Raw genomic sequence first — 226,396 nt, 5'->3', positions numbered from 1 at the left:
GGCTGGAAGCGCGAACCTGCGAGTGCTACACGGTGGTCAGGCAAGAGTCCGATCGCCTGCTAAATGGATCGCCCGCTTCGGAGATCGCCTCCCAACGTCAGTGTCCGCGAGGCGTGACATACGAGCAAGTCCGCGCATGATCGGTGGCGTATCAGCAGGACTGCCGCATTAACGCTGGCGTTGCCACGCCGTACCTTCCTCGTCATGGGGCTGCCTAAACTGAAGCGTGAGATGTTCGTTATTCGTTGAACCGCCGGATACGTGATCCGTAGGTCCTGTGGTGTGGAAGAGAGGCGCCCTGAGGCGGCTTCCGATCCCGATTAACTCGGTAGGTGAGATGAAAGAGATCAGTGTCAATCGCGACCCCGCTGAACTTCGCCAGATGCTCGATTATCTGGGTGTCGCCGCTTTCGTGATTGATGTAGTCTCCGCCGATGAGTTCCGTCTGGCCGCGATCAATGCCCGTCACGAGCAGCTTACTGGGATGAAACTCGACGAGGTTGCCGGGCGCAGTGTGGATGAGTTGCTTTCGCCCGAGATGGTATTCAATGTCAAGGCCAATTACCTTCGTTGTGTCGAGGGCAAGACCGCCACTGATTACCAGGAGACGCTGGACCTTCCCATCGGCCGGACTTTCTGGCAGACCAGTCTCGTGCCCTTTCTTGATGAGACCGGCAGGGTCAGCCGGCTGCTGGGCACGGCTTACGAAATCAGTGATCAGGTGCGTCTTGAACTGGAGTCACGTTATCAAACCACCGTGATGAGCGCCTATATGGATGAGTCGCCCGATGGCATCGTGGTGGTGGATGCCAACAATCGGATCAAGACATGGACCCGCCGTTTTCTGGAAATATGGGATATTCCCGAGGCAATCATGGGGGCGCGGGACGGCGAGGCGGCGCTGCAGGCAGTCGCCGAACAGCTGGAAGACCCCGGCAGCTTTGCGCAGCGGGTCAAGGAACTGTATTCATCCCTGGACGAGGAGGAGTGCGGGGTTAGTATCCATATGAAGGATGGCCGGGTACTGGAGCGCTATTCACGGGGCCTGCATGGGCCCGAAGGCCACTTTTGGGGGCGTGTCTGGTTCTACCGTGATGTCACGGAACTACATCGCATGACCGAAGTGCTGCTGCACATGGCGCGAACAGATCCGCTCACGGGAATCGCCAACCGTCGGGTGTTGTTGGAGATGTTCGGGGAAGAATACAGTCGGGCGCGGCGTTACGGTCATCACCTCAGCGTGTTGATGCTGGATCTGGATCACTTCAAACAGATTAACGACCGGCACGGTCACGCCGCCGGGGATACCGTACTCAGGGAGTTCGTCCGGATTGTAACGCCCGAAATTCGCGCCAGTGACTGTTTTGCGCGCATGGGTGGAGAGGAGTTTTCCATATTACTGCCGGAAAGCAGCCTGGGCTCGGCGCGCCAGTTGGCCGAGCGGCTGTGCCGGGCCGTTGCGGCCCTGACATTTAATAGCCCGCAGGGCGCATTCAGCGTCACGGTGAGTATCGACGTGGCGCTGCTGGCTGATAGTGATGCGAGTCCGGAACATCTGATTAATCGCGCGGATCGGTGGCTTTATGCCGCCAAATCCGAGGGCCGAAACCGGGTGTGCCCCAGGGGCGATATCGATGACTGTGAAGACCAGGCGCCAGGGCTTTAGCCGGCAGAAGAGAACACCCGCCATTCGTGGCATGGTGTTCATCAGTTCAAGGTTGTGAGAATCCAGGGTGAGTTCGTGTGGCATGACCCCAAAGACACAGCTGAAACCTTCACCCTACTTGAGGGTAGTCTCAGAATCGATTTCCGAGATGGGCATGTGAGTCAATCTGAGGGAGAAATGTATGTTGTTCTCAAGGGCATTGAACACAAGCCGTACGCAAAAAATAATGAAGCGAAAGTTCTGATTATCGAGCGGCGGGGTGTGGTAAATACGGGCGACGAGGCTGATACCCAAGCGGCAGTAATTGGCGTATGGGTGAAGTTTGAGTTTTTCCAAGAAGCCCGGATGCGTCTGGCCGCTATACAGACCCCCGCATGCGGCCAGGAGCCGCCGGCGTGGGGCGCGACAATCATCTTGACCGGCCATCCTGCGTGACGCTGTTCACCGGTGGTTTTTACGTTCCGGTTGAACCGCGCCCGGCCGGCCTTTCCGCGACCGCGCAATCGGTGGTCAGGATTAGATCTGCGATCGATACCGCGTTCTGCAGGGCGCTGCGGGTGACCATGCAGGGATCGAGCACCCCCATCGCGAGCATGTCGCCGTATTCCCCTGTCGCAGAGTTGAAACCGAAGCTCCCGCTTGCCGCCTCGACCTTGTCCACCACGACAGAGGCTTCGATGCCCGCGTTCTCCGCCAGTTGGCGCAGGGGCTGATCGAGTGCGGCGGCGAGGATGCGAATGCCGCAGTCTTCATCGTGATTGTTCCCACTCACGCCGCTCAGTGCGGCGCGTGCGCGCAGCAGGGCCACCCCGCCGCCGGGCAGCACCCCTTCGGCAATGGCCGCCCGGGCGGCATGCAGCGCATCCTCGAAGCGCGCCCGGCGTTCCGTCATCTCGGTCTCGGTGGTGCCCCCCACCTTCACCACCGCCACCCCTCCGGCAAGCTTTGCCGCGCGCAGGCGCAGGCTCTCGCGCTCCTGTTCGCTCGCGGCGCGCGCCAGTTCGACCTTGATCAAGGCGGTGCGGGCATCGATGCGCGCCGCCTGCCCGCCGCCACCGATCAGCGTGCAAGTGTCCTTGTCGACCTCGACCCGCTTGGCGTTACCGAGCTGCGCCAAGCCGGCCCGCTCCAGGGTGAGCCCCGTCTCCTCGGCGATGATCGTCGCCCCCGTGACGACGGCGATATCCTCCAGCATCGCCGCCTGCTTCTCGCCGAATTCCGGCGCCTTGACCGCGCAGGCCTTGAGCCCGCCGCGCAGGCTGTTGACCACCAGGATGGCGAGGGCCTCGCCCTCCACATCCGCGGCGATGACGAGCAGCGGGTGGCCGCTCTGCGCCACCTGCTCCAGCAGTGGCAGCAGATCAGCCAACGAGGCCAGCTTGCCCCCGCAGACCAGCACCAGGGTATCCTCCAGGACCACCCGCTCTCCATCCTCGCTGTTGATGAAGTAGGGCGACAGGTAACCACGTTCGAAGCGGATGCCCTCCACCACCTCGAGCTCGTTTGCCAGCCCGGAGCCGTCCTCCACGCTGATCGCCCCCTCGCGGCCTACCCGCTCCATCGCCTCGGCCACCAGCGCGCCCAAGCTTTCGTCGTTGTTGGCCGAAATGGCGGCGACCTGGGTGATCTCATCACGTGTCGCGCAGGGTCTGGCCATCGCCCGCAGCGTCCTGACCACCTGCTCCGCCGCCTTCTCGATACCGCGCTTGAGATCCATCGGGTTCATCCCGGCAGCGACGTACTTCATGCCCTCACGCACGATCGCCGCGGCAAGCAGGATGGCGGTGGTGGTGCCGTCGCCGGCGACTTCCGAGGTCTTGGCGGCCACCTGCCGGACCAGCTGCACGCCAATGTTCTCGATGGGGTCCGAGAGCTCGATGGCCTTCGCCACCACCACCCCCGAGTTGATCAGGATCGGCGGACCGAAGGGCTGCTCGAGCAGCACCGTGCGGGCGCGTGGTCCGAGCGTCTTCTTGACCGCGTCCACCAGCACCGTCATGCCGCGGACGATGCGCTCGCGGGCTGTCTGATGAAACAGAATCTGTCTTGCCGCCATCGGTATCCCCCTCCTCCGCTGTCCGCCCTCCCGGGGCGAGCGGCCTGATCTACCCGCGGGCCTGCTCCTCACGCACGTGCTCGCTGCCTATGGCCCACACCATCTCGCGTAGTTGGTCGGCGACGGCTTCCAGCACATCATCGACGGCCAGGATGCCGACCAGCTCGCCTTCTTTCCATTTCACCGGCACGCGCCGTACCCCACGGTTGCGCATGCGGCGCAGGGCAGCGCGGATGCGCCCGTCGCGGGCGGCGAGGGCGACCTGCTCCAGCGTCTGCACGACCAGATCGTGCCACAGGGCACGCAGCCGCTTGGGGCCGAGGCCGGGGATGTGCAGCAACTCGGTGACGGCGGGCGGCAATCTCGTCGAACGCGGTGGCGATGTCGGCATTGTGCAGTGGCATTGCGTGCTCCGAAATGGGCCGCGCGTGGTACACAAGGAAAACCTAACGCGCCTTCCAGGATAGACCGCGGGGAGTCCCGAAGTTTGACGGCGGTCAATGTGCCTCCGAATTGCCCTTGCGGCCCTGGTCTCGGGTACTACGATGGGGTTGAGGCAATGGCCTTCACTGGCTCGCCGGGTCTGGGCAGAGCCGCAGGGTAATTAGTTGATTAACCCTAGATCGAAGGAGGTGAATCATGGCACTGATGAAATGGGAACCCATGCGGGAAATGGAGGAACTCTTCGACCGCATGACGAAGTCGTTCGGGCCGTTGCGCCTCGGCGCGAGCGAAGGCGTGGGCGCGGCGGACTGGTCACCGAGGGTGGATATCGCCGAAACACCCGAAGAGTTCGTCGTCAAGGCCGAGTTGCCCGAGGTGAACAAGGAGGACGTGCATGTTGCCGTGGAAAACGGCGTCCTCACCCTGCGCGGCGAACGCAAGCAGGAGAAGGAGGAAAAGGGCAAGAAATTCCATCGCATCGAGCGCTCCTACGGCGCTTTTTCGCGCACCTTCACGCTGCCCGAAAATGTGGATGATTCCAAGGTGAAGGCAAGCTTCAAGGATGGCATGCTGACTATCCAGTTGCCCAAGAGCGGGGAACCGAAAGCCAAGGCGCTGGAAGTGAAGGTGGAATGAGCTGTTTGACGCCGGCAGTTCCGCGGCGAGGGCAAAGTGGACGAAGGATGGGAACATTTCATCCACGACGCGGACACGGGCGTGCGGGGGTACGGCGCCATGTGGGAGGAAGCCTTCGAGCAGGCGGCGCTGGCGCTGACCGCTATCCTCACCGAGGCGGCGGGCGCACGGCAGTGCCCAGGGGCCTAAATCGGCTGCGCGGCGCCCGGCGACGAGATGCAGTTGGCCGAGTGGCTCGACCTGCCTGATGACGCCTCCCACAACACCTGCAGTACGGAAACCCACGAGGTGGGCGGGTGGCGGCGCACGTTGTTCTTCCATCGCAAGGGCGCCGCTTGGCCTTCGGACCGGGCCATCCGGAACTGCCCGAGACCCTGCGCGCGGAGGGGCAGCCAGTGCTGCTCGGCGGCTCCATGGGCACGGGGTCCTACCTCCTGCGCGGCTGCGCCGAGGCACACGCTCCTTTGCCTCGGCCTACCATGGTGCCGGCTGCGCCATGAGGCGCCGCCAGGCCCTGCGCAACTGGCAGGGCCGCCAGGTGACCGACGAATTGGCCGAGCGCGGCATCCTGATCCGCAGCCCTTCGCAGCGGGGCGTCGCCGAGGAGGCCCCCGCCGCCTACAAGGACGTCACTGCGGTGGTCGACGCCACCGAGGCCGCCGGCCTGGCGCGCAAGGTGGGGCGGTTGACGCCCATGATCTGTGTCAAGGATTGAGGGCATGGCGCAACTGCAGCGGATAGGAGGGAGGCCCGATGGCGATGGAGAGGATCAGGAAGCACCCGCAGGATTACGCCTGCGCCAACCTGAAGGACTACGAAGCCACGCGCCGGACCTTCTCTTGGGACGCCGCGCGCGGGCTGCTCGACGGGCTGCCCGGCGGAGGGCTTAACATCGCCTTCGAGGCGGTGGACCGGCATGTCGCCCGGGGCGACGGCAGCAAACTGGCAATCCGGTGCCTCCGCAAGGATGGGACGCGGCGGGATTTCAGCTATGTCGAGCTCAAGGCCGAGTCCAACCGCTTCGCCAATGCCCTGGCCGCCCTCGGCGTCGGCAAGGGCGACCGGGTGTATTGCCTGCTCGGGCGGGTGCCGGAGCTCTACATCGCGGCCCTCGGCACGCTCAAGCTGGGGGCGGTGTTCTGCCCGCTGTTCTCGGCCTTCGGGCCCGAGCCCATCCAGGCGCGCATGGCGATCGGCGATGCGCGGGTGCTGGTCACCTCGGAAGCGCTCTTCCGGCGCAAGGTGGCGGCCTGGCGTGCCGAGGTGCCGACCCTCGCGGAGATCCTGCTGGTCGGCGGCACGGCCGCGCCGCGGACGGACACGCGCGATCTGGCCGCGCTCATGGAGGCGGCATCACCCGACTTCGAGATGGCCCACACCGGGCCGGAGGATATGGCGTTGCTGCATTTCACCAGCGGCACCACGGGACGGCCCAAGGGCGCGGTACACGTCCACGGGGCCGTCGTCGCCCACCACGTCACGGGGAGACTGGCCCTTGATCTCCACCCCGACGACGTGTTCTGGTGCACCGCCGACCCCGGCTGGGTCACCGGGACCTCCTACGGCATCATCTCGCCGCTGACCAACGGCGCGACCCTCATCGTGGACGAAGCCGACTTCGACGCCGAGCGCTGGTACCGCATCCTTGAATCCGAGCGCGTCACGGTGTGGTACACCGCGCCCACCGCCATCCGCATGCTCATGAAGACCGGCACCGAGCTCGCCCGCGTCCGTGATCTGTCCCGCCTGCGCTTCATGGCCAGCGTGGGCGAACCCCTCAACCCCGAGGCGGTGGTGTGGGGAGTGGAAGCATTCGGCATGCCCTTCCATGACAACTGGTGGCAGACCGAAACGGGCGGCATCATGATCGCCAACTACCCGGCGATGGACGTCAAGCCCGGCTCCATGGGCAAGCCGCTGCCAGGCATCGAGGCCGCCATCGTGGAGCGGACTACAGAGGGCGTGCGCGAGGTCAGCCGCCCAATGTGCGTCGGCCAACTCGCCCTGCGGCCAGGCTGGCCCTCGATGATGCGCGCCTACCTCCACGAGGAGGAGCGGTACCGCAAATGCTTCGCGGATGGCTGGTATCTCTCCGGCGACCTGGCCATGCGCGACGCCGACGGCTACTTCTGGTTCGTCGGCCGCGACGACGACGTGATCAAGAGTGCCGGCCACCTGATCGGGCCCTTCGAGGTGGAGAGCGCACTCATGGAGCACCCGGCGGTGGCCGAAGTCGGGGTGATCGGCGTGCCCGACGAGACCGCCGGCGAGGTGGTGAAGGCCTTCGTGGCCCTGAAGGCCGGCGTCGAGGCCAGCGAAGATCTCGAACTCGAACTCCTCGGTCACGCCCGCAAGCGCCTCGGCCCGGCGGTCGCCCCCAAGTTCATCGCCTTCCGCAGGAACCTGCCCAAGACCCGCAGCGGCAAGATCATGCGGCGCCTGCTCAAGGCGCGCGAACTGGGCCTGACCGAGGGCGACATCTCCACCCTGGAAAGCGACGAACAATGAACGAAGCTGGCACCAAACCCCATCTGAGCCACACTCACGCCCTCGATCTGCTCGCCCAGATGATCCGCATCCGGCGCTTCGAGGATAAGTGCGCCGAGCTCTACACCCAGGAGAAGATCCGCGGCTTCCTGCATCTCTACGACGGCGAAGAGGCCGTGGCGGTGGGCGTGATTCCGCTTCTCGGTGCCGACGACCGGGTGGTGGGCACCTATCGCGAGCATGGCCACGCGCTGGTGCGCGGCGTGCCCATGGACACAGTGATGGCCGAGATGTATGGCAAGGCCGAAGGCTGTTCAGGCGGGCGCGGCGGCTCGATGCATCTCTTCAGCCGCGAGACGAATTTCTATGGCGGCAACGCCATCGTCGGCGGCGGCCTGCCACTCGCCGTGGGCCTTGCCCTCGCCGACCGGATGCGCGGCGAGGCACACGTCACCGCCTGCTTCTTCGGCGAGGGCGCGGTGGCCGAAGGGGAATTCCACGAAAGCCTCAACCTCGCCGCCCTGTGGAAGCTCCCCGTTCTTTTCGTCTGCGAAAACAATCTTTACGCCATGGGCACGGCGCTGGAGCGCTCCGAATCCCAGACCGACATCCACGCCAAAGCGGCCAGCTACACCATCCAAAGCGAGGAGGTGGACGGCATGGACGTGATCGCCATGGAGGCGGCCGCGCGGCGCGCACTGGCCTTCATCCGCGACACGGGCCAGCCCTGCTTCCTGGAATGCCGCACCTACCGTTTCCGCGCCCACTCGATGTTCGACGCTCAGCTCTATCGCGACAAGGCCGAGGTAGAAGCCTGGCGCAAGAAGGGCCCGATCGAGCGCTTCCAGCGCTGGCTCGAAGACAACGGCATGCTCCGGACCGACGAGCTGACACGCATCGAAATCCAGGTCGCCGCCGAGGTCGCCGCGGCCGTGGATTTCGCGGAGCGCGGCAGCCTGGAGCCCATGGAGAACTTGTGCAGGCATGTGGTCGCACTAGAGCGCCCACCCGCGCCGGCCCCTTCTCCGCCCGCAATGGACAAGGTGGAGACCACCTATCGCGAGGCCGTCAAGGCGGCCATCGTGGATGCCCTGCGGCGCGACGAGCGCGTCTTCCTCATGGGCGAGGACGTGGGCCGCTACGGCGGCTGCTACGCGGTGAGCAAGGGCCTGCTGGACCAGTTCGGCGCGGAGCGCATCCGCGACACCCCGCTGTCCGAATCCGGGTTCACCGGCGCCGGCATCGGCGCGGCGGTGGCCGGCATGCGCCCCATCGTCGAGCTCATGACCGTCAACTTCTCCATGCTGGCCCTCGACCAGATCCTCAACACCGCAGCACTTCTGCGCCACATGTCCAACGGCCAGTTCGGCGTGCCCCTGGTGATCCGCATGGCGACCGGTGCCGGGCGGCAGCTTGCGGCCCAACATTCTCACAGTCTGGAAGGGTGGTACGCCCACATCCCGGGTATTCGTGTACTGGCGCCGGCGACCTTGGAGGACGCCCGCGGCATGCTATGGACGGCCCTCCAGGACCCGGACCCGGTGCTGATCTTCGAGAACGTGATGCTCTACAACCGCAGCGGGAAGCTCGCCGTCAACGCCGGACCCGTGGACATCGACCGCGCGGCGGTGCGCCGGGCAGGCACCGACATTTCCCTCATCACCTACGGGGGCTCGCTTCACAAGACCATCGAGGCTGCCGACGAACTGGCCCGCGAAGGCATCGCGGCCGAGGTCGTCGATCTGCGGACCCTGCGCCCCCTGGACGATGCCGCCATCCTCGCTTCCGTGAGCAAGACCCACCGCGTGCTGATCGTCGACGAAGGCTGGCGCTCTGGCAGCATCGCCGCCGAGATCGGTATGCGCATCGCCGAGGCAGGTTTCTTCGAGCTCGATGCGCCGCTGGCCCGCGTGTGTAGCGAGGAAGTGCCCATCCCCTACTCCCGCCACCTGGAGGACGCCGCGCTGCCCCAGACCGGGCGCATCGTCGCCGCGGCACGGGCCGTGCTGGGGCGGGGCTGAAACCATGAGCCTGTTTCTCATGCCCTCCCTGGGCGCCGACATGGAGACCGGGACCCTCATCGAATGGATGGTCGCCCCCGGCACCGCGGTGCACCGGGGCGACGCCGTCGCGGTGGTGGAAACCCAGAAGGGTGCCATCGAGCTCCAGGTGTTCGAGGACGGCATGCTGGAGCGCACACTGGTGGACGTCGGCGCAACGGTGCCGGTGGGCACCCCGCTCGCTGTGATCGCCGTGGCGGGTGAAGTGCAGGCCACGCTGATTGCGGCGCCGCGCCCTGAAGCGCCAGCGCCCGCGCAGCCGTCCCGCGTGCCCGCACCAACCGCCGCCGCAGCGCCCGCCGCGCCGCAGATTGCGCGGCGCAAGGCTTCACCGGCCGCCCGCCGCCTTGCCGAACAGGCAGGCATCGACCTCGCAACGCTGCCGGGCAGCGGCCCTGAGGGGGCGATCGTGCTAGCCGACGTGGCCGCCCGGCTCGCGCAGGCCGAAGCGCCACCACCGCCCGCCGCGCCAGGCGGCATGCGCGCGGCCATCGCCGCGGCCATGTCGCGCTCCAAGCGCGAGATTCCCCACTACTACCTCGCCCACACCATCGAGCTCACGGCGGCTGAGGCCTGGCTCGACCGCCACAACGCGGGACGCGATCCACCCGAGCGGGTGCTCCTGGGCGCCCTGTTCGTCAAGGCCGTGGCGCTGGCCGCGCAGAAGTATCCCGAGTTCAACGGGCATTTCATGGACGGTCAGTTCAAGCCGGCCCCCGCCGTGCACGCCGGCCTGGCGATCAACATCCGCGGCGTCGGTCTGGTAGCGCCCGCCATCCACGACGCCGCGCACCTCGATGTGGACGCCCTCATGAGCGCCATGCGCGACCTCGTGACCCGGGTACGCGCCGGGCGTTTCCGCAGTTCCGAACTGACCGACCCCACACTCACCGTGTCCAGCCTCGGCGAGCGCGGCGTCGAGGCTCTCTATGGCGTCATCTACCCGCCCCAAGTGGCCATCGTCGGTTTCGGCACACCCGTCACCCGCGCCTGGGTCGCCGACGGCATGGTCGGGCCACGCCGCGTCGTCGGCGTCACCGTGGCCGGCGACCATCGCGTCAGCGACGGGCACCGTGGTGCCCTCTTCGTCGGCGCCATCGAGCGCCACCTGCTTGAACCGGAGCGTCTATGAACGAACAGGAACTGGCCGCCGCCCTGGCGGAGGAACTCCACCGAATTGCCCCCGACATCGCCCTCGCCGACATCGACCGCGAGGGCGATCTGCGCGAGCAATTCGACATCGACTCGATGGACTTCCTCAACCTCGTCACCGCACTCCACAAGCGTTACGACATCCCCATCCCGCAAAGCGACTATCCAAGGCTGGCGAGCTTCGCCGGTGCGCTTGCCTACCTGGTGGAGAAGGTCTGTCGGCGCGCCGCAACGCCGTAGCCAGGACAGAGATCTTTCCGCCGCTCCGTCTGATCCGGCCCTGCACCTCCTGCAGCAGGCGCAAGGCTTCGACGGCCGCAACCCTGGCCCAGAGATTTCATTGAGGCGACGTTCTCAACAGGCAGGGAGACGGTGCTAGCGGCCCGGCTGGCATCATGCCGCGGCTCATCGCAGCCGTTCACCCACAAAGCTGAGGCAACCCGCCAGACTGCCGAGGCGCAGGTAGTCGCGGTCTTCGATTGCAAGCCCGAAGTGTTGGCTCAGCGCCGTGCAGAAGTTGAGGAAGTCCATCGAATCGAAGTCGAACTGCTCACGGAAAGTGAGTTCCGCGTGGACGCTTGCGGCGTCGACGTCGGGAGCGATCCTGGTCAGAATCGCCAGGACTTGGTCTTTGAGGTTGGATTGATCCATCGTCGTCCTTCGTCTTGTGCAATGCGCCAAACGTTTCGGGTGCCGCGGCCTGGGTGGGCTGGTCCCACGCATGGGCGCCCTTGGCCCATGACCTTGCGTCGCTGATTATCGCCGGTCCCGGCACCCCGCCTCCACCGACTTACACTTACGGTTCCGCGACCCGCGTAAACCCTAAGCCTTGATATTCGTCAGGCGGGGGACCAACCTTCCCGTTATCTTTGCGTGGCACGACAGCGGTGACACAAACGATTCCAAGGCAGGCTCTCAGACCATGACGATTCGCAATCTCGACTGCATGTTCAAGCCCAAGTCGCTGGCCCTGATCGGTGCCAGCCTTCGGGAGCACACCGTGGGCGCGGTGCTCGCGCGCGCATTGTTGCAGACCGGATTGCGCATTCCGGTGTTTCCGGTAAATCCCAAGCACCAGGAGATCTTCGGAGTGCCTGTGCATCGCGACATCGCCCGGCTGCCCCAAGTGCCGGATCTCGCCGTCGTCGCCACGCCGCCGCAAACCGTGCCGGGGATCATTGCCGAACTTGGCGCGTTGGGCACCAGGGCGGCCGTGGTGGTGACCGCCGGTTTCGGCGAGGGAGGCCAGGACGAGGGCCAACGTCTGCGCCAAGCCATGCTCGACGCGGCCCGGCCGCATTTGTTGCGCATTGTCGGCCCCAACTGCCTGGGCATCATGATGCCGGGCCAGGGCATCAATGCGAGCTTTAGCGCCACCGCCCCGCTCGCTGGCCATCTCGCCTTTGTCGCCCAGTCCGGTGCCATCGTCTCCTCGGTGGTCGATTGGGCCAGCAGCCGCGGAATCGGCTTCTCGTACCTGGTTTCCCTGGGCGACATGGCCGACGTGGACTTCGGCGACATGCTCGATTACCTCGCCAACGACTCGCACACCCGCGCCATTCTTCTCTACATCGAATCCATCACCGACGCCCGCAAGTTCATGTCGGCGGCTCGCGCTGCCGCCCGGAGCAAGCCGGTTATCGTGGTCAAGGCCGGACGGCATGCCGAGGGTGCCAAGGCCGCGGCTTCGCACACCGGGGCGCTCGCGGGCCGCGACGAAGTGTTCGAAGCCGCCTTCCGGCGCGCTGGCATGCTGCGCGTGATCGATCTGAACGAACTCTTCGACGCTGTCGAAACCCTGGCCCGTTCCCATTCCCCACGCGGCGACCGGCTGGCCATTCTGACCAATGGGGGTGGAATGGGGGTCCTGGCCACCGACGCCCTGATCGACCAGGGCGGCCATCTGGCCCAATTGGCCCCCAAGACCATCGCAGGGCTCGATGCCGTGCTTCCGCCCACCTGGTCGCACGCCAATCCGGTGGACATCATCGGCGACGCGCCGGGCGCACGCTATGCAGCCGCCCTGGACGTGTTGGCCAGGGACGAGGGCATCGACGGCCTGCTGGTGCTGAATTGTCCCACCGCCGTCGCATCCCCCGTCGACGCGGCCGAGGCAGTCATTGCCTCGCGGGTGCGGACCAACGGGCTACCGGTGCTTACCAGTTGGGTGGGCGGGGCCGCCGCCAGCGAATCTCGCCGGCGCTTCGCCGAGCAGGAAGTACCCACTTATGACACTCCCAGCCAGGCGGTACGTGCCTTCATGCAGCTCGTGAACTATCGACGCAGCCAGGAGGCGCTGATGGAGACGCCGCCCTCCCTCCCGGAGGGCTTCAAGGCCGAACCGGAAAAGGCCAGGGCGGTGTTGCGCCAGGCCCTCGCCGAGGGGCGCGAATGGCTGACCGAGCCGGAAGCGAAGGCCGTGCTCGCGGCCTACAGCATTCCCGTCAGTCCGACGTGGCTCGTGCGCACCCCACAGGAAGCGGCGAAGGCCGCAGCCGACTTCGGCGGCCCAGTGGCGTTGAAGATCCTCTCGCCGGATATCACCCACAAGACCGATGTCGGCGGGGTCGCCCTGGACCTGGCGGGATCGGCGGCGGTCAGGCGGGCGGCCGAAGCCATGCTCGAACGGGTCGCCACCGCAGCGCCTCAGGCCCGCCTGGATGGCTTCACGGTGCAGCCGATGATCCAGCGCCCGGGCGCCTTCGAACTGATCGCGGGGGTGGTGAGCGATGCGCAGTTCGGACCGGTAATCCTGTTCGGACAAGGCGGTGTCGCCGTCGAGGTGGTCGACGACAAGGCTCTCGCTTTGCCACCGCTGAACATGCGCCTGGCCCGCGAGCTGATGGAGCGCACCCGCGTGCATCGCCTCCTGCGTGGCTACCGCGGCCTCGCGCCGGCCAATCTCGAGGCCGTGGCCTTCACCCTGGTGAAGCTTTCGCAGTTGGTCGTGGACCTGGATGAGGTGAGCGAACTCGACATCAACCCGCTCGTTGCCGACGAATACGGCGTCATCGCCCTGGACGCGCGTATCCGCGTGGCAGAGCCGCGCTTGAAGGGGGGATCCCGCCTTGCCATTCGTCCCTATCCCTCGGAGCTGGAAGAGGAAGTCGTCCTCGCCGACGGTCGCAAACTATTGCTGCGGCCGGTGCGGCCGGAAGACGAGCCCGCCTTCCAGCGCAGCTTCGCCACGCTCACATCCGAGGAGATCCACATGCGCTTCTTCGTCCCCATGAAGGCCTTGTCGCATGTCATGGCCGCCCGGTTTACCCAGATCGACTATGACCGCGAGATGGCGCTGGTGATTGCGGAAGCCGGTCTCCCGGGTAATGCGGAGGTCTACGGCGTGGTACGCATCTCCGCTGACCCGGACAACGAAGCTGCCGAGTTTGCCATCATCGTGCGTGGCGAAATGACCGGCCAGGGCATCGGGGTCTACATGCTCAAGCGCATCATCGCCTACGCCCGCAGCCGCGGTATCCGCGAACTCTACGGCGACGTTCTACGCGAGAACGCAACCATGCTCAGTTTGTGCGAGTTTCTCGGCTTCGTGCGCGGCTCTGGCGACCCCGACGACCGGAACATCGTGCGCGTCCGCCTGAAACTGTAGCCCCGACCGGCTTATCCTGCGACGGCCGGCACGGCTCCGAACTCCCCGGCAGGGCGTCCCCCACATGGCGGCGCCAGGATGCACGGGCCAGGCTGCGTTCAGGCGCATCGGGCTGGCGGTCGGCAGTGAGGGTGCCAAGTTGCCCTGCTCTTTGAGGGTCGCGGACCCGGCAAACCCGGGGCGCGAAACGCTGGTGTAGCTTGCGGATGCCGCTACCAATAGGGCCCCGGGAACGGCGGTTGTTTAGGTCTCTGATGGACGAACAGCCTTGGCTGCCTATAGTGTTTCCCGACAAACCGTCCGTAGATTGTCCGGCAGGGATTACTTGGCGCTCTCCCTGTTTATGTGCCCCGCAGCCGTCTGCTTCAGTGCGTGGATATCCAGCAAGCGGACATGCTGTCCACAGGTACTCACCACCCTTTCCCTGCCAAAACGAGCGAAGGTCCGGCTGACGGTCGCACCACTCAGGCCAAGATGGCTGGCGATCTCCCGGCGCGACAGCCGAAGATCGAAATCCCGCGGCGAACGGCCCAGCGCCGCGAATCGTTCCGACAAATCCAGCAGGAAAGCGGCCAGCCGCTCCTCGGCCTTTCGGCTGCCAAGCAGAGTCATGTTCCGGGTCACGGCAACGATTTCCCGGCTCAACATGCGGTGAAACCAGCGCTGGACGTCAGGTAGCTCTCTTGTCAGCCCATCGAGTACCCCCATGGGAATGACACAAACTACACTCTCTTCCAGCGCCATCAGATTTCGGGTGTGCAGTCCCGAGGCAACGCCTTCGATTCCGACGACATCGCCCGGGAGGTGAATGCCAGTAATGTGGTCGCGTCCATTTTCGCCGGGCAACTGGGATTTGAAAGCCCCCGCCTGGATCACATAGATTGCCGTCATTGGATCGTCCTCACGATAAAGGGCGTGCTCGGCCATCAATTTCCTCCTCAAAAATAAGGACTGGTTAATATAGCCTTTATGGGACATAGGCAATACCGCCGCCACACAGCTCTCGATCACCGGACAGTCGCTACAGGAGGACGCTACGGGACCTTGAGAGTAATGCTTGATTTGGACGGAACTGGCCGCTTGCATCATCAACGCCGGTTGGTATGAGAACTGGCGGAACCAGCATGGACGTCAACCGCCTTGTCGGGTCATGGCCAGAGGGGCTGGTCGCAACCATGTGTTTTACCTTTAACCCTTGTCTGAATTGTAGATATGGGATGGGTTAGGCGATATGAGCACTTCAACCGAAATTGGCAACAGGGAAAAGGGTATTATCCAGACGGAAACCACCACTCTCCCCATAGGGAGGGTGGCGAGAATGCGGCCTCGGTTAATGATGGTCCGCCAGTCGAAACCGCCGTTCCCATAGCGCCCCTGACGCGATCAAACCATTACGTTAATTGCCTCGATCGGCGATCTGTGCCAGGTCCTGCAAGGATTGCGCCACCGTCACCGGATAAGCCGGCGCGGCCCCAAACTGCAGCAAGGCCTGCGGCAACTGCGACAACTGGCGTGGGATGCGTTCCCGAATAGCGGCAACGGGCGGAAGCGACCCTGAGCGTTTACCGCCCGCCATGACCGGTTGCAGGAGCGGCTCGCCGGGCTCGCAGTCCTGCTCGAGTGCCAGGGTATCTCCCTCCATCCGGTCATCGGCGTCATACCGGCGCCACACCTGTTTTCTGCCAGGCCAGGTGGCCTTGCCCTCGGAACGCTTTCGCCGTGGCCGCCCGTTGTATTCCTGGAGCTTGTAGGCGCAATCGAGAAAAGGCGCATCCGCGGACGTGTTCATACGGGTGCCGACGCCGAAGCCGTCGATGGGTGCATTCCCCGCCACCAGATCGCGAATCCTGTACTCGTCCAGATTGCCGCTCGCAAAGATGGTCACTTTGGTCAGGTGCCCGTCATCGAGGATGCGTCGCACCCGGCGGGCATGTTCGCCGAGATCACCACTGTCCAGGCGCACGGCATTGATGGCGATTCCCTCCGCGGCCAGGCAATGGGCCAGGCCCAACAGGTCCCGAGCCGCGGCTTCGGTGTCGTAGGTGTCGATGAGAAGCGTGGCGCTCGCCGGGTGGGAGCGGGCAAAGTGTTCGAAGGCCGCCAGTTCCGAATCGTGGGCCTGGACATAGGAATGGGCCATGGTGCCAAAGACGGGGATGCCCCAGCGCATCCCTGCCAGAACCGTCGCCGTGCCATCGAACCCGGCCAGGTAGCTGGCCCGGGCCGACAGCAGTCCGGCCTCGGCGCCATGGGCCCGCCGCAGGCCGAAATCCACCAGCCGCCGCCCTTGGGCCGCAATAACGCAACGGGCCGCCTTGGAAGCGACCATGGTCTGGAACTGGAGTAGATTAATGATGCGCGACTCTACCAATTGCGCTTCTCGCAAAGGTGCGACGACCCGCAGGATGGGCTCGTCGGGGAAAAAGACCGTTCCTTCCGGCATGGCGTCCACATCGCCCGTAAAGCGCCAATCAGCCAAGGACTCTACGAAACGGGGCTGGAAGCGGCCGCAGGCCATCAGCCATTCGAGCTCCTCCTCGGTGAAATGGGTCTGCTCCAAGTATTCGATGACTTGCTCAAGCCCGGCGGCAATCAGGAAATTTCGCCCCGCCGGCAATTTGCGGACAAAGAATTCGAATACTGCCGTCTCGTTCATGCCCTGATCGAAATAGCTTTGCAGCATGGTGAGCTGATAAAGGTCGGTGAGCAGGATGCGGTCGCAGATCATGCCCGGATGCTCTCCAGGGGCGTGGTCAGAGCTCCACGCCGCCTCATCTCGGCGATGGCGGCATCTCCGTCGCCGGCCTGGACATTGACGGCGCGCACCGCATCCAACAGCAATACGGCGGCGAACCCCAAGGCCAAGGCATCCTTGACCGTATTGAGCACGCAATAATCGGTGGCAAGGCCGCCCACGAACACGCGCCTGACACCCGTCTGATGGAGACGGTGCGCGAGGTCAGTGCCGGCAAAGCCGGAATAGCTGTCCGGCTCCCGGGCCGTCGCCTTGGAAATGATGTAGACGTTGGCTGGCAGGGCCAGGCCAGATGGAAACTGGGCCCCAGCCGTGTCCGCAATGCAGTGGGGAGGCCAAGGGCCACCCGCCGCCCGGAATGAACAATGATCAGCTGGATGCCAGTCTCGGGTGGCATATACCGGGAGCCCGCGCTTCATAAACTGGTGCAGATACTCGTTGAGGACAGGTATCACCTCATCACCGGCCGGTACACCGAGGGCACCACCGGGCAAGAAATCCTTTTGCACATCGACCACGATCAGGGCATCGCCGAGCCGGGGAGAAAGGCTGCATCGCTCATCGGTCATTTCAAGCTTCCTTGCGTTTCTGGCGCCCCTTCGTGGTCTGCCCGAATGCCTGGCGCAGTTCTGCCCATTCCGCCAACTGATTCGCGACCAGGAAATTGATCGAGCCGACCGGTACCAAACCTTCGGCATCCGGCTCGCCGGCTGCGACGCCAGTGAGGAGCTCGATGGCCTGGTCCACCGTATTCACCGCGTAAACATCGAACTTTCCCTCGGCCGCAGCGGCCACCACGTCTTCCCGCAGCATCAGGTTTTTGACATTGCCGGCGGGAATCAGCACGCCCTGCTCACCGGTGAGTCCGCGCTCCTGGCAGATATCGAAGAACCCTTCGATCTTTTCGTTCACGGCACCGATCGCCTGGACTTGCCCATGCTGGCTTACCGAGCCCGTCACCGCCAGGGTTTGTTTGATCGGCACGCCGGCGAGGGCGGAGAGCAAGGCGCACAACTCGGCCAACGATGCGCTGTCGCCCTCCACCGGCCCATAGGACTGCTCGATCACCAGGCTCGCTGATAATGAGAGGGGCATCGGGCGCGAATAGCGGTTTGCCAGGAAGGCCGACAGGATCATGACCCCTTTGGAGTGGACGGCGCCGCCCAGTTCGCTCTCGCGCTCGATGTCGATGACTTCGCCTTCCCCCATGCGGGCCGTGGCGGTAACCCGTACCGGATGGCCAAACAGGAAGCCCGATTCATCGCCGACCGCCAGACCATTGACCTGGGCCACCGCCTCGCCATCCGTACCGATGAGCATGGTGTCCCGCAGGATCGCTTCGTGGCACCTCCTGCGCAGGCGCCCGGCCCGGCGGATCTGTTCCCGCAACGCTGCTTCAACGTCGCCCCGCCGGATACGATCCTGTCCTGCCTTCGCAGTCCAGTAATCGGCCTCGCGCAGGAGGTCGGTCATGGGTTGTGTCAAGGCCGAAAGCTTTTCCGTATCTCCCGCCAGTCGCGAACCATGCTCGATGGCCCGGGCAACCGCGTGCCGATCCAGGGGATGCAGTCCCTGGCTGCGGGCTTGGCCGGCAAGAAAGCTGACGTAGCGTCGGATATTGGTTTCATCACGGACCATGTCGTCTTCAAAATCCACGACGATCTTGAAGAGCTCGGAACTCTCCGGATCGCAGTCCTTCAAGAGGTCGTAGAGGTCGCGCTCGCCGAAAAGGATCACTTTGACATTGAGCGGGATCGGCTCAGGCTCCATGGGTACCGTACTTGCCCATCCGATGGCCTGTCCCAGGGGCTCGATCCGGACCCTTGCCGTCTTGAGCGCCACCTTGAGCCCTTCCCAGGCATAAGGCTGGGACAGGATCTTGACCGCGTCGAGCATCAGGTAGCCGCCATTGGCTCGATGCAGGGCACCGGCCTTGATAAGGGTGACGTCGGTCACCAGGGTGCCCATATGGAAGATCTGGTCGAATCGTCCCACCAGATTCTGGTAGGTCGGGTTGCCCTCGAACACCACCGGAGCTCCTCTAGTCTCCCCTTGTTCGACCAGCAGATTCACATGACAGCGCTGGATAAAGTCCGACCAGTCCGAATCATCCTTGCCCCGCTCGGCCTTAAGTAGCTCATTTCCGTGGTCAATGGCCTCTTCCAAAATGCCATCCAGGAACTGAAGGACCTTGGGCTGATCCCGATAGCTTGTTTTCAAATCCTCCTTCAGATGCCCGACCGCCAGAGTGATGGCATCGCGGCCCACTTCCTTCATCCGTCCCCACATTTCCCGGCGCCAGTGCGGAAACTGGTGAAGGAGTTTGCGCAGTTCTTCCCGAAAACCCTCCATCAGGCGAACCCGGCGCTCCTGCTCGTCCTCCGGCAGCTGGCTAAACGCCTCGTCATTCATGGCTTCCCCATCCTTGGCGTGGGCGAAGACAAGACCATCCGGTGTACGCAAAAGAACCGCGCCTTGGTCGGCGGCAGATTGACTGAGCTCGCGCAGGGCCTTCTCTTCTCGCTGCTTCTGCTCATCCCGAATGGCTTCAATCCGCGAGCTGACACCATGACTCTCGAAGGCATCATTGATCGCCGGCACCAGTTCCCGGGCCAGTTGCCGCATGGCCCGCTGCAGTTGACCGCCAAGGCCGGCCGGCAGGCAAAGGGCGATCGGCTTGTCCGGATGATCGAAGCTGTTGACATAGCACCAATCCGAAGGCCCGGTTTCGTCCCTGGCCCTGGCCTCGATAAACGCTTGGACCAAGGGGTGGGCGCCGCTTCCGGCCTCGCTCATGACGAACAGGTTGTAGCCGGGTTGCTTCATGTCGAGGGCAAAGCTGATGGCGTCCTTGGCTCCTTCTTGACCGAACATGTCCTCCGTACCAGGCAGCTCGGCAGTGGTCTCGAAAGCGAGCAGCGCCTCGTCACAGGATCGATACAGTGCGCCATGCGGGAGAGATTTCATTATCGAAGCCATACTACTCCACCAGGTCGGGTTCGCCACAGTGACGCAAGATGGTGTCCCCGGCGGTGCGCTGCAGCCCCAGCGCCGCCTCCCAGCCTTCGCCTGCCGGCAAAGCCGGCTCGCCGACTGCCAAGATGACGGAGCCGCGATGAAGCCACCAGTTGCTGTCCCGAAATATCGTTCGAGTACAGCGGATGGCAATGGGGCAACCGGCAAGTCGGCCGCCGCGGCGATCAGGAAAACTCCCAGGTGGATAGGTCAGGACGCCATGGGGCGGCACCACCACGATGGGGGAGAAATCCACTAAAGAGACGGTCATTCCCCGCATTGCCGGTGAGCCCCCCGTCATCTACCATGGCTCCTGGGGCAGAGCCGGGGGAGACGTTTTGCGCGACCATGCCAATGAACGCAGTACGGGCCAGGACATTGGAATCGAAGCCAAGGTCGCATTTCTCAAGCTTCCCGAAGCCTATTCCCATCGCCCTCTCGAGGTCCGGGCCATCGAAACCCACATGTCCTGGGTTTTCCTGGCCGGCTCTCTGGTCTACAAGCTGAAGAAACCGGTCCGTTACAGCTATTTGGACTTCTCCACCCTCCCCGCCCGCCGTCGGTACTGCAGCGAGGAAATCCGCTTGAACCGGCGCCTGGCGCCTGGTGTGTATCTGGGCAAGGTCGCCTTGACCCTGAGTCCCGAGGGCAGCCTGAGACTCGGCGGCACGGGTACGGTGGTGGATTGGCTGGTGAAGATGCGTCGCCTGCCCGAGGAACGCATGCTGGACAGGCTGCTCCTGGAACACGCCTTGGCAGTGGGTGATTTGCCAAGGCTGGTTGCGGTTTTGACTCGATTCTATGCGCGGACAAGGCGCGTCGCCTGGCCGCCGGGCGCCTATGTCCAGTGGCTGCGCCAGCCCTTGGAGAGCAATGCAGCTGCCCTCCTCATTCCGCACTACGGTCTGCCCGCTGGCAGCATCCGGGCCATCCTGGCAGCCCAGCGGGCGTTTCTGAACTCGAACGCCCATCTGCTGGAGGAGCGGGTACGAGCCGGGCATATCGTCGATGGGCATGGCGACCTGCGGCCGGAGCATGTTTGCCTGGAGCCCGTACCGGTCATTATCGACTGCCTGGAATTCAGCCGCGACCTGAGACTGGTGGACGCCGCCGATGAGCTTGCCTTCCTTGCCCTGGAATGCGAACGCCTCGGCAGCCAGGAGGCGGGCGATGCCCTCCTCGATCTGTATTCCCGGCTCAGCGGCGACTCGCCCCCCGTCGAGCTGATTCACTTTTACCGGAGTTGCCGGGCCTGCCTGCGGGCTAAGCTCGCCATCTGGCACCTCGATGAGGGAAACCTGCCCGATCCCGGGAAATGGTGGGCGCGCACGCAGACATATCTCGACCTGGCGGAAAAATACGGCAACGCCCTCATGCCTCCAGCAAGGCCGTAAGGGAACCGCCGCCATGGATCGCCGCGATGGCATCGGCAAAGAGAGGGGCGCTCTCCAGAACGGCAAACTTCGATTGCACCAGGCCGGGACTCAGTCGGAAAGGAGGGATGCTGTCGGTGATCACCACCTCGTCGATCGCTGGGTCTGCCAAAACCGATTCCGCGCCGCCGGAAAAAACGCCGTGGGATGCCGCAGCATAGACTGCCGTCGCTCCCCGCTCCCGGCAGGCCAGCGCCGCCCGGAGCATGGTCGATCCGGTACTGATTAAGTCATCGATGATGATGACGGTACTGCCCGCCACGTCGCCCACCAGCGCACCGCTGCGCAGCACGCCGCCGCCCCGGTGCTTTTCGAGAAAAGCCAGCGGCAGGTCCATTCCCATCGCCCGTCCCAGGCGCACGCGGAAGCGCTCGGCCCGCTTCACGCCACCGGCATCGGGCGAAACCACCGCGACCGGACCGGGACCCAGGCGGCCGGCGAAATGCCGCACGAAGAGGGTCGCGGCTTCAAGGTGATCGGTATGGCAGCGGTAGGCGTTCTGGAAAGCCGCGACGTTATGCACGTCCATGGCCACCACCCGGAAGGAGCCGACCGCCTCGAACAGGCGGGCGACGTAGCGGGTGGTGACGGGATCGCGCGGCTGGGTCTTCTGTTCCTTGCGAGCGTAGCAAAGGTAGGGGATTACCGCCGTCACCCGCTCGGCCGAGGCATCCACCAGGGCACCGATGAAGAAGAGGAGCCGGATCAGCTTGTCGTTGACGCTTTGCCCCGCCTCCCCATACAGAGACTGGACCACATAGACGTCCTTACCGCGTACGCTGGAGAGGGGCCGAGACTTGTGTTCCCCGTCCTCGAAATCCCTCTCTTCCAGAAGACCCAAGGGAATATCGAGCCGAGTGGCGATTTTCTCGACGAAGGCACGCTCGGCATTCAAGGCAAAAAGGCTGATATCAATCATTTCAGTTCCCCCTCCTTCACTGCTTCCATTACCAGTATGAGCGTCTTCCCAATGAGAATCGGCACGGGACCTGAAATTCAGTTCGCAAGAGTGTAAATGGAGCGAGTTGTTCCGGCACAGGCGCAGGTTGGCACCTGTCGAGCCGCTTCGCCTCCTTGACATTTGTCACACCCACTACCGCGGCAGTCTCTATCCTGAATTTAGGAAAAGATGGCAAGGCTAGAAGCCTGAGGTGTCCCATGAGTGTCGGAAATGTGTGCAGGCGCTCGGTCGTCGTCACTTGCGAAAGTGTCGTCCTCGCCGAAGCGGCGAGGCAGATGCTGGAACAGCATGTGGGCTGCCTGGTGGTCGTCCAGCAAGGCGAAAAGGGACGCATCCCGGTTGGCGTCCTCACTGACCGGGATATTGTCCTCGGCGCGGTGGCCCACCATCTCGACCCCCGCACCTTGGCCGTCGGGGAAGTGATGACGCGGGAAGTCGCCACCGTAAGGGAGCAGGATACCGTGGTGAATGCCCTTCGCATCATGCGCCGCCGCGGAATCCGGCGGCTGCCCGTGGTCGATGCCGATGGCCTGCTGCAGGGCATCGTGACGCTGGACGACCTGCTGGACCATGTGGCCCGGGACTTGAATGCCCTGGCAGAAGCGGTCGATAGCGAGCAGCACCGTGAAATCAGGGAACAGGACTGAGTCGCCCCGGCGTCGCCGGCAGCGGCCAGACCTTCGCTTGGGAGTATAGGTCGTGTCGAAACATCCCAAGGCCACAGGCTTCCATACCGTCAGGCACGACTGCGGTCATGGCCAGGGCCGCCAGCTCGAAGGCTTCGGCTTTGCTCGGGCCGAAGCCACGCACACCGATATCCGCCCCATGGGGACAATGTTCCCGACGCACGGTGGTCATGGTGAATTCATCATTCCAGATCCCCTTGGCGATAGTGGGGCTATACGCCCCGGATCACCGCCGCCGGATGTTTCATGCTTTGCCCTCCTTCGATAAGCGGATGGGAGCCAAATTCCACCGGATCAACCGACCTTTGACTTTGGTCACTTCAAACCCACCGGGCCGGCCTAAGCTGACAGGAAAGCTGTTCTGCCCCAGCGGTCTGGGCGGCCGTTATCCGTTCTCTTGCGGATCCCGGGCACAGAGGAAATAGAAATGTTCAAGGATCGTGAAGATGCCGCACTGCAGTTGGCGGCACGCTTGGCCTGTCGCCCCCTGACTAATCCTGTCGTCTTGGGTATACCCCGCGGGGGCGTGGTCACGGCGGCGGTCCTGGCGAAAGAATTGGGTGCCGAACTGGATGTAATTCTCGCCCGCAAGCTGCGGGCCCCCTGGCAGCCAGAACTCGCCATTGGCGCCATCGGCGAGGACGGAGAGATCTATCTGACCGGTTTCGCTGCCGCCGTGCCGGGAGCCATGGAGGACTACTTCGAAAAGGAGCGCGAGCACCAGGCCGCCGAAATCGGACGGCGGAAAGAACTGTTCCGGGCCGTCCGTCCGCCAGCTGACGTAACGGGGCGTTCGGTCATCATCACCGATGACGGCATTGCCACCGGCGCGACCATGCTGGCCGCCTTGCATGTGCTCAAGGCCCGCAAGCCTCTGGAACTCATTGTAGCGGTGCCCGTCGCGCCTCCCGAAACGGTAGCGCTGATCGCCCGACAGTGCGACCGGGTCGAATGCCTGACCGTACCCCATGACATGGGAGCCATCGGCGCTTTCTACCGGGATTTCAGCCAGGTCGAAGATGAAGAAGTCGTGAGGTTGTTACGCGAAGCGATGAAAAAACCTGGAGTTCCATCCTCATGAGTTGCCTTTGCCTACACGGACAGCGTTTTCGCGGACGCCCGGAATCCCTCCAGCAGCATTTCCCCGTCGAGGATGCTCAGGACAAATCCCATCAGGCGCCCCTGGGCAGTTATGACGATCGCCCAGGGCCTGCACCGCCTGCCGCCCCTGGCCCGTAGCGGCTCGGGGATAGCCACCGGGCTCTATGCCGAAGCGGTCACCCGCGCCACCTACGAGCGCCTCGCCGACTTGGCAGCCCGGGTGCTCGCTGCCGACTACTCGGTCATCATCGACGCGACCTGCTTGCAACGCTGGCAGCGGGACCGTTTCCAGCATCTGGCCCGGGGTTTGGACATTCCCTTCCTCATACTGGACTGCCGTGCCCCAAGGGAGATACTCCAGCAACGAGTGGCGGCCCGCGCCGAAACCGGCTGCGATGCCTCGGAAGCCGCGTCGGCGGTCCTGGCCCGGCAATTCCGTGATGCCGAGCCCTTGAGTATGGAAGAACAAGGCATGGCCGTGGTCGTGGATACCGTCGTGGCGAGGCTTGATGGATCTCTGGAACACATCCGGCAACACGTGTTCCCTGCCCCATGAGCCATTTCGATGTATTCAACGGCGATGCCGATGGTCTCTGCGCCCTGCACCAGTTGCGCCTGGCGCAGCCACGCGCCGCCCAACTGGTGACCGGCGTCAAGCGGGACAACGCCCTCCTCGCCCGCGTGCCTGCCGGTCCAGGCGATTCGGTGACCGTCCTGGATATTTCCATGGCCACCAATCGGGAACCGCTTCTGGCCCTCCTGCAACGTGGCGTCCGCATCGAATATTTCGACCATCACCGCGTCGCCGACCCACCCATCCACCCCAACCTGAAGGCCATGCTCGACACCGCGGCGGATGTCTGTACCAGCGTCCTGGTGGATCGCCACATCGGTGGGCGCCATCGCCCCTGGGCGGTCGTCGGGGCTTTCGGCGATGCCATGCCCGCCGCCGCCAGGACCCTGGCTGCCTCCCTGGTGATTGGTGACCAGTCCCTGGATCAGTTGCGCCGACTGGGGGAATATCTCAACTACAACAGCTATGGCGAGAGCGCCGCCGACCAGATGTACCGGCCGGAAACCCTTTACCGCCTCATGCAGCCTTATCCCGATCCGCTCCGCTTCCTGGCCTCCGAAGCGGCTTACGAGCGCCTGGCGGAACAATACGCCGAGGACCTGGAGCAAGCCCGCTCCTTTTCGCCCCTCGACCAGGAGGGATCGGCAGTGGTTTTCCGCCTCCCCGACGCCGCGTGGGCCCGGCGCATCATCGGCAGTTTCGCCAACCGGATCACCTCTGCCGCGCCGGGGCATGCTCATGCCGTCCTGGTGCCCGACAGCCACGGCAGCCTGACCGTCAGCCTACGAGTGCCGGCCGATGCGCCGTTGAGCGCTGACCGTTTTGCCGCTCGTTACGGCGGCAACGGCCGGTTGACCGCGGCGGGGATCAGCAACTTGCAGCCCACCGATGTGATGGCATTTTCCAACGATTTCTTGCACATCTTCAGGGCGTTACCGCATTAGACCAACCTCACCAGGTAACGGGTAAACCAGACGGTGGTCAGTATACCTACCCGCGCCAAGGCACCAGGATCTTCGAAAGGATGGGTGGTGTCAGTGCTCGGGCAGCGAGTGAATCAACTGCTTGAAATTGCCCCGCGCGACGGCTGGCCAGATTTCCGAATGGACCCGGCCGAAAGTACGGAACACGGCCGAAACCTTCATTGCCGTAGTCTCCTGGCTGCAAAAAAGGCGTATTCAGCCTAGAAGCACCGACGGTGTGCGGCGTGACGAAGATCAAATCACCGGGTCGTCCCCTGCTCGTCCCCCCGGAAATGGGCAATGCCATGGCGGACCCACGCCTTGCGGCCCTCCTCAAGGAGGATCATCAGCACGGCCATGGGCAGCATGATCAGCCAGATGCCAGCGGGAAGTGGTGCCGTGCCGAACAGGACATTGCCCTGGGGCGTGTAGACCACCGACAAGATGAGCATGAGCTCGAAACCGATACCCCACAGCAGGAGGGAATTGGCCTTCAGGCCCAAGGGCCAGGCGGATCGGAGAGGATCGCGGCAGAGAAAGAGGTTGGCTACCTGCATGACCACAATGGTGGCCAGGCAGGCGGTGGTGGCCTCGCGATACAGGGGATCGAGCCGTCCGAGGGACTCGCCCCAGTGCCAGCCCGCCGCCAGCAGCAGGCCGAAGAAGACGGCCAGGGAGCCGGCCGCCTCGATCAGGCCGAGGAACAGGTAGGCCCGCGCCAACAGCCGGCCATCCATCAGCCGGGCGGAACGGGAGCGCGGCGGTCGATCCATCACTCCGGCCTGGGGCGGCTCGGCGCCCAGCGCCAAGGCAGGGAGCATGTCGGTGCCGAGGTCCACCGCCAGAATCTGGATGACGGTCAAGGGCAGCGGCACCCGCAGCAGAACGAAGGCCAGATAAGGCACGATTTCGGGAATATTGGAGGTCAGGATATAGGTCAGGAACTTGCGCAGATTGTCAAATACTGCGCGGCCTTCCTCCACTGCATGCACGATGCTGGCGAAATGGTCGTCCAGCAACACCATGTCGGCGGCCTCCTTCGCCACGTCGGTGCCGCTTCTCCCCATGGCGATGCCGATGTCGGCGATTTTCAGGGCCGGCGCGTCGTTGACCCCGTCCCCGGTCACGGCCACCACTTCGCCCTTAGCCTGCAGGGCCTGCACCACCCGCATCTTGTGCTCGGCGGTGACCCGGGCGCAGATCACCTCCGGGCTTTCCAGGGCAAGCTGGAGCTGGGCCGCAGTCATGGTGGCGATGGCTTCGCCCCGCAGCAGGCGGGGCGAGTCGCTGGTGATCAGGCCGATCTCCCGCCCGATGGCCAGGGCGGTGTCCGGATGGTCGCCGGTGACCATGATCACCCGGATGCCTGCCCCATGGCATTTCGCCACCGCCTCGGCCACATCCGGACGGGGCGGATCCTCCAGGCCGACCAGACCTTCGAGGACGAGATCGTTCTCCGCCATTTCCTCCACCACCTTCTCCCCCGGCCCCAGCATCCGGCTGGCCAGGGCGATGACCCGCAAGCCCCGTTGCGCCATGGTCGCCAGGGCCGCTTCGGCGGCATCGGCGTCGAGGGCAACCGTCTGTCCGTCGGCGCCTCGTTGCCGGCCACACAGGGGAAGCAGGACCTCTGGAGCACCTTTGCACTGAAGCCGGGCGCCTTCCGGGCACGCTGACACCACCGACATCCGTCGGCGTTCGGTGGCGAAGGGCAATTCGGCCAGCCTGGGGGCGGCTTCGCGGACACCCCACTGGGCGCCATATTCGGCCAGCGCCACCTCCATCGGATCGCCGCTCCAGCCGTCTTTCCCAGCCTGACCGGGGCGCAGGCTATGGCAGGCCGCGGCAACGGCCAGGAGAACGGCGATATCGGACGGCATCACTCCGTTCCCCGCGTCCGGAAGCGGACTCCGTAAGGATCCGGCAGCAAAGACCTGCACTACGCGCATGCGGTTCTCGGTCAGGGTGCCGGTCTTGTCGGTGCAGATCACGGTGGTCGTGCCCAGCGCTTCCACCGCCGGCAGGTGCCGCACCAGGGCATTGCGCCGGGCCATGCGCTGGGAAGCCATGGACAGGGACAGGGTGACCGTCGGTAGGAGCCCTTCCGGTACGTTGGCGACGATGATGCCGATTGCGAACACGGCACTGTCCCAAACGGGAACGCCGATGGCACGGCCGACCAAGAAGAACACGGCACCGAGGGCCGTAGCGAGGATGGCCACCAGGCGGGAAACCCGGGCAATTTCGATGCTCAGGGGCGACGGCGTCTCGCCGGTGCCCTGGGTCAGGTGGGCGATGCGGCCGAACTCGGTGCGCATGCCGGTGGCAAACGCGACGGCCTGCCCATGCCCCGCCACCACCGCCGTGCCTGCAAGCAGCAGGTTACGGGCTTCGACCGCGCTCGTGGCCTCCATAGGCTCCGCCACCCGCCCGGCAGGACGGGATTCCCCCGTCAGGGTGGCGGCGTTGACCCGCAACCCTACCGCTTCGATGAGCCGGCAATCCGCCGGAACGTTGTCGCCCTCCTGGAGGAGGAGTACATCCCCGGGGACCACTTCCTCGGCCGGCAAAGCAATGACTGAACCGTCCCGCCAAGCGCTCACCTGGTCCGGCAGCAACTCCTTCAAGGCGGCAAGGGCACGTTCCGTCCGGTACGCCTGCCAGAAAGAAAAGCTTCCATTGATGATGATCACCCCGACGATGGCCCAACCCAATTCGCCCATGCCCTGACCCGGATCGTAGCGCTCTGCGCCAAAGGCCAGGGCCGCCGCCAGCCACAAGATAAGGGCAAAAAAATGGGTGAATTCGCCAGCAAAGCGCCGCCCGAGGGATCGCCGTTGCATCGGTTCGATGCGATTCTGGCCAAACTCACCCAGGCGCCGGGCAGCCTCCACCGTGCTCAATCCTTGGCGGTCGCTTTTCAGACCGAGAAGGACTGCCTCGACCGGCTGACGCCAGATGTCCATTTGCTTTTCTCCCAGACGGGCAATAGCCGATGCCTATCGATCTAGCATAGACCACATTGCGCCTTTTCCCTGGCGGCAGAGGCCCTCAAACGCATTGCCGCGCTGGACGCGATCGAGGCCGACATTCGGGGCAAGCCTGCGCAGCTGCGCCAGGCCGAGCGCCAGGTCCGTGCCGGCCCCGCACTGGTTCAGTTACGCGAATGGTTCGGCGCTCGTGCGATACATGACCGACGGGTGCATCGAGATCGACAACAATGCCGCCGAGCGGGTGTTGCGCACCGTTGCCATCTCCCGTTCATTGTGCACGCCCTCGTTAAGTGTTTGAAAAAATGGAGAGTTTATTCTCCACTTCTGTGCGACACGGAGCACCTGTTCGGGCGATCGCGGCGATGATGTGCTCCTCCTCCAGATCGGTGGCGCAAATCTGGAACGGTGCCCCAGGAACAACCTGCTCCGCTTGAAGCACGCCGTCCTTGATGAGACGGCGGATCCGGTGATTCGTGACGCCGAGTTTGGCCGCAGCCTCCGACATTGTGAGCCACTGTCCATTCTTCTCGGCCGAACGGTATGCATGAATGCTATGCACTCTGCGCAGCGACGCGACACGGTGTGCTGTCCAAGTCTTGCCCTGACCGGTTGGAATAGCCATCCGGTTCAGCGACGCGGCAATCTGTTCGTCAGACCACCGCGTAGCCATACTTCGAATGATCGCCAGCGCCTCTTCGGGAGTGCGGCAGCCATGTTCGCCGGTCTTCGGCTTTTGAATCCGCAGTTGCGAGTGCTGACCTCCGCGCCAATGAATTGTCAGAATGATCTCGCGCCTGTCCTCGTCGACGTCAGCAATGATCTCAACCACGAGCGCGCGCAATAGTTGTTGGCGGGTACGCATGGTTACACCGGGCGCATTCCATGCGGCATGCAGATCCTCGGCAAGGCCAGCGAAGTCGGCCGCGGCGGCGGTGGGGTCCGGCTGTTTCGTGAGGTCCAGTCGTTGCTCGCACGATTGAACCCTCTGCAGCGCATCCTCCCAGCTCTTCTCGAGCTGAGCGGCAATCAGCCGATTGTCGGGATCACACGCAGCGTAGCGCCGCTCTGCCAAGCTGGCCTCGTAACGGGCCTGCTGCAGCTCCAGTTCAACGATGCGCCGCTGTTCGTCCTGGACTTCCATATGCCTCCGCTCGGCCTGCAGTGCGGCTTCAATCGCCATCGGTTCGACAGCCCGCACAAGTTCGCGTGCAACCGCCAGATCGGGTCGTGCCCCCCCAAAGCTGAGGCAGCGCGGCTGCCCGAGCTGCAAGTTGGGGCGATCACAGCGATAGACGGCCTGACCCGGAGCCCGACCTCGGTAGGCCACCGACAATCGCCGTCCGCATCGCGCGCAGCAAAGCACGCCTGCCAGCAACGCACGGCCGCCGCGTCCGGACTTTGCTCCGCCCACTTTACCGTAAGCATTGACGGCCAACTGCCGCTGGTTGCGCTCGTACTCAGCCCAGTCGATATAGCCTTCGTGGTGCTCCTTGAGCATCACCTCCCATTGGCCGAACGGCTTGCCATGCCCGTAGCTCTTGCGAACGCGACCATCGACGAGCGCGGTGCGCTTCTCGCTCTTACCGTAAACGTAGGCTCCGGCGTAGAACGGATTCTTGAGTATCGAGATTACGTTGCGGTAACGGATCGGGATCCAATCGAAGCTCACCAGCTTCTTGCCATCGGAGGGGCGAGGGAAATGGACATGGTCGGCGGCGAGAGACAGCAGGACCTGACGTGCGCTGCCGAGTTGGCGAAAGCGGGCAAAAATCAGCTGTATCACTTCCTGCAGCCGTATGTCCGGATCGAAGCCTAGGCCGATCTCCCGACGCCATACGTAACCGATCGGAACACTAATGCGCAGTTCACCGCGATGCGCCTTGGCGCGGGCTGCATCCAGCATTCGGGTCCGCAGCACGCCAAGTTCAAACTCACTGATGCTGCCCTTCATCCCCAGCAGCAGCCGATCGTTGGGCCGGCACGGATCGTAGATGCCCTCCAAGTCGATCACCCGGGCCTCGACCAGACCGCACAGTTCCAACAGATGGTGCCAGTCGCGCCCATTGCGGGCCAATCGCGACGCGTCCAGGCACAGCACCGCTCCCACCTCGCCGGCACACAGCCATGCCACGAGGCGGTCGAAGCCAGGCCTGGCCACGGCACCGCTGGCCGAGCGGCCGAGATCATCATCGATCACCTCAACGTGCTGGAATCCTCGGCGTCGCGCCTCATTGACGAGTTCGTATTGACGCCGTTGGCTCTCGAGATTGGTTTGCACTTGCGCCGGAGTGGACTGCCGGACATAGACCACGGCCCTGCGTCGAAGTACCGATGCTGGTAACAGTTCAGCGTGCGTCATGGTCAGCGTCCTCCGTCTGCACGCCGGCCGCCTGCATCAGCAGGTCGGTCAAGAGCATTAGCACGGTCGCCCGTTCCGGAGAGGTCATTCCCCGAAGCTGTGCCGATTCGAACACGATGTTGAGTTGGTACTGCTGCACCAGCGGTGCGAGTGGGATCGAGTGCGACTGACGCGGATTGGCCATTTGGATTCTCCTTGACGGTGCGGAATGCACCCGGAGAGCTTGCGCGAAATCCATAGCGGGCTAGTAGGTGGCACAGTTCGACAAGGGCAGAGACCGACGCCCTTGGATCGCCAAGAGCCATGCCCGCACAAGCGGCAGCGTCTAGCATCCACGCGGGCATTACGACGACTACGCCAGAGGAAGCCTCGACGTGAACGACTTCACCACCCGCCCGCTGCTCGCTGTACTGTCGTCGAAGGCGACGGCCATACAGTGGGTGCCAGCGATAAAAGACCTCAACTTCCTGCCCGACATGGGCAGAATGACCCCGTGATTGCGCTCGGGCGCAAGAACTTCCTCTTCGCGGGTTCGGACGCCGGCGGCGAGCGGGCGGCGGCGATCTAAAGGCTGATCGGCAGCGCCAAGCGCAATGGGGTCGATCCGGAAGCCTATATGCGCGATGTGATCGGACGCATGGCGGATCATCCAGTCAATCGGGTGGGCGAGCTCCTGCCCTGGAATATCGATCTCATGCCAACCTCCGCGCAGGTTGAGGCGCGTAACGACCGGCAATGTTCGTGATCCACAGGCCCGTCTTACCCATAACGGCAAGCTGATCTCGAAGGGCGGGGAAATCTCGATCGGCCACATGCATCCCGTTGAATGCGCCGCGACCGCCACCGCCGAGGACACCTGCCCCGCCATGCTCCAGCGCCGCCACCGCGAAACCCTCTATCAATTGCTCGTACGACTTGACGAGGCCATCGCTCCGCCTGGAATCACGACCCCTTCACTGACGAGATCAACGGCCCGGATTGACCAGCCGTCAAGATGGACTGCGGCGTCTTACAATTACCCACAATCCCGACGCCGATTCGCAGCCCGAGGACAATGTCGTTCAGCCTGGACAAGCCTCTCCAAATGACAGTGTTCCCTGGGGGAGGATCGTTGTCGAATCAGTTCCGTTATCACGGTGCACCGGTCGTGGTCACCCCGCTGTGAGGTAGCGAACGAACCAATCAGACGCCAATGCAGCCGCCCGCTCGAGGGTACCCGGTTCCTCGAAGAGGTGGGTGGCATCGGGCACGATCTGCACTTGCCGCGTTGCCGTCATACGGCTGGCGGCGAGCCGGCCCCCCGCAACATTGGATCACCAAGGAATTCGCCTGGCACCGAGCGAGCGCTGCAAGCCGAAGATGAGATTGGTCGACCTCCTGACATTGGTCAACATCCTTCCGACTGGAATCTGATTAAATGATTCAGGGGGCAATAGTCGGTATTTCAACCCGAACCCGGAGCCAGGGAGGTGGAGGTCATCATGTCCCGCAAGTCGAAAGCGACATCGTTCCACCCGGTCAGGCACGACCGGCTGATCCAGGAACACGAGCACGATCCGTACGCCTCCCGCGGTAAACCGAACGAACCGGCATCCTGTCCTGACTGCGGCGCGATATTCCACGGCGGCCGCTGGCGCTGGGGTGTTGCATCACCGGATGCAGATGTGCATCTGTGCCCCGCCTGCCGCCGTATCCGCGACAAGTATCCGGCGGGGATCGTGCATATCGGCGGCGATTTCGGTGTAGCGGAGAAGGACGAGTACCTCCATCTCATCGACCACGCCGCGACGGCCGAGGCCGCCGAGCATCCGGCGGAGCGCATCATGGACATCGAGGAGGAGGACGGTAGCCTGGTGATCACCACCACCGGTGTACATCTTGCCCGGCGCATCGGTGAAGCACTGCAGCACGCGCATCGTGGCCGGCTCGAATTCCGTTACGAAGATTCAGAGCGCTTCATTCGCGTTCATTTCTGGCATTGACAACCGGTCGAGCCCATGCCCCGGCATTCATGCTGGGGTCAGCCAGACAAGCTTCGCTGGAGGCGCGAGTTGCCGCAGCGGCTCCTCGAGTACGCGCAGCAGGATGCGAATGCCGCACTCTTCGTCCCGATTGGTGGCGTGCCGAGCGTCCTGCGGGCGCGCAACAGCGCGACGCCGCCCCCCGGCAGGACGCCTTCGGCGATCGCCGCGCGGGTGGCATGCAGCGCGTCCGCGAAACGCACCTTGCGCTCCTTCATTTCGGTCTCGGTCGAGCCTCCGACCTTGACGACCGCAACGCCGCCCGAAAGCTTGGCGAAACGCAGGCGCAGCGTCTCGCGCTCGTCCTCACTCGTCGTGTGCGCCAGTTCCCCTTTGATCATGGCGATACGGGCATTGACACGCGCCTTTTCTCCGGTGCCGCCGATGATTGTGCAGGTATCATCGTCGACCTCGACGCGCTTCGCGCTGCCGAGCTGCGCGAGTTCGACGTTGTCCAGCGTGCGCTCGGCCTGCTCGGCGATCACAGTGGCGCCGCCCAGTTCGGCAATATTCTGGAGCATCGCCGCTCCCCGAACGCCGGTGCCCTGACCGCGCAGGAGTTGTGCGAGCCGCGCAGGCTGATCACCACCGGTGTGGCCAGCAGCGACCTGCCTGACCATCTGGACGCCCATGTTCTCGAAGGGATCGGCCAGAACGATGACCCTTGCCACCACCCCGGAGTTGATCACGATTCGGGGGGCGAACGGCTGTTCGAGCAGGACGGTGCGGGCCGGCGGCCCCGGGGTCACCTTCTGTGCATCGACGAGCACCGACATACCGCGGACGATGCGCTCGCGCGCCGCCTGATGAAAGAGGAGCTGCCTCACCGCCATGTCCGTCTCCCCGGGTGCCCCCAGCGTCTCCACTTTACGAGCGACCGGGAGGCAAATCGCTTGACATGAATCAGAGCTAGCCCAATCGGCCAGGCGAGCGCTGCCCCATGAGCTGGTCTGTCGTCCGACGGCAGATCAAGAGCCCCCGGTGAACTGCAGCTGGTGAACACGGCTCAGCGCCAACGAAGTGCGATCCTATCGTCCTCGCGCTCGTAGCGGGTCCCCAACGACCGTCCCTCTCGGTTCAGGATTGTCTGCAGCCAGGCACCCTCTTCGGCCGATGCGCGATTGACCCGGAAGTGTCTGATTCGGGTCGGCACAAGGCTCAGGCTCAACAATCGCCCGCTCGCCGCCGCCAAGGTCGGGAAGTACATCAGGCCGAGCTCCGCGCGATAGTGCTCGTAACCGCTGATCCCTTCGTAGTCGTTCAGGAAATCGCCGCAACCGTACAGGATCAAGCGCTCGCGATACACCTCGATGCCCTGCACATGGTGGGACGAGTGTCCGTGCACCAAGTCCACGCCCCCGTCGATGAGCCAGTGTGCGAAGATCCGTTGCTGCCGCGCAATCGTGTAGCCCCAGTTGGGGCCCCAGTGTATCGACGCCACGACGACGTCCCCGCTGCGCTTGTGCTCGGCCACGGCCGCGAGCAGCGGCACGGCGTGCTCGACGGCAAGGTCCGGCAACCACGCCACACCGGCCCGGCTTTGCGTCGCAGCCCACTCCTCCGGGACCCCGCTGCTCGCCACGCCGCACGCGAACACTAGCAGTCGTCCACCGCCCGGCTGCCCGGCATTGAACGCAACACAGGCCGGCGCCGTGGCCTCGGCAAGGTCCCGGCCCGCACCCGCGGTGGCAATGCCGGCCGCATGTAGCACGTCGAGTGTCTCGCTCAATCCGCTGCGGCCCCAGTCCAGCGTATGGTTGTTGGCGAGTGCGCAGCAATCCGGTCCAAGCGTGATGATGGCCGCCAGATTGGCCGGGTGCATCCGGTAGTGGATGCCCTTACCCGGCCAGGCATCCTCGCTGATGGTGACGGCCGTTTCGAGGTTGACGATGCGCAGCACGTCGGGCCCGAGACTGTCGAGGACGGCAAGTGCATCACCCCAGATGTATGCCGGCTCCACCGGACGAGTGATCCTGCCACTGCGGTTTTCGGCGAGCAGCACATAGTCGAGCGCCGAGTCCACGAAGGACTCGTACAGTCGTGGCGGTACCGGATGGGGCAGGATCTGGTCGATGCCCCTGCCGGTCATCACGTCACCGCACAGGAACAGGCTGATGTCACTCATTTTCGTCGTCAATTCATTGCCGGCAAGCGTTGATGCGATCGGCGCCTCATCGAAGCGGGCGGAACTCTCCGCCTTCATTCATCATAGGTAACGCCACGCGGTTGCGGGTCAGCGTCGCCCCGACAGGCAAACCTCCGCAACCAGCGGCAGATGATCGGAGGCAGTGCGCACCAGTTCCGAAGCAGGGACTTCGATGCTGGTCACATCGACACCGGGGCTGACGAAGATATGGTCAATCCGAACGGTCGGGAAACGGCCGGAAAAGGTGCTTCTGGGGCGGTGGCGTCGCGCCTCGATTTGAGCGTCCTTGAGTCGCCCGGTCACTCGGCGGCATACCGCCGATGAAGGCAGTGCATTGAAGTCGCCGCACAGGATCACCGGGTCACGACACTGTTCGTGCGCCAGCCAGTCGTTTCCCAGCAAGGCCTCGATCTGCACCATGCGTTCACGCGGGTACAGGCCCAGATGGGTATTGATGATCTGGAATTCCGTGCCATGCAGGTCGACGGCAACCCAGAGCGCACCGCGCGGTTCAAGATTCGGTTTGTCGGCGAGTCCCGGCAGCGAACCCGCTTTGATCAGGCGCTGCGGCAGACGCGTCAGGATGGCATCACCGTAGCGTTCCTCCTCGACATGCATGGCCGGATGGAAATGAAACTCCATCTCCAAATTACGAGCGATCAGGTGGGCCTGGTCCATTCCATGGCTGCGCGCCCGCCCGACATCCAGTTCCTGCAGTGCCACCACATCCGGCCCGGCGCGGGCAATCACGCGGGCGATGCGCTCGGCATCGAGTTTGCCGTCCATGCCGATGCAGCTGTGGACATTGTAGGTCATGACACGCAGCGTGTCCGTTCGCAGGGTGGCGCGCCGCTTACCGGGCGCAAAGGGTTGGCCGCTGCGGCCGAGGTGCTGCAGCGCCGCACTGCGCAGATCAATGGGACGCAAGTACGCACGTTCACGGGCCGGCAGCGGAGCGTCCTCGGGAAGCAGTGCGAAGCCGTTTGTTTCCGCCGGCGAAGCGCCGGCGTGAGCGCCGTTCTCATCGGCAAATGTCATCGCGGCCACACCGTGACGCCAACCTAGCAGAACGAGATCGCCGGCGTCGGCATGTTCACAGAGACGCACGAGGTCCTCACTGACCGCATCGAGGAATGGATGTTGCGAACCAAACACCTTGTCACCGTGTTGCGGCAAACGAAACTCCCCGGCATCGGTCCAGGCTCGCAACACGCCCCGAGACTCCACCGCGAGCACAACCGGAATCTTGTGTCGATGGGCCAGTTCACGGGCGACATGATCACGTGCGTCGCCATTCAACTTCGTCCGCAAATAGACATGGCCGACGGGTCCGAGGGCGACGACCAACGGTTGCTGATCGTCCGCTTCTTCGCTATTGATCCCGAGTACGGAAAACAGGCGTTGAATCCTTTGGCCACCCAGAAAACGAACCCGTTGGGTCTGGATGCCGCTCACGCCTTCCTTGCGAATCTTCGGGGCCGTTGCGCACGGTGTTCCGAATGCCGCCGTAATCGCCTCCGCCAGGGTATAGCCTTGCACCTGATGGTAGGGCCGGACGGCAGCCTGACCGTGATCGGAGTAGATCCACACTTCGTAGTGCCGCCATGCAGAATGGTTTGCGGCGCGCCATAATCGGGCGACGGCGTCGTCAATGCCCTTCAGTGTCCAATGGGCAAACAGCGACGCCGGGCCGCGCCGATGCGACTGTTCGTCATAACCGAGGAAATTGATGTGAATGACGGGCAAGCCGCGGCTGATGTCGATCTTGCCACCGATCACACAGAGCTCGCGCAGCAGAATGGAGATGCCGACCCGTGTGGGTATGAATTTCAACTCCTTCACGAAGTCTTGTCCGCGCGCCAGGCCGCGCACAAAATCCACCAGCGACAAGCCCAGCTCCAACAATAACAACACCGCGACACGCAGAAAGCTGTTGAGATTGCTGAACAGAAACGCCAGCAGTACGAGCGGATTGGCGGCGCGCAGAGTCGGGCCCCAACCCATCGATGACGGACAGAAATGCGACTCTGCCGCGCCGCCGGTGAAGTTGTCTGCGTACGCGCTGCCTCCCGCCAGCAGCGTTTCGCTGTCCTTGCCCAGATGCAGCGCCTCGACGCGTGCCGCTGCGTCCGGCTCGTACATGCGGACCATCCGGCGCGATTCATGATCTCTGAAGGAGAACGCCGGAACGGCGCATTTGACGCCATAGAAGAGCTCGGCCTGGACAGCAGGCGTCGTCGACGGCAATCCTGAATAGTGGGCATGGAGGCGATAGTGCTCGCATTTGATCAGGCGCTGCAGGAACGGCAGTTCCTTGCGATGCAGCGCGCGTTCGAACTGCGGCTGCGAGAGTCCATCGATCTGGATCATGATCAGTCCCGGACGCGTCGGCGACCCTTCCGACGCGGGAAGTCGCAGCAGACGCGCCAGCCAGACGCTGCGACTGAGGTAGCGCCGCAGGCGCCGCAGGAATGTCTCGATTCGGCCGAACATGGGCTGGCCTTACCCTTTAGCCGCAACGTTTGCGTGATGGTTCTTCAAGCGGAAGAAACCTGCCACGTACGCTGTGCAATGGCCCGAAAGGTGACGCATTCATTTGTACTCATCGTGGCCCATGGGTCACTCATACGGCCCGGCTGTTCCGACCGCGCCTCGGCGGTGCGGCGTTTCCCATATGCGCGAAAGGCATCAGTCTTCCTCCTGAGAGAACCGATTCGGGTCCAGGGCCGCGTCGCCTGCTCCGGCCACGCTTTTCAGAATATCCCACTCCGTCCTGATCGCGGCAATGACATCCTCCAGACCACTCTCGTCCTCACCGGACTCGGTGCTCGAGGTGGGTTGGAGCGCTTCGTAACACGCCAGTGCCTTGTCCACCGATCGGGGCATTGAAAAGGCCTCGGCCGTGTCGAGTGCGGCCTGCGTCTGCTCGCGCATTTGTTCCGACGTCAGTGCAGCCGCCCATTGCAAGGCAGCGGTGAATGCTGCGGGTGTCATTTCCCGCAGCAACCGTCCGTTTTGCCCATCCTTCACCACTTCGCGTGCGCCGGTCGCGTCCAGGGCGACGACCGGCAGTCCGGCTGCCATGGCTTCCGTCAGCACCATTCCCTGGGTCTCGCTCGTGGAGGCGAACGCGAATACGTCCATGGCGTGCAGGGCATCGGCCAATGCTTTCCGTCCCAAGATGCCTGCAATGTGCAACCGCGCTGCGACACCCGCCCGGGAAAAGATATCCCGGACGGAGTCTTCGGAGGGCCCGCGCCCGATCACCAGAAAGTGCGCACGGCGGTCGCCGCGGAGGAAATCGGCGACCGCCTGCGCCAGAAACTCCAGGTTCTTTTCCGGCGCCAACCGGCCCAGGTGGCCGACCACGAAGGCGTCTTCGGGGACCCCCATGTGCCTGCGAAAGGACGGACCGTCGCCCTGCACGAAGTGCTCCAGGCGGACGCCGGTGGGCACCACGGCGATTGGCGTAATCACACCTCGGGCCTGCAGCAGATCCCGAATGCTTTCGCTGGGAGCGAAGACTTGATCGGAGAGGTTGGCGTAGCGCGTGGCGAGTTCGATCACGAAACGTTTCAGGACAGGTGAGTCGCCGGGAACGTAGTGCGTATATTGTTCGTACAGCGTGTGATGGGTAAATACCAACGGCAGCTCCCGGCGGCGCGCGATCCGCACCGCAGTGATGCCGAGCAGGAAGGGATGCTGGGAGTGCACGATATCCGCGCCGAAGGTGTCGATCGCTTCGTTGAGCTGTGGATGGATCGGCAACGCGACGGAAAAATCGCTGCCGTTGAATTTCTGAATCGCGGGAACGCGTACCACGTCGATCTCGTTCTGCGGCATATCTCGAAATTCGGGGGCCACGACCAGAACCCGATGCCCGCGCCTGCGGTATTCCTCGGCGAAGGCCTCGACCGAGCGCGCCACACCTCCCACGTGCGGGGTGAACGTGTTGGTGACCAGGACGATGTTCATGCGTCACCTTTCCTTTTTTGCGAGGGTAATCGAATCCGTGCCCGCGTCGGCGTTTGCCGGAATGAAGCCGGGCAGGCGTATCTCGATCGGGGGCGCGGTGCGATGCCAGTCACCTCGCCACTCGACGCGCGGCGGGTTTGCGGAATCCGGCGTGATGCGCAGCGATACTGCGCCGAAGGCGGTCGGTGCCGGACCGAAACTGATCGGCGAATCCTGCTCGAGCCAGCGTGTAGGCACGCCGGCGCACAGCACGAGGCGTTCACCTTCTTCGCGCACGAAACAGTTGCGGATCATCAGCACCCACTCGGCTGCCGCCCAGACATGGTGACCGTCCCCCATGCAGCCGCCGCCCGTGCGTGGATGGATCGCCTCCGGCCATTGACCCGTCGGCGATGCCAGGGCGGCGACCGTATCCATCAGCTCGAGGTGGCGCGGGTCGTCGGCGCGTAGCAGAACCTGGGCGATATGCAGTGTCAGGTAGGCATTGAGGCCGGAATGGATCATGTCCTGAAAGAACGCACCATTGACCAGACAGCGGCTGAGCAGGAATTCGACGCTGTCGAGCAGACGGGGATCGTCCGGCGCACAGAGTTGTGCCGGGTAGCCCATCGCCAGCGAACCGATGGCGCCGGCGTCCAGGCGCCGATAGGGCGACGCCGGCATGGCCGGACGACCGAGCCGTTGCGCACAGCCTGCCAAGCTGCGATCCACCGCCACCGCAAGATCGTCAGCGGCCTGCGCAAAGTTGTCACCGTGTTCGGCATCGCGGCCCCCGACCATTGCCGCCGCCGCGCGCAGGCCAGCGATCCCCCAGAAGTCATCCCAGTAATAATAATCGTTGGGGCCGAGATGTTCGGCGCTGAAACCGGGCGGCAGCAATCCCGCGTGCGGCGCGTCCAGATCATCGCTGAGCCGTTTGCGCACGATCCAGCGAGCGCCGCGCCGCATGGGATCGTTCCATTCCGACCCCGGTGGTTGTCCGGTCAGCGCGGAGTAGCGCTGCAGGATCCATAGCACCTCGCCGTTGGCATCCCACTCGCCTTCCTGGGACCGGAAATATCCGAGCGTCGTCTGCCGGGCCGGGAACCGGCCCAGCGCGCGTTCGGCGCGATCCGTCAGTCCGACGCACAGCAGGGCATGAATGATGAAGGCCGCATCACGAAACCAGAATCGCTTGTAAGTGTAGGGGCCGGGATAGACATCATCCGGCGAATGCAGAATCAACGAAGTCACCGCGGCGTCATAGAGAAACTGATAACGTGGCTGTGGGCAGATCAGCTTGCAATGATTGCCTTGGGCCTCGCTCCAGGCGTCGGCGGCGAGGCTACCTGACGCTTCGGCGAGCGGAATGGATGCGGTGATTTCTGCATCGCCGCCGCCCGTGACCGGAAACAGCGCTGCCGCGGTGACCATGCCCACATCGCATGTGCCTTCAAGCTGATCGTCCCGATCCTTGAGATGAATATGCACGTCCCCGTTGCGGTAGTCGGAGACGTGATGTCGTCGCGCTGCGATACTGAATTCCACCTTCCGCTTGTCGTCGATGATCCAGGCATTGCGCTCCTCCGACAGGCGGAGATGGTGGACGAAGCTGATGCCCTCCGGGTTGTGCGGGCGCAACGCCAGCACCAGCCAGGCGTTCGAATCGGCGCGCGCATGCAAGCGCAACTTGCACACCGGAATGCCCGATTCGAGCTCTACCGAGGCGCTGCTGGTCAGGGCCAGTCCCGTGGCTGCTGTCTCGGTCGTTACCCGAACACCCGGTTTCATGTCTTGCCACTGGCGGCTATCGGCTTCGCGCGACGGCAGCAGACACCGTCCGTCCTCGCTCATCAACCAGCCGTCCAATGACCAGCCATCGAGAAACGGCGTCAGCAGACCGCGCGGATCGACAATCGGCAGTTCCTGGCAATCCGGGTAGCCGATGGCGGTCCAGTTGCGGTGGCTGAGATTGATATGGGTGATCGAGAAGGCGCGCGGAATGAACGACTCGTCACGTGGATCGAACTGCCGTTCGATCCAGTAAGGCCAGACCCAGTCCAGGTTGTGCTGGATGACACGGCTGTTGATCAAACCGCGGGCGTGAAACACCACGCCGGCACGCAGCAGCTCTATGGGTTCGCCCACTTCGGACGGCTGGGCGAAGCTGTGCAGCCGCGCCAGCAGGGCGATGGGGTCCAGAAAACCCTGTTTGTGCGCAACGTAGCGAATGGCAAAACGCCACGGCAGCCATTTCATCCATCTCACGGCAGGTCCTCCTCGAGGGCACCGCTTTCCGCATAGCGAGCCAGCGCGCGCCGCGCCAGCCGATTCAGATAAACGACCGCGACAACGGTGGCAACGAAGCCGGTGCCGTAAATGGCCCATTCCAGCGCCGAACGGTCAAGATCGCGCGCCCCGAGGGTGGCGATGTCGGCGGCGATCGAGCCGAGATATACATTATGGATTGAGAAGGGTACGAAACCTATCAGCGAACCACCGACGAAACCACGCAACGAGAACGAGGTCAGTCCGAAAAAGTAGTTGGAGACCTTGCTGGGGAAGAACGGAATCAAACGTGTCAACAGCACGATCTCCCAGCCACGGGGCGTCAATTCATCGCTCACCAGTCGGAGCCTGGCGTGGGCGGTGACGAACGCTCTGGCGCGCTGCCCGAAAAGATATCGTGCGATCAGGAATGCCAAGGCGGCACCGAGCGTCGTACCCGTTACCACGTAAAAAGTGCCCTCCACGACGCCGAACACGAAACCTGCTCCGGTGGTGAAGAGCACTCCCGGCAACATCAGCACGACCACCGCCGCCATGACAAGGACAAAAAGCAGCGGCGTCCACGCGCCCTGTGCGTCAAACCACCGGAGCAGGCTCAACACCTGTTCGTGAGCCCCGAAGCGAATCAGCACAGCGAGTATCACGGCCACGAACAGAATGCTGGCCACGACACCCCATAGCGGCGACTTCATGCGACCGGTGCGAAATTTGGCTGCATCCTGTTTCATAACGGGTAATGAACTCTCACCTGCTCGGCGCGTGCCGCCATGCCCAAGAAGTCCCATCGCGCCGCCATCATCGACAGAATCGGTTGCAGCTCATCGAGGCTCCGCCAGTTTGGCCCGACTCGCCCCTGTCCTATAGATTTAAGACGGATTTTGAATCAAATGGAAGCGGCCGCAGCATCCTCCAACCGGCTGTCTCGAAGTCGGCTTGAGGCGTCGCCATGAGGAATGCCCTTGAGGGTTGCCAAACCGAGCGCCTGACCGCCTCGGTTGCGAACCGAGCCAGGACCGGCACAGCATCCGGCGCGACATCCGGAGAGCGCATGCCGACCGAGCACGACATTTATTTGTTCAAGGAATGAACCCACGGTCGCCTGTTCGACTGCATGGGTTGTCATCTGGCCCGGGAAGGCGATGTCGGGGGCGCCCAATTTGACGCCTGAAGGCGGCCAAGGAGGCGAAGTAGGCAGCGAACGCCAGGCGCGCGAAGGACGGGAAGGCCCCCATCGCAATCCGCGGCGACGAGGGGAAGGTGCGTGCGAACCGCGAGATCGCGTGGTTCTCGGCGGCCTGGAATTGGGCCCGGGATCGCGGGCTGACGAAGGCGCCGAATCCGACCGTCGGCGTGCGCCGGCACAAGGAGGGGGCCCGGAAGATGTATGTCGACGACGACGAGCTCGCGGCGATCATCCAACACGCGGGCAAGCCGCTGCGCGAGGCAGTCGAGCTCGCCTACCTCATCGGGCAGCGCCCCGGGGATTTGCGGCAGATCTTGGAGACGGACATCCGCGGCGGCTGCATCGAACTCAGGCAGGCGAAGACCGACGCGAAGCTGCGCATCGAGGTGACCGGTGCCCTGGCAGCCCCGGTCGATCGGATCAAAGCGCGCAAGGCGACGATCGCCGGGGTGCGCTCACAGGCGTTGATCTGCGACGAGCGCGGCCAGCCGATGCTCAAGTCTGGCCTGCGCCACCGCTTCGACCGGGCCCGCGAGGCGGCCGCGCAGTCCGCGCCGAACACCGCGGCAGCCGAGCGCATCAGAGCAATCCAGTTCCGTGACCTGCGGGCGAAAGCGGCCAGCGACATGGAGGCGCTCGACAAGGCGCAGAAGCTGCTCGGACACACCACTCGCGGCATGACAGAGGCCTACGTGCGCTCCCGCAGAGGTGATAAGGTCAAACCGGTGAAATGAATTTTGTAGATCGGCTGGCTTTTTGTAGATTATCCACAGCCTGTGGATAACCGGCTGAAAGCCAAGTGGTGCGAGGGAAGAGACTCGAACTCTCACGCCTTGCGGCGCTGGAACCTAAATCCTTTTGTCATTGGCAAACCACAATAATTCACAACACAAAGCAGTAATAAAAACAGTGTCTTGAGAGACATGTAACATTGTGTAATGTTGTGGTTTGTTGCAGATTTTGGTGGGGCACTCCCCCACAATTCCCCCGAGCCGTTCAGGAGTTCCGGTCCATGTCTTCGGTGGATCAGCTTCATTTGGCATATTTCTGCCATCTTTGCGCCCTCAATTCCCCCGGAGTTTCCCCGCGGCCTGCCAGTCGTTCAGGCATCCGGCGGCGGGACGGTATAGGGCGGCCGGGTGTAACCCGCTACACGGAGCGTCGGGGCCTTTCGGCGACCCGCACCCGGCCATTGAACGATTACTTCCGGCCGCCTCTTGCAAGGGCAGCACGGCGGAAGGTCTTGACGATCTGATCGGCCACAGACTGCTCGGCGGTCACCTGGGCGCTGGTGCCGTCAGGCCATTGCAGGGTGATCGGCGTACCTGCTGCAGGTCGCCCGGCGTTGGCGTCCACGCTGGGGATGCTCACCCGCTGCAGCATGGATGGCTGGCCGAGTTCGCCGCCGTAGGCATAGCGCGGCATCTGCCCGCGGTTGATGCGGCGCATGTTGTCGTCGCCCCACAGGCGCACCGCGGGTCGCTGGATGACCCACTCGCCCGGGGTACCGCGATACACCACGTTGTCGGCGCGGTCGCTGGTGGCGAGGCCGGGGAGCGGCCCACCGAAGGCTCTCTTGGTGACACTGCCGAGAATATTCGCAACCGCGCCGTCCTCGGGCTTGCTGCCGAGATCCGCCACCGTGACGGGAATCACGATCGGGTTACTGGCCAGCTTCGTCTGGAGCATGGCGCGCAGTTCGTCGGCCGAGGTTTCGGCGCCGGCCTGGTCGAACCCAATCTCGATCTGTTTGAGGAACGCAGCCTGCGCCACGGTCTCACCCATCACCTTCAGGATCTCGGCGGCACGTGCTTTTTCTTCAGTGACGTTGCCCTCGGCCTGCTGCTCTAGGCCAGCGGCCGCTTCGGCCTGCACCTGGGCAATCTGCTTGCCCAGATACTTCAACACAAACGCGCTTTCCTCACCCGTCTGGTCGAGCTGTTGCACGATCGCCTTGGCTTTTTCGGCCTGCTTGATCGCACCCTCGAGGTCACCATTGAAGGCGAGCCCACGGGCCTTCGAGATTTCAGCGGACGCGTCGACGCCAGAGGCCCCGTTGCCCTGCTTTTTCTGTCCGAGCCCGTCGACGAACTCCTTGTTCGATTTCGCCAGGCCTTGCGATCGCGCCTCCGCGGCCAGCCGCTTCTTGTTCGCCGCGTCGATGGCCGCTTCGGCCGCCCGGTAGGCTTGAACCTGCGTATTGAGCGTGACACGTAGCCGCGCCGCTTCTTCGTTCTTCGCCTGGATGAGGCGATTGGCAAACGCTTTCTCGGCCGTCAGGCGCTTCTGCTGCTCGACATCGATCTGCGTCGCCGCGGCCTTGATGGCTTCGGCCTCTTTTTTCAAGCTCTCAGGCAGTTCGCGGGTGCCCTTGGAGGCCTTGTCGGCTGCAGCCTCGGTATCAGTCAGGGCGTGCACCAGTAGCTCGAGCGCGACCAGGGCAATGCCTACGGGCCCGGCCAGGATCCGGAGTCCGCGCGACAACAGGGTGACGCCCTGCGCCGCGCGCGTCATTGCGACAGCCGAGGTGCTGGCAACCGCAGCCGTAGAGGCCAGAGAAGCACTTGCGGCGGCGGCCACCGGGCGAATCATCATGGCACTACGCAACGCCAGCCAGGCCGCCTTGTAGCTCAGGAGCGCGAACGCCAGCACCGGCACGGCAACGGCCAATCCGCCCAGCGCGGCGACTGCATTTTTGATGCCGTCCGGCAGGTCGTTGAACACGTTGAGCGCGCCGGTGGCGGCCTCGATCAACGGCGTAAGGGCGAGTACGGCATTGCCGAGCGCAATCTCGGCATCCGCCAGCGCGGCATTGAACTCGCGGAGATCCGCATCGGGACCGGACATCATCTTCTTCAACGCGGTCTCGGTCGCGCCGGCCTTGTTGGCCATGTTGTCGAGGATGTTCGCGAACGCTGCAGCCTGGTTGCCGGTGAGCGACAACGTGCCTTTGATCGCCTCTGCGCTACCCAGCAGCACGGCCATCTGCTCGGCGCTGCCCCCGGTTGCCAGGCGCACTGACTCGAGGAATCCAGCAAAGCCCTGTGCCTTCAGCGCTGCAAGATCGAAGTTCAGGCCAAGCTCGGCGGCGAGGTCGGCTGCTTCCTTGCTCGGTTTCACCACCGCAGTGAGAATGGCCTGAATCTGTGTCATCGCCACCGAAGTGCCGAGACCACTGGTCGTCAGGGCCGAGATCGAGGCCAGAAGTTCGTCAACGCTCACGCCCGTCTGTGCGGCGAGCGGTGCAATATTTCCGATGCTCCCGGCCAACTCGCCCACCGTTGTGGAGCCGCCCTTCATCGCAATGAAAAGCGCATCGGAGACATCCACCGCACTGGAAGCCGGAAGTTGATAGGCGTTCAGCGTACTGGCAAGCCCCTTTGCCGCCACATCGACCCCGGTCGCCCCGCCGATCGCGAGCTTGTTGGACTGGGCCAGCAGACCCATGGCAGCGGCGGCATCTTTTCCCCGCGCACTGATGATGCCGTAGAGCGCCGCGGCATTGCCCTGTACATCGCTGCCGAAGGCACGCGAGAGTTCGCGCACGCCAGCGGACAGCCGCGGAATACCGCTCGTATCGTCGAGCAAGGTCGAGACCTCGGCCATGCTGCGGCCGAATTCACGACTCTTCTGAATGGCGGGCCCGAAGGTGACTTGAAGCCCCTTCAGCGCAGCGGTACCGGCCACGAAGTTGGCACCAGCACGCGCGAACGCCTGCCCTGCGCTCTCGCCGTCGGTAGCCAGCTGCTTGACATGGCCACCGGCCTGCTTTGCCTCCTGCCCCATCTCGCCGAGCACCTGGGTGGCGACCTGCCCTTTCTCCTGCATCTGCACCAGTTCTTCGCGCAGGCGCCGTTCGGCTTCGGCCAGGCTCTTCGTGTCCACACCGGCGGACTTGAGGTCGCCGCGCATCTTTTGCAGCGCCTGCTGCTTCGCCTGCAGGGCGACGGCCGCTTTCTGGACCTCGTTGCGGCTGCGGGAAAATTCGGCGGTGAGCGCGCGGCTCGGGTTCTCGGTGGTGGCAAAGGCCTTGCCCAGCGCCTGCGCCTTGACCTGCGCGGCTTCGAGCGCCACCGCCGCATCACCGGTTTCCTTCTTCAGCTTGGCAAAGCTCTCGACCAGACCTTGCGTCTGCTCGATCTTGCGCATCTCCTCGGCCAGCGCGCGAAACTGCGGGGCGAGCTCGCCGCCCGATTCAGACAACCGGTCGATCTCATCGGCCAGCGACTTGACGCCGGTGTCGCCGGCGGTTTCGGTGCTGATGCGAAGGGTTACATCCTGAGTGGCTTTCATGGTCGGGTCCTGGGCGCGCGGCGGTTACTGGAACCTGCGCCGCGACATGGCCACTGCGGTCGGTGCGGTCGGTGCGGCAGCTGCCACCGCGCCGCGTGCGAGGATTTCGCCGGCGTCGGATAGCGCCTCCAGGGCTTCGAGGAATGCGGCCGAGGCGGTCGGCGCGCCGTCCATCGCGTCGGCCTCGGCCAGCACGCGCAGGCCAATGGCACGCAGGCTGTTTTTCGGGCGCTTGCTTCCGTAGCAGGACGCCACGATGTCGGAGCGCTCCACGGCGCGAGCGCGATCGGCGGCCTTTGCCGCGCGGTCCAGCGCCGCGGTGTAGTCGGCGGCGATCTCGGCCTGAACGGTGATTTCCCGCCCGGCTCGAATTGCTTCGTCGAGGAAGGCCAGCAGGGGCGCCGGGGCCAGCGCAACGAGGTTTGCAATTTTCACGGTCATTGGGGAATTCCTCCAACTTTGGCGGCAATATCGAACGGCACACCGAGCACCGCGGCCACGGTCACATCGTCACGGCGGGCCGCTCCGGTGGCGACGGCGATGTTCTCTTCTTCAATCTCGAGTTCGTAAAGTGCCCGGCGCAGTTCCATCGCGCGCCGCTCGCGGGTGTCCAGCGGCATCGCTTCAAGGCCGACCGCGGTGCGAATGGCTTCGGCGCGGGTTTCCAGGTCCGAAAGAAGCTCTTCACCGTGAAGGTGCGCCAGCCACCCGAAAACGATCTCGTCCACATGTTCGACGTGCGGGCCGCTGCGCTTGGCGTAGGCGAGACCACTTGCCAGGTTCGCCATCGCGGTCTCGAACCGGGCGCGGTGTCGGTCAATGGAGCTCCTCAGTGAAGACATGGCGACGTCCATGGGCACGGGAGCGGCCTTGGTCTGTTTGATCTGCGCCGTGAGACTGGCAATCTCGGCGCGCAGGGCGTTCAGGTGTTCATTCATGTTCAAACGTCTCCGATCAATTCGAGGTTTCTTGCGAGCTGGCGCGCTTCGAAGCCGAGGCGGATTGCGGCCGGGTCGCTCATGACGGCCATCTGCTGCAGCACGTCGGCGTGCAGATCACGTAGATCCTGAACGTCCTTCTCGGCGCGCGCGACGAAGTCGATTTCAGGCTCGTGTGGCTTGCGCGGAACGACGGCCCGGCGCACGGACTCGACCCGAAGTTCTGCGGCGGTGATCTCGCCGCGGATTTTTTGGGCGTAATCCGAGAGTTGGTTGTGCTGCGCTGATCGCGCGGCGCTCGCGGTGATCAATCCAATTGCCTTTTGGCGGGCAGCTGCGCGCCAAGCTGTGTCATTCATGGGGTTGGCTCCTTAGGAATGATTCGAGTTCGGTGCTACGAACGTAGCGCAGGCCGCGCGGGCCGATGCGCAAAACGGTGATCGGTACGTCTCCGGCATCACACGCCAGGCAGAGCGCTTCGGCGCTCATCCCGATTCGGCTTGCCGCAGACGCAAGCCGGTAGAGCCCCGGTGTGGACTCGTACGAGGCGGTTCCGTCATCAATGGGGGTGTCTTTGGGCATGTCATCGGCCTCGCATTGTTTCGAGCGGTCATGATGGGTTTGGGCCTGTTTCGCAGCCTGTGGGCCGATTTCAGGTGTGCCGAGCGCGCGGGCAATCTGTCGAACGCGAGTGGTGGACACGCCGGCCGCCGCGGCAATTTCACCGGTTTGAGTCCCGGCACGCAGGCCGGTGAGTACGATGCGCAGTCGCCACCCTCGGGCGATGCTCGAAGAATGGCCAGGAAGGCTGACGGTTTCCCCGCCAGCTGCGGCGACCAGGCGCAAATAGCGGGCTTCGCCGAGGAGCAGGCAAAGCGGGTGCGTGGTGCGGAATTTGTCGGGCACATATACCGACAGCCGGCCGTCGGAGAAGCCGAGCAGCGCCAGTAGTCCGGTCGGCCCGATGGCATCAATGACTCGCTGAAGCTGCGGAGCATCCAGGTCAATCATCGGTGTCGCCCTCACCGTCTGACTGGAGCGGGTCAATTGAGCCGTACACATCGGCCATCTCTTCGAGGGTGAGCCGGTAGAAGGTCCGGGCGGACAGGCGGTCGAGCGCGTCCTCCAGGTTGCCAGCTGCATGAGCTGCCGACAGCGCGGCGAACTCATGCACCGCCGCGTCAATGAATTCGGACACGCGCTCGGCCACCTCATCCGGGTGCAGTCGCGCCGCCTTTACCCGGTCGAGTTCAACAGCAAGCGCGGCGCGGGCCGCGGCGGACTCCTTCAGTTGGACGCGGGCAGCTCGCAGTTCAACCTTCAGCTCGCGATTTTTTTCTTGCAACTCGGGAACATCGCGCGCCAGGCCCTTAAACAACCGCGCCCGAAGTCGATCCGGGTTGGTGTTCTCGAAAACTTGCCGGCTGGCTACGACCGGGTCGACGCAACCATCCGGGCCAAGGGTAACAATCCCGCGCTTTATCCAGTCGGAAACGGCCTGTTTCGAGACCTGGCACATGCGCGAAAACTGAGCCGGTCGAACTCGCATCGAGACCAGGCTCTGAGGGTCGAACGGCAGCATCGGCTGCGAACTTGACGCGGGTTCTTTTTGCTCATCATCGAGGGGTGTCTCCTGGTCGGTCGTCATCTTGTCAGTCAAGAAGTCAATATTTCAGTAGTTTTTTTCATCACTGGCTACATCAAAAAAATGCCTCTACGCACCCTTGCGCATCGGTTGTCCATAGGGGCCCCCGCTGCGGGACATGAGAGGGACAAAAGAGGGACAAAACAGGGACAGTCGGGACGCGAAGAAGAGGGACGACAGGGACATCCCCCTATAGGGGGGTGTCCCTGTCGTCCCTCTTCGCGTGGGATGTCCCTTCATTGTTCTTCCGGCGTCGGCAGCCAGACGCCGGCGCTCATGCCCCGCTGCACGAGCCCGGCAAAGGCGAGGGTTTCCCGGATACGGTCCATCGCCTTCTTCCTGGCATCCGGCGTAGCCCCGGTCAACAAGCCCTCGGCGGCGCAGGCGTCGCGCCAATCCTTCAATGCTGGCGTCGAGGTGGCGGCAAGTCGTCGCAGGATCTCGTGTGCACTGCGCTCGCGTGGACCTACCGGGTCGCTCGTTGGCGCGGTAAGGTCTGCCAGCTCGAGCACGCCACCCGGGCCACGCTTGAGCCACACGGGCGAGAAGGCAGACGGGGGGAGCTCGTTGCCCTTGGTCGCCGTGAGCTGTACGAACGACTTCCGCACGTCGATCTCGGTGATGCCGAACTTCCGGCCCTCGTCGGCGGTCATCGTCCGCATCGTGAATTCACCGCGGACGGCGTCGGTGATCGCACCACTGCCGCGCGATGAATGGCTACCCACTTCGTCCGCGTTCTGGATGGCCTTGGCCGCGTGGCTGGTGAGCACCACACAGGCCTGCGACTCGATCGCGAGGCGGTCCGCAAGCTCTCCCAGGCGGCGCTGATGAGCGGGGTTCATCTCGTCGCCCTCGGTCAGCGCAAGGGCCGGATCGAGCCCGATGAATACCAGGTCAGGAATTGCCTTGCAGCGGGCAAAAAGTCCCGCGGCCGCTTCTGTTTCGATCAGCATGCCAGACACGTTTGCGAGCAGCCGGACATCCTTCCCGGCCAGGGGAAAGACATAGAGCTTCTCTGCGATCAGCTGCGCCTCTTCGGCGGTGATGTCGCTGAACTCGATGATTGCGTGCAGGGTCCGGTGGACATTCTCGATCGTGTCTTCGGCCAGAAAAAGGGCAGCAGCTCCTCGGCGCTCGATCTTCCAACCCCAAGGCACCCGGCCGGTGATTGCGCCGCTGGCAAGGTGGTACAGGGCGCGCGTCTTGCTCGATCCTCCTGCACCGGTCAGAAGGTGGGCGCGGTATGCGAGCAACGAGAAGTGCGCGAACCAATGCACGTCGGGCGCGGGCGTTCCGATCAGGTTGGCAACACTGCCCGACATGCCCGCCGGCCACATGGCGGGCGGCTTTGGCGCCGCCTCCTGCATGACAAGCTTGTGCAGCGGCGCGGTCATGCAGCGGACTCGGGGACTACGCAAAGGGACTCGGTCACAGTTGCGCCAGGCCGCGGGGGGAAGATGACAAGCTCAACAAGCGCCGCACCATCATCGATCAAGGCTTGTGCGAGCGTCAGCAGCCAGGCGGGATCGGTGCTATCCGGATGTGCAATGCGCACTTCACGGCCGGCCGCGACATCAAAACGCAAGCTTGCGGGCTGGTCGTCCGGCTGCACTACCAGTAGAGGGTGCGGCAGCTTCTTCGCATACTCCCACCCGATTGCGATCGTGATCGAGCAATGGCCAGGCGGCGGCGATGCCGCGAGGCGCGCACCGTATGCTGGATGCTTGCGGCCGTGGGGGCGCGGCAGGCGGCGGGAAAGGGTGAGCTGCGGTGAAGATGTTGCGGCTGGATCAGGGCATTCCGGGGTTTCACCAGAGGTGAAGGATGAAGCCTGGTAGGTCGCCCGTATGTCGGCAATCAGTGCATCCGTGCTGCCATCTTCCCTTTCAGCACGAGCCGTGCATTCCTGGCACACGCCGACCGCGATGGATATTTCGCCGCGGCGCCAGACCTGCACCAGCTTATCCTGGCCGGAGTCAAAACCAGCGGCGCTGAGGTTGGAGTGGCAGACGTAGCAATCCATCCCGTGAGGTGGAATCCAAGCGTATGAAGTAGAATTGAGGTGTTGGTTTTCAGCGGCGCGCTCTTGGCGGGGGGCGCCGTTTCGTTTTTCTGCTGTCATGGTCGTCGCACTCCCTCAGTGCGAAGAAGTGCGCGAATCCAGCCAAGATTCAAAGGCGTCAAGGTCGATCAGGACCTTCCGCCCGATGCGGATAATGACGCCGGCCTCGGCCAAGCCATTGCCAGAAATGCGATCGCCCCGCGAGTTGAAGCGATCTGCCGATTTGAAGATCAAGTCGCGCAGCGCGGCCTGAGTGAAGGCCGGATAGACTGCGGCAGTTTGGGCCACGGTCGCCACGCGGCGACGAGGTTGCAGAGTAGCCAGGGGGGCGGCGTGCTGTGTTTGCTGTTCCATTGCGGCGGGCACCTGTAGTTAGTTACGACGCCGCCAGTTTCGCAATATCCCCCCTGTTTCTTAGTGCCTGTTTTCCTTTTTGTTTCCGACTTTTCGAGCACGGTTCATTTCAGTTGTGCGCGTCAGTTGAACGGCTCATTCGAGCGGGTCCGCGCGGGGGCCAAACCGGGCGCGGGAACGTTCGACCATTCTGCGGGAGATCCCACGCTTCTCCTTTGTCAAGTCAAAGCTCGCCGGCAGATATGGCACTATGTCGTTCGCAATTTCTCCGCAGAAATTCAAGAACACGCCCTCGAAGTTGGATGAAGGAAGGGCCGAGAATGTGTCGCGGTGAACGCGGGTAAATCGGTCGCAGAGGTCTTGAACAGCGCGCTTGGATATGGGTCCTTCCGACCATTCATGGCAATAGGTAGCGGCCTCCGCGAGTCCCCCCACTGCTTCCGCCTCCTCCGCCGCGGCCTGTCGGATATCATGTTGGCTCGCCCCGCCGTCTCCGTTCGTGAGTAGGCGATTGAACAGCAGAAAACTAACGCCCGAATCAAGCGCTTTCAGAGCGTGAAACAACGCTCGAGCCTTGTCGCGCACCTCTGCAATCTGCTCGATCGCGTCGGCGGACCTGATCTCGTTGCCAGCAGGGTCGCTCTTCAGCCAGGCGACAATTTCACGCTCGCATAGGTCTATAAAGCGGGCGACGAGATCGGGGGGCTTGCGACTGTATAAACCGGCCAAGACCTCTTTACGGTGAGGAGTAAGGAAAAACTCGGACATCACCCACCCATGCGGCGAACCCTGTTGAAAGGTGCCACCCCAGGCCGGCAGGGTGTCCGGCTTTTCCCTCCGTCGAGGTAGGGGCGGCGTGATCATGCCCGGCGCGCGCCGGGCGGGTGGTGGTCATCGCCCGTGTACCAACCCGCTGAGATGATCATCCAGAGCCCTCACCACCCCTCGTGTGAACGTCGGGTTTCGATAGGCCTCGCCGGCGGTATTCACGATGAACTCCCGCTGCCGGTACATGGCCACGAAGGCGATGCCTATGATCTGCCCGCGGCGCGCTTCGTTCAGCAGGCATTCAAGCGCTTCGATGGTCTCGCCGCATCTTGCGGGGGGTGCCAATCGAAGTGGCGCGGGCGGAAGATTTCGGACGGTAGAATTGATGTCGGCCATAGTCGCAATCTCCTAGTGGTTGCGTTTGTGGTCAGGGCCGGCCGGTGTTCCAGCACCGCGCCGGCCCGCTTGCCAGTTTCCGACTGGCGGTTGTTACCCGCGGCTGCGGAGGGCCTTGAGGATAAGCTCAACGATGTCGGGCTCGGGTTGGCGGGTCATGGTGATTCTCCTTGGTGGTGGTCAGGGTCGGGCTTGCGTTACCGGGTCGGTCGCACTGATAGCGGCCGCGCGCATCGAATCAAGGCGAGCAGACGCTAGATCCAGGAGAATTTCCATATTGAGCGCAGCTTCGTGTGCGTGCCGGTCGCTGCTTTCGAGTGTCGAAGTCGCCAGGGCGCGGGCGCCGATCAAAAGCGCATCTATCCGGAAGGTTTCGTGGCTGATCTCGGTAGCGAATCGCTGGAACTCGGTGTTACCTTCTGCTGTAGCCATGATGTGAAGCTCCTTTTCACTGATCGGTCAGGGCGGCGACGGTGGTCTAGACCGTCGTCTGCCCGCTTGCCAGTGTCCGACTGGCGGCGGTGTTGCTCATTTGGCCTTCCCCGAGAGCCCGAGCCGATCCGTCAGCACGGTGCCTACCTCCACGGTGCGTTCAGGGCTCAGGTGCGAGTATCGGGCAGTCATCTGCAATGTCTTGTGGCCCAGGATCTTGGCGACTTCCATTGATCCGATGCCGGCCATGGTCAGATACGATGCAGCGGTGTGGCGCAGGTCGTGCCACCGAAAATCGCTTATCTTTGCCCGCTCGATCGCCGAGTTCCACGCCGTTCTGACGCTGCCGAAGGCGCGCACCGTGGACGGCACCTGAAAGACACGGTCGTCTTTGAGGTCGCGCACCTTCGCCCGAGCCTTGAGCAGCGCCAGCGCCTCGCCGGTGAGTGGCAGCACCCTGCCCGCTCCGTTCTTCGTTTCTCCGTCGAGTAACAGGATGGTCTGCCGTGCAAAATCGACTTGGGGCCAGCGCAAGGACATGATCTCGTCTTGCCTGGCGCCGGTGGATAGCGCCAGAACCACAGCGGTATAGAGGTGGGGATTGCGGGATTTTTTGCACTCGTCCAGCAGCCGCACGCGCTCGTCGTCGGTCAGGTAGCGCACCCGGCCGCTTGCCTCTTTGTTCTTGCTCACACGCACGACCGGGTTGCGCTCCACCCATTGCAGTTCTTTCACCGCATGGGTGAAGCAGGACGACAGCGTTGCTAGGTAACGATTGACAGTGGCGGGCGAGCGCAGCCCACGTTTGGTGTTCTCGGTCAGAAGGGTGTCGCGGATCTTGGCGACGCGCTGCGGCGTGATGTCTTCAATCACAAGGCCGGCGAACTCTTCCCGCCAGCGGGCAAGGTGGCCTACTTGGGCCTGCGAGGATTTGAGCGCGTCGGCACCGGCGGTGATAGCGGCCTGGTACTCGTCGGCCAGCTCGGTGAAGGTGCGGCGCTTGGCTGCACCGAAGTGCTTGCCGGCCTTGATCGCCGATTCGGTCTGTGCTGCCCAGGTGCGGGCATCTGTCAGCCGGTCGAAGGATGCAGACTCCGGCGGTTGTCCCTTGACGCGGATCTGCACGCGGTAGGTCGTGCCGTTCTTGCTGGTGCGCTTCTCGATGTAGGCCACTGCCCTGCCCTCGTTGATGCCGTGAGCAAACAGTAACCAAAGCCGCACTGATCAGCAAATGCGGGGGAGCGGTCGGGGGATACTCCCCCAAATTTCCCCCATAGTTACGCGAATCGGCTATCGCAACCAGTGTTCAAAACGCTGAAACCCGCGTCGTTACTGGTGGTGCGAGGGAAGAGACTCGAACTCTCACGCCTTGCGGCGCTGGAACCTAAATCCAGTGCGTCTACCAATTCCGCCACCCTCGCAAGGTGGATGCCCAAACGTGGCCGGGATTATACACATTGCCCGCCGATGGATGGCTTTGCCGCACGGGCGGTAAACCGTTGCTTGACCTCGGCGCTTGCGCCGTGAGAGCCTTCATCGACAAGCACATGGGCTATACGGGGTACTCGGTTGATGGCGATTGGATGCACCGCACAATTCCCGGATCTCGCCACGGGGTCCGTTGCCGTTGCGACCCATCGCCGCCGTTTGGCCATCGAGTGCCTGCTCTCCGCCACCCCTGTTCTGTCGTCTACAAAGTCCCGCCGGTTGCGATGATTGCCTGGATGCGACCGTGCTGGCGCCATCGTCTCCTGGCGGCCGTATTGCTCTCCGTTATCCTGTTTGCCTCCCCGGCTCGGGCGCTTGAGGTCGCCGTTGTCCTATCCCAACCTTCGGGGCCGCATCGGCAGTTTCGCGACCTGCTTGGCGGGTTGACGGTGCCACATCGTTTGACCGAAGCGGGTGACAGCGTCAACGGCCTCGACCAGCAGGTGCTGCAACGCGCCGATCTGATCATTGCGGTTGGCGCCCAGGTTACCCAGGAAGTGCTTGCACGGTTCCGGCGGCCGACCATGGCGGTACTGGTCAGTCGTGCCCAGATCGATGCGCTCGGCGCTGCCCATGCCGGCGCATCGTTGTCGGCGATCGTGCTCGACCAACCCGCAATACGACACCTGCGTCTCGCCAGCGCGGTCGCTCCCGGCATAACCCAGGTGGGGATGCTGACCGGAACGGGGGCCTCCGGCGTCGAACGCGGTTTCGCTGCTGCTGCAACAGAGACCGGGCTGAAGTTGGTGACCCGCCGGGTCGGTTCTCCCGGTGAACTGCTTCCGCAGCTTGAACATTTACTTGAAGCGAGCGACGCCCTGCTGATGATTCCCGATCCGATCGTTGCTTCGCAATCCTCTGCGCGCACCATCCTGCTGACCAGTTACCGTTACCGGCGACCGATCCTTGCCTACTCGCACGCCTATGTCGAGGCAGGTGCGCTTGCCGCGGTTTTCAGCTCTCCGGAGGATGTCGCAGGTGACGTCGCCGACTGGCTTCGTACCTTGAGCGGGAACACGATCGAGCTACCCCCCATTCAATCGCCCCGACGTTTTTCCCTGGAGGTAAACCGTCAGGTGGCGCGTGCGCTCGGACTCGATGTTCCCGATGACGAGGTGCTTGTCGAGCGTGTCGGGCGCAAGGTGACACCATGACATTGCTGCGGAAACTGAGCCTTCGACAGCGTCTGCTTGCGGTGGGGCTCCTGCCTGCCGCGCTGCTCGCCGCCGGCATCATCGCGCTGTTTCTGCTGCGCGGCGCGCAGGCCATGGATGAGGCACTTCACGATCGCGGAATTGCAATCGTCAGCTTCCTTGCACCCGCCTCCGAGTATGGCGTCATCTCGGGCAACCGCGGAACCCAGACCGGCCTGTTGCAGGCCGTTCTGGAGCAGTCCGACGTGGCCGCCGCCGCAATCTACGATTCCGAGGGCACCCTGATCGCGGTGAGTGGCCGGATGCAGCCGGTGCAGACCGCGCTGATCACGTCCAGCCGTGAAGCCCGCAGCATCGTCCACGCCGGCAATCGACTCGGTTTTGCGGCGCCGGTGATCTCGGCGCCGATGGTGATCGACGATGTGCTCGAGCCACAGCTTCGGAGTCTGGCGGGACCTGTGTTGGATACGATCGGCTGGGTCTATGTCGAGCTGGATACCACGCCCCTGGCACAGCGCAAACGCGAGATCGTGATCTCCACCTTCTTCCTGTTCATCGTCGGCCTCGGCCTGGCCGGCGTACTCGCGTCTCGCCTTGCGGCTGCGGTCGGGATTCCGCTCGCACGGCTGGTCGAGGCGGTGCGCCGGATCAGCGCCGGCGATCTGGATGCTTCGGTCCCGGATGATGCAAACAGCGACGAACTGCGGTCGCTGCAGCAAGGTTTCAATACGATGGCCAGGTCGATCGCGCACGCGCACAAGGACTTGCAGGGCCGGATCGATGAAGCCACCGCCCAGCTCGCGCACCAGGCGCTTCATGACCCGTTGTCGGGACTGCCCAACCGACGGGCCTTCGAGCAGGCGCTCGAAGAGGCGGTAAATCGCTCGCGGCGGGCCGGTGATCAGGCAACGCTGTGCTTCATCGATCTGGATCGCTTCAAGATCGTCAATGACACCTGCGGACACGCCGCCGGCGACGAATTGCTGAAGAGCATCGCGCGCATGATCGCGCATCGGGTGCGGACGGGTGATCTGATCAGTCGCATTGGCGGAGACGAGTTCGCCCTGATCCTGCACGACTGCAGCGCTGACGACGCTCGCCGACTTGCCGAGGATCTGCGCGAGGCGGTGTCGACCTTCCGTTTCCACTGGGAGGGGCGACGCTTCTCGGTCGGCGCCAGCGTCGGTCTGGTGCGCGTCGATGGCCGGGTGAGCAGCGCATCCGAACTGCTGGTGGCGGCAGATCTCGCCTGCTATGCGGCGAAAAGAGGTGGCCGCAACCGGGTGATGGAGCACGAGATCGAGCCTCCCGGCGGCCGCCGCAAAACCGATATCGCCCTGGCCGCCGCGGCATTTCCCGGCGGCGTCGATTTTTCCCGGCTTTGTCTCTATCAGCAGCCCATCCTCAAGCTCGACGGCGAAACCCGATCGGAGTGGGTGGAGGTTCTGTTGCGCCTCAAGGATGCAGATGGCGTGCCGCAGTCACCTGGTGATCTGCTTTCGGATATCGAATCGGCCACGACGTGCATCGAACTCGACCTGTGGGTGGCGGAGCAGGCCTGCCTGATGTTCTCGCGCCAGGCGGGTACGGCGTCACCGAGGCAGCGCTTCAGTCTGAACCTGAGCGCAGCGTCGGTACTGGAGGGCGAGCGCTACTGGCCGCAGTTGCAAGCGGTGTTGAATGGCGCCGCATTGCCGCCCGAGCTTCTGGTCCTTGAATTTCCTGCAAAACTGGTCGAGCAATCGCCCGAGGAGTCGGCGCGCTTTGCAGCCGAAGCACGGCAGATCGGTATCGGCATCGCCCTCGAAAAACTCGACGGCGCTTCGACCGGATTGCTGCGCTCGCTGCGGCCCGATTTCGTCAAGATCAGCTTCAAGACCCTGATCGAATCCTATGGCCTCGAGGCCGGGTGCAACCTCGCCCAGGCACTGTGCGGAATGGCCGCTGCGCTGTCGATTCCGACGATTGCGTCCGAAGTGGAAGACGACTTGATCCTGGCTGCATTGCGCGACTATGGGTTCGATTACGGCCAGGGAGACCTCATGATGCCGGCCCAAGCGCTGACGGATTGAGGTCCGACCTCACATCTCGAGCCGTTCGGCATAGCCGGTCATCTCCAGGTAGCCCTTGCCGATCTCCACCTCATCGCGGCCTTCGCCTTCGTGCAGGCGGACTGCGCCTTCCCAGTAGATGGCGCCGGTCGAGCGCCGGCTGTCGAGTTCCTGATCGTCCATCATCGGCGAAATGCGCATCGTGCGCGCAGTCTCTCCGCCTGCCGGAGACAGCCGCAGTGTCCACTCCACCGGATAGACCGCGCCCGAGCGCGCCGAACGCCACCGCCGCCGGGGGCTGAAGCTGAGCTCTTCGGGCTGCAGCAGCCGGATGCTGCCATCGGGTGCGCGCAAGGTGGCCGCGGCCCAGATCGGCGCCTCGTCCGCGCCCCGTATCCGGAACGCCATCAGCGATCCGCCGTCATGCAGATTGATGCCGATCCAGTCCCAGCCCCTGGCGTCGGGCGCCAGGCCTTCACTGGACCACTCGTGATCCAGCCAGGCCTTGCCGCTTACCGTCGTATTGGCACCTTGCAGGCGAAGTTCGCCCTCGACGGTGAGCTGAGGTCGGCTGTAGTAGTAGCTGGCATGCTCCGGACTCGGTGCCTTCCGCGAGTAGGCTCCGGCCCCGTTCAGCACCGGTGCTCCGGTCGGCGCGATACGCAGATCGAAGGCAAACTCCCCTGCGCTGATGCGGGCGCGGTAGTGGCCGCCTCCCTCACCGCCTTCAGCTCCATTGTCGACCCAGCGCAGCGACCAGTCGTGCACCCTAACCCCGGTATGGGCGGTTTCCGCGCGGACCAGCGGCGGCAACACGCGCTCGGCACGTTCGGCGTGCATCAGCCGACCGACGGCAGGGTCGGCCACCGCGGCATGAGCCAGTACCAGCTGGGTCGGGTTGAAGCGGCTGTCGCCACCTTCTGCGATGCGCGGCCGCACCCGGAAAAAAGTGACCTGAAAGCCACGCTCCACCCCGTGTTGGTCGGCGAGCCAGCCGGTGACGTACCACCACTCGGTGCGGAAATCCGGATGAGCGCCGTGATCACGCGGAAAAATCGGGCTGACGCCCGGGGTGACCGCCGGATAGGGCGGCCCGGCCCGGTCTCTGCCCGTGTCGGTGTCCGCAGCGGCGGCGCCGACGGCGAGCGCCACGCTCGCTATTGCCCCGCCGATCCAGACCGTCAGCATCCCTCTCGTCCGTCCCCGCATCACCAGTCCTCCCGCACAGCGAGCACTGCCGAGCGGCGCATCGCACGCGCCCCGGCCAGACGCGCCACGAGCGCGGCGAGCACGATCATTCCGGTGCAAAACAGCACCAGTCCGGCGATCGGCACATTCAAGTCCATGGTCCAGTGGAAACTCTGCCGGTTGATGACCTCGATCAGGACCCACGCAATGCCGCCGCCGGCCAGTACGCCCACCCCGACCCCGACCGCGGCGGTGAGCGCGCCCTCGATCGCGATCAGGCGGCCGATCTCGGCGCGCGTCAGTCCGAGGTGGCGCAACATGCCGAACTCGCCCCGGCGTGCGGTGGCCAGGGCGGCAAAGGTGGTGGCGATGCCGAACAGTCCGATGACGATGGCCACTGCCTCCATCAGATAGGTCACCACAAAGGTACGATCGAAGATCTGCAGGCTAAGCGCACGGATCTCGCCCGGCAGCGCGACTTCGATCAACTCGTCGCCAAACGCGGCGCGCAATTCCCCGGCCACGGTCGCGACAGTCTCGCCCTCGCCCACGCGGATGGCCACATCATTGACCCGGGTGTCACCGGTCAATTGCCGATAGACCTCGCGGTCCACGATCACCGCGCCGTTCTGGCGTGCGTAGTCGCGCCAGATACCGGCGACGCGAAAGCTCACCGCCCTGCCCGCGAGCGGCAGGTCCAGCGCACTGCCCGGCTGCAGGCGCATGAAGTCTGCCACCACTTCCGAAACCCACACCGCCGGAGTACGGTTTTCTCCCTCGGCAGCTGGCATCCGGCTTCCTGCGACCAGCGGCAACCCCCAGCCGCGGTCGACCGAACGAGCGATCAGGGTCACCGGCGGCCGCCCGTCGATCAGCCGCAGGTTGACCGCCCGTACGGTGTCGATCGAGGCGACGCCCGCAATCCGTTCGATGCGGGCCACGGCTGCGGGATCGAAAAAGCCGCTCTCCGCGGACGACGACGACGCCTTCAGGTAGAGGTCGGCGGGCAGCACGGCGGTCAGCCAGTCGTCCACCGAAACCCGGAACGAGCTGACCATGATCGCCATCGACACGGCGAGCGCCACGCTCGCCACCACCCCCGCGCCGGCCACCACCGCCTGCCCGGGGGCAGCCGACAGCCGGCCGTGGGCAAGGCGCCAGATCGCACTGTTCCCGAGGGCCAGCACGTGCATCGCGGCGTGCGTGGCCCCGGGCAACACCAGCACTGCACCGGCAAGCAGCAAGGCAACCGACAGATAGCCGCCGATGGGCATGGCCGCGATCGGCGGCAGCAGGCTCGCGGCAACGGCAAGCGCGAGGGCGATCAGGGTCAGCCTGCCTCGTGGCCGGCCGGCGCTCAATGCCGCGGTTTCGCCCGCGCCCGCCTTGAGCGCGGAAGCCGGCGCGGTCCGTGACGCTTCGCGCGCCGGCAGCCATGCGCCGGTGACCCCCGCCACCATGCCCAGCGCAAGGTAGGCCGCACTGACCAGCGGCGAGAACTGGAGGCTGGGGCGGACGCCCTCGAAGTAGCCCGCGCCCAGATCGCCGCCGATCAGCCGGAACGCGAGCCCGGCGAACAGATGGCCGAGCCCGACGCCGGCCAGCCCGCCTGCAATGCCGGTCACCGCGCCCTCGAGCAACAAGCCGTGGAGCAAGGTGCGTCTGGCCATGCCGAGCGCCCGCAGCAGGGCGAACTCGCGCCGGCGTCGTACCACCGACAGCCATTGGGTGGAGAACACCAGAAAGCCGCCGGTCAACAGCGCAATGGCCGCGAGCATGCTCAGATTGACCCGGTAGGCGCGCGATAGCGCAGCGGCCTCGGCCTCCGGGTTGTCCGGCGTGGCCAGCGAAACACCGACCGGCAGCAAGGGTTGCAGCGCGGCCGCGGCTGCGGTCCGCGACACGCCGGAGGCGAGCTTGAGATCGATGCGGGTGATCCGCCCGACACGGTCGAACGCGTCCTGGGCGGCACCGATGTCCATGATCGCCAGCGCCTGGCCGAGGCCTGCGCCGGGCACCGAGCCGCCGATCCGCAATGCGAATGTGCGCGTACCGGTCTGCACCGTCAGTGAGCCTTCGGCGACGAGTTTTTCCCGCGCTGCGGCGCTGAGAAACACCGTCCCGGGTCGAAGCGCGGCGAAGCGGTCGATGCCCCCGTCCGCAGCGGAATCGGGCGCGGGCAGCAGCGCGGGCTGCACACGGGCGACCCGGAACAGATCGATCCCGATCACCCGCAGGCTCGTGGCCATGACCGGCAAGCGCGCCTCGACCTCCAGCACCGGGCTGGCTTCGGCCACTTCGGGACGCTGCGCGAGGGTCAGATAGAGCTGCTCGTCGAACCCCTCGCGCCCGCCACTGACCTGCAGGTCGGCCTCTCCGGCCAACTCGCGCATGCCGCGGCCGAACTCGTCGAGTGCGGCGCCATGGATCAATTGCACCGCAAGGCCGAGCGCGACACCGAGGGCGATCGCACCCAGCGCCAGCACTGTTGCCACCCGCCTGCGCGCGAGACTGGCAACGAACAGGCCGATCAGCGCGCGGTTCATCGCAAGGCGTCCGCCACCATCGGCACCAGCCCGTCGGCACGCAGCTCGAAAATGCGATCGGTGCGCCGTGCCGCGGCGTGCGAATGGGTGACCACGATACCGGCGGCGCCGGCGACACGAACGCACTCGAGCAACAGGTCGAGAATTTCGGTCGCGCGAGCGGGGTCGAGATTGCCGGTCGGCTCGTCGGCGAGCACGACCGCTGGCCGATGGACCAGCGCGCGCGCAATCGCAACACGCTGCAACTCACCGCCGGACAGGGTGCGCGGCCAGTCGCTCGCGCGGTCGCCCAGCCCCACCCGTTCCAGCATCCCCCGTGCCCTGCGGTCGGCTTCGGCACCGGTCACACCCTGCAGCCACAGCGGCACCGCGACGTTGTGCTGCAGGCTCAGATGAGGCAGCACATGGAAGGCCTGAAACACGAATCCGAAGCACTCGCGCCGCAGTCGCGCCAGCGCATCGTCGTCGAGCCCGACCAGTGCCGTGCCATTCACGTGGACGCGACCGGCAGTGATCGTCTCGAGTCCGGCCACGCAGTTGAGCAGGGTCGATTTGCCGACCCCAGATTCGCCCATGATCGCAACGCATTCGCCTGCTCCGACCCGCAGCGAGAGTGCGGCGAACAGCTGGCGCGGCGGTGCGGTGTCGAGGGTCTTGCCGAGTTGGTCGATGATGAGCATGGGAACGCAGACTGGCAGCGATGCGGAAAGTGCCCGGCGGGCGTCTTCGCTTATACTCCGCCCGCGCCGTTGTCGCCAAACGGGCGCCCATGCGCCTGCCATTTCATTCGTTCCGATGCCCGTCGACCACTACGAGAACTTCCCGGTTGCGTCCTTCCTGCTGCCTGCCCGCCTGCGCGAGCCGGTGGAGGCGATCTATGCCTTCGCCCGCAGCGCCGACGACATCGCCGACGAAGGGGACGCGCCCGCGGTCATGCGCCTGGCCCGGCTCAACGACTACCGCAACGCGCTCAATGCGATCGAGCGCGGCGAGGCGGTCGCCGATGCCAGCCTGGCGCCAATGTTCGAGCGCCTCGGACGCAACATCCGCCAGTACGGCCTGCCGGTGCAACTGTTCCGCGACCTGCTCGACGCCTTCAGCCAGGATGTCGGCAAGACCCGCTATGCCGATTTTGCCGAGTTGCTCGACTACTGCCGGCGCTCGGCCAACCCGGTCGGGCGCCTGCTGCTGCACCTGTATGGCACCGCCACCCCCGATAGGCTGCGCATGTCCGACCGCATCTGCACCAGTCTGCAGCTGATCAACTTCTGGCAGGACGTGGCCATCGACTGGCGCAAGCAGCGTATCTACCTGCCGCAGGAGGATCTCGCCCGCTTCGGTGTCGGCGAGGCCGACATCGACGCCGGCACCTGCGATGCGCGGTGGACTGCCCTGCTCGACTTCGAAGTGCAACGCGCCCGCGCGATGATGCGCGAAGGCGCGCCGCTCGCCCTCCGCCTGCCCGGGCGCATCGGCTGGGAACTGCGCCTGGTGGTGGCGGGCGGCCTGCGCATCCTGGAGCGGATCGAGGCTGCCGGCCACGACGTCTTCCGCCACCGCCCGCAACTGGGCAAACTCGACTGGGCGCGGATCGCCTGGAACGCCCTGCGTCACGAGAAAACCACATGAACCCTCACGACTACTGCCAGGACAAGGCCGCCAGCAGCGGCTCCAGTTTCTACTACAGCTTCATGTTTCTGCCCGCGGAGCGGCGTCAGGCGATCACCGCGCTGTATGCCTTCTGCCGCGAGGTGGACGACGTGGTCGACGAATGCCACGACGTGTCGCTCGCCCACACCAAGCTCGACTGGTGGCGGCAGGAGACCGCCCGCGTCTTCGACGGCACCCCGACCCACCCGGTCGGCCATGCGCTGAAGGATGTGCTCACCCGCTTCGACCTGCCGCGCGAGCAACTGCTCGAGATCATCGACGGCATGGCGATGGACCTGCAGCAGACCCGCTACCTCGACTTCAAGGGCCTGCAGCTTTACTGCTACCGGGTGGCGAGCGTGGTCGGCCTGCTCGCGGCCGAGATTTTCGGCTACACCGACCGCCAGACGCAGAAATACGCCCATGACCTTGGCATGGCCTTCCAGCTCACCAACATCATCCGCGACGTCGGCGAGGACGCGCGTCGCGGCCGGATCTACCTGCCGATCGAGGATCTGCAGCGCTTCGAGGTGCCCGCCAGCGACATCCTGCAGGCCCGCTACTCGGACAATTTCCGCAAGCTGATGGCTTTCCAGGCCGAGCGCGCCGAGCACTTCTACGAACAGGCCTTCGCCCAGTTGCCCAAGGCCGACCGCAAGAGCCAGCGCCCCGGTCTGGTGATGGCGGCGATCTACCGCACCCTGCTGCGCGAGATCGCCCGCGACGGCTTCCAGGTGCTCGACCGGCGCACCTCGCTCACCCCGCTGCGCAAGGTCTGGCTCGCCGGCTGGACCTGGATGAAGGGCTGACATGGCCGGCGGCGTGCCCGCGGTTGCGGTGATCGGCGCCGGCTATGCCGGCCTCGCCTGCGCGGTCGAGCTCGCCCACCGCGGCATCCACGTGACCGTGTTCGAGCGCTCGCTCACGCTCGGCGGTCGCGCGCGCGTGGTGCGCAAGGATGGCCGCGTGGTGGATAACGGCCAGCACATCCTGATCGGTGCCTACACCGAGCTCACCCGCTTGCTGCGCCTGACCGGCGGCACCCCCAAGCAGCTCGAGCGCCTGCCGCTGACCCTGCACGTACCGGGCCGGATGCAGCTCAAGGCCGCCGCCCTGCCCGCCCCCTTCCACCTCGCCGTCGGCCTGCTGCGCGCCCGGGGCCTGAGCTGGGCCGACCGCCTCGCGATGCTGCGTCTGATGCGCTGGCTGAAGAAGGCCGGGTTCCGCGTGGCGGCGGACATGACGGTGGACGGCATGCTCGAGGCCACTCGCCAGACCGAAACGCTGCGCGAGCTGATGTGGGTGCCGCTGTGCGTGGCCGCGCTCAACACGCCGAGTGCGGAGGCCTCCGCCCAGGTCTTCGCCAACGTGCTGCGCGACAGCCTCGCCGCGGGTGCGGCGGCCAGCGAACTGCTGCTGCCGCGCATCGACCTGTCGGAGCTGTTCCCGGTACCCGCCGCGCGCTATCTGGCCACCCGCCGCGGGCGGCTGCGCACCGGCACCGGCATCGACGCGATCACCCCCGGTGCCGACGGCTTTCGCCTCGATGGCGACCCCGGCAGCCAGCCCTGGGACCACGTCGTGCTCGCCACCGCGCCCTATCACGCCGCCCCGCTGCTGGCCTCGACCGGCGCCTGCGACCGCCTCGTCGCCCAGATCGAAGCCCTGCCGCACGAACCGATCACCACCGTCTATCTCGCCCTGGGCAAGGGTCAGCACCTGCCCGAGCCGATGATCGGCTTCGCCCGCGGCCCCGCCCAATGGGCCTTCGACCGCGGCCGCTTCGGCGGCGAAGAAGGCCTGCTCGCCTGCGTGATCAGCGCCCACGGCGCGCACGATGCACTGACCCGCGAAGAACTGATCCTGGCCGTCCTCGCCCAGCTCGAGCAGGAATGCGGTCGCCGCCTCCCCGCGCCCGAGTGGTCGCAGGTCATCGTCGAAAAGCGTGCCACCTTCGCCTGCCGCCCCGGGCTGTTCCGTCCCGGCATCCGCACGCCCCTGCCCGGACTGTGGCTGGCGGGGGATTACATCGAGTCGGACTATCCGGCGACGCTGGAATCGGCGGTCCGCTCCGGCGTGGCGTGCGCCGAGGCGATCCTGACCCGTCTCGCACCACGGGGCGCATAGCAGCGGCACGCACTGACGCTGCACTCACCGAAGCCGCACTCGGCTCCGACGCCGCACAACGCGCATTGTCGTAGTCGGGCAGCCTATGCAGGCTCGACCGTCGTCGTCACCACTTCCGCAAGGGTCCCCGCCGTCATCCGCAGTACCCGACCGCAGCGCCGTGCCAGCGATTCGTCGTGAGTGACCAGGATCAGGGTGGTGCCGGCTTCGCGGTTGAGGCTGAACATCAGTTCGATGATGGCCTGACCGGTCGCGGCATCGAGGTTGCCGGTCGGCTCGTCGGCAAACAGCAGTTGCGGACTGGCGGCAAAGGCCCGCGCCAGCGCAACGCGCTGCTGCTCCCCGCCGGAAAGATGCTTGGGGTAGTGCTCGAGTCGGCTGGCCAGCCCGACGCGTTCGAGCCATTGCGTTGCGGTAGCCTGCGCGTCAGCGCTGCCCGCCAGCTCCAGCGGCAGCATCACGTTCTCCAGCGCGGTGAGTGCCGGCAGCAGTTGGAAGGACTGGAACACGAAGCCGACCGACTCGCCGCGCAGGCCGGCCCGCGCGTCCTCGTCGAGGGCGAACAGGTCGGTGCCGAGAATGCGCACCGTGCCGCTGCCGGGAACATCCAGCCCGGCGAGCAATCCGAGGAGCGTCGACTTGCCCGAGCCGGAGGCGCCGACGATCGCGACCGATTCGCCGGGGCCGACCGCGAAACGGATGTCGTCGAGAATGCACAACTCGCCCTGGCCGTCGGCCATCGCTACACTTTTGCACAGGCCATCGACCTCGATGACCGGACTGGAGAACTCAATGCCGCTGCGATCCATGCTGACCTTCCTGCTCGTTCTGTTCGCCGGTGCCGCACAGGCGGCAACGATACTGGTGTGGGGGGACAGCCTGTCCGCCGGGTACGGGCTCAAGCCGGGTGAGGCCTGGCCCACCCTGTTGCAGACGCGGCTGGAGGCCGAAGGGTTCCGCCATGAGGTGGTAAATGCCAGTGTATCCGGAGAAACCTCGGCCGGCGGACGCTCGCGTCTGCCCGCCGCACTTGTGCAGCACAAGCCCGCGATCGTGGTCCTCGAACTCGGCGCCAACGACGGCCTGCGCGGACTGCCGACCGATCTGCTGGCGCAGAATCTGAATGCGATGGTCGCCGACGCCAGGAAGGCCGGGAGCAAGGTGCTGCTGGTCGGCATGCAGTTGCCACCCAACTACGGCCCGAGCTACACCCGCCGATTCGCCCTCACCTTCACCGAGGTCTCGAAGTCGGCCGGGGTGCCACTGGTTCCATTCCTGTTCGCGGGCTTCGGCGACCGCCCCGAAATGTTCCTGCCCGACGGCATCCATCCCACCGCTCCGGCCCAGGCGACGATCCTGGACACGGTCTGGGGCGGACTCAGGCCGATGTTGGGACCGACCACCGCGCGACCTTAAGACCGAAGGCGCCGATTGGGGGAAGGCGAGGCACATCCCACCCTGCGGTGCTGGCGCGGGCTCAAACTCATGCCCGGGTCGAAAACCGCCCGGCGCTGACCGCGTCCACGCGCTCAGGAGACGCGCACGCCGGGTATCCCGTGCCCCATTTCCCCGATCACGCGCCCGGGATTGCCCTGGGTGCTCTCGATCGCCTGCAGCACCGAATCCACCGCATCCGCAGCGCACGCGATCAACAGGCCGCCCGAGGTCTGCGGGTCGGTCAGCAGCTTGCGCCGCCATTCCGGCGAGTTGTCCGCGATCGTCACCGCGTCGCCGTAACTGGCCCAGTTGCGGGTCGAGGCGCCGGTGGAGATGCCGTCGCGCACCAGGGCCACGGCCTGATCGATCAGCGGCAGGTCGTCGAAGCAGACCTCGGCCGCCAACCCTGCCCCGCGGCACATTTCGAGCAGGTGGCCGGCGAGACCGAAACCGGTGACATCGGTCATCGCATGCACGCCGTCGATCTCCGCCAGGCGGATGCCGACCCGGTTCAGGGTGGTGGTCCAGCGGATCATCTCGGCGTAGCCGGCTTCGCCGAGCAGCCCATTCTTGAGGCCCGCCGACAGGATGCCGATGCCGAGCGGCTTGCTCAGGATCAGCACGTCGCCGTCACGCGCACCGGCGTTGGTACGGACCCGGGCCGGATCGACCACACCGATGCCGACCAGGCCGTAAATCGGCTCGAGGACGTCGATCGAATGCCCGCCGGCGATCGGGATGCCGGCCTCGCGGCAGATCGAGGCGCCGCCTTCGAGGATGCGGCCGATCACCTCGCCCGGCAGCTTGTCGAGCGGCATGCCGACGATGGCGAGCGCGAAGATCGGGGTGGCGCCCATCGCATAGATGTCGGACAGGGCATTGGTGGCGGCGATGCGGCCAAAATCGCGCGGGTCGTCGACGATGGGGGTGAAGAAGTCGGTGGTCGCCACCACGGCCTGACGATCGTTGAGCCGGTACACCGCCGCGTCGTCAGCGGTGTCGGTGCCCACCAGCAGCTCTGGCGGCAGTAGCCCGGCGGGCATGCGCGACAACAGTTCGGACAACACGCCGGGGGCGATTTTGCAGCCGCAACCGCCGCCGTGGGAGAATTGGGTAAGTTTGATCTGATCCATGACCTGAAGGAGTGCGGGACGGTCGGCAATATTGCGACCCTGCCCGGAAGAACCATGCACAAAGGCGTCGCGACCGTAGCACAGCTGGAAAACTTTGACGAGATCATCGACGTCCGCACCCCCGCCGAATTCGCCGAGGACCGCATTCCCGGCGCGGTCAACCTGCCGGTGCTCGACAACGAGCAACGCATCGTGGTCGGCACCATCTACAAACAGCAGTCACCTTTCGAGGCACGGCGCATCGGTGGCGCCATGGTGGCGGAGAACATTGCCCGCCACGTGTACGCTTACATGCACGACAAGCCGAGGCGCTGGCGTCCGCTGGTGTATTGCTGGCGCGGCGGCCAGCGTAGCGGCGCCTTCGTGAGCTGGTTGCGGATGATCGGCTGGGACGCGAGCCAGCTTGCCGGTGGCTACAAGCAGTTTCGCCATCACGTGATCGAGACCCTGCGCACCGTCGTTCCGCAATTGCGGCTGCGCATGGTGTGCGGCGCCACCGGCAGCGCCAAGACCCGGGTGCTCGAGGCGCTCGCCCGCCACGGCGCACAGGTACTGGATCTCGAAGACCTTGCCGCACACAAGGGCTCGGTGCTGGGTGCCCTGCCCGACCGTCCGCAACCGACCCAAAAGGGGTTCGAAACCGGGCTCTACGAGCGCATCCGTACGCTCGACCCGGGCCGCATCGTGTTCGTCGAGGCCGAAAGCCGCAAGATCGGCCGGGTCCATGTTCCGGACCCCCTGATCGCGGCGATGCGCGCGGCACCGTGCATCGGCATCGAGGCCGAACGCGACGCGCGGCTCGAATTCCTGGTGCGTGACTATGCCTACCTCGGCGCGGACATTCCCTGCCTGCGCAGCAACATCGAACGCCTCCGGGGCCTGCAAAGCAACGAAACCATCACGCGCTGGCATGAACTGGCCGAAGGCGGGAACATGCCGACCTTGTTCGGCGAGTTCATCGACCTTCACTACGACCCGCTCTACAAGCGCTCGCAGGGCGGCAATTTTCCCGGACTCAAGGACGCGCCACGGTTCGACACTGCGGATCTGTCAGCCGAGGGCATCGATCGGCTTGCCTGCCAGATTCTCGCCGCGCATCAGGACTGATTCAGAGGCAGTGCGGTGCCGTCTGCCCGGCCCTTGAGCGCACAGATGCGCTGGATGGCCGCACGCCGCGGCGAGCTCACCACGCCCTGCTCGAAGGCGACCACATGCCAGCCGGCGGTGCGTTGCAGCAACTCGCCCGGTGCAAGCAGAAAACCGGGATTGCTTGGCTTGCCGAAGCGTTCGTTGCCGATCATGAAGGTTTCGTAGATCAGGATGCCGCCGGGTGCGAGTACCTCGAGCAACAGGTCGAAGCGGGGGCGAAACAGATAATTGGTCACGACGACGGCATCGAACTGCATGCCGGTGTAGGGCCACTGCCCCTGCTCGAGGTCCGCTTCCCTGGCGTTGATATTGGCCTCGCCGGCCAGCCCGGCCAGCGCGGCACGATCCCGATCCGTGGCCTCGACGCTGAAGCCTCGGCGCGCGAGCCAGCGGGCATGGCGGCCTCCGCCGCAGGCATGGTCCAGTACCGTTCCACCAGCCGGGATCAGTGCACTGAAACGGATGAGCCAGGGCGAAGGCTCGCCGATGGCATCATGGGTGGCGGGAAACTCGCGGGGGTGGGCAGTGTCGCCGGTTTGATCGAATTGAGCCATGAGTCCATCGAAGAGGCCATAATCACGGGGGCCGCGCCGATCTGCATCGACAGCGGGAAGGGTTTCATTCTACCGGCACGAGCACCTCGATGCGGATTGCGCAGCAACAAGACCAAACCGGCTCCGCCGGCTTCTCCGTAGTGCATGCCCGTCGGCGCCGGGCGCACGGATCTTGAGGATTTTCTGGATGATCGATGCCGCGCCGAACCGGTTGATCCGCGCCCTTTCGATCGCGGCACCGGGCTATGCGTCGGGTGCGTTCGCCGATGGCGGCAGTGCGCCGGCGGGCTCGGTCTGGGTGCTCGCGCTGACCATTGCGATCCTGCTGGGAGTGGGCGCCGTGGTCTTTCGCCGCATCGTGGCGGGAACGGATCGGTGGCCGACACTGAGCCGCCGCCGAAGTGAAAGCCGGGAGGTGTTCGAGGCGCTCCTCGACATGACCTGCGACTGGCACTGGAGCACCGACACCGTTCATCGCTATACCCATATCAGTGAAGGCTTCCGGCGCCAGACCGGCCTCGACCCCGAACTCCTCATCGGCCGTCGTCCATGGGAGCTGATCTGGGACGGTGCCGGAGACGACTACTGGTCCAAATATAAACGCCACCTCGGGCGGCGGGATCAGGTCAGCCTGATCCTGGCGCGACGCGGACCCGATGGTCAGCTCCGTCACATCGAGATGCTTGGACGTCCGCTCTACCGCGGCAAGCTGTTTCTCGGCTATCACGGCATCGGGCGCGAAGTCACCGAGCGGGTCAACACCGAGCGTGCGTTGCTCGAGAGTCAGCAGCGCTACCACGACGTCGTCGAGTCGGTGAACGAGGTCATTTTTCAGACCGATGCCCAGGGCAGACTGACCTTCCTGAACGGCGTCTGGCGCCGGATTACCGGCTACCGGGTGGAACGCAGCCTGGGCAGGCCGCTGACCGATTTCCTTCATCCGGATGATCGTGCCGGAGTCGAGAACGTGTTTTCGCAAGTGGCAGCCGGTGTGCTTCCCGAGTGCAGCAGTCAGCTTCGGCTGCGTACCCGCACCGGGGAGATTCGCTGGATCGAGGCGGCGGGCCGGCCGATCAAGGGCGCCAATGGCGTCCGCCGTGGGGTGGCCGGCACGCTCGACGACATTTCTGCGCGCAAGGTCGCCGAACTGACCCTGAAAAACGTCAATCAGGAGCTGGAAGCACGCGTCAGACTGCGCACTGCCGAACTGGAGGCGTCCAATCGTGAGCTCGAGGCGTTTTCGTATTCGGTATCGCATGACCTGCGCGCGCCCTTGCGTGCGATCGACGGTTTTGCCCGGATCCTCGAGGAAGAGCTCGACGGTCAGCTGACCAGTGCGGCGCTTGGCTATCTGGAGCGTATCCGCCGCGCAACCCAACGCATGGCTCATCTGATCGATGCACTGATCGAACTGGCCCGTCTGACCCGCCAGCCGCTGCGCAAGGAACGCGTCGACCTGTCGGAGATGGCCCTCCAGATCATCGACGAGCTGCGCTCGGAAGAGCCCGCGCGCAACGTCGAAGTGGAAATCACCCGCGAGCTTGTGGTGACCGCAGACCGGGTGCTCGCGCGCGGACTGCTGGAGAACCTGTTGCGCAATGCGTGGAAGTACTCCGCCGGCCAAGCGGTCGCGAAAATCCGCTTCGGGGTCGAGATGAACAACGACCGTCGCATCTTCTGTATCGAAGACAATGGTGCAGGCTTCGACATGGCATTCGCCACCAACCTGTTCCGTCCTTTCAGCCGGCTGCACAGCAATACCGAATTCGACGGCACCGGAATCGGGCTGGCGACGGTACAGCGCATCATCCAGCGCCACGGTGGCGCGATCTGGGCGGAAGCCGAGCCTGGGCACGGCGCCCGCTTCTTTTTCACGCTCGGGCACTGAGCGCCGGTGACGGCGGTCGACGCCGTTCGCGCCGCCGTTCAAAGGGATGCAGGAAATCCCTCACACCCCGGCGTTGTGCACTGCAGTATAATCGGCCCGTTATCAATGGCACGACCCGGGCCTGAGGGCTTGCGAAGCCTGCCTCGGTGGTGCCAAACCCTATTAAGGGAGCCACTCCCATGAACGAAAAACACTACCTCTCGCCACTGCTCGAGCCCCGCTCCGTGGGCGTCATCGGTGCCAGCGAACGCGAATCCTCCCTGGGCAATGTACTGATCCGCAACATGCTCGACGCCGGTTTCAAGGGGCGATTGTTCGCGATCAACCCGAAGCATGAGACGGTACTCGGCGTTCCCTGCTTCAAGTCGGTCGAAGATGTGCCGCAACGCCTGGACCTTGCCGTGATCGCGGTTCGTGCCGAGAAAGTCGCTGCCATTGTCGATAGCTGTGGTCGCGCCGGGGTCAAGGCGGTCATCGTCCTTTCCGCCGGATTCTCCGAGGCCGGTCCGCGCGGTGCCCTTTACGAACGGCAGGTCATCGATGCAGCCCGCCGTCACAAGATCCGTCTGCTGGGCCCCAACTGCCTTGGCGTGATGCGTCCGGAACTCGGCCTCAATGCGACCTTCGCCCATGCGTCAGCAAGCAAGGGCTCGATAGGCCTGATCTCGCAGTCCGGCGCCTTGTGCGCCGCCATTCTCGACTGGGCGAAGCCGAACAACGTCGGTTTTTCTTCGGTGGTGTCGCTCGGGTCGTCGGGCGATCTCGACTTCGGTGAAGTGCTCGAGTACATGATCTCCGATCCGCGCACCGAGAGCATCTTCCTGTATGTGGAAGGAATCCGCGATGCCCGCCGCTTCATGAGCGCGCTGCGCGGTGCCGCGCGGGTCAAGCCGGTGCTGCTGATCAAGGCCGGTCGTCACCCGGATGTATCGCGCGCGATCCTGTCCCATTCCGGGGCGACGATCGGCGACGATGCCGTGTTCGATGCCGCGTTGCGGCGTGCCGGCGTGATCCGGCTGTACAACCTCGGCCAGTTCTTCGCTGCCGCCAATGCCTTGTTCTCGCACTTCCGCCCGCGTGGCAACCGCCTCGCAATCATTACCAATGGCGGTGGTCCGGGCGTGATGGCGGCCGACCGCGCGGTCGATATCGGCATTCCGCTGTCGGAGTTCTCCGAAGGCACGATGGAAAAGCTCAACGCTGCGCTGCCGGTCGGCTGGTCGCGGGGCAATCCGGTCGACATCCTCGGCGACGCCGATCCCGAGCGCTACCGCAAGGCGCTGCAAGCGGTGCTCGACGGTCCCAATGTGGATGGCGTGCTGTTGATGCTCACCCCGCAGGCGATGACCAGCCCCACCGAGGTGGCGCAGATGGTGATCGAACTGGAAAAGACGGCCGACAAGCCGGTGGTAACCTGCTGGATGGGCGAGGAGCTGGTGGGCGAATCCCGTCGCCTGTTCATCGAAGCGGGCATTCCGACCTTCCGGACCCCAGAGCCGGCAGTCGAGCTGTTCGGCCACATTTCCTCCTACTACCGCAACCAGAAGCTGTTGATGCAGACGCCGGCCTCGCTGTCGCATCTGTCGCCGCCATCGGTCGAGAGTGCCCGCCTGGTGATCGAGACCGCGCTCAGCGAGCGCCGCAAGACGCTCAACGAGATGGAGTCGAAGGCCTTGCTGGCGGCCTTCCGCATTCCGATTGCACAGACCGTGGTGGCGCGCTCGGCCACCGAGGCCATGGTCCTGGCCGAGGAAATCGGCCTCCCGGTGGTGATGAAGATCGACTCCGCCTCGGTCATCCACAAGTCCGATGTCGGCGGCGTCCGGCTCAATCTCACCAACCTGGCCTCGGTGCGCTCGGCGTATCAGGAAATCCTCGAAGCGGTCAAGAAGAGTCAGCCGGACGCGGTGATCAACGGCATCTCCATCGAGCCGATGATCCAGAAGCGCAACGGTCGCGAACTGGTGATCGGCGTACGCCGCGATCCGGTATTCGGTCCGGTGATCACCTTCGGCGAAGGCGGCAATCAGGTCGAGGCCAATCGCGACATCGCGGTGACCCTGCCGCCGCTGAACAGCTTTCTGGTGCGCGACATGATCCGCTCGACCCGGATCGCAACGCGGCTGGCCGAGTTCCGCAACCTTCCGGCGGTCGACATGGATGCGCTGGAACTGGTGCTGCTGCGGGTCTCCGAGATGGTCTGCGAACTGCCGTGGATCACCGGCATGGACATCAACCCGCTGATCGTCGACGAGAACGGCGCAGTGGCGGTCGATGCCCGCATCGTGGTCGACAACGTGTCGCCCACGGCCGATCGCTACGATCACATGGCGATCCACCCCTACCCTTCGCACCTGATCAGCAAGTGGACGGTACCCGACGGCACGGTGGTGACGATTCGTCCGATCAAGCCCGAGGATGCCGATCTCGAGGTCGAGTTCGTGCACGGTCTGTCGCAGGAAACCAAGTATTACCGCTTCATGAACACCATGCGCGAGCTGCCGCCGGCCATGGTGGCGCGCCTGACCCAGATCGACTACGACCGCGAAATGGCCTTTCTGGCCACGCTCAACGTGGACGGCGTCGAGAAGGAAATCGGGGTGTGCCGCTATGCGGTGAATCCGGACGGCGAGTCCTGCGAGTTCGCGGTGGTGGTGGCCGACGACTGGCAGCATCGCGGTCTGGCGCGCAAGCTCATGGGGGTGCTGATCGAAACCGCGCGCAATCGCGGCCTCTCGTACATCAACGGGATCTTCCTGGCGAACAACGAGCGCATGATCAAGTTCGTCCAGAAGCTCGGCTTCATTCTCACCAACGATCCGGATGACAGCACGGTCAAAGTCGGCGTGCTGCCGCTGCAGGACTGAGCGGATGACGGCGAGCATCGAGACGATCGAGTTTCAGGGTTTGCCCGCGCTCAAGCTGGATGCGGCGGGCGCGCAGGCGGTGGTGAGTCTGTTCGGCGGACAGCTCCTGTCGTGGTCACCGCGCGGCGGCAAGGAATGGCTATACCTGAGCGAGCAGGCCGTGTTCGACGGCAAGACGCCGATCCGCGGCGGCGTGCCGGTGTGTTTTCCGCAGTTTGCGGAGCAGGGCTCCCTGCCCCGCCACGGTTTCGCCCGCACCCTCGACTGGAGTCTCTCCCATCAGCGCAGCGGCGACGATTTTGCCATGGTGGTGCTGCGCCTGGACGACAGCGAGCAGACCCGAGCATTGTGGCCGCATGCCTTCGGGCTCGAGCTGACGGTCGGCATCGAGGGCAACCGCCTCGATGTCGAGCTCGAGGTCGACAATACCGGCACTGCAGACTTCAGTTTCACCGCGGCATTGCACAGCTATCTGCGTGTGAAGGAAGTCGAGGAAGCCCCGTTGGAGGGGCTTTATGGCCTGCGCTACCGCGATGCCACCGACGCCGGCATGATCCGCCGCGAAACCGGCGAGCATGTCATGGTCGAGTCGGAAGTCGACCGCATCTATCGCAACGTGGCCCGCCCGCTGCTGCTGCGCGACCGCGGTCGCGAGCTCGGTATCCATGCCGAAGGCTTTCCCGACGTGGTGGTGTGGAATCCGTGGGAGACGCGCTGTGCGGCGATCTCCGACATGCCGGCCAGTGGTTTCAGGCGGATGCTCTGTGTCGAAGCGGCTGCCGTGGAACAGCCGGTAAGCGTGAAGCCGGGATGTCAGTGGTGGGGCCGGCAGACACTGCTTGCACTGTGACGCTCGACGGGCAGATCTCCCCGTCGACTTGTTCGCATGCGGCGCTTGCTGCAACATCGCGCCCTTCCTGCAACCAGATGCACCGTAGTCATGCGGTGACCAAGACCATGCTGCCCCCGATCGAATACCGTATTGCCGAAGAGCTCGGCGTCCCGCCCCGTCAGGTGATGGCTGCCGTCCAGTTGCTCGACGACGGTGCCACCGTTCCGTTCATCTCGCGCTACCGCAAGGAAGCGACCGGTGGGCTCGACGATACCCAGATGCGCACCATCGAAGAGCGCCTGGGCTATCTGCGCGAGCTCGAAGATCGTCGGGCGACCGTGATCGCCTCGATCGACGAGCAAGGCAAGCTCGACCCCGCACTGCGTGCCGAGATCGAAGCCGCCGACACCAAGCAGCGCCTCGAGGATCTCTACCTGCCGTACAAGCCCAAACGCCGGACCAAGGCGCAGATCGCACGCGAGGCGGGTATCGCGCCGCTCGCCGACGCCCTGCTCGCCGATCCGACGCTCGAACCGGAGACCGCCGCGGCGTCCTACCTGAATGCGGAGGCCGGTTTTGCCGACATCAAGGCGGTACTCGACGGTGCGCGCCAGATCCTGATGGAGCAGTTCGCCGAAGACGCCACCCTGCTCGGCGAGTTGCGCACCTACCTGCACGATTACGGACAGGTGCGCTCGACCGTGATCGAGGGCAAGGAGAACGAAGGCGCCAAGTTCCGCGACTGGTTCGATTTTCATGAACCGATCATGACCATGCCGTCGCATCGCGCCCTCGCGCTGTTGCGCGGACGCAACGAAGGGATGTTGCGCCTCACCCTCGATGTGGACCGCCCCGATCCGGACGCCGCTCACCCCTGTGAGGGCCGCATCGCCGCGCGGTTCGGTATCCGCAACCAGGGCCGCGCCGCAGACCGCTGGCTTGCCGACACGGTGCGCTGGACGTGGACGGTCAAGATCTCGGTTCACCTCGAGCTCGACCTGATGGGAAAGCTGCGCGAACGGGCAGAAGAAGAAGCGATCCGCGTGTTCGCCCGCAACCTCAAGGACCTGCTGCTGGCGGCGCCCGCCGGCAGCCGCACCACCATGGGGCTGGATCCCGGCATCCGCACCGGGGTCAAGGTTGCGGTGGTGGATGCGACCGGCAAACTGGTCGATACCGCCACGATCTATCCGTTCGAGCCGCGCCGTGACCGCGAGTCCTCGCTCGCCGCGCTGACCATGCTGGCGAAAAAGCATCAGGTGGAACTGATCGCGATCGGCAACGGCACCGCCTCGCGCGAAACCGACGCGCTCGCCGCCGAACTCATGCAGCGCCAACCGGAGCTCAAACTGACCCGGGTCACGGTGTCCGAGGCCGGGGCCTCGGTCTATTCCGCGTCGGAACTGGCGGCACGGGAATTTCCCGATGTGGACGTGAGCCTGCGCGGTGCGGTCTCCATTGCGCGCCGCCTGCAGGATCCGCTCGCCGAGCTGGTGAAGATCGATCCCAAGTCGATCGGCGTCGGCCAGTACCAGCACGATCTCAACCAGGGCCGGCTGGCGAAGAGCCTCGATGCGGTGGTGGAAGATTGCGTGAACGCGGTGGGGGTCGACGTCAATACCGCCTCGGCCCCGCTGCTGGCGCGCATTTCCGGGCTCAATGCGACGCTGGCGGGCAATATCGTCGAGCATCGCAACGCCCACGGACCGTTCCGCAGTCGCGATGCGCTCAAGGGCGTGCCCCGCCTCGGTCCCAAGACCTACGAACAGGCCGCCGGCTTTCTGCGGGTGCCGAGCGGCGACAATCCGCTCGACGCGTCCTCGGTGCATCCGGAAGCGTATCCGGTCGTCGAGCGCATCCTGGCGCGGGTGCAGAAGAGCGTGCGCGAGCTGATGGGCAATGGCAGTTTCCTGAGAACACTGAAGCCTGCCGAGGTCACCGACGAGCGTTTCGGCCTGCCCACGGTCCAGGACATCCTGTCCGAACTCGAGAAGCCGGGTCGTGATCCGCGCCCCGAGTTCCGTACCGCCACCTTTCGTGACGGCATCGAAACGCTGAAGGATCTGCAGCCGGGCATGCTGCTCGAGGGCGTGGTGACCAATGTCACCAACTTCGGTGCCTTCGTCGATATCGGGGTGCATCAGGACGGCCTGGTGCACATCTCGGCGCTCTCCAACTCCTTCGTCAAGGATCCGCACAGCGTGGTCAAGGCGGGACAGGTGGTGAAGGTCAAGGTGGTCGAGGTGGACATTCCGCGCAGCCGCATCGCGCTGACCATGCGCCTCGCCGACGCGGTGCAGCCGCGGAGCAGCGACCCGAGCGCCGCAGAGCGCGCACCGGGCACGCGCCGGGACCCCGGCCAGCGCCCGCCGAAAACGGATACGCGTGGCGCGCAGGGCAGTCGCCCCGCCGCCGGCAACGCCCTCGCCGACGCCTTTGCGCGGGCGCGCAACAAATGATCGGGCCCGACCAGGAAGGAAATCCGTCCATGGAAACCGTGATCTACGGCATCAAGAACTGCGATACGATGAAAAAGGCCTTTGCCTGGCTCACCGAACGGGACGTCGCTTACCGCTTTCACGATTACCGCAAGGATGGCCTGAGTTCCGGCAAGCTCCACGACTGGAGCAAGGTGCTCGGCTGGAAGACCCTGATCAACACCCGCGGCACCACCTGGCGCAAGCTCGGCCCGGAAGCGCAGGCGATCGACACCCAGAGCGCGGCGGTGCAACTCATGCTCGCGCATCCGGGCCTGATCAAGAGGCCGGTAGTGGAAACCGCGTCGGGGCACCTGCTGGTCGGGTTCGACCCAAAGCTGTTTGCCAGCTTCATCAAACCTTCCGGAGCCGCAGAACAATGACCATGCTGCCTTCGAGTTACATCCAGCGCTTCCTGCTCGAGAATCTGGATATCCGCGGTGCGGTCGTCCGTCTGGCCGATGTGTGGCAGGCGATGCAGACCGATCGCCACTATCCGGAGCCGGTTGCCCGCCTGCTCGGTGAAATGAGTGCGGTATCGGCCCTGATCAGCGGCAATCTCAAGCAGGCCGGTCGTCTCACCTTTCAGGTCCAGGGCCACGGTCCGGTTGGCCTGATGGTGATCGACTGCAATGCCGAACTCAATCTGCGCGGCTATGCCAAGGTGGCCGGGGTGGTGAGCGGCGACTCGCTGGGCGAACTGGTCGGCGATGGCCGGCTGCAACTGTCGCTCGACGTTGCCGGTATGGATCGGCCCTACCAGAGCCTGGTGCCGCTCGAGGGCGACAGCATCGCCAGCGTGTTCTCGCACTATCTGGCCCAGTCCGAACAGCAACCCGCCGGGCTGTGGCTGGCCTGTGATCCGTCGGCCAGTGCGGCGCTGTTCATCCAGTGTCTGCCCGGCGCACAGGACCGGGATGCCGATGGTTGGTCGCGCATCATGCAACTCGCGCAAACCGTCCGTGCCGACGAACTCCTCGGCCTGCCGCCGGAAGTGCTGCTCGGTCGCCTGTTCGCCGAAGAGGACGTGCGACTCTACCGGCCACGCACGGTCACCCATCACTGGCCGCCCGAACCGGAGAAGGTTGCGGGCATGCTGCACAGTCTCGGCGAGGAGGAGGTTCGCGCGGTTCTGGCCGAGCAGGGCGAAGTCGTGGTGCATGACGAGCTGTCCAATCACACCTATCGTTTCGACGAGGACGACATCGACGCGATCTTCGTGCCGCCCACCCTGCACTGACCATCCGTACGACATCGGCAGCGTCCTTGCTGTATCACCCTGCCATCAGTAAACTCGCGCGATTAACCTGTAAGCTCAGCCCATGTCTACGTCCGCGCCAAATCGCTCGATCGAGTTCCGCAATACGACAGTCGGCGCCACCATCGCCGTCCTGCGCAACACCGAGCCCGCCGGGCTTGCCGATGCGCTGCACAAGATGCTCGGCGGCATGCCCGACTTCTTCAGCGGCGAAGCCGCCATTCTCGATTTCTCCGCCATGACCGCGCTGCCGTCGCGCATCGACTGGGCTGGTCTGCTGTCCCTGTTGCGCCGTTACCAGCTGCAACCGATCGGGGTGCGCGCACTGCCGCCGGAACTGGCCGCAGCCGCACGCCAGGCCGGCCTCGCGGTGCTGGACAACGCCGAATTCCGCGACCGTCCCGCCGCCGAGGCGACTCCTGCCCCCACCCCTGCCCCCGCACCGGTACCCGTCGCCGCGCCCGCTGCAGTGGCCGCGCCGGTGGCGCAGTCCACCACGCTGTTCGTCGAGCGCCCGCTGCGCTCCGGCCAGCAGGTCTACGCCCGTGGCGGAGACCTGGTGCTGCTCGCCGGCATGAGCAATGGCGCGGAAGTCATTGCCGACGGCAACATTCATTGCTTCGGTCCGCTGCGCGGACGTGCCCTTGCCGGCGCGCAGGGCAATAGCGCAGCCCGCATCGTGGCCACCAACTTCGGTCCCGAACTGGTCTCCATCGCCGGGGTGTATCGCACCTTCGAGCGCGGCATCCCCGAAGCCATTGCCGGACGCGGCGCACTCGTGCGCATGTCCGCGGCAGACCGCAGCCAGACCATCGAAATAGAACCGCTGCAGCTCGACTGACGCGGCGTCGTACACACATTCAAGGGGAAAACGTGAGAGTCATCGTCATTACTTCAGGCAAGGGCGGGGTCGGAAAAACCACCACCAGTGCGGCATTTGCTTCCGGACTGGCATTGCGCGGCTTCAAAACTGCGGTGATCGACTTCGATGTCGGTCTGCGCAATCTCGACCTCATCATGGGGTGCGAGCGTCGCGTGGTCTACGACCTGGTCAATGTGGTCAATGGCGAAGCGAAGATCAATCAGGCGCTGATCAAGGATCGCCACTGCGAGAACCTGTTCATCCTCCCCGCATCGCAAACGCGCGACAAGGATGCGCTGACCGAGGAAGGCGTGGAGAAGGTGCTCAAGGATCTGGAGCACATGGGCTTCGAATACGTCGTCTGCGATTCTCCTGCCGGTATCGAACGGGGCGCGGTGATGGCGCTGACCTTTGCCGACGAGGCCATCGTCACGACCAACCCGGAAGTCTCGTCGGTGCGCGACTCCGACCGCATCCTCGGCATTCTGCAATCGAAATCGAAGCGGGCCCGTGAAGGCGGCGAACCGGTCAAGGAGCATCTGCTGGTGACCCGCTACTCGCCCAAGCGGGTCGAAGACGGCGAAATGCTCTCCTACAAGGACGTGCAGGAACTGCTACGGGTGCCGCTGATCGGCGTGATTCCGGAGTCCGAATCGGTGCTGCATGCATCGAACCAGGGTACGCCCGCGATTCACATCAAGGGGTCCGACGTATCCGAGGCCTACACCGATGTGGTTTCCCGATTCCTTGGCGAACAGCGCGAACTGCGTTTCGTCAATTACGAGAAGCCGGGCCTGATCAAGCGACTTTTCGGAGGCAAGTGACATGTCCCTGCTTGCCCGCCTGTTTGGCGAAAAGAAGAAAACGGCCGAGATCGCGAAGAACAGGCTGTCGCTACTGATCGCTCACGAGCGCAATGGCGGCGCCGCCCAGCCCGATTTCATGCCTGCACTGCAACGCGAGCTGATCGAGGTGATTTCCAAGTATGTTTCGGTCAATCCGAACGACATCAAGGTCAGCCTCGACAAGCAGGACAACTACGAGGTGCTCGAAGTGAATATCGTGCTGCCGGAGCACGGGCGCTGAACCACGCAGGTCTAGGCGAAGCCGATCGCGGCCCGGCGATCCGGTCGGTCACGGCAAGGCTGGTGCCCGGGACGGGGGTCGTAAATGTCTCTAAAACGCAACAACCGTAAGGTTTTCAGCTTTTCTGAAAAACGAGTTACTGCTGCGGTTACTGTCATGGTTCATTAATTTAACAGGTACGACGCCCGCTAAGCTGTTTGGCAGGCCGACCCATCCAACCTACTGCTTTCTTATGAACTACGACAACCCCGCCGAACGGTTACTTACCATCCTCAAAGCAGGGAGAAATTTCAAGAAGGAGGAGAACTGCCGCAAGGTATGGGGGCGACTACTAAGCGCGGAAAATGACCGAGCGCTGTTAGCTGCTCGACTTGGTAAAGTCATGCAGTTGCCTGAGGTTATTATTGCAGCGCTGAAGGATGAGTTCCCTGAGCAAGGAAACGTCTGGGCTCACTGGGAATCACAGGTCTGCAATGCGTTTGCAACTCAGAACCTTCAAGGTGCGTGGGAAACCTTCATGAGCCACATTGACGGGAATACGTTTACCTTCCTGTCGATGAGTTCAGCTCTTCTCCAGAGCCGCACAAATACGAAGCTTCTTACCGCTGCAGAACTTACGGAGTTCAGGACTACTCTCGACGGGCTGCTAAATGAGGTGATTGCGTCAGATCACCCGCAAGAGTTGAAGCTGTATCTCCGCCGTATGATCGCGAAGATTATTACGACTATCGACGAATACACCATTACGGGCGCTATGCCTATGCTGGATGTTGTCGAGGCAACAATCGGACACGCGGCGCGTGATCCTCAATATAAGTCATTTCTACTTGATACAACGCTTGGAAAGAAGTTGGTGGACACCCTCGGGGTCATGGCTGACGCGGTGACAGTGGCCGCTGGTATTCCTCAGCTTCCCCAAGCAATAGCGGTGCTAATGCTCGCGGCGACCTGAAGCTCAAGCCTCGAAAACTTCCTCGAACGTACAGGACACGCTCCGGGTGTTCGGGCTCGTCGGGGCGCTGCTCCACTCCCGGCAGACCCATTTCCCGGGCTCACCATAGGGCGGTGTCCAGTCGAACGATTCGACCGCGCCACGCGCCCTTAGAAAGTTCTCGATGCTGTCAGCTGTCGCGTTCGCCCGGTTGTCGAACGACAGTTCCCACTTTCGGGCAATGAAGTTGATCCCGACTGCAATCCGGGCCTCGTAGCCGTCGCCGAACTTGGTAGGGGTAACGTTCGGCTTCGTGTTCTGTCTGCTGCCGTAGGTGGCAATCCATGCGAATGTCGGCATTGTTGATCCTTATCGGTTAAGCAGGCCGCCGGGGCGCTTCTCGGACACGATGACCTGCATCACGACGCCCTTGATTTTCTCGCCGAGCATGCGCGTGTCACCGCCTGCGCCGTCGGTCTTGGATTGGCCGTTTTCGTTCACGGTGATGTTCACCACGGTCCCGCCTGTGTCGCCGTTCATGGTTACGCCGAGCTTGCCGTCAGCACCACGCTTCAGGGGAAGGATGGCTTCGGGGCCGGCCTCACCCATGACACCCTGCTTGAAGCCTCCACCACTGGCGAACTTGAACAGGGTCGGCGAACTCACGACCGAGTTAGTGAACGTGCCACCGTTGGCAAAGGCGGAGATCTTCCCGGATCCACCGAACGCGGCGCCATCAGCGAACAGACCGCCGAACATGGTGCTGTTCTTCAGCGAGTTCAGAATCTGCTGCTGAATGATCATCTTTGCCGTAGCTTTCAAGAAATTCTTCAGCATGTCGCCGATGTTCTGGTCCAGCGGATCGAACAGGTAGTCCACGAACGCGCCAGCCATTTCCTTTGCGCCGTCTTCCGCGACCCGCGCCATATCGAGCAATGAATCGGCGGCGGGCTTCGTCTGTGCCGGAATGTTCCCAAGTGCGGCGTTTGCGGCTTCGCTGAATTGCTCGGCAGAGATCCGCCCTTTCTCGAAGGCTTGGGCGAGGAACTGCATGGTGCCGCGCTGGGCTTCGAGCTGTGCGGTGGGCGTTGCAGCGATCAGCTCATTCAGCCGGGTCTGCGATGCTGCGGCCTGCTCGGCTTGTAGGGCGTACTCCGCCGACTCGACGACCATCAAGCGCCATGACTCGGGCATGGCGTAGAACGAGGGGTCGCTCATCACCCGGACGAGTTCGGCCTGTGTCGCGGTCAGGGTCAAGCCGGACGTGTTCGCTTCGAGCTGGGCACGATTCAGGAAGCCCATTGCATCGGCGTACGCCTTCGCGCTGTCGGCCATCGGGTCTTGCTGGGTTGCGCCCTTCGGCGTCTTGGGTGTGGCTTTCGGCGTGCCCGGCAGCGTGGGTGCAGGCGTGAGCACGGGCGGGCCAGCGCGGCGGTCCCTCGGGTCTGCGTTGTCGCCTTCCAGCAGCATAAGACGCCAGTACGCCAGTTCCTTCGTTTTCTGGGCGATCGTGTCATCTTTCGCCAGATTGCCGAACAGCGACCGCTCGAACCATTTGCCGTTCTGTAGCTTGTCCAGTTCGTCGGCCAGCTGGGCGATATGCTCGGCTGGTCCCTTGGTCGGGTCTGACAGGCCGATGCCGACAAGCGCTTCCATGAAGGACAGGCCAGCTTTCCGGGCGTTCAGGAACTCGCTTGCTAGGTCGTTCAGGCCGGGGATGACAGCGTTCCCGATGGAGGTTGCAAGCCCTTTCGCGAGCGTATCCATCCGGGCTAGGTTGTCATTGAACGCTACAGAGGCGGCGGCAAAGTCATCGCCAATGATGCCGTTCAATGTGTCCGCTTCCAGACGCATCGCTTCCAGACCCGCACGCCCGTTGTTCAGGGTCGGAATCAACCGGATGCCGGACTCTTCCATCAGCTTGTTGGCGATCGCGCTCTTACCCGCGCTGTCTTCCATTTTGCTGAAGGCGTCGGCGATGTCGATCATCACCTGTTCAACAGGGCGGAGCTTGCCGGTGCTGTCGGTTACGTCGATCCCCAGCGCCTTGAACGCTGCGCCTGCTTCAGCACTGCCCGACTGTGCGGCGAGCATCTTGTTCGACAGACCCTTCAGCCCGTTGCCGAGATCGTCGAGCGTCGCATCGTTCAAGCTGGCGGCGTAGTTCAGGGCTGACAGCTGTTCGACCGCCACACCGGTACGCTGTGACATCTTGCTCAGCTGGTCGGACAGATCCGCAGCGCCCTTGACGCTTTGCACGACGTTCAGGGCGCCCCATGCGGCAGCGATGCCGGCGCCCATCTTCATGAATGACGCCTCGATAGCCTTGGCGCGTGCCTGTGCTTGGCGCTCGATCTGGCTGAGCTTCTTATCGGCGGTGCGCGCTGCCTTGTCCATACCCTGCTCAAAGCCACCGATGCGGGCAACTAGGTCGAGGGTGAGGGCGCCAAGCGATTTAGACATTTCAGTTTGCTGCCATTGTCAGGATGTTCATGATTTCGCCGAGGTCGGCTTCTTTCTCGGTTGCTGCTTCGTGAATCTTCAGCTCGGGCAGGAAGTCGGATAGATCCGCCTTGCCGCCGGTCAGTCGGTTAATCTGGGTGCAGACCGTCGCGAGCAATCTATCGGTGTGGTGAAGTCCGCCCTTCATCCGGGCGTATTCGTTCCACATCGTGAATTCCTGATAGCTCATGCACGCCTTTGCCTCTGCTACTGTTTTACCGCCGACACCCGCTAGCACAAGCTCGCACCAGAAGGCATCGGCGGGTGTCAGTTTCCCGGCTTGGCGTTGACCTTATTGATTGCCTCGATCAGCTTTGAGGCAAGCGACGGATCGAGGCGGTAGGCGTCTTCATAGCTGATCGGCTCGCGGTCTTCACCGAGCAGGACCGAAGCGGCAATCATCCGGGCGCTCTTCGAACGGTCATCGGAAGTGAACAGGTTCTCGACTTCGCCAAACGACAAGCGCTTAACGAACACGTCGAACTTGTGATCCTTCCATTCGACCGGGACTTTCACAGGCTCAGCGGGGATGAACCCGCCTGCTGATCTGATTTCGGCGAGGTTCATATCGTTACGCCTTCGGGGTCAGAGTCGGCATTCCGGAGATCTGAAGCGACAGGTTCGACTTCACAATGCTGTTCAGGCTGAAGTCAAATGTCACGTCCTGAATGAAGCCCTCGAAGCTCAGGAACGAACGGGTTGTCGGCAGCACGAATTCACCAGCAACAGCAGTCGGCGAGACGGTACCATCGGACCAGCCTACCGCCCATTGCAGCATGGTGCCCGCGCGGTAAGCCGCGTGCAGGTCAATATGCACGTTGTCGGCGGGGTCGAACTGGATTGCGAACTGTGCCGAACCGGGAGCCATCAGACCGGGCAGAAAAGTCTGAGCGGTCAGCTCGTCAAGGTCGGTCGTTTCGAGTGCGGCGCGCTGTGCCGAGATGCCGGAGATGTTGGTGGCCGCGACCTTCAAAACGGTCGTTGCATCCTTGATCCAGAAAAGGGAGGTGCCAATACTTACTTTTGCCATTCTTAAAACCTCATATCGATTGAATTGATTGTGAAACTACAGCGGAAGATTCCGCCCTCTTTACTGGTGCCAAGCCACGAAACGACATAGCACTGACTTTCGATTGCCGAGCGAACCGCGTTCGCGATCGCTTTGCATTGGGTGCTTGATTCGGACCAGACATCAATCTGCGTCGTGATGCTGTCGGCGGGTGCCGGTCCATCAAGCAAGTTGTACGGGGTGCCGGTGATGAACTGGTGCGTCACATACGGCAGGATTTCAAGTTCCGGGGCTTCGCCGAATTCAAAGAACCGGACAGGATCACTCCCGAGCAGGTCGGTGCAGTCGGTCGAAGCTTTGACGAGGGCGAATAGATTCATAGCTTGTCGAGCGCCTTTTTCAGCTCGTCAGCAACGGTGTCGAATACCTCTTGCGCGTTGTTTTCGAGTGCCGGACGCAGGAACGGCTTGGCCTGAATGTCCTTGGTGCCAAGCTCGACCATTCGGAAATAGTAGGGCGTGTCGGGGTTCTTCTTCGCACCACCCTTTACGCCCACCTTCACGTAAAGATTTCCGCCCTTGAATTTCGACAGAAGGCTGAAATGCGAATCGAGCAGGCCGGTGTCTTCCGGTGCGTTGTCGCGCGCTTGTTTGCGGACCTTGTTCATCCCTTTACGGGCAGCACTGCGGAGCGCCTTTTTAGCGAGCTTCTCGGTAATGCCTTGAAGACGGTCATGCAGCTGTGCAAGCTCATTTGCGTTGGAGGTGATCATTCCGATTCAACCATCAACGTAAGCCATTCGCGCCCGGATTGGTTGTCAGGGATCACGGCGCGGATGTTGTAAATCGTGGTGCCGTGAATCACTCGCATTGCAGCAGTGATGCCTTCACGGAATCGAATCGTGACCCGGGCAGTGATCGAGCTTTTAACCTGTGCAGCAGCGATGAATTCACGCCCGCTGAGCGGTTCAACAGCTGCGGGGATGTTCTGGGCAACAGGTGACCATGCGCCCGTCAGAGCGCCCGTAAAGCTGTCTTGTAGGTGCGTCTTACGTTCGATGCTGATCCGGTGCCGGAGCTTGCCTGCGGACAGGGATTTAGCGCTCATGCGTACCCCGGCGTTCTGAGTCGTTCGAGCAATCCACAGACCGAACGCGACAACGGGTCAGCGCTCGATTCACGGTTTGCGTAAAGCTCGCCGAGAACAAGCAGGGTCGCAGCGTCTTCTACGTCGTCATTCGTCCGACTGGTCGACGTGGTGCTGATGTAGTCGGCCACGATCGCAGCGGCCATCCGCAGACGCAGGGCGATGTCTGCATCTTCGAGATCGTGGTCAATCCGGAGATGAACCTTTGCTTGTGCGAGCGTGATCATTGCGGCACCTCGTTCGCATCACGACGGGCGAGCGCTGCAAGGCTGTAGTTCTGTTGCTGGATCAGCGGTGAATCGCCACCTTCGACCGGTGCCATACCTTCACGACGGCGGGCTTCGTTCGGGGCCATCCAGCCAGCGCCGATTGCTTTTGCATAGCTGTCGTAACGGGTGGCGGTATCGAGGCGCAAGAGTTCGCTCGTGTCGAACTCGCAACGCTGGGTGGCCGGCAGCTCTAGACCTTCATCGAGTGCCAGCTCAAGCGACTCAAGCAGGCTTTGAATGGTCGTGGTGTAGTAGGCGAGCTGTCCGGCTTCGCTGCCGTTATAGCTCGGCATATCACCGATACCGACCTTCCAAGCGGGCACGCCAAATGCGTTGCACACTTGCTGATCGGTAAATTGCAGTTGTTCGAGCAACTGGCTGTCGACAGCGCTTAGGGTCATCGGCTCGAACTTCATTCCGTCGGACAGGAACGAGATTCTTCCCGCATTATCGCCCGTGAAATTCGTATGCCAGAAGTCCGCAATTGCCTTTGCTCGCTCTTGAGCGATCGCGCCCGGGGCGGTGATTACGCCGGAAGGCTTCGAGCCATTGCCGAAAAACTTGGATGCTGCTTTTTGAATCGACAGACCTTGACCCGCAGCGAGTGCGGCGGCGGTCAAAGGAGAAACGCCGATCAGTGGGTGATGCAGACACACGCCCCGATCGTGGATGATTTCACGGGCCGGGAAGCTGACAACATCGCCACCGATTTGCAGGTTTGTGCCACCGCTCACCTCATAGAAAACGTCGTCTTCGGCTGAGGTCTTGATAGTAACTTTCGTCGGGTCAAGCAACTTCAGGCCGATGACGCGCCCGGCAGCATCGCGAATCTTCAGGGCGTAGGTGTTGCCATGCAGAAGCTTCGAGACAATCCACGCATTGAAAAACTGTGCACGGTTCTGGTAGTTGTTCGGCTTGCGGAACAGTCGGCTGTAATCGGTATCGATCGCAAGCCAAATGCCGTTAGTGTTCTGGGTAATGCTAATCGGCAGCTTGCCGATATCGGACGCAATCAGGGACACGCACGAAAAGACCGCACCATGCGCGAGCATGTCCGACTTCGTAAGCTCGGCCCCGGTTTGCCATGCGCCACCGAAGGACTCGGCGACGATCGGAAACCATCCCGCGTTTTGATTCGGGACGGTCGTTATGGCTTTGCCGGTGAGAAATGCGCCGAGCTTGCGAAGCGGACTCATGCTTACCCCGTTCGCTTAGGCGTACTTCACAGCCGACACGCGATAAACGGCGGTCGGGCGGCGCTTGGTCCAGGTCACACCACGGATAGCCTTGATCGCATAGCCACCGGTCTGCCACAGGGAAACGAGTTGCGCGGCGGTCGGGGTCGTGCTGTCGCTCACTGGTGCGCTTTCCATTTCAAGCGAAGCTTCGCGGCTGGCGTCGATGGCAAGGCCACCTTCGGCCATCAGAATCTCGTTCTGCACAGCAAGGATCAGGTCGTAACCCGCAACGGCGGTGCCGGGAACGTTGGTGCTGACGATGACCGGCAGGCCCTCGAAGGTGCCGCCATTCACAAAATCCACGCCCGGGAACTCGCGCTGTCCGCTGGTGGCATGAACCATCATCGAAAGCGCCAGTGCGGTAGCCGGGTGCATGATCCACACGCCCGAGGCAATCGGCTGATTGGCAGCAACAGCAGCGGCATATGCGGCCTTCACGTCGGTTCGGACGTGGGCAGCAGTCGTGCCAGCGGTCGCGGCAGTGGTGGCACCGTTGGCGATCGCAGCGGGCTTCACGCCAGCGACACCCGCGTTTGCTTGGTCGATGAACGACACGTCGATAGCTTGGCCGAGCGTGGCGAGCAGGTCATCCCGCACGAGGTTTTCGGCAGCAGGTTCGGAGCGGCGAAGCAGGTCTTCAGTGAAAACCGCAATCGCGCCGATCTTGTGCGAACCGACTTCGAGGTCACCAAACGCGGCATTGGTCAGCGGTGCGGCCTTGCCTTCGCCGATCCACGATGCCGACGTGCCGGTGGTGCCCTTCGGAATGCGGATGTTCTGCGGGACTTGGCGAGCCTGCGTCATCTTCGACAGAATCAGGTTCGGGCGCAGCAGCTCGATAAACTCATTCGCCATCAGTTGCGGTTCGACCAGAACAGAGAAGCCGGCATCGGTGGTGCTACCAGCGGCGACAGCAGCCTTCAGCACGGTTTCGACGCGGTTGCCGTAGTTCAGGCCCTTGGCGATCTCGACCGCCTGCATGGGGTTGCCACGCGACAGGGCGAGCGCCTTGGTGTAGCGCACGAAGTCGGTGCCCTTCGGTGCGTTGTCGGTCACGGTCACGCCCGGGACGTGGCCCACGATAATCGGCTGTGCGTTCTTGGCTTGGCGACCTTCGGCGGCTTTCAGGCGCTCGATGTGCTGATCAAGGGTCACAAGCTCGGCTTCGGCGGACTTGAATTGAACCTCGTCGCCACCGGTCAGGGTTGCGCCCTTGGTAATCAGGGTGTCCATATTGGCAAGCACGGTTGCGCGCTTGGCTTGGAACTGCTGAATCTGTTCGGAAATGCTCATGTTTTTGAAAACCTCAATTGATTGAACTGCTGATTTTGTGGTGGTGATGCTCGCCTGTGCGTTCATCGCAACAGGTACGACGGACAATTCAAGCCATTCGAAGCGCTTGAACCTGAAACCGCCGTTTGCGAGCGGTTCGTTTTCCAGTGACTTGAAGCCGATCGACAGACCCTTCAAAGCGCCCGCTTGAATCAGGCTCCAAATCTCTCGGGCTTCGTTGGTCAAATCTTTCAGGACACGACATACAACTTCGATGCCCTTATCGGTAATCGTGGCCTGCTCGACGGTGCCGATAACCTTTTCATGGTTATGAAATGCGAGCAGCGGAATTGGAAGATTGAAGACAGCGCCTTTCGGCTCGACGATATCTTTCGTACGATCGGGTGCGGGCGTCGAAGCAATGCCGACAAAGACGCCTTCGGCTTCGTCGAACGATTTGATTCTTAGATCGGAGAACGCTTTATTCATGAGATGAAGCATATATTAGTCAATTCTTACACTTCAAGTAACTGACTCTAATTAAATTAAAACTCGGTCAAAAAATGTAGCAACTGTGTTCAGGTGCAGGCGCTTTGATATCCAAGTCAACCGCATGGAAAGCCATAGTCATGGCAACAAAGGCATCAATGCGCGCGGTGCTCTTCACCTTGTGCAAGCTCATATTTCCCGATTGATCCCTGATAACCACGGCGCCATGCGCGCCCATAGTCAAAACCGGGTGCATGCCGTGTCTTGCTCGCTTGTTGAGAAAGACCCTCTCGACGGCTTTCATGGCTGGGTCCATTGATTGGAACGACTGCCCATGTTCAATAAGCGGCAGGTCGAGTGCATGGCGTTCGCACGCTGCCCGGAAGCCTTTGATATTCCAGCGGTCAAACGCAACAGATACCACGTTCAAACCATCATTGATTTCCCGGATGCGCTTGACCACGTAGTCATAATCCACCGTATGGCCCGGCACCGTTTCAATGAAGCCTTGATTCCTCCACAGGTCATAGGGCACACGGTCACGGCGTGCGCGGTCCATAACTCCCTCAGCGGGTACGAATATGTAAGGGACTACGTTCCAGATATCGCTATCTTTCTTCCGGCCGATTAGCACGTATGCGGTTAGATCAAGGTGGCTTGACAGGTCTAGTCCGGCATATACCTCTACACAGTCTTGCAGTGGGTGCGGGGCTTCGCCGTTTGATTCCCAAACAGAGCGCGACATGAACGGACTAACGACGCTCACCCGCTGATTCAAGTGATAATTGCGGAACTTATTCTCGGCGGAAGGCATACGCCCTGCTTCGGCGGCTTGCTGCTCGAACTTCTTCAGCGAATTGAATTGTCCGAGTGCTGGGTTTGCCAGCTTCCACGCTGCCCTATCGTCAAGCTTCGCGTCTTTGGGCGCTTCGTAGACGTGGCAAACAATGCGCGGGTCACCTGACGCCTTTGCATCATCAATCCAGACTGACAACAAGTCCGCATCGTCTGCGGCCTGTGTGCTGATCGCAATCAATAGCGGCTTCTCGTGCGCGCCTTGGCTGGTTGTGATTGCGTCGACAAAATCGTTCCGGGGGCCGGTTACCTGTCCAATCTCATCAAGGATTGCGAGCACTGGGGAAAGCCCTTGCGCGGTCTTTCCATCGGAGGCGATCGCCTTGTATTGGGTGCCCATTACGACGCCGTAAAGCTCTTTGCGAGAGGCGATTACACGCACGCGTCTTTGAAGCGCGGGGTTCAGGTTCACCATTTTCTCGGCGAGCTTGAACACAAGCGACGCCTGATCACGCGACATTGCGCCGCTAATAATCTGGCTGTTCTGCTGCGCTTCGGGTCCGACCAGATGCACTAGCACCAGTGCAGCGATAAGGGCGGTCTTGCCGTTCTTCCGGGCAATACTGAGAATTGCCTTTGAGGTGCCGCGCCGATTGTTGTAGATCGCCTTGATGAACCGTTTTTGAAACGGGACTAACTTAATCGGCTTGCCGACATGCACGCCTTCAGGAACTCTACAGACGGTTTCAATGAACCGGATTACTCGATCCGCTCGACTCATCCGGGCCTTGCAAATAGGTCATCTTCCGCACGGGCGATATCCGCCAGTTCGGACGCAGCGCTGTTCTTCTCGGCCTGATCTCGTGCGCGCCCGTTGACGCTTGCCGAGTTGATCTGAAGCAGGCGCATTGAAGCGATGATCCGGCGTTGTGTCTGCTCTGCGAGTGCGTGCCCGGGGTGAACACGGATCACGCCCTTTGCATCAGGGGCGAATGGCGGAACGGTGGCGAGTTCTTCGGCGAGTTGCTCAGCTAGTGCGAAGTCACGGCACAGCTGCCCGGCAATGATCAAGTCAGGGTCCGTCCACGCGCTGGTGCGCTTGGCGCCGATGACACGGGACCAGAACGCCAGCGCCCGGACGTCGAGCGGCTGCAACGGTTCCGGCATCGGTTGTGCCAGTTCTGCGGCTGCTTGCTGTGCGAACGCGGTGCTGTCTGCTCGGGTCTTGCGTGCCATGTCTGTTCAAGCCTTCAACGAGTGTTGAAGCGTTGGTCGTGAAAATGCGCGTTTTTGGGAAAATTTGGCGTTAGCGAAAAAGAACGACTTCGTAAGCGTTCTTTTCACCGACGTTCGCAGAAGTTTAAACATACCCCCCGGGCGGTCAGTGCCAGTTCGAGGACACGACAGGCTGCTTGCTCCGCTTCAGCGGGATCCTTGAACGTTCCGAGCTGATAGACGCTGTCCGGTGTGGTGACGCTGGCTTGATGCTGGTCGTGACTGAGCACCTTAAGCTTGATGGCGAAGGCTTCGGCTTGCTCCAGCGTCTTGAAGTGAATGGCGTTGCTCTGGTTCATCGCTTCGATTTGTTCGTGCATTGTGGGGATCATCGTTATCCGTTCCAGTGGGATGCGATGGCTTCACGGTATGCGCGCCGTGCGTCATCGACGGTTTCGAACTCACCAAGGACAATTGTCCGGGTCGGTGTTGTGATCACTGCTTGATAACGGAAGCCGAATGCTCGGACGCCTTCGGGTAAGCGCTCGACCCGGTGTGACGCTTTGAATTCTTCTCGGCGGGATGTGATCATGCGGGCATCTCGTGGAAAAACTTCGAGCGCTCGCCGTAGATCTCGACGTGCTTCCGTTTGTAGGCAGCGCCTGCTTCTTCCGGTGTATCGAACACGGCGAAGAATGCGAGCCTTCCGTTTCGAGTGATTCGGGTTTCGAAGCGTTTGCCGTTCTTGGAGCGATATACACCCGGGTGTATATCGCGCGGGTCGTCGAAAGGCTTCGGGCCTCGATCTAGCACCGCATCAGCGAACCCCTTGAGGTATGCGCGAATTTCAGCCGGGGCGGTGCCATCCTTCTGCAGACGGCGGTTCAATTCTTCGAGGTCGAGCGCCAATTCGAGAAGCTTGGGCTTTGATTTGTATTCTCCGGCGATGGTCATTTCAGCCTCGATGTAAAGCGCTGCTCGATGATGCGGATGGCTTCTGCGCCCATATGCCCGGAGACACCGCAGACAATGCCTGTGATTGGTGCGGGTGTATCTGCTGCCATGCATCCGAGATATGCGAGCAGGCCAGCAAAGCCGGATGTTGCGATGTGCATCGTGAATTGCGTTGCAGAGTGCTTCAGGCCGGCATTGATGCGGCTGAAGTACGAAACGAGGCCACCCCATAGCGCGGCAATGATTGCGGCGATGGCGAATAGCGCGTCGTTGTGGAGAATACGGTCAGGCACTTCAGTTCCAATATTTGTTCGGGTTCAACGGCATTCCGTTTGCGTCACTGCCGACCATAACGCCCGTGCGCTCGAAGCGCTGCTTTACGCTGTCGTGACAGGTCTTGCAAAGTGATTGCCAGTTGCGGCGATCCCAAAACAGATCGAGATTGCCGCGCCATGGCGAGATATGGTCAACGACATTCGCCGGGATCTTCCGACCCTGAGCGGCGCAATATCGACAGAACGGTTCACCGTGAAGGTGTTCGAGGCGTTCGCGTTTCCAGCGAGCGCTGTTGTACGGATTCGGTTTAACGAGACCGGACACCGAATTGACGGCCTGATAGATGCCCTTTGCAATGGCGGTGACCGCGCGTGACTTCCCCTCTACTCCTAAAGGATCGTCAGTCAATTGCCTTTCTGCGCGCGGTGAGGTGTCCATCTAATTCGGTATCCGATTCGTTAAGATTCGATTATATCTCACCGCAACAGTGTTGCATATCATTATTTTGCGATATGGCAATAAAAAAGCCGACCACATGGCCGGCTTCTGAATTGCGCTCGAATTGGATCTGATTACACGACGCGCTCGCCGTCGACAGTGACCTCGATATCGATCCTCAATTCATCGCCGTCGGTCCTTGGTTCTTGCTGCACCGATCTGGCGAGCTGTTCGGGGCTGGGGAGATTCGCGTCAACCATTCGCTGCAACGAGTCCTTGAAGTTCGGAATCATGCTGCCGCCTCCAGAAATTCCGCAACGGCTTTGACGAAATCGGGTGCTGGTTCGAAGTATCGCGATTCGACGCCGAACTTCTCGATGTGAGCGGCTATATATGCCTCGTCGTCCTTCGACAGCTCGCGATTGCCCATATTCACAGCGTGGGGAACGTCGCGAAGGTTGCCGAGACGGTTGTTTAGCTTGTTGCGGTCGATATGGTCGATTTCAAGCGCAGGCCACGTGCCATACTGATGAAGCCACACAACGCGATGCGCTTGATACTTCTCGGCGCGGATCGTAATGACTCGATATCCCCAGCCATTGACGCCACCAGCAACGAGGCCGGCATGCGGGCCGTTCCGCCAAATCAGATTGCCGGTTTTGTGATCGTAGTCGAACAGGTTCAGCGCTTCGGCGTGGGTCAGGTCGTGCTTCGCTTCATGCCACGGGCCGGAGCAATTCGTTTTGACGTAAAGCGCCCGGGCCTCGTCAGCCGTATATCGGGCGATCTCGATAGCCTTGGCGCGGCGGTTGAATGTCTCGATGCTGTCGACTGCATCGCCGATTGGGCTATAGACAAGTCCAAGCCGGCGGCATTCAAGCCACGCCTGTTCGCGGGTTACGCCGTTCGTGGTGACCCTGCCGTGGACAAGGGTCCAAGCGTGCTTGGATTTGCATTCGAGCAGGCCGCGCAAGGCCAACTCATGCGAGCGACCTTTGCGGCTCAGACGACATTCAGCGCGGGGGATGACGATCATGCTGCTACCCCACTGCGCGAATTGATCCAAGCGTCGACATCGGACTGGCGCCAAGCGACCCGGCGAGGACCGAGTTTCACCGGGGCCGGGAAGAGTCCGGATTTGATCCATGCGTAGACAGCGGACTTTGAAACGGTGATCTGTGCCAGCAGATCGGGAAGGCTGATTAAGACGTTCATTTCATACTCCAGATAAAACGACTTTTGTCGATCGTTGATCTGCAGTATTGCGCGACTGCTGGCACGCGTTTAGCAGCTCGGGGGCTACAAGGTGCGGGCAGGCGTTGCGCCTGCGGCCTATTTCATGCGTAGTTGAGACGGTCACAGTCTCGGGTACAACTCGAACAACGATATTCTTTGAAGTGATCAATTCACTCCGGGTAAGACTATATCAGATCCTATGAGGCGCCACAAGACTTGAAAATTGGAAACTTGTTATCAGATCAAGCGCTTACGGTTGTGAGCAAGAGTCAGGGGCTTGACAAACGCGAATAGTTCAGCCGGCCGCGCGTTTTCGCCAAACATACGATTTCGTAGCTTTTCCAGCTCTTCAACTTCGACGCCCACGCCGTTCGCGTCATCAAGGGCGAGGACGGCGAGCCGTGGTTCGTGGCGAAGGACGTTTGTGATGTGCTGGGATATGGGAACTACAATCACGCGGTGACCGCCCATTGCAAGGGTGTCGTGAGGTACGACACCCTTCAAACGGCAGGTGGTCCTCAGAAGATTCGAGTCATCCCCGAGCGCGACGTCTATCGTCTGATCTTCCGCTCGAAGCTGCCGGCCGCTGAGAAGTTCGAAGACTGGGTCACCGGCACCGTCCTCCCGGCGATTCGCAAGGATGGGATGTACGTGATGGGCGAGGAGAAACGCGTTTAAACGCCCTGTGAGCGGTTTAACGCCTTCGGGTAGGCGCTGATATGTCCGGGCCTGAGTTAGGCCGACCGGCGGACCGCATCAAGGAAAGAGCCGCGTCCGACCTTCAGCGGTCGATTCATTCGCGCCCGTACAAGCTCGATAACGCTGTGGTGCCAGCAGATACACGAAAAGGCGCCTTCCTTTGTAACGACAACGCCTTCGTTGCCGAAGCGCTCGCCTTCAATGGTGAGCTTCCACCGCGCGATTCTGGAGCGCCCGGGCGTCTGAAACCCGAGTTCGTCGAGGATCTCATTGACCCGGCGGGGTTCAATGAATAACGCCTTTCCAATGTTGGTGACCGTAAGATAACCGCGCTTTATTGCGGAACCGGTTGATTTAGCCATGCTGCGCCCCTTGTCTCGATATCAAGATCATAGCGGCTCAACTTTGGAACGGAGCCGACAAGCGAAAAAAAGCCGGCACGGGGCCGGCGTTCTGGAGAAACCTTTGCGGAACCGGTTGTCATAGCCGGAACCTTGTCTGAAAACGGAACCGGTCGTCATAGCCGGCACCTTACCTTGAGCCGGACAGAAATCGTGTCCCGGCATCCTTACTTAAGTGAAACAACAAACTCGTGTCCCGGTATCCTGATGAAACACTCCGGAACACGGGAGGGAAAACTTTCCCGCGAAGCGGGCCGGGGTTTGGGGCGGAGCCCCAGGGTCTTGCCTTTGACGTTGCTTTTGATGTCCCGGCGTGTTGGTCCAGCTGTGGACGTAACTCTAGCCGACAACACCTTGGGGCTGCCGCCCCAAACCCCGCTCCCGGCTACGCCGGGAAGTGGGTATTACTTATCAGGTAAGGCCTGTTAAGGTCTGTACTGATCAGTACATTGTTACCGTGTTTGCCCTATCAAACAACATGCATATTGTACCATAAAACACCCTTACATTTCAATAGTAAAGTCAATAAAACTGCAAACAAGGTTTAATCTGTTGTATTGAAATCACAGTGCAAACTCAATTGTCACGATATAGGAAAACGTGCATTTTGCTAATTGCACGAAATTGAAAATTTATTTGGATCAGCAGTCAGTGACTATTGCGCTTTTCCAAGAAATGATGCGCTAGTATCTCGTCACCGGCTGACAGATGCCGGCAACATTTAAGGGAATCTAAAAATAATGACGATCAACGGCGTACACCTTCACGTTTTCGAAACCGCCCACGCTGGAACGCGTTACCTTGTCGAGGACGAAGCGGGCGAGCTTCATACGTTCCGGAGCTGGGACGAAGCTATGACGGCGGGCGGCTTCGTTGGTGATGACGGAGAGGTGGCGTAATTCTGCAGTTCTGCAGAAATACGGGGAATTCCCGTATTAGCGGTGCTGGGTAATTACTGGGATTCCAGTAATTGGCAGTGCATGGGCAAAGGAAGGGATATCTCCCTTTTTCGGGATAATTCTTCTGACCCGAAGAGTTAAACTTCGGGAATGGCCGGGATTCCGGCAGTTTCCGCGCAAAACAAAAGCCCCTCAGAACGTCGAGGGGCTTTTTCTATGGGGCAGTGACTGCGGGTCAGGCTGGGGCGCTCTAGGCGGCTGTATTCATTCGCCCGAGATACTCTAGGTACTTCCGGATAAGCATGAAAGCGATAGCCTCGGCCTCTTTTATCTGATCAGGAGTGGCGCTCTTTAAAGGCAACACGGATCGTCCGGGGTGTCTCCCCTCACGCACCCCGCCTTCATTGCACAGATGCTGGAGACGACTGAATGCTTTCTGGTCGGGAAGCCCGAGTGCGTTTGCGGCGGATTTCCTGCTGCCAAATCGGGCTTCTGTGATTTGATCAAGAATCGCGTACGCATCATGAAGGCTGCGCGTGGTGCTCGCTCGGATTCCATCTAGTGATTCCAGTAGATTGCCAAGACATTGATCAGATCTAAATCTAACGATAAGTCCTGCCAGAACGTTGGCGTTTTCAACTCGGTCTAGTCTTGTGTCTTGAATGAGAGTGCCGGAGCTATCCGAAACACTTAGATCGAGAGATTCTACCGGGTGCGCATGACTCATATTGTCGATGGAAAGCGTTTTCGACGTGGATCCATTGCTGTTATAGCGAACGTTTGTCGGCTTAGATAATTCAAAAGCGTTGCCCGTCAGTAGCTGTGTGGCGGCAAATCTGCTCATTAGAGTAGTAGTTACTCTTTCGAATGCGTTCGGACATTGGTCTAAATAGTCCGAGTTAAAGGTAACGCGCGCAATACCGGCGCTAACCCCTAGCGAGTAATCTTCACACTCGTCGCAATATCGGTCATCCAGATAGTCTGCAGGCTGATAGCGCCACTCGAATACGGTAATGTCTTTCATGTCGCGGGTGCCTCCTTCCCGTTCGTAGCCTTGCGAAGCCCATCTAGATAGTCGGCCCATTCCTGCATCATCACCCTGCGCTCTGGCAGGTACTGCGCGAAGTTGTACGCGGCAGAGACCTTGTTCCGCTCGCCGTGGGCAAGTTGGGCTTCGATGGCGTGGTGTGCATATCCTAGTTCATGCAGCAGGGTCGACGCGGTGCTTCTGAAGCCGTGCCCGGTCATTTCCTCGTTCGAGTAACCCAGCCGACGCAGACCAGCGTTCACCGTGTTCTCGCTCATGGGGCGTTCGCGGGTGCGCTCGCTCGGAAAGACGTACTTGCTGCGCCCGGTCAATGGCTGAAGCTCTCGAAGGATCTCGATGGCCTGCCGCGACAGCGGAACGATGTGTTGCTCGCCCATCTTCATTTTGGCGCCCGGGATCCGCCATTCGGCCTTATCAAAGTCGAACTCGGTCCACTCTGCGTGCCGAAGCTCACCCGGGCGCACGAACACAAGCGGCGCAAGCTTCAGTGCACTGGCCGTCACAAAGGCGCCGGTGTAGCCATGCAGCGCTCGCAGCAAGCCCCCTACTTCCTTCGGGTCGGTAATCGCGGCGTGGTGCTTTTCTTTGTGGGGGTGCAGCACGTCAGATGGGATGATGTCGCGTGCCGGGTTGCGGTCGCATTTGCCATGACTGATCGCATAGCTGTAGACCTTCACGATCGTCTGAATCGACCGCTTCGCGATGTCATGCGCTCCCCGGGTCTCGATCCGTTTGACGATTGCGACGATGTCCGACGCCTTGACGTCGTCGACGTGCTTGTCGCCGATCCATGGGAAAATATCCTTTTCCAGCCGAGCTAGTAGGGTCTGCTTCGTGCTCTCGGCCAGAACGGAAGCCTGCCGGGCGTACCACTCCCGGGCGATGGTCTCGAAGCTGTTCGCGGCGAGATCCGCGCGGGCGTTCTTGGTTGCCTTCCGGTGCTCGCTCGGGTCAATCCCTGCCGCTACCTGCTTGCGTGCTTCGGCTCGTTTCTCGCGGGCCTGCTTTAAGCTGACTTCGGGGTAGGTGCCGAAGCCGATCGTCTTCCGCACGCCTTCGAAGCGGTAGTCGAAACGCCACCACTTCGCGCCGCTCGGCTGGATGAGCATATACAATCCATCCCCGTCTGTGAGGCGGGTTACCTTGTCGGTAGGCTTGGTGTTCTTAATCTGCGTGTCAGTAACGTACATGACAGTAACCCCCTGCGGTAGTGATGAGTTACTGCCGAAGTTACTGCCAAAACTGACGGAAGACAACAAGCTTTATCGAACGCCAGTGGACACTAAAGCGGGCAAATTAGAGGCAAATCCTTGATTTTTATTGATGTTTTGGACTTTGGCGGACTGCAGTGAACTTGCATCTGGTGCCCGGGACGGGGGTCGAACCCGTATGCCATGCGGCGGCAGATTTTAAGTCTGCTGTGTATACCAATTCCACCACCCGGGCGAGCCGCGGATTCTCCCACAGACACACCGGGCTGCCCAGCCCCGGCCTGCACTCGGGCCTAGCTCGGCGTGGTGCGATCACGCCAGCGGCGGACGTGTCATGCTGAACGACATCGAAGCCCATGTGGTGCTCGGGGTTGCGGCCGATGCCGATATGGCGACAGTCAAGAAGGCGTTTCGCCGTCTGGCGATGCGCTGGCATCCGGACCGTAATCCCGACCCCGCCGCGCTCGAACATTTCAAGCGCCTGCGTGCCGCTCATGACCGCATGCTGGACGCGCAGGATGACGATGGCGACGACCGGGACCGGCGCGACGGCAACAACGACAACCCGGCCGGCCCCGCCGAGACCGCGCCGCCGCGCGGAGCGGATCGCTGGCAGGATCTCGACCTGAGTCTGGAAGAGGCCCTCGCCGGTTGCGAGAAGGCGGTGCCGGTCGAGTCGGTGACGGGCTGCGATCGATGCGAAGGCAGCGGTCAGGTTCAACTTCCGCACGGCCGGCTGTGCCAGAACTGCCACGGAACCGGGCGTATCCGCACGCATGCGGGCCTGGCACCGTGTGCCGATTGTGGCGGCCGTGGCTACTCCAATCTGGCGAGCTGCCCGGATTGCGCCGGTGCCGGTGTGCTGCGTGCGGTACGCACGCTGATGGTCAAGGTGCCGGCGGGCATGATCGCTGACGAGGAATTGCGCCTCGAGGGCAAAGGCGAGGAATCCGAGCTCCCCGATGGACGCGCTGGCGATCTGAGACTTCGCATCCGCCTGAGCCCCCACCCCTTGTTCCGCCTCGAGGGCCGCGATCTGCTGCTAGAGCGTCCGGTAAGCGCGTTCGCACTGCTGGCGGGCAGTGTGCTGATCGTACCGGTCCCGGGCGGGACGCTCGAACTCGAGGTCGCGGCGGGCACCTGCGCGCCGCGCGAACTCCGGATCGAGGGCGCAGGCTTCCCCGCACGCGGCGCCCGCCCTGCCGGCGCGCTGCGCGTCCTGTTGCGACCGCTCTTCCCCGAATACCCCGGCCCGAAGCTGATCGCGCTGTACCGGAAGATCGACGCCGAGATCGGGCGGGATACCGGCGTCAGCCTGCCACAACTGCGCGAGTGGGAACGGACATGGCTTTCCGGACTCTGACTCCGGTAGCTTCGTTCGATCGGGTCTCCATCATTCGCGCGTACCCGATCGGCAGGATTCCCGATCATCGTTCCGACCCCATGGACAGCCGAATGTGATTGTTCTCGACCTCCTGTGCTCACGGGATCACCGCTTCGAGGGATGGTTCGGCTCGGCGTCGGCCTTTGACGAACAGCTTCGCCACAATCTCGTCTCATGTCCGGTGTGTGGGGTCATGGACATCCGCAGGATGCCGAGCGCCCCCTATGTGCAGACGCGGGCGAACGAGGTCCCGCGGTCGTCCGTGGCGGACACGGCTCAGGCGCCGCCGCCGTCCCTGCCAGACTCCGGCGCCGGTGCGGCATTGATGGCGTCCTTGCGACTGTTGGCGCGCGCAGCGGAAGACGTCGGTGAGCGTTTTCCGGAAGAGGCGCGCAACATTCACCGTGGCGACAGCGAGGCACGGAGCATTCGTGGTGCAGCCTCGCAGGATGAACTCGGCGAACTGCTTGCCGAGGGGATCATGGTGCTGCCCGTTCCGCCGGATGAGGATCTGCACTGATCGTCGACCCTGCGTCCGCGCACGCTTCGATCACGAAGCAAAGCGGTCCGTCCATCCCCGACAAGGGGTTCCAGCCGGAAGCAAACCTGTGCAGCAGCGATTCGATCACCCCGCCACACCGTGCCTGACGCATGGCCATCATGAAGTTCAGTGCTGTACCCGATTCGCCGGACATGATCGCCTCCCGTTTGACCCGAGCATAGGCGGGCGCCGTGACCGGACCATGAACCGTCGTTTACCGTCGGGTGACACTCACGGACAGGCCTGCACCAGGGGTACCCACATTTCGTCGCCACTGAGCCCGCCATGGACGCCGATCATGTCATGCGTCCTCTCCCCGGCAACGCGGTCACTGATCGTCCATCCCGGCTCCATCAGCAGGGCATGGGTGCCGATGCGCTCGGCAAGGCGCCGATGGGCTGTTCCCGGTCCGAACAAACCGGCTTTCGATAAACGCCCGGAGCGCAGCACCACTGCCCTGTCGGTCATCTGCTCGCGCACAAAACCGTAGAACTCGCTCTCGGCACCGCGGCGAACGTTGCAGAAGGCAACCCGACGTTCGCCGAACAGGGGAGCTGCAAGCATGGCCCGGGTTTCCGGATGGCGTTCGAGACGAATGTGGCGTTCGTCCGATGCGTCGATGAAGCCATGATCGGCGGTGAGCAGGACGGTGAGCGGCATGCCGCCTAGCCGGTCAAGGAGTTGGGCAAAGAGTCGATCGACGAGCCCGAACTCCGCCCGGGCCTGTTCCGAGTGCGCGCCGAATCGGTGGCACACGGCGTCGAAACGCGGGTAGTAGGCGTGAATGAGGCCACCGCTCGTGCTCAGGGCCCTTGCCTGCGCAGCGATGGTGTCGACGAACTCGGCGGATGTGCCGTAGGGCCGGATCGTTGCGCCCCGGGCATGGTGCCGCGAGTACGGCGAAAAGGCGATGTCCTGCGGTGACACCATCGCGACCGGAAGGCGACCGCCGACAAACATGCCCGGGTAGGGAAACAGGCGCCGGGTCAGCAAAGGGGCGCGCAAGGGGCCGCCGCCACGACACTGCAGCGGCAAGGGGGCGATGACCCCGCCGAAGCGCCGATCCTGAATGAACCAGCCGGTCAGTCCGTGCTGCGCGGGCGACAGACCGGTGAGCAGCGTCGTCACCGCGCTCGCGGTCGTGCTCGGAAAAACCGAGGTCAGACGACGCTGGCGATAACGCAGGATCGAACTGCCCTGCCCATGGCGCTGGAGGAAGTTGTCGCCGAGACCGTCGATCACCAGCAGAACAACGAGGCGATGCGCGGCGACCGACGGGCCCGCGCCGACCGCGAGCCGTTCCGGGTCGTGCAGCCAGGCGCGCAGATCGCGCGCCAGTCCGAACAGGCCACCGGCGCCGAAATCCGGCAACACGGCGTCGTGCGGGAGTGGCAAGGACGGGGAAAGCATCGGCTCGACCTCCGAAAGCAAAAAACCGGACAAGTGCAATCCACTTGTCCGGCTCTGCAAACTGGAGCGGCAGAAGAGTCTCGAACTCTCGACCTCAACCTTGGCAAGGTTGCGCTCTACCAACTGAGCTACTGCCGCGTAATGCCTTCACTACCTGGAGGCGCGAGCCGGAGTCGAACCGACCTACACGGATTTGCAATCCGGTGCATAACCGCTTTGCTATCGCGCCGTTAACCCTTTGGTCGGCACCCTGGCGGGGCCCCGAATCCGGAGGAGTCCGGATTCAAAATTCTTGGAGCGGCAGAAGAGTCTCGAACTCTCGACCTATACCTTGGCAAGGTATCGCTCTACCAACTGAGCTACTGCCGCTCTGGAAAGACCGCCATTATAGACGGCGATCTTAATGTGTCAACCCGATTTTAGCGGTCCATATGCTTGGCCAGACGGGGCATTGCACGGTGCAGATAGTACCCCATCGACCACAACGTCAAGGCCGCCGCAATGTAGATCAGAATGCTGCCCACAAAGCGAAGGTCGATCGACAACAGGGGCGCATTGTATAGCAGCAGGGGAATGGCTGTCATCTGTGCGGCGGTCTTCAATTTGCCGACATATGCAACCGCAACGCTGGCCGACTCTCCGACCCGTGCCATCCATTCGCGCAGCGCCGAGATCGTGATCTCGCGGCCGATGATGATGACGGCGATGATCGCGTCCACTCGTGCGAGTTGCACCAGCAGGATCAGTGCCGCGGCGACCATCAGCTTGTCGGCCACCGGGTCGAGAAAGGCGCCGAAGGCAGAAGTCTGCTCGAGTGCCCGGGCCAGATAGCCGTCGAACCAGTCGGTCACCGCAGCCACGATGAATATCGCCGTGCTGACCAGGTTCTTCTGCAAGGGGCTCACCCATCCGTCCGGCAGGTAGAAAATGCCGACGAAAAGCGGAATCAGTGCGATACGCGCCCATGTGAGGGTGTTGGGGATATTGATTGGCATGCCTGGCGGCCGCTGGGCCCTGTCTTCAGTTCGCAGCGAGTATATCAGCGGCCGCCAGCCGCACGTCCCGAGTTTGTACGACGTCGACCGCACCGTCAGGCTGACCGGGCGGGTCGCGCATGGATTCACGACGAATGCGATCCGGAACTGATCGAACAGTCGGTGCAAGCACTGGTCATCGAATGAGTCGTGGCAATCGCCCGCGTGGTCACCAGAAAGGACGGGCTTCCATGGCGACGACGCGAGCTATTTCTTGCGGCAAGGCGGTCGCTGACGCTACAGGGAACGTCGGCGATCAGGGCGGGTAGATCGGTGAATGCCTCGAGGACGCAGCCAAGACAGAATCGGCCGTCGGCCGTTTACTCGCCCGCCGCATCCTGTGGCCCGCCAGCCGTGGAGATCGCCTCGCGGCAGCGTTGTGGCAGCACCATCCCGCGCGCCTCGTCCTCGACCGCAGCCGCGCTGATCACCGGCGCCTGGGTCCTGACGCAGCCGAAGATCGTGGCAAAGGCCACGTCGGCCGCATCGCGCCCGGTGCCGAAGCGCACCAGGCCCATCGGGATCGCAGTGCCGGACGGATCGAAGATGTACCAGCGGTCTCCGAGATAGGCCTCGACATAGGCATGGAAGTCCGGCGGGCCGAGCGCCGGGTCCGCACCATAGTCGGTACCGGTCACGAAGCGTGCGGGAATGTTCACTGCGCGGCACAGGGCGATCATCAGGTGGGCGAAGTCGCGGCAGACGCCGACCTGCTCGATCAGGGTGTCGACCGCCGAAGTCGTATAGTTCGATGCGTTCGACGTAAAGGCGACGTGCTTTTCGACCCAGGCGCGGATCGCCTCGACGCGATCATGCCCCTGTGGGATGGAGCCGAACTCATTGCCGGCGAGCTTGAACAGCCGGTCCGACTGGCAGTACCGGCTGGGATAGATATAGCCCATCACCTCGGGCGGAACGCAGCGCACAGGCACCTCAGCAAGCTGCGTGGGCTCGGCGAAGTGGTGCACGAGATCGACCGTGGCCGAATACGACAGCTTGAGTTCCCCCGGGGCGGCGTGCAGGCGCATGTAACGGTTGCCCGTGAACGGGTCGGTATGGATCTGCGCATCGACAGCCTGGCTCATCACCAGGCGCTCGGCCGAGACCGTCTGGTTCGGCGTGTACGCGGCGTGGATGTTGAACACGAAGTCGGCGCCCTGGTCTTCGACTTCGTAGCTCAGATCGACCTTCAATTCGATGCGTATCATGGTAAAAAAAGATTCGCATATCGAGCGACCGGATTCGGTGCGCTAGCGCACACAGATCGTCGAGAATTCCATTTCCGCGACCGAGGATACATCGGCGATCGTCCGCCGGCGGGCCGGTAAACACGGCTCAACCGCCGCAGTGCGGTCTGCTCAGACGACCGCCCCGAACAGCGCCCCGACTCCGGCGGTGATCGCCATCGCGAGCGCGCCCCAGAAGGTCACCCGCCACGCACCCGTCGCCACTGGTGCCCCGCCGGCGCGGGCCGCAACGCCACCCAGCACCGCGAGGAAGGCAAGCGCGCTTCCCGAGACCCACGGAATCAGGCCCTGCGGACTTGCCAGCGCCGTCACCGCGAGCGGCAGCGCCGCGCCGACCGCGAAGCTCGCGGCCGAGGACAGCGCAGCCTGGATCGGCCGCGAGCTGACCGTTTCCGAAATCCCCAGCTCGTCGCGCGCGTGGGTGCCGAGGGCGTCGTGCGCCATCAGCTGCGCGGCCACCTGCTGCGCGAGGCCCGGCTCCAGCCCCCGTGCAACATAAATGGCCGCCAACTCGCGATGTTCCGCGACCGGCTGGGTCTCCAATTCTGCGCGCTCGCGCGCCAGATCGGCGTTCTCGGTGTCGGCCTGCGAATGAACGGACACGTATTCCCCGGCGGCCATGGACATCGCCCCGGCAACCAGCCCAGCAACCCCCGCCACCAGCGCGGCCCCCTCGACCGAACTGGCAGACGCGACGCCGACCACGAGACTGGCGGTCGAGACGATGCCGTCGTTGGCGCCAAGCACGGCGGCCCGCATCCAGCCGATCCGGTCGGTACGGTGACGTTCGGTATGACGTCGCGGGAATTTCATGATCGACAGTCCTCGGATAATCCGGTATAGCACGGCGGCGGCTGACCCGCGCCATCACGTTCGGTGCGCGCGCTGACCGTGGGCCCGCGCGGATCTCGTGTCTCGAAACGCCCGCGCACGTCGACCTCTAGTGCCGCGGGCGGGTATCGCGCAGCGTGCGCACGATGGCGTGCACATACTCGTTGCCCGCCCACTGCTCCAGATTCTGCGGCAACTTCAGCCGCCAGCAGGGGTAAGTCGGGGCCACAGTGCCCGGGAGGTTGGGCTGTTCCAGTACGCCCAAGGCATCTTCCATCTGCACCAGCAGAAGTTTTGAGGGCGTCCGCGCGAGATGGCCGTAGACCGCCGCAGCCAGTTCCGGGGTCAGCGTGAACTCAGTGTCGGCGCCCTCGTCGGGTCCATCGTGGCGGCCGGACATGGCCGTCAACTGCGCTCTGTCCGCGGTGCGCAGGGCGCGTTGCCGATCGGGTACGTGCTGGTCCGGATAGAGATCCAGGCGCTCGCGCAGATCGATGTCCGAGCCCTTCCAGAATGCCGCGAGCGTGGGTAGATCGTGGGTGGTCACCGCTACCATGGCATCGCGAGGGTAGTCCTGCGGCGATTTCAGACGGCCATCCCCGCTGCGTTCAAAGTACAGCAGGCGGGTCGACATCACCCTGGCGGGCTGCAGGGCGTACCGTACCTCATCGGGCACGGTACCGAGATCCTCCCCCACGACCAGGCAGCAATTGCGCTGGCTCTCGAGGGCGAGAATGCCGAGCAGATCCTCGACCGGATATTGCACGTAGGCCCCCTCTGCGACCGGCAACCCGCGCGCAACCCAGAACAGGCGTCGCAAACCCATCACATGGTCGATGCGCAAGGCGCCGGCCGTCCGCATGTTGGCGCGCAACAATTCGATGAATGGGGCGTATGCCGAAGCGGTCAGCCGATGCGGGATCCACGGAGGCAGGCCCCAGTCCTGCCCCATGCGGTTGATCTCGTCCGGCGGCGCGCCGGCGCTGGCGCCCAGGGCGTGGAGTTCGCGGCGCATCCAGGTTGCCGCACCGCCTTCGGCAACGCCGATCGCCAGATCGAGCATCACGCCGACGCCGAGTCCGCATTCCCACGAACGCACACCGGCGGCATCGAGTTGCATCGAAGCCTGCCACTGCAGATACTCGAAGTACTCCACGCGATCCGGATGCGCATCGAGGAATGCCACCACCTGCCCGGATTGCGGGTCGTGGTAGGCCTCGGGCCACGCCGGCCAGCCCCACACCGTAGCGTCCTGCGCACGAAAATGGGCCTGCAGCGCCTCGAACAGGGCGTGCTGGCGCAGGGCGTCGCCATGCACGGCCTGAAATCCGCGAAACGCGCGCGCACGCTCGGTGCCGGCGGCCAGGTGGTGGGTACGGAAGTGGGCGTAGAGACACTCGAGCACGCCCGATTTCAATTCTGCCACGCCGTGGTAATCGACCTGTTCGACCGCGCGCAGGGCGTTCAGCCTGGTCCGGAAACTCGCGTGCTCCACCCGTTCCCGTGCTTCCGGACAGTCGCCGAACTCGGCGATCGCCTCCACATCGAGGTACATCGTGTTGAACCACGTGCGGCTGGACGGGCTGTAGGGGCTGGCGTGGGTCGGCGCGTCGGGGAACAGCGCATGGACCGGATTGAGCAGCAGCACACCGGCACCCGCTTGCGCGCAGAACTCGATCATGGCTCGCAGATCACCGAAGTCGCCCACGCCCCAGTTGCGTTCGGAGCGAATCGCGTAGAGTTGCGCGGCGATGCCCCATACCCGCCGTCCATCCTCGATCGCGGGTGGTTCATAGCAGCACGACGGGGCGACGATGAAGGAGGTTTCCGCGACCGGGGAATCATCCGCGAGCGTCACCACAAGGTGGTGATATCCGGGCTCCACCGCCAGGTCGAGCGCGAGGACCCGACGTACGAAGACCTGCCCATCGACCTCGGCGCGCCCGCTCTGTTCGAGTCTGGCGGGTGTGAACTCGCCCCACTCTTCCCGCCCCGATTCGTGTCGCAGGCACCAGCGATAGGCGCAGGCCTCGCTCGACTCGGGCAGCGAGATGGCGATCCGATGGGGGCGGGCGGCTTCGCGCACGACCACGACCGGCGGCAGGGGGCGTCCCCAGTGCTCGCGGTCGAAAGCGGACAGGGACGCGGCGATGTCCTCGTCGCTGTTCGCCGGCACGCCCATTGCGGACAACAGCGCGCGCTGGCTGGTCGCCGAGGTCTGATAGGCCTTGCCCCACATGTCGAAATATCCGGGCAATATCCCGTAGCGGTTGCACAGTTCGTCAAGCTGGCTGCTCATGAATATCCTTCCACGGTTTCGGTGGTCTCCTCCTCGCCGACGCGTCGGGCACATGACTTGTCATCGGTGATCGCATGCTTGCGTCGCGCGTGGAGCCCGGCGATCAGATATTAACCGGGAAATGCGGCCCTTCCGGCAGCTGCCGAGGCAGCATGGTCGGTTTCCGGGGGCGACGCCGGTTGACGCTGGTTAGCCCTTCCCGATACGGTTGTGACACTATTCACCGCATCAACACAAGAACCGGTCACCGATTCGATCGGCATCCACGGAGAGCCCGCCATGAGCCGCCACGCCGCGACGCGTACGCCGCCAGACTCGCGCGCAGCTGCGCCGCTCGACCCGGCGGAACTCGAAGCCCTGATGCGCGCGGCACATGGCGACCCTTTCGCAGTACTGGGCATGCATGTCGTGGATGGCGCAGTGGTGGTGCGCGCGCTGCTCCCGGATGCGCACGAGGTGGAGGTGCTCGATGAGCGCAACCGTTGCGTCGCGGTGCTCGAACGCCAGGCTCACAGCGCCCTGTTCACCGGCGTCGTGCCCCGCCGACGGCCCCTCCCCTGTTATCGATTGAGGGTGCGATGGTGCGCGCCAGACGGCAAGCCCGGCCACACCACGGTCATCGAAGACCCCTACCGCTTCCCCTTGCTGATCCACGACACCGACGTGTGGCTGCTGGCCGAGGGTACCCACCACCGGCCTTACGAATGGCTCGGAGCGCATCCGGTCGAGATCGAGGGCATCGCGGGCACCCGCTTCGCGGTGTGGGCGCCCGCCGCGCGCCGGGTGTCGGTGGTGGGCGGGTTCAACAACTGGGACGGTCGCCGCCACATGATGCGTCTGCGACGGGAATGCGGCATCTGGGAGATCTTCCTGCCCGCGGTCGCCGAGGGCGACTTGTACAAGTATGAGATCCTCGATGCCGCGGACCAGCTCCGGATCAAGGCCGATCCGTTCGCGTTCCGCGCCGAGATGCGCCCGCAAACGGCCTCCGTGGTCCAGCGTCTGCCACCGGCGCTGGCCAACAGCGCGGCGCGTCGCCGCGCCAACGCACTGGATGCGCCGATCAGCATTTATGAAGTCCACCTCGCGTCGTGGCGGCGGAACGCGCGCGGCGAGTGGCTCAGCTACCGCGAGCTCGCCGAGCAGCTCATTCCCTACGTGCGTGATCAGGGCTTCACCCATATCGAGCTGATGCCCGTTCACGAGTACCCATTCGACGGCTCCTGGGGCTATCAGCCCACCGGGCTCTATGCGCCCACCTCGCGCTTCGGTACGCCAGCCGAGTTCCGCGCTTTCGTGCAGGCCGCGCACGACGCCGGCCTGGGCGTGATTCTGGACTGGGTGCCGGCCCACTTTCCCAGCGACGAACACGGTTTGGCAAACTTCGACGGCACCCCGCTCTACGAGCATGCCGACCCGCGCGAAGGCTTTCATCAGGACTGGAATACCCTGATCTACAACTATGGCCGGACCGAGGTGCGCAACTATCTGGTCGGCAACGCGCTGTACTGGATCGAACGCTATGGCATCGACGGCCTGCGGGTGGATGCGGTTGCGTCGATGCTCTATCGGGACTACAGCCGCAAGGCGGGCGAGTGGATTCCGAACCGGCTGGGAGGTCGGGAGAACCTCGAAGCGATCGACTTTCTGCGGCGCATGAACCACCTGGTCGGTACCCAGCGCCCCGAGGCGATCACCCTGGCCGAGGAATCCACCGCCTTCCCCCAAGTCACCGGCCCGCCGAGCGATGACCTGTGCGGCGGCGGACTCGGCTTCCACTACAAGTGGAACATGGGCTGGATGAACGACACCCTGTCCTACATGGCGCGCGACCCCGCATATCGAAGCTACCATCACGACCAGATCCGCTTTTCGCTGGTGTATGCATTCACCGAGAACTTCGTCCTCCCGCTGTCGCATGACGAGGTGGTGCACGGCAAGGGCTCGCTTTTGACCAAGATGCCTGGCGACAGCTGGCAGAAGTTCGCCAATCTGCGCGCCTACTATGGGTTCATGTGGGGGCACCCGGGAAAGAAGCTGCTGTTCATGGGCTGCGAATTTGCACCATGGACCGAATGGGATGCGGACGCCTGTCTGCCCTGGCATCTGCTCGATCACGCGTCGCACGCGGGCGTGCAGCGCCTGGTCCGGGATTTGAATGCGGTGCTGCGTCACTACCCCGCGCTGCACCAGCTCGACGTCGCGCCCGAGGGTTTTGCCTGGATCAGCCATGACGATGCCGCGCATTCGGTGGTGGCATTCGAACGTCGCGCGCGTGAGGGGCGGCCCGTGGTGGTGGTATGCAATCTGACCCCGGTCGTTCGCCATGGCTGGCGCGTTGGCGTGCCGCATGGCGGAAGCTGGCGCGAAGCGATCAACACCGACGCCGCGATCTACGGCGGCTCCGGCGCCGGCAACGGGCTCCTCGACAGCGAGTCCATCCCCTGGCAGGGTCGCCAGCAGTCGATCATGATGACCCTGCCTCCCTTGGCGACGGTAATGATGGTGCAAGATGACTGAACCACGTCCTGCCTTCGAACCGGGATTGGCGCTCGGCCCCGGCCAGCCGTGGCCACTGGGCGCGCGCATAGCGAGCATGGTGGCGAGCCCTGCAGGCACAGGCGCAGCGAGTGCGGAAACGGGGGTCAATTTTGCCGTCTGGGCGCCGGACGCGAGCCGGGTCGAACTCTGCCTGTTCGATGGCGAGGGCCGGACCGAACACCACCGCCTCGACCTGCCCTGCTGCACCGATGGCGTGTGGCACGGCTTTCTGCCTGGTGCGCAACCGGGGCTGGTGTATGGACTGCGTGCCCACGGTCCGTGGGCGCCGCACCGCGGCCAACGCTTCAATCCGGTCAAGGTGCTGCTCGACCCGTGGGCACTCGAAGTCGTCGGCCAGTATCGCGGAGAGCTCGACGCGTGGCGCGGCCACGCCGCGAACGATCCGTCGCAGCCGGACGGCTACGACAACGGGTCGGTGGCGCTGAAAGCCCGGGTGGTGGCGCCGCCGCCGTCGGTGAGCCGCCGTGCCTGCCCGTTGATAGCGCCCGGGAAAACGGTGCTTTACGAGGCTCACGTCCGGAGCCTGACCATGCGCCATCCGGCCATCCCGGAGGTGCTTCGGGGCAGCTATGCGGCGGTCGCCCATCCGGTGATGCTCGCCCACTACAAGGCGCTCGGCATCACCACGCTGTGTCTGCTGCCGGTGCAGTTTCGCGCCGACGAGGCCGCGCTGCAGCGCCGCGGGCTGAGCAATCACTGGGGCTACTCGAGCATCGCATGGCTGGCCCCCGAACCGCGCTACTGGAGCGGCCGACCCGGTACCACGGCCGCGGGCGAGTTGCGTGAGATGGTGAGTACCCTCCACGCTGCCGGGCTCGAGGTCGTGCTCGACATGGTGTTCAACCACACCGCCGAAACCGACGAACTCGGCCCCACGCTGTCCCTGCGTGGCCTCGCCAACGCCCGCTACTACCACCTCGACCCTGACCATCCGGCGCGCTACCGTAACTGGACCGGTTGCGGTAACAGCGTCGACCTGAGCGAACCGCGCGTGGTCGAACTGGTGACCGGGGCGCTGCGCCACTGGGTCGACGCGTACGGGATCGACGGCTTCCGGCTCGACCTCGCGGCCACCCTGGCGCGTGGTCGCGATGGCCACTTCAGCACCCGGGCGGGCTTCTTCGCCGCGGTGCAGTCCGATCCGGTGCTTGCCCGGGTGAAGTGGATCGCCGAACCCTGGGACCTCGGGCCCGACGGCTACCAGTTGGGCGCCTTTCCGGCGGGCTGGCTGGAATGGAACGATCAGTACCGCGATGCGATGCGCGCCTGGTGGCTGCGCGGCGGCGGGGACCGCGGCGGCTTCGCCCAGCGTTTCGCCGCATCGGGTACCCAATTCCATCACAGCGCGAAGGCACCCACCGCCAGCGTCAATTTCATCACTGCGCACGACGGGTTCACGCTGCGTGATCTGGTCTGCTACGACCACAGGCACAACGAGGCCAACGGCGAGATGAACCACGACGGGCATCACCACAACAATTCCTGGAATTGCGGCACCGAGGGGCCGACCGACAGCGTCGCCATCGCGGCCCTGCGCCAGCGCCTGCAGGCGGCCCTGCTCGCCTCGCTACTGAGTTCGCAGGGCACGCCGATGCTGCTCGCCGGCGACGAGATCGGTCACACCCAGGCGGGCAACAACAACGCCTACTGCCAGGACAACGAGATCAGCTGGCTCGACTGGGAGCACGCCGATCACGAACTCGTGGCCTGTGTCGGCCGCCTGATGGATCTGCGCCGTACGCACGCGGCCCTGCGCCAGACCGCGTGGCTCACCGACGGGCAGCACGATGGCGCGGGCCGCACCGTGATGTGGCTGCACCCGGACGGCCGCCGTCTGGCCGGGGTCGACTGGCACATCGAGGGCGACCGCGCCCTCGCCATCTGGCTGCATGCGCCGCCGCCCGACGCCGATGACGAACGAGCGGTGCTGCTGCTGGTCAATCCCGATGGGCGGCCGCGAGCCTTCACCCTGCCCGAAGGCCGCTGGTACACCGAGTTCGACAGCGGGACAAGAGCGGACCCGGCGCAATCCGGTATCACCGGCGGTGCGCCGGAATCCGCCCTCGAAGTGGCAGCACGCACGCTGCTCGTGCTCATCGATCGGCGGGTCATCACCGAGGCGACTCAGGCGACATCCCGCGCATGACCATCCCAATCTCCGACACTCATTCGAGGAGTATCTGATCATGGACACCCACACCGATGTCGACCGGCGGCGATCGCGGCGCACGCTCGCGCTGGTGCTGGCAGGCGGGCGCGGCTCCCGCCTGCGCGATCTGACCAACGTCCGGGCCAAGCCGGCGGTGCATTTCGGTGGCAAATTCCGCATCATCGACTTCGCCCTGTCCAACTGTCTGAATTCGGGCATCCGCCGGATCGGCGTCATCACCCAGTACAAGTCGCATTCCCTGTTGCGGCATATCCAGCGCGGCTGGAGCTTTCTGCGCAACGACATGAACGAATTCATCGACCTGCTGCCGGCCCAGCAGCGGGTGGACGAGGAGCACTGGTACCAGGGTACGGCCGATGCGGTGTATCAGAACCTCGACATCATCCGGACCGCAACCCCGCCCCAATACATCATTGTCCTCGCCGGCGATCACGTATACAAAATGGATTACTCGATCATGCTCGCGGACCATGCGGCCAGCGGCCGGGGCGTCACCGTGGGGTGTATCGAAATGCCGCTCGAGGAAGCTTCGGCATTCGGCGTGATGGCGGTCAACGCGCAGCGCCATGTCACCTCCTTTATCGAAAAGCCGGCCGAGCCACCGGCCATGCCGGACAATCCCGCACTGGCGCTGGCGAGCATGGGGATCTATATCTTCACCGCCGATTACCTTTATCAACTGCTCGAGGAGGATGCCCGGAACCCGGCGTCGGCCCACGACTTCGGGCGCGACCTGATCCCGCGCGCGGTGAACGAGAACCAGGCGTTCGCCCACCCGTTCTCGCTCTCGGCCATCGCCACCCCGCCCTTCTCCGGCCCCTACTGGCGCGACGTCGGCACCGTGGACGCCTACTGGGCAGCCAACCTCGATCTCGCTTCGACCACCCCCGCGCTCAACATGTACGACAAGGACTGGCCGATCTGGACCTACCAGGAACAACTCCCGCCGGCAAAGTTCGTGCACGACCTGGACGGGCGACGGGGCGCGGCGGTCGACTCGCTCGTCTCCGGAGGTTGCATCGTGTCCGGCTCGGTGGTGCGCAATTCGGTTCTGTTCTCCAATGTACTGGTGCGCTCCTACAGCACCGTGGACGATGCCGTGGTGCTGCCCGACGTGCAGATCAACCGTCACTGCCGCCTGAAAAAAGTCGTCATCGACCGCAATTGCAAGATTCCTTCCGGGCTGGTGATCGGCGACGACCCCGAACTGGATGCGAAACGCTTCTACCGCACGGACAACGGTGTAGTACTGGTAACGAAAGACATGCTGACCGCTCTTTGAGGACACCTCCGATGCGCATCCTGCAGGCCTGTGCCGAGATCTTTCCCCTGCTCAAGACCGGTGGTCTGGCCGACGTTGCCGGGGCATTGCCGCTGGCCCTGCAACGCCTCGGAGCCGACGTCCGGGTACTGCTGCCCGGATTCGGCCCCATCCTGGACGGACTGGTCGATGCCACCCTGATCGCCGAACTGGCTCCGCCCGGCGAACTGGGCGCGGCCGCCGCGCGCCTGTTGCACGGCCGGCTTCCGGCCTGCAACACCGAGGCCTACGTGATCGATGCCCCGGGCTACTATCGCCGCCCGGGCGGTCCTTACGCGGACGACCGAAACCATCCCTACGCCGACAACCATCTGCGTTTCGCCCTTCTCGGGTGGACCGCCGCCAAACTTGCGCAAGGGCTCGATCCGCAGTGGATACCGGAGCTCGTGCATGCGCACGACTGGCATGCCGCGCTTGCCCCCGCCTATCTGCGGGCCGCTGCGCTCACCCGGCGACGACCGCTTCCGCCCAGCGTGTTCACGGTGCACAACCTCGCTTACCAGGGGCTGTCCGACGGACGCCATTTTGGTGCGCTCGGCTTGCCGGCACAGTTTTTTGCGATGCACGGCATCGAGTTCCATGGCCAGCTCAACTTCATGAAAGGGGGCCTGTACTATGCGGATCGGATCACCACCGTGAGCCCCGGCTACGCCCTCGAAATCCAGCAGCCGGAACAGGGCTGCGGGCTCGATGGCCTGCTGCGGGAGCGCGCCCAGGACCTCTCGGGCATCCTGAACGGTGTTGACGAAGAAGTGTGGGATCCGGCGACCGACCCCCTGCTGCCGGCCCGCTACGATGCCGACCAGATTGCCGGCAAGGCGCGCTGCAAGGCCCTGCTGCAGCGCGAACTCGGTTTGCGCAGGGTGGCGCGCACGCCACTGTTCTGTGTCGTCAGCCGGCTTACCGAGCAGAAGGGCCTGCATCTGGTGCTGCGCGCCCTGCCCGCATTGGTCGAACAGGGCGCGCAGTTCGCCTTGCTCGGTAGCGGCGACGCCGCGCTGGAGGCAGCCTTCGTGGAGGCCGCGTCCACCCATCCGCAGTCGGTTGCGATCACGCTCGGCTACGACGAGCAGTTCGCCCACCGGCTGATCGCGGGCAGCGATGTCATCATGGTGCCGTCACGTTTCGAGCCCTGCGGCCTGACTCAGTTGTACGGCCTGAAGTACGGGACCCTGCCCCTGGTGCGTCGGGTTGGCGGCCTCGCCGACACCGTTGCCGACACCCGTCTGGAGACGCTGGACCACGACGCCACCGGCTTCGTTTTCGATTCGTTCTCCACCGACGGCCTGCTGCAGGCCGCTGCGCGGGCGCTCGCGCTGTACCGCCGCCGGGCGGACTGGACGCTGGTGCAGCGCCGCGCAATGGGCACGCACTGCGGCTGGGATGTTCCGGCCCGGCACTACCTCGCCCTGTATCGGCAGCTGCTGGCCTGAGCAACCGGACGAAGAAAGGCTGGCGAACAATCCGCGGGCGCATTAAATTAACCGCACGCATCGATCACTTTCCCGGAACGCACTCGATTGAATTCGCCGATGGACCTGACCCAGTTCGAACACCAGTACGATCACCTGTCAAATGATGTCGCGGCATTCAAGCGCGCGATCTCGAACAAGCTGATGTACCACGTGGGCAAGAATCCGGAGTCCGCGCATGCGGAAGACTGGTTGCACGCCGTGTCCTACGCGGTACGCGACCATCTCGTCGAGCGCTGGATGAAGACCACCCGGGCCGGTTATGCGCAGGACGTCAAACGGGTGTACTACCTGTCGATGGAGTTCCTGATCGGCCGTACCTTCAGTAACGCCCTGCTTGCACTCGAGCTGCTGCCGATCGTGCGCCAGGCCCTTGCCGACCTCGAAGTCGATGCCGACGCCCTGCTCGAACTCGAGCCCGATGCGGCGCTCGGCAATGGCGGCCTCGGGCGTCTGGCCGCCTGCTTTCTGGATTCGATGGCCACGCTCGGGGTGCCCGGCTTCGGCTACGGCATTCGATACGACTATGGCATGTTCCGTCAGCAGATCATCGACGGGCAGCAGGTCGAGGTTCCGGACTACTGGCTCACCCGCGGCAATCCGTGGGAGTTTCCGCGCCCGGAGATCCAGTTCCGCGTGCGCTTCGGCGGCCGTCTGGAGCGTCAGGGAAGCGTTGTGCACTGGATCGATACCGATGACGTCCTGGCCATGGCCTACGACACCATCATTCCAGGCTACGGCACCGAGGCCACCAACACCCTGCGCCTGTGGTCGGCAAAGGCCACCGAAGAGATCGATCTTTCGGCGTTCAATCGCGGCAACTATTTTGGCGCGGTCGAGAGCAAGACACATTCGGAGAACGTGTCGCGGGTCCTCTATCCGGACGATTCCACCCAGTCGGGCAGGGAGCTGCGCCTGCGCCAGGAGTATTTTTTCGTCTCCGCCAGCCTGCAGGACATCGTCCGGCGTTACCTGGTCACCCACGACAGCTTCGATGCGCTGGCCGACAAGGTCAGCATTCATCTGAACGACACTCACCCGGTCCTTGCGGTACCGGAGTTGATGCGCCTGCTGGTGGATGAGCACGGCCTCGAGTGGAGCACGGCGTGGGCGCAGTGCCAGAAGGTGTTCTCCTATACCAACCACACGCTGATGCACGAGGCGCTCGAAACCTGGCCGGTGGACATGCTCGGCCGCGTGCTGCCGCGCCATCTGCGCATCATCTTCGATATCAATTCCGATTTTCTTGCCGGCGTGGTGGCGAAGCACGGCCACGACCTCGATCTGATGCGCCGCCTGTCCCTGGTCGACGAAACCGGCGAGCGCCGCGTGCGCATGGCCTATGTCGCCGTCGTTGCCTCGCACTCGGTCAATGGCGTATCCGCGCTCCACTCGCGGCTGATGACCGAATCGATTTTCGCCGACTTTGCCCGCCTGTGGCCCGAGCGGTTCAACAACAAGACCAACGGAGTGACGCCGCGACGCTGGCTGGCGCTGGCCAATCCCGGCCTCGCCGCGCTGATCGACACCCGGATCGGGCACGGCTGGCGCCGGGATCTGGCGCAGCTGCATGGCTTGCGCGAATACTGCGACGACAGCGGTTTTCTGCACATGCTGAGCGCCACCAAGCGCGCAAACAAACTGCGGCTGGCCGAGTACGTGAACACGCATCTCGGCATCGCCCTGAATCCGGATGCGCTGTTCGACGTCCAGGTCAAGCGCATGCACGAGTACAAACGGCAGCTGCTGAACATGCTGCACGTCGTCACCCGTTACCAGGCAATCCTCGCCAATCCGAAGGCCGACTGGGTGCCGCGGGTGGTCATCTTTGCCGGCAAGTCGGCCTCGGCCTATCGTTTCGCCAAGGTGGTCATCCGCCTGATCAACGACGTCGCGGCCACGATCAACAACGACCCCCGCATCGGCGATCGCCTGAAAGTGGTGTTCATCCCCAACTACAGCGTCAGCCTCGCGGAGTTGATCATCCCCGCCGCGGATCTGTCCGAGCAGATCTCCACGGCCGGCACCGAAGCCTCCGGTACCGGCAACATGAAGCTTGCTCTCAATGGCGCGCTCACCATCGGCACCCTCGACGGCGCCAACGTCGAGATCCGCGAGGAAGTCGGTGAAGACAACATCTTCATCTTCGGCAACACCACCGAGCAACTGGCCGAGATTCGCGCCCTGGGTTATCAGCCGCGCGCGATCTATGATGCAAATCCGACCTTGCGGGCCGTCCTCGAGGCCATCCGCGACGGCGTGTTCAGCCCGGCGGAACCGAGTCGCTACCACCAGATATTCGACGTCCTGGTGCAGTGGGATGACCACTACCTGCTGCTGGCCGACTATGCCAGCTATGTCGACACGCAGGCGAGAGTGGATGCGCTCTATCGCAAGCCGGAAGACTGGAGCCGTCGGGCCCTGCTCAACATCGCCGGGATGGGCCGGTTCTCGTCGGACCGCACCATTTCCGAGTACGCAGACACGATCTGGCGAGTCAAAGCGGTGGATCTGACCGGCAACGACTTCGTGATGCCGCGTGGCCACCACCCCTAGTCCGGATGACGCCGTGCTCAGGGGCGTCCAAGATGTCGGTCTCAGCCGCTCGCAGGCGAACTTCGACGCCGGCCGTCCCAGCGTGCGACGAGGGTCGAACACCGATGGGGTGGGATGCGGCCGGAGCCCGGGCAGCACCGTCCGGCTCAGCGCAGCGCGGCGTGAATGTCTTCGGCAAGCTTGCGGCTGACGCCCTCGACCCGGCACAGGTCCTCGACGGTGGCGGCACGCACGCCATCGAGCCCGCCGAAGGCAGCGAGCAGATTGCGCCGACGTGACGGACCGACGCCCGGGATGTCATCGAGCCTGGAACCGATCCGGGTCTTGCCGCGTTTGGCGCGGTGGCCGGTGATGGCAAAGCGGTGGGCCTCGTCGCGAATCTCGATGATGAGGTGCAGCGCGGCCGAGCTGCCACCCAACACCAGCCCCTCGCGGCCGTCGGCAAAAATCAGCGTTTCGAGGCCGGCCTTGCGGCCCTCGCCCTTGGCGACCCCGACCATGGCGACCGACTCGAGCCCGACTTCGCCGAGGATCTCGGCCGCGGCACTGACCTGGCCCTTGCCGCCGTCGATCAGGATCAGGTCCGGACAGATCCCCTCCCCGGCCGCGACCTTGCCGTAGCGCCGTTCGAGCACCTGGCGCATGGCGGCAAAGTCGTCGCCCGCGGTGATGCCGGTGATGTTGTAGCGACGGTACTCGGCGCGCTTCATCGCCCCGCCCTCGCAGACCACGCACGAGGCCACCGTGGCCTCGCCCATGGTGTGGCTGATGTCGAAGCATTCGACGCGTTGCGGCGCCTCGGTCAGGTCGAGCGCTTCGCGCAGGGCTTCGAGGCGTTGCTCCACGCGGCCGGTGTCGCGGGCGCGGGCCCGGATGGCGAGGCTGGCGTTGTTCTCGGCCATTTCCATCCACGCCTTTTCGGCGGCGTAGCGTGGGGAGACCACGCCGGGCGGACGCTCGGTGATCGCGGCGAGGATCTCGCGGATCGGTTCGGGGGCGAGGTTGACCAGCAGCCGTGCGGGGATCGGGTGTTCGGCGTAGTGCTGTTCGACAAAGGCAAGCAGGCCGTCGGCAGCGCCCGACACCGCGGCGCCGCTGGGGAACTGAGGGCGGTCACCGAGATGACGGCCGCCGCGCACCATGGCGATGTTGATGCAGATCAGGCCGTCCTCCTCCACCGCGGCGAGGATGTCGACGTCCTCGTCCTTGCGGCTGTCGACATACTGGCGGTGCAGCACCGACTGGAGGACACGGACCTGGTCGCGGCATGCGGCGGCCTCTTCGAAGGCAAGGCGCTCGGCGGCCGTCTGCATGCGCGCGGTGAGGGCGTCGACGACTTCGTTGGCCTGGCCGTCGAGAAAACGGGTGGCCAGACGCACGTCCGCGGCGTAGGCGTCCTTGTCGATGAGGCCCACGCAGGGGCCGGTGCAGCGTTTGATCTGGTGCAGCAGGCAGGGCCGCGAGCGATTCTGGTAGACGCTGTTTTCGCAGGTGCGGAGCTGGAAGGTCTTCTGCAGCAGATGGATGGTTTCACGCACGGCATAGGCGTTCGGAAACGGGCCGAAGTAGCGTGCGCCCTTGGTGAAGGCGCCGCGGTGGTAGGCAAGGCGGGGAAATTCGTCGGCGGAAAGTTCGATGTAGGGGTAGGTCTTGTCGTCGCGAAAGAGGATGTTGTAGCGCGGCGCGAGGCTCTTGATGAGGTTGTTTTCGAGGATCAGGGCTTCCGCTTCGGAGCGGGTGGCGGTGACGTCGACGCGCATGATCTGCGCCACCATCATGGCGATGCGCGGGCTGGCCTGGGCGCGCAGGAAGTAACTCGAGACGCGGCGCTTGAGGTTCTTGGCCTTGCCGACGTAAAGCACCTTGTTCTCGGCGCCGATCATGCGATAGACCCCCGGATTTTCGGTCAAGGTGCGCAGGAAGGCTTTTGCGTCGAAGGGAACGGGCGCGGCAGATTCGGTCATTCGTTTCAGCGTTTATGTTCGTGACTCTTTGGCTTGCCGGCCAAGCATTTGTTCTGCCGGCTGCGGAACTCGCCCTGCGGGCTCGGACAGTCCTCGCCGGCGCCACAAACGCCCGACCGTCAAGCCAGCCGCGTACCAGCGCCACGCCCCGCTATGTCTTGGTGACATTCCCGATCGTCGATGCCGTCATCGTCGGGCCGGTCGGCGCGTCTTCGGCGATGGCAAGGACTTGTTCGCGCGCTTTCAGATAGGGGTCATGAAGTTCGAGGGCGAAGCTGTCGACCAGATGGGGGGCACGCGGTTTGGCCGGCACCACGGCAGCCAGCCGGGCGAGACTGTCCGCATCCGGTACCGGTGCCCAGCGGTCGAGCAGTTCGGCCGCGAGCTCGGGACGATTGCAGGCGAGGACCATGTCGCAGCCGGCGGCGTAGGCGGCCTTGGCCCGCCCGACCAGATCGCCGGCGAACTTTGCACCTTCCATGTTGAGGTCGTCGCTGAAGATCACCCCCTTGAACCCGACGCGCTGGCGCAGCACGTCACGCAGCCAGAAGGCGGAGAAGCCGGCCGGGTTCGGGTCGGCGGCCGGGTAGATCACGTGCGCCGGCATCACCCCGGCGAGCTGACGGCCGAGGCGGTGGCGGTAGGGCGCGATGTCCTCGGCCCAGATGACGTCGAACCCGCGTTCATCGACCGGGATCTCGTGGTGGGAGTCGGCCTCGACGTAGCCGTGTCCGGGGAAGTGCTTGCCCACGCAGCCCATGCCGGCCTCGGTCATGCCCGCGGCCAGTGCCTGGGCGAGCGTGGCGACCACTTGTGGGTCGCGATGGAAGGCGCGGTTGCCGATCGCGCGGCTGACGCCGTAGTCGAGATCGAGGACCGGCGTGAAGCTGAGGTCGATGCCGTGGGCGAGCAGTTCGGCGGCGAGGACGTAGCCGGTGGCACGGGCGGCGTCGAGCGCCTGCAGGTGATCGTGGTCCCACAGCTGGCCCAGGGTGCGCATGGCCGGCAGGCGAGTGAAGCCGTCGGTACGGAAGCGCTGCACGCGGCCGCCTTCATGGTCGACCGCGATGAGCAGCGCCGGGTCGCGCAGACAGCGGATCTCGGCGGTGAGCGCGGCAAGCTGGTCGGAGCCGGTGAAGTTGCGTGCGAACAGGATGACGCCGCCGACCAGCGGGTCGCACAGGCGTTCGCGCTCTTCGTCGGTGAGACGGGTGCCGGCGACGTCGATCATCACCGGGCCGCGGGCCAGTTTCAACGCAGGTGTCGTCATGTGTGCTCGATGACCGCAAAGGCCACCACGTAGTCGTGTTCGTCGGTCAGGCTGAGATGGGCGCCGAGGCGGTGCTCGGCCATGTAGTGCGCGAGGCGCTCGTCGTAGCGGAAACCGGGTTTGCCGAGCGCATCGTGGCCTACCGCCACCGCATGCAAGGTGGCCGGAGCGGCCACCCCGGTGCCGAATGCCTTGCCGAAGGCTTCCTTGGCGGCGAAGCGTTTGGCGAGAAAGCGTGCGGGGTCACGGCTGGCGCGCCAGGGTTCGCGCTCGGATTCGGCAAGGATACGCAGGGCGAAGCGCTCGCCATGGCGTTCGAGCGAAGTCCGCATCCGTTCGATGTGGACGATGTCGGTGCCGATGCCGTGTATCACTTTGCCCCGTCCTCGCTTACTGGCCCGCGGTTTCGCGCATCAGGCGCTTCATCTCGCTCACTGCCGCACGCAGGCCGGTGAACACGGCGCGGCTGACGATGGCGTGGCCGATATGCAGTTCACGCACGCCGGGCAGGCCCGCGATCGGCTGCACGTTGTAGTAGTTGAGCGCGTGGCCGGCGTTGAAGCGCATGCCGAGCGCACGCACCGCGGCGCCGGCCGCCCTCACCTTGTCCAGTTCGGCGAGCACCGCCGCGCTTTCGCTGTCGCGCCCTACATCGTGGAAGGCGTGGGCGTAGGGGCCGGTGTGAATCTCGCACACTCGTGCACCGATCCGTGCGGCAGCCTCGATCTGGGGGATCTCGGCGTCGATGAACACGCTGGTGACGATGCCGGCATCGGCCAGGCGCGCGACCACGTCCTTCAGCCGTGCCTCCTGCGCGAGCACGTCGAGCCCGCCTTCGGTGGTGATCTCATGGCGGCCTTCGGGCACCAGCATGGCCATTTCCGGCTTCAGCGCGCAGGCGATGGCGACCATCTCCTCGGTGGCGCCCATTTCCAGGTTGAGTTTGACCTGGGTCAGCTCGCGCAGCCTGCGGACGTCGTCGTCGTTGATGTGACGACGGTCTTCGCGCAGGTGCACGGTGATGCCGTCCGCCCCGCCCAGGTGCGCCTCGACGGCGGCCCATACCGGATCGGGTTCCCATGTGCGCCGCGCCTGGCGCAGGGTGGCAACGTGGTCGATGTTTACGCCGAGTTCGATCACAGTTCCTGCAACTCCTTCAGCACCCGGCGTGACTGTAGCGGCTGCCCGCCGAGATAGTGGTTGATCAGTGCACGCAGCAGCCGCTTGGACTGGGCCAGCGTTTCGGTTCGGGAAAATTCGCCCGCAGCCATGTCGATGAGGGTCTGTCCGCTCACCGCCAGCCCTTCCCCGCCGTCGATGTCGTCCCGCCCGGGCGGGGGCGGCGCATCGACCGGCATCGGTCCGTGCTCGATTATATAGAGGTAGGCTTGTGCCGGCTGGATCGCACCGCCCTGCCCGGCTTCCGCATCGAGGGCGATGCCGTAGCCGAGTTCCTGCAACAGCGCGAGCTCGAACCGGCGCAGGATGGGGGACAGGCTTTCGCCCCGGCCAAGCGCCGCATTCGCGGCTTCGTAGGCGTCGAACAGCGCCGGATGGGGGTCCTCACGCGCGGTGAGCCGCACCATCAGTTCATTGAGGTAGTAGCCGCACAGCAAGGCCTTTCCGGTGAGCAGGGGCTGCCCCCCCCGCCATTCGGCGCGGATCAGGGTTTTCACTTCGCCACCGCCGGTCCAGTCCATCAGCAGGGGCTGGAAGGCCATCAGCACACCGCGCAATGCCGACATAGGGCGCCGGGCGCCCTTGGCAGCGAGCGCGACACGGCCGTGATCGCGCGAAAGAACCTCGACGATCAGACTGGTTTCCCGCCATGGCAGCGTGTGCAGCACCCATGCCGGCTGCTGTTCGATGCGTTGTTTCGGCCCCATGGCGGCGACGGATTATTCGTAACCGAGGCTCTTGAGCGCGCGCTCGTCGTCGGCCCAGCCGCTCTTGACCTTGACCCAGACTTCGAGGAAAACCTTGCCATCGAACAGCTTTTCGAGTTCGACACGCGCCTCGGTCGAGATGCGTTTGAGCTTCTCGCCGCCCTTGCCGATCACGATGCCCTTGTGTCCGGCCTTATCGACGATCACGGCCGCGTGTATCCGGCGCAGATTGCCTTCGACCTCGAACTTCTCGATCTCCACGGCGATACCGTAGGGCAGTTCGTCCCCGAGCAGGCGAAACAGCTTCTCGCGCAGGAACTCCGACGCGAGGAAGCGTTCGCTGCGGTCGGTGATCTCATCGTCCTGGTACATCGGCGCCCCCTCGGGCAGCAGGCGGGTGGCGGTGGCGATCAGGGCATCGCAGTTGCTGCCGCGCTCGGCCGACAGGGGGACGATCTCGGTGAAGTCACGCAGCCCGCGCACGCTGTCGATGAAGGGCAGCAAACGGGTCTTGTCCTTGAGCTGGTCGACCTTGTTGATCACCAGTATCACCTTGGCCTCCGCCGGAATCACCTCGAGTACCTTGCGGTCGTCCTCACCCATGCGACCGGCTTCGATCACGAAGAACACCAGATCCACGTCGGACAGCACCTGCGAAACCGTGCGGTTCATCGACCGGTTGAGCGCGTTGCGGTGCTGAGTCTGGAAGCCGGGGGTGTCGACGAAGACGAACTGGGCGGCCTCGTTGGTCAGGATGCCGGTGACCCGATGGCGGGTGGTTTGCGCCTTGCTGGACACGATGCTGATCTTCTGACCGATCAGCCGGTTCAACAGGGTCGACTTGCCCACATTGGGACGGCCGACGATGGCAACGAAACCGGTGCGGAAGCCTTCCTTGGCGGGGGCTACGTCCTTGTCAGCGGAAGTGTTCATTGTTTCCTCAATTTGGCCAGTGCGAACTCGGCCGACTGCTGTTCTGCCGCGCGCCGGCTGCTGCCCCGGCCGACGGTACGCAACGCGAGCTTGGGCACCTCGCACGCGACCTCGAATTCCTGGGCGTGGGCTTCCCCGAGCACTTGGACCATGGTGTAGGTGGGTAGTGCAATCTTGCGCCCCTGCAGCCACTCCTGCAGCGCCGTCTTGGGGTCCTTGGACGGCAGCGCGGGATTGACTTCGGCGATCAGCGGAACGTAGAGGCGATCGATCACGCTCTTCGCGGCCGGGAACCCGGCGTCGAGAAAGACCGCGGCGAACACCGCCTCGAGTGCATCGGCAAGGATGGACGGGCGACGGAACCCGCCCGAGCGCAGTTCGCCCTCACCCAGACGCAGGCACTCGCCGAGCTGCAGGTCGAGCGCGAGGCGGTGCAAGGCCTCCTGGCGCACCAGCGAGGCGCGCACGCGAGACAGCTCGCCTTCGCGCAGATCCCCAAAGCGTTCGAAAAGCGCGATCGAGGTCACGCAGTTCAGCACGCTGTCACCGAGAAATTCGAGCCGCTCGTTGTTCGGAAAACCGAAGCTGCGATGGGTCAGCGCCTGCTGCAGGAGATCGGGATTGGTGAAAACGTGGCCGAGTTGGCGCTGCAGACGATCGACAAAACCCGCCATCAGGGATTGGCGCTCGAAACCTGGAAGTCGATCAGCAGGCTGACATTGCCGGCAACCGGCACCTTGCGTGAATAATCGACCTCGACAATCACCTTTCCGCCCTGCTTGGCGATCTGGAGGTCGGCGCCGGTCACCGTGCTGATGTCGTCGATCTGCCCGCGTCGATCGAAACTGCGCCGCAACTCCGACACCGGCGCGCCGCCATCGCCTTCAGCGGCAATGAGCTTGACGATGCGCTGCACCGACATGTACTCGTTGATGGCAGGCACGGTCCGGAACGCGATGAGGAGCGCAAACGCGAGAAATGCCCCGACGATCAGCACGCTGATCAAGCTGAGGCCACGCTGGCGAGATTGAGTCATGGAGTTCTTCCCCGTCATCAGTGAAAGCGGCCAATGCGCTTCATGTCATTGAAATTGAACCAGATGAAAAAGGCCCGGCCGACGATGTTGCCGTCCGGCACGAAGCCCCATACCCGGCTGTCACTGCTGGCATCGCGATTGTCGCCCATGACGAAGTAATGCCCCGCCGGCACCGTGCAGGTGACGCCGCCGCTAGTATAGGTACAGTTATCGCGATACGGGTAATTCAGCACCTGGGCCACGAAGGCCGGCGCCTCGCGTTCGATCAGGATCGAATGGTTGCTCTCGCCGAGCTTTTCCGAGAACTGCGGCGAGTAGTACAGCCGATCGGGATGCAGATAGGTGCCCGACTCTTCGATCGAGACGGCTTCACCGTTGATCCGCAGGCGCTTGTCGATGTATTCGACCTTGTCGCCCGGCAGCCCGACGACCCGCTTGATGTAGTCCAGCGAGGGATCTGCAGGATAGCGGAAGACCATGACATCGCCGCGCCGCGGGTCGTTCAGATCGATGATCTTGCGGTTGATGACCGGCAGCCGGATGCCGTAGGTGAACTTGTTCACCAGAATGAAATCGCCCACCAGCAGCGTCGGAATCATCGAGCCGGAGGGGATCTTGAACGGCTCGACGACGAAGGAGCGCAGCCCGAACACGATCAGGATCACCGGAAAAAAGCTCGCACCGTACTCGACCCACCACGGCGAAGGTGCATCCGCGGCGCGATGCTTGCGGGCGTAGAAACGGTCGGCCGCCCACAGCGCTCCGGATATCAGTAACAGGACAAAAAGGATCAGGGCGAAGTTCACGCAGACTCCAGTCGGTTATCGATGTCGTGACGGCGTTGGCGCCGGCACCTACTTGTTGTCATCGGTACGCAGCACGGCGAGGAAGGCCTCCTGCGGAATCTCGACGTTGCCCACCTGCTTCATGCGCTTCTTGCCTTCCTTCTGTTTCTCGAGCAGTTTCTTCTTGCGGCTGATGTCGCCGCCGTAGCACTTGGCCAGCACGTTCTTGCGCAGCGCCTTGATCGTTTCGCGGGCAATGATGTTCGAACCGATGGCCGCCTGGATCGCGACATCGAACATCTGGCGCGGGATCAGGCCACGCAGCTTGGCGCTCAGCTCGCGGCCGCGGAACTGGGCACTGACCCGGTGCACGATGACCGACAGTGCATCGACCTTTTCGCCGCCGACCATCAGATCGAGCTTGACCAGATCGGCGGCCCGGTACTCCTTGAACTCGTAGTCGAGCGAGGCATAGCCGCGCGACACCGACTTCAGCTTGTCGAAGAAGTCCATGACCACCTCATTCATCGGCAGGTCGTAGATGAGCTGCACCTGGCGGCCGTGGTAACGCATGTCCACCTGCGAGCCGCGCTTCTGGTTGCACAGCGTGATGACCGGACCGACATACTCCTGCGGCATGAAGATGGTCGCGGTGATGATCGGTTCGCGGATCTCTTGGTACTTGCCGGGATCGGGCAGTTTGAATGGGTTCGCGACGTGAATGATCTCGCCGCTGTTCAGCACCACCTCATAGACCACGGTCGGCGCGGTGGTGATGAGGTCCATGTCGAACTCGCGCTCGAGCCGCTCCTGAACAATGTCCATGTGAAGCAGGCCGAGGAAGCCGCAACGGAAGCCGAAGCCCAGCGCCTGCGATACTTCCGGCTCGAATTGCAGCGAAGCGTCGTTCAGGCGGAGCTTCTCCAGCGAATCGCGCAACTGCTCGTATTCGCTCGACTCGACCGGGTACAACCCGGCGAACACCTGGGGCTGGATTTCCTTGAACCCCGGCAGGGCCTCGGCCGCCGGTTTGCCGGCCAGGGTCACGGTGTCGCCGACCTTGGCCGCTTCCAGTTCCTTGATGCCGGCAATGATGAAGCCGACCTCGCCCGCAACCAGTTGCTCGCGGTTCAGCGATTTCGGTGTGAACACGCCGACCTGCTCGCACGGGTACTGCGCGCCGTTCGACATCAGCAGGATCTTGTCCTTCGGTTTCAGCGCGCCGTCCACTACACGGACCAGCATGACGACGCCGACGTAGTTGTCGAACCACGAATCGATAATCAGCGCCTTCAGCGGCCCGTCGGGATTCCCCCTTGGAGGCGGAATCCGCGCCACGACGGCCTCCAGCACCTCTTCGATGCCGAGCCCGGTCTTGGCCGAGCACAGGATGGCTTCGGACGCATCGACGCCGATGACGTCCTCGACCTCCTGTCGTGCATTGTCCGGGTTGGCCGCCGGCAGGTCGATCTTGTTCAGGACCGGAACCACTTCGACCCCCTGGTCGAGCGCGGTGTAGCAGTTCGCCACCGTCTGGGCCTCGACACCCTGAGAGGCATCCACCACCAACAATGCACCTTCACATGCGGCCAGCGAACGGCTGACTTCGTAGGAGAAATCGACATGCCCCGGCGTGTCGATCAGGTTCAGGTTATAGACCTTGCCATCCTTCGCCTTGTATTGCAGTGCGGCAGTCTGGGCCTTGATGGTGATGCCCCGCTCGCGCTCGATATCCATCGAGTCGAGCACCTGTGCCTCCATTTCGCGGTCGGACAAGCCGCCGCAAAAGTGGATGAGTCGATCGGCCAGGGTGGATTTTCCGTGGTCGATGTGGGCGATAATGGAGAAGTTTCTGATATGTTGCAAAGTGGCTACCGTCGTATCTAGGAGGCTCGCGAGGTCTCGTCAGCCCTCACAAACCCCTGAAAATCTTACTTTTTCTTAACCAAGAAGTATCGAAGGCCGCTAATGCCAAGTCGATACCGGGGTGGATCTGCGGCCCTCTCGCCCGGCCCCGAACAAGCTACCCGCAACTGCCGGGGAATACCCGCTCGTGGTCGGCGTGCCTGTGCGAGGAGCAACGGCCCATGCCACTGCAATCCTCATGTCCGCACCGCCAAACCCGCAGCCAGGTCCGTCAAGCTCACGGACGGCGGCGGATTATACCTTGAACTCACCACGGCCGGCGGTAAGCTCTGGCGCCGTCATGGCCGCCAGTCGAGCGAACACGCGCGCCATATGGCCGTTGCGCGCGTCGATGCCCGGCCGTTCACGCCGCGGTCTTCGCGGAGCCCGACCGCTCGAGCGGAAAAGCGAGCTCTTCCCAGGCGCTGATGGCGCCGAGCATGGGGAAACCGCCGCGCTTGAGGATGCCCGCGTTCTCGCCTGTCCTTTCGGGGTCGGGCACGTCCATGCGGGCGGTAGCGCCGACGAATGAGGCACCGGCGGTGAACATGCCCCAACACTTGTCGCCGGCATCCCCGACATGGACGGGGTAGGACATGCTCTCAGGGGTGTGACCCGGGGTCTCGAGCGCGACAAATCGGCTCGGTCCCACTTCAGTCATGGTCGCGGCGCGGGTTGACCACGACCGCGAGCCCGTGTCCCCGGCCCGGGGCGCAGGCGTTCTGTCCGAGGCCCGGCGTTTTCAGTCGACGCAAGAATACGCGCGCTCTCCGGACGCAGTCAGCTGCCGGGCTTGCCGCTGCCGCAGCGTGACCCCGTTGGGTCGATCGGCTGCACGCTCGGGTGGCTCAACGTCGTGTCAGCAGCCACCCCATCAGAAACCCCATTCCGGTCGCCAGGCCCAGCGCGGCGATCGGTTTCTCGTGGACACGAGCGGAGCAACGGTCGGTGAAATGCGATTGTGCCGCCTTGAACTGGCGCCCTTTGACTTCGATCGTTTCGGTGGCCGAAGTGACTGCGCCGGCGATCCTGTCCACCGCATGATGGGCACCGGTGGCGAGTCGGTCGACGACGGGATGTTCGCCGTTCGCCGCGCTCGTGACCGACTGACGGGTGTCGTTCGAAACGCCCTGCACCTCGTCTTCCCAATGCGGAAAGGTGCCAATGGGGACATTCGATCCACCGATGGATTGTCCTGTGGATTCCATTTTCGATTCTCCTGCACTAGCTCATGATGGAGATGCCCTTCCGGCACATCCATCGAGTTGAGACACCGACGCCGACCACAACCAGCCGGGGCCGTCCGATTGGCCCCGTGAAGCCTCTGGCTCCGGTCGGCACCCCTGCCGGCCATTACCGTTGGGTGGTGTCGCCCTTTTCGGCCTTAGCCTCGACTTCTGCATCGGCCTTCGCCATAGCGTGCGCCATCTTGGCCTCCTTTTGACACACGTCCTTGGCATCGCCGGAGGCGTCGTCACACTTTTCCTTGGCAACGGCATATGCGGCGTCGGCTTCGGCGATGCGCGCGTCGTATCGATTCTTGGCGGTCGGGTTGTGCTTCGCCTCCAGCTCGGCCTCGGCGACCTTTTGGCGCCCCTTTGCCTCTTCGACGCAGATATCCTTGGCGTTGCCGCTCTTCGAGTCGCAAGCGGCCTTGTCCGCTTCGTATCTGGCCTCGATGCTATCTTCGGCCGCTTCATATTCCTTGTCGGACATCGTGGCGGCCATGGCGCCGGTGCTGAATGCGAGCCAGATCGCACTCGATACGATGGTGAGTTGCAACTTGTTCATGATGACTCCTTGGTCGACTTCGACTCTGTATTGATGGCGCAGCCCCTGTCGGGGAGCGCGTTTCCGGCTATCCGCGCGGCTCCGGTGAGCGGTCGCGGCTACCGTCCTACTTCCCGACCGGCTTCTCGCCCAGCAACTCGGCCTTGCGGGCAGCGATCTTTGCGCCGAGTTCGAGCAGATCGAGTTTCGTGTCCTTGATCCGTGGAAAAAGTTCGTTCTGCTCTTCCTTGACGTGGTGCTTGACGTATTCGGAGAGCACCGTGACCTTGGCATCGAACATTTCGCCATCGGGTTCGACGCCTTCGATCTGGGCAATCAAGTCCTTGATCGACGCATGCTCCACGGTCGCCTCCGGGACCAGTTCATGGTCCTTCAGCACCCCCTTTACCGAGGGGTAGAAGAGTTCCTCTTCGACCTGGGCGTGCGCCGACAACTCCGTGCAGATCTGGGCCACGAGTTCCTTCTTCCTCGCCGGCGATCTGGCCTTTTCGTACTCGCTGAACAATTCGCTCACATGCTTGTGATCGGCACGCAGCAGTGCGGTGGCATCCCGAGCTCTGGTCGTCGCGGAAGAGCCGGATTGACGGGTTGTTGCAGTGGTCATGATGCGATCCTCTGGGGTTGAGACGGTGTTCCAGCTTGCAAGCCATGTGCCCACCAGGTGCCGTTGGTGGTTTCCGCCCGGCAAGATACCGACGCCCAACCGGGGCGGACGCAGAGGCTGTTGGATATGCAGGTGCTGCGTCGGCGCGTCCTCGCGCCGCGCCCGGGGTATTCCGGATCGATACCGTTTTCGGGCACGGCGGCACCTTGCGTGTCCTCGGGTCTGGTGCCCGGGCCGGGCACATCCGACGGCATCCGGCAACACTTTCCCAAGCCAGGTAAAAACTACATACGGCCTCCGCGATCGGGCGCAATCGACCTGTGGGGGTGATTTCTGCCCGGCCCGGCGCCGATGTCGGCAGGCGCCTACACCGCGCAAGCCTTGTCTTACAGCACCATGGCGCGTTCGCTGATTTCACCCCGGACTGCGGTTCGCTATCGTGGTTTCGACGCGTCGAAGAGCCAAGGTCGCCTTCTCCGGCGCGGTGCCGGCCGGCGCGAAAGTCGACGCTGCGATCGTGGCGTCACTTGTTGTCGCGAGCCGGCTCAACGAGAACCGGGCTGGTCACGCCGTCAAGTGCGCGCCTCGCCCGGACGAGGCGCCAGCCTCGATCATCCACAGGAGACAATGATGGCTACTAGCGACAAGCTCGATGTCCTTGCCACCGTAGGCGGCGCAGGCATTGTGGGCGGCACCACGAATACCAGCGGACCGGGTCCGCAGCTCATGGCGGCCGACACGCTGGAGAACAACGACGTGTACAACCACGCCAACGAGAAGCTCGGCACGATCGAGCACATCATGCTCGACGTTTCCCAGGGGCGTATCGCCTATGCCGTTCTCGTACGTGGTGGCGTGCTCGGCATCGGCGGGAAGATGCATGCGATTCCGTGGAGCGCATTGACCCTCGACGCAAATCGCAAGTGCTTCGTGGTCGATCTGGACAAGGATCAGCTCAAGGAGTCGGACGGTTTCGACAAGGACCATTGGCCCGCCTTTGCCGACTCGCGCTGGGCGACCGATCTGCACGCCAGTTACGGCCGCTATCCATACTGGGAGCCACGCAGCTTCTGATCGCGGCACCAGGGCCATCAGGCTCCGGCGTCAGTGTCCGGCGGGCGCCCTTCGGGTGGCCCGCCGGAATCATGTGAGGGGTGGGTGTTGTCGCCGTTCTTGACCTCGAGCTGTTGCAGAATCGACAGGACCACCCACGCGAATGCCGTACCGAACAACGCGACGCCGAAGCGTCCGAGCCCTGCGCTCACGCCGATCGCGCACGTCATCCAGATGCCCGCGGCGGTTGTCAGCCCACGAATGTCGCTCTTCGTGGTCCGCTTCAGAATCGCGCCGGCGCCCAGGAAGCCGATGCCGGTCACCAGCCCCTGGATCACCCGCGACAGATCCGAACTGTCGGCGCCCGCTTCGGTGATGGCCACGACCAGCAAGCTCGTGCCGGTGGCGACCAGCATGTGGGTGCGCAGCCCGGCCGACTTTCCCACCCGCTCGCGTTCGAGGCCGATGATCGCCCCGCATAGCGTTGCCACGGTCAGGCGCAGCAGCGAGCGCACCATCTGCTCCGGTGGTCCCATCCCCGCGCCCAGTTCAGCGACGATCAAGGCCAGTATGTCCATGCTCGGCACCTTTGTTACGGTCTGTTCCCATTGTCGCCGAAGTGCCCACGTCGGAGACCATCCGCTCGGCGGTGCGCCGGGTGCGCGATGAATGTGCCGCCACCTGCGCGCCGACCAGAAATACTGCGGCCGAGAAGAACAGCCACATCATCAGCACTGCCAGCGAACCCGCCGCACCGAAGGCACTCGCCGTGCCGGCATAGACGAGATAGCGGGCAAACAACTGCTTGCCGATCGCGAACAGAAGCGCCGCGGTCAGGCCGCCCAAGGCGGCGTGGTGCCACCGGACCGGAACATCGGGGAGCACCTTGAGCAAGGTGGCAAAGGCGAACCAGAGAAAGCAGAAGGAGATCGAGAGTTGAATGAGGTGCAGCAGCGACGCCACGCCGGCTTCGCCCAACAGCCGTTCGGCGCCGTAGATGATGACCGCATCGGCGATGAGCAGAATCACGATCAGGAAACCGATCCCCACCACCAGCCCGAAAGACACCAGACGCACGCGCAACAGGCTGCTCACCGGTCGATCCGGCGCATGCACGCGCCAGATCAGATTGAGCGCGTGATTGAGTTCGGCAAAAGTGGCCGATGCCCCCACCGCCATCATCAAGACCGACAGCCAGCCCGTCCATCCGCCGCCCCCGGTCTTCCAGGCGCTGGCCAGCATCGCCTGCACCACGGCAGCACCTTCCGCGCCCACGACCGCCTCCACGCCAGACTGTAGACGCCCCTGCACCGCTTCGATACCGAAGAACAGACTGCCCACGGCAATCGCGATAACGAGCATCGGCGCGAGCGAAAACGCCGCGAAAAAGGCGACCGAGGCCGACATCGAGGCGCCGTCGTCGGCGATCCAGGCACGCAGGACCGAACCGATGGCCCCTAACCCCCGCCCGGCCTTTCTCGCCCATCCCATGTTCCGGTGTTGCGCATGCGAGTCCATTGCCAACCTCTGCCCGACCCCGATTCCCGTCGTCGTGCTCGTCGCCGTCCGCGCCGTTCCAGCCGGCGCGGACCTGGCGGAGGGAGCAAGCCGAATGCCTGCTTCCATCGCGTCAGGCGCGTACGAGCGGGATGCTGTCCAGTTCGAGTACGTTAGCGATCGTCTCCACGAGCGTCGCCTCATCCACCGGCTTGCCCACCGAGTCCTGGAATCCGGCGCTCAGGAACCGGCTCCGATCGAAGTGCGTCAGCGCGGTCACCGCGATCGCCGGAATGAACGGCAGAGGATCGATCTCGCGGACCCGCTGGAGCACCTCGAATCCGCTCGCGCCCGGCATGGCGATATCGAGGAGCAGGATCGTCCGCGGCGCGATCGACGGGGCGGCCTCGAGGGTGTCGAGCAAGGCCTCACCCGAGCCGAAGGTCGTAACCGCGGCGCCGGCCCCCGCCAGCATGATGCGCATCACTTCGCGTGCGTCCGGGTCGTCGTCGACCAGCAGTACCTCGGCACCTTCGAGTGCTGCCGCGCCGACGCCGCAGCCCTCGGCCGGCGTCGGGACTTGACCGCCCTCCACCATGCACACGGCAGGCAGACAGACGGTGAACGTGGCCCCCTGCCCGACCCCGGCGCTGGTCGCGTGCACCGTACCCCCATGCAGTTCGACCAGGTTGCGCACCAGTGCCAGGCCGATACCGAGTCCCATATAGGGCCGTGTCATCGAGGTATCGGCCTGGCTGAAGCGGTCGAACACGTGGGGCAGGAAGTCCGCCCCGATGCCGATTCCGGTGTCGGTCACCGACAACTCCACCCAACGTGCGCTCTGCCGCACGCCGACTTCGACCTCGCCGCCCTCGGGTGTGAACTTGATCGCATTGGACAGCAGGTTGCTCAACACCTGTTGCAGGCGGTCCGCATCGCCATCGACCATCGTCACTGGCTGCAAGGGCGCGAATCGCAGGCCGATCTGTTTGGCTTTCGCCTGGTCGCGCAGCACCTCCATCGTCGGCTGAACGACGTCGACGAGGTTGAGGCGCTGCTTGTTGAGGTCGAGCTTGCCGCTGATGACGCGCGACGAGTCCAGCAGGTCGTCGATCAGTCGCGTCTGATGGTCGATATTGCGCTTGATCGCTTCTGCTGCCCGCGCGATCAGGTCCGGCTCGGGCGCCCGTGCCCCGGACAGGACCTGGCTCCATCCCTTCAGCGCATTGAGCGGGGACCTCAATTCGTGCGACACGATCGCCAGAAATTCGTCCTTGGCCCGACTTGCACGCTCGGCCTCGTCGCGCAATCGATGCTCGGCGATGAGCAGTTGCGCCAGCTCCTGCTCCACCCGTTTGCGCTCGGTAATGTCCTTGGCGACGCCGACGAGGCCGAATACCTGCCCCTGGGCGTCGCGCAGCGGCGACTTGGTGACGAGGAAGGTCCGTACGCCCTCGTGCACGGTGCGCGTTTCCTCGACGACGATCGGTTTGCCGCTGTCGATAACGCGGCGATCGTTGTCGACGATGCTGCGCACCGCCTCGGAGTCGCCCAGGAACTCCTCCTCCCTGCGCCCGATCACCTGCGCCCGGCTCATCCCCAGTGCCTGCAACGCGGCCGGATTGATCATCATGATGCGGCCGTCGCGACTCTTGGCCACGATCAGTTCCGGCGTCGTCGCCGCGATCGCGCGCAGCAAGGTCGTGCTCTCGCGCAGCACGGACATGGTCCGGTCGAGCGCCCGGGTCCGATCCGCCACCCGCCGGTCGAGGTTTGCGAATGCCCGACGCTCGGCATGCGCCCGCGCCCGAACGATTCGGGCATCACGCAACACCAGTACGCCGCCCGCCACTTCGCCGCCAGCGTCGCGGATCGGGGTTGCGGTGACGTCAACCGCGTGCATTCCGCCGTCCTCGCGCAGCAACGCCGGTTCGCCATCGAGCGAAACCGGAGCGGCGCGCGCGAAAGCCTCGCGCAGCGGGCATTCGATCGCGTCCCGGGTGCGCTCGTCGACCAGTGAAAGCAGCTCATCTACGTCGCGGCCTACCGCCTTTGCCCTTCGCACTTCGAGCAGGTCCTCGGCCGCGGGATTGAGAAAACTGATCCGAACCCGGTCGTTCACGGTGATCACCGCATCGCCGATATTGGCGAGCGTCGCATCCAGCCACTGACGATCGGTTTCGGCCCGCCGCTCGGCAAGGGAGCGGGACAGATTCATCTCGTCGATCTTGACCGAAGTCCACAGGATCAGGCCCATGCTGGCAATGATCATCAAGGCGGTGAGTACGCCTTCGCTCTCGATCGTCTGGAACCAGCCTTGACGCTCGCCGAGTGCCTGCACCCACGCCGCAAGCAAGGGAACGCCGATCGCCAGCGGCACCAGACGGCGAACAATGCCGGCCTCCGGTGAGTCGTACTCCAGCAGCTGCAACAGCCGCGAGCGCGGCTGCATCACCAGCACGCTGAAACTGGCCACCAGCAGCGCAAGCGCCACCGGCAGCGGCATCCCAACCGAGGGGACCGAAAGATCCACGCGGATGATGCGGATCGTCAGGCCCACCAGGGCCACCAGCGCCATTCCGGCGACCATCAGCGCGAGAAACTGGGACAGGGCCCGGGGGCGTTTGGCCTTGCAGGTCGCCAGTCCCATTGCAGTACTCAGCAACAGGAAACCGGCCTCGGTCCACATGGAGGTGGGGGAAGGGTGAAACGGGCGCGCAAGCCGCAGAAACCGCTCCTGACCCACACCGGGCAGGTCGAGCTGCAGGGCCAGCACCGCCGCGGCGACGAGGAAGCTGCTCAGCGCCGTGAATCGAACCAGGCGCCGGGCACCTTTTCCGCCCGGCAGGCCCAGCGCCCACAATCCGACCCCGAACAGTGCGAGCACGAGCACGCTGCTCGGCGTGATCGGGGGGAAATCGCGGCCGAGCGAACCGAGTTCCGGAATGCCTCCGACCAAGCCGGCAAAACCGATCACGGCAAGCAGGCCGACGACGCCGCTCACCGAATGGACCGCGCTCCGGATGCCGCCCGGCCCGGCCCCGATGTGCTCCCGTTCGGAAGCCGATGTCACGCTCGTCATTGGCGCCACCGCTTATGCCTCGCGCAGCGCCCAAGCGCTGATTCGGTCGTGTGCAGGGCGTCGCGCGGGTTCCTTGTTCCGTTTCACTGCGCACTCCGTCGATGGAGAAGATGCTCCCCTGCAAGTGGCGTTCCCAGGCGACTCCCGATCGTCGGCCCCTCCTGCGCGTAAGCCTTACCGGACGGGAACAGACCTTACATGACGGCCTGTCGGTCAGGCACGGAAATCGTCGTCCCCGTTGCCATCGTCCCCGTTCTCCTCGCCCTCGGCACCGTCTTCGTCCTTGTTCATATTGTAGACAGCGAGGCGGTTGTACAGGGTCTTGAGGCTGATGCCGAGCATCTTCGCCGCCTTGCGCTTGACGTTGTCGCACTCGATGAGCGTGGCCTCCAGGACGCGCCGGTTAACCTCCTCGAGCGGCGTGCCGATCCGTATGGTCAGGACCGAGCTGTGCGAATTGTGCAGGAAGGCCTCGGGCGCCAGCTCGGCGTCGATGACGTCGTCGGCAAGGATGAACGCACGATGGACGTAGTTCTTCAGCTCGCGCACATTGCCCGGCCAGCTGTGGGCATAGAGCGCGGTGATCGCGGACGGCGAGAAGCGCTTGTTGGTCTGCTCCTGCTCGTTGAGTTCGGCGAGGAACTGCTCTGCCAGCAGTTCGATATCCGTGCCCCGCTCGCGCAGCGGCGGAAGGTGGATCGGGAACACGTTGAGCCGGTGATACAAATCCTCGCGCAGGCGGCCCTCGGCGACCGCCTTCTCGGGCGAGCGGTTGGTCGCGGCGATCAGACGGACATCGGTGACGATGGATTCGTTGGTGCCGACCCGCATGATGGTGCCGGTCTCTAGCACGCGCAGCAGCTTGACCTGCAGGTCGGGGCGCATCTCGGTGACCTCGTCCAGGAACAGGGTGCCGTGGTTGGCACGCTCGAAGAAACCGAGATGCTGGCGGTCGGCACCGGTAAAACTGCCCTTCTCGTGACCGAACAGTTCGCTTTCCACCAGTTGCGGCGACACGGCTCCGCAGTTCAACGGCAGAAAAAGCTGACGCTTGCGCCGGCTCAACTCGTGGATGGTCTGTGCGGCCATCTCCTTCCCGGTGCCGCTCTCGCCGATCAGAAGCACCGACGCGGAGGTCGGCGCCACGCGGGCAAGCTGGTCGTAGAGGCGGCGCATGGCCGGCGAACCGCCGTGGATCTGGCCGAAGCGGCCGAGCCGCAGCAGCTCGCTGCGCAGCTGACCGATCTCCTGGCGCAGGTGCTCCGTCTTGGGGATACGCTGCAGGATCGCCCTGACCCGGTTTGTGTCGACCGGCTTCACCAGATAATCGGTCGCGCCCACGCGCAGCGCGTCAATCGCGCTTTCCACGCTGGCGTGGCCGGTAATCACCACCACCTCGGTGGAATTGTTCGGCTCGAACTCGTCCACCAGTTCGATCCCGCGGCCATCGGGCAGCATCAGGTCGGTAAAGATGACTTCCGGCCTGGAGCGGGTGAGGAGGATGCGCGCGCCGCGCAAGGAGTCCACCGCCGCGACCGTATAGCCCTCGGCCTTGATGAATTCCGTCATCCATCCGATCGTTTCCGGATCGTCGTCCACCAGCAGAACTTGTGGCATCTGGACTCCCTATATTCTTGTCATCGGGCAAATATTAGCCGTGTGCACAAACGCCTGTCGATCCATGGAAAGCCATACATTTGGCTCCGTAAACAGGGCACGGACACCGAAAACGCAGGTGCGCAATCGCTTTCTCGTTCCAGGCTACGACCGGCCGAAACACTCTGATCGAAACGCGGTGCCCGTCACGGGCAGTCGAGCCCCCCGCTCGAGGTGATTTCGGAAACGAGCACGTGTCCGCCCCGTTCCAGGCACATCTCTTCGCTGACCGGGTCAGGCGCCGTCGAGTATATCGGACTGCATGGATCCGCCCCCGTTCCGCCGGCCCACCAAAAATCCCCGACCCTTTCCGCCCGCCCTGCAGCCGACCATCACCGTTCGATCGGGCGCGCGTCGCCATCCGCTATCAGCAGCGCCAGCGGAAGGGCTGCGAACAGGCCGTCGAGCTCAACACAGTGCCGGCTGCCCAGTTGCCGGGGCTGCACGCGCTCGCCGCTCAAGACCTCGCGCCACGGTACCCCGCCGCACCACCAGGGCAAGGTCACCACCGTGCGCGCCCACAAGCCTCTATCGATCACCCGATCGGGATCGCCTCCGCACAGCCCGAACAGCAGGCGGCTGGCGATCACGATCACGGCGCGACGCTCGAGCACGCGGGCAAAGGCGACCACGTGCTGCGCAGCCGGGCCATCCACATCCAGCGGCACGTAGCGTCCGTTGCGGAACTCGTCCTCCCGGGCGGCCCGCACCGACAACACGCGCCACAGCAGGTAGAGCTTGATCCGGCCGTCCTCGATCGCGGTGAGCATGTCGGCCACCTCGCTCCGGCTCGCCCCGGCGGGGAAAGCCTGGCGCAGTGCGTGCAGCTGTTCGCGGGCGGCGTCGAAATCGACCGCGCGGCGGTTGTCCGGATCGACCAGACTGAAGTTCCAAGTCTCGCAGCCCTGGTAGATGTCCGGGACGCCCGGTGCGGTCAGCTTGAGCAGCAGCATGTTCAGGCTGTTCCACGCCCCGAAGCGTGCCACCGTAGCCTGGAATGGGAGAAAATCGGCGAGAAAGGCCTCGCGCTCGGCGCCGGGCGCAAACAGTCGTCGCACGAAGCCGCTCAGCGCCGTCTCGTAGTCGGGTTCCGGATTCATCCAGCTGGTATGTTGCTTGGCCTCGCGCGCGGCCTTCAGCATGTACGCCTCCACACGCCGCGCAAGCTCCGCCAGGCCGTTCTCGTCCGGCCGCTGCATCGGCCAGACGCCGAGCAGAGTCTGGTACAGCAGATACTCGTCGTTGCTCGAAGGGGCGGCCTCGTCGCCCACCCGCGTCTTGCGCCGCGCATTGAGCTGCCGCCAACGCCGTAGCGCCAGGCGCCAGGCGCCGGGCATCTCGGACAACACGTCGATGCGTGCGCGCACATCCTCCGAACGCTTGCTGTCGTGGGTCGACGACGCGAGCATGCCGAACGGGTGGGTTCCGGCGATGCGCTCGTTGGCCGCGTGGAAGTCTTCGACGGCGATCCCGAAGGTACGCGGATCGCCTCCCACGTCGTTGAGCGAGACCAGACGGTTGTAGCGGTAGAACGCGGTGTCTTCCATCGACTTGGCCATCACCGGCGCGGTGAACTGCTGGAAGCGGCGGACGAACTGAAGTTTGAGCTTGCGCGTCGCCGCCACCGGCTCGTTCGGAGCCGACAGCAGTACGTCACCGACGAAGCGCAGTACGCTCGCGTCGCCGGCCAGCGCACGGGCCGCAGCGTCGTCCACCGCGCGCTCGATGTAGCGGCGGTCGCTGTCGGACACCCCGCCGGGTCCGATGTAGGTGCGGTAGATCGGAAAACTGGCGACGATCTCGGCGAGTGCCCCGCGCAGCCGGCTGCGGGTGAAGTCGCGCGTGCGGCGGTCGCGCTGGGCGATATCGTGCGCGAGATAGGCCAAGCTGCCCAGTTCGCCGGTCAGCGAATGGGTCATGATCACGTGCTTGGATTCGAGCAGGACCTCGCTGAAGTTGCGGGCCTCGCCGGTGAAGGCGCGGTAGATCCGCGACAAGCGCGACTCCTGGGCGGCATCCACGAACAGATTGTTGCACAGATTGGCGAAGCGGTAGCCGGTCCCGCCATGCACACGCCACTCGGCCGGCAGCGGCTCGTACTCGCCGAAGATCTTCTCCACCACCAGGTAAAGGGTTGCCGGCACCGCGGCCGGCTGCTCGCCGTGCTGCTGTGCGGTACTGGCCATGGTCTGGGCGTAGCGCGCCTGCAGCCGCTCGAAATAGGCCGCCGGGTCGGCAAGGCCGTCCGGATGGTCGATCCTCAGCCCCGACACCCTCCCCTCGCCGAGCCAGCGCAGGATCTGGGCATGAGTGGCTTCGAACACCGGCTCGTGCTCCATGCGCAAGGCTGCGAGGTCGTTCACGTCGAAGAAGCGCCGGTAATTGATGTCGTCGGCCGCGACCCGCCACGAGGCGAGCCGATAGGCCTGGCGCCCGAGCAGACGGTCCAGTGCATCAAAGCTTGCGGGTTCGCCCGCCGTTCCGTTGAAGACCGACAGGCTGACCGCCACCCGTTCGCGCAGCGCCGGTTTGCGCGCGTAGAGGTCGGCCAGATGCTGCTTGAAAGTCTGCTTGTTGTGCCGACGCTCGGCCTGCAACGCCGGGTCGGCCACGTCGCGCGCCGGCAGGTGGGACAGCGCGGCGAGCAGGGTCGCCAGTTCGACGTCGCCGGCGTCGTCGCCGTGCGGTTCGCCGGCGGCGAGGATCAGCGGATAGTCGCTGGGGTCGATCGGGAAACGGTGCTCGAAGTAGCGCACGCTGAATTCGCCGGTTTCGGCGCAGAAATCAAGCGTCAGCTCGCCGGCCTCGAGCACGAGCCCGTACTGGTCGCCGAGCACCGGCAGCAGCACCTTGCCGCGCAGTTCGGCGAAAGGGGGCTCCCAATCGATGTCGAAGTGGTCGGCATGCGCCGATGCCGGACCGTTCTCGAGCACGTCGAGCCACCACTCGTTGTCCGCACCGAGCACCCCGACATGATTCGGCACCACATCGAGCACCTGGCCGAGACCCAGTTCGGCGAGGCGCGCGCAGTAACGTTCGAAGTCGGCCTCGCTGCCGATCTCCGGGTTCACCGCCTGGTGGTCGACGATGTCGTAGCCGTGTCGGCTGCCCGGGCGTGCCTTCAGGAAGGGTGCCGCGTAGACGTGGCTGATTCCCAGGTCGGCGAGATAGGGCAGCATCGCCGTGGCCGCGACGAAGCCGAAATCGCGATGGAACTGCAGGCGATAGGTGGCGCGCGGGATAAGGGCGCACTCGGGGTGAAAATCCGCCGGACCGGCACTGATCGGCAAGGGCGGGCACGGCCGCTCGGCATTCATGGCGGTGACGATCGCAATCCAGCGCGCATCGATCGCGATGTCCGCCAGTTCGGCGTCGAGCCGGCGTCGCCAGTTCGGGTAGCGCTCCTCGCTCGTACCCGGAACGTTTACCGCCTCAAGCTGGCCGAGCACGTCTTCGAACTGGACTGCGACCATCCTTGCCGGGGTGCGCGCGATATAGCGGTACACCGCTGCGGCCAGACGCGGGTCGGCGCTGTCGCGCTCGTACTCCCCGGCAGCTAGCGCATCGGTGCCCCCGGCAACAAGCCCCTCGCGCCGGAGCGCGCCGGCAAGCGCGTCCCGATCGGCATCGCGGCGGGCGGCCTGGCGTTGGCGCAAGTCGTCGTCGGCATCCAGCCCCAGGCGTGTGCGCAGGCTCAGGTCCGATCCGCTCCAGAATCCGCGCAAGGTCGCCAGATCATGGGTACCGACCACGGCAAGCGCGTTCTTCTCCCACTCCGGCGGCGACCTGAAGCCCTCGTCCGTGCGCTCGAAATACAGTGGCCGATACGACAGCACGCCGTGCCGCGCCATGCTTGCGCGCACCGGCGGGGGCACGATGCCGAGATCCTCGCCGATGACCATGCAGCGCTGGCGCTGGCTTTCGAGGCACAGCAAGCGGAACAGGTCGGCCATGGGATAGGCGACGTAGGCGCCGATTGTGGACGTGACCGCCGCTCCGCGACGGACCGGGAGCCAGAACAAACGCATCAGGCTCATCACATGATCGATGCGCAGCGCGCCGGCGTAGCGCATGTTGGCGCGCACCACCGTGAGGAAGGGGGCGTAGGCCGCAGCGGCGAGACGCTGCGGAATCACCGGGGGAAATCCCCAGTCCTGACCCGCACTGTTGAGTTCGTCGGGCGGCGCCCCGGCATGGGCATCGAGGGCATGCAACGCGGGCTGCGCCCAGGTTTCCGAGCCGCCTTCATTCACCCCGACCGCAAGATCGCGGTACAGCCCGATGCGCATCCCGCGTGCATGCGCACGCAGCGCCACCGTGCGAAGCTGGGCGTCGGCCTGCCACTGCAGATAGGCGAAGAACTCGACGCGGTCCTCGTTTGCGCGCGCGAACGCCTCGACCTCGGGGCCATCGGCATCGCGGTAGGGCGCGGGCCACACCGTCCATCCCCACAGCGCCGGATCCTCGCGATGGAAGTGCGACTGCAGCGCTTCGAACAGCACGTGCAGGCGCAAACTCCTGCCGCCCGCGCGCTGGAAGTCGCGGAACAGTCCCGCGCGCTGGGTGCCGCGCTCGAGATGAAGCGCGCGAAAGTTGCGGTAGAGCAGCTCCAGCACCTCGAACTTGACCGCGGCAACGCCGCTATAGTCGATCAGAGGCTGCTGGCGCAAGGCATCGAGCCGCGACCGGAACGCCTCCGAGGCGACCAGATCGCGGGCCCCGGCGCATTCGCCGAAATCGCGCATGGCCTCGATGTCGAGGTAGAGCACGTTGAGCCATTCGCGACTCGACGGGCTGTAGGGACTTGCCCGCTCCGGGTCGTGCGGAAACAGCGCATGGAGCGGGTTCACGCCGACGAAATGGGCACCCGCGTCGGCGGCGAGGTCGACCAGGCGGCGCAGGTCGCCGAAATCGCCCATTCCCCAGTCGCGGGCCGAACGCAGCGCATAGAGCTGGACCGAGGGCCCCCATACCCGGTGTTCGCCGCACTGCGTCTCCGCCGCGAAGCAGGTCGGCGGACAGATGCACAGCCCGGTCTCGGCGAGCAGGCGGGGCGGGTGACCCGGTTCGTACAGCGCCAGGCGATGGTAGCCTGCAGGCAGTGCAACCATGAGCTCCAGCGCCATTGCCATGGGCACGCCCTCAGCCGGCGCCGGCTGCGTGGCGGAAGCAGGACGGCCGACGGCAAGCCCCCGGCGCTCGCCGCCCCGCTCCAGCCTGATCCGCCACGGCAATGCCTTTCCCGCCAGATTGACTGGGAGGCGGGGCGAGAGCGCCAGTGGCGCGGGGCCCTCCTCGACCACCACGATCGGCGGCAGTACCTGTCCCGATGCGTCCACACCGATGCGCGCGAGGTGGGCACGTGCGTCTGCGTCCTCCTGCCCTGCTTCGATGGCATATCCCATGGCCGCGAGCAAGGCGCGCTTGCTGTCGTCGGGCACCACCGTCCGCCTGCCCCAGGCGTCCTCGTAGGCGAGGTCCACGCCGAGCCGGAGGCAGAGTTGGTCGAGGGCGCCGGCGTTCACGGCGTGTCCCCATTCGGCCGAACGACATAGGCGCGCACCGACCACGGTGCCAGCCGGTCGGCACCCGCGGCCCGGGCGCCGATGGCGGCGAAGGGGGGATGGGGTGCAGCGGAAAATCGGGCGGAAACGGCGTCGCCGAGGTTGGCGCGCAGGATCAGGTCGCGGCCGTCTACGGCCTGCCAGCGGATCTCGAAGGCGTGCTGCCCATGGAAGGTGGCAGCGCACCGCCCCGGGACCAGCATGGCGATGCGCGGTACCACCACCCGCCCCCGCAGTCCGAGCAAACCGCGATAGAGGGCGAGCCATTCGTGCGCGCCGGCGCTACTGCGCGCGCCCCAGTCGAGCTTGCTGGCGACAAAGGTCGCATTCTCGCACGGGTCCGGTATCTGCTCGCGGCCCTCGCCGGAGAAACGTTTGAAGGCGGCGAACTCGCGCCGCCGCCCGTCACGCACCGCTGCCGCCAGTTCGCCCTGGAAATCGCAGAAATACAGGAAGGGGGTCGTGGATCCGGCCTCCTCGCCCATGAAGATCAACGGTGGTGAAGGCGCCAGCAGTTGCAACGCGACCAGCGCACGCAGCTTGTGTGCGTCGACCAGTCCCGCGAGCCGCTCGCCGAACGCACGATTGCCGACCTGATCGTGGTTTTGCAGGAAGTTGACGAAGGCCGTGGCCGGCAATCCGGCGCTGGGCTCGCCCCGGGGAGCGTCGTGAAAATTCGAATGATCGCCCTGGAAGGCGAATCCCTCGCACAGGCAGCGGACCAGCTGCGCGACGGGACGGTCGGCGAAATCGGCGTAGTAGCCGTCGCGCTCACCGGTCAGCAACGCGTGCGCCGCATGATGAAAGTCGTCGTTCCACTGCGCCTCGTAACGCCCCGGCGTGGCCGCCGGGGCGAGGTGGCTGGCGCTATTGTCCACGTTCTCGAGTACCAGATGCACCTGGCGGTCGATGCGCGCGCGCACCCGGGTGGAGAGCTCCTCGAGGATGTGCGGCTGCGACCGGTCGACGATGGTTTGCACCGCATCCAGGCGCAGGCCGTCGAAGCGGAACTCCTCGAGCCAGTAGAGCGCGTTGTGAATGAAGAACTCGCGCACGGTGGCGCTGGCCGGTCCGTCGTAGTTGATCACCTCGCCCCATGGCGTCTCCCGGGCGGCCGAGAAAAACTCGGGCGCGTAGACGTGCAGATAGTTGCCATCGGGGCCGAAGTGGTTGTACACGACATCGAGGAAGACCATCATGCCGCAGCGGTGCGCAAGCTGGATGAAATCCTTCAGCTCGTCCGGCGTGCCATAGGCGGCCTTGGGCGCGAACGGCAGCACGCCATCGTACCCCCAGCCGCGACTGCCGGCGAAGTCGGCCAGCGGCATCAGTTCGATCGCGGTGATGCCCAGTTCGGCGAGCTCGGCCAGCCTCGTCCCGGCGCTGTCGTAGCGCCCCTCGGGGGTGAAGCTGCCGACATGCATCTCGTAGATCACCGCTGCTTCCCACGGCCGCCCGTCCCACGCGGCGTCCCACTCGAAGGCGGACGGCGTGGTGAGCTGGCTCGGGCCGTGCACCCCGTCCGGGTTGAAACGCGATGCCGGATCGGGCACTTCGAGCCCGCCGTCGAGACGGAACAGATAACGGTCGCCGGCACGTGCTTCGGCGATCCGGCAACTGTGCCAGCCGTCGGACTTGGCGCAGGGATGGCAGCGCTTTCCGCCATCGGCACCGATCAGTACCACCTCGACTTCACGCACGCTCGGCGCCCACAGGCGAAAGCGGTAGCCCGCGTACAGGTTGAGTTCGTCCACGCTGCGCGGGCCGAAGGGCATGCGGTGCTCGAGACGCACCGCCATTGCGATGGCGCCGGGTGCGCCAGCCGCCACTTCGGCCGCGGACGGATCGGGCCGCGTTCGGCCCGCGCGATCATTCCCCATCTCGTCCCTCATTGCCGTATCTGTCCTTTGCCGACGACGACGATGCCGCTGTCGCTGACATGGAAGCGTTCGCGGTCGGCTTCCACGTCATAGCCGATCTCCATCCCCGCGGGAATCACGTTGTATTGATCGATGATCGCACGTCGGATCCGCGCGCCTTCTCCGACTATCGTGTGGTCCATGACGATCGAGTCGGAGACCTCGGCGTCGTCGTCGACCATCACATCGCGTCGCAACAGCGAATGAATCACCGTCGCACGGCGGATCAGGACGCCGGCACCGAGCACCGCACTGCGGATACGACCGTCGTGGATGTGGGCGGGCTCGGTCTGGTCGGGGCTGGCGTAGATCGGCCAGCGCGGGTTCGACATGCAGAATCGCGGGTGCTCGCCGAGGGTGTCGAAATTCGACTCGTAGTAGGCGTCGATGGTGCCGACGTCGCGCCAGTAGGCATGCTCCTCGAAGTCGCGCACGCCGGGGATGCGATTGGTCGAGAAGTCGTAGGCCATCACCCGGTTGCTGTCGCTCATCGCCGGCAGCAGGTTCTTGCCGAAGTCGTGACCATCGCTGGAGTGGGCGCGGGTGAGCGCATCGATCAACAGCTCGGTGGTGAATACATAGTTGCCCATCGACGCCAGCGCGTGACCGGGGCGCCCGGGCATGGGGTCGGCCCACTCCGGCTTTTCCTGGAAGTCGCGGATGCGACCACCGCCGTCGGTACGAATGATCCCGAACGATCGCGACAGCTGCAGCGGGACCGGCAGCGCCGCCACGGTGGCGTCGGCGCCGCTATCGAGATGGAACTGCACCATCTGGCGGATATCCATGCGATAGACGTGATCGGCGCCGAACACCAGCACCAGGTCGGGCTTCACCAGATCGATCAGATGCAGATTCTGGTAGACCGAATCCGCCGTGCCCTGGAACCATTCCGGCCCATGCAGCATCTGCGGCGGCACCACGGTGACGAAGTTGTTCGGGACCAGCGGACTCATCACCCAGGTGCGCCGGATGTGTTCGATCAGGGACTGCGACTTGTACTGCACCAGCAGATAGATCGAATAGATCCCCGAATTGACCAGGTTGGACAGCACGAAATCGACGATGCGGTGACGTCCGTTGAATGGTACCGAAGGCTTCGATCTCTCGGCGGTCAGCGGATGAAGGCGACTGCCCTCGCCGCCGGCCATCACAAATGCAAGTACCGTTTTGCCGCCAATCATGATGTATCTCCTCGGGTTGCCCGGTGCGCCGCCAAGCCTGCGGGCGGCAAACCCGAGGGCCACGCTGCCGCGCGGTGCCGGATGCACCTGGCCGGACGTCGCCTCGAATTCGTTGCGGTGTCTCCGCACACCGTGCCGCCGGAGGCGGCGACAAAGCCGGGGCAGTCGCCTGCGTTCATGGTTCACCTCCAGCCAGTCGGGGCCCTGCCGCCGGAATCGACGCGCGCTGCCGTCGGAGTCGGGGCGCTCCCGGGGTCGCCCCGACCCGCGGCCCATGGGGGCGCCGACCGAGTTCGCGCAACAGCATCCGGCGCAGCGCTGCCTCGCTGGGCGAAAGGCCCTCGTCCGGGTCGCCGGACACGTAGTCGGCGAGTACGCTGCCAGCCAGGTAGCGGTCGAAGATCACCGGGCAGATGTAGCTGTTGCGCGTCACCGCGGCGGTGTTGCCGAGTCCGGCGGCCACCGCGCGCACGCAGCGCACCAGCACCTTGCTGCCGGCGCACTCGTTCTCGGGAACGCCGGCGGCGGCAAGATACTCGGCGGCCTTCAGCGTGCCGCCCCAGGTGCGGAAGTCCTTCGACGTGAACGGTCCCATCACCTCACGGATGTAGGCATTCAGATCGACCGCGCGAACCGGATGGCAGTCGCCGTCGTCGTCTTCATACTGGAACAATGCCGCCCCGGGCAAGGCCAGCAGCCGGGTGATGGCCTGCGTCACGGTGCGGTCGCGCACCGTCTGCTGCTGGACCACGCCGTGCTTGCCGCGATAGCAGAAGAGCACCCGCGTGCCCTCGATCCGGACATGGCGCTTGCGCAGTGTGGTCAGGCCGTAGCTGCGGTGGCGCTGCGCGTAGATGACACTGCCGACCCGGAAGTGGACGCTATACAACAGTCGGGTGAGCAGGGCCAGCACCTTGCGCCGCGGCAGCCCGGCGCGCCGCAGATCGGCACCGGCGGCTGCGCGCAGGCGCGGCAAGGCAGCGGCGAAGCGGGCAAGCCGACGCCACTTGCGCATCGCGTTGTCGTGCACGAAGTCGGGATGGTAGCGATACTGCAGACGCCCTCGGGCATCGCGCCCGAAGGCCTGGAGTTCGTCCTCGGGATCGGGGCTGACCCACACCTCGGTATAGGCCGGCGGCACCGCCAGCGCCGCAATGCGGGCGAGCCCGCGGCGGCTGGTGTAGGGCCGCCCGTCGGGCCACTCGTAACGGAAGCCCCCTTCGCCCCGTGCGATGCGGCGAAGGTAACGGTCCTGTAGACGGTCGGTACCAAGCGTGCGCATCGCCTCAAGTCTCCCCGCCCGGACGGACGAGCAGCTCCTTGACGAAGCCCGCGGTCTGCGGCCCGGACGCTGCGCAGAACAGCAACAGGGAGCGCGCGCCGGCCTGAAAGCGCTGGCCGGGATTGAGGGTCGGGAAAACATGGTGTTCGCGCAGACTGGTGTCGACCAGGCGCGTCCATTCGCCGGCCCCGAACACCTGCGGCAAGGTCCATGCGACGCTCTCGTGTGCCGCGTTGAACACCAGCAGCACAACAGCCTCCGCTCCGGGATGCGGTACCGCCAGCCGGCGCGCCCGGCCGTCCGACAGCATGCCGAAGGAGCGCATGTGGACGTCTTCCCACTGTTCGGGCTCGAGCTCGAGGCCGGCCGGGCTGAGCCACACCACGTCGCGGATATCGCTCGCGGTCTCGCCACCCCCGGTCGCGAAGCGCACCGGCCGCAACACCGGCAAGGCATCGCGCAGCATCAGGAGGTGGCGCACGAAGGCGGTCAGGCGCTCGCCAGGGCCATCGATCCCCGCCCAGCTCACCCAGCTCACCTCGTTGTCCTGGCAGTAGGCGTTGTTGTTGCCCTGCTGGCTGCGCCCGAATTCGTCGCCGGCGAGCAGCATCGGCGTACCTTGGGCGAGGAGCAGGGTTGCCAGCATGTTGCGCTTCTGGCGCTCGCGCAGTTCGCACACTTCGGGGTCGTCGGTCGGCCCCTCCACGCCGCAGTTCCACGAACGGTTGTCCTCGTGGCCGTCGCGACCGTTCTCGCCGTTGGCCTCGTTGTGTCTGTCGTTGTAGGAGACCAGGTCGTGCAGGGTGAAGCCGTCGTGCGCGGTGATCAGATTGACGCTCGACCACGGCCTGCGCCCACGATGGTTGAAGCGGTCGGCGGAGGCCGCGAGGCGGGTCGCGAGCTCGGGTGCCTGGCCCTCGTCGCCGCGCCAGAAGGCGCGCACGGTGTCGCGAAAGCCATCGTTCCACTCCCCCCATCCGGGTGGGAAGGCACCCACCTGATAGCCACCGGGACCGCAATCCCACGGTTCGGCGATCAGCTTGACGCCGTTGAGCACCGGGTCCTGACGGCACGCGTCGAAGAAACCGCTGCAGTTGTCGAAGCCGTTGTCCTCGCGCCCGAGGATGGTGGCCAGATCGAAACGGAAGCCGTCCACACCCATTTGCGACACCCAGTAGCGCAAGCTGTCGAGCACCAGTTGCAGCACCCGGGGATGGCGCAGGTTCACCGTGTTTCCGGTTCCGCTGTCGTTGATGTAGTAGCGCCGGTCGGCGGGGTCGAGCCGGTAGTAGGAGGCGTTGTCCAGCCCCTTGAATGAGAGTGTCGGCCCGAGCTCGTTCCCTTCCGCGGTGTGGTTGTACACCACGTCGAGAACGACCTCGAGCCCGGCGTCGTGGAGCCGGGCGACCATGTCGCGGAACTCGGCCGCACCGCCGCCGCCGAGGTAGCGCGGCTCGAGCGCGAAGAAGGCGATCGAGTTGTAGCCCCAGTAGTTGCGCAGCCCGCGGTCGGTCAGATGGCCGTCATCGACGAAGGCATGCACCGGCAGGAGTTCGACCGAGGTGACGCCGAGCGCTTTCAGATAGTCGACGATCGCGGCCGACCCCATGCCGGCGAAGGTGCCGCGCATATCGGGAGGCACGCCCGGATGCAGCCGGGTCAGACCACGGACATGGGCCTCGTACAGCACGGTGCGGTCCCAGGGGATGCGTGGCCCCCTTCTGGTCAGGCGACCGGCTCCGGGCGCGCCGACGCGAGCCTTGGGTACATGCGGGGCGCTGTCGCGCTTATCGAACCCCTGCCCCACCTTGCGGCCGCGCAATTCGTAGCCGAAGATCGCCGGTCCCCACTTCAACCGGCCCACCAACTCGGTCGCGTAGGGGTCGAGCAGCAATTTGTGGGGGTTGAAGCGGTGCCCCTCCTCCGGCACATAGGGCCCATGCGCGCGGTAGCCATACACCAGCCCGGGCGCCGCGCCGGGCAGGAATCCATGCCACACTTCGTCGGTGAACTCGGGCAGATCCACCCGGGTGAGTTCGTTGCGACCGCTGCCGTCGAACAGGCACAGCTCCATGCGTGTAGCATGGGCGGAGAACACCGCGAAGTTGATTCCACTGCCGGTCCACGTCGCTCCCAGCGGATTGGGCTGGCCCGCCTCGAGCTTCGGCGGCTGCATGTGGAGCCCGGGCATCATGACGCAACCCCGCGCCGCGGGCCCGACGCCGGCGTGCCGGGTGTGACGCCGCGCGCGGCGTCGCGGATCACGTCGTGGACGAAGCTCAGTTTGTCCACCACCGCGGGCGCGATCACGAACGGATAGGCATCGCCCTGCCCCAGGCTGCGCCCCATGCTGTTGAGGAACTGCGACAAGGGCAGCCACTGCTCGATCAGGGTCTGCGCGAACGCTTGTCCGGTGCCGTCGACCGCCGGCAGATCGGCCGGGCCGCCCGAGGTCTGGTCGGAGTGCAGTGCAAAGCCCCAGTGCGCGGCGGTATCGAGCGCGTCGGCGATGTGCATGTAGTGAGCCCAGGTTTCGGCCCAGTCCTCCCACGGATGCATCGTCGCGTAGGCACTGATGAAGCGGTTGGGCCAGTCCGCTGGCGGCAGCGACGAGTAGTAGGCGGCGGTGGCGGCGGCGTAGTCCGCGCGCTCGTCGCCGAAGAGCGTGCGGAAGGGCTCGAGCCACTTGCCGGGGGCGATCAGCTGGTCCCAGTAATAATGACCGATCTCGTGGCGAAAATGGCCGAGCAGGGTGCGGTAGGGTTCTCCGAGGGTCAGGCGTCGCGCCTCGCGCTGGGCATCGTCGGCCTCGATGATGTCGAGCGTGATCGTGCCGCCGAGGTGGCCGGTGGTGACGTCGAAGCCTCCGCCGCCATCGAGAAAGCGGAATGCCAAGCCGCCGTCGGTGGCCGTTCCCGGGGTCGGCAAGCCAAGCTGGTACAGCACATAGAACAGGCTGCGCTTGGCACTTTCGAGCTTGAACCACGCCCGGCTGTTCGCCGGATCGCGCACCGCAGGCGTGTCCTCGGTATGCCGGCAGCTGCGGCAGCGGTCGTCGCCATCGCCGACCGCGACCATCCAGTTGCACACCGCCTCGACCGCATAATGCCGGCACGGGCGCCACGCCCGGCTGGAGGCGGCGTCCACGCCCAGGCGACGCCAGCTGCCGTCGCCGTCGATCACGACTTCGAACGCGGCCATGTCCATTTCCGCGGGCACGAAGCCGAGCGCCGCGCCGCAGTTGCCGCAGACAACGTTCTCGAAGAACACGACGTAGCCGCAGTGGTCACAGTGAAAGGTTTTCATGGCGTGATCGGGGCGTGCGCCCCGCCGGAGTCCGCCGAGCTCGGGGCCGACGAAGGCGCGGTAGACGTGTGGCCGGCCACGGCGCCGCGCTCGCCGTGGCCACGGCTCAAGGTCGCCCTCACCCGTGGCAGCATGTCGGGGAACTCGGCCTGCAGATAGGAGATGAGTTGCTCGCGGACCTTGCACCGCAACTCCCAGCCGAGCCCGGCATCGCGCGTGCTCACCAGCACCCGCAGTTGCATCGCGTGCTCGGAGACGTCCACCACCTGCAGCACGCAGACCCGTCGGTCCCATTCCGGCGCAGCCTCTACCATCCGTTGCAGGGCTTCGCGCAACGGCGGCAGGGGCATGCGGTAATCGACCCAGAGGAACACCGAACCGATCAGATCGGACGTGCGCCGCGTCCAGTTCTGGAACGGATGCTGGATCAGGTACTCGAGCGGAATGATCAGCCGGCGGTCGTCCCAGATGCGCATCACGACGTAGGTCTCGGTGATTTCCTCGACCCGGCCCCACTCGTTGTCGACGATCAGCACGTCGTCGATGCGGATGGGCTGGGCAAGGGCGATCTGCAAGCCGGCGATCAGATTGCCCAGCACCGGCCGCGCGGCGAGACCCGCGACAATGCCCGCGAGGCCCGCCGATGCGAGCAAGCTTGCTCCAACCTGGCGTACGTTCGGAAAGGTCATCAGCGCGGAGCCGACGCCCAGCAGCGCGACGATGAACATGGCAGTACGCGCCAGAACCCGCACCTGGGTGTGCACGCTGCGCGCGCGCAGATTGTCGGCGACCGAAGTGGGATGGCGCATGGCCACGACATCGGCGAACGCGGAGATCAGGCGGGTCACCAGCGTGGTGATGAGCAGGATCACCGCGATCGACAAGGCCTGGCGCAGCGCGACCAGACCGGTCAGGGCTTCGGGCGCATCGGCCACGACCACATGCACGAGCAGCAGCGGAACCAGCAATCGCGCCGGGCGCCTAGTGTAGCGCACGACGGTCTCGGCAAGGACGTAATGCCGTGCCGCGCGTCGTGCGACCCGATCGAGCACCACATGAATCGCCAGACCGATCGCTGCGGCCACCGCACCGCGCAGCAGCACGGCGAACCACGGATAGCGAACCAGCAGTTCGCTTGCCGCCTCCATTCAACACCCCCCGCCGCACCGCTCGCAGGCCGCGCGGGTACCGCTCTGGATGGTCGGAACGACCGGGACACGCCTTCGACCCGAATGTCTGTTGTCCTTGTTCATCGGTTCTCCAATCCGTTTGCCCCCCGGTCGAACGCTGCGCGGCCCACTGGGAGACAGGCCCTGGACGGGATCGTCGCGGGATCGCGTTTGACTGCCATGCATTTCGCGTGCCCGCGTCGCTGTGCGCTTTCGGCCTGCGCAACGAGGTCGCCCCGCCCCCTGCAATCATGGCGCGGGTGCGGTGATCGGGCGCGACCGGCGCTCGCCGCGACCGTCATGGCGGCGGGCCGCGGCGCACGCAAGTCTTACGCAGACGATGTAAAACATTCCGCGAAATATTCGGGCGTGGTCGGCGCATTCCCGCTGTGATGCGCCCTTCCGGCGTGGCATGGGATTTGCGACAGATCCGACATCTCGCGCCGCGAGGTGGCGCAACTCGTATGGGGGTCCCGCCCCCGGGAAGGAACTACCATGACTCTAGGAATGAAGCTGCGCCTCGGGCAGCACATCGCGATCACGCCGCAGATCCAGCAGGCACTGCGTCTTCTGCAACTGTCTTCGGTCGAATTCAACCAGGAGGTTGAGCAGGCAGTCGCCAGCAACCCGTTTCTCGAAGAGGACACCGACGCCCCGGAACAGGCGAATCCCGGCGGCGGTCCCGGGGCGAACCAGGATCCCGGCACCACCCGGGCCGAAGCTCCGGATCGTGCGCCGGAGCCCCTGCCCGAGCGCGTGCGCAGCGGCAGCAGCGACGGTGAGGAGCATGACTGGACGGAATGGACCGAAGCGCCGGTGAGCCTGCACGATCATTTGCGGACCCAGTTGCAGTTGTCGTTTCTGAGCGACCGCGACCGCGCACTGGCCTACATGATCGTGGATGGACTGAGTGAAGCCGGTTATCTCGAAACCACCCTCGAAGAGCTGGCCGAACTCGTTGCCACCGAGGACGAGGTCGAGGTATCCGAGCTCCGTGCAGCACTGAGTCTGGTGCAGCAACTCGACCCTCCCGGCATCGGCGCACGGTCACTGCAGGAGTGCCTGCAGCTGCAACTCCTGGCCCTGCCGGCGGACACCGAGTGGCGCGAGATCGCGCTCGCGCTCGTGGGCGAGCACTTCCAGCTCCTCGCCCACCGCGAATTCACCCGGTTGCAGCAGATCCTGGAATGCGATGAAGCCGCGCTGCACGGCGCGCGCGCGCTGATTCGAACGCTGGACCCGCGTCCCGGGCGCAGCTTTGCCCCCGACAACACGCGCTACGTCGTTCCCGACATCATCGTGAGCAGTCAGCGCGGCCGTTGGGTGGCGACCCTCAATCCCGCGGTACTGCCCCAGTTGCGCATCAACCGCGCCTATGCGGACATCGCCGCGGGACGCAACGGGTGCGGCCCATCGTTTTCGCGCCTGTTGCAGGAGGCGCGCTGGCTGCTGCGCAACGTCGAACAGCGCTTCAACACCATCCAGCGCGTGGCCGATGCGATCGTTGCGCGCCAGCATGTGTTCTTCAGCTACGGTGAAGCGGCCATGAAGCCCATGGCGCTCAAGGACATCGCCACCGAACTCGGACTGCACGAATCCACCGTGTGCCGGGTCACCAACGGCAAGTACATGGCGACCCCGCGCGGCCTGTACGAGTTCAAGTATTTCTTCTCGCGCCAGCTGGCGACCGACGATGGCGGCAGTTGCTCGGCCACGGCGATCCGCGCGCTGATGAAGGAGTTGATCGCCGCGGAGGATCCGCACGCGCCGCTGTCCGACGCCCAGCTTGCGCACATGCTGGCCGATCAGGGCCTGCGCCTGGCGCGGCGTACGGTCACCAAGTACCGCACCCTGATGCGCGTGCCGAGCGTGGAGTTGCGCCGTGTCGCGGGGCGGTCCCAGCACGCCGAACTGGCGACCGCGGCGGCTTGACCGCGGTTCCTGCCGGAGCATGCGATCCGAACAACGACCGGGAGCATCCCCTACCTTGCCCACCGGTCCTCCGCCCTCCCCGCCCCTGCTTCGCAGGGAGACCGTGCCGGCGCCACCCGCAGGCGTCGCGCCGAGCCTGTTCGCGGTCGGCCGCAATTGCTGCGCGCTTGCGCGTGCCGATCGGGTGGCCTTGCTCGTCGACGGCGAGGACTACTTTCGCGCCTTTGCCCTGGCGGCCGAACAGGCCCGCCATTTCATCGGCATACTGGCGTGGGACTTCAACAGCAACACCCTGCTCGACTTCGAGCCTGCCCGGGGCGGTCGCGGGCAGGCGCCGTCCCGCCTGGGCGACTTTCTGAACTGGCTGGTCCGGCGCCGCCGCGACCTGCACATCTACATCCTCGACTGGGACTACCCGATGGTGTACGGCACCGACCGCGAACTGCCCCCCGTGTACGGCGTGGGCTGGCGACCGCATCGGCGGGTGAAGCTGGCCTACGACAATACCCATCCCCTGACCGGGTCCCATCACCAGAAGATCATCGTGATCGACGACGTGCTCGCCTTCATTGGCGGCTTCGACCTCACGGTCCGTCGTTGGGACACCTGCGCCCACCGCGCGGACGACGCGCGGCGCGAATGCGACGGCAAGCCCTATCCGCCGTTTCACGACATCATGATGGCGATGAGCGGCGCCGCGGCGCGCGAACTCGGCGGCATCGTCCGCAGCCGGTGGAAAGCGGCGACCCGCCACAGCCTGCCGGCCCCCGTCATCCCCGAACGGGCACTGTGGCCTGCCGGTCTGGAGCACGATTTCGAGAACGTGGACGTCGCCCTGGCGCGCACGCTGCCTCCGGTGGGGAGCTACCCCGGCATCGTCGAGGTGGAAACCCTGTACCTCGACATGATCGCGGCGGCCACGCGCAGCATCTACATCGAGAACCAGTACTTCACCGCCTACCGCATCGGCGACGCGCTCGAGGCCCGCCTGGCCGAGCCCGACGGCCCCGAGATCGTCGTCATCGTGCGCCTGTTCAGCCACGGCTGGCTCGAAGAGCACACCATGCACATCCTGCGTTCGCGGCTCGTGCAACGCCTGCGCGCTGCGGACCGCCATGGCCACTTCCACATCTACTATGCGCACGTCGAAGGCCTCGCCGAGGGGCTGTGCATAGACCTGCACTCCAAGCTGATGATCGTCGACGACGAGATTCTGCGCGTCGGCTCGGCCAACCTGTGCAACCGCTCGATGGGCATGGATACGGAATGCGATGCGGTCATCGAGGCCCGCGGTGACACTCGTGTGGCCGCCACCATCCGCGATTTCCGCAATCGCCTGCTGGGCGAGCATCTGGACGTGGCCACGGCGGTCGTCGACGAGGCCGTCCGCCATCACGGAAGCTTGCACGGGGCGATCGACGCGCTCGCCGGGCGCGACCGTACCCTGCGCGCGCTGGAGGACCAGCCCGACTGGCCGGAGGCGGTCATCGAGCTCGCCAGCGTCGGCGACCCGGGCCAGCCGGTCTCGCTGGAGAGCCTGATCGAGGGTTTCAATGTCGAACAGCTTGCCGACGCCGAGGACCCCGACGGCAACGGCGCGGCCGGCGGACCGCGCAGCCTGCATCGTCTCCACACCCCCGCACGGCGCATTCTGTTCCGCCTCGGGGGGGGCATTACCGTCTTGCTGCTGCTCGCGGCGGTATGGCGCTACACGCCGCTCGCGCAGTGGGTGGACGCCGAGCGCGTGACGCAGTGGGCACGCGAGTTTGCCAGTCGGCCGTGGGCCCCGCTGCTGATCCTCGTCGCCTACACCCCGGCCTGCGTGGTGATGTTCCCGCGCCCACTGATCACGCTCGCCGCGGTCGTTGCGTTCGGCCCCGTGCTCGGGTTCATCTACTCGTTGACGGGCATTCTCCTCGCCGCCCTGTTGACCTACGTCGCCGGCATGTACTTGCCTCCGCACATGGTGCGCAGCATGGCGGGCACCCGCCTGCGGCGTGTCACCGACACGCTGCGCCGGCGCGGCCTGCTCGCGGTGACCGCCCTGCGCCTGGTTCCGCTCGCGCCGTTTGCGGTAGAAGGCGTGGTCGCCGCTGCGATCGGGATCCCGCTGTCGACTTTCATGCTCGGCACCCTGATCGGAATGCTCCCCGGCACCATTGCCACCACCGTTTTCGGCGATCAGCTCGAGGCTGCGCTGCACGATCCGTCGCAGATCGATTACGGCCTGCTCGCCGCCGCCGCCACGGCCATACTGGCCCTGTCACTGATGGTACGGCGCTGGCTGGTCGCCCAGCACCGGCCCGCCCCCGATGGCAACGCGGACGCGCGGCCTCGCTAGCTGGCGCAGCCTGGATGAGACCCTCGGCCCGGACTGCCTGAGGATCTCGTCCTACAACATTCATCGCTGCGTCGGACGCGACCGGCGCATGGACCCGCGGCGGGTCGCGCAGGTCATCGATGAACTCGGTTGCGACATCGTCGGCCTGCAGGAGGTCGACAGCCTGTCCGACAGTCGGCACGATTCCATGCAGCTCGATTTCCTCGCCGCAGAAACGCAAATGACCGCCATTGCCGGCCACACCATCGTGCGTCACGAGGGCAGCTTCGGCAACGCGCTGCTCACCTCGCATCCGGTGCTCGCGGTACGTCGCCACGACCTCAGCTACCGTCGATGCGAGCCCCGCGGCGCGATCGATATCGACCTCGAGGTGGCCGGCCATGTGATCCGCGTCATCGTTACCCACCTCGGTCTGCGACCCGCCGAGCGGCGCTCGCAGGTGCGCCGGATGCTGCATCTGCTGCATGATGTTCCGGTCGCACAGACCGTGATCGTGCTTGGCGACATCAACGAATGGCTGCCCCTGGGCCGACCCTTGCGCTGGCTCCACGGCCTGCTCGGCCAGGCTCCCGGCGAGCGCTCGTTCCCGTCCGGCTTTCCGCTGTTTGCGCTCGACCGGGTGTGGGTCCGGCCCCGCCATACGCTGCTTGCGTTCGAAACCCATCGTACCCCGGCGTCGCGCATCGCCTCCGATCACCTGCCGGTAAAGGCCATGGTGGCAATCGGGCATCCTCCGGCATCCGCCCACGTCGGCGAACGGTGAACGCCCGGGCACGGATTTCTCATGGCTGCGCACATGCATCCCGACACGAACGTGGCGGGGAGATGCCGACGTCCAGGAGGAAAGCCATCATGCCCAAACACGCCACCGAACTCCCGCGCACGCTGCGCCGGTCCCCCCAGAAGGCGCAACGCACCTACGCCGCCGTGCTCGAAAACGCCGAGAAGCAATACGGTTCCGGCGAGCGCGCCAGCCGCACGGCGATTGCCGCCCTCAAGCACAGCTTCGAGAAGGTCGGCGACCATTGGGAACCCAAGCGTCGACCAGGCCCCTCCGACCCGCGCTCCGTACAGTCCACCGCGAACAAGCGCCGGAACAAGGGTGAAACCTTCGGCGGGGTGGACGTGCTGGGCCATACCCGGCGCGAGCTTTACGAGCGCGCTCGCGATCTCGGCATACGCGGCCGTTCGAGCATGAACAAGGAGGAGCTGGCCCGCGCAATCGCGGCCAAGCAGGGATAGACCGGGCCATCGCAGCCGTCGCCGTGCGTGCGCCGCCGCCCTCGCGCATGACCTCCCGAGGCCCCGGGGCAAGGGCGGCGCCATGGTAATGTTTTCCAACCGGTGCACATTTTTCAGCCGCATCGGGAGCGGACCATGGAAACTCCCGGATTGCGCCCCGCGCTGCGCACGAGCCGGGTGCCAAGAGCTCGCCGGGTACCGTTCTTGCTGCTCGAAACACCGACCGCATGGATTCGCGCCGCTCGGCACTCCGGAATGCGACCCGCGGGTAAGCCTGGTATCGATCGCGCGGCGACCCAGTATCGGTTGGAAAGCGCCCTCCATCCGCGGTTGGGAGGGATCGGCAGGCGGGGAGGACGACTATGGATGAGGCCAGAAGAATCGTGATCGCCGACGACAATCGCGATGTTGCCGACTTGCTGTCTCACTTCGTCGCTTCGCTCGGCCTCGAGGTCCATACCTGCTACGACGGTGTCCAGGCGCGCTCGGCGATCACCACGCTGCGGCCGCAGGTGGCGATGCTCGATATCTCCATGCCGGGAATGAATGGCTGCGAGCTGGCACGATGGGTCCGGCAACGGGAGGGTGGCGATGCAATGCGCCTGATCGCCCTGACCGGCCATACCGCTCCGGAAGAACGCGATCTGATGTCCAGCGCCGGATTCGACGCGGTACTGACCAAGCCACTCGACTTCGATTGCCTGCAGCGGCTGCTGACGTCCGGGCCGCGCCCATGAGCTCACCGCAGCGAGCGGACGAATGGGCGGCCTGTCGGAGGTAGTGCGGGAGCGCGCTGCGGCCCGTGCGCTGTTGCGGGTGTTGCGCCGCGTTGCATCGCCTGTGCGCCACGACCTGGCAGGGGGCCTGCTGTTGCCACAGATCCAGCTGCAGATCCTGCGTCGACGACTGCAGGAGCCGGGAGCAACGATGGAAACGGCCATTGCCGGCGTCGACCACGCGCTGCTCTGTCTGCACAAGCTGCGCAGTCTTCATCAATACAGCGTGTCGTGGTTTGCCTTGTACGACGAAACGCCGCTCGGCGTGGACGAGGCGGTACGCAAGGCGGCCGCCGGCTTTGCGCTGCCGTTCTCGGCCAAAGGCATCAACGTGAGCTGCGAACTGCTCGCCCCCGGCCCCCGCTATACGGCGCAGCCGCTCCATCTGCTGGTGCATGCCTGCTTCTACGCGGTACTCGACTCCGAACTCGCGCCCGGCGTTCTCGATGTTGCCTGCCACCAAGCAGCCGATGGCGCAAGGCTCGAGTGGCGGCTGAACGCCGAGACCCGTGCCGATCGCCCCGAAGAGAACGTCGATGCGCTGATCGCGCCGGCGTTGCGTATCGATCTGGCCGACGTCCAGGCACTGTGTGCGGGCTACGGCTGCCGCTTCGCCCACCGCGCACAGCGGTGGACGCTGCGCCTGGGCAACTCGACCACGCCGGATCCGCTGTCACCCGCTGGCGCCACCCACCATGACGATTGATCGCTGCTCGTCGGCCTGCGGCGCGCCTGGTCGTGCCATCCGCCCACGCCCCTCGGGGCCTCGCCATGGGGTCGCGATCATCCGGCGCGCGTCACGACCCCTTGCACAGGAGCACGGTCCTCATGCTGCATAGCCAGATACCTGAGGACTCCCGTCGCGACACCACTGTTCTGGCCATCGCCGCGCTCACGCTGGTCACCGTGTTCCTCGTCGACATCGCCACGCCGCTGGGGATGGCGGTATGGGTGTTCTACCTCCTGCCTCTGGGTCTTTGCCTGGTGCAGACCCGCCCCGCGGTCGCGCTGCTTGCCGCCGCACTGATCAGCGTACTCGAGGTGGCCGGTCTGCTGCTCTCGCCACCGGGAACGAGTGCAGGCGGCTCGTTCGAAGTTGCCGCGATCAATCGGCTGCTGGGCATGATGGCGGTGTGGGGCCTCGCCTGGGTGGCACTGACGATGATCCGCGCACGGGCCGCGCTGCGCGAAACGGCCTGGGTGCGCGAGGGCGAATCACGGGTCCACCAACGCCTGTTGGCGGACAACGAGCCGGCCAGGCTGGCGCGCGAGATCACCACCGAGCTCTGCCACTACCTCGGCGCCGCCGGTGGCGCGATGTACACCCTGGAAGGACGTAGCCTGCGCCTGCTGGGCGGGTATGCGCTCGGCCAACGGGTGCAGGCGCGCCAGACCATACCGGTGGGCGAAGGCATCGCCGGCGAAGTGGCCGAACATTGCCGTCTGGTCACGCTGATCGGCCTTCCGGACGCCTATTTCGAGCTGTCCTCGGCCACTGGAAATGCAAACGCCCGCGCACTGATCGCATTTCCGCTCACCGCCCACAAGCAGGTCTGCGGCGTCATGGAGATTGCCTTCGTCGGCGACCGGCGCTGGGTGAGCGAGGGCGCGCTGCGCCGTTGCGGCACGCTGCTGGAGGAAGTGGCCGACGCCGTGGGCATGAGCCTGCGATCGTCGGAAATGCGGGTCAACCTGGTCGAACTGCTGGAGGAAACCCAGCGTCAGAGCGAAGCCCTTCAGTCGCAACAGGCGGCCTTGCATGCCGCCAACCAGGAGCTCGAAGAGCATGGCCGCAGTATGCGCGCGACCCACACCCTGCTCGAGCGCCAGCAGGCGGACCTGGAGCACGCAAACGCCCGCCTCGAGGCACAGAAGGTGGAGCTGCTCGACACGCAACGCGACTTGCGGAATCAGGCGGCCGAACTCGAACAGGCCAGCCGTTTCAAGTCCGAATTCCTCGCCAACCTGTCGCATGAATTGCGCACCCCGCTCAACAGTGCGCTGATCCTGGCGCGCCTGCTGGCCGACAATGCGGACGGCAGGCTCAGCACCGAGCAGGTGCGCTACGCGCAGACCATCCATGACGCCAATGCGGATCTGCTGGCGCTGATCGACGACATCCTCGACCTCTCCAAGATCGAGGCCGGCAAGCTCGAACTCCGACTCGAACCGACCCTGCTCGAGCCGCTGCTGCGCACGGTGATTTCCATGTTCGAGCCGGTGGCGCAGCAGCGCCGACTGCGTTTCCGGGTGGACATCGAGGCGTGCGGCGGACTGCAGATGCGCACCGACGCGATGCATCTGCAGCAGATTCTGAGGAATCTGCTGTCGAATGCATTCAAGTTCACCGAACAGGGTGAGGTGGAGTTTCGCGCGGCGCCGGTGGGCGACGACCATCTGCGCTTTGTCGTGCGCGACACCGGCATCGGCATCGGTCCCGAGCGCCATGCGCTGGTCTTCGAGGCCTTTCGCCAGGCAGACAGCTCGACGCGCCGGCGCTTCGGCGGTACCGGCCTGGGGCTGTCGATCTCGCGCAATCTGACCGAGCGCCTGGGCGGGCGCCTGTGGTTCGAAAGCAAGCCCGGCCGCGGCAGCACCTTCTTCCTCGAACTCCCGGTGGACGGACCGGCTCGGGAATCCGCCAGTCTTGCTGCAACGCCCGTTCCTCCGTCCCGTCAGGCGTCTCCCGAACCGCCGCCGGTCGCCGAGTCGCCCGTCCCCGAGTCGCCCGTCCCCGAGCCGCCCGTCCGCGTATCGGTCGGGTCCGCAGAAGCGTCACCCGCGACCTCGATTGCCGATCCGGCATGGCAACCCGGGCCCGAACTCGGTGACGCGACCGTGATGGCGCTACCGCGCAAGCGGGTGTTGCTGGTCGGCGACGACGTTCAACTGCGCACCACCCGGCGCGGGCTGTTGCGGGTGCCGGGTGTGGAGATCATGGAAGCGGACACGGTGGTGGAAGCGCTGCGGATTCTCGATCAGCACACGCCCGCTTGCGTGGTGGTCGCCCTTGGACAGCCGGGGACGATCGGCGAAGTCCTGCTCGAAATCCTGTCCGGACGCGAGCAGAATTCCATGCCGCCGGTGATCATCTCCAGCGGACGGATGCCGAGCGGCGCAGACGAATCACGCCTGCTCGCCCAGGCCGAATGCATCGTCGTCAAGGGCGCCCTCGCGGCCGAACGCCTGGTGGACGAAGTCATGGCCGTGCTGGACCGCGGCAGGGGGGCGCAAGCGACCGGCAGGATTCGGGGCAGTGCGATGCGCACGCACGACGCCATATTCGACGGACGTTGCATCCTGCTCGTCGAGGATGACGTGCGCACCGTTTTTGCACTCATTGCCGCCTTCGAACCGCTGGGGGTCAAGGTCGCGGTCGCGCGCAACGGTCGCGAGGCGGTCGAGCGCGTGACTGCAGGCGGGATCGATCTCGTGCTGATGGACATCATGATGCCCGAGATGGACGGCTTCGAAGCCATCCGGCACATCCGCGCAGGCGACGGGGGGCACGACCTGCCCATCATCGCCCTCACCGCGAAGGCGACGACGGAGGACCGTCAGGCCTGCCTCGATGCGGGCGCGAACGACTACATGGCCAAACCGATCGACGTGACCCGCCTGATCGCCTTGTGCCGCGTGTCGTTGCCCATGGCTGGCGGCAGTGGTTCATGAAGCGCACCTGCATCCTGATCGTGGACGATGTCGTCGACAACCTGGTCGCGCTGGAGGCCCTTCTCGCCCGCCCCGAACGCGAGCTGATCCTCGCACGCTCGGCCACCGAGGCACTCGAATGCCTGCTCACGCACGAGGTCGCACTGGTTCTGCTCGACGTGCAGATGCCGGGCATGGACGGCTTCGAGCTCGCCCGCCTGATGCACGGCGTGGAGCGCACGGCCGAGATTCCGCTGATCTTTCTCACCGCGGCAAGCAAGGATCCGCTGCGTACGGCCGAAGGGTATCGCCACGGTGCGGTGGATTTTCTCTACAAGCCGCTCGATCCCCATATCCTCCAGTCCAAGGTAGCGGTGTTCGTCGACCTGTATGAGCAGCGGCGCGATCTCGCTGCCCGCCTCGAAGACCTGGACCACGCCCTGCGCATGAACGAGCGTTTCGCCGCCGTGCTCGGCCATGACTTGCGCAACCCGCTCGCCGCGATTGCGGCCGGCGCCGAGTTGCTGCTGCGCAACCCGGATCCGGCAACAGTGGGCGATATTGCCGCGCGCATCAAATCGAGCAGCCAGCGCATGGCGACCATGGTCGAGCGCCTGCTGGGCGTGGCGCGGCTGCGCGCCGGAACGCTCAAGGTGACGTTCGACGAGATCGATATGGGCGAGCTCACGCGGACCATCGTCGACGAATTCGACCAACCGGGCGAGCACGCCCGGATCGCGGTCGCCACCCGCGGGTCGCTGTTGCTCAAGGGCGATCGGGGCGCCCTCGGCCAGGTGCTGTCCAATCTTGTCGGCAACGCACTGAAGCACGGCGAGGCGGACACGCCGGTGTGGATCGAACTCGACGGCAGCGATGCCGACGAGCTGCTGCTGACGGTGCGAAACCGCGGCCGGCTCCCGGAGGGTGTCCACGCGCGGCTGTCGAAGCCGTTCGCCACCACGCGCTCCACCGCCCCGTCCGTTGCCGGCAGCGACGGCGCCGGACTCGGTCTCTACATCGTGAGCCAGCTCGTGGCGCTGCACGGCGGCCGCCTCGATCTGCACAGCGAACCGGCGACCGGCACCGCGGTGCGCTGCGCCCTGCCCCGCAGTCCCCGTCCCGCGCCCTGATCCGCGTCCGGCGCCAGGCTGGCACGGCCGCTGCCCGTTCCGCGGCAGGAGGTGCCGGTGGACGTGATCCCCGGGGCACGCATCCTGCCCTTCCCCCGAATACGAGTAGTCCTGTCGGATTCATCTGACCAGGGTTTCGGAGCGCACTGATGGGGCCGACAAGGACAGGCTTCTACAGTGGAACCGTGTCGCCACGGTTAGGACATGAAGCGCGCGACATCCGCAACTTCACGAGGAGAGCACCATGAACAAGGACATCTTTCAGGGCAACTGGAAGCAGCTCAAGGGCAAGGTTCAGCAGCAGTGGGGCAAGCTCACCGACGACGATTTCGACGTCATCGACGGCAAGCGGGTCGAGCTGACCGGCCGCATTCAGGAGCGCTACGGCATTACCCGCGAGGAGGCGGAAAAGCAGGTTCGAGACTGGGAAGACAGGTTCTGAGTTGAGCACGGCCGCCCTCGGGAATCGGAATGCCGGGGGCGGCCCATGCCCTACGAGGAGAAGACCATGCTGCACGACGCCATCGTTTTCTTCGTGATCGCCCTCATTGCCGCCGGGGTGGCCTTCAGCGGTCTCGGCGCGGGCGCAGCGGGAATCGCCGAAGTGCTCTTCGTGGTGTTTCTGGTGATGGCGCTGGTAAGTTTTCTGATCACCGTCGCGCGCCGGCGGTGAAGGTGGGACACGCGTTGCGGAACCTCAGCGCTGCCGTTGTGGGCAGAGGGTCGCATCGGTCGGGCGCCGGATCCTCGCGTGCAGGGCGAATAGGACTTCTCCGACAGCCGCGTCCGTGTCGTCCGGCATTATCGTCAGCGGAGGCGGAACAGGATTGCGATACCGCGCTCGTGCGCGAGCGTCCTTTTTCCCCCCGCCGTCCTGGAGACAACCATGAATGAATCAATGGGCCGTCGCGCCCAAGCTTCGCAAGCTGCCCCCGGGCCCACCGCCGCCAGCGGCGCGGACAGCACATTCCTTTCCGATGTCGCTACCTTGCGGGCGCGGGCACGCCAGCAGATCGAGGACGGGGCGCGGACCCCCGGCTACCCGCTGGACGCACAGTTTGTCGTCAAGCTGCTCAATGCCGCGCTCGCCACCGAACTGGTCTGCGTATTGCGCTACCGGCAACATGCCGTGGTCGCCAGCGGAATCCAGTCGGAACCGATCGCCGCCGAGTTCCTCGTTCATTCGAACGAGGAACTCGGCCATGCCGATCTGCTGGCAAGGCGGATCGTTCAGCTCGGCGGCACGCCCGAGATGGACCCTGCCGGCCTCAGCGGCCGGAGCCATGCCGAATACGTCACCTGCGATTCGCTCACCGACATGATCCGCGAGAACCTGGTTGCCGAACGCATTGCGATCGAGAGTTACCGCGAAATGATCCAGGTCTTCGGCGACAAGGATCCGACCACCCGCACGATGCTCGAAGGCATCCTCGCCACCGAGGAGCAGCATGCCGACGAGCTCGCCGACTTGCTCACCTAGGAGGCCGGCGGACGTGAGCGATCGTCACGTCGAGGTCGAAGCCCCGCCGCCGGATACCGGCGCCGAGTTTGCGCCCGCGGACCGCACCACCCCGCCCGCCTGTCACCGGATCGTGATCGTGGGCGGCGGCGCAGGTGGGCTGGAGCTTGCGGCGCGGCTGGGTGACGCGGTCGGACGCCGGGGCAAGGCGGAGGTCGTGCTCGTCGATGGCACCCTCACGCATGTGTGGAAGCCGCTCCTGCATGAAGTGGCTTCCGGGACGCTGAGTTCGAGCGACAACAAGATCGATTACCTGCAACAGGCGAGGCGGCACCATTTCCGCTTTCACCTCGGCAGCATGGAGGGGCTCGACCGCAGCCTGCGGCAGATATGGCTCGCGCCGCTGGTGGACGAGGACGGACTGGACATCGCGCCGCGCCGGCCGCTCGCCTACGACACCCTGGTGATCGCGATCGGGGCGATCGACAACGACTTCGGTACGCCGGGCGCGCGTCGTCACGCGATGTCGCTGAACAACCTCGAGGACGCGGAGCGTTTCCATCGCCGGCTGCTCGCCCTGTGTGCCCGCGCCGAGTTCAACGAGGGTGATCCGGTGCACGTGGTCATCGTCGGCGGCGGTGCCACCGGCGTGGAACTGGCTGCCGAACTCACCGGCGCCGCCGACGAGATCGCCTCCTACGGCATCCAGTTGCAGCAACTGCAGCAGCCGCTGCGCATTACCGTCGTCGAGGCCGGAAAGCGGATACTCGGCCCCCTGCCCGACCAGATCGTGGCCCGCGCCGAAGAGGATCTCCGCGCCCGGGGGGTTTCCATCCGCGTCGGTCAACGCGTGGCCGAGGTGCGCGCCGAGGGGGTGCTGCTCGAAGACGCAGGACTGCTGGAGGCCGACCTGGCGGTGTGGGCAGCCGGGGTTCAGGGACCGCCCGTGCTCGACGCCCTCGGCGGGCTCGAAACCAATCGACAACGCCAGTTGCTCGTCCATGCCACTCTGCAGACCACCGTCGACGAGAACATCTACGCCTTCGGTGACTGCGCCAGTTGCACGCCCGAGCCGGATGGGCGCCCCGTCCCTCCCAAGGCCCAGGCTGCGCAGCAGCAGGCAAGGCTGCTTGCTCGTTCTCTGAGAGGACATGTGGATGGCAAGCCGCCGCTCGCCTTCTGCTATCGCGAACGGGGGAATCTGATCTCCCTCGGGCAGGACCAGGCCGTGGGCAGCCTGGATACTTCCGGGGCGGGCAAGCTCACCGTGGGCGGTGTTCCCGCCCGCCTCAGCTACTGGCTGCTCTACCGCCGCCATCTGGCGCTGTTGCTGGGGCCGGCAACTACCTTGTTGCTCACCGTCGGCCAATGGCTGTCACGCCGCTCCCGCCCCCGCGTGAAGCTGCACTGACGCCGGCGCCGGGGAATCGGCGTCGAGCCGGCGGTGACCGGCACGAATCGGCTCAGTCACCTCAGCAGGAATTACCGCCCTGCTGTAAGCCTTACAGCACCCGCCCAGCGTGCCCACCGCAGCGTGGCCGGTCGGCGCGCGGGCAGTGTGGCCCGGCGCGGCCGACCGCGCCCCGCGCCGCCGGTCCGACACCGCGCGCAATCCGCGTTCTGGCCGGTGCGCCCCGGGGCACACCGGTTGCTGTGCAGATGTCATCAGGTTCGCGGAGGTCGATCGTCATGCATTCCCCTACGCATTGTCTTGTGCCTCCCGGCTGGCCGGCCGCCAGGTCGGCGCGCCTCGTCCTCATCCTCGCCGCACTGGTCGGTTGCGCCGCATTCTCTGCGCCAGCCCACGCGCGCCGGCCGCTCGGCGCGACCTTTCACGGCATCGTGATCCTGCCTCCGCAGCAGCTTCGGGCCCCGGTGACCGGAGGGGCGCAGACCGGCAAGGCGGTGATCATGATGTGCGACGAAGCGCCTGGCGATCGATCGATGCCCGAGCGCGTGGTCGCGCCGGAAGACTGCGTGCCACTGACGATCAGACGCCCGCGGATGCCGCTACAGGTCCGGGTCGAAGGCGACGCCGAATGGACGGGCGCGGTTTGAAAGCCCGTGCGCCGCTGCCCCGGCACGTGCGACTGCGCGCGCCGGGCCGCGCCCTTCCCGGCGAACTCGGAGACGCGCGTCGCGCCGACCGCTCGATCGTCACCGTCGCCGCGGTGGTGATCGTGCTCGTTGTCGGCCTGCTGGTGTGGGCGATTGCCGATGTGCTGTTGCTGTTGTTCGCCGGAGTGCTATTCGCGGTATTCCTGTCCGGGCTGACCGATGCCCTGCGCAAGGCCAGCGGTCTGCCGGAGCCGCTGTCGCTCGCGGCAGTGCTGCTCGCCCTGGGCGCCGTGCTCGGTCTTGGCGGCATCTTTCTCGGTGCCGAACTTGCGAACCAGCTCGAGCAGCTCGGCCCCCGCCTCGGTGAAGCCTGGGGTGAGATGCTGAAGGTGCTCCGCAAGTACGCGTGGGCGCGCACCCTGCTGTCGGAACAGAACATCCGCGCGGTAATGGCGAACAACGAGAATTGGCTGATCCATCTGAGCGGCGCTTTCTCCACCACGCTGGGTGCCGTCGTCGGCCTGCTGATCGTCATCTTCATCGGCCTGTATGCAGCCGCCGCGCCCCATACCTATCGCCGCGGCCTGCTGCGCCTGTTCCCGCCGCGCGCTCGCGACCGCGCGGCAAACGTGCTCGACGAACTGACCGACACCCTGCGCTGGTGGTTGATCGGCACCTTCGCCAAGATGACCATGGTCGGCGTCTCGGTGACCATCGGCCTGCTGTTGCTCGACGTTCCGCTCGCACTGGCGCTCGGCCTGATCGCCTTCGTGCTCGACTTCGTGCCCTACCTCGGCCCGGTGCTCGCCGCCGTGCCCGCCGTGCTCGTCGCCATCGCGCTGGGGCCGGAGGCGCTGCTCCATGTCGCGCTCCTCTACCTTGGCGTGCAGACCGCGGAAAACTACCTGGTTGCGCCGCTGGTCGACGAGCGCAGCGTCCAGCTCCCGCCCGCACTCGCGATCGGCGCGCAGGTTCTGTTCGGCGGCCTGCTCGGCGCGCTGGGCGTCGTGTTCGCTACTCCACTGGCGGCAAGCGCCATGGTTCTGGTCAACACCCTGTATGTCGAGGACGACGAGATCCCGGTACGCCGGGTTGTACGCGCACCTCCGAACCTGTGATTGCGTCGGCCTTCCACCCGGCCGTTCCGGGCCCGGTGCATGGGACGCCGGGCGCTCACAGGCATGGCGGCAACTGCAGCAGCGGCAGCGCGATGAACAGCATCACCGACATGGCGGTCAGGTGTACCGCGGCACCGAGGCGGGCAATGAAACGTTCGCGTCCGGGCCGCGCGCCGGCGCGGCTCGCGGCACGCCAGCAGATCAGCGCAAAGCCGCCGGGGAGCAGCGCCACCAGCAGGGTGAATACGGCAAGGCCGAGGTTGATCGAATACGGCCCGGCCTGCAGAGGCTGCGCCATGCGCTCGCACGCCACTGCCACGCCGGCGTAGAGCGCCACGAACCATGCGCTCCAGACGATGAGGCCGAGCGCGATCTGCAGCGGGTGAAAGGGCGACAGTTTCATCCGTGTCCCCAGCCGGGCGGAAACAGCACGAGCGCAAAATAGCTGCTCCACAACACCCCCAGGTTGTAGTACCACAGCCGCCCCATCACCATCGGCTCGTACGGCGATGCGACCCCGACGTGGCCGTGGCGGGCGCGCACGGCCTGGAGCGCGGCGAGCACGGTGGCAAGCGCGCAGTGGAACACGTTGTAGCCCAGGATCACGGCGATCACCGCATCGTGTGCGGTGGCGGTCGGTTCCAGCCCGGCCGCCTGTAGGGTGGCGACCAGCAGTGCGGTGAGCGCCACCCCGGTCACGGCCAGCACGCCGAGCCCAAGCGCAAGGCCGTCCTCATTCCCGCGCCGCAGACGCAGCAGCAGGTGGCGCATGCCGCCCACGGCCGCGGTGAGCACGACGACCGCCGCCAGCAGCATGAATCCGGCCACCCCGCCGCCGCCGCCGCTGCCGATTCCGGGGGTAGCGGGGACTTGCCAGGCCGGGGCCACGGTCCACAGATAGAACCAGCCGAACAGCAGCGAAAGATAGAGGGCGCCGTCGGCGAGCAGGGTCAATCCCATGCCCATCAGACCGGGCCCGTCGAAGGTACGGGAGTGCAAGGGCGGGTCGCCCGGCGCGGTGCGGGCATCGGGCGCGGCCGCCGGATGGGCACCGTTCTCCCACGACCAGCGCAGCACCACCGCCGCCGCGAACAGCGAGATCACGCCGCCGGCGGCATAGGCTCCGGCAACCAGCGCGATGCACACCAGCGCGAGCAGCCCCGCAGCGATGATGGGCAGCCAGCTGTTGCCCGGCAGGTGAATGATCTCGCGCACCGCGCCGCTCACCGGGTCGCTGCCCCAGGTCTCGCGCCGGCCGTGATCGATCACGGCCAGCCCGCCGCATCCACGCGCCAGATCGTCGCCCAGGGCGGGTGTTTCCCACAGCGGATGGCGGCCCTCGATGACTGGCAGACTGGCGAAGTTATAGGCCGTCGGCGGCATCGCGGTCGCCCATTCGAGGGTGTCGGCGGTCCACGGATTGGGTCGGGCCTGCTCACCGTAGCGAAAATGAAGAACCAGGTCGGCAAGGACGGTGGCAACCCCGGCTGCCATCACGAAACCCCCGACCGACGACAGCAGATTGGGCAGATCCCATCCGAGGCCGGTCTCGTAGGTATGGACGCGCCGCGGCATGCCGAGCATGCCGGTCCAGTGCATCACCAGGAAGCTCAGGTTGAAGCCAACGAACACCAGCCAGAAGCCCAGTCGTCCGAGCCTGGCCGAGGGCATGCGTCCGGAAAAATGGGGCAGCCAGTAGTAGATCCCCGCCACCAGCGGAAAGAACATCCCCCCCACCAGCACATAGTGCAGGTGGGCGACGACGAACTGGGTGTCATGGACCTGCCAGTTGAAGGGCACCAGGGCGAGCATGACCCCGGTCAGGCCCCCGGTGACGAAGACCACGAGGAAGCCCGTGATCCACAGCATGGGCACGTGGAAGACCGGCCGCCCCAGCCACAGGGTGGCGATCCACGAGAATATCTGGATGCCGGTCGGCACCGCGACCAGCATGCTCGCCGCCGAGAAGAAGGCCTGTGCCAGCTGCGGGATGCCCACCGTGAACATGTGGTGGACCCACAGCCCGAAGCTGATGAAGCCGGTGGTGAGCACGGCCAGTACCACCCAAGTGTAGCCCACCGCGGGCCGTCGTGCGAACACCGGGATCAGGGTGGACACGATGCCGGCCGCCGGCAGGAAGATGATGTACACCTCGGGATGGCCGAACAGCCAGAACAGGTGCTGCCACAGCACCGGATCGCCGCCGCGGAGCACGTCGAAGAATGGCATGCCGGCCGCGCGTTCGAGTTCGAGCAGGATGCTGCCCAGGATCAGCGGCGGAAAGCCGAGCACGATCATCATTGAGGTCACCAGCATGTACCACGCATACAGGGGCATGCGGTTCAGCGCCATCCCGGGCGAACGCGAACGCAGGATCGAGACCGCGAGCTCGACCCCGGCCGACACCGCCGAGATCTCGACAAAGGTGACACCGAGCAACCAGAAGTCGGAGTTCGGTCCGGGCGAGTAAGTCTTGCTCGACAAGGGCGTGTACATGAACCAGCCGGCGTCGGGCGCCAGACCGAGGAACAGGCTGGCGACCAGGATCAGGCCGCCGAACAGGTAGCACCAGTAGCCGAAGGCCGACAGGCGGGGAAACACCAGGTCGCGTGCCCCCAGCATCTTGGGCAGCAGGTAGACCGCAAGCCCCTCCATCATCGGCACCGCGAACAGGAACATCATCACCGTGCCGTGCATGGTGAACACCTGGGCATAGACCTCGGGCGTCACCAGCATCTGGCCGGGCAGCGCGAGCTGGGTGCGGATCAGCATGGCAAGAAGGCCACCGAACAGGAAGAACCCCAGTCCGGTGAGCATGAACCGCACCCCGACCGTGGTGTGATTGACGATGGTCAGCGCCTTCCAGCCACGCGGATTGCCCCAGACCTCGTTGAAGTCGTCGTGCAGACTGATCGGATCGGACGGGTCGGCATCGCCCTTCATCGCCGGCGCGCCTCCAGCCAGGCGGCGAACGCCGCCGGTTCATGCGCCTGCACCTGCAGCACCATCCCCGCATGGCCGGTCCCGCAGAACTCGGCACACTGGCCGCGGAACACCCCGGGCTGGTCCGCGCGCAGGCGGACGACATTGGTCCGGCCCGGGATCAGGTCGATCTTGCCCGCGAGGCGCGGCACCCAGAACGAGTGGATGACATCGGCGCTGCGCACATGCACATCCACGGTACGGCCCGCGGGCAGATGCAGTTCGTCGACCACCACGACGTCGGCCTCCGGATAACGCACTTCCCACCGCCAGCGATGGCCGGTGATCTCGATGCGCACCGGGATCCCGTCTGCGAGCGGCAGTGCCATCATCCGGTGCCCGGCGGGGATGCCGAAGGCGAGGAGGACGACGATGCTCGCGCTCGGCAGCGCAACGCCGCCGAGAACGATCCACCGCAGTCCGATGCGCCGCGCCGCGTTATCGTCGAGCGCGCGGGGCGTGCGCCGCAAGGCCATCAACCAGGCCAGCACGACACCACTCAGCACCACGCCGGCAAATGCAACCATGCCCCACCACAGGCGGGCGATCTCGGCGGCAGCGGGGCCGGCCGGATCGAGCATGGATTGCGGGCCCGCGCAGGCGCCCACTACGAGAACGATGGCCGGCAGTGCGCGCTGGCCGATGGCGGCGCCCGCGCGCGGTCCGGACTGGGGGGTGGTTCGGTCAGGATCCCGGCAATGCCGGTTCGAGGGCATTGATGACCTCTACGACCCCCGCAACACTGCGCGCCACCGCATCGGCGCGGGTAATCTGGTCGGCCGGAACGATGCCATCGAGGGTGACCTGCCCATTGGCAACGGCCACGGAGATCGCGCCGGCGTTGATCCGGCCGTCGGCGGCCAGCGCCGCCTTGACCCGTGAGCCGAGCACGCCGTCGGCCACCTTGGCCTCGGCTGCGGGCTCAGTTGCCGGCGCAGCTGTCGTCGGGTCGGCCGCCTGGCGGTCGTTGCAGGCCGTGAATAGCGGAAGGCCGCCCAGGGCGAGAATACAGAGAGTATGACGCGCGTTCATCGGAGTGCTCCTTGTTGCTGACGGGTTCATCCTGTCTCCTCACGGCTCCGCCGATCATTGTGATTGGGCGGCAGCAAACGGCGTTCCCGCCCCTTCCCCGTCAGCGTGCGACCACGGCAGGTAAGCTTTGCAGCGTACCGGTAAGAACTACTGGGTTCCGGTCGTTCCGCGCTCCGTTGCGACCCGGTTTTCAAGGCACGCTGCTTGCCCGGATTCCGAGCCACCCCTACTACTGGAGGCTCAGGATGCAAGTCATCGATGTCGGATCCGGATCGTGCATGGTGCCGAAGGCAGCGGCATGGACCGCCCACCGCCCGTTTCCTTCGCCCAATCCGGCACCCGACCCCGCTCCCGATCCGATTCCCGACCCGGATCCGGATCCGTCCCCGGTTGACGACCCCGATAACGAGGCCGCGCCCCGCTGCGAACCCTTCCTGCGACAGCTCCCATTCGGCGTGGCGTCCGGTCCGCCATCGATGATCTGACCCTCGGCCCCACCGATGCTTCCAAGCGCCCTGCACCTGCCGCTGAACATCCTGCCCCAGCCCACCGAAACCACCTGCGGGCCGACCTGCCTGCATGCGGTCTATCGCTACTGGGGCAGCGACATCACACTGGAAGAGGTGATCGGTCGCACCCGGACGTTCGAACATGGCGGCACCTTCGCCGTGTTCCTCGCCTGCGATGCGCTCACCCACGGCTACACGGCGACGATCTACACCTACAACCTCACGGTTTTCGACCCTACGTGGTTCCGCGGCCGGGTGGACATCGGCGAACGGCTGGTCGCCCAGCTCGAATTGAAGGACCACCCGCGGCTCCGCCATGCCACCGAAGGCTATCTCGAGTTCCTGCGCCTCGGCGGCCGCCTGCGCTTCACCGATCTGTCGCCGCCGCTGGTGCGGGGCCTGCTGCGTCGCAGGCATCCGATCATCACCGGACTGAGCTCGACCTTCCTCTATCGCACCGCGCGCGAATTCGGTCCGACCGACATCCCCGACGACCTGCGCGGCACGCCGGCGGGGCACTTCGTGGTCATTACCGGATACGATCGCCCGTCGCACAAGTTGCTCGTGGCCGATCCTTACGGTCCGCATCCGTACGGCGGCACGCGCGACTACTGGCTGCGGATGGACCGCGTATTCAACTCGGTCCTGCTCGGCATCGTCACCCACGATGCCAATCTGCTGGTGCTCTCCCCGCGCCGCAACGATGCCACCGGAGACGCCCTTTGAGCACCCTGATCGTGGTCGACGCCGCGGACGACTGGCCCGTGGTCGAAGCCGGTCTTACCGTCGTCCCGGCGCGCAGCTACCTCACCGATCCGGCCTACGGCGAGGACCGCGCCGCACGGGTATTCAACCTGTGCCGGTCGTACCGCTATCAGAGCCTGGGCTACTACGTGTCGCTGCTCGCGGAGGCGCGCGGACACCACCCGTGGCCGCGCGCCGGCACGATGGAGGATCTGCAGTCGCAGAACCTGGTCCAGGTGCTGACCGGACAGCTTGCACAACTGGTCGAGCAGACCCTGGCGCCGTTGAAATCCGACCGTTTCGAACTCAGCGTGTATTTCGGGCGCAACCTCGCCCAACGCTACAACGTACTCGCCGGGCAGCTCTTTGCCCTGCTGCAGGCGCCATTGTTGCGCGTGCGCTTCGAGCGTTCGGGCGGGCACTGGCATACCCGCAACATTCGCCTGCTCGGCATCGCCGAACTGCCCGAGACCCACCGCAATTTCATGTACGAAGCCGCGGCGAGCCATTTTGCCGGTCGTCCGCGCGGCGCCGACCGACAGCGGGCGCGCGACTATGTCCTCGCCATTCTGCACAATCCGGAAGGGCATGACCTGCCGTCCAATCCGCAAGCCCTGAACAAATTCGCCGACGCCGCGCGTGCGCTCGGGATCCGCCCGGCGTTCATCACCCCGGGCGATTTCGGCCGTTTGCCCGAGTTCGATGCCCTGTTCATCCGCGACACCACCTTCGTCCACCATTACACCTACCGTTTCGCCCGCCGTGCGCTGGGTGAAGGGCTGGTGGTGATCGACGACCCGGATTCGATCCTGAAGTGCAACAACAAGGTCTATCTCGCCGAGCTGCTCGCCCATCACAATCTGCCGGCGCCGCGTACGCTGCTGATCCACCGCGGCAACGTGGACCAGATCGTGCCGCTGCTCGCCCTGCCCTGCGTCCTCAAGCAGCCGGACAGTTCGTTCTCTTCCGGCGTGGAAAAGGCGGAGAGCGAACAGGACCTGCGCGCCAAGGTCGGCGCGCTGCTGGAGAAGTCCGACCTCATCGTCGCCCAGGAGTGGCTGCCGACCGAGTTCGACTGGCGCGTCGGCATCCTCGATCGCCGCGTGATCTTCGTCTGCAAGTACCACATGGCGCGCGGCCACTGGCAGATCATCAACCGCGACGGCGAGCCCCGACACCGCGAGGGCCGCACCGAGGCGCTGGCGGTGGGCGAAGCGCCGGAAGAGGTGGTGAACCTGGCGCTGCAGGCGGCCAACCTGATCGGCGACGGTTTCTATGGCGTGGACATCAAGCAGACCGCGAACCGCTGCTGCATCATCGAGATCAACGACAACCCCAATGTGGACGCCGGCAATGAGGACGGCGTACTCAAGGACGCGCTCTATCGCGAGGTGATGGGCGTCTTTCTGCGCCGCCTGGAACGGCGCCGCGAGGGTGGAGGGAATTCATGAACGAGGAAGCCTGCACGCTATCGGCCTTTGCCGGTTACGGGGTCGAGATCGAATACATGATCGTCGACCGTACGCATCTGGACGTGCGCCCGGCGGCCGACGCCCTGCTGTGCGCACTGGCCGGACACCCGGCGGCCGCGGTGGAACGCGGTGCCATGGGATGGTCGAACGAGCTTGCGCTGCACGTGGTGGAGCTGAAGAACCTCTCCCCGGTGCCCACGCTGGAAGAACTGCCGGAGGCCTTTCACGCCGAGGTCGGCGCGGCCAACCGGCTGCTCGCCGACACGGGCGCGCAATTGATGCCCGGCGGCATGCATCCATGGATGGACCCGGTAACCGAAACCCGCCTGTGGACCCATGACAATGCGGCGATCTACGGTGCCTACGACCGCATCTTCGATTGTCGCCGCCACGGTTGGGGCAATCTGCAGAGCGTCCACCTGAACCTGCCCTTTGCCGGCGAGGAGGAATTCGCCCGTCTCCACGCCGCGATCCGGCTCGCCCTGCCGATCCTCCCGGCGATCGCCGCCAGCTCACCGTGGGCCGACAGCCGTCCGAGCCCCCATATGGATCACCGCCTGGCGGTGTACCGCGATCACCAGCGCCAGGTGCCCTCTTCCATGGGCGCCTGCATCCCGGAGCCATGCGCCTCGCCGGCCGAATACCACGCCACCGTGCTCGCCCCGATGTACCGCGAAGTCGCGGAGTACGGCACCCTGCCCGGAATCGGCGACACCAGCGTGCTGCAGCACGAGTGGCTCGACGTGCGCGCCGCGGCACCCCGCTTCCAGCGCAGCGCGATCGAGATCCGGGTGCTCGACGCCCAGGAATGCGCGCGCGCCGATCTTGCGGTGGTCGCGGCCACCACGGCACTCGTCCGCCACCTGTACGAAGCCACGGCCGCGCCCGCGCAAGCGCTCGAAACCGCGGCGCTGACGCAGATCTTCGAAGACTGCATTCGCGATGCCGACCGTGCATCGATCACCGACCGGGACTATCTGCGGCTGTTCGGCCTCGATGGCAGTCCATTGACCGCCGGCGCGTTGTGGCGGCGCCTGATCGGGCTCTTTGGTGATGACGGCCTGCTCGCACCGCGGTGGCTCCCGCCCTTGAGTCTGATCCTCGAGCGCGGCCCGCTTGCTCGCCGCCTCGAGCAGGCGCTGGACAAGGATCCCGGGCGTCTGCGCCCGGTCTATGGCGAGCTGTGCCAATGCCTGCGCGAAAACCGGATGTACGGCGAAGCGGCCTGAACGCAACCGACGCTGCGGCCACCGACGGGCCGCCGCCCGTGCCACCGCGTGCCCCCACCCCCGGGGCCGGAGATGCGTTCTTCCTGGTCACCTGCGAACACGGCGGCAATCAGGTGCCCACGCCGTTCCAGGCGCTGTTCGACGGCCACGAGGCCTTGCTCGTCAGCCACCGCGGCCACGACCCCGGCGCACTCGCCGTCGCCCGCGACCTGGCGGCCGCACTGGGCAGCGTGTTGGTCTTCGCGACCGTCACCCGGCTGCTCGTCGACCTCAACCGCTCCCCTCGCCACCGCGCGCGCTTCTCCGAGCTCACCCGCACGCTGCCGCCGGCTCGGCGCGCGGCGATCGACGAACTCTACTATCTGCCTTACCGCGAGCGCGTCGAAGGGCTGGTCGCGCAGGCGCTCGCACTGGGCAGGAAGGTCGTGCACGTGTCCAGTCACAGCTTCACCCCCATACTTGGCGGACACGAGCGCAACGCGGACGTCGCCTTCCTCTACGATCCGCGGCGCCCCGATGAAGTCGAACTGTGCACGCGCTGGTTCGACGCGCTGCGCATGCTCGCACCCACCCTGAGAATCCGCCGCAACTATCCCTACACCGGCCGCGCCGACGGCTTCTGTGCCTACCTGCGGCGGCGCTATCCGGCAACGCAATACATCGGGGTGGAACTGGAGCTCAACCAGCGCCATGTGCGCGCCGACGACGCCGCATGGCGGCCATTGCGCACTGCGATCGTGGCCTCGCTGCTGAGCGCCAGCGGGCACCCACAGGCCGCTCCGCCGCCCTGAGAGCGAGCGCCAGCTAGCGCGGGGGGACCCAGTACGGCAGGCAGTCGAAGAACAGGTGCACCCGGTCCAGCCAGGCGGAATCTGCCATCGGCGGCCAGTGCGCCGGATCGAAAGTGGGAGCCTGGCGCAGGTCGTCCGCGGTCTGCGCCAGCGAGAACCGCGGTATGGCGGGATCGACATCGAGCGCAGTCCAGGGAATGGCACACGACGCGCCGCCTGCCGCCTCCTCGAGCTCGACGACGATGAAGGCGATGCAGCCCTCGGCGAGATCCAACAACACGTGGCTCACCCGCCCCAGCAACGCGTCGTCGCTGCCATGGACCGGCGTGCCCGCAAGGCAATCGCTGGCGATCACGGTGCCATCGGTCGCGCGGCCCTGCGTTCCGGTCCGGTCCGTCCACCCGGACGGCGAGCCGGTTCCCGGCTCCCCGGGGAGGGCATCGCCTTCGTAGCCGCGGCCGCCGCTGTCGTTGCCGATCGCAGCGGCTTGCTCGCGGGCCGGTTGCGGCGCCCCTTTTCCCGCTGGCCCTCCGTGATCAGAATGCCTCTTGTCGTCCATCGTCATGCTCCCATTGCCCCACTGAACAAGGGGCTCCGCCTCGACCGTGCAATCGGCGTTCCGGCATCCGCTGCGGGAGCAATCCGGCAGTCCCGCTTCGATGGGGCCACTCCCCCCGAGGCCCGCCGCTTCGCACGTGGTCCTCAGCGGCTGGTCATGGACTCGCAGCTGTTCTTGCACCGTTCGCAGGCGGCGATGCATTCGTCCATCTCGTCCAGGTCGCGGCAGCTGCTGATACAGGCGTCGCAGGTATCGGCACACACCGCACACATCTGGCGATGCAGCGTGGAACCGGTGATCATGACGGTTGCCGCAGTGCGGCAGATCTCGGCGCAGACCAGCATGGTGCGCAGATGCTCGGGCTCCACGTGGCGACCGCCTTTTTCAAGGCAGTGCCCGGTGGCCATGGCGAGGCAGACCAGATGGCAGTGCTGACAGTCGTCGATGCATGTCTTCAGTTCGGGCGAAAGGGCAAGTTGAGCCATGACGAAAATCCTCCAGAACGATGCGCCGACCTCATGCCGCCGCTCACTCCCGCGCTGCAATCGGCATACCCCGCGCGTCGGCTGCAGACGCGGCGCCCAGTTCGTCGGCTGCACCCGAACGGCGGCGAGGCCCGCTGGTGGACACCGGTACAGCGCAGGCGGAGCGCCCGTCGCAGGCGCACTCGGGGACACTTCGTAGGGGGATGGAGGGCACCGATGCGGCTCCGGCCCATAGGGCAGAAATTGCAGTGGCAGGTAAAAAGTGCGCGCCGCGCGGACGCCGCCGATCAATGCTCGCCGGCAATGAACTCGGCCAGGGCCGCAAGCGGGATGCGCGCCCATTCCGGACGGTTGTCGATTTCGTAGCGCAGTTCGTACAACAGCTTCTCGATCACGAACAGTGTAAGGAAGCCGGTTTCCGCGCCAATCGGCGCGCGCCCCAGCGCCTCCCGATAGGCGCCGAGGAAGGCGGAGACCACCTCCGCCTTCCAGCGCGCCAACGCATCGGTCATCTCCTGCGTCCGTTGCGGCTGAGTCGACACGGTTCGCTCCAGCGTGGTTCGCACCGCATAGTCGAAGGATCGGAGCATGCCCGCCACGTCGCGCCACGGCGAATGCTTGTTTCGTCGCTGCGAGATCGGCCGGGCCGGTTCGCCCTCGAAATCGACCAGAACGAAATCGTTCTGGACCACCAGCACCTGGCCGAGATGCATGTCCCCGTGGTAGCGGGTCTTCATCAGTCCCTCGGGGCCGAGATCGAGCGCCGCGAGGCACGACAGCAGCTCGGTCCGTGCCTGGAGCGCCAGCATGGCGGCCTCGCGGCTCGGCTCATCGAGTGCGGCGAGCCGCGTCTCGAGCAGATCCAGCGTGTGCGTGACGTCCTCGGAAACCGTGGCGCGCCAGCCCTCCACCTCGGCGCGCTCCAGCGCTTCCGGCGTGAACGCCGGGTCGCCCACGGCGCCGGCGAACGCCAGGTGCATCTCGGCCACGCGCCGGCCCAGTGTCTCCATCTGCAGCAGATAGACCCGGTTGAGAGTGTCGATGTCGTGGTCGTCGCCGGTGCCCGGCCAGTTGTCGGGGGAGAACAGCCGCTCCAGATGGTGCAGGGTGTAATCCCAGGCGTTGCCCTGGTTGTCGACGAACTCCTGGATCATCGCCAGCGCCGCGGTGCTGCCGTCGGCGGCGACATACTCGGTGGAGCCGACGACGCGGGCGATGTGGGCGAAGCCGGCGGCACCGAGGAAATAGCCGATCTCGAGTTCGGGGTTGATGCCCGCCTGCAGGCGCCGGTAGGCCTTCAGGTAGAGGCGCTTGCCGAAGAACACCCCGGTATTGGTCTGCTCCAGCGCGGGCTGACGGACCTCGTCGTCGATGGCATCGGCCAGTTCGGACCACGCCGGTGCGGTGGCAAAGCGCAGGCTCCCGCGCCCCATCGGCACCGTCCCGCCGGCGCCCATCGCGTGTCCGAGCGCACGGCAGAAGGCGGGATCGATAAAGGCATCGTAGAGCAGCCCCATGCGCGCCTTCTCGCGCACGCGGGCAAGGGCGACCGCGCCGTAGCGATCGGACGGATGTGCGCCGCCCTCCTCCCAGGCGATGCCCAGCGGCAGGAAATAGGTGTGCGGAGGCGCGCCGACGAGCTCGACCTCGAGCAGTACGAGCAGCCAGCTGCTGCCGCCGATCTGCCACTCCTGCTCGTCCATCACCCCGACCCGAACGACCTGTTCGCCCTTGGCGGCGAACCAGCGCCGGGCCTGCAGGTAGGGCAGCAGCACTTCGTTCTGCAACTGCTCGCGGCTGCGGGTGGCAATCGCCTGGCGCACCCGGTTGCCGTCATCCTGGGCGCGCAGGAAGGTGCGCCAGCCTTCGGTCATCACCAGCATCGGCAGGTCGGCCTGCGCCAGCCTTTCCTCGTGCCACTCCGGCGGTGGGGCCTCGGTCGAGAGCTCGAAGGCAAAGAAGCCATGACCGGGCAGCGTCAGCAGATAGGGAAGCCGACCGATGGGCGGGAACGGCGTCCGTCCGGTGATCTCCACCGGCACCCGGCCCTCGTGACGGGCCAGATCGAGCTCCACCGCCTGCGGCGTGCGCGCCAGATTGGCCACGCACAGCATGCGCTGTTCGCCCCGCTGTGGGTCCGCGGGGTCGTCATACTCCCGCAGGTAGGCCAGCACCTTGCGGTTGCCGGGCTCGAGGAACACCAGATTGCCGCGGCCGAAGGCACGGTAGCCCTTGCGCATCGAGATCAGGCGGCGGTTGAAGTTGAGCAGCGAGTGCGGGTTGCGCGCCTGGGCCTCGACGTTGATCCCCTGGTAGCCGTAGATCGCGTCCATGATCGGCGGCAGGTAGAGCTGCTGCGGATCGGCGCGCGAAAACCCGGCGTTGCGGTCGGAGGTCCATTGCATCGGCGTGCGGACGCCGTTGCGGTCGCCCAGATAGACGTTGTCGCCCATCCCGAGTTCGTCGCCGTAATAGACGATGGGTGTGCCCGGCATGGTGAACAGCAGGAAGGACATCAGCTCGATGCGGTCGCGGCTGTTCTCAAGCAGCGGAGCGAGCCGCCGCCGGATGCCGACGTTGATCCGCATCCGCGGGTCGTTGGCGAAGAACTGCCACATGTAGTCGCGCTCGCGGTCGGTGACCATCTCCAGCGTGAGCTCGTCGTGATTGCGCAGGAAGATCGCCCACTGGCAGTTGTCGGGGATGTCCGGGGTCTGGCGCATGATGTCCATCACCGGAAAGCGGTCCTCCTGCGCGAGCGCCATGAACAGCCGCGGCATCAGCGGAAAGTGGTAGGCCATGTGGCATTCGTCGCCGTCGCCGAAGTATTCGCGCACGTCTTCGGGCCACTGGTTGGCCTCGGCGAGCAGCACGCGGCCCCGGTAGTGCTCGTCGATCACGCGCCGGATCTCGCGGATGGTGGCGTGGGTTTCGGGCAGGTTTTCATTGCTCGTGCCCTCGCGCTCGCGCAGATAGGGCACCGCGTCGAGACGGAAGCCGTCGACCCCCATGTCGAGCCAGAACCGCATCGTGCGCAGCACCGCGCGCAGGACGCGCGGATTCTCGAAGTTGAGGTCGGGCTGATGGCTGAAGAAGCGATGCCAGTAATAGGCGCCGGCAATCGGATCCCAGGCCCAGTTCGAGGTCTCGCTGTCGGTGAAGATGATGCGGGTGCCGGCGTAACGCTCGGGGTTGTCGCTCCACACATAGAAGTCGCGCTTGGATGAACCCGGCGGTGCGCGGCGTGCGGCCTGGAACCACGGGTGCTGATCTGAGGTGTGGTTGATCACCAGCTCGGTGATCACGCGCAGCCCGCGGCGATGTGCTTCACGCACGAAGTGACGAAAGTCGGCGCGGGTGCCGTAGGCCGGCAGGACGCCGTGGTAGTCGGCAACGTCGTAGCCGTCGTCCCTGAGCGGCGACGGGTAGAAGGGCAGCAGCCACAGCGTGTCCACGCCGAGATCGCGGATGTAGTCGAGCTTGCGGGTGAGACCGACGAAGTCGCCGACACCGTCGTCGTTGGCGTCGAAGAACGCCTTGACGTGCAACTCGTAGATCACCGCATCCTTGTACCACAGGCCATCGTCGGCACCGCCCGCGGGGGTGATGACGGAAGCAGTGGCCAGGCCGGCGGGGTCGGGGGATGGCGGTTTCACGTATGGCCTCAGAGGAAGTAGTCGAAGTCGCGCTCGGTACGCACCCGACGCCGCACGCGGAAGATGTGAACCGGCGCGTGCTGGGGGTCGAGCCGGACGAAATTGCGCCCCGCGCTCCACAGGTAGTGCGCCCCGGAGAGCAGATCGTGCATCTGGAAGGACGTGCCCTCACCGACACCCGGCACCTCGGGATCGAGTTCCAGCCAGCCGCCGTGCACGTTGTGCGGATCGAGGTTGGCCACCACGACGATGACGTTGTCGCCGTCCGCCGAGGTCTTGGAATAGGCCACGAGCTGATCGTTGTCGATCGGCAGGAAACGCAGCGTGCGGTTGCCGTGCAGCGCCGGGTTGTCGCGGCGGATGCGATTGACGCGTCCGATCAGGCCAGCGAGGGTGTCCTTGCGTTCGCGCGGCCAATGCCGAAGCTGGTATTTTTCCGAATCCAGATATTCCTCGCTGCCCGGCTCGCGCGGCACGTGCTCCATCATCTCGAAGGCCGGCCCGTAGATGCCGTAGCACGAGGCCAGCGTCGCGGCGAGCACGAAGCGGACGACGAAAGCCGGGCGTCCGCCCAGTTGCAGGTACTCGGGCAGGATGTCGGGCGTGTTGGGCCACACGTTGGGGCGGAAGTAGTCGCGCCCCGGGCCGTGCGCCAGTTCCTCGAAATAGGCGGTGAGTTCGGGGCGGGTGTTGCGCCAGGTGAAGTAGGTGTAGGACTGGTTGAAGCCGAGCTTGGCCAGCCGGTGCATCACCCGCGGCCGGGTGAAGGCCTCGGCCAGGAAGATCGTGTCGGGGTGGTCGCGGCGGAGCGTGCCGAGCGCCCATTCCCAGAACCCGAAGGATTTCGTGTGCGGGTTGTCCACGCGAAAGATCCGCACCCCTTCAGCGATCCAGTGATGGAAGATGTCGGCGAGTCCGTGCCACATGGCCTGCCAGTCCTCGCTTTCGAAGTCGAACGGATAGATGTCCTGATACTTCTTCGGCGGATTCTCGGCATATTGGACGCTGCCGTCGGGGCGGCGCCGGAACCACTGCGGATGGGCTCGCACCCACGGATGGTCGGGGGCGCATTGGAGGGCGACGTCCAGTGCGATCTCGAGCCCGTGCTCGCGCGCGCTCGAGATCAGGCGCCGCAGGTCGTCGATCGTGCCCAGCTGCGGATGGATATCGAGATGCCCGCCTTCGGCAGCGCCGATCGCCCACGGGCTGCCGACATCGTCCTCGCCGGCGACGAGGGTACCGTTGGGCCCCTTGCGGCGCTCGCGCCCGATCGGGTGGATCGGTGGCAGGTAGAGCACATCGAAGCCCATTGCCGCGATCTCGGGCAGGCGCTCGACGACATCGGCGAAACGGCCGTGCACCGGAGCGCTCGCCGCCGAGCGCGGGAACAGTTCGTACCACGCGCCGAACACAGCGCGCACGCGGTCCACATCGAGCGGCAGCAAGGCATGGGTGGTGGAGAAGCGGCGGTCGGGGTGGCGCGCGGCCAGTTCGGCCACCCGGGCATCGAGCGCCAGCGCCTTCAGCGCTTCGGGTTCGGCGCGCGCGCTCTCCGTCCGCAGACGTTCGGCCCAGGCGCTCAGCAGCTGACCATCGTCACCCCCGGCGCGCGCCGCCGCGGCCTCGATCAGGTCGGCGCCGGTCAGTGCGGCGATGCGGATGTCGGCGGCGTCGGTACGGCGCACGAGTTCCCCGCGCCAGGATGCGAACGCATCCACCCAGGCCGACACCGTGTACCACCAGCGTCCGAGTTCGGAGACACGGAAGCGGCCGCGCCAGCGGTCGTTGCCCAGTGCCTCCATCGGCATCGCCTGCCAGCGCTCACCCTCCTCGCCTTCGCCGTCGCGGCGCCAGCACAGCATCGCGATGATCGCGTCGTGACCATCGGTGAAACAGTCGGCCTCGACCACCACTTCCTCGCCGACTACGCGCTTGACCGCAAAGCGACCGCCATCGACCTGCGGGGTCACGGTCTCGATGACGGCGCGAATGCGCCCCTCGCCGGGTAGTTCAGAAACGGATCTGCTCATCGTCGCCCTCCGCGGTGAAGAACAGCACGCCTAGCGGCGGCAGGGTCAGGGTCAGCGACTGAAGCTGCCCGTGGGCCGGGAGCGGCGCGGCCTCGACGCCGCCGAAGTTGCCCACCCCGCTGCCCCCGTAGAGCGGCGCGTCGCTGTTGAGCGACTCGCGCCAGAAGCCGGCCCGCGGTACCCCGAGGACGTGATTGTGGCGCACCACCGGGGTGAAATTGCACACCACCAGTACCACCCGGCCGTCGCGCGCGCAGCGCAGGAAGGACAGCACGCTGTCCTCGCTGTCGTTACTGTCGATCCAGCAAAAGCCGCCATTGTCGAAATCGAGCTCGTGCAGGGCGGGCTCGCTGCGGTAGAGCCGGTTCAGGTCGCCCACCCATTGCCGCAGCCCGCCGTGGCGCGGATCGCCGAGCGCAGCCCAGTCGAGCTGGCCCTCGTGCGTCCATTCTCGGCGCTGACCGAACTCGCCACCCATGAACAGCAGCTTCTTGCCCGGGTGTGCCCACATGTAGCCGAACAGCCCGCGCAGGCCCGCAAAGCGTTGCCAGTCGTCGCCCGGCATCTTGCCGAACAGCGAACCCTTGCCATACACGACTTCATCGTGCGACAGCGGCAACACGAAGTTCTCCTGGAAGGCATACCAGATGGAAAAGGTGATGCGGCCGTGGTGGTATTTGCGGAACAGCGGATCGTGGCCCAGGTAATCCAGGGTGTCGTGCATCCAGCCCATGTTCCACTTCATGCCGAAACCGAGCCCGCCCAGATAGACTGGGCGCGACACCATGGGCCAGGCGGTGGACTCTTCGGCGATGGTGTGGACGTCCGGATGATCGCGATACACGGCCTCGTTGAGCCGGCGCAGAAATGCAATCGCGGCCAGATTCTCACGCCCGCCGTACTCGTTGGGAATCCACTCGTCCGCCCGGCGGCTGTAGTCAAGGTACAGCATCGAGGCCACCGCATCCACGCGCAGGGCATCGATGTGATAGCGGTCGAGCCAGAACAGTGCGCTCGACAGCAGGAAGGCGCAGACCTCGTGGCGACCGAAGTTGAAGATGCACGAATGCCATTCCGGATGAAACCCCTGTCGCGGATCGGCATGCTCGTACAGGTAGGTGCCGTCGAAGCGGGCCAGCCCGTGGGCATCATCCGGAAAATGCGACGGCACCCAGTCGAGGATCACGCCGATGCCGGCCTGATGCAGGGTGTCGATCAGGAACATGAGGTCTTCCGGCGTGCCGTAGCGCGAGGTGGGGGCGAAGTAGCCGGTGCACTGGTAGCCCCACGAGCCGTAGAACGGATGCTCGGCGAGCGGCATGAGCTCGACATGGGTGAAGCCCATGCCGGCGACGTAGTCGGCGAGCTGGGGGGCGAGTTCCCGGTAGGTCGGCAGTTCACGGTCCGCCGCGCGTCGCCACGAGCCCAGATGGACCTCGTAGATGCTCATCGGCGCCGACATGCCGGCCACTTTGGCGCGCCTCTCCATCCAGCCGGCGTCGCCCCAGGCGTACTCGCTGCGCCACGCCCGCGAGGCCGTGGATGGCGGCGGTTCGGCGGAAAAGGCGAACGGGTCGGCCTTGTCCGCAAAAGTGCCGTCGCCGCAGGACACGCGGTATTTGTAGAGATCGCCGTGGGCGATGCCGTCGATGTGGCCCTCCCACAGACCGGAACTGTCCGCCCGCGGGTTCAGCGGATGGGCATCGCCGTTCCATCCGTTGAAGTCCCCGATCACCGCCACCCCGAGCGCATTCGGCGCCCACACCGAAAAATGGGCGCCGTCGGCGTCCAGCTGGCAACCGAGCTTCTCGTACAGGCGGCCGTGCGCGCCTTCGCGGAACAGATAGACATCGTCGTCACTCAGCCGATCCGGTCTGCGCGCCGAGCTCATTCCACCGCCTCCGCCCGACTGAGGTCCCGGGTGGCGGCCATGGCCTCGCGCCGTGCCAGCAAGGCCCGGCGTTCGTCCTCGATCTCGCCCGCGGTACGCACGCCCAGACGTCGGAACAGGGCCAAGGGCGGGCACCAGCCCTGCAGTGCATGCTGCAACAGGAAGCCGCCGACGAGCGCAGGCAGCACGAAGAACCTGCGATCGACCGTCGCGCCGAGCGCACAGCCGAGCAGCACGGCCGAGGCCGCATTGCACTCGAGCATGCGCTCGATGTCCCATTCGCGTTCGAGTTCGAACAGGCGACGATCGATCCGGGCGCGCCCCCCGAGCGCAGCACGTTCCACGTTGACCTCGGTGCGCCTGCGGATGCGATCGTTGATATGGTCGGCGGTATGTGTCGGGACTCGGTCCATTGTCGATGGCAACATTGCAGCCTCCTCGCTGGGCAAAATGGAGCAAAGCACACCCGCTTCAGCAAACGTCATGCCCGGCACTACACGGCGTACACGGTCTGGCGCGCGCACCACCCAGGCGGGCGACTCGGCTGCCAGTTCCGCCACGCTCATGGAAAGGACACCCATCATGCGTCCTCCGCCAGGCGGATGCCGCTGAACTGCCAGCGCGCATCGGGGGGGAAGAAGTTGCGGTAGCTCGCGCGCAGGTGACCGACCGGGGTCGCGCACGAGCCGCCGCGCAACACCGATTGACCGATCATGAACTTGCCGTTGTACTCGCCGAGCGCGCCGGCCACCGGCCGATAGCCGGGATAGGGGTCGTACGACGAACGCGTCCACTCCCACACGTCGCCGAACATCTGCCGGAAGTCGCCGTCGACGGGCCCGGGCCGGGAACACGGCTGGGGATGGGGAGCGGGATCGGGTCGGGCCGGGTCGAGGAAATGTCCGCGCACCGGCAAAGCGGCCGCCACCGCCTCCCACTCGTGCTCGGTCGGCAGCCGTTTTCCGGCCCAGGCTGCATAGGCGACCGCCTCGTACAGGCTGACGTGCGCCACCGGTTCGGCGGGGTCGAGTTCGCGCGGTCCGGCGAGCGTAAACAGGCGCCACGCGCCCTCATCGCCGTCGCGGAACCAGTACAGCGGCGCGTGCCACTGGTGCGCGCAGACCGCGGCCCAACCGTCGGAGAGCCACAGCTCGGGGCGTGCGTAACCGCGGTCGTTCATGAATTGGAGGTACTCACCGCAGGTGACCGGGCGGCTGGCGAGGCGGAACGGACGCAGCATGACCTGGTGCCGGGGCGACTCGTTGTCGAAGGCAAAACCCGCGCCATCGTGCCCCACCGCAATGAGGCCGTCGGGTCCGGGCCGCATCGCCGCCGCCGAAGCGGACGGCGTGGCTGTCGCCGCGCGCGTCCGGTCCGGGCCGGTGATATAGGCGGGCATCAGCGGGTTGCACGACAACAGATGCTTGATATCGGTGAGCAGCAACTCCTGGTGCTGCTGTTCGTGATTCAGGCCCAGCTCGATCAGCGCAGCCACCTCCGTCCAGTCCGCATCGCCGACATGATCGAACAAGCGGACCATGGCCAGGTCCACGTGAGCGCGATACGCCAGCACTTCGTGCACCCCGGGCCGGGTCAGGAGCCCACGAGCCGGGCGCGGATGGCGCGGACCAAGGGTCTCGTAGTACGAATTGAACAGATAGCGGAAACGGTCATCGTAGGGCCGGTAGCCCGAGCCGAACCGGGTGAGCAGCATCGCCTCGAAGAACCAGCTGGTGTGCGCGAGATGCCATTTGGTGGGACTCGCGTCGGGCATCGACTGTACGCACTGGTCCTCGGCACCGAGCGGTTCGGCAAGGCGCTCGCTCAACGCTCGCACCGCGCGGAACGCGCGCTGCAGAAGGTCTCGCGACGGCGCCACCGGCTGCTCGAATCCGCGCCTCATCTGCAATTCAGCCCCCGCCATTCGGCGCAGCTTCGGCAGCCGGCAACGCGGGCCGTGCATCGCAGGCGTGGGCGCAGGACTGCGAAGCGATGTGAAACGGATACAAGGCGATGTAAAAAGCGCCCGCGCCGGATCGGCGACTTACGGTCTGGTCTCCATGCCGTTTCGGCCGGTACAGGCGCGCAGTCGCTACCCGTTTCCCGAACTGATACCCCGCGATGGCCATCATGCCCAACCTCCTGCGCTGGCGCTTTTTTGTTTCGACTTGATTCCCGCCCGCTGTGCCGCGCTCGCGGCGGTGCACGCGCCGGCTGCAGCGCCGCGGGCAATCCTTGCCAGCAAACGGGGGGCCCGGGCCGAATGGCGGCTTCCCGGAGACGGCAACGCGGAGCAGATAAGTCATACATGCAGTGCCGCCGTCGTCGCCACCGCCGGGAACGCTGGCTGCTAGCAAAGGAGGCAACGACCGATCGAGGAGAACAGGATGGCGATCAAATCGCCCCCCGCGGACGAGCGCTTCAGCCGCGTCCCGAGTGGCAACAAGAACACCGGCGAACAGCAGGCACCGTTGTCCACCGAGCAGGATCTGGCGATCGATCACGGCACGAAGCGGGATCTGGTCATCGACGACAACGGCGCCGGTGCAGGCACAGGCGATGCGCGGCGCAAGGGGCGCACCGAAACCGCCCCTCCCCCCGGGCCGTCCCGGCAAGGCTAGCGGCTGCCGTGGTGCGCACTTTCTTCCTTCGTCCGCATGCGCTGCGGCCAGGTCGGCGACTGCGCGCGGCGGTGATGCTCATGGGGCTGTCGTTCGCGGTCGACGCCGCCGCCATACAGGCCTTCGGCTTTGCCGATGTCGCGCGGCGCGCCCGGGCGCTGGCCGCGGAATCCTATGAAACTCCGCGCGACACCTTGCCCGCAGAACTCCGTCAACTCGGCTACGACGACTATCGCCGCATCCGCTCCGACCCCGCACAGGCATTGTGGGCAGGCGCGGGAACGGTCTTCGAGGTCAGCTACTTCCATCCCGGGATGAACTACGCGCATCCGGTCCGGATCAACGAAGTGAGTGCGCACGGGGTGCGCGAGATCCGCTTCGATCCAGCCGACTTCGAATACGGGCACCTCAACCTCGACCGCGAGAAGATCAAGGCCGCCGAGGGCCTCGGCTTTGCCGGCTTCCGGGTCCATGCCGCCGCCGACAACGGAAAACCGGAAGAGATTCTGTCCTTCCACGGCGCCAGCCTCTTTCGCTCGCCGGGCGATGACGGCGTATACGGGGCCTGGGCCCGCGGTCTCGCGATCGACACCGCACTCCCTTCCGGAGAAGAGTTTCCGCGCTTCGTCGAATTCTGGATCGAACGCCCGGCGCGCACCGAGCGCCACCTGGTCATTCATGCGCTGCTCGATTCGCCCCGGCTGACCGGCGCCTATCGGTTCGTGATCCGGCCGGGCGAAACCGCGGTGCAGGAGGTAAAGGCGCGGCTGTATCCGCGCGCCGGGGTGGGGAAGCTCGGTGTCGCCCCGATCGCCAGCATGCACTTCGCCGGTGAGAACGCGCCGCCGCGCGTGGACGACTTCCGTCCCGAAATCCACGATTCCGACGGACTGTCCATCCACGGCGTGCGTGACCAGTGGATCTGGCGCCCGCTGGTCAATCCGCGCCGCCTGCTGGTCACCTCCTTCGCCATGGAGAACCCTGTGGGTTTCGGCCTGATCCAGCGCGACCGTGCATTCGCCAGCTACCAGGACGCCGAGGCCAGACGCGAACTGCGCCCGAGCGTCTGGATCCAGCCCGCGGGGCTGTGGGGAACGGGTCGGGTGGAACTCGTCCAGATTCCGACCCCGACCGAGTTCAACAACAACATCGTCGCCTACTGGGTCCCCGAACGTCCGCTGGAGCAAGGCAAGCGCTACGACTTCGAGTATCGGGTGAGCTGGCCGACCACGGCGACGCCGCTGCCGGCGCAAGCCTGGGTGGCGCAGACGCGGCGCGGCAACGACGCCAAGGCGGAGGGGGACAACGATCTGTGGCTGCGCGTGGATTTCGTCGATCCGGCTTTCGCCGCAGCGCTGCCCGACCGGCCCGTGCGCGCCCAGGTCAGTGCCGACGACAACGGCGAACTGGTCGAAACCCGTCTGAGCCCCAACCCCGCGCTCGAAGGCTGGCGCCTCACCCTGCGCCTGCGCCGCCGCGACGCCACCAGACCGGTCGAACTGCGTGCGCAGTTGTTCGACCGCGATGTACAGACCACCACCTCGCCACGGTCGGAGCTATGGAGCTACATACTGCCCGCGGACTAGGCCTCCGGCCCGCACCCGTTCGCGCTGCCGCCTACCTCGAGCGCCTGGCGGTGGCACCGGCCGAACGGGTGCGGCTGCACCGGTTGGTCGAGGGGATGGACGACGCCGCGGCGCTGGCCACGATCCATGCCGCGCTGGCCGCTCGGCACTCGCCGGATGCACGCGAAGCGCGCCCCGAGCGTGCCATCGACCACGCCCGCGGTTCCGCACCGCGCCGCCTGGAACTCGGTTACGGCGTCCCGCTCGCGGCGCGCGGCGCCGGGGCCACGACGCCGCGGCTGCACTGTGCCCCGCCCCTCAACCGCAGCACCATGGCACCTCAGGCGTGGGCCGGAAACGGGGCATCGAACGGCGACGCCGCAAGCCGGCGCGCCGAGCGCCGGCACCGGAGCGCAACGCTGCGGCGCCTGGTACTGGTCGCGCTCACCCTCGGCCAGACCTATATCGCCACCAGTCTCATGAGCGCGGTGCTGCCCTACCACGGCACACAGCCGCTGGAAGTCGCCGTCCTCATCCTGTACGCCATCCTCTTCTTCTGGATCTCGGCCGGCTTCTGGACCGCGGCCTGCGGTCTGCTGGTGCGACTGCGGGGCGGCGACCGCCATGCGATCTCGCGCAGCGCGGCCGCCGATGCCACGCTGGGCGAGGGACGGACGGCCGTGGTGATGCCGATCTGCAACGAGAACGTGGCGCGCGTGTTCGCAGGCCTCCGCGCCACCTATGATTCGGTCGCCGCGAGCGGGCAGCTGGCCCATTTCGATTTTTACGTGTTGAGCGACAGCGGTGATCCCGACGTTCGGGTGGGCGAGGTGGACGCGTGGCTGGCGATGTGCCGCGACGCGAACGCCTTCGGCCGCCTCTTCTACCGCTGGCGCCGGCACCGGATCAAGCGCAAGAGCGGCAACATCGCCGACTTCTGTCGGCGCTGGGGGCGAAACTACCGCTATCTGGTGGTGCTCGACGCCGACAGCGTGATGACCGGCAGCTGCCTCACCCGCCTGGTCCAGCTGATGGAGGCCAATCCCTCTGCCGGCATCATCCAGACCGCGCCCTGTGCTTCCGGGCGCGAGACTTTCTACGCGCGCATGCAGCAGTTCGCGACCCGCGTATATGGCCCTTTGTTCACCGCCGGCCTGCATTACTGGCAACTGGGCGAATCGCACTACTGGGGCCATAACGCGATTATTCGCGTGGCTCCGTTCACCCGCTACTGTGCACTCGCCCGCCTGCCCGGACGCGGCTCGCTGTCGGGCGAGATCCTTTCCCACGATTTCGTCGAGGCCGCGTTGATGCGGCGCGCCGGCTGGGGCGTGTGGCTCGCCTACGACCTCGACGGCAGCTACGAGGAGATGCCGCCCAACCTGATCGACGAACTCGGCCGCGATCGACGCTGGTGCCACGGCAATCTGATGAACGCCCGCCTGTTCCTCGCCCGCGGTCTCCATCCGGCCCACCGGGCGGTATTTGTGACCGGGGTCATGGCCTATCTGTCGTCCTTGCTGTGGTTCCTGTTCCTGGTGTTGTCGACGGCGCTGCTGGCGATCCACACGCTCGAGGAACCGCAGTATTTCGTCGAGCCCAACCAGCTCTTTCCGCTGTGGCCGGAGTGGCGTCCGGGATGGGCCGTCGCCCTGTTTGGGGCCACCGCGACCCTGCTCTTCCTGCCCAAGATTCTTGCCGTGCTGGCGCAGTGGGCGCGCGGCGCGCAGGACTTCGGCGGCGCACTGCGTCTGGGCTGCAGCATGGTGCTCGAACTGGTGCTGTCGGCCCTGCTGGCGCCGATCCGGATGCTGTTCCATGCCCAGTTCGTCGCCTCGGCGCTGCTCGGGCTGCGCATCCAGTGGAAGTCCCCGCCGCGCGAGGACAGCGAAACCGGCTGGGTCGAAGCGCTACGCCGCCACGGCCTGCACACGCTCATCGGGCTGGTGTGGGCGGGCTTCGTGTATTGGCTCGACCCATCCTTCCTGTGGTGGCTGCTGCCGGTGGTGGGAGCGATCGTGCTGTCGATCCCGATATCCGTACTCACCAGCCGGATCCGCACCGGGAAAGGCCTGCGCCGGGCCGGCCTTCTCGTCATTCCGGAGGAAGTCCATCCACCCGTGGAGCTGCAGGACACCGCCCGACGCTTCGCCGCCACCCCGGAGCCGCCCGATTTCGTCGATGCAGTGACCGACCCTGCGGTCAATGCGCTGATGTGCGCAGTGGGCGCCCGCCGGGCCGCCGACTCGCCGGCACTCCGGGAGCGCCGCGCCGAGCGCATCGCGGACGCCGTGAAAGCCGGACCCGGCGGCCTGTCGGCAGCGCAGAGGATGGCCCTGCTCAACGACCCCGAGACGCTGTCACGACTTCACCTCGAAGTGTGGGGGTCGCCGATCGCGCTTCATCCGGACTGGTTTGCCGGCATGGCAAGACCGGTCCGCCACCCGTTCACCCCTGAGCCGAGAACCAACGACAATGCGCAAACGGCAATTCCTGCTCACGACCGCGGCGCTCGCCGCAGCAAATGCGTATCCCCTGCTGGGTAGGGCGATCGCCGCCCTTGCCGCCGACCACGGTGACGGCAGCGCGGCGATCGATCACGCCTGGTTCAAGGGCCAGGCGCGCGCCGCGGCCGGCCAGCCTTATCAGCACCCCGCACGGCCCCTTCCGCCGGCGGTTGCGGCAATGGATTACGACGCCTACCAGTCGATCCGCTTCCGCCCCGAGCGCGGCCTGTGGGCCGGGGACGGCCGGCGCTTCGAGGTACGCTACTTCCATCTCGGCCTGTACAGCCGCGATCCGGTGGGGCTCCACGAACTCGTCGATGGACGCGCGCACGAGATCACCTACGACCCCGGGATGTTCGACCATTACCGTAGCGGCCTGGACGGCGTGCCCCTGCCCGCCGACCTCGGCTTCGCCGGCTTTCGGCTGCTGTTCCACACCGACCGCGACCGCGACATCGCCGCATTCCTCGGCGCGAGCTACTTCCGCGCCGTGGGCAAGGAGATGCAATTCGGATTGTCGGCGCGCGGACTCGCGATCGACACCGGCCTGTCGCGGGCCGAAGAGTTTCCCCGCTTCACTGCGTTCTGGTTCGAACGGCCGGCGCCCACCGCCCGTAGTCTGGTCATCCATGCACTGCTTGATTCGCCCAGCATCACCGGGGCCTATCGTTTCGACATCGCCCCGGGCGACACGCTCACCATGGAGGTCGATGTCGCACTCTATCCGCGCCGGCGCATCGAGCGCCTCGGCATCGCCCCGCTCACCAGCATGTACCAGACCGGCGAGAACGACCGCCGCATGGCCAACGACTGGCGGCCCGAGATCCACGATTCCGACGGACTCGCGCTGCTGACCGGGAACGGCGAGTGGTTGTGGCGTCCGCTGGCCAATCCGGCCGAGCTGCGCTTCAATGCCTACCTCGACGAGAATCCGCGCGGATTCGGGCTGCTGCAGCGCGACCGCGACTTCGACAACTATCAGGACGACGGCGTGTTCTACGATCGCCGCCCCGACTTGTGGGTCGAGCCGCGCGGCAATTGGGGCAAGGGCGCCGTCCAACTGGTCGAGCTGCCGACGCCGGACGAAACCAACGACAACATCGTCGCGTTCTGGAACCCCGCGGCACCGGTCGAAGCCGGCCAGGAGCTGCTGTACGGCTATCGCCTCCACTGGGGATCGCGCACGCCCGCTCGGCCGCCGTTGGCGCACGTGATTGCGACCCGTACCGGGCTGGGGGGGATGGTCGGCGTGCCACGGAAGTATTTTTCCCGGCGCTTCGCGGTCGATTTCGCCGGCGGCGAACTGAGCCGACTCGGCCCCGGGACGGAGGTCGTTCCGGTCATCGATAGCTCGCGCGGCGCCGTGGAGTTCCCCACCGCACGCCCGCTGGAGCCGGTGTCGGGATACCGCGCGGTGTTCGACCTGCGTCCGGACACCGGTCGCGAACCGATCAACCTGCGGCTCCATCTCGAAGCCGATGGGCGCAGACTCACCGAGACCTGGCTCTACCAATGGTCGCCCCCGGCCGCCAGTTCACGTTGAACCCGCGAGCGGCGGTGGCCGCAGCGGCAGATGCCCCGGGCACGGGGCTTGCGCGTTCGCGTGCACCGGGCCGGGCCGGTGCACACCGCAGGCGGAGGAAACGGTGACCCACCGCCCACTCAGATCAACCTTCGAGGAGCTCATGATGAAAAAGAAATTCGACTGCCGGAAAGCGGCAGGGTGCGCCGCCGTGGCCGCCATGCTGCTGGTGATCGGCTGCAACCGGGAGGTGGACGAGCCCGCCGTGCCTGCGGAGCGGCCCCTGTCGCCGGCGCCACTGCCGATGCCCGCACCCTCCCCCGAGCCGACCGAAACGACCCCACCTCCGCCCCAACCCGCCCCCGACCCCAGGGCGGAGAACGATCCGCCGACGCCGATGCCAGGACAGGCAAACGACCACTCGAACCCGGCCTTCAAGGATGGCGGCCAACCCGATCCACAGGACTGAGAGCGAAGGAGTCGTGGCGAGCGGGCCGGATGCGAGGCCGCGGTTGACAGATGGACGATGCGAGCGCCGAGATCTATCAGATGGATAGGCGAGGCGTGCGCGAGTGGGCAATGCAGCCCTCGATCCGCGCGGCCGGCCTATTCACAAGCGCCGAGGGCGCGCGCCCTGAAGCCGCGCCCGCCCGCGCCGGCAATGGCTCCACGGCGACGGCCGGGGCGCCTCATAGGGCACGGTGTGCTCAGTTCGTGCGTCCCTGCATCAGGCGATCCGCCTCGCACTTGACCACCCCATAACATTCGCAGGCATGGCCCTCCAGGGCTGCACGATCGACCACGGTGATACGCCCGCGCCCGAGACCGATCATCCCCAGGCGCTGCAGCTTGCCCGCAGCTTCGGTGATGCCCTCGCGGCGCACGCCCATCATCTGCGAGATGAGCTCCTGGGTGATAAACATGTCACTGCCGGTGAGACGATCCATCGTGGTGAGCAGCCAGCGGCACAACTGCTGTTCGATCGAATGGTGGCGATTGCATACCGCCGTCTGCGCAATCTGCGTGATCAGCGACTGGATGTAGCGTAGCAGGAGTCGTGCGACCGCAGGCGTGTGCTCGAATTCTTCGGCGAGCAGCGCAGCACGCAGCTTGAAAGCATAGCCCGCATTCTGGACCATTGCCCGGCTGGGCCAGGTCTCGCATCCCATGAACAGCGAAACGCCGAGCATGCCTTCGCGTCCGACCATCGCGGTCTGTGCCGATGCGCCGTTCTCCGTGACGTAGAGCAAGGAAGTGATCGAACTGAGCGGAAAATAGACGTGGGTCACGGGTCGGCCGGTTTCGTGGAGGATGGCGCCCAGCGCCAACTCGACGAGTTCCAGATGGGGCGAGATCCGCTTCCACGCATCGTCCGGAAGCACCCTGAGCAAGCGGTTCTCGTGCAGGGGCCGGGCAACGGCTAAGGGCGCGCGCGACGATGGCGGGCAATGCTTCGGCCGACGCTCCTCCAACAAGGCGAGTGCTGTCATCTGGACTTCCTACAAGACGTTGTCGATAAGGGGGTGGTCATGACGCCCTTCGCGTCGTGATCCTCCAGCATGTCCAGTTCAGTGCAATCCCCATGCCCGCATCGCGGAGCGCAAGGTATGGTCGCTATCCCGTGCACCGACCGACCATTCGACAACGCGCCTCGGAGGATGCGCTTGCGCCCTCACCCGTTTCGAGCAAGCCCTCGAGCAGCCCACCAACGGTGTCCCTCCCCGCGACTGGAAGCACACCGTCCATCGCCTTCACGCCATCGCCCGTCAACGGTGGCGGGTGAGCGCGCCGAGGATCAGCCCCACGCCGATAGCTACGGCGATGATCTGCCAGGGATGGGTGTGGACATACTCCTGGCTCGCATCCGCGGCTCGCTGTGCGCGTTCGCCGGCGTGTGCGCGCGCATCGTCAAGGCGGATTCTGGCCTCGCCGAGACGCTCTCCGAACTTCGCCCGCACCCCGGAAACCTCCTCGGTGGTGCTACGGGCCACCTCGCGCAGGAGTTCCTCCGCATCGGTCACGACATTCTTCAGGTCGGCGACAAGCTTGTCTTTCTGGCCGCCAACGCCGGTTCCGGTATCCCGATTCATGATCTTTCCTCGCTTGAATGAAGTCTTGAACAGTGAATCTGTCACTATCTGCGCATGAGGCCCATGACCAGGGTCACGACGAAGATGATCACAAAGACGAAGAACAGGATCTTGCCGATCTCGGCCGCACCGGCGGCGATTCCGCCAAAGCCCAGCACCGCGGCAATGATCGCAATGACGAAGAAGATTGCTGCCCATCTCAACATGATGACCTCCACCTAGGAAATCGGCCTCCCGGCCCACCGTCACCTTGCCGACGAACGGCAGACGATCGGTCGATTCGGTCGTGCCTTCGAGTGAATATCTTCGCCTTCAGTGCTTCGTCGGTCTGTTCGCCAGCGTACAAACAAACCATGGTGCGTCCGGGTGGTCCCGGCCCGCACCTCCCGATCATCGCGCCACCCGCAACGAATGGCCGTGACCGGGGGAGTTTATGTACGTTGCCGAACAGACAGTCCCCGCCGTGTGAGTAGCATCGAAATCACAGATGCGATCGGATCGGAGCCGTCGCAGTGCGACCAGCACCTGTGCTTGCACTGATTTTCAACGCCGCCCTGCTGCGGCCCCTACGCGGGAGAGATGAAATGACCTTGGGAACAATTCTGCTGATCGTGCTGATCCTGTTGCTGATTGGCGCGTTTCCGACCTGGCCCCATAGCCGGAGCTGGGGCTATGGTCCCACCGGTGGCGTGGGGCTGATCCTGCTGATCGTCCTGGTGCTGCTGCTGATGGGCAGGATATAGCGCGTCCACTTCACGACGTCGCGGCATGCCCGGAAGGTTCCCTGGACGCCATGCTGCGCATTCCCTACTTCGTCGAAGGCTTCGAGGAAGCGTTCGATCAGTGTTGAACGTCAGCGCCCGGGAAGCCTGCTGTCCGGCCCGGGCGCAGTCGGGGCGAACGGTCCCGGTGGCGCGGCCGGCTTGGCTGCGGTAGCGGGACGGGACGGCGGCACGACCGTTCGCCGCGCGAGTCGTCGCCGCATCAGCAACTCCGGAAGCGCAGCCCACGGATTGGCGTACCGCGTCCGCAGTGCCGCCATGGTCAGGCCGGCGATCACCGACAGCAGCCCGGCGCCCGCGACCGGCGCCACCGCGGTTCCAGGCGCAGGGCGCCGTCGACGCAGCAGTCCACCGATCACAAAGCCGGCGCCGATCACCGCCGCTAGGCCGCGGAACGAGGCCACCGAATCGCGCTTGTGGCGAACCCATCCATCGAATTCGCCGCGTAGTTCGCGCCGGCTGCGTGCCACCCTTTGCTCGGCACGCCTGAGTTCCTCGGGACCCACACTCATGGTTCGCTCCTCGGCCCCTCCCCGCGCAACTGGCGGAGAGTGGCCGTAAATGGCAGTTCCTTCTGGCGCTGCCGGAGCCAGGCGCCGACCGCGAAGGCCGCCACCAGATTGGCCGCCGCCGCCAGCATCAGTGCAGCCGGCCAGGAGGTACCGGTTCCGAGCAACCACCCGGTTGCCGCCGCCACCAGCGCAAGCCATGCACTGACCACCAGCACCGACGCAATCACGGCGACACACAGAATCTCGACGATGTGGCGGACCGTGTAGCGCGCGTCGAGCACCGCGAGGTGGGCAAAATCCACCGCCAGGCGGCGACTGCGCGTCATCAGGTCGGAGAGGCTGGTCCCCACGCTGCTGCCACCCTGCTGTTGTTGTCCGGCCATGCTGGACTCCCTCGCCTGGTTTCATTTGCTTGTGCGGATGCGTTCAGCGCGACGTAAGCCGGTTGAGCAAAACGCCGACGCCGAAGGCGATCACCACCGAGGTGATGGGGTGAGCGCGCACATATTCGCGTGCGTTCTGAGCCCACGCTTCCTCCGTGTCCATCCATTGCCGGCCCAACTCCTCTCCCCTTTGCCCGGCGTGGCGCACCGCCGATGCCGTGGCCTCGGCAGCCTTTCCGACGCCTTCCTGCGCGCGTTCACCCAGCCGTTCGATCGCGGCCGCACCCTGCTCGGTAGTGCCCGTCATGGTCGATCCGATGTTTGTGTCCTGCATTTTCAATTCTCCTGTTCTTCCTCGCCCCCCGCCGCCACAGGGGCACCGTGATGGAATCATCGGCAGCAGCGTGCCTCTGCCGCAGCAAACGTCATGCCCACGCGGCGCGATGGCCGCGTGGGTGCGGTGCGATAGGCGTCGCGAATGCTCGTCGGTCGGGTCCGGGTTGCCGACAAGTACGAGCACCGTCGCTGAGCATCTTCGCCCCGACCCCCTTCAACCCGAGCGCTTGGAGGCGGGCAGTAATTTCTTCTGCCCTCGTGCACATTCTTCATGACGACCGGGGATCGTCGCCGCCCGTGTTCCCGCGTGTCGCGGCCATGCAATGCGCCGGTCGCAAGGGCCTGTGCGGCATTGAAGGAGGCCCGGGGCTGGCGCTCATCCACTTTCGGCTCTTTGTCCGGATGTTGCTGCGCAGCGTAGACCGCCCGACGGCATTCCTTGCGGGCGGCACGGGCCGATGACCTGTAGATCCTGGGCCAGATGTCCCGTCAGTTCGAACAGAGTGCCATCAACCTGACCGAGCGCTGGCAGCTTGGTCTCGAGGAACTTCAGCGCCAGGCCAGCGAGAGCCTCGAGGAACTCAAGGAGCTGTCACGCCAGCAGGCCGAGGAAATGACACGCGCCACCGAGTCGCTGACCGACGTGACCCAGGCCACGCTGCGCGAAGGAGGCGAGCAGTTCCGTGCCACCGTCCGCAAGGGGCTCGAACACGGCCGGGAGATCGCCAGCCGCCAGGCCGACGCGATCCGTGAGGAAGGCGAAGGCGTCGCCAACGCAGCGCGTAGCGCTGCCCGTCACGCTCGCACCGGTACCGACGCAGGCGATTCGGGCGCACGCACGAGTCGCGCCGCCTGATCGCCGGGACACGTCTGACACGGCGCCCGTTCCTCGCCGGACACGGGCGCCGCGTTCGTTTCGAGAATGCCGTGAGCGTGACCTCACGATCCCTGCCTTGTGCGCGACTGTCGGCAATCCCTTTGCCCGCGCAAGGCGTCGCCTTTAACCAGTACCATTTTCTGCCGTAGTGCACTTCTTTCACGCTTGTCCACGCTGGCAAAGCCGCCACTGCGACTCCCGGCGCCATCTGCGCCGTGAAGTCAGTCCATTTATCATTATCGATCCACTACCCGGCGCTTCTGTCGGCGCGTCGCGCGGCAAGTTCGATCGCGCTCATGACTCTGGCGGGCGTCCGCGGGCCGTCTCGGGATGCCGCACTGCAGACCCGATCGCCGGTATCCGCACGGGCGATACGCTGCATCAACGGGCCGAGCTGCTCCTTTTCGGAGATCAGGCAATGGACTGTACAGGGCATGAATCACTCCTTTCGTGTTTCTCCCTACAACAGGTACTCCCAGCGCCGGGCCAGCCATTCGAGAAAGCGTACACCCACATCGCGGCGCTTCCACTCGCGCTCGAGGATCTCGTGCGACACGGATTCGTCGAGGCGGAACAAGGCTTCCATCTCGTCGGCAAAACCCCGGTCCAGTACCAGCAGGTCGGCTTCATAGTTGTGTACGAAACTGCGCCAGTCGAGGTTGGTCGAGCCCACGCTCGACCACACCCCGTCGATCACCGCGGTCTTGGCGTGAAGAAGGGCATCCCGGCGCTCGAAGATGCGCACACCGGCGTCGAGCAGACGGGCGTAGTGCGAGCGCCCGGCGTGAAACGGCGCCCAGAAGTCACTGAATCCGGGAAGCGCCAGGCGGACATCGATACCGCGCCGGGCCGCCTGCTCAAGAGTGCTCAAGGTGCCCTCGTCGGGAACGAAGTAGCCATAGGTCAGCCAGACCCGCTCGCGTGCATGCTCGATGGCCGACAACAGCGCGACATACAGTTCGCTGCGCTCCATCTGCGGATCGGCGGCGACGAGTCGCGCCGCCATCTTGCCCGCTGCCGCCAGCGGTTTCCGCTGTCCCGCGTGCCCGGGCTCCAGCTCGGCGGCCGGACAGTTCTGCCCGCGCCACGACTGCTCGAACAGCTCCTGAAACTGCGCGACCACCGGCCCGCGGACCTGCACATGGGTATCCCGCCAACCGGTGGTGCGATCGGGAGCGCGGTGCTTGCGCCCGAACGAGCCGGAACTATAGACGGCGCTGATGTTGATCCCACCGGTGAAGGCGACCTTGTCGTCGACGATGAGGAGCTTGCGGTGATCACGATTGTTGATGGTCAGGCGACTGTCGCGCTTGGCCTTGAGCGCGTTCACCGGATTGAACTCGCATACCGTCGCGCCGAGCGCGGTCAGCCGCTGGAAATACTCCGCCGGGGTGTCCATGGAGCCGACGCTGTCGTACAGAATGCGAACACGGACGCCTTCGGCGCGCTTCGTTTCGATCAGCTCGACCAAGCGCTGTCCGCTGCCGGCCGCTTCGAGGATATAGGTTTCCAGGTCGATCTGCCTTCGAGCCTGGCCCATGGCGCGGAACATCGCGTCCTTGGTTTCGGGTCCGTCGATCAACAGGTGGGCGTCGTTGCCGAGTACGAGGGGCGTGGCGATGGCGTCCTCGACATGCACGAGATGGTGTTTGAGCATGGCCTCGGCACCACCCGGATCGATCAGTCGCGCCGCCGTCCCCGGACGTACCTGCTTGGGCGCTCCGCCGCCATCTGCGACCTGGACGCGACTCGCCGATGGGAGCGCGGCCACTTGCTCGGGCACATGAGCGACCGGCCTCAACGCACAGGCCGCCAGCATGGACACCAGACCCATGAGCACCAACCTCGGCCCGGGCAACACCCCTCTGCCCGCACGATGGTGCCGCTCCCGCGCGCCGTTCTGCCGCCGTCGTGGCCAGGGCACGCGTGCTCTCCCGGGCGTCGTCGAGCGTCCGTCATTGAGAAAGGCGTCTGTTCGGTTGGCGGGCACGCAGACAGACTCGCTACCCGGGCAGCACGCCGACCACCAGCGAGACCAGGAAGATGACGAGAAAAATGTAGAACAGGATCTTCGCAATACCCGCGGCCCCGGAGGCGATCCCGCCGAAGCCGAACAGCGCGGCGACCAGGGCGATGACGAAGAATACGATGGAGTAATAAAGCATGAGCGATCTCCTTGAGCCCAAGGGCGATTAAGACAAGCTATCACCAGCAATCCGCATGCCCTGCGCCCCGCCCCTTGGGTTCATGTCGGCATGGGGAGCGGAGGAACGCGGCGGAACGTGACGCACGTTCGCCGGGGCCTGCGCGCGCCGGGTGAACCGGAGGTGCACCCCCGGCCTGGGGGTCGATGGGCATGAACGGGACGGCCCCACCCTGTGGCGCCAATCCCCGGCGTCCCGTCCCGACTGGCCTACGCGCGCTGACGGCGCGCTACGCTCAGCCATTGATGATCTCGCCGCCGTTGGGATGCAGCACCTGACCGGTCATATAGCTGGAATCGGCACTGGCGAGGAAGACATAGCTCGGCGCGCACTCGTCCGGCTGGCCCGGACGCCCCAGCGGTTGTTCGGTGCCGAATTTCGCCACGCGCTCCTCGTCGAAGGTGGATGGAATCAGCGGCGTCCAGATCGGCCCCGGCGCCACCGCATTCACGCGTATGCCCTTGGGCGCCAGTGCGAGTGCGAGTGAACGGGTAAACGCGACGATGGCGCCCTTGGACGCCGAGTAGTCGATCAAACTCGGACTGCCGCGGTAGGCGGTGACCGACGTGGTATTGATGATGCAGGCGCCCTCGGCAAGATGAGGCAATGCAAAGCGACACAGGTCGAACATGGCAAACAGATTGGTGCGGAAAGTTCGCTCCAGCTGGTCGCGGCTCACGTCGGCTAGGCTCTCCTGCGGATGCTGCTCGGCGGCGTTGTTTACCAGCACGTCGAGCCGGCCGAAAGCGCCGATCGTCTGCTCGATCACCTGCCTGGCAAAGGCTTCGTCGCCGATGTCGCCGCCGAGCACCAGGCAGCGGACGCCCTGGGCCTCGATCTCGCGCCGGGTATGCGCGGCGTCGTCATGCTCCTCCAGATACACGATTGCCACCTCGGCGCCTTCCTTGGCAAAGGCAATGGCGGTGGCACGGCCGATGCCGCTGTCTCCGCCGGTCACGATCGCGACTTTGCCGGCGAGTTTGCCGTTGCCCTTGTAGTTGCGAGCATTGTCCTCGGGTGGTGGCCGCATCGGGGCCTCGCGGCCCGGGCGCTGGTCCTGGTGCTGGGGCGGCAGGCTTTGGGGAAATTCGTCTGCGCTCATGACGTGTCGTCCTCCTTGGTCGGTAACAGGGCACCGGAGACGCGGTGGGCGCTCGGCGATGCGCTCACGGGCGGCGTCCGGCGCCGAAGCCGATCAGCGCGCCGAGCATGCCGCCCGCCAGGGCTGCGATCGCCAGCGTTCGCCCGGGTCGCTTGCCGACCTGTTCCCGGCAGCGCGCCGCGATGTCCGTGCGGCCCTTGCCCGGATAAGGATCGGTGGTGTCGATACCGGGCTCGGCGATGCCGAGTTGATGACCGGTATCGGTCGAGTAAATCTTGACCTCGTCAATACGATCGGCGGTGTCCTTCGGTTCCACGCCTATTGCCTCCGGGTTGGGGGCTCCGCACGGTCGGCGGCGGGATGCTGCCGCGCGGTGCCGGGTCATGTTTGCCCCGCAGGGCATCTGCGGGAGCTGACTTGTCTGACCAGCTCCTCCGGGGACGGGACCGTCGAGCGTCGGGCTCGCATCGTCCACACTTCCGCGCCCGGATTTCATTCCTGCCGTGGCCCGGTGCGCGTGTCCGAATGGGTGCAAATCCTGTTCCCGCCCGCAACCGGCTACCGGTCTCCGGCCGGTCGGGAGACGGGGCGGCAGACGGTTCGGGTAGGAATTACAGATCTGTGCAAGATCTTCGTGGGCTGCCCCCGGCTCGGACATGGCAGCGGCACCCCCCGGGATCCGCGAACCGCGCACCGGCGCGATCGTCCCACGGGCACGCAGCGTGCTGAAGGCACCGCACTGCAACCTGCCGGAGACGAACATGGCAAAGACCTTCGACCCCGATAGCCGGGCCCCGGAAAACGTTCCCGACCACGGCCCGTACCCCTGCGGACCGGGCGACAGCCGGGAGAGGGACAGCGACCTCGGCGGAGTGAAATCGGCGGCGGCGTCGTCCGGTCGGGCCGCCGACGCGTGCCCGCCGCCAGAAAACGACGTGGCGTTTGACGAAGGGAAAACCACCGAGGTGGATTTCGAGCGCCCGCCCCCAGCCGACGAAGGCGACAATCCGGATGAACAGGCGGCCGCGCGCGAGCAGGCCCGCCGCAGCATTCCACCCCGCTCGCGGGTGAAGCCGGGTCCGCACTAGTCCATCGGCCGGGCGAGGCCCGGATTCACTGAAGGGGTCGGCGCGTCAGCTCTACCGGGCCGGCAGGAAGGCGCCGCAATAGGCCCGAACGCGCGATTCATCGAGATGGTAATGACAGAGTTCGGTGTCACCATGCAGTACGACCGGCACCAGCTCATCCCATCGTGCCTCGAGTTCGGGGTGCTGGTCCACGTCGACGACCGTGACCGCCCAGCCCAACTCCGCGGCCAGCGGAGCTAGCGCATCCACCAGCTCGTGGCACAGGTGGCACCACTCCCGGCCAAGTACGGTCAACTCGCGCCGCGTCATCTGCCTGCCCGCAAACCGACATAAGAGGTCGATTCGCCCCGCTGCACCAGCAGACTCAGATGCTGTCCATCCTTGAGTTCCACGAGGACCCTGTTGAACGCGTCGACCGACGTCAATGGCGTCTGTTTGCCACCGACGATCAGCGCCAGCACCAGGTCCCCGCGCTGGAGGGTGGCACGGGCAGCCGGACCTTCTGCACGATCGACGATCAGGCCCTGCTCCGCCTTGCCCTCCCCGCCCTTTGCCTGCGGCGGCTTGATCAAGGTGAGTCCGAGCGGGTTCGCGATCGGTCCGTTCGATCGGGTCTTGATTGCACGCGGGGCATCCGGGTCCCGCCACTCGCCAAGGGTCACGCTCAAGGCTTGCCGGACGGCGCCGCGAAAGACATCCATCCTGACCTTGGCGCCGGGACGACTGGCGGCGACGATACGCGGCAGATCGTTGGACTTGTCCACCTGCTTGCCACCGAAGCTCACGATCACGTCCCCGCGCACGACGCCCGCCCGCGCGGCCGGGCTGTCGGGTTCGACCCCGCTGACCAGGGCTCCGGCCGCCCGCGGCAAACCGAAGCTCTCGGCCAGATCGCGGGTGACCTCCTGGATGGCGACCCCGATACGCCCGCGCTGTATGCGCCCATGGGCGCGCAATTGCTGCTGCATGTCCATTGCCACGTCGATCGGAATCGCAAACGACAAGCCCATGAAGCCGCCGGTCCGGCTATAGATCTGGGAGTTGATACCGATTACCTCGCCCTTGAGATTGAACAGCGGGCCGCCGGAATTTCCTGGATTGATCGCCACGTCCGTCTGGATGAAGGGGACGAAATTCTCATCCGGAAGGCTGCGCTCCTTCGCGCTCACGATACCGGCCGTGACCGTCTGCTCGAAGCCGAAAGGGGAGCCGATGGCGAGCACCCATTCGCCGACCTTCAGTCGTGACGGATCGCCGAGGCTGACCCGTGGCAGATCGGTGGCATCGATCCGGATCAGCGCGACGTCGCTACGCGCATCGGCGCCTATCACGCGGGCACGATACTCGCGCTTGTCAGCGAGGCGGACGAGGATTTCCTCTGCATCTTCGACCACATGGGCATTGGTCAGGATGTAGCCGTCGGCGCTGATGATGAAGCCGGACCCGAGCGATTCGTTGTCCGGAGGAGCACCGGGCGGGCTTCCCGGCGGGCGCGGAATGAACCGCCGGAAGAAATCGAACATGGGGTCGCCTTCGTCCAGTTCCGGCAGGCCACGCGCCCTCGAAGCCGGACCGGCAATGGCGCTGATGTTGACGACCGCCGCGCCCTCGCGCTCGACCAGCGCGGTAAAGTCGGGGAGGACGCCGGCAGCTGTCGCAAGCGGGGCAAAACACTGGAAGACGAACGCCAGCATGGCGCTACGGAACAGGCGGATCATGAGATTTGGGCGTGCTTGCAAGACATTTGATCGAGGACCAGCGACATCCTCAGGCCACCCCGCCAGCGCCTGCTGCGGGCAAGAATCCTGTTGATCGCGACGGCGAGTCCGAGCCCGCCGAGAGCACCGAGCCCGGCACCGAGATCGGTCGACACCACGTCTGCCAGCGCGCTGCCTGCTGCCGCACCGGTCAGCATGAGGGCTGCACCGAGACCATAGCTGAGCAGCGCCGCCTTCAGCGGCGCCCCTTCGGGAATCGCGACCTTGACCCGGTCGCCTGGATGCAGCCCGAACGGATCAGGCAGTACAAACATCTGCCGCGGCGCACCGAAGGCATCGGTAATGCGCATCGAACGACAACCGCCGGGCTCATCGCAGCGTCCGCATCCGCCTTGCCGCTCGCTGAGTCGCACCCACGCCTGCCCGCCATCGACGCGCACAACTTCCGCCGGCACCTCGATCATCGCTGCACGGCCTCGACACTCTCCGCCATCTTCTTCACCGTCTTTGCGGGAACCTCGCCCAGCGCGGTGACCAGCACGCCGTCGACGATGCGCTTGTAGATGTTGATCGCGCCGCTCGACGATGCTCCGGCCTCGGGCCGCTCGAGTTCGGTGCCGATCGGCTCGATGAAGACCGATACCGCAGCGAGGCCATCACTGAACACCATGTGCAGCGCCTCGTCCCGCTCCGTTCCGAGCGGTCGGCGCACGACCGAACTCAACGCGAATCCGGGCAGCGGATCGCGCAACATCCAGCCGGAGTCGGCCTTGCTCATCTGGTCGCCCTGAACGTTGACCACTCGCCAGCCGTCTCCCTGCCGGTAGCGCGGCTTGAGCAAGTCCTTGTCGATGTCGCCCCCGATGCGCAGGTCGCTGAAGGTGAATTGCTCGATCATCTCGCCGCGTTCGTCGAGCATTCTCGACTTCAGCAACAGGCCAGTCTGCATCTCGGCCCACAACACGTGGGCATAACGAAGATCGTCCCTGGGCTCGAGAACAATGGACTGTGCCTCGTAGCCGGCAACCCTGCTCACCTCGCCCTTGCGGATGCGATAGCTTTCGGCAAGACCAGTGTAAGAGGTCGGCAGGCGCGCCGGAAAGGCCCGTCGAGTGCCGGCCTGGTCGATGATCACGGTTCGCTGGTCGGGTAGCACGCAGCGAACTTCAGCATTGCTGCGTATGACTTCGCGTGGGCTGCCGTCCAGTACCTCGAGACGCTCGAATTCGCCTTCGCCATCCGCGCGATGGGCAATGCGCGAGGTCTCGATCTGTTTTCCGGACTGGTAGCTGAAGGTTCCCACGTAGTTCAGGCGCTGACTGGCCGCAGCGATCCGACCCAGCCACGACAGCGGATCCGAGGGCGGTTCTGCACTTGCCAGAGGAGGAAAAAACAGGGAGCACAGTCCGACAGCAAGGAGCCAGAACCTCATCGGGCGCTTTCCTGCGGGAGGGGCGACACGGTCCGGACGTACTGCACCGCGGCAGGCATCGGACCGCCGCTGGTCATCGACTGATGGACGAATACGTACTCCCGATGGAGATCGTTGGCCGCCGGAGCAGGCGTCGACACCGGCTGCATGCCCGACTGCGACGCGACCCGCTGGATCGAGGCCACCGGGGCCACCGCCGCGTCGTCGGAATACATCGTGCTGGCCACCAGCCCGACCGCGGCAACCCCCATCACCGATGCCGCGACCGGCAGCAGGGAATGCCAAAGCGAGCGCCGCGGGGCGTCACTGACCGACGAACGGGGAGACAGCACGGTCGGCTCCGAGTCGAGTCCGGACATGACGCGCACGACCAGATCGGATGAATCGTGATACTCGCCGCGAAGGGTATCTCCGATCAGACAATAGACGTCCCATTCTTTGCGGAGCGCATCGTCGCGATTAAGACGGTCGACGATCAGGCGCACTGCCTGTTCGTCGAGATCGCCATCGATCAGTGCAGAGAGTTTGTCATTCATGCCAGTCACCTACCAACGTTTATCCGGCGCCGTGTCGAGCAACGGCCGCAGTCGTTCAGCAATCGCCTCACGGGCACGGAAGATCCGGGAACGCACTGTTCCGATCGGACAGTCCATGATGTTGGCGATCTCCTCGTAACTCAGTCCTTCAAGTTCGCGCAGCATGATTGCCGTGCGCAATTCCTCCGGCAGTGCAGCCATCGCTTCATCCACCGTCTGCGCAATCTGCCGGGTCATCAGCAGGCGCTCGGGCGTGTTGTTGTCGCGAAGCTGGTCACCATCTTCGAATGTCTCGGCCTCCTCGGAGTCGTAACCGGTGGACGTAGGCGCGCGACGCTTCTGCGACACCAGATAGTTCTTCGCGGTATTGATCCCGATTCGGTATAGCCATGTATAAAACGCACTTTCACCCCGGAACGAACTCAGGGCACGATATGCCTTGATGAACGTTTCCTGGGCCACGTCTTCAACTTCGGCCGGATCGCGAATCAGGCGCGAAAGCAGCCGCTGCAGCTTGCGTTGGTATTTGGTTACCAACAGGCTGAAGGCCTGCTTGTCGCCGCGCTGTACGCGTTCGACCAGTTGCTGATCGATTTCGCGATCGCTCATTGGAGGTCTGTTCTTCTTCGGAAAGTGACTAAACCGCAGAAGTATAAGCGACCGCTTGCACACTCAGCAAAATGAAGTAGTACGTCTCAAGACAGGTCGGTGGCGAATTAGTTCAGACGGCGACAGGGGTATCCGGCGCCCACGCTGGCGTCCGACGATATCGGGCGAGGCTGCGCGGGAGCTCAGGCCGAGCATCCGGATACCGGGCTGCGTGATATATTTCCACGCTTTCACCCTTCGCACGGTCGTCATCTTGCACAAACAGTACGATGTCCTGATTCTCGGAAGTGGCACCGCCGGTCAGTCGCTGGCATTGCGACTCGCCGATCACCTGAAGGTGGCGATCGTGACCAAGCGACAGCTTACCGATAGCGCAAGTGCGTGGGCGCAGGGCGGCATCGCCGCCGTGCTCGACACCGCCGACAGCATCGAAGCCCACATCCAGGATACCTTGACCGCCGGGGCCGGGCTGTGCGATCCGGCGGCAACGCGCTACGTCGTGGAGCATGGAAAGCGGGCGATCGAATGGCTGATCGGCCGCGGTGTCCCCTTTACCCGCGAAGACCAGTCCGTCCTTGGCTACCACCTCACCCGGGAAGGCGGGCATTCGCATCGGCGCATCATTCATGCCGCGGACGCGACCGGCGCCGCGGTGCAGGCGACTCTGGGCGAAGAAGTGCTGGCCCATCCGAATATCGACATACTCGAACACCATATCGCGATCGACCTCGTGCTGGGCGACAAGATCGGGATGCCGGGCGCCGGATGCGTCGGCGCCTACGTGCTCGACATCCACCAAGACCAGGTAATCACCATCAGCGCCCGCAACACCGTGGTGGCGACCGGGGGGACGGGGAAGGTATATCTGTACACCACCAATCCGGACGTCGCCACCGGCGACGGAGTCGCGATGGCCTGGCGCGCCGGATGCAGGGTGCGGAACATGGAGTTCGTCCAGTTTCACCCGACCTGTCTCTATCACCCGCAAGCAAAGTCGTTCCTGATCTCCGAGGCGGTCCGCGGCGAAGGCGGGCTGCTGCGACTTCCCGACGGCACCCGCTTCATGCCCGAACACGACCCCCGGGAAGAGCTCGCACCACGGGATATCGTCGCCCGCGCCATCGATTTCGAGATGAAGAAGCGCGGCCTCGACTGCGTCTACCTCGATATCAGCCACAAACCAGCAGACTGGCTGCGCGGGCACTTTCCGAATATCTACTCACGCTGCCTCGAACTCGGTATCGACATCACGCGCGAACCGATCCCGGTCGTCCCGGCCGCGCACTACTCGTGCGGCGGCATCGTCACCGATCTGGCGGCACGAACGGATGTTCCCGGCCTGTACGCAGTCGGAGAGTCGGCAGGCACCGGTCTGCATGGCGCGAACCGGCTGGCCAGCAATTCGCTGCTCGAGTGCCTGGTATTCGGCGAGGCGGCTGCCCAGGACATCCTCGCGAAACCGGTCGAATCCATGCCTGCACTGCCGGCATGGGACGAGAGTCGGGTGACCGATGCCGACGAGGAGGTGGTGATCTCGCACAACTGGGCTGAATTGCGTCGGGCGATGTGGGATTACGTCGGCATCGTACGTACGACCAAGCGGCTCAAACGTGCCCAGCACCGCATCCGTCTTCTCGAGCGCGAGATCCACGAGTTCTACTCGCACTTCCGGGTGTCGAACGACCTGATCGAGTTGCGCAATCTGGTCGTGACTGCAGATCTGATCGTGCGCTGCGCCCTCAAACGCAAGGAAAGCCGCGGCCTGCATCACTCCCGCGACTATCCGGACACGCTGCCCCTCGCCCGCGACACCGTGTTGCGTCCGCCCCGTTTCAGGCAGAAACAGCCGCCAGCCTGAGTGCCCGGTGGCGAAGCCAGACTCTGAACGCGCGCCACTGTCCGGCCTGCACATTGCCGGCGACGAGCATCATTCGGAGATGCCTGCGCCGCCAGCGCTCGGCTTCGAGCAACTCCAGCCGAAACCAGATCACGCCTGAGAACACGACCGCCCCCGGACCGATCCGTGCAACGCAGGGCGCGAGTCCTGTGCGCTGGAGACTGGCGCCGCCGTCCTCATGCAGGATGAGGACGAGACCGCGCTTTCGCCACTCGCTCACGACCGCGGAAAACCCAGAAACAAGCACCAGCAGCCCGCACCCCCCGAGCGTCCACGAGCCGAGACCGGAATGATAAAGCGCCAGCCCCACCGCAGCGTGTGCGGCCAGGACTGGCGCCAGCAGACCCGGTGAGGACTGCAATGCGATCGCAAGCGGGTAAGCCATCGACGCCTCCCGCCTACATCGCCTACACCTTGCGGAACACCAGGGTTCCGTTGGTACCGCCGAAACCGAAATTGTTCTTCATGGCCACGTCGATCTTCATCGAGCGCGCCACGTTCGCGCAGTAGTCCAGATCGCACTCCGGATCCTGCTCGAAGATGTTGATCGTCGGCGGCGAAATCTGGTGATGGACCGCCAGCACGGTAAACACCGACTCCAGGCCGCCTGCGCCGCCAAGCAAGTGACCGGTCATCGATTTGGTCGAATTGACCACCAGTTTCCTGGCGGTATCGGCACCGAAAGCCAGCTTGATCGCCTCGGTCTCGTTCTTGTCGCCGAGCGGAGTCGAGGTGCCATGGGCGTTGAGATAATGAACCTCGTCCGGATTGACACCGGCATTCTTGAGCGCATTCACCATGCTGCGCCGCGGCCCGTCCATGTCCGGCGCGGTCATGTGGTAGGCATCACCGCTCATGCCGAAACCGGCAAGTTCGGCGTAGATCTTTGCACCACGCTTGACCGCATGCTCATACTCCTCGAGCACCAGCACACCGGCACCTTCGCCCAGCACGAAGCCATCGCGCCCCTTGTCCCACGGACGACTTGCAGTCGCCGGGTCGTCATTGCGGGTGGACAGCGCCTTGGCCGACGAGAACCCGCCGACCGCGAGATGGGTCACGGTGGACTCGGCGCCCCCGCACACCATGACGTCGGCGTCGCCGTACTCGATCATGCGCGCACTGAGACCGATCGCATGCAGCCCGGTGGTGCACGCCGTCACCACCGCGACATTGGGGCCCTTAAGACCGAACATGATCGACAGGTTTCCGGAGATCATGTTGATGATCGTACCCGGGATGAAAAACGGTGAAATCTTGCGCGGCCCGCCGGCAAGGTAGTCATCATGGGTATCTTCGATCATTGGCAGACCGCCAATGCCGGAGCCGATGTTGACACCGATACGCTCGGCGTTTGCTTCGTTTACCTCGATTCCGGAGTCACGAACTGCCTGGATGCCGGCTGCCATACCGTAGTGGATGAATACATCCATGCGGCGTGCCTCTTTCGCGGAAAGATAGGCAGCGATATCGAAATTTTTGACCTCACCGGCAATCCGGGCAGCAAATGCACTCGGATCGAAACGGGTGATGGGACCGATGCCGCTCTTGCCGGCAATCAGGTTGTCCCAGGCTTCTGGAACAGTATTGCCGACCGGCGAGACGAGTCCCAGACCGGTGACGACGACTCTACGACGCGACACGGGCGCCTCCGTAAGGAATCAAGGCGGAGAATAAGGATCGATCCGGACTCCGCCGCGGCGAAGTCCGGAAGGAAAGCAGAATTACTTCTTGAGGTGGGCGCTGACGTAGTCAATCGCCTGCTGAACGTTGGTGATCTTTTCAGCCTCTTCGTCCGGGATCTCGCACTCGAACTCTTCTTCCAGTGCCATGACCAGTTCCACGGTGTCCAGCGAATCCGCGCCCAGATCATCCACGAACGAGGACTCGTTCTTGATCTCCGATTCGTTTACGCCGAGTTGCTCCGCAACGATCTTCTTGACGCGCTGTTCGATGTTCTCCATGAACATACTCCTTCCCTGAAAATGCAGATGTGTAAGAAAAAAACCCGTGTATTCTACCAAAAAGGACCGCTTCCGCTATCGCGGCGAGCGATCACGACATGTACATGCCACCATTGACATGCAGTGTTGTGCCAGTGACATAGGCGGCGGCCGGTGAAGCCAGGAAAGCGACGGCGCCGGCGATTTCCTCCGGCCGTCCCAGCCTGCCCAGTGCAATATTCCCCAGAAGCGCATCGCGCGCGGCGTCGGGCAGCGCTCGTGTCATGTCGGTGTCGATGAAACCCGGTGCCACGCAATTGACCGTGATATTGCGGCTACCCAGTTCACGTGCCAGGGCGCGACTCATTCCGGCCACGCCGGCCTTTGCCGCCGCATAGTTTGCCTGCCCGGGGTTTCCGGCACTGCCGACTACCGAAGTGATGTTGATGATGCGGCCATTACGGGCCTTCATCATGCCACGCATCACCAGTCGCGACATCCGGAACACGGACTTGAGGTTGGTATCGATGACCGAATCCCACTCGTCGTCCTTCATCCGCATCGCGAGGTTGTCACGGGTGATGCCGGCATTGTTGACCAGGATGCCGACTGCACCGTAGCGCTTCTCGATCTCCCCGACCACGGCCTCGCACGCCGGTGCATCGGTGACATCGAGCGCCAGTCCGGTACCCTTGAGTCCGGCCTCTTCAAGCCCTGCAGCGATATCGGCTGCGCCGTTCGCCGAAGTTGCGGTGCCGATGACGGTGGCTCCCAACTTGCCCAGTTCGAGCGCAACCGCACGACCGATGCCGCGCGATGCGCCGGTCACCAGCGCGATCTGTCCTTCCAGGGAAAAGCTCATGCCGACCTCACTGCTGCAATCATTTGCTCCAGACTGGCGGCGTCGTGTGCCGACCCGCCCTCCACTACCTTGGCAATCCGCCTGGTCATGCCCGCGAGCACCTTGCCCGGCCCGCATTCAATGACATGGGTCATCCCGCGCGCAGCCATTGCCTGCACCGATTCGATCCAGCGCACCGGCGAAAACGCCTGACGCACCAATGCGTCGCGAATCTGCGCCGGCTCGCTGTAGCTGGCGACATCCACGTTGTTGAGCACGGCAATCGAAGGCATGCTGACGTCAATCGTTGCCAGCCGCTCGGCAAGGCGTTCGGCGGCCGGACGCATCAATGCACAATGAAAGGGCGCGGATACGGGCAACAGCATTGCACGTTTTGCACCGCGCGCCTTGGCGGCCTCGATCGCCCGCTCCACTGCGGCCCTGGCCCCCGCAATCACGATCTGACCGGGAGCGTTCAGGTTCGCCGCCTCGACCACCTCGCCCTGCGCAGCTTCGCTGCAAGCCTCGCGCACGGCGTCGGCTTCGAGCCCGAGCAGGGCCGCCATCGCGCCCTCGCCCGCCGGTACGGCCTCCTGCATGGCCTGCGCACGGAAACGGACCAGCGGTACGGCGTCGGCAAAAGTCAGCGCTCCTGCAGCAACCAGGGCGGAGTATTCACCCAGACTGTGCCCGGCAACCAGCCCGGGCCGCGGCCCGCCCGCCGCCAGCCACGCGCGGTAGGCGGCAACGCCGGCGGTCAGCATCAGCGGCTGGGTATTGACCGTGAGCGCCAGACGCTCGGCCGGGCCTTCACTGACCATCTGCCACAAATCCTCGCCCAGGGCGCCGGACGCCTCGGCGAAGGTGTTACGAATGACAGGGGATTCACCGTAGGCGGCCATCATGCCGACCGATTGCGACCCCTGACCGGGGAAAACCAGCGCAAAAGCCATCATTTCTCCGTTTGCATCGAGGAAGAACTCAGAAATCGATCAGGGCCGCGCCCCAGGTGAACCCGCCGCCGACCCCCTCGATGATCACTCGATGACCGGGGCGAATGCGCCCGTCGCGCACAGCCAGATCGAGGGCGAGCGGGATCGATGCCGCCGAGGTGTTGCCGTGGCTCTCGACGGTGGTGATGACACGCTCCATCGACACGCCGAGTCGCCGCGCGGTAGCCTGGATGATACGAATGTTGGCCTGATGGGGAATCAGCCAATCGACACTGTCGACCGTGGCCCCTGCCGCTTCCAGCACCTCGTTCGCGACATCGCCGAGCACCTTGACCGCGAACTTGAACACGGCCTGTCCATCCATGCGCAGGAAGGGATCGCCGATGACCTGCCCGGCAGCCACGCCGCCGGCCACGCACAGGATGGGGTGATGGCTACCATCGGCATGAAGCGCCGTGGTGCGGATACCCGGCATTTCGGATGCTTCCAGCACCACCGCCCCGGCACCGTCGCCGAACAGCACACAGGTGCTGCGATCAGACCAGTCCAGAATGCGGGAGAACACCTCGGCGCCGACGACCAGCGCACGCTTGTTGCTACCCGAACGGATGAATTTTTCGGCAATGGTCAGCGCATAGACGAAACCGCTGCAGACCGCCTGCACATCGAAGGCCGCCGCGCCGTTGCGAATCCCGAGCTTGGACTGGAGCAGCGCTGCCGTACTCGGGAAGATGAAGTCAGGCGTCGAGGTGGCGACGATGATGAGGTCGATGTCCTCCGGTTCGCACCCGGCCGCCTCGATGGCGCGTTCGGCAGCAAACAGTGCGAGGTCACTGGAGCCGACATCGGCCGAGGCGAGATGGCGGGCACGAATCCCGGTGCGGGTTGTGACCCACTCGTCAGAGGTATCGATCCCGCGTTTGACGAGATCGTCATTGCTGACCGGTTCTCCGGGCAGGTAACTGCCGGTACCCGAGATTCTTGCGTAGATCATGCCGCGACCTCACTCATGCTCGCCATTTTTCTGCTGATCCGTTCGATCAACTGGTTCCCTGCAGCATCCGCGGCACGACCGATGGCTTGCTCGAATGCAAAGCTGTCCGCCGAGCCATGGCTCTTCACCACGACGCCCCGCAGCCCGAGCAGTACCGCGCCGTTGTATCGTCGGTGATCGACCCGGTGCTTGAACTTCTTCAGGACCGGAAGTGCCACCAGGGCCATCGCGCGAGTCAGGAGATTGCGCCCGAATTCTTCGCGCAGGAAGGTGGACAGCATCTGGGCAAGTCCTTCCGAGGTCTTGAGCGCAACGTTGCCGACAAACCCGTCGCAGACCACCACATCCGCGGTGCCCTTGTAGATGTCGTCCCCTTCGACGTTGCCGTAGAAATTGAGGCCGCTGCCGCGCAGCAACTCTCCGGCCTGCTTGACGATCTCGTTACCCTTGATCGCCTCTTCGCCGATATTGAGCAATCCGACCCGCGGACGCTCGACATGATCCACCGCAGCGACCAGCATCGATCCCATGATCCCGAACTGCAACAGATGCTCTGCGGTGCAGTCGACGTTGGCGCCGAGATCGAGCACGTAAGTGTGCCCGCGAAGCGTGGGCAGGATCGAACTGATCGCGGGGCGATCGATGCCGGGCAGCGTCTTCAGCACGAACCGGGAGATCGCCATCAGTGCGCCGGTGTTACCCGCCGAAATGGCAGCCGCCGCCTCGCCGGCCTTGACCAGATCGATGGCGACCCGCATCGACGAGTCCTTCTTGCTGCGCATGGCGCTGGCAGGCGGTTCGTCCATGCCGACGACCTCGGACGCATGATGCAGTCGGACCCGGGGACCGAGTTCCGCCAGCGCGTGTCCGAGCAGCGGCGTGAGCGACTCTTCGCGCCCGACCAGGATCGCGTGCACAGCAGGATGGCTGCGCAAAAAGGACAGCGCAGCAGGCACGGTCACGACCGGACCGTGATCGCCACCCATGCAGTCGATTGCAATGGTGACACCCATCGGCTTCTCGCGTGATTCAGAAATTGGGGATAAAAAAGGCGGCGCAGGCGCATTGCGCGCTGCGCCGCCTCCTTCAGATCAGGACGCGAACTTATTCGCCCTTGGCCTTTGCAACCTTCTTGCCGCGGTAGAAGCCGTTCGGGCTGATATGGTGACGCAGGTGGACTTCACCGGTGGTCGCTTCGACGGCCAGCGCCGGTGCGGTCAGGAAATCGTGCGCACGATGCATGCCACGCTTGGAGGGGGACTTCTTGTTCTGCTGGACGGCCATGAAAAACTCCTAAATCAAAACGTTACCTAAACTGCACCGCTGTTGCCACGCAATCCGGACAGCACAGCGAAAGGCGATTTCTTTTCTGCTCCGCCATCGGGGCGAGGCGATTCACATTCATCATGACGGGGCGCAATCGGCAGAGCGAGAAGAATCTCGTCCTCGATCAGACCGAGCACATCCAGATCGTCCCCGACCTCGATCGCATCGACCTCATCGTCTTCCAGCTCGTCGTCAGGAATTTCCTGACCGGCACGAACCGGCTGAAGCAAAGTACTGACCGCCAGATCCCAACCAAGGCCACCCAGACAACGCTGACAACGCAACATCAGCCGCCCGTCGATCGTCAAATGCAGACGGGGCCCGCTTTCCGGCTCCCTGCTTCCGTCGATCCGATACTCCACGACACCGGCCGTATCGGTCAGCTGATCCGACAATCGCAACATCGAAGCGACTTCGACCTTGCCCGACAGGCTGCGTTGTTCGGCTGCGAACTTGAATACATCCGCGATATGACCGGGTTTGGAGTCTTGGTTAGACATAAGCCGCGCATGATATTATTTTTTCGTCGCAGCTGTCAAAGCCCATTGCGACGCAGTCTCGCCCGCCAGCCTCCTGCCTTCGACTTCCAAACTCATGAAAATCGTTCTCGCCTCAACCTCCCTGTATCGCAAGCAGCTGCTGGAGCGCTTCAACCTCCCTTTCGAGACGACCCGGCCAGAGACCGACGAAAGCGCGCAGCGCGGCGAATCCCCCCCCGGCCTGGCCGAACGCCTCGCGCGGGACAAGGCGCTGGCCGTTGCCGGCCTTTACCCGGACGCCCTGATCATTGGCAGCGACCAGGTGGCCTACGCGGGCGATGACATCTTCGGCAAACCCGGAACGGTGGATCGAGCGGTCGCGCAGCTGCAGCAGATGAGCGGCCGCGAAGTGGTGTTCCACACCGCCGTCGCGCTGCTGAACAGCCGCAGCGGGCATATGCAGTGCGAAGGCGTCGCGACCCGGGTACGCTTTCGCACGCTGAGCGGGGATGAGATCCGCCGCTATGTAGAGATCGAAATGCCGCTCGACTGCGCAGGCAGCGCCAAGTCCGAAGGCCTGGGAATCTCGTTGCTCGATGCGCTCAGCGGGGACGACCCCACCGCACTGATCGGCCTGCCCCTTATCGCCCTTGCGCGCATGCTGCGCGCGGAAGGGGTGCAGCTTCCATGAGCAGAGCCGGACAGGGAGCACTGTACCTGGTGCCGGTCAGTCTCGGCGAGGCGGCATGGCCATCCTTTCTGCCGGCGGAGGTCCAGCAGCGTGCCGCCTCGATTCAACACTTCGTGGTCGAGAACGCCCGCGCTGCACGCGCCCATCTCAAGCAGATCGACTTTCCCGGCGTCCTGCGTGACACCGATATCCAGGAACTCCCCGCCACCGCCGACAATGCTGCACTGGACGCCCTGCTCACCCCTGCACTGCACGGCAAGGATATCGGCCTCATGTCCGACGCGGGCTGCCCGGCAGTGGCCGATCCGGGCGCCCGCCTGGTGGCGCGAGCACACGCGCTGGGCATACGGGTAGTGCCGCTGGTCGGTCCGTCGTCGATTCTGCTCGGACTCATGGGGTCCGGCCTCAATGGCCAGAGTTTCGCTTTTCACGGCTATCTTCCGGTTGCAGAAAGCGAGCGCGATGCCAGCCTGCGGGCACTCGAAGACGAATCCCGTCGCATCGGCAGAACACAGATCTTTATCGAAACCCCTTACCGCAACGACCGCATGTTCGAGGCCCTGCTCCGCATCTGCAGCCCGGACACCCGGCTCTGTGTCGCCTGCGACCTGAGCACGCCCGGCGAACTAGTGCTGACCCGCACCGTCCGCGCCTGGCGGGCGAGCGAGACCCCTCAGATCACGAAGCGTCCCGCCCTCTTTCTGCTGCTGGCAGGCGGGACCTGACCCGATACGTCACCTCAGACGTGACAAGGCTACTGCTCGATCAGATAAACCTTGCCGTCGTCTTCGACAATGGCCAGCGGCTTCAGGGAAGCACCCTTGCATGGCCCCATCAGGCAGCGGCCATTGCGCGGATCGTAATGCGCGCCATGAACCGCGCAGATCAGCATGTGCCCGCTCATGTCGAAAAACTTGCCTTCCATCCAGTCCATCTCGACCGGAACATGGGCGCAGCGGTTGAGGTAGGCATACACCCGTCCGCGATAGCGCACCGCAAAAGCGGGATTCGGGCGCACGCCGTCACCGACCTCGAAGCGGATCCCGTCACCGCCATCTTCGAGCGCAACAGACGCACAGATCAGACGTTTGCCCGCAGCCATGCATCGAGCTCCTGCGGGGTATCGACACATGCCACCGGCGCGGCGGCACGCAGGACCGCAGCCGGATGCGCGCCAAAGGTCACGGCAAGTCCGGATACCCCGGCGTTTTTCGCCATCTGGAGATCATGGGTGGTGTCGCCGATCATCAGGGTGCGCTCGGGCATCACCCCGAGCTCATCCATGATCTGCTCCAGCATCGCCGGGTGGGGCTTGGAGAAGCACTCGTCGGCGCAGCGCGTGCTGTGAAAGAACTGCCCGAGCCCCGAATGCTCGAGCGCGCGATTCAGTCCGGCCCGGCTCTTGCCGGTCGCCACCGCCAGCAGGCGATCCTGCCCGGCCAGCCATGCGATGGTGGCGGCCACCCCGGGGAAGAGGGTGAGCTCGTGATCGGACGCGAGATAGTGGTGGCGATAGCGCTCGACCATGCGAGAGTAATCCTGCTCCGGCAACTCCGGCACCGCATGCCGCAGCGCATCGCCCAGCCCCAGGCCAATCACGTAACGGGCACGCTCGTCGGACGGCTGAGGCAAACCTAGATCCTGGCACGCCGCGCCAATCGCGCTCACGATGGCCGCGGCGGAGTCGAGCACCGTCCCGTCCCAGTCGAACACCACCAGATCGAAGCGTTCAGCCATTGTCTTCCGGCTCCCGCGCATCGAGCCGATCGATGAACTGCTGCAACTCCGGGGGCAGCGCGGCCTCGAACACCAGGGCCTCGCCGGTCAGCGGATGACTGAAGCTCAGTTTTGCCGCGTGCAGGAACATGCGTTTGAGTCCTTCGGCTTCGAGCGCCTTGTTGAGGGGAAAGTTACCGTATTTGTCGTCGCCGCACAGCGGAAAGCCGAGATGCGCAAGATGCACCCTGATCTGATGCGTGCGCCCGCTTTTCAGTTCCACTTCGAGCAGGCTGTAGCTTTTCCAGCGCCGCACCAGGCGCACGATACTGTGCGATGCCTTGCCGTCGGGGCTGACCCGCACCCTGCGCTCGCCCTCGGCGGTGAGGTATTTGTACAGCGGCACCTTCACATGCTGGACCGGATTGACCCAACGCCCGGGGACCAGGGTGAGATAGCGCTTCTCCATCGCCCCGTCGCGCATCATGTCGTGCAGCACGGTGAGCGCCGAGCGTTTCTTGGCCACGATCAGCAGCCCCGACGTATCGCGATCGAGGCGATGCGCCAGTTCCAGCATGCGCAATTCGGGACGCTGCACGCGCAACTGCTCGATGACGCCGAAACTGATGCCGCTGCCGCCATGTACGGCCTTGCCCGCCGGCTTGTCGATGACCAACACCGCGTCGTCCTCGAACACCACCGGCAATGCCTTGCCTGGCGGCGGCGGGTTCGACTGCGCAGACTCCGACACCCGCATCGGCGGAATGCGGATCTCGTCACCGATCGCCAGCCGGTAGGTTTGCTGCACCCGTCCGCCGTTGACGCGTACTTCCCCGCTGCGCAGGATGCGATAGACGTGACTCTTGGGCACCCCTTTCGCAATCCGCATCAGGTAGTTGTCGATGCGCTGACCCGCCGCGGATTCATCGATCCGCTCGTGCCGCACCGCAATCGCTTTGCCTTGAATCATCATCCTGAAATATACTTCCGTGCGGTTGCTTCCGGTTGCGGTCGGCATCCCCTCGCGCCACAAGGCGGTGGAGGATGGACGACGATGAGCCCGCACGAGCGCTCCCGGAAAACCGTAGCGTGCCACACGTAGCCCTGAAAGGGCGCCGATGGTAACGCAATCGACAAACTTCTACATACCCATCCAGCCTCGCGGTTGGATTTAGACGCGCAACACACAAGCAGGATCAAATGATCCTGCCGGCAGGTCCGAGGACCAAAGCGGGCAGGAACAAGAGAATATCGACCAGCCGACCCATCACAGCCCTTATCCAACCACCGGATTTAAGTAGCCCTACCCAACTGCTCCTGAACCCGGAGAGCGCGATGGTGCGCGCCGTTCGTCCTGCCCGTGTCCATTGCGCGGGAGACGATCCAAATGAAGCGCATGCTTTTCAATGCGACGCAGGCCGAAGAACTTCGCGTCGCGATCGTAGACGGTCAGAAACTGATCGATCTCGATATCGAGTCGGCCAACAAGGAAGAACGCAAGAGCAACATCTACAAGGCGGTCATCACCCGCCTCGAGCCCAGCCTCGAGGCCGCCTTCGTCGATTACGGTGCCGAGCGTCACGGTTTCCTGCCGTTCAAGGAGATCTCGCGCTCCTATTTCCAGCCCGGCGTGGATGCGAGCAAGGCCAGCATCAAGGAAGCCCTGCGCGAAGGCCAGGAACTGATCGTCCAGGTCGAGAAGGACGAGCGCGGCAACAAGGGTGCGGCGCTCACCACCTATATCTCGCTCGCCGGCCGTTACCTGGTGCTGATGCCGAACAACCCGCGCGGCGGTGGCGTATCGCGCCGCGTCGAGGGTGACGAGCGCGCCGAGCTGCGCGAGGTCATGGACCAGCTCGACGTGCCGTCGGGCATGAGCCTGATTGCCCGTACCGCTGCAATCGGCCGTGGCGCCGAAGAACTGCAGTGGGACCTGAACTACCTGATGCAGCTGTGGACGGCCATCGAAGGCGCCGCCCAGGGCCAGACCGGTGCGTTCCTGATCTATCAGGAAGGCAGCCTGGTGATTCGTGCGATCCGGGACTACTTCCAGCCCGATATCGGCGAGATCCTGATCGACACCGACGAGATTCACGAGCAGGCCCATCAGTTCATGGCTCACGTGATGCCGGGCAACGTCAATCGGATCAAGCGTTACCAGGACGACGTGCCGCTGTTCTCGCGCTTCCAGATCGAACATCAGATCGAATCGGCGTACTCGCGCCAGGTCGGCCTGCCCTCGGGCGGCGCCGTGGTCATCGACCACACCGAAGCACTGGTCTCGGTCGACGTCAACTCGGGCCGCGCCACCAAGGGTGCCGACATCGAGGAAACCGCCTTCCGCACCAACCTCGAGGCTGCGGACGAGATCGCCCGTCAGTTGCGCCTGCGCGACCTTGGCGGCCTGATCGTGATCGACTTCATCGACATGGAGTCGCAGAAGAACCAGCGCGAAGTCGAGAACCGCCTGCGCGACGCGCTGCGCCACGATCGTGCCCGCGTCCAGACCGGCAAGATCAGCCGCTTCGGCCTGCTCGAGCTGTCGCGCCAGCGCCTGCGTCCGGCCCTGGCCGAGACCAGCTACATCACCTGCCCGCGTTGCAACGGGACCGGCCACATCCGGAGCACCGAGTCTTCGGCGCTGCACATCATCCGCATCCTCGAAGAGGAAGCGATGAAGGACAACACCGGTGCCGTGCATCTGCAGGTGCCGGTGGATGTCGCGACCTTCCTGCTCAACGAGAAGCGGGTCGACATCGCCCGCATCGAGTTCCGCCACAAGGTTCAGCTGATCATCGTCCCGAACCGCCATATGGAAACGCCGGCGCATGAGATCATCCGTCTGCGCCACGACCAGTTGAACCAGGAAGACATCGCGCTCGCCAGCTATCAGATGGTGCAGCAGCCGGTCGCCTCGGAAACCGGCATGCCGATCAAGGAAGGCGACAAGCCGGTGCGCCAGGAGGCTGCCGTAAAGGGTATTTCGGCGGCTCAGCCCGCGCCGCTGGTCGAACACCGCGCCCAGGCCGAGGCAGCTGCGCCGGTCGCCGCGCCCGCGGAGAAGGGCTTGATCGCCCGCATCATTGGCTGGTTCAGCTCGGACAAGACGCCTGAAGTCGCACCGCAACCGGTCGTCGAAACGCCCCCCAAGCGCGAAACCCGTGGTCGGGGCGAGCGTAGCGGCGGTGGCCGTAACGGCGGTGGTCGCAACGGGCGTCGCGACGGTCAGCGCGGAGAACGCGGTGAGCGCACCGAAGCCGAGGCAAGCAGCGGTCGCAACGCGGCGCGCGCCGACCGTGGCGAAAGCGCAGAACGCGACAAGCCTCAACGTCAGACTCAGGACAAGCAGGAACGTGGCGAACGCACCGAGCGGACCGACCGCGCCGAAGAAGGTGGTCGTGGCCGCGGTCGTGGACGCCAGCGCCAGCCGCGTCAGGAGGAGTTGGACAAGGCCGCCGAGGCCAGTGTCGAGATGTTGGCGATCAGTGCGGGCGAAGCATCAAGCGCGGTTGCGGTCGTTGCACCGGCTGCCGAAGTCCCCACAACCGAAGAGGGCGCGCCGGAGAAGCGTCGCCGTCGCAGCCGTGGTCGTCGCGACCGTCGTCCGGGCGAAGCGCAGGAAAACGGCGAACTGCAGCCGAGCAGCGGCGAGACCGCCGACGAGGCCGCCGCAGCCACGACCGAACCCGCAACGGTCGTCAGCGAAGCCGCCGTTGTGGTGGTCGAGCCCGTCGTCGCTGCGGAACTGCCGGTCGTGATCGAAACGGCATCGGCCCCCGAGCCAGTCGAGATCGCCGCCGTTTCGGAGCCTGCTCCGTTGCCGGTCGCGGTGGAGGTTCCGGTGGCCGCTCAGCAGTCTCCTGCTCCCGAACCGGCCGCGGTCGAAATGCCCGCGGCAGAACCTGCAGCGGAAGCGATTTCGGAACAGGTTGCGATCGTGGAACCGGTTCTGGCGCCTGCCGTGGTGAGCGCTGACGAACCGGAGCAAGCGGCGCCCGTCGTCGAGCTGTCCGAACCGAGCGAACCGAGCACGGTCGTCGAGGTCGAGCGTCCGACCGAGTCTATCGAGTCGATCGCCGCTCCGTCACCGCTCGTGGCCGACACGACACCCCCGCTCGGCGAAAACGTGGCGCCTGCGCCAGCTGCGCCCGTTGCCACCGCTGCGACAGCGCCGATCGACCTGACTGGCGTGCTCGAGGAAGCCGGACTGGAACTGGTCGAGACCAGCCTGGAGAAGAAGGCAAACTTCGGCACCGGTGCCCCGGAACCCGAACGCCTTGGGCGCAAGCCGCGCCCTGCGGCAGTGGTGGTGGAAGAGCCGCTGCAACAGGTCGAGACCCAAAAGTAAGCGCGTATCCTGCGGTCGGATCTGGCCGCAGCCGAACCGAATGAACTGGCCGCCTTCGGGCGGCCAGTTCATTTTGCGTGGTTCAGGGGGTCATTTCCCGTCCGTGGCCACCAACTGCTTCAGCAGACCATCCACACCCTGCTCGCACAGATCGAGCACGAACTCGAACCCGTTCGGCCCGCCATAGTACGGATCGGGAACCTCCCTCTCCAGCGCTTCCTCGGCAAACTCGAGGAATAGCCGGAGCTTGATCCGGTACACCTCGGGGCAGTTCTTCATCATCTGCTCGAGATGCCCGCGGTCCATTGCCAGCAGCAGATCGAAGCGCTGATAATCCTCCGCCTCGAGCTTGCGCGCCCGGATCGTCGACAAATCGTACCCCCGTTGCGCTGCGACCTTGCGCGTACGCGGATCGGGCGCCTCCCCTGCGTGGTAGCCCTGGATACCCGCCGAACCGACCTCGATCAGGGACTCCAGCCCCGACGTCGAGATCAGATGGCGGGCAATCCCCTCTGCAGTCGGCGATCTGCAGATATTTCCGGAACATACGAACAGCACCCGTTTCATTTCCTGCACCTCTTAGCTGTTTCCGTGCTGATCTGCGCCAAATGCTCTTTCGCGCAGGCGGAACAACTCGTCCCGTGCCGCGGCGGCCTTCTCGAATTCGAGATTGCGCGCATGATCCTGCATCTCCTTTTCCAGCTTCTTGATCGTCCTGGCAAGCGCCTTTTCGTCCATCAGCGCATAGTCTGCCCGCGCCTCCGCCGCCACCGACGCGCGCTTCTGGTCATCTGCCGAGTAGACCCCGTCGATGATGTCCTTGATCCGCTTGGTGACGGTCCGCGGCACGATACCATTCGCCAGGTTGAACGCAATCTGCTTGGTGCGGCGACGTTCGGTCTCACCCATTGCGAGACGCATCGAGTTGGTGATCCGATCGGCATAAAGGATCGCGGTGCCGTTGATGTGGCGGGCGGCCCGGCCGATGGTCTGGATCAGCGAGCGTTCCGAACGCAGAAACCCCTCCTTGTCCGCATCGAGGATGGTCACCAGAGACACTTCTGGAATGTCCAGCCCCTCGCGCAGCAGGTTGATCCCGACCAGCACGTCGAATTCGCCCAGGCGCAGGTCGCGGATGATCTCCACCCGTTCCACGGTATCGATGTCGGAGTGCAGATAGCGCACCCGGATGCCATTTTCGCCGAGGTAATCGGTGAGATCCTCGGCCATACGCTTGGTCAGCACGGTGACCAGGATGCGCTCCTGCACCGCGGTGCGCTTCTTGATCTCGCCGAGGAGGTCGTCCACCTGGGTGGCGGCCGGGCGGACCTCGACCACGGGGTCGATCAGTCCGGTCGGGCGCACCACCTGCTCGACTACCTGGCCCTGGTGCTCGGCCTCATAGGCGGCGGGCGTGGCCGACACGAAGGTGGTCTGCGGCATCAGGCGTTCGAACTCGTCGAACTTCAGCGGTCGGTTGTCGAGCGCAGACGGCAGGCGGAATCCATAGCCGACCAGATTCTCCTTGCGCGAGCGGTCGCCCTTGTACATCGCGCCGACCTGGCCGATCGACACGTGTGACTCGTCGATGAACATCAGCGCATCGGCCGGCAGATAGTCGATCAGGGTCGGGGGCGGTTCGCCCGGTCCGCGCCCGGACAGATGCCGAGAGTAATTCTCGATCCCCTTGCAGAAGCCCATTTCGTTGAGCATCTCCAGATCGAAGCGGGTGCGCTGCTCGATGCGCTGGGCTTCGACCAGCTTGCCGTCCTGCTGAAACTGCTGCACCCGCAGCTTCAGCTCCTCCTTGATCGCCTCGATTGCCTTCAGTACCGTCGCCCGCGGGGTGACGTAGTGACTCGAGGGGTACACCGTGAAGCGCCCCAGCTTCTGCCGCAGCTGACCGGTCAGCGGGTCGAACAGGGTCAGGTGCTCGACCTCGTCGTCGAACAGCTCGATCCGGATCGCAAGCTCGGCGTTCTCGGATGGAAACACGTCGATCACGTCACCGCGTACGCGAAAGGTGCCGCGGCGAAAATCGATGTCCGACCGGGTGTACTGCATCGCCACCAGGCGCTGGATGAGATCGCGGTGGGCAACGCGCTCACCTTCACGCAGATGCAGGATCATGGCGTGGTAATCGACCGGATCGCCGATACCGTAGATGCACGACACGGTGGCGACGATCACCACATCGCGCCGCTCCATCAGGCTCTTGGTGGCCGACAGGCGCATCTGCTCGATGTGCTCGTTGATCGAAGAGTCCTTCTCGATGAACAGGTCGCGCGAGGGCACATAGGCCTCGGGCTGATAGTAGTCGTAGTAGCTGACGAAATACTCGACCGCGTTCTCGGGCAGGAACTCGCGAAACTCGGCATAGAGCTGTGCCGCCAGCGTCTTGTTCGGCGCCAGCACCAGTGCCGGGCGCCCCATGCGGGCGATGACGTTGGCCATGGTGTAGGTCTTGCCGGAGCCGGTCACCCCGAGCAGGGTCTGGAACATCAAACCGTCTTCGACCCCCTCCACCAGCTTTGCGATCGCCTCGGGCTGGTCGCCTGCGGGCGGAAACGGCCGATGCAGCCGGAACGGGCTGCCATCGAAGGTGACGATATCTGTCCTGCTCGCCGAAACACTGTCGCCTGGACTCTGCATGCTAGAATTTCCGATTGTTTCGACTGGCGGCGAATATTGGGCCACCAGCACGGGCAAACGTCGATTATTTCCCAAATCGCACGTCAAGGCACGGTCTGTTTCCATGCTCGACGGGCGAGAACCCCAAGCTCTTGGAGTCCACATGTCCGCATCGATCTTCTCCGCCGTCGAGATGGCGCCCCGTGACCCGATCCTCGGTCTTAACGAGTCCTTCAACGCGGATACGCGCGCCGAAAAGGTGAACCTCGGCGTGGGCGTGTACTACGACGACAACGGCAAGATTCCGCTGCTGGGCGCTGTTCGCGCGGCCGAGAAAACTCGCCTCGAAGCGCAGCCGCCGCGTGGCTACCAGCCCATCGAAGGCCCCGCCACCTACAACAACGCGGTGCAGAACCTGCTGCTGGGCAAGGATTCCGCGCTCATCGCCAACGGCCAGGTCGTGACCGTCGAAGCGCTCGGCGGTACCGGCGCACTCAAGGTGGGCGCCGACTACCTCAAGCGCCTCGTTCCGGGGGCCACGGTGTACATTTCGGACCCGAGCTGGGAGAACCACCGCGCGCTGTTCGAGTCCGCCGGCTTTCCGGTCGACACCTACCCCTACTACGAACCGGAATCCCGCGGCGTGAACTTCGCCGGCATGAAGGCCAAGCTGGAAAGCCTGCCCGCCGGCTCGGTGATCGTGCTGCATGCCTGCTGCCACAACCCGACCGGTGCAGACCTGTCCGACGAGCAATGGACCGAGGTGGTCGACGCCTGCCGCAACCGCGGCCTGATTCCCTTCCTCGACATGGCCTACCAGGGCTTCGCCGACGGCATCGAAGCCGATGCGGTCGCGGTACGTGCCTTCTCCTCGAGCGGGCTGCAGTTCTTCGTTTCCAGCTCGTTCTCGAAGAGCTTCTCGCTCTATGGCGAACGTGTCGGCGCGCTCTCGATCATTACCGCGAGCAAGGAGGAAAGCGGCCGCGTGCTGTCGCAGGTGAAGCGCGTGATCCGCACCAACTATTCCAACCCGCCGATCCATGGCGGCGCCGTCGTTGCCGCGGTGCTGAACTCGCCCGAACTGCGCCAGCAATGGGAAGACGAACTCGCCGGCATGCGCGACCGTATCCGCGCCATGCGCACCGGTCTGGTCGAAGCGCTCAAGGCCGCCGGGGTGGCACAGGACTTCTCGTTCGTGATCAAGCAGCGCGGCATGTTCTCCTATACCGGCCTGAGTGCTGCGCAGGTCGAACGCCTGAAGAGCGAGTTCGGCATCTATGCGGTGTCGACCGGCCGCATCTGCCTCGCCGCGCTCAACACCAAGAACATCGGCTACGTGGCAAAGGCGATCGCTGCGGTGGTTTGAGACTGACCGGAACACAGCCGCAGATCATCCAAAAACTGCGGCTGTTTCCTTGACGAAAGGGCGCGCACTACCTACAATGCGCGCCTCTGTTCCTCGATAGCTCAGTCGGTAGAGCGCCGGACTGTTAATCCGTAGGTCCCTGGTTCGAGCCCAGGTCGAGGAGCCAGAAGAACAACAATGCTTCGGGTCGGAAGACGACGCGAATGGGGTTGCCCCCACAAGCAATAGCAGTGCAGATCTATTCCTCGATAGCTCAGTCGGTAGAGCGCCGGACTGTTAATCCGTAGGTCCCTGGTTCGAGCCCAGGTCGAGGAGCCAGCTTCA

At 64.8% G+C, this 226,396-nt stretch carries 206 protein-coding genes, 7 tRNA genes and 4 pseudogenes; 79 read left to right on the top strand and 138 right to left on the bottom strand.

Going from position 1 to position 226,396, the window contains the following annotated elements; all coding sequences use genetic code 11:
- Positions 1-337 precede the first annotated feature (337 nt).
- Positions 338-1,666: a sensor domain-containing diguanylate cyclase gene (locus AC3A35_RS16415; RefSeq protein WP_487437265.1), complete on the top strand. Its 1,329-nt coding sequence runs from the start codon at positions 338-340 to the stop codon at positions 1,664-1,666.
- 177 nt (positions 1,667-1,843) lie between these two features.
- Entirely contained in the window at positions 1,844-2,101 is a 258-nt protein-coding gene (locus AC3A35_RS16410) for a hypothetical protein (RefSeq protein ID WP_487437264.1), read from the top strand.
- Positions 2,102-2,120: 19 nt separating this feature from the next.
- On the opposite strand, the gene groL is transcribed toward AC3A35_RS16410, so the two are convergent.
- Positions 2,121-3,722, bottom strand: a complete 1,602-nt coding sequence (groL, locus tag AC3A35_RS16405; protein WP_487437263.1) for a chaperonin GroEL — start codon at positions 3,720-3,722, stop codon at positions 2,121-2,123.
- A 49-nt stretch (positions 3,723-3,771) separates the two neighbouring features.
- Positions 3,772-4,113, bottom strand: coding sequence for a CBS domain-containing protein (locus tag AC3A35_RS16400; RefSeq protein WP_487437262.1), 342 nt, complete (start codon positions 4,111-4,113; stop codon positions 3,772-3,774).
- A gap of 248 nt (positions 4,114-4,361) precedes the next feature.
- On the opposite strand from AC3A35_RS16400, the gene AC3A35_RS16395 reads away from it, so the two are divergent.
- The 7 genes and pseudogenes from AC3A35_RS16395 (at position 4,362) to AC3A35_RS16365 (ending at position 10,741) form a co-directional block, all read left to right on the top strand.
- On the top strand, positions 4,362-4,802 hold the full coding sequence (locus AC3A35_RS16395; protein WP_487437261.1) for an Hsp20/alpha crystallin family protein: 441 nt from the start codon (positions 4,362-4,364) through the stop codon (positions 4,800-4,802).
- Between the two features lie 36 nt (positions 4,803-4,838).
- Positions 4,839-4,991 (top strand): archease, encoded by a 153-nt coding sequence (locus AC3A35_RS16390; protein WP_487437260.1) that lies wholly within the window; start codon positions 4,839-4,841, stop codon positions 4,989-4,991.
- Positions 4,992-5,098: 107 nt separating this feature from the next.
- A pseudogene (locus AC3A35_RS16385) lies at positions 5,099-5,517 on the top strand (RtcB family protein).
- Between the two features lie 38 nt (positions 5,518-5,555).
- Complete coding sequence (acsA, locus tag AC3A35_RS16380; RefSeq protein WP_487437259.1) at positions 5,556-7,310, top strand: acetate--CoA ligase; 1,755 nt, start codon at positions 5,556-5,558, stop codon at positions 7,308-7,310.
- Positions 7,307-9,310, top strand: a complete 2,004-nt coding sequence (gene pdhA, locus AC3A35_RS16375) for a pyruvate dehydrogenase (acetyl-transferring) E1 component subunit alpha (RefSeq protein WP_487437258.1) — start codon at positions 7,307-7,309, stop codon at positions 9,308-9,310. The genes acsA and pdhA overlap by 4 nt, the downstream gene beginning before the upstream one ends.
- Before the next feature lie 4 nt (positions 9,311-9,314).
- Entirely contained in the window at positions 9,315-10,481 is a 1,167-nt protein-coding gene (locus AC3A35_RS16370; protein WP_487437257.1) for a dihydrolipoamide acetyltransferase family protein, read from the top strand.
- Positions 10,478-10,741, top strand: coding sequence for an acyl carrier protein (locus AC3A35_RS16365; RefSeq protein ID WP_487437256.1), 264 nt, complete (start codon positions 10,478-10,480; stop codon positions 10,739-10,741). Before AC3A35_RS16370 ends, AC3A35_RS16365 begins: the two co-directional genes overlap by 4 nt.
- A 165-nt stretch (positions 10,742-10,906) precedes the next feature.
- Here the strand turns inward: AC3A35_RS16365 and AC3A35_RS16360 are convergent, their stop codons facing one another.
- Positions 10,907-11,152 carry an acyl carrier protein gene (locus AC3A35_RS16360; protein ID WP_487437255.1) on the bottom strand — a complete coding sequence of 82 codons (246 nt, stop codon included), beginning with the start codon at positions 11,150-11,152 and terminating at the stop codon, positions 10,907-10,909.
- 271 nt (positions 11,153-11,423) lie between these two features.
- Here AC3A35_RS16360 and AC3A35_RS16355 point away from each other — a divergent pair, with 271 nt between their 5' ends.
- Entirely contained in the window at positions 11,424-14,108 is a 2,685-nt protein-coding gene (locus AC3A35_RS16355) for a bifunctional acetate--CoA ligase family protein/GNAT family N-acetyltransferase (protein WP_487437254.1), read from the top strand.
- 321 nt (positions 14,109-14,429) lie between these two features.
- On the opposite strand, the gene AC3A35_RS16350 is transcribed toward AC3A35_RS16355, so the two are convergent.
- The 5 genes from AC3A35_RS16350 to AC3A35_RS16330 form a co-directional block, all read right to left on the bottom strand.
- Positions 14,430-15,035 (bottom strand): helix-turn-helix domain-containing protein, encoded by a 606-nt coding sequence (locus tag AC3A35_RS16350; protein ID WP_487437253.1) that lies wholly within the window; start codon positions 15,033-15,035, stop codon positions 14,430-14,432.
- 469 nt (positions 15,036-15,504) lie between these two features.
- Positions 15,505-16,836, bottom strand: a complete 1,332-nt coding sequence (locus AC3A35_RS16345; RefSeq protein ID WP_487437252.1) for a nicotinate phosphoribosyltransferase — start codon at positions 16,834-16,836, stop codon at positions 15,505-15,507.
- Positions 16,833-17,432 (bottom strand): nicotinamidase, encoded by a 600-nt coding sequence (locus tag AC3A35_RS16340; protein ID WP_487437251.1) that lies wholly within the window; start codon positions 17,430-17,432, stop codon positions 16,833-16,835. The genes AC3A35_RS16345 and AC3A35_RS16340 overlap by 4 nt, the downstream gene beginning before the upstream one ends.
- Before the next feature lies 1 nt (position 17,433).
- Entirely contained in the window at positions 17,434-19,830 is a 2,397-nt protein-coding gene (locus AC3A35_RS16335; protein ID WP_487437250.1) for a Lon protease family protein, read from the bottom strand.
- Positions 19,831-19,843: 13 nt separating this feature from the next.
- Positions 19,844-20,149, bottom strand: coding sequence for a hypothetical protein (locus tag AC3A35_RS16330; RefSeq protein WP_487437249.1), 306 nt, complete (start codon positions 20,147-20,149; stop codon positions 19,844-19,846).
- Positions 20,150-20,216: 67 nt separating this feature from the next.
- On the opposite strand from AC3A35_RS16330, the gene AC3A35_RS16325 reads away from it, so the two are divergent.
- A complete protein-coding gene (locus AC3A35_RS16325) occupies positions 20,217-21,272 on the top strand; it encodes a hypothetical protein (protein WP_487437248.1) in 1,056 nt (351 codons plus the stop codon).
- Here the strand turns inward: AC3A35_RS16325 and AC3A35_RS16320 are convergent.
- On the bottom strand, positions 21,250-22,230 hold the full coding sequence (locus tag AC3A35_RS16320) for a ribose-phosphate diphosphokinase (protein ID WP_487437247.1): 981 nt from the start codon (positions 22,228-22,230) through the stop codon (positions 21,250-21,252). The two genes, AC3A35_RS16325 and AC3A35_RS16320, sit on opposite strands and share 23 nt — an antisense overlap.
- 239 nt (positions 22,231-22,469) lie before the next feature.
- On the opposite strand from AC3A35_RS16320, the gene AC3A35_RS16315 reads away from it, so the two are divergent.
- A complete protein-coding gene (locus AC3A35_RS16315) occupies positions 22,470-22,919 on the top strand; it encodes a CBS domain-containing protein (protein WP_487437246.1) in 450 nt (149 codons plus the stop codon).
- On the opposite strand, the gene AC3A35_RS16310 is transcribed toward AC3A35_RS16315, so the two are convergent.
- On the bottom strand, positions 22,903-23,130 hold the full coding sequence (locus tag AC3A35_RS16310; RefSeq protein WP_487437245.1) for an archease: 228 nt from the start codon (positions 23,128-23,130) through the stop codon (positions 22,903-22,905). The genes AC3A35_RS16315 and AC3A35_RS16310 overlap by 17 nt on opposite strands.
- A 255-nt stretch (positions 23,131-23,385) precedes the next feature.
- On the opposite strand from AC3A35_RS16310, the gene AC3A35_RS16305 reads away from it, so the two are divergent.
- The 3 genes from AC3A35_RS16305 (at position 23,386) to AC3A35_RS16295 (ending at position 25,577) form a co-directional block, all read left to right on the top strand.
- A complete protein-coding gene (locus AC3A35_RS16305; RefSeq protein ID WP_487437244.1) occupies positions 23,386-24,039 on the top strand; it encodes a phosphoribosyltransferase in 654 nt (217 codons plus the stop codon).
- Between the two features lie 111 nt (positions 24,040-24,150).
- Complete coding sequence (locus tag AC3A35_RS16300) at positions 24,151-24,615, top strand: P-loop nucleotide/nucleoside kinase family protein (protein ID WP_487437243.1); 465 nt, start codon at positions 24,151-24,153, stop codon at positions 24,613-24,615.
- On the top strand, positions 24,612-25,577 hold the full coding sequence (locus AC3A35_RS16295) for a hypothetical protein (protein ID WP_487437242.1): 966 nt from the start codon (positions 24,612-24,614) through the stop codon (positions 25,575-25,577). Before AC3A35_RS16300 ends, AC3A35_RS16295 begins: the two co-directional genes overlap by 4 nt.
- A 278-nt stretch (positions 25,578-25,855) precedes the next feature.
- Here the strand turns inward: AC3A35_RS16295 and AC3A35_RS16290 are convergent, their stop codons facing one another.
- Entirely contained in the window at positions 25,856-28,561 is a 2,706-nt protein-coding gene (locus tag AC3A35_RS16290; RefSeq protein WP_487437241.1) for a cation-translocating P-type ATPase, read from the bottom strand.
- Positions 28,562-28,621: 60 nt separating this feature from the next.
- Here AC3A35_RS16290 and AC3A35_RS16285 point away from each other — a divergent pair.
- Positions 28,622-28,856, top strand: a pseudogene (locus AC3A35_RS16285) (IS66 family transposase); the annotation flags it as partial.
- A gap of 18 nt (positions 28,857-28,874) precedes the next feature.
- On the opposite strand, the gene AC3A35_RS16280 reads toward AC3A35_RS16285, so the two are convergent.
- The 3 genes and pseudogenes from AC3A35_RS16280 to AC3A35_RS16270 all read right to left on the bottom strand — a co-directional run.
- Positions 28,875-30,947: a recombinase family protein gene (locus AC3A35_RS16280; RefSeq protein WP_487437240.1), complete on the bottom strand. Its 2,073-nt coding sequence runs from the start codon at positions 30,945-30,947 to the stop codon at positions 28,875-28,877.
- Entirely contained in the window at positions 30,934-31,131 is a 198-nt protein-coding gene (locus AC3A35_RS16275; protein WP_487437239.1) for a hypothetical protein, read from the bottom strand. The genes AC3A35_RS16280 and AC3A35_RS16275 overlap by 14 nt, the downstream gene beginning before the upstream one ends.
- A 115-nt stretch (positions 31,132-31,246) precedes the next feature.
- Positions 31,247-31,384: pseudogene (locus AC3A35_RS16270) on the bottom strand (hypothetical protein); the annotation flags it as partial.
- A 59-nt stretch (positions 31,385-31,443) separates the two neighbouring features.
- On the opposite strand from AC3A35_RS16270, the pseudogene AC3A35_RS16265 reads away from it, so the two are divergent.
- Both AC3A35_RS16265 and AC3A35_RS16260 read left to right on the top strand, forming a co-directional pair.
- Positions 31,444-31,692, top strand: a pseudogene (locus AC3A35_RS16265) (transposase domain-containing protein); the annotation flags it as partial.
- Positions 31,693-32,428: 736 nt separating this feature from the next.
- Positions 32,429-32,929, top strand: a complete 501-nt coding sequence (locus tag AC3A35_RS16260; RefSeq protein WP_487437238.1) for a BCAM0308 family protein — start codon at positions 32,429-32,431, stop codon at positions 32,927-32,929.
- Between the two features lie 38 nt (positions 32,930-32,967).
- On the opposite strand, the gene AC3A35_RS16255 is transcribed toward AC3A35_RS16260, so the two are convergent.
- The 5 genes from AC3A35_RS16255 to AC3A35_RS16235 all read right to left on the bottom strand — a co-directional run bounded on the left by AC3A35_RS16255 (position 32,968) and on the right by AC3A35_RS16235 (position 42,085).
- Positions 32,968-33,801, bottom strand: coding sequence for a TCP-1/cpn60 chaperonin family protein (locus AC3A35_RS16255; RefSeq protein ID WP_487437237.1), 834 nt, complete (start codon positions 33,799-33,801; stop codon positions 32,968-32,970).
- 173 nt (positions 33,802-33,974) lie between these two features.
- Positions 33,975-35,093 (bottom strand): CapA family protein, encoded by a 1,119-nt coding sequence (locus AC3A35_RS16250; protein ID WP_487437236.1) that lies wholly within the window; start codon positions 35,091-35,093, stop codon positions 33,975-33,977.
- Between the two features lie 108 nt (positions 35,094-35,201).
- Positions 35,202-37,607 carry an endonuclease/exonuclease/phosphatase family protein gene (locus AC3A35_RS16245; protein ID WP_487437235.1) on the bottom strand — a complete coding sequence of 802 codons (2,406 nt, stop codon included), beginning with the start codon at positions 37,605-37,607 and terminating at the stop codon, positions 35,202-35,204.
- Between the two features lie 195 nt (positions 37,608-37,802).
- Positions 37,803-39,089 carry a glycosyltransferase gene (locus tag AC3A35_RS16240; RefSeq protein WP_487437234.1) on the bottom strand — a complete coding sequence of 429 codons (1,287 nt, stop codon included), beginning with the start codon at positions 39,087-39,089 and terminating at the stop codon, positions 37,803-37,805.
- A gap of 2,243 nt (positions 39,090-41,332) precedes the next feature.
- On the bottom strand, positions 41,333-42,085 hold the full coding sequence (locus AC3A35_RS16235) for a TVP38/TMEM64 family protein (protein ID WP_487437233.1): 753 nt from the start codon (positions 42,083-42,085) through the stop codon (positions 41,333-41,335).
- Between the two features lie 529 nt (positions 42,086-42,614).
- Here AC3A35_RS16235 and AC3A35_RS16230 point away from each other — a divergent pair.
- Positions 42,615-43,274 carry a tyrosine-type recombinase/integrase gene (locus AC3A35_RS16230; protein ID WP_487437232.1) on the top strand — a complete coding sequence of 220 codons (660 nt, stop codon included), beginning with the start codon at positions 42,615-42,617 and terminating at the stop codon, positions 43,272-43,274.
- Between the two features lie 466 nt (positions 43,275-43,740).
- Here AC3A35_RS16230 and AC3A35_RS16225 read toward each other — a convergent pair whose 3' ends face one another.
- The 14 genes from AC3A35_RS16225 to AC3A35_RS16160 all read right to left on the bottom strand — a co-directional run bounded on the left by AC3A35_RS16225 (position 43,741) and on the right by AC3A35_RS16160 (position 54,849).
- Positions 43,741-46,689 carry a phage tail tape measure protein gene (locus AC3A35_RS16225; protein WP_487437231.1) on the bottom strand — a complete coding sequence of 983 codons (2,949 nt, stop codon included), beginning with the start codon at positions 46,687-46,689 and terminating at the stop codon, positions 43,741-43,743.
- A 168-nt stretch (positions 46,690-46,857) separates the two neighbouring features.
- The gene (locus tag AC3A35_RS16220) at positions 46,858-47,274 is read right to left on the bottom strand and encodes a hypothetical protein (RefSeq protein ID WP_487437230.1); all 417 of its coding nucleotides are present in this window, start codon (positions 47,272-47,274) and stop codon (positions 46,858-46,860) included.
- Positions 47,271-47,771 carry a hypothetical protein gene (locus AC3A35_RS16215; RefSeq protein WP_487437229.1) on the bottom strand — a complete coding sequence of 167 codons (501 nt, stop codon included), beginning with the start codon at positions 47,769-47,771 and terminating at the stop codon, positions 47,271-47,273. Before AC3A35_RS16215 ends, AC3A35_RS16220 begins: the two co-directional genes overlap by 4 nt.
- Positions 47,772-47,773: 2 nt before the next feature.
- Positions 47,774-48,130 (bottom strand): hypothetical protein, encoded by a 357-nt coding sequence (locus AC3A35_RS16210; protein ID WP_487437228.1) that lies wholly within the window; start codon positions 48,128-48,130, stop codon positions 47,774-47,776.
- Entirely contained in the window at positions 48,123-48,782 is a 660-nt protein-coding gene (locus AC3A35_RS16205; RefSeq protein WP_487437227.1) for a hypothetical protein, read from the bottom strand. The genes AC3A35_RS16210 and AC3A35_RS16205 overlap by 8 nt, the downstream gene beginning before the upstream one ends.
- Positions 48,775-49,431 carry a hypothetical protein gene (locus AC3A35_RS16200; protein WP_487437226.1) on the bottom strand — a complete coding sequence of 219 codons (657 nt, stop codon included), beginning with the start codon at positions 49,429-49,431 and terminating at the stop codon, positions 48,775-48,777. Before AC3A35_RS16200 ends, AC3A35_RS16205 begins: the two co-directional genes overlap by 8 nt.
- Positions 49,432-49,652: 221 nt before the next feature.
- Positions 49,653-50,810: an AAA family ATPase gene (locus tag AC3A35_RS16195; RefSeq protein ID WP_487437225.1), complete on the bottom strand. Its 1,158-nt coding sequence runs from the start codon at positions 50,808-50,810 to the stop codon at positions 49,653-49,655.
- Complete coding sequence (locus AC3A35_RS16190; protein ID WP_487437224.1) at positions 50,807-51,538, bottom strand: hypothetical protein; 732 nt, start codon at positions 51,536-51,538, stop codon at positions 50,807-50,809. Before AC3A35_RS16190 ends, AC3A35_RS16195 begins: the two co-directional genes overlap by 4 nt.
- A gap of 15 nt (positions 51,539-51,553) precedes the next feature.
- A complete protein-coding gene (locus AC3A35_RS16185) occupies positions 51,554-51,832 on the bottom strand; it encodes a hypothetical protein (protein ID WP_487437223.1) in 279 nt (92 codons plus the stop codon).
- Positions 51,833-51,967: 135 nt separating this feature from the next.
- On the bottom strand, positions 51,968-52,696 hold the full coding sequence (locus AC3A35_RS16180) for a hypothetical protein (RefSeq protein WP_487437222.1): 729 nt from the start codon (positions 52,694-52,696) through the stop codon (positions 51,968-51,970).
- A 27-nt stretch (positions 52,697-52,723) separates the two neighbouring features.
- Positions 52,724-52,996 carry a hypothetical protein gene (locus AC3A35_RS16175; protein WP_487437221.1) on the bottom strand — a complete coding sequence of 91 codons (273 nt, stop codon included), beginning with the start codon at positions 52,994-52,996 and terminating at the stop codon, positions 52,724-52,726.
- Positions 52,997-53,176: 180 nt separating this feature from the next.
- On the bottom strand, positions 53,177-53,428 hold the full coding sequence (locus tag AC3A35_RS16170) for a hypothetical protein (RefSeq protein WP_487437220.1): 252 nt from the start codon (positions 53,426-53,428) through the stop codon (positions 53,177-53,179).
- Positions 53,429-53,524: 96 nt separating this feature from the next.
- Positions 53,525-54,601, bottom strand: coding sequence for a tyrosine-type recombinase/integrase (locus tag AC3A35_RS16165; RefSeq protein ID WP_487437219.1), 1,077 nt, complete (start codon positions 54,599-54,601; stop codon positions 53,525-53,527).
- 163 nt (positions 54,602-54,764) lie between these two features.
- Positions 54,765-54,849 (bottom strand) — tRNA-Leu (locus AC3A35_RS16160).
- A gap of 468 nt (positions 54,850-55,317) precedes the next feature.
- Between AC3A35_RS16160 and AC3A35_RS16155 the strand changes: the two genes are divergently transcribed.
- Together AC3A35_RS16155 and AC3A35_RS16150 are read left to right on the top strand one after the other, a co-directional pair.
- Positions 55,318-56,070 (top strand): ABC transporter substrate-binding protein, encoded by a 753-nt coding sequence (locus AC3A35_RS16155; RefSeq protein WP_487437218.1) that lies wholly within the window; start codon positions 55,318-55,320, stop codon positions 56,068-56,070.
- A complete protein-coding gene (locus tag AC3A35_RS16150) occupies positions 56,067-58,142 on the top strand; it encodes a diguanylate cyclase (protein ID WP_487437217.1) in 2,076 nt (691 codons plus the stop codon). Before AC3A35_RS16155 ends, AC3A35_RS16150 begins: the two co-directional genes overlap by 4 nt.
- 9 nt (positions 58,143-58,151) lie before the next feature.
- Here the strand turns inward: AC3A35_RS16150 and AC3A35_RS16145 are convergent, their stop codons facing one another.
- The 3 genes from AC3A35_RS16145 to AC3A35_RS16135 are packed head-to-tail and all read right to left on the bottom strand — an operon-like array spanning position 58,152 to position 62,535.
- Entirely contained in the window at positions 58,152-59,309 is a 1,158-nt protein-coding gene (locus tag AC3A35_RS16145) for a lipocalin-like domain-containing protein (RefSeq protein WP_487437216.1), read from the bottom strand.
- 20 nt (positions 59,310-59,329) lie between these two features.
- Positions 59,330-61,855: an ABC transporter permease gene (locus AC3A35_RS16140; RefSeq protein ID WP_487437215.1), complete on the bottom strand. Its 2,526-nt coding sequence runs from the start codon at positions 61,853-61,855 to the stop codon at positions 59,330-59,332.
- Positions 61,852-62,535, bottom strand: a complete 684-nt coding sequence (locus AC3A35_RS16135) for an ABC transporter ATP-binding protein (RefSeq protein WP_487437214.1) — start codon at positions 62,533-62,535, stop codon at positions 61,852-61,854. Before AC3A35_RS16135 ends, AC3A35_RS16140 begins: the two co-directional genes overlap by 4 nt.
- A gap of 115 nt (positions 62,536-62,650) precedes the next feature.
- Here AC3A35_RS16135 and hpnC point away from each other — a divergent pair, with 115 nt between their 5' ends.
- The 3 genes from hpnC to hpnE are packed head-to-tail and all read left to right on the top strand — an operon-like array spanning position 62,651 to position 65,632.
- Positions 62,651-63,484, top strand: a complete 834-nt coding sequence (gene hpnC, locus AC3A35_RS16130) for a squalene synthase HpnC (protein ID WP_487437213.1) — start codon at positions 62,651-62,653, stop codon at positions 63,482-63,484.
- On the top strand, positions 63,481-64,314 hold the full coding sequence (gene hpnD, locus AC3A35_RS16125) for a presqualene diphosphate synthase HpnD (protein WP_487437212.1): 834 nt from the start codon (positions 63,481-63,483) through the stop codon (positions 64,312-64,314). Before hpnC ends, hpnD begins: the two co-directional genes overlap by 4 nt.
- Before the next feature lies 1 nt (position 64,315).
- Entirely contained in the window at positions 64,316-65,632 is a 1,317-nt protein-coding gene (gene hpnE, locus AC3A35_RS16120) for a hydroxysqualene dehydroxylase HpnE (protein ID WP_487437211.1), read from the top strand.
- 83 nt (positions 65,633-65,715) lie between these two features.
- Here the strand turns inward: hpnE and AC3A35_RS16115 are convergent, their stop codons facing one another.
- A complete protein-coding gene (locus tag AC3A35_RS16115; protein ID WP_487437210.1) occupies positions 65,716-66,441 on the bottom strand; it encodes an ABC transporter ATP-binding protein in 726 nt (241 codons plus the stop codon).
- Here AC3A35_RS16115 and AC3A35_RS16110 point away from each other — a divergent pair.
- Complete coding sequence (locus AC3A35_RS16110) at positions 66,425-67,048, top strand: arylesterase (RefSeq protein ID WP_487437209.1); 624 nt, start codon at positions 66,425-66,427, stop codon at positions 67,046-67,048. The genes AC3A35_RS16115 and AC3A35_RS16110 overlap by 17 nt on opposite strands.
- Positions 67,049-67,161: 113 nt before the next feature.
- Here AC3A35_RS16110 and selD read toward each other — a convergent pair whose 3' ends face one another.
- Positions 67,162-68,202: a selenide, water dikinase SelD gene (gene selD, locus AC3A35_RS16105; protein ID WP_487437208.1), complete on the bottom strand. Its 1,041-nt coding sequence runs from the start codon at positions 68,200-68,202 to the stop codon at positions 67,162-67,164.
- A gap of 54 nt (positions 68,203-68,256) precedes the next feature.
- Between selD and mnmH the strand changes: the two genes are divergently transcribed.
- Positions 68,257-69,309 (top strand): tRNA 2-selenouridine(34) synthase MnmH, encoded by a 1,053-nt coding sequence (gene mnmH / locus AC3A35_RS16100; RefSeq protein WP_487437207.1) that lies wholly within the window; start codon positions 68,257-68,259, stop codon positions 69,307-69,309.
- Here the strand turns inward: mnmH and AC3A35_RS16095 are convergent.
- On the bottom strand, positions 69,300-69,905 hold the full coding sequence (locus AC3A35_RS16095) for a class I SAM-dependent methyltransferase (RefSeq protein WP_487437206.1): 606 nt from the start codon (positions 69,903-69,905) through the stop codon (positions 69,300-69,302). The genes mnmH and AC3A35_RS16095 overlap by 10 nt on opposite strands.
- Positions 69,906-70,092: 187 nt before the next feature.
- Between AC3A35_RS16095 and AC3A35_RS16090 the strand changes: the two genes are divergently transcribed.
- The 10 genes from AC3A35_RS16090 to AC3A35_RS16045 all read left to right on the top strand — a co-directional run bounded on the left by AC3A35_RS16090 (position 70,093) and on the right by AC3A35_RS16045 (position 82,127).
- On the top strand, positions 70,093-71,793 hold the full coding sequence (locus AC3A35_RS16090) for a sensor histidine kinase (RefSeq protein WP_487437205.1): 1,701 nt from the start codon (positions 70,093-70,095) through the stop codon (positions 71,791-71,793).
- A gap of 179 nt (positions 71,794-71,972) precedes the next feature.
- Complete coding sequence (locus AC3A35_RS16085; protein ID WP_487437204.1) at positions 71,973-74,660, top strand: bifunctional acetate--CoA ligase family protein/GNAT family N-acetyltransferase; 2,688 nt, start codon at positions 71,973-71,975, stop codon at positions 74,658-74,660.
- 4 nt (positions 74,661-74,664) lie between these two features.
- Positions 74,665-75,510, top strand: a complete 846-nt coding sequence (locus AC3A35_RS16080; protein ID WP_487437203.1) for a D-hexose-6-phosphate mutarotase — start codon at positions 74,665-74,667, stop codon at positions 75,508-75,510.
- Between the two features lie 107 nt (positions 75,511-75,617).
- Positions 75,618-77,951: a Tex family protein gene (locus AC3A35_RS16075; RefSeq protein ID WP_487437269.1), complete on the top strand. Its 2,334-nt coding sequence runs from the start codon at positions 75,618-75,620 to the stop codon at positions 77,949-77,951.
- Between the two features lie 29 nt (positions 77,952-77,980).
- On the top strand, positions 77,981-78,352 hold the full coding sequence (locus tag AC3A35_RS16070; RefSeq protein WP_487437202.1) for an ArsC family reductase: 372 nt from the start codon (positions 77,981-77,983) through the stop codon (positions 78,350-78,352).
- A complete protein-coding gene (gene hslO, locus AC3A35_RS16065; protein ID WP_487437201.1) occupies positions 78,349-79,209 on the top strand; it encodes an Hsp33 family molecular chaperone HslO in 861 nt (286 codons plus the stop codon). Before AC3A35_RS16070 ends, hslO begins: the two co-directional genes overlap by 4 nt.
- Before the next feature lie 82 nt (positions 79,210-79,291).
- A complete protein-coding gene (gene minC, locus AC3A35_RS16060; protein WP_487437200.1) occupies positions 79,292-80,068 on the top strand; it encodes a septum site-determining protein MinC in 777 nt (258 codons plus the stop codon).
- A 32-nt stretch (positions 80,069-80,100) separates the two neighbouring features.
- On the top strand, positions 80,101-80,913 hold the full coding sequence (gene minD, locus AC3A35_RS16055) for a septum site-determining protein MinD (RefSeq protein WP_487437199.1): 813 nt from the start codon (positions 80,101-80,103) through the stop codon (positions 80,911-80,913).
- Between the two features lies 1 nt (position 80,914).
- Positions 80,915-81,175 (top strand): cell division topological specificity factor MinE, encoded by a 261-nt coding sequence (minE, locus tag AC3A35_RS16050; protein WP_487437198.1) that lies wholly within the window; start codon positions 80,915-80,917, stop codon positions 81,173-81,175.
- A 232-nt stretch (positions 81,176-81,407) separates the two neighbouring features.
- Complete coding sequence (locus AC3A35_RS16045; protein ID WP_487437197.1) at positions 81,408-82,127, top strand: hypothetical protein; 720 nt, start codon at positions 81,408-81,410, stop codon at positions 82,125-82,127.
- Between the two features lie 3 nt (positions 82,128-82,130).
- On the opposite strand, the gene AC3A35_RS16040 is transcribed toward AC3A35_RS16045, so the two are convergent.
- The 20 genes from AC3A35_RS16040 to AC3A35_RS15945 all read right to left on the bottom strand — a co-directional run bounded on the left by AC3A35_RS16040 (position 82,131) and on the right by AC3A35_RS15945 (position 94,924).
- On the bottom strand, positions 82,131-82,466 hold the full coding sequence (locus tag AC3A35_RS16040; protein ID WP_487437196.1) for a phage tail protein: 336 nt from the start codon (positions 82,464-82,466) through the stop codon (positions 82,131-82,133).
- Between the two features lie 9 nt (positions 82,467-82,475).
- The gene (locus AC3A35_RS16035; protein ID WP_487437195.1) at positions 82,476-84,569 is read right to left on the bottom strand and encodes a phage tail tape measure protein; all 2,094 of its coding nucleotides are present in this window, start codon (positions 84,567-84,569) and stop codon (positions 82,476-82,478) included.
- A 1-nt stretch (position 84,570) separates the two neighbouring features.
- Entirely contained in the window at positions 84,571-84,798 is a 228-nt protein-coding gene (locus tag AC3A35_RS16030) for a phage tail assembly protein T (protein ID WP_487437194.1), read from the bottom strand.
- A gap of 77 nt (positions 84,799-84,875) precedes the next feature.
- Positions 84,876-85,175 (bottom strand): phage tail assembly chaperone family protein, TAC, encoded by a 300-nt coding sequence (locus AC3A35_RS16025; RefSeq protein ID WP_487437193.1) that lies wholly within the window; start codon positions 85,173-85,175, stop codon positions 84,876-84,878.
- A 4-nt stretch (positions 85,176-85,179) separates the two neighbouring features.
- Positions 85,180-85,638 carry a phage tail tube protein gene (locus AC3A35_RS16020; RefSeq protein ID WP_487437192.1) on the bottom strand — a complete coding sequence of 153 codons (459 nt, stop codon included), beginning with the start codon at positions 85,636-85,638 and terminating at the stop codon, positions 85,180-85,182.
- A gap of 2 nt (positions 85,639-85,640) precedes the next feature.
- Positions 85,641-85,997, bottom strand: a complete 357-nt coding sequence (locus AC3A35_RS16015) for a DUF3168 domain-containing protein (protein WP_487437191.1) — start codon at positions 85,995-85,997, stop codon at positions 85,641-85,643.
- Positions 85,994-86,389 (bottom strand): HK97-gp10 family putative phage morphogenesis protein, encoded by a 396-nt coding sequence (locus AC3A35_RS16010; protein WP_487437190.1) that lies wholly within the window; start codon positions 86,387-86,389, stop codon positions 85,994-85,996. Before AC3A35_RS16010 ends, AC3A35_RS16015 begins: the two co-directional genes overlap by 4 nt.
- Positions 86,386-86,724, bottom strand: coding sequence for a phage head closure protein (locus AC3A35_RS16005; RefSeq protein ID WP_487437189.1), 339 nt, complete (start codon positions 86,722-86,724; stop codon positions 86,386-86,388). The genes AC3A35_RS16010 and AC3A35_RS16005 overlap by 4 nt, the downstream gene beginning before the upstream one ends.
- Complete coding sequence (locus tag AC3A35_RS16000; RefSeq protein ID WP_487437188.1) at positions 86,721-86,990, bottom strand: head-tail connector protein; 270 nt, start codon at positions 86,988-86,990, stop codon at positions 86,721-86,723. The genes AC3A35_RS16005 and AC3A35_RS16000 overlap by 4 nt, the downstream gene beginning before the upstream one ends.
- The gene (locus AC3A35_RS15995; protein ID WP_487437187.1) at positions 86,987-88,228 is read right to left on the bottom strand and encodes a phage portal protein; all 1,242 of its coding nucleotides are present in this window, start codon (positions 88,226-88,228) and stop codon (positions 86,987-86,989) included. The genes AC3A35_RS16000 and AC3A35_RS15995 overlap by 4 nt, the downstream gene beginning before the upstream one ends.
- A gap of 15 nt (positions 88,229-88,243) precedes the next feature.
- Positions 88,244-90,031: a phage major capsid protein gene (locus AC3A35_RS15990; protein WP_487437186.1), complete on the bottom strand. Its 1,788-nt coding sequence runs from the start codon at positions 90,029-90,031 to the stop codon at positions 88,244-88,246.
- A gap of 67 nt (positions 90,032-90,098) precedes the next feature.
- The gene (locus AC3A35_RS15985) at positions 90,099-91,607 is read right to left on the bottom strand and encodes a terminase large subunit (RefSeq protein ID WP_487437185.1); all 1,509 of its coding nucleotides are present in this window, start codon (positions 91,605-91,607) and stop codon (positions 90,099-90,101) included.
- Positions 91,604-92,062 carry a hypothetical protein gene (locus AC3A35_RS15980; RefSeq protein ID WP_487437184.1) on the bottom strand — a complete coding sequence of 153 codons (459 nt, stop codon included), beginning with the start codon at positions 92,060-92,062 and terminating at the stop codon, positions 91,604-91,606. The genes AC3A35_RS15985 and AC3A35_RS15980 overlap by 4 nt, the downstream gene beginning before the upstream one ends.
- 104 nt (positions 92,063-92,166) lie before the next feature.
- Entirely contained in the window at positions 92,167-92,421 is a 255-nt protein-coding gene (locus tag AC3A35_RS15975; RefSeq protein ID WP_487437183.1) for an SPOR domain-containing protein, read from the bottom strand.
- Positions 92,422-92,629: 208 nt separating this feature from the next.
- Positions 92,630-92,995, bottom strand: a complete 366-nt coding sequence (locus tag AC3A35_RS15970) for a hypothetical protein (RefSeq protein ID WP_487437182.1) — start codon at positions 92,993-92,995, stop codon at positions 92,630-92,632.
- Complete coding sequence (locus tag AC3A35_RS15965) at positions 92,992-93,288, bottom strand: phage holin family protein (protein ID WP_487437181.1); 297 nt, start codon at positions 93,286-93,288, stop codon at positions 92,992-92,994. The genes AC3A35_RS15970 and AC3A35_RS15965 overlap by 4 nt, the downstream gene beginning before the upstream one ends.
- A 1-nt stretch (position 93,289) precedes the next feature.
- Complete coding sequence (locus AC3A35_RS15960; protein ID WP_487437180.1) at positions 93,290-93,709, bottom strand: HNH endonuclease signature motif containing protein; 420 nt, start codon at positions 93,707-93,709, stop codon at positions 93,290-93,292.
- A 134-nt stretch (positions 93,710-93,843) separates the two neighbouring features.
- Positions 93,844-94,002, bottom strand: a complete 159-nt coding sequence (locus AC3A35_RS15955; RefSeq protein ID WP_487437179.1) for a hypothetical protein — start codon at positions 94,000-94,002, stop codon at positions 93,844-93,846.
- Positions 93,999-94,745, bottom strand: coding sequence for an HNH endonuclease signature motif containing protein (locus AC3A35_RS15950; protein WP_487437178.1), 747 nt, complete (start codon positions 94,743-94,745; stop codon positions 93,999-94,001). Before AC3A35_RS15950 ends, AC3A35_RS15955 begins: the two co-directional genes overlap by 4 nt.
- The gene (locus tag AC3A35_RS15945; protein ID WP_487437177.1) at positions 94,742-94,924 is read right to left on the bottom strand and encodes a helix-turn-helix transcriptional regulator; all 183 of its coding nucleotides are present in this window, start codon (positions 94,922-94,924) and stop codon (positions 94,742-94,744) included. The genes AC3A35_RS15950 and AC3A35_RS15945 overlap by 4 nt, the downstream gene beginning before the upstream one ends.
- 399 nt (positions 94,925-95,323) lie before the next feature.
- Here AC3A35_RS15945 and AC3A35_RS15940 point away from each other — a divergent pair, with 399 nt between their 5' ends.
- Entirely contained in the window at positions 95,324-95,623 is a 300-nt protein-coding gene (locus tag AC3A35_RS15940) for a BRO-N domain-containing protein (protein ID WP_487437268.1), read from the top strand.
- A 56-nt stretch (positions 95,624-95,679) separates the two neighbouring features.
- Here AC3A35_RS15940 and AC3A35_RS15935 read toward each other — a convergent pair whose 3' ends face one another.
- The 4 genes from AC3A35_RS15935 to AC3A35_RS15920 form a co-directional block, all read right to left on the bottom strand.
- Positions 95,680-96,006 carry a hypothetical protein gene (locus AC3A35_RS15935; protein ID WP_487437176.1) on the bottom strand — a complete coding sequence of 109 codons (327 nt, stop codon included), beginning with the start codon at positions 96,004-96,006 and terminating at the stop codon, positions 95,680-95,682.
- Between the two features lie 1,188 nt (positions 96,007-97,194).
- The gene (locus tag AC3A35_RS15930) at positions 97,195-97,968 is read right to left on the bottom strand and encodes a hypothetical protein (protein ID WP_487437175.1); all 774 of its coding nucleotides are present in this window, start codon (positions 97,966-97,968) and stop codon (positions 97,195-97,197) included.
- Entirely contained in the window at positions 97,965-99,182 is a 1,218-nt protein-coding gene (locus tag AC3A35_RS15925) for a tyrosine-type recombinase/integrase (protein WP_487437174.1), read from the bottom strand. Before AC3A35_RS15925 ends, AC3A35_RS15930 begins: the two co-directional genes overlap by 4 nt.
- A gap of 171 nt (positions 99,183-99,353) precedes the next feature.
- Positions 99,354-99,438, bottom strand: a tRNA-Leu gene (locus AC3A35_RS15920).
- Between the two features lie 99 nt (positions 99,439-99,537).
- On the opposite strand from AC3A35_RS15920, the gene AC3A35_RS15915 reads away from it, so the two are divergent.
- Both AC3A35_RS15915 and AC3A35_RS15910 read left to right on the top strand, forming a co-directional pair.
- Entirely contained in the window at positions 99,538-100,566 is a 1,029-nt protein-coding gene (locus AC3A35_RS15915; RefSeq protein WP_487437173.1) for a DnaJ C-terminal domain-containing protein, read from the top strand.
- Positions 100,567-100,660: 94 nt separating this feature from the next.
- Complete coding sequence (locus AC3A35_RS15910) at positions 100,661-101,107, top strand: DUF1178 family protein (RefSeq protein ID WP_487437172.1); 447 nt, start codon at positions 100,661-100,663, stop codon at positions 101,105-101,107.
- 252 nt (positions 101,108-101,359) lie between these two features.
- On the opposite strand, the gene AC3A35_RS15905 is transcribed toward AC3A35_RS15910, so the two are convergent.
- The 8 genes from AC3A35_RS15905 to malQ form a co-directional block, all read right to left on the bottom strand.
- Positions 101,360-102,538, bottom strand: coding sequence for an alkaline phosphatase family protein (locus AC3A35_RS15905; protein WP_487437171.1), 1,179 nt, complete (start codon positions 102,536-102,538; stop codon positions 101,360-101,362).
- 62 nt (positions 102,539-102,600) lie between these two features.
- Positions 102,601-102,676: transfer RNA gene (locus tag AC3A35_RS15900), tRNA-Gly, on the bottom strand.
- A 17-nt stretch (positions 102,677-102,693) separates the two neighbouring features.
- A tRNA-Cys gene (locus tag AC3A35_RS15895) sits at positions 102,694-102,767 on the bottom strand.
- A gap of 64 nt (positions 102,768-102,831) precedes the next feature.
- Positions 102,832-102,907, bottom strand: a tRNA-Gly gene (locus tag AC3A35_RS15890).
- 50 nt (positions 102,908-102,957) lie between these two features.
- On the bottom strand, positions 102,958-103,533 hold the full coding sequence (gene pgsA, locus AC3A35_RS15885) for a CDP-diacylglycerol--glycerol-3-phosphate 3-phosphatidyltransferase (RefSeq protein ID WP_487437170.1): 576 nt from the start codon (positions 103,531-103,533) through the stop codon (positions 102,958-102,960).
- A 359-nt stretch (positions 103,534-103,892) separates the two neighbouring features.
- Positions 103,893-104,780 carry a transglutaminase-like domain-containing protein gene (locus AC3A35_RS15880; protein ID WP_487437169.1) on the bottom strand — a complete coding sequence of 296 codons (888 nt, stop codon included), beginning with the start codon at positions 104,778-104,780 and terminating at the stop codon, positions 103,893-103,895.
- A 150-nt stretch (positions 104,781-104,930) separates the two neighbouring features.
- Positions 104,931-105,632 carry a VIT1/CCC1 transporter family protein gene (locus tag AC3A35_RS15875; RefSeq protein WP_487437168.1) on the bottom strand — a complete coding sequence of 234 codons (702 nt, stop codon included), beginning with the start codon at positions 105,630-105,632 and terminating at the stop codon, positions 104,931-104,933.
- Positions 105,633-105,759: 127 nt separating this feature from the next.
- A complete protein-coding gene (malQ, locus tag AC3A35_RS15870) occupies positions 105,760-107,949 on the bottom strand; it encodes a 4-alpha-glucanotransferase (protein ID WP_487437167.1) in 2,190 nt (729 codons plus the stop codon).
- Between the two features lie 279 nt (positions 107,950-108,228).
- On the opposite strand from malQ, the gene glgB (AC3A35_RS15865) reads away from it, so the two are divergent.
- From glgB (AC3A35_RS15865) to AC3A35_RS15845, 5 genes are all read left to right on the top strand, one after another.
- Positions 108,229-110,469, top strand: a complete 2,241-nt coding sequence (gene glgB / locus AC3A35_RS15865; RefSeq protein WP_487437166.1) for a 1,4-alpha-glucan branching protein GlgB — start codon at positions 108,229-108,231, stop codon at positions 110,467-110,469.
- Complete coding sequence (glgX, locus tag AC3A35_RS15860; protein ID WP_487437165.1) at positions 110,462-112,657, top strand: glycogen debranching protein GlgX; 2,196 nt, start codon at positions 110,462-110,464, stop codon at positions 112,655-112,657. The genes glgB (AC3A35_RS15865) and glgX (AC3A35_RS15860) overlap by 8 nt, the downstream gene beginning before the upstream one ends.
- A 40-nt stretch (positions 112,658-112,697) precedes the next feature.
- On the top strand, positions 112,698-113,963 hold the full coding sequence (gene glgC, locus AC3A35_RS15855; RefSeq protein ID WP_487437164.1) for a glucose-1-phosphate adenylyltransferase: 1,266 nt from the start codon (positions 112,698-112,700) through the stop codon (positions 113,961-113,963).
- Positions 113,964-113,974: 11 nt separating this feature from the next.
- A complete protein-coding gene (gene glgA, locus AC3A35_RS15850; RefSeq protein WP_487437163.1) occupies positions 113,975-115,435 on the top strand; it encodes a glycogen synthase GlgA in 1,461 nt (486 codons plus the stop codon).
- Between the two features lie 99 nt (positions 115,436-115,534).
- Positions 115,535-118,030: a glycogen/starch/alpha-glucan phosphorylase gene (locus AC3A35_RS15845; protein WP_487437162.1), complete on the top strand. Its 2,496-nt coding sequence runs from the start codon at positions 115,535-115,537 to the stop codon at positions 118,028-118,030.
- Positions 118,031-118,176: 146 nt separating this feature from the next.
- On the opposite strand, the gene uvrC is transcribed toward AC3A35_RS15845, so the two are convergent.
- The 14 genes from uvrC to AC3A35_RS15775 form a co-directional block, all read right to left on the bottom strand.
- Positions 118,177-119,994: an excinuclease ABC subunit UvrC gene (uvrC, locus tag AC3A35_RS15840; protein ID WP_487437161.1), complete on the bottom strand. Its 1,818-nt coding sequence runs from the start codon at positions 119,992-119,994 to the stop codon at positions 118,177-118,179.
- Positions 119,995-120,145: 151 nt separating this feature from the next.
- Entirely contained in the window at positions 120,146-121,264 is a 1,119-nt protein-coding gene (nagZ, locus tag AC3A35_RS15835; protein WP_487437160.1) for a beta-N-acetylhexosaminidase, read from the bottom strand.
- Positions 121,261-121,638: a holo-ACP synthase gene (gene acpS / locus AC3A35_RS15830; RefSeq protein WP_487437159.1), complete on the bottom strand. Its 378-nt coding sequence runs from the start codon at positions 121,636-121,638 to the stop codon at positions 121,261-121,263. The genes nagZ and acpS overlap by 4 nt, the downstream gene beginning before the upstream one ends.
- A 16-nt stretch (positions 121,639-121,654) precedes the next feature.
- On the bottom strand, positions 121,655-122,404 hold the full coding sequence (locus AC3A35_RS15825) for a pyridoxine 5'-phosphate synthase (RefSeq protein ID WP_487437158.1): 750 nt from the start codon (positions 122,402-122,404) through the stop codon (positions 121,655-121,657).
- Positions 122,401-123,150, bottom strand: coding sequence for a DNA repair protein RecO (gene recO, locus AC3A35_RS15820; RefSeq protein ID WP_487437157.1), 750 nt, complete (start codon positions 123,148-123,150; stop codon positions 122,401-122,403). Before recO ends, AC3A35_RS15825 begins: the two co-directional genes overlap by 4 nt.
- A gap of 12 nt (positions 123,151-123,162) precedes the next feature.
- Entirely contained in the window at positions 123,163-124,083 is a 921-nt protein-coding gene (gene era / locus AC3A35_RS15815) for a GTPase Era (RefSeq protein WP_487437156.1), read from the bottom strand.
- Positions 124,080-124,757 carry a ribonuclease III gene (gene rnc, locus AC3A35_RS15810; protein ID WP_487437155.1) on the bottom strand — a complete coding sequence of 226 codons (678 nt, stop codon included), beginning with the start codon at positions 124,755-124,757 and terminating at the stop codon, positions 124,080-124,082. Before rnc ends, era begins: the two co-directional genes overlap by 4 nt.
- Positions 124,757-125,119 carry a DUF4845 domain-containing protein gene (locus tag AC3A35_RS15805; protein WP_487437154.1) on the bottom strand — a complete coding sequence of 121 codons (363 nt, stop codon included), beginning with the start codon at positions 125,117-125,119 and terminating at the stop codon, positions 124,757-124,759. Before AC3A35_RS15805 ends, rnc begins: the two co-directional genes overlap by 1 nt.
- Positions 125,120-125,136: 17 nt before the next feature.
- Positions 125,137-125,925, bottom strand: coding sequence for a signal peptidase I (gene lepB / locus AC3A35_RS15800; protein ID WP_487437153.1), 789 nt, complete (start codon positions 125,923-125,925; stop codon positions 125,137-125,139).
- Positions 125,926-125,973: 48 nt separating this feature from the next.
- The gene (gene lepA, locus AC3A35_RS15795) at positions 125,974-127,770 is read right to left on the bottom strand and encodes a translation elongation factor 4 (RefSeq protein ID WP_487437152.1); all 1,797 of its coding nucleotides are present in this window, start codon (positions 127,768-127,770) and stop codon (positions 125,974-125,976) included.
- Between the two features lie 403 nt (positions 127,771-128,173).
- Positions 128,174-128,407 (bottom strand): hypothetical protein, encoded by a 234-nt coding sequence (locus AC3A35_RS15790; protein ID WP_487437151.1) that lies wholly within the window; start codon positions 128,405-128,407, stop codon positions 128,174-128,176.
- Positions 128,408-128,657: 250 nt separating this feature from the next.
- Complete coding sequence (locus tag AC3A35_RS15785) at positions 128,658-129,017, bottom strand: ElaB/YgaM/YqjD family protein (RefSeq protein WP_487437150.1); 360 nt, start codon at positions 129,015-129,017, stop codon at positions 128,658-128,660.
- A gap of 145 nt (positions 129,018-129,162) precedes the next feature.
- Positions 129,163-129,600 (bottom strand): hypothetical protein, encoded by a 438-nt coding sequence (locus tag AC3A35_RS15780; RefSeq protein ID WP_487437149.1) that lies wholly within the window; start codon positions 129,598-129,600, stop codon positions 129,163-129,165.
- A gap of 106 nt (positions 129,601-129,706) precedes the next feature.
- A complete protein-coding gene (locus tag AC3A35_RS15775) occupies positions 129,707-130,204 on the bottom strand; it encodes a hemerythrin domain-containing protein (RefSeq protein ID WP_487437148.1) in 498 nt (165 codons plus the stop codon).
- A 630-nt stretch (positions 130,205-130,834) separates the two neighbouring features.
- Here AC3A35_RS15775 and AC3A35_RS15770 point away from each other — a divergent pair.
- Complete coding sequence (locus AC3A35_RS15770) at positions 130,835-131,278, top strand: PRC-barrel domain-containing protein (protein WP_487437147.1); 444 nt, start codon at positions 130,835-130,837, stop codon at positions 131,276-131,278.
- Between the two features lie 17 nt (positions 131,279-131,295).
- On the opposite strand, the gene AC3A35_RS15765 is transcribed toward AC3A35_RS15770, so the two are convergent.
- The 11 genes from AC3A35_RS15765 to AC3A35_RS15715 all read right to left on the bottom strand — a co-directional run bounded on the left by AC3A35_RS15765 (position 131,296) and on the right by AC3A35_RS15715 (position 151,895).
- The gene (locus AC3A35_RS15765; protein ID WP_487437146.1) at positions 131,296-131,835 is read right to left on the bottom strand and encodes an MgtC/SapB family protein; all 540 of its coding nucleotides are present in this window, start codon (positions 131,833-131,835) and stop codon (positions 131,296-131,298) included.
- Positions 131,807-132,958 carry a YihY/virulence factor BrkB family protein gene (locus AC3A35_RS15760; protein WP_487437145.1) on the bottom strand — a complete coding sequence of 384 codons (1,152 nt, stop codon included), beginning with the start codon at positions 132,956-132,958 and terminating at the stop codon, positions 131,807-131,809. The genes AC3A35_RS15765 and AC3A35_RS15760 overlap by 29 nt, the downstream gene beginning before the upstream one ends.
- Complete coding sequence (locus AC3A35_RS15755; protein ID WP_487437144.1) at positions 132,888-135,836, bottom strand: hybrid sensor histidine kinase/response regulator; 2,949 nt, start codon at positions 135,834-135,836, stop codon at positions 132,888-132,890. The genes AC3A35_RS15760 and AC3A35_RS15755 overlap by 71 nt, the downstream gene beginning before the upstream one ends.
- Positions 135,837-136,049: 213 nt before the next feature.
- Positions 136,050-137,453, bottom strand: coding sequence for a sigma-54-dependent transcriptional regulator (locus AC3A35_RS15750; RefSeq protein ID WP_487437143.1), 1,404 nt, complete (start codon positions 137,451-137,453; stop codon positions 136,050-136,052).
- A 371-nt stretch (positions 137,454-137,824) separates the two neighbouring features.
- Entirely contained in the window at positions 137,825-143,017 is a 5,193-nt protein-coding gene (locus AC3A35_RS15745) for a malto-oligosyltrehalose synthase (protein WP_487437142.1), read from the bottom strand.
- Positions 143,014-144,936, bottom strand: coding sequence for a malto-oligosyltrehalose trehalohydrolase (treZ, locus tag AC3A35_RS15740; RefSeq protein WP_487437141.1), 1,923 nt, complete (start codon positions 144,934-144,936; stop codon positions 143,014-143,016). Before treZ ends, AC3A35_RS15745 begins: the two co-directional genes overlap by 4 nt.
- A gap of 8 nt (positions 144,937-144,944) precedes the next feature.
- Entirely contained in the window at positions 144,945-146,159 is a 1,215-nt protein-coding gene (locus tag AC3A35_RS15735) for a glucose-1-phosphate adenylyltransferase (protein ID WP_487437140.1), read from the bottom strand.
- Between the two features lie 175 nt (positions 146,160-146,334).
- On the bottom strand, positions 146,335-147,441 hold the full coding sequence (locus AC3A35_RS15730) for a DNA topoisomerase IB (RefSeq protein WP_487437139.1): 1,107 nt from the start codon (positions 147,439-147,441) through the stop codon (positions 146,335-146,337).
- A gap of 4 nt (positions 147,442-147,445) precedes the next feature.
- On the bottom strand, positions 147,446-149,617 hold the full coding sequence (gene glgX / locus AC3A35_RS15725) for a glycogen debranching protein GlgX (protein ID WP_487437138.1): 2,172 nt from the start codon (positions 149,615-149,617) through the stop codon (positions 147,446-147,448).
- A gap of 14 nt (positions 149,618-149,631) precedes the next feature.
- Positions 149,632-150,747, bottom strand: a complete 1,116-nt coding sequence (locus AC3A35_RS15720; RefSeq protein ID WP_487437137.1) for a zinc-binding metallopeptidase family protein — start codon at positions 150,745-150,747, stop codon at positions 149,632-149,634.
- A complete protein-coding gene (locus tag AC3A35_RS15715; RefSeq protein WP_487437136.1) occupies positions 150,744-151,895 on the bottom strand; it encodes a mechanosensitive ion channel family protein in 1,152 nt (383 codons plus the stop codon). The genes AC3A35_RS15720 and AC3A35_RS15715 overlap by 4 nt, the downstream gene beginning before the upstream one ends.
- A 516-nt stretch (positions 151,896-152,411) precedes the next feature.
- Between AC3A35_RS15715 and AC3A35_RS15710 the strand changes: the two genes are divergently transcribed.
- From AC3A35_RS15710 to AC3A35_RS15645, 14 genes are all read left to right on the top strand, one after another.
- The gene (locus AC3A35_RS15710) at positions 152,412-153,848 is read left to right on the top strand and encodes an RNA polymerase factor sigma-54 (RefSeq protein WP_487437135.1); all 1,437 of its coding nucleotides are present in this window, start codon (positions 152,412-152,414) and stop codon (positions 153,846-153,848) included.
- A gap of 103 nt (positions 153,849-153,951) precedes the next feature.
- The gene (locus tag AC3A35_RS15705) at positions 153,952-156,189 is read left to right on the top strand and encodes a VTT domain-containing protein (RefSeq protein ID WP_487437133.1); all 2,238 of its coding nucleotides are present in this window, start codon (positions 153,952-153,954) and stop codon (positions 156,187-156,189) included.
- Entirely contained in the window at positions 156,161-156,952 is a 792-nt protein-coding gene (locus AC3A35_RS15700) for an endonuclease/exonuclease/phosphatase family protein (RefSeq protein ID WP_487437132.1), read from the top strand. Before AC3A35_RS15705 ends, AC3A35_RS15700 begins: the two co-directional genes overlap by 29 nt.
- Positions 156,953-157,041: 89 nt before the next feature.
- On the top strand, positions 157,042-157,431 hold the full coding sequence (locus AC3A35_RS15695) for a ChaB family protein (RefSeq protein WP_487437130.1): 390 nt from the start codon (positions 157,042-157,044) through the stop codon (positions 157,429-157,431).
- A gap of 362 nt (positions 157,432-157,793) precedes the next feature.
- Complete coding sequence (locus tag AC3A35_RS15690; RefSeq protein ID WP_487437128.1) at positions 157,794-158,168, top strand: response regulator; 375 nt, start codon at positions 157,794-157,796, stop codon at positions 158,166-158,168.
- A gap of 22 nt (positions 158,169-158,190) precedes the next feature.
- Entirely contained in the window at positions 158,191-158,913 is a 723-nt protein-coding gene (locus tag AC3A35_RS15685; RefSeq protein ID WP_487437126.1) for a hypothetical protein, read from the top strand.
- A gap of 122 nt (positions 158,914-159,035) precedes the next feature.
- Positions 159,036-161,879 carry a hybrid sensor histidine kinase/response regulator gene (locus tag AC3A35_RS15680; protein WP_487437124.1) on the top strand — a complete coding sequence of 948 codons (2,844 nt, stop codon included), beginning with the start codon at positions 159,036-159,038 and terminating at the stop codon, positions 161,877-161,879.
- A complete protein-coding gene (locus AC3A35_RS15675) occupies positions 161,876-162,988 on the top strand; it encodes a hybrid sensor histidine kinase/response regulator (protein ID WP_487437122.1) in 1,113 nt (370 codons plus the stop codon). Before AC3A35_RS15680 ends, AC3A35_RS15675 begins: the two co-directional genes overlap by 4 nt.
- A gap of 244 nt (positions 162,989-163,232) precedes the next feature.
- On the top strand, positions 163,233-163,430 hold the full coding sequence (locus AC3A35_RS15670; RefSeq protein WP_487437120.1) for a CsbD family protein: 198 nt from the start codon (positions 163,233-163,235) through the stop codon (positions 163,428-163,430).
- 66 nt (positions 163,431-163,496) lie between these two features.
- Positions 163,497-163,661 (top strand): DUF1328 domain-containing protein, encoded by a 165-nt coding sequence (locus AC3A35_RS15665; protein WP_487437118.1) that lies wholly within the window; start codon positions 163,497-163,499, stop codon positions 163,659-163,661.
- 213 nt (positions 163,662-163,874) lie between these two features.
- Positions 163,875-164,468 (top strand): ferritin-like domain-containing protein, encoded by a 594-nt coding sequence (locus tag AC3A35_RS15660; protein ID WP_487437116.1) that lies wholly within the window; start codon positions 163,875-163,877, stop codon positions 164,466-164,468.
- Positions 164,469-164,481: 13 nt separating this feature from the next.
- A complete protein-coding gene (locus tag AC3A35_RS15655; protein ID WP_487437114.1) occupies positions 164,482-165,858 on the top strand; it encodes an NAD(P)/FAD-dependent oxidoreductase in 1,377 nt (458 codons plus the stop codon).
- Between the two features lie 278 nt (positions 165,859-166,136).
- Positions 166,137-166,505 carry a hypothetical protein gene (locus AC3A35_RS15650; RefSeq protein WP_487437112.1) on the top strand — a complete coding sequence of 123 codons (369 nt, stop codon included), beginning with the start codon at positions 166,137-166,139 and terminating at the stop codon, positions 166,503-166,505.
- Positions 166,487-167,623, top strand: coding sequence for an AI-2E family transporter (locus tag AC3A35_RS15645; protein ID WP_487437110.1), 1,137 nt, complete (start codon positions 166,487-166,489; stop codon positions 167,621-167,623). Before AC3A35_RS15650 ends, AC3A35_RS15645 begins: the two co-directional genes overlap by 19 nt.
- 55 nt (positions 167,624-167,678) lie before the next feature.
- On the opposite strand, the gene AC3A35_RS15640 is transcribed toward AC3A35_RS15645, so the two are convergent.
- The 4 genes from AC3A35_RS15640 to AC3A35_RS15625 all read right to left on the bottom strand — a co-directional run bounded on the left by AC3A35_RS15640 (position 167,679) and on the right by AC3A35_RS15625 (position 171,637).
- Positions 167,679-168,026: a hypothetical protein gene (locus AC3A35_RS15640; RefSeq protein WP_487437109.1), complete on the bottom strand. Its 348-nt coding sequence runs from the start codon at positions 168,024-168,026 to the stop codon at positions 167,679-167,681.
- Positions 168,023-170,566 carry a cytochrome c oxidase subunit I gene (ctaD, locus tag AC3A35_RS15635; RefSeq protein WP_487437107.1) on the bottom strand — a complete coding sequence of 848 codons (2,544 nt, stop codon included), beginning with the start codon at positions 170,564-170,566 and terminating at the stop codon, positions 168,023-168,025. Before ctaD ends, AC3A35_RS15640 begins: the two co-directional genes overlap by 4 nt.
- A complete protein-coding gene (gene coxB, locus AC3A35_RS15630) occupies positions 170,563-171,186 on the bottom strand; it encodes a cytochrome c oxidase subunit II (protein WP_487437105.1) in 624 nt (207 codons plus the stop codon). Before coxB ends, ctaD begins: the two co-directional genes overlap by 4 nt.
- 103 nt (positions 171,187-171,289) lie before the next feature.
- Positions 171,290-171,637, bottom strand: coding sequence for a BON domain-containing protein (locus tag AC3A35_RS15625; RefSeq protein ID WP_487437103.1), 348 nt, complete (start codon positions 171,635-171,637; stop codon positions 171,290-171,292).
- Between the two features lie 245 nt (positions 171,638-171,882).
- On the opposite strand from AC3A35_RS15625, the gene AC3A35_RS15620 reads away from it, so the two are divergent.
- From AC3A35_RS15620 to AC3A35_RS15600, 5 genes are read left to right on the top strand one after another with little or no spacing between them, the layout of a single operon-like run.
- Positions 171,883-172,122, top strand: coding sequence for a hypothetical protein (locus AC3A35_RS15620; RefSeq protein ID WP_487437101.1), 240 nt, complete (start codon positions 171,883-171,885; stop codon positions 172,120-172,122).
- Positions 172,123-172,137: 15 nt separating this feature from the next.
- Entirely contained in the window at positions 172,138-172,872 is a 735-nt protein-coding gene (locus AC3A35_RS15615) for a C39 family peptidase (RefSeq protein ID WP_487437100.1), read from the top strand.
- The gene (locus AC3A35_RS15610; protein ID WP_487437099.1) at positions 172,869-174,341 is read left to right on the top strand and encodes a RimK family ATP-grasp domain-containing protein; all 1,473 of its coding nucleotides are present in this window, start codon (positions 172,869-172,871) and stop codon (positions 174,339-174,341) included. Before AC3A35_RS15615 ends, AC3A35_RS15610 begins: the two co-directional genes overlap by 4 nt.
- On the top strand, positions 174,338-175,591 hold the full coding sequence (locus tag AC3A35_RS15605; protein WP_487437097.1) for a carboxylate-amine ligase: 1,254 nt from the start codon (positions 174,338-174,340) through the stop codon (positions 175,589-175,591). Before AC3A35_RS15610 ends, AC3A35_RS15605 begins: the two co-directional genes overlap by 4 nt.
- A gap of 38 nt (positions 175,592-175,629) precedes the next feature.
- Complete coding sequence (locus AC3A35_RS15600) at positions 175,630-176,382, top strand: N-formylglutamate amidohydrolase (protein ID WP_487437095.1); 753 nt, start codon at positions 175,630-175,632, stop codon at positions 176,380-176,382.
- Positions 176,383-176,395: 13 nt separating this feature from the next.
- Here the strand turns inward: AC3A35_RS15600 and AC3A35_RS15595 are convergent, their stop codons facing one another.
- The 7 genes from AC3A35_RS15595 to egtB form a co-directional block, all read right to left on the bottom strand.
- Positions 176,396-176,947 (bottom strand): PRC-barrel domain-containing protein, encoded by a 552-nt coding sequence (locus AC3A35_RS15595; RefSeq protein WP_487437093.1) that lies wholly within the window; start codon positions 176,945-176,947, stop codon positions 176,396-176,398.
- A gap of 137 nt (positions 176,948-177,084) precedes the next feature.
- Complete coding sequence (locus AC3A35_RS15590) at positions 177,085-177,426, bottom strand: four-helix bundle copper-binding protein (RefSeq protein WP_487437092.1); 342 nt, start codon at positions 177,424-177,426, stop codon at positions 177,085-177,087.
- Between the two features lie 287 nt (positions 177,427-177,713).
- Entirely contained in the window at positions 177,714-181,082 is a 3,369-nt protein-coding gene (treS, locus tag AC3A35_RS15585; RefSeq protein WP_487437090.1) for a maltose alpha-D-glucosyltransferase, read from the bottom strand.
- A gap of 8 nt (positions 181,083-181,090) precedes the next feature.
- The gene (locus AC3A35_RS15580) at positions 181,091-183,112 is read right to left on the bottom strand and encodes an alpha-1,4-glucan--maltose-1-phosphate maltosyltransferase (protein WP_487437088.1); all 2,022 of its coding nucleotides are present in this window, start codon (positions 183,110-183,112) and stop codon (positions 181,091-181,093) included.
- Positions 183,093-185,003 (bottom strand): 1,4-alpha-glucan branching protein GlgB, encoded by a 1,911-nt coding sequence (gene glgB, locus AC3A35_RS15575; RefSeq protein WP_487437087.1) that lies wholly within the window; start codon positions 185,001-185,003, stop codon positions 183,093-183,095. Before glgB (AC3A35_RS15575) ends, AC3A35_RS15580 begins: the two co-directional genes overlap by 20 nt.
- Complete coding sequence (locus AC3A35_RS15570) at positions 185,000-185,431, bottom strand: YgaP family membrane protein (protein ID WP_487437085.1); 432 nt, start codon at positions 185,429-185,431, stop codon at positions 185,000-185,002. The genes glgB (AC3A35_RS15575) and AC3A35_RS15570 overlap by 4 nt, the downstream gene beginning before the upstream one ends.
- A gap of 152 nt (positions 185,432-185,583) precedes the next feature.
- Positions 185,584-186,906 carry an ergothioneine biosynthesis protein EgtB gene (gene egtB, locus AC3A35_RS15565; RefSeq protein WP_487437084.1) on the bottom strand — a complete coding sequence of 441 codons (1,323 nt, stop codon included), beginning with the start codon at positions 186,904-186,906 and terminating at the stop codon, positions 185,584-185,586.
- A 484-nt stretch (positions 186,907-187,390) separates the two neighbouring features.
- Between egtB and AC3A35_RS15560 the strand changes: the two genes are divergently transcribed.
- The 5 genes from AC3A35_RS15560 to AC3A35_RS15540 all read left to right on the top strand — a co-directional run bounded on the left by AC3A35_RS15560 (position 187,391) and on the right by AC3A35_RS15540 (position 193,687).
- Positions 187,391-187,624 carry a hypothetical protein gene (locus AC3A35_RS15560; protein ID WP_487437083.1) on the top strand — a complete coding sequence of 78 codons (234 nt, stop codon included), beginning with the start codon at positions 187,391-187,393 and terminating at the stop codon, positions 187,622-187,624.
- 80 nt (positions 187,625-187,704) lie between these two features.
- On the top strand, positions 187,705-189,210 hold the full coding sequence (locus AC3A35_RS15555; protein WP_487437082.1) for a glucan biosynthesis protein G: 1,506 nt from the start codon (positions 187,705-187,707) through the stop codon (positions 189,208-189,210).
- Positions 189,183-191,735, top strand: coding sequence for a glucans biosynthesis glucosyltransferase MdoH (gene mdoH / locus AC3A35_RS15550; RefSeq protein WP_487437080.1), 2,553 nt, complete (start codon positions 189,183-189,185; stop codon positions 191,733-191,735). Before AC3A35_RS15555 ends, mdoH begins: the two co-directional genes overlap by 28 nt.
- Entirely contained in the window at positions 191,665-193,239 is a 1,575-nt protein-coding gene (locus AC3A35_RS15545) for an OpgD/OpgG family glucan biosynthesis protein (RefSeq protein ID WP_487437079.1), read from the top strand. Before mdoH ends, AC3A35_RS15545 begins: the two co-directional genes overlap by 71 nt.
- A 145-nt stretch (positions 193,240-193,384) precedes the next feature.
- Positions 193,385-193,687 carry a hypothetical protein gene (locus AC3A35_RS15540; protein ID WP_487437078.1) on the top strand — a complete coding sequence of 101 codons (303 nt, stop codon included), beginning with the start codon at positions 193,385-193,387 and terminating at the stop codon, positions 193,685-193,687.
- A gap of 238 nt (positions 193,688-193,925) precedes the next feature.
- Here AC3A35_RS15540 and AC3A35_RS15535 read toward each other — a convergent pair whose 3' ends face one another.
- The 3 genes from AC3A35_RS15535 to AC3A35_RS15525 form a co-directional block, all read right to left on the bottom strand.
- Positions 193,926-194,708 (bottom strand): Crp/Fnr family transcriptional regulator, encoded by a 783-nt coding sequence (locus AC3A35_RS15535; RefSeq protein WP_487437077.1) that lies wholly within the window; start codon positions 194,706-194,708, stop codon positions 193,926-193,928.
- Between the two features lie 276 nt (positions 194,709-194,984).
- Positions 194,985-195,308, bottom strand: coding sequence for an ElaB/YgaM/YqjD family protein (locus AC3A35_RS15530; RefSeq protein ID WP_487437076.1), 324 nt, complete (start codon positions 195,306-195,308; stop codon positions 194,985-194,987).
- A 44-nt stretch (positions 195,309-195,352) separates the two neighbouring features.
- Entirely contained in the window at positions 195,353-195,514 is a 162-nt protein-coding gene (locus AC3A35_RS15525) for a DUF1328 domain-containing protein (protein WP_487437074.1), read from the bottom strand.
- A gap of 378 nt (positions 195,515-195,892) precedes the next feature.
- Here AC3A35_RS15525 and AC3A35_RS15520 point away from each other — a divergent pair, with 378 nt between their 5' ends.
- Positions 195,893-196,051 carry a DUF3309 family protein gene (locus AC3A35_RS15520; RefSeq protein WP_487437073.1) on the top strand — a complete coding sequence of 53 codons (159 nt, stop codon included), beginning with the start codon at positions 195,893-195,895 and terminating at the stop codon, positions 196,049-196,051.
- Between the two features lie 110 nt (positions 196,052-196,161).
- Here the strand turns inward: AC3A35_RS15520 and AC3A35_RS15515 are convergent, their stop codons facing one another.
- Genes AC3A35_RS15515 through AC3A35_RS15505 form a run of 3 tightly spaced genes read right to left on the bottom strand, consistent with a single transcriptional unit; the run spans position 196,162 to position 197,319 of the window.
- Positions 196,162-196,602, bottom strand: coding sequence for a hypothetical protein (locus tag AC3A35_RS15515; RefSeq protein WP_487437072.1), 441 nt, complete (start codon positions 196,600-196,602; stop codon positions 196,162-196,164).
- On the bottom strand, positions 196,599-196,985 hold the full coding sequence (locus tag AC3A35_RS15510; RefSeq protein WP_487437071.1) for a phage holin family protein: 387 nt from the start codon (positions 196,983-196,985) through the stop codon (positions 196,599-196,601). The genes AC3A35_RS15515 and AC3A35_RS15510 overlap by 4 nt, the downstream gene beginning before the upstream one ends.
- A 43-nt stretch (positions 196,986-197,028) precedes the next feature.
- Positions 197,029-197,319: an ElaB/YgaM/YqjD family protein gene (locus AC3A35_RS15505; RefSeq protein WP_487437070.1), complete on the bottom strand. Its 291-nt coding sequence runs from the start codon at positions 197,317-197,319 to the stop codon at positions 197,029-197,031.
- A 483-nt stretch (positions 197,320-197,802) separates the two neighbouring features.
- On the opposite strand from AC3A35_RS15505, the gene AC3A35_RS15500 reads away from it, so the two are divergent.
- Positions 197,803-198,177, top strand: a complete 375-nt coding sequence (locus AC3A35_RS15500) for a hypothetical protein (RefSeq protein ID WP_487437068.1) — start codon at positions 197,803-197,805, stop codon at positions 198,175-198,177.
- 268 nt (positions 198,178-198,445) lie between these two features.
- Here AC3A35_RS15500 and AC3A35_RS15495 read toward each other — a convergent pair whose 3' ends face one another.
- The 5 genes from AC3A35_RS15495 to AC3A35_RS15475 all read right to left on the bottom strand — a co-directional run bounded on the left by AC3A35_RS15495 (position 198,446) and on the right by AC3A35_RS15475 (position 201,820).
- Positions 198,446-198,634 (bottom strand): hypothetical protein, encoded by a 189-nt coding sequence (locus AC3A35_RS15495; RefSeq protein ID WP_487437067.1) that lies wholly within the window; start codon positions 198,632-198,634, stop codon positions 198,446-198,448.
- Positions 198,635-198,658: 24 nt separating this feature from the next.
- A complete protein-coding gene (locus AC3A35_RS15490) occupies positions 198,659-200,032 on the bottom strand; it encodes a phospholipase D-like domain-containing protein (RefSeq protein WP_487437065.1) in 1,374 nt (457 codons plus the stop codon).
- A gap of 169 nt (positions 200,033-200,201) precedes the next feature.
- Positions 200,202-200,363, bottom strand: a complete 162-nt coding sequence (locus tag AC3A35_RS15485) for a DUF1328 domain-containing protein (RefSeq protein WP_487437064.1) — start codon at positions 200,361-200,363, stop codon at positions 200,202-200,204.
- A gap of 274 nt (positions 200,364-200,637) precedes the next feature.
- Positions 200,638-201,504, bottom strand: a complete 867-nt coding sequence (locus tag AC3A35_RS15480; protein WP_487437063.1) for an SDR family oxidoreductase — start codon at positions 201,502-201,504, stop codon at positions 200,638-200,640.
- A 64-nt stretch (positions 201,505-201,568) separates the two neighbouring features.
- Positions 201,569-201,820 carry a hypothetical protein gene (locus AC3A35_RS15475; protein ID WP_487437062.1) on the bottom strand — a complete coding sequence of 84 codons (252 nt, stop codon included), beginning with the start codon at positions 201,818-201,820 and terminating at the stop codon, positions 201,569-201,571.
- A 445-nt stretch (positions 201,821-202,265) separates the two neighbouring features.
- Here AC3A35_RS15475 and AC3A35_RS15470 point away from each other — a divergent pair, with 445 nt between their 5' ends.
- The gene (locus AC3A35_RS15470; RefSeq protein WP_487437060.1) at positions 202,266-202,592 is read left to right on the top strand and encodes a hypothetical protein; all 327 of its coding nucleotides are present in this window, start codon (positions 202,266-202,268) and stop codon (positions 202,590-202,592) included.
- Between the two features lie 51 nt (positions 202,593-202,643).
- Here the strand turns inward: AC3A35_RS15470 and AC3A35_RS15465 are convergent, their stop codons facing one another.
- From AC3A35_RS15465 to rpoE, 6 genes are read right to left on the bottom strand one after another with little or no spacing between them, the layout of a single operon-like run.
- Positions 202,644-202,901 carry a glutaredoxin family protein gene (locus AC3A35_RS15465; protein ID WP_487437059.1) on the bottom strand — a complete coding sequence of 86 codons (258 nt, stop codon included), beginning with the start codon at positions 202,899-202,901 and terminating at the stop codon, positions 202,644-202,646.
- A complete protein-coding gene (locus AC3A35_RS15460) occupies positions 202,898-204,310 on the bottom strand; it encodes a Do family serine endopeptidase (protein WP_487437058.1) in 1,413 nt (470 codons plus the stop codon). The genes AC3A35_RS15465 and AC3A35_RS15460 overlap by 4 nt, the downstream gene beginning before the upstream one ends.
- Positions 204,307-204,774 carry a SoxR reducing system RseC family protein gene (locus tag AC3A35_RS15455; protein WP_487437056.1) on the bottom strand — a complete coding sequence of 156 codons (468 nt, stop codon included), beginning with the start codon at positions 204,772-204,774 and terminating at the stop codon, positions 204,307-204,309. The genes AC3A35_RS15460 and AC3A35_RS15455 overlap by 4 nt, the downstream gene beginning before the upstream one ends.
- A complete protein-coding gene (locus tag AC3A35_RS15450; protein WP_487437054.1) occupies positions 204,771-205,742 on the bottom strand; it encodes a MucB/RseB C-terminal domain-containing protein in 972 nt (323 codons plus the stop codon). The genes AC3A35_RS15455 and AC3A35_RS15450 overlap by 4 nt, the downstream gene beginning before the upstream one ends.
- Entirely contained in the window at positions 205,739-206,278 is a 540-nt protein-coding gene (locus AC3A35_RS15445; RefSeq protein WP_487437053.1) for a sigma-E factor negative regulatory protein, read from the bottom strand. Before AC3A35_RS15445 ends, AC3A35_RS15450 begins: the two co-directional genes overlap by 4 nt.
- A 9-nt stretch (positions 206,279-206,287) precedes the next feature.
- Positions 206,288-206,887, bottom strand: a complete 600-nt coding sequence (gene rpoE, locus AC3A35_RS15440; RefSeq protein WP_487437052.1) for an RNA polymerase sigma factor RpoE — start codon at positions 206,885-206,887, stop codon at positions 206,288-206,290.
- A 253-nt stretch (positions 206,888-207,140) separates the two neighbouring features.
- On the opposite strand from rpoE, the gene nadB reads away from it, so the two are divergent.
- Complete coding sequence (gene nadB / locus AC3A35_RS15435) at positions 207,141-208,745, top strand: L-aspartate oxidase (RefSeq protein ID WP_487437050.1); 1,605 nt, start codon at positions 207,141-207,143, stop codon at positions 208,743-208,745.
- On the opposite strand, the gene AC3A35_RS15430 is transcribed toward nadB, so the two are convergent.
- From AC3A35_RS15430 to AC3A35_RS15390, 9 genes are all read right to left on the bottom strand, one after another.
- A complete protein-coding gene (locus tag AC3A35_RS15430) occupies positions 208,720-209,169 on the bottom strand; it encodes a hypothetical protein (protein ID WP_487437049.1) in 450 nt (149 codons plus the stop codon). The two genes, nadB and AC3A35_RS15430, sit on opposite strands and share 26 nt — an antisense overlap.
- Positions 209,170-209,191: 22 nt before the next feature.
- Positions 209,192-210,427, bottom strand: a complete 1,236-nt coding sequence (fabF, locus tag AC3A35_RS15425; RefSeq protein ID WP_487437048.1) for a beta-ketoacyl-ACP synthase II — start codon at positions 210,425-210,427, stop codon at positions 209,192-209,194.
- An 81-nt stretch (positions 210,428-210,508) separates the two neighbouring features.
- Positions 210,509-210,748: an acyl carrier protein gene (acpP, locus tag AC3A35_RS15420; RefSeq protein ID WP_487437046.1), complete on the bottom strand. Its 240-nt coding sequence runs from the start codon at positions 210,746-210,748 to the stop codon at positions 210,509-210,511.
- A 91-nt stretch (positions 210,749-210,839) separates the two neighbouring features.
- The gene (gene fabG / locus AC3A35_RS15415; RefSeq protein ID WP_487437045.1) at positions 210,840-211,589 is read right to left on the bottom strand and encodes a 3-oxoacyl-ACP reductase FabG; all 750 of its coding nucleotides are present in this window, start codon (positions 211,587-211,589) and stop codon (positions 210,840-210,842) included.
- Positions 211,586-212,521, bottom strand: a complete 936-nt coding sequence (fabD, locus tag AC3A35_RS15410; protein ID WP_487437267.1) for an ACP S-malonyltransferase — start codon at positions 212,519-212,521, stop codon at positions 211,586-211,588. Before fabD ends, fabG begins: the two co-directional genes overlap by 4 nt.
- Positions 212,522-212,549: 28 nt before the next feature.
- Entirely contained in the window at positions 212,550-213,515 is a 966-nt protein-coding gene (locus AC3A35_RS15405) for a beta-ketoacyl-ACP synthase III (protein ID WP_487437043.1), read from the bottom strand.
- Positions 213,512-214,528 (bottom strand): phosphate acyltransferase PlsX, encoded by a 1,017-nt coding sequence (gene plsX, locus AC3A35_RS15400; RefSeq protein ID WP_487437042.1) that lies wholly within the window; start codon positions 214,526-214,528, stop codon positions 213,512-213,514. Before plsX ends, AC3A35_RS15405 begins: the two co-directional genes overlap by 4 nt.
- Positions 214,529-214,619: 91 nt before the next feature.
- On the bottom strand, positions 214,620-214,799 hold the full coding sequence (rpmF, locus tag AC3A35_RS15395) for a 50S ribosomal protein L32 (protein ID WP_108948205.1): 180 nt from the start codon (positions 214,797-214,799) through the stop codon (positions 214,620-214,622).
- Between the two features lie 26 nt (positions 214,800-214,825).
- Positions 214,826-215,341: a YceD family protein gene (locus AC3A35_RS15390; protein WP_487437041.1), complete on the bottom strand. Its 516-nt coding sequence runs from the start codon at positions 215,339-215,341 to the stop codon at positions 214,826-214,828.
- A 94-nt stretch (positions 215,342-215,435) separates the two neighbouring features.
- On the opposite strand from AC3A35_RS15390, the gene AC3A35_RS15385 reads away from it, so the two are divergent.
- Both AC3A35_RS15385 and AC3A35_RS15380 read left to right on the top strand, forming a co-directional pair.
- The gene (locus AC3A35_RS15385; RefSeq protein WP_487437040.1) at positions 215,436-216,011 is read left to right on the top strand and encodes a Maf family protein; all 576 of its coding nucleotides are present in this window, start codon (positions 215,436-215,438) and stop codon (positions 216,009-216,011) included.
- On the top strand, positions 216,008-216,736 hold the full coding sequence (locus AC3A35_RS15380; RefSeq protein ID WP_487437039.1) for an SAM-dependent methyltransferase: 729 nt from the start codon (positions 216,008-216,010) through the stop codon (positions 216,734-216,736). Before AC3A35_RS15385 ends, AC3A35_RS15380 begins: the two co-directional genes overlap by 4 nt.
- A gap of 29 nt (positions 216,737-216,765) precedes the next feature.
- On the opposite strand, the gene AC3A35_RS15375 is transcribed toward AC3A35_RS15380, so the two are convergent.
- Genes AC3A35_RS15375 through AC3A35_RS15365 form a run of 3 tightly spaced genes read right to left on the bottom strand, consistent with a single transcriptional unit; the run spans position 216,766 to position 218,700 of the window.
- Positions 216,766-217,113, bottom strand: coding sequence for a Rieske (2Fe-2S) protein (locus AC3A35_RS15375; protein ID WP_487437038.1), 348 nt, complete (start codon positions 217,111-217,113; stop codon positions 216,766-216,768).
- Positions 217,092-217,748 (bottom strand): HAD-IA family hydrolase, encoded by a 657-nt coding sequence (locus AC3A35_RS15370; protein ID WP_487437037.1) that lies wholly within the window; start codon positions 217,746-217,748, stop codon positions 217,092-217,094. The genes AC3A35_RS15375 and AC3A35_RS15370 overlap by 22 nt, the downstream gene beginning before the upstream one ends.
- The gene (locus AC3A35_RS15365) at positions 217,741-218,700 is read right to left on the bottom strand and encodes an RluA family pseudouridine synthase (protein WP_487437035.1); all 960 of its coding nucleotides are present in this window, start codon (positions 218,698-218,700) and stop codon (positions 217,741-217,743) included. Before AC3A35_RS15365 ends, AC3A35_RS15370 begins: the two co-directional genes overlap by 8 nt.
- Before the next feature lie 414 nt (positions 218,701-219,114).
- On the opposite strand from AC3A35_RS15365, the gene AC3A35_RS15360 reads away from it, so the two are divergent.
- Positions 219,115-222,075 (top strand): Rne/Rng family ribonuclease, encoded by a 2,961-nt coding sequence (locus AC3A35_RS15360; protein ID WP_487437034.1) that lies wholly within the window; start codon positions 219,115-219,117, stop codon positions 222,073-222,075.
- A 90-nt stretch (positions 222,076-222,165) separates the two neighbouring features.
- Here AC3A35_RS15360 and AC3A35_RS15355 read toward each other — a convergent pair whose 3' ends face one another.
- A complete protein-coding gene (locus AC3A35_RS15355) occupies positions 222,166-222,642 on the bottom strand; it encodes a low molecular weight protein-tyrosine-phosphatase (RefSeq protein WP_487437033.1) in 477 nt (158 codons plus the stop codon).
- A gap of 12 nt (positions 222,643-222,654) precedes the next feature.
- Positions 222,655-224,727 (bottom strand): excinuclease ABC subunit UvrB, encoded by a 2,073-nt coding sequence (gene uvrB, locus AC3A35_RS15350; RefSeq protein ID WP_487437031.1) that lies wholly within the window; start codon positions 224,725-224,727, stop codon positions 222,655-222,657.
- Positions 224,728-224,869: 142 nt separating this feature from the next.
- Between uvrB and AC3A35_RS15345 the strand changes: the two genes are divergently transcribed.
- The 3 genes from AC3A35_RS15345 to AC3A35_RS15335 all read left to right on the top strand — a co-directional run bounded on the left by AC3A35_RS15345 (position 224,870) and on the right by AC3A35_RS15335 (position 226,390).
- On the top strand, positions 224,870-226,072 hold the full coding sequence (locus AC3A35_RS15345) for an amino acid aminotransferase (protein WP_487437029.1): 1,203 nt from the start codon (positions 224,870-224,872) through the stop codon (positions 226,070-226,072).
- 90 nt (positions 226,073-226,162) lie between these two features.
- Positions 226,163-226,238: transfer RNA gene (locus AC3A35_RS15340), tRNA-Asn, on the top strand.
- Between the two features lie 76 nt (positions 226,239-226,314).
- Positions 226,315-226,390: transfer RNA gene (locus AC3A35_RS15335), tRNA-Asn, on the top strand.
- The last annotated feature ends 6 nt before the right edge of the window (positions 226,391-226,396 follow it).

The organism is Azoarcus sp. Soil_N_20, assembly GCF_057656155.1.
Note: the sequence above shows the minus strand (reverse complement) of the source record. Positions and strands in the feature narration are given on the sequence as shown.

Excerpts from the sequence above, each read along its gene's own strand:
- AC3A35_RS16415 (WP_487437265.1), top strand. The coding sequence starts at position 338 with ATGAAAGAGATCAGTGTCAATCGCGACCCCGCTGAACTTCGCCAGATG.
- AC3A35_RS16410 (WP_487437264.1), top strand. The coding sequence starts at position 1,844 with ATGTATGTTGTTCTCAAGGGCATTGAACACAAGCCGTACGCAAAAAAT.
- groL (WP_487437263.1), bottom strand. The coding sequence starts at position 3,722 with ATGGCGGCAAGACAGATTCTGTTTCATCAGACAGCCCGCGAGCGCATC.
- AC3A35_RS16400 (WP_487437262.1), bottom strand. The coding sequence starts at position 4,113 with ATGCCGACATCGCCACCGCGTTCGACGAGATTGCCGCCCGCCGTCACC.
- AC3A35_RS16395 (WP_487437261.1), top strand. The coding sequence starts at position 4,362 with ATGGCACTGATGAAATGGGAACCCATGCGGGAAATGGAGGAACTCTTC.
- acsA (WP_487437259.1), top strand. The coding sequence starts at position 5,556 with ATGGCGATGGAGAGGATCAGGAAGCACCCGCAGGATTACGCCTGCGCC.
- pdhA (WP_487437258.1), top strand. The coding sequence starts at position 7,307 with ATGAACGAAGCTGGCACCAAACCCCATCTGAGCCACACTCACGCCCTC.
- AC3A35_RS16370 (WP_487437257.1), top strand. The coding sequence starts at position 9,315 with ATGAGCCTGTTTCTCATGCCCTCCCTGGGCGCCGACATGGAGACCGGG.
- AC3A35_RS16365 (WP_487437256.1), top strand. The coding sequence starts at position 10,478 with ATGAACGAACAGGAACTGGCCGCCGCCCTGGCGGAGGAACTCCACCGA.
- AC3A35_RS16360 (WP_487437255.1), bottom strand. The coding sequence starts at position 11,152 with ATGGATCAATCCAACCTCAAAGACCAAGTCCTGGCGATTCTGACCAGG.
- AC3A35_RS16355 (WP_487437254.1), top strand. The coding sequence starts at position 11,424 with ATGACGATTCGCAATCTCGACTGCATGTTCAAGCCCAAGTCGCTGGCC.
- AC3A35_RS16350 (WP_487437253.1), bottom strand. The coding sequence starts at position 15,035 with ATGGCCGAGCACGCCCTTTATCGTGAGGACGATCCAATGACGGCAATC.
- AC3A35_RS16345 (WP_487437252.1), bottom strand. The coding sequence starts at position 16,836 with ATGATCTGCGACCGCATCCTGCTCACCGACCTTTATCAGCTCACCATG.
- AC3A35_RS16340 (WP_487437251.1), bottom strand. The coding sequence starts at position 17,432 with ATGACCGATGAGCGATGCAGCCTTTCTCCCCGGCTCGGCGATGCCCTG.
- AC3A35_RS16335 (WP_487437250.1), bottom strand. The coding sequence starts at position 19,830 with ATGAAATCTCTCCCGCATGGCGCACTGTATCGATCCTGTGACGAGGCG.
- AC3A35_RS16330 (WP_487437249.1), bottom strand. The coding sequence starts at position 20,149 with ATGACCGTCTCTTTAGTGGATTTCTCCCCCATCGTGGTGGTGCCGCCC.
- AC3A35_RS16320 (WP_487437247.1), bottom strand. The coding sequence starts at position 22,230 with ATGATTGATATCAGCCTTTTTGCCTTGAATGCCGAGCGTGCCTTCGTC.
- AC3A35_RS16315 (WP_487437246.1), top strand. The coding sequence starts at position 22,470 with ATGAGTGTCGGAAATGTGTGCAGGCGCTCGGTCGTCGTCACTTGCGAA.
- AC3A35_RS16310 (WP_487437245.1), bottom strand. The coding sequence starts at position 23,130 with ATGACCACCGTGCGTCGGGAACATTGTCCCCATGGGGCGGATATCGGT.
- AC3A35_RS16305 (WP_487437244.1), top strand. The coding sequence starts at position 23,386 with ATGTTCAAGGATCGTGAAGATGCCGCACTGCAGTTGGCGGCACGCTTG.
- AC3A35_RS16300 (WP_487437243.1), top strand. The coding sequence starts at position 24,151 with ATGACGATCGCCCAGGGCCTGCACCGCCTGCCGCCCCTGGCCCGTAGC.
- AC3A35_RS16295 (WP_487437242.1), top strand. The coding sequence starts at position 24,612 with ATGAGCCATTTCGATGTATTCAACGGCGATGCCGATGGTCTCTGCGCC.
- AC3A35_RS16290 (WP_487437241.1), bottom strand. The coding sequence starts at position 28,561 with ATGGACATCTGGCGTCAGCCGGTCGAGGCAGTCCTTCTCGGTCTGAAA.
- AC3A35_RS16280 (WP_487437240.1), bottom strand. The coding sequence starts at position 30,947 with ATGACGCACGCTGAACTGTTACCAGCATCGGTACTTCGACGCAGGGCC.
- AC3A35_RS16275 (WP_487437239.1), bottom strand. The coding sequence starts at position 31,131 with ATGGCCAATCCGCGTCAGTCGCACTCGATCCCACTCGCACCGCTGGTG.
- AC3A35_RS16260 (WP_487437238.1), top strand. The coding sequence starts at position 32,429 with ATGTCCCGCAAGTCGAAAGCGACATCGTTCCACCCGGTCAGGCACGAC.
- AC3A35_RS16255 (WP_487437237.1), bottom strand. The coding sequence starts at position 33,801 with ATGGCGGTGAGGCAGCTCCTCTTTCATCAGGCGGCGCGCGAGCGCATC.
- AC3A35_RS16250 (WP_487437236.1), bottom strand. The coding sequence starts at position 35,093 with ATGAGTGACATCAGCCTGTTCCTGTGCGGTGACGTGATGACCGGCAGG.
- AC3A35_RS16245 (WP_487437235.1), bottom strand. The coding sequence starts at position 37,607 with ATGTTCGGCCGAATCGAGACATTCCTGCGGCGCCTGCGGCGCTACCTC.
- AC3A35_RS16240 (WP_487437234.1), bottom strand. The coding sequence starts at position 39,089 with ATGAACATCGTCCTGGTCACCAACACGTTCACCCCGCACGTGGGAGGT.
- AC3A35_RS16235 (WP_487437233.1), bottom strand. The coding sequence starts at position 42,085 with ATGAAACAGGATGCAGCCAAATTTCGCACCGGTCGCATGAAGTCGCCG.
- AC3A35_RS16225 (WP_487437231.1), bottom strand. The coding sequence starts at position 46,689 with ATGCGCAAGATCGAGCAGACGCAAGGTCTGGTCGAGAGCTTTGCCAAG.
- AC3A35_RS16220 (WP_487437230.1), bottom strand. The coding sequence starts at position 47,274 with ATGACCGTGAAAATTGCAAACCTCGTTGCGCTGGCCCCGGCGCCCCTG.
- AC3A35_RS16215 (WP_487437229.1), bottom strand. The coding sequence starts at position 47,771 with ATGAATGAACACCTGAACGCCCTGCGCGCCGAGATTGCCAGTCTCACG.
- AC3A35_RS16210 (WP_487437228.1), bottom strand. The coding sequence starts at position 48,130 with ATGAATGACACAGCTTGGCGCGCAGCTGCCCGCCAAAAGGCAATTGGA.
- AC3A35_RS16205 (WP_487437227.1), bottom strand. The coding sequence starts at position 48,782 with ATGATTGACCTGGATGCTCCGCAGCTTCAGCGAGTCATTGATGCCATC.
- AC3A35_RS16195 (WP_487437225.1), bottom strand. The coding sequence starts at position 50,810 with ATGACCGCGCCGCTGCACAAGCTTGTCATGCAGGAGGCGGCGCCAAAG.
- AC3A35_RS16190 (WP_487437224.1), bottom strand. The coding sequence starts at position 51,538 with ATGACAGCAGAAAAACGAAACGGCGCCCCCCGCCAAGAGCGCGCCGCT.
- AC3A35_RS16185 (WP_487437223.1), bottom strand. The coding sequence starts at position 51,832 with ATGGAACAGCAAACACAGCACGCCGCCCCCCTGGCTACTCTGCAACCT.
- AC3A35_RS16180 (WP_487437222.1), bottom strand. The coding sequence starts at position 52,696 with ATGATCACGCCGCCCCTACCTCGACGGAGGGAAAAGCCGGACACCCTG.
- AC3A35_RS16175 (WP_487437221.1), bottom strand. The coding sequence starts at position 52,996 with ATGGCCGACATCAATTCTACCGTCCGAAATCTTCCGCCCGCGCCACTT.
- AC3A35_RS16170 (WP_487437220.1), bottom strand. The coding sequence starts at position 53,428 with ATGGCTACAGCAGAAGGTAACACCGAGTTCCAGCGATTCGCTACCGAG.
- AC3A35_RS16150 (WP_487437217.1), top strand. The coding sequence starts at position 56,067 with ATGACATTGCTGCGGAAACTGAGCCTTCGACAGCGTCTGCTTGCGGTG.
- AC3A35_RS16145 (WP_487437216.1), bottom strand. The coding sequence starts at position 59,309 with ATGCTGACGGTCTGGATCGGCGGGGCAATAGCGAGCGTGGCGCTCGCC.
- AC3A35_RS16140 (WP_487437215.1), bottom strand. The coding sequence starts at position 61,855 with ATGAACCGCGCGCTGATCGGCCTGTTCGTTGCCAGTCTCGCGCGCAGG.
- AC3A35_RS16135 (WP_487437214.1), bottom strand. The coding sequence starts at position 62,535 with ATGCTCATCATCGACCAACTCGGCAAGACCCTCGACACCGCACCGCCG.
- hpnC (WP_487437213.1), top strand. The coding sequence starts at position 62,651 with ATGCCCGTCGACCACTACGAGAACTTCCCGGTTGCGTCCTTCCTGCTG.
- hpnD (WP_487437212.1), top strand. The coding sequence starts at position 63,481 with ATGAACCCTCACGACTACTGCCAGGACAAGGCCGCCAGCAGCGGCTCC.
- hpnE (WP_487437211.1), top strand. The coding sequence starts at position 64,316 with ATGGCCGGCGGCGTGCCCGCGGTTGCGGTGATCGGCGCCGGCTATGCC.
- AC3A35_RS16110 (WP_487437209.1), top strand. The coding sequence starts at position 66,425 with ATGCCGCTGCGATCCATGCTGACCTTCCTGCTCGTTCTGTTCGCCGGT.
- AC3A35_RS16115 (WP_487437210.1), bottom strand. The coding sequence starts at position 66,441 with ATGGATCGCAGCGGCATTGAGTTCTCCAGTCCGGTCATCGAGGTCGAT.
- selD (WP_487437208.1), bottom strand. The coding sequence starts at position 68,202 with ATGGATCAGATCAAACTTACCCAATTCTCCCACGGCGGCGGTTGCGGC.
- mnmH (WP_487437207.1), top strand. The coding sequence starts at position 68,257 with ATGCACAAAGGCGTCGCGACCGTAGCACAGCTGGAAAACTTTGACGAG.
- AC3A35_RS16095 (WP_487437206.1), bottom strand. The coding sequence starts at position 69,905 with ATGGCTCAATTCGATCAAACCGGCGACACTGCCCACCCCCGCGAGTTT.
- AC3A35_RS16090 (WP_487437205.1), top strand. The coding sequence starts at position 70,093 with ATGATCGATGCCGCGCCGAACCGGTTGATCCGCGCCCTTTCGATCGCG.
- AC3A35_RS16085 (WP_487437204.1), top strand. The coding sequence starts at position 71,973 with ATGAACGAAAAACACTACCTCTCGCCACTGCTCGAGCCCCGCTCCGTG.
- AC3A35_RS16080 (WP_487437203.1), top strand. The coding sequence starts at position 74,665 with ATGACGGCGAGCATCGAGACGATCGAGTTTCAGGGTTTGCCCGCGCTC.
- AC3A35_RS16075 (WP_487437269.1), top strand. The coding sequence starts at position 75,618 with ATGCTGCCCCCGATCGAATACCGTATTGCCGAAGAGCTCGGCGTCCCG.
- AC3A35_RS16070 (WP_487437202.1), top strand. The coding sequence starts at position 77,981 with ATGGAAACCGTGATCTACGGCATCAAGAACTGCGATACGATGAAAAAG.
- hslO (WP_487437201.1), top strand. The coding sequence starts at position 78,349 with ATGACCATGCTGCCTTCGAGTTACATCCAGCGCTTCCTGCTCGAGAAT.
- minC (WP_487437200.1), top strand. The coding sequence starts at position 79,292 with ATGTCTACGTCCGCGCCAAATCGCTCGATCGAGTTCCGCAATACGACA.
- minE (WP_487437198.1), top strand. The coding sequence starts at position 80,915 with ATGTCCCTGCTTGCCCGCCTGTTTGGCGAAAAGAAGAAAACGGCCGAG.
- AC3A35_RS16045 (WP_487437197.1), top strand. The coding sequence starts at position 81,408 with ATGAACTACGACAACCCCGCCGAACGGTTACTTACCATCCTCAAAGCA.
- AC3A35_RS16040 (WP_487437196.1), bottom strand. The coding sequence starts at position 82,466 with ATGCCGACATTCGCATGGATTGCCACCTACGGCAGCAGACAGAACACG.
- AC3A35_RS16035 (WP_487437195.1), bottom strand. The coding sequence starts at position 84,569 with ATGTCTAAATCGCTTGGCGCCCTCACCCTCGACCTAGTTGCCCGCATC.
- AC3A35_RS16030 (WP_487437194.1), bottom strand. The coding sequence starts at position 84,798 with ATGAGCTATCAGGAATTCACGATGTGGAACGAATACGCCCGGATGAAG.
- AC3A35_RS16025 (WP_487437193.1), bottom strand. The coding sequence starts at position 85,175 with ATGAACCTCGCCGAAATCAGATCAGCAGGCGGGTTCATCCCCGCTGAG.
- AC3A35_RS16020 (WP_487437192.1), bottom strand. The coding sequence starts at position 85,638 with ATGGCAAAAGTAAGTATTGGCACCTCCCTTTTCTGGATCAAGGATGCA.
- AC3A35_RS16015 (WP_487437191.1), bottom strand. The coding sequence starts at position 85,997 with ATGAATCTATTCGCCCTCGTCAAAGCTTCGACCGACTGCACCGACCTG.
- AC3A35_RS16010 (WP_487437190.1), bottom strand. The coding sequence starts at position 86,389 with ATGATCACCTCCAACGCAAATGAGCTTGCACAGCTGCATGACCGTCTT.
- AC3A35_RS16005 (WP_487437189.1), bottom strand. The coding sequence starts at position 86,724 with ATGAGCGCTAAATCCCTGTCCGCAGGCAAGCTCCGGCACCGGATCAGC.
- AC3A35_RS16000 (WP_487437188.1), bottom strand. The coding sequence starts at position 86,990 with ATGATCACGCTCGCACAAGCAAAGGTTCATCTCCGGATTGACCACGAT.
- AC3A35_RS15995 (WP_487437187.1), bottom strand. The coding sequence starts at position 88,228 with ATGAGTCCGCTTCGCAAGCTCGGCGCATTTCTCACCGGCAAAGCCATA.
- AC3A35_RS15990 (WP_487437186.1), bottom strand. The coding sequence starts at position 90,031 with ATGAATAAAGCGTTCTCCGATCTAAGAATCAAATCGTTCGACGAAGCC.
- AC3A35_RS15985 (WP_487437185.1), bottom strand. The coding sequence starts at position 91,607 with ATGAGTCGAGCGGATCGAGTAATCCGGTTCATTGAAACCGTCTGTAGA.
- AC3A35_RS15980 (WP_487437184.1), bottom strand. The coding sequence starts at position 92,062 with ATGGCACGCAAGACCCGAGCAGACAGCACCGCGTTCGCACAGCAAGCA.
- AC3A35_RS15975 (WP_487437183.1), bottom strand. The coding sequence starts at position 92,421 with ATGCACGAACAAATCGAAGCGATGAACCAGAGCAACGCCATTCACTTC.
- AC3A35_RS15970 (WP_487437182.1), bottom strand. The coding sequence starts at position 92,995 with ATGACCATCGCCGGAGAATACAAATCAAAGCCCAAGCTTCTCGAATTG.
- AC3A35_RS15960 (WP_487437180.1), bottom strand. The coding sequence starts at position 93,709 with ATGGACACCTCACCGCGCGCAGAAAGGCAATTGACTGACGATCCTTTA.
- AC3A35_RS15955 (WP_487437179.1), bottom strand. The coding sequence starts at position 94,002 with ATGATTCCGAACTTCAAGGACTCGTTGCAGCGAATGGTTGACGCGAAT.
- AC3A35_RS15950 (WP_487437178.1), bottom strand. The coding sequence starts at position 94,745 with ATGATCGTCATCCCCCGCGCTGAATGTCGTCTGAGCCGCAAAGGTCGC.
- AC3A35_RS15945 (WP_487437177.1), bottom strand. The coding sequence starts at position 94,924 with ATGAACGTCTTAATCAGCCTTCCCGATCTGCTGGCACAGATCACCGTT.
- AC3A35_RS15935 (WP_487437176.1), bottom strand. The coding sequence starts at position 96,006 with ATGGCTAAATCAACCGGTTCCGCAATAAAGCGCGGTTATCTTACGGTC.
- AC3A35_RS15930 (WP_487437175.1), bottom strand. The coding sequence starts at position 97,968 with ATGAAAGACATTACCGTATTCGAGTGGCGCTATCAGCCTGCAGACTAT.
- AC3A35_RS15925 (WP_487437174.1), bottom strand. The coding sequence starts at position 99,182 with ATGTACGTTACTGACACGCAGATTAAGAACACCAAGCCTACCGACAAG.
- AC3A35_RS15915 (WP_487437173.1), top strand. The coding sequence starts at position 99,538 with ATGCTGAACGACATCGAAGCCCATGTGGTGCTCGGGGTTGCGGCCGAT.
- AC3A35_RS15905 (WP_487437171.1), bottom strand. The coding sequence starts at position 102,538 with ATGCTTTCCCCGTCCTTGCCACTCCCGCACGACGCCGTGTTGCCGGAT.
- pgsA (WP_487437170.1), bottom strand. The coding sequence starts at position 103,533 with ATGCCAATCAATATCCCCAACACCCTCACATGGGCGCGTATCGCACTG.
- AC3A35_RS15880 (WP_487437169.1), bottom strand. The coding sequence starts at position 104,780 with ATGATACGCATCGAATTGAAGGTCGATCTGAGCTACGAAGTCGAAGAC.
- AC3A35_RS15875 (WP_487437168.1), bottom strand. The coding sequence starts at position 105,632 with ATGAAATTCCCGCGACGTCATACCGAACGTCACCGTACCGACCGGATC.
- malQ (WP_487437167.1), bottom strand. The coding sequence starts at position 107,949 with ATGAGCAGCCAGCTTGACGAACTGTGCAACCGCTACGGGATATTGCCC.
- glgB (WP_487437166.1), top strand. The coding sequence starts at position 108,229 with ATGAGCCGCCACGCCGCGACGCGTACGCCGCCAGACTCGCGCGCAGCT.
- glgX (WP_487437165.1), top strand. The coding sequence starts at position 110,462 with ATGACTGAACCACGTCCTGCCTTCGAACCGGGATTGGCGCTCGGCCCC.
- glgC (WP_487437164.1), top strand. The coding sequence starts at position 112,698 with ATGGACACCCACACCGATGTCGACCGGCGGCGATCGCGGCGCACGCTC.
- glgA (WP_487437163.1), top strand. The coding sequence starts at position 113,975 with ATGCGCATCCTGCAGGCCTGTGCCGAGATCTTTCCCCTGCTCAAGACC.
- AC3A35_RS15845 (WP_487437162.1), top strand. The coding sequence starts at position 115,535 with ATGGACCTGACCCAGTTCGAACACCAGTACGATCACCTGTCAAATGAT.
- uvrC (WP_487437161.1), bottom strand. The coding sequence starts at position 119,994 with ATGACCGAATCTGCCGCGCCCGTTCCCTTCGACGCAAAAGCCTTCCTG.
- nagZ (WP_487437160.1), bottom strand. The coding sequence starts at position 121,264 with ATGACGACACCTGCGTTGAAACTGGCCCGCGGCCCGGTGATGATCGAC.
- recO (WP_487437157.1), bottom strand. The coding sequence starts at position 123,150 with ATGGGGCCGAAACAACGCATCGAACAGCAGCCGGCATGGGTGCTGCAC.
- era (WP_487437156.1), bottom strand. The coding sequence starts at position 124,083 with ATGAACACTTCCGCTGACAAGGACGTAGCCCCCGCCAAGGAAGGCTTC.
- rnc (WP_487437155.1), bottom strand. The coding sequence starts at position 124,757 with ATGGCGGGTTTTGTCGATCGTCTGCAGCGCCAACTCGGCCACGTTTTC.
- AC3A35_RS15805 (WP_487437154.1), bottom strand. The coding sequence starts at position 125,119 with ATGACTCAATCTCGCCAGCGTGGCCTCAGCTTGATCAGCGTGCTGATC.
- AC3A35_RS15790 (WP_487437151.1), bottom strand. The coding sequence starts at position 128,407 with ATGTCCTACCCCGTCCATGTCGGGGATGCCGGCGACAAGTGTTGGGGC.
- AC3A35_RS15785 (WP_487437150.1), bottom strand. The coding sequence starts at position 129,017 with ATGGAATCCACAGGACAATCCATCGGTGGATCGAATGTCCCCATTGGC.
- AC3A35_RS15780 (WP_487437149.1), bottom strand. The coding sequence starts at position 129,600 with ATGAACAAGTTGCAACTCACCATCGTATCGAGTGCGATCTGGCTCGCA.
- AC3A35_RS15775 (WP_487437148.1), bottom strand. The coding sequence starts at position 130,204 with ATGACCACTGCAACAACCCGTCAATCCGGCTCTTCCGCGACGACCAGA.
- AC3A35_RS15770 (WP_487437147.1), top strand. The coding sequence starts at position 130,835 with ATGGCTACTAGCGACAAGCTCGATGTCCTTGCCACCGTAGGCGGCGCA.
- AC3A35_RS15765 (WP_487437146.1), bottom strand. The coding sequence starts at position 131,835 with ATGGACATACTGGCCTTGATCGTCGCTGAACTGGGCGCGGGGATGGGA.
- AC3A35_RS15760 (WP_487437145.1), bottom strand. The coding sequence starts at position 132,958 with ATGAGGCGACGCTCGTGGAGACGATCGCTAACGTACTCGAACTGGACA.
- AC3A35_RS15755 (WP_487437144.1), bottom strand. The coding sequence starts at position 135,836 with ATGACGAGCGTGACATCGGCTTCCGAACGGGAGCACATCGGGGCCGGG.
- AC3A35_RS15750 (WP_487437143.1), bottom strand. The coding sequence starts at position 137,453 with ATGCCACAAGTTCTGCTGGTGGACGACGATCCGGAAACGATCGGATGG.
- treZ (WP_487437141.1), bottom strand. The coding sequence starts at position 144,936 with ATGGGGAATGATCGCGCGGGCCGAACGCGGCCCGATCCGTCCGCGGCC.
- AC3A35_RS15735 (WP_487437140.1), bottom strand. The coding sequence starts at position 146,159 with ATGATTGGCGGCAAAACGGTACTTGCATTTGTGATGGCCGGCGGCGAG.
- AC3A35_RS15730 (WP_487437139.1), bottom strand. The coding sequence starts at position 147,441 with ATGCGCACGCTTGGTACCGACCGTCTACAGGACCGTTACCTTCGCCGC.
- glgX (WP_487437138.1), bottom strand. The coding sequence starts at position 149,617 with ATGCAGCCGCCGAAGCTCGAGGCGGGCCAGCCCAATCCGCTGGGAGCG.
- AC3A35_RS15720 (WP_487437137.1), bottom strand. The coding sequence starts at position 150,747 with ATGAAAACCTTTCACTGTGACCACTGCGGCTACGTCGTGTTCTTCGAG.
- AC3A35_RS15715 (WP_487437136.1), bottom strand. The coding sequence starts at position 151,895 with ATGGAGGCGGCAAGCGAACTGCTGGTTCGCTATCCGTGGTTCGCCGTG.
- AC3A35_RS15710 (WP_487437135.1), top strand. The coding sequence starts at position 152,412 with ATGACTCTAGGAATGAAGCTGCGCCTCGGGCAGCACATCGCGATCACG.
- AC3A35_RS15700 (WP_487437132.1), top strand. The coding sequence starts at position 156,161 with ATGGCAACGCGGACGCGCGGCCTCGCTAGCTGGCGCAGCCTGGATGAG.
- AC3A35_RS15695 (WP_487437130.1), top strand. The coding sequence starts at position 157,042 with ATGCCCAAACACGCCACCGAACTCCCGCGCACGCTGCGCCGGTCCCCC.
- AC3A35_RS15690 (WP_487437128.1), top strand. The coding sequence starts at position 157,794 with ATGGATGAGGCCAGAAGAATCGTGATCGCCGACGACAATCGCGATGTT.
- AC3A35_RS15685 (WP_487437126.1), top strand. The coding sequence starts at position 158,191 with ATGGGCGGCCTGTCGGAGGTAGTGCGGGAGCGCGCTGCGGCCCGTGCG.
- AC3A35_RS15680 (WP_487437124.1), top strand. The coding sequence starts at position 159,036 with ATGCTGCATAGCCAGATACCTGAGGACTCCCGTCGCGACACCACTGTT.
- AC3A35_RS15675 (WP_487437122.1), top strand. The coding sequence starts at position 161,876 with ATGAAGCGCACCTGCATCCTGATCGTGGACGATGTCGTCGACAACCTG.
- AC3A35_RS15670 (WP_487437120.1), top strand. The coding sequence starts at position 163,233 with ATGAACAAGGACATCTTTCAGGGCAACTGGAAGCAGCTCAAGGGCAAG.
- AC3A35_RS15665 (WP_487437118.1), top strand. The coding sequence starts at position 163,497 with ATGCTGCACGACGCCATCGTTTTCTTCGTGATCGCCCTCATTGCCGCC.
- AC3A35_RS15660 (WP_487437116.1), top strand. The coding sequence starts at position 163,875 with ATGAATGAATCAATGGGCCGTCGCGCCCAAGCTTCGCAAGCTGCCCCC.
- AC3A35_RS15650 (WP_487437112.1), top strand. The coding sequence starts at position 166,137 with ATGCATTCCCCTACGCATTGTCTTGTGCCTCCCGGCTGGCCGGCCGCC.
- AC3A35_RS15645 (WP_487437110.1), top strand. The coding sequence starts at position 166,487 with ATGGACGGGCGCGGTTTGAAAGCCCGTGCGCCGCTGCCCCGGCACGTG.
- AC3A35_RS15640 (WP_487437109.1), bottom strand. The coding sequence starts at position 168,026 with ATGAAACTGTCGCCCTTTCACCCGCTGCAGATCGCGCTCGGCCTCATC.
- ctaD (WP_487437107.1), bottom strand. The coding sequence starts at position 170,566 with ATGAAGGGCGATGCCGACCCGTCCGATCCGATCAGTCTGCACGACGAC.
- coxB (WP_487437105.1), bottom strand. The coding sequence starts at position 171,186 with ATGCTCGATCCGGCCGGCCCCGCTGCCGCCGAGATCGCCCGCCTGTGG.
- AC3A35_RS15625 (WP_487437103.1), bottom strand. The coding sequence starts at position 171,637 with ATGAACGCGCGTCATACTCTCTGTATTCTCGCCCTGGGCGGCCTTCCG.
- AC3A35_RS15620 (WP_487437101.1), top strand. The coding sequence starts at position 171,883 with ATGCAAGTCATCGATGTCGGATCCGGATCGTGCATGGTGCCGAAGGCA.
- AC3A35_RS15615 (WP_487437100.1), top strand. The coding sequence starts at position 172,138 with ATGCTTCCAAGCGCCCTGCACCTGCCGCTGAACATCCTGCCCCAGCCC.
- AC3A35_RS15605 (WP_487437097.1), top strand. The coding sequence starts at position 174,338 with ATGAACGAGGAAGCCTGCACGCTATCGGCCTTTGCCGGTTACGGGGTC.
- AC3A35_RS15595 (WP_487437093.1), bottom strand. The coding sequence starts at position 176,947 with ATGACGATGGACGACAAGAGGCATTCTGATCACGGAGGGCCAGCGGGA.
- AC3A35_RS15590 (WP_487437092.1), bottom strand. The coding sequence starts at position 177,426 with ATGGCTCAACTTGCCCTTTCGCCCGAACTGAAGACATGCATCGACGAC.
- AC3A35_RS15580 (WP_487437088.1), bottom strand. The coding sequence starts at position 183,112 with ATGAGCAGATCCGTTTCTGAACTACCCGGCGAGGGGCGCATTCGCGCC.
- glgB (WP_487437087.1), bottom strand. The coding sequence starts at position 185,003 with ATGAGCTCGGCGCGCAGACCGGATCGGCTGAGTGACGACGATGTCTAT.
- AC3A35_RS15570 (WP_487437085.1), bottom strand. The coding sequence starts at position 185,431 with ATGTTGCCATCGACAATGGACCGAGTCCCGACACATACCGCCGACCAT.
- egtB (WP_487437084.1), bottom strand. The coding sequence starts at position 186,906 with ATGAGGCGCGGATTCGAGCAGCCGGTGGCGCCGTCGCGAGACCTTCTG.
- AC3A35_RS15560 (WP_487437083.1), top strand. The coding sequence starts at position 187,391 with ATGGCGATCAAATCGCCCCCCGCGGACGAGCGCTTCAGCCGCGTCCCG.
- AC3A35_RS15555 (WP_487437082.1), top strand. The coding sequence starts at position 187,705 with ATGGGGCTGTCGTTCGCGGTCGACGCCGCCGCCATACAGGCCTTCGGC.
- mdoH (WP_487437080.1), top strand. The coding sequence starts at position 189,183 with ATGGAGCTACATACTGCCCGCGGACTAGGCCTCCGGCCCGCACCCGTT.
- AC3A35_RS15545 (WP_487437079.1), top strand. The coding sequence starts at position 191,665 with ATGCGCAAACGGCAATTCCTGCTCACGACCGCGGCGCTCGCCGCAGCA.
- AC3A35_RS15540 (WP_487437078.1), top strand. The coding sequence starts at position 193,385 with ATGAAAAAGAAATTCGACTGCCGGAAAGCGGCAGGGTGCGCCGCCGTG.
- AC3A35_RS15535 (WP_487437077.1), bottom strand. The coding sequence starts at position 194,708 with ATGACAGCACTCGCCTTGTTGGAGGAGCGTCGGCCGAAGCATTGCCCG.
- AC3A35_RS15530 (WP_487437076.1), bottom strand. The coding sequence starts at position 195,308 with ATGAATCGGGATACCGGAACCGGCGTTGGCGGCCAGAAAGACAAGCTT.
- AC3A35_RS15525 (WP_487437074.1), bottom strand. The coding sequence starts at position 195,514 with ATGTTGAGATGGGCAGCAATCTTCTTCGTCATTGCGATCATTGCCGCG.
- AC3A35_RS15520 (WP_487437073.1), top strand. The coding sequence starts at position 195,893 with ATGACCTTGGGAACAATTCTGCTGATCGTGCTGATCCTGTTGCTGATT.
- AC3A35_RS15515 (WP_487437072.1), bottom strand. The coding sequence starts at position 196,602 with ATGAGTGTGGGTCCCGAGGAACTCAGGCGTGCCGAGCAAAGGGTGGCA.
- AC3A35_RS15510 (WP_487437071.1), bottom strand. The coding sequence starts at position 196,985 with ATGGCCGGACAACAACAGCAGGGTGGCAGCAGCGTGGGGACCAGCCTC.
- AC3A35_RS15505 (WP_487437070.1), bottom strand. The coding sequence starts at position 197,319 with ATGCAGGACACAAACATCGGATCGACCATGACGGGCACTACCGAGCAG.
- AC3A35_RS15500 (WP_487437068.1), top strand. The coding sequence starts at position 197,803 with ATGTCCCGTCAGTTCGAACAGAGTGCCATCAACCTGACCGAGCGCTGG.
- AC3A35_RS15495 (WP_487437067.1), bottom strand. The coding sequence starts at position 198,634 with ATGCCCTGTACAGTCCATTGCCTGATCTCCGAAAAGGAGCAGCTCGGC.
- AC3A35_RS15490 (WP_487437065.1), bottom strand. The coding sequence starts at position 200,032 with ATGGGTCTGGTGTCCATGCTGGCGGCCTGTGCGTTGAGGCCGGTCGCT.
- AC3A35_RS15485 (WP_487437064.1), bottom strand. The coding sequence starts at position 200,363 with ATGCTTTATTACTCCATCGTATTCTTCGTCATCGCCCTGGTCGCCGCG.
- AC3A35_RS15480 (WP_487437063.1), bottom strand. The coding sequence starts at position 201,504 with ATGAGCGCAGACGAATTTCCCCAAAGCCTGCCGCCCCAGCACCAGGAC.
- AC3A35_RS15470 (WP_487437060.1), top strand. The coding sequence starts at position 202,266 with ATGGCAAAGACCTTCGACCCCGATAGCCGGGCCCCGGAAAACGTTCCC.
- AC3A35_RS15465 (WP_487437059.1), bottom strand. The coding sequence starts at position 202,901 with ATGACGCGGCGCGAGTTGACCGTACTTGGCCGGGAGTGGTGCCACCTG.
- AC3A35_RS15460 (WP_487437058.1), bottom strand. The coding sequence starts at position 204,310 with ATGATCCGCCTGTTCCGTAGCGCCATGCTGGCGTTCGTCTTCCAGTGT.
- AC3A35_RS15455 (WP_487437056.1), bottom strand. The coding sequence starts at position 204,774 with ATGATCGAGGTGCCGGCGGAAGTTGTGCGCGTCGATGGCGGGCAGGCG.
- AC3A35_RS15450 (WP_487437054.1), bottom strand. The coding sequence starts at position 205,742 with ATGAGGTTCTGGCTCCTTGCTGTCGGACTGTGCTCCCTGTTTTTTCCT.
- AC3A35_RS15445 (WP_487437053.1), bottom strand. The coding sequence starts at position 206,278 with ATGAATGACAAACTCTCTGCACTGATCGATGGCGATCTCGACGAACAG.
- rpoE (WP_487437052.1), bottom strand. The coding sequence starts at position 206,887 with ATGAGCGATCGCGAAATCGATCAGCAACTGGTCGAACGCGTACAGCGC.
- AC3A35_RS15430 (WP_487437049.1), bottom strand. The coding sequence starts at position 209,169 with ATGGCTTACCCGCTTGCGATCGCATTGCAGTCCTCACCGGGTCTGCTG.
- acpP (WP_487437046.1), bottom strand. The coding sequence starts at position 210,748 with ATGGAGAACATCGAACAGCGCGTCAAGAAGATCGTTGCGGAGCAACTC.
- fabG (WP_487437045.1), bottom strand. The coding sequence starts at position 211,589 with ATGAGCTTTTCCCTGGAAGGACAGATCGCGCTGGTGACCGGCGCATCG.
- fabD (WP_487437267.1), bottom strand. The coding sequence starts at position 212,521 with ATGGCTTTTGCGCTGGTTTTCCCCGGTCAGGGGTCGCAATCGGTCGGC.
- AC3A35_RS15405 (WP_487437043.1), bottom strand. The coding sequence starts at position 213,515 with ATGATCTACGCAAGAATCTCGGGTACCGGCAGTTACCTGCCCGGAGAA.
- plsX (WP_487437042.1), bottom strand. The coding sequence starts at position 214,528 with ATGGGTGTCACCATTGCAATCGACTGCATGGGTGGCGATCACGGTCCG.
- rpmF (WP_108948205.1), bottom strand. The coding sequence starts at position 214,799 with ATGGCCGTCCAGCAGAACAAGAAGTCCCCCTCCAAGCGTGGCATGCAT.
- AC3A35_RS15390 (WP_487437041.1), bottom strand. The coding sequence starts at position 215,341 with ATGTCTAACCAAGACTCCAAACCCGGTCATATCGCGGATGTATTCAAG.
- AC3A35_RS15385 (WP_487437040.1), top strand. The coding sequence starts at position 215,436 with ATGAAAATCGTTCTCGCCTCAACCTCCCTGTATCGCAAGCAGCTGCTG.
- AC3A35_RS15380 (WP_487437039.1), top strand. The coding sequence starts at position 216,008 with ATGAGCAGAGCCGGACAGGGAGCACTGTACCTGGTGCCGGTCAGTCTC.
- AC3A35_RS15375 (WP_487437038.1), bottom strand. The coding sequence starts at position 217,113 with ATGGCTGCGGGCAAACGTCTGATCTGTGCGTCTGTTGCGCTCGAAGAT.
- AC3A35_RS15370 (WP_487437037.1), bottom strand. The coding sequence starts at position 217,748 with ATGGCTGAACGCTTCGATCTGGTGGTGTTCGACTGGGACGGGACGGTG.
- AC3A35_RS15365 (WP_487437035.1), bottom strand. The coding sequence starts at position 218,700 with ATGATGATTCAAGGCAAAGCGATTGCGGTGCGGCACGAGCGGATCGAT.
- AC3A35_RS15360 (WP_487437034.1), top strand. The coding sequence starts at position 219,115 with ATGAAGCGCATGCTTTTCAATGCGACGCAGGCCGAAGAACTTCGCGTC.
- AC3A35_RS15355 (WP_487437033.1), bottom strand. The coding sequence starts at position 222,642 with ATGAAACGGGTGCTGTTCGTATGTTCCGGAAATATCTGCAGATCGCCG.
- uvrB (WP_487437031.1), bottom strand. The coding sequence starts at position 224,727 with ATGCAGAGTCCAGGCGACAGTGTTTCGGCGAGCAGGACAGATATCGTC.
- AC3A35_RS15345 (WP_487437029.1), top strand. The coding sequence starts at position 224,870 with ATGTCCGCATCGATCTTCTCCGCCGTCGAGATGGCGCCCCGTGACCCG.